The sequence below is a fragment of the Pseudomonas sp. P7548 genome (genome assembly GCF_013386585.1).
Taxonomy (GTDB): domain Bacteria; phylum Pseudomonadota; class Gammaproteobacteria; order Pseudomonadales; family Pseudomonadaceae; genus Aquipseudomonas.
In genome coordinates this window covers 1-184,449 of sequence record NZ_JACARO010000014.1, presented here as the reverse complement: position 1 = coordinate 184,449, position 184,449 = coordinate 1, and the positions used below count along the sequence as shown (strand labels likewise).

Annotated in this window: 172 protein-coding genes and 1 riboswitch; of the genes, 104 read left to right on the top strand and 68 right to left on the bottom strand. The window is 60.1% G+C overall.

What is annotated here, in order from left to right; genetic code table 11:
• The 5 genes from HX803_RS07905 to kdpF all read right to left on the bottom strand — a co-directional run.
• A partial coding sequence (locus HX803_RS07905; RefSeq protein ID WP_178919917.1) for a universal stress protein occupies positions 1 to 992 on the bottom strand: 992 nt, incomplete at its 3' end.
• A 125-nt stretch (positions 993 to 1,117) separates the two neighbouring features.
• On the bottom strand, positions 1,118 to 1,663 hold the full coding sequence (kdpC, locus tag HX803_RS07900; protein WP_178919916.1) for a potassium-transporting ATPase subunit KdpC: 546 nt from the start codon (positions 1,661 to 1,663) through the stop codon (positions 1,118 to 1,120).
• Between the two features lie 111 nt (positions 1,664 to 1,774).
• Positions 1,775 to 3,832 (bottom strand): potassium-transporting ATPase subunit KdpB, encoded by a 2,058-nt coding sequence (gene kdpB / locus HX803_RS07895; RefSeq protein WP_178919915.1) that lies wholly within the window; start codon positions 3,830 to 3,832, stop codon positions 1,775 to 1,777.
• Positions 3,833 to 3,843: 11 nt separating this feature from the next.
• Entirely contained in the window at positions 3,844 to 5,538 is a 1,695-nt protein-coding gene (gene kdpA, locus HX803_RS07890; RefSeq protein ID WP_178919914.1) for a potassium-transporting ATPase subunit KdpA, read from the bottom strand.
• A gap of 9 nt (positions 5,539 to 5,547) precedes the next feature.
• Complete coding sequence (gene kdpF, locus HX803_RS07885; RefSeq protein WP_003218754.1) at positions 5,548 to 5,637, bottom strand: K(+)-transporting ATPase subunit F; 90 nt, start codon at positions 5,635 to 5,637, stop codon at positions 5,548 to 5,550.
• Between the two features lie 413 nt (positions 5,638 to 6,050).
• Here kdpF and eat point away from each other — a divergent pair, with 413 nt between their 5' ends.
• Positions 6,051 to 7,415, top strand: coding sequence for an ethanolamine permease (gene eat, locus HX803_RS07880; RefSeq protein WP_178919913.1), 1,365 nt, complete (start codon positions 6,051 to 6,053; stop codon positions 7,413 to 7,415).
• A 110-nt stretch (positions 7,416 to 7,525) separates the two neighbouring features.
• Positions 7,526 to 7,693, top strand: a complete 168-nt coding sequence (locus tag HX803_RS07875) for a DUF2897 family protein (RefSeq protein WP_003172675.1) — start codon at positions 7,526 to 7,528, stop codon at positions 7,691 to 7,693.
• Positions 7,694 to 7,767: 74 nt separating this feature from the next.
• Here HX803_RS07875 and HX803_RS07870 read toward each other — a convergent pair whose 3' ends face one another.
• Positions 7,768 to 8,616, bottom strand: a complete 849-nt coding sequence (locus HX803_RS07870) for a DUF1989 domain-containing protein (RefSeq protein ID WP_178919912.1) — start codon at positions 8,614 to 8,616, stop codon at positions 7,768 to 7,770.
• A 14-nt stretch (positions 8,617 to 8,630) separates the two neighbouring features.
• A complete protein-coding gene (locus HX803_RS07865; protein WP_178919911.1) occupies positions 8,631 to 9,275 on the bottom strand; it encodes a GntR family transcriptional regulator in 645 nt (214 codons plus the stop codon).
• Positions 9,276 to 9,407: 132 nt separating this feature from the next.
• Here HX803_RS07865 and HX803_RS07860 point away from each other — a divergent pair, with 132 nt between their 5' ends.
• Positions 9,408 to 9,986 carry a TetR/AcrR family transcriptional regulator gene (locus tag HX803_RS07860; RefSeq protein WP_178919910.1) on the top strand — a complete coding sequence of 193 codons (579 nt, stop codon included), beginning with the start codon at positions 9,408 to 9,410 and terminating at the stop codon, positions 9,984 to 9,986.
• A 17-nt stretch (positions 9,987 to 10,003) separates the two neighbouring features.
• Here HX803_RS07860 and HX803_RS07855 read toward each other — a convergent pair whose 3' ends face one another.
• Positions 10,004 to 10,336, bottom strand: a complete 333-nt coding sequence (locus HX803_RS07855) for a ComEA family DNA-binding protein (RefSeq protein WP_178919909.1) — start codon at positions 10,334 to 10,336, stop codon at positions 10,004 to 10,006.
• 655 nt (positions 10,337 to 10,991) lie between these two features.
• On the opposite strand from HX803_RS07855, the gene HX803_RS07850 reads away from it, so the two are divergent.
• From HX803_RS07850 to HX803_RS07780, 15 genes are all read left to right on the top strand, one after another.
• Positions 10,992 to 11,981 (top strand): FAD-binding oxidoreductase, encoded by a 990-nt coding sequence (locus HX803_RS07850; protein ID WP_178919908.1) that lies wholly within the window; start codon positions 10,992 to 10,994, stop codon positions 11,979 to 11,981.
• A gap of 12 nt (positions 11,982 to 11,993) precedes the next feature.
• On the top strand, positions 11,994 to 12,767 hold the full coding sequence (gene rfbF / locus HX803_RS07845) for a glucose-1-phosphate cytidylyltransferase (RefSeq protein WP_178919907.1): 774 nt from the start codon (positions 11,994 to 11,996) through the stop codon (positions 12,765 to 12,767).
• A 2-nt stretch (positions 12,768 to 12,769) separates the two neighbouring features.
• The gene (gene rfbG, locus HX803_RS07840) at positions 12,770 to 13,855 is read left to right on the top strand and encodes a CDP-glucose 4,6-dehydratase (protein WP_178919924.1); all 1,086 of its coding nucleotides are present in this window, start codon (positions 12,770 to 12,772) and stop codon (positions 13,853 to 13,855) included.
• A gap of 24 nt (positions 13,856 to 13,879) precedes the next feature.
• The gene (gene rfbH, locus HX803_RS07835; RefSeq protein ID WP_178919906.1) at positions 13,880 to 15,193 is read left to right on the top strand and encodes a lipopolysaccharide biosynthesis protein RfbH; all 1,314 of its coding nucleotides are present in this window, start codon (positions 13,880 to 13,882) and stop codon (positions 15,191 to 15,193) included.
• A 3-nt stretch (positions 15,194 to 15,196) separates the two neighbouring features.
• Positions 15,197 to 16,909: a thiamine pyrophosphate-binding protein gene (locus tag HX803_RS07830; protein ID WP_178919905.1), complete on the top strand. Its 1,713-nt coding sequence runs from the start codon at positions 15,197 to 15,199 to the stop codon at positions 16,907 to 16,909.
• A 68-nt stretch (positions 16,910 to 16,977) separates the two neighbouring features.
• Positions 16,978 to 18,810, top strand: coding sequence for a thiamine pyrophosphate-binding protein (locus HX803_RS07825; RefSeq protein WP_178919904.1), 1,833 nt, complete (start codon positions 16,978 to 16,980; stop codon positions 18,808 to 18,810).
• Positions 18,811 to 18,818: 8 nt separating this feature from the next.
• On the top strand, positions 18,819 to 19,874 hold the full coding sequence (locus HX803_RS07820) for an NAD-dependent epimerase/dehydratase family protein (RefSeq protein ID WP_178919903.1): 1,056 nt from the start codon (positions 18,819 to 18,821) through the stop codon (positions 19,872 to 19,874).
• Positions 19,871 to 20,809 carry an FkbM family methyltransferase gene (locus HX803_RS07815; protein WP_178919902.1) on the top strand — a complete coding sequence of 313 codons (939 nt, stop codon included), beginning with the start codon at positions 19,871 to 19,873 and terminating at the stop codon, positions 20,807 to 20,809. The genes HX803_RS07820 and HX803_RS07815 overlap by 4 nt, the downstream gene beginning before the upstream one ends.
• 38 nt (positions 20,810 to 20,847) lie before the next feature.
• A complete protein-coding gene (locus HX803_RS07810) occupies positions 20,848 to 21,750 on the top strand; it encodes an acetaldehyde dehydrogenase (acetylating) (RefSeq protein ID WP_178919901.1) in 903 nt (300 codons plus the stop codon).
• Positions 21,743 to 22,750, top strand: coding sequence for a 4-hydroxy-2-oxovalerate aldolase (gene dmpG, locus HX803_RS07805; protein ID WP_178919900.1), 1,008 nt, complete (start codon positions 21,743 to 21,745; stop codon positions 22,748 to 22,750). Before HX803_RS07810 ends, dmpG begins: the two co-directional genes overlap by 8 nt.
• A gap of 117 nt (positions 22,751 to 22,867) precedes the next feature.
• Positions 22,868 to 24,187, top strand: coding sequence for a hypothetical protein (locus HX803_RS07800; RefSeq protein WP_372339901.1), 1,320 nt, complete (start codon positions 22,868 to 22,870; stop codon positions 24,185 to 24,187).
• Positions 24,184 to 25,170: a glycosyltransferase family 2 protein gene (locus HX803_RS07795; protein WP_178919899.1), complete on the top strand. Its 987-nt coding sequence runs from the start codon at positions 24,184 to 24,186 to the stop codon at positions 25,168 to 25,170. Before HX803_RS07800 ends, HX803_RS07795 begins: the two co-directional genes overlap by 4 nt.
• A gap of 48 nt (positions 25,171 to 25,218) precedes the next feature.
• A complete protein-coding gene (locus tag HX803_RS07790; RefSeq protein WP_178919898.1) occupies positions 25,219 to 25,863 on the top strand; it encodes a DapH/DapD/GlmU-related protein in 645 nt (214 codons plus the stop codon).
• A gap of 42 nt (positions 25,864 to 25,905) precedes the next feature.
• Positions 25,906 to 26,703 (top strand): glycosyltransferase, encoded by a 798-nt coding sequence (locus HX803_RS07785; protein WP_178919897.1) that lies wholly within the window; start codon positions 25,906 to 25,908, stop codon positions 26,701 to 26,703.
• Positions 26,696 to 27,913 (top strand): hypothetical protein, encoded by a 1,218-nt coding sequence (locus tag HX803_RS07780; protein ID WP_178919896.1) that lies wholly within the window; start codon positions 26,696 to 26,698, stop codon positions 27,911 to 27,913. Before HX803_RS07785 ends, HX803_RS07780 begins: the two co-directional genes overlap by 8 nt.
• A 65-nt stretch (positions 27,914 to 27,978) precedes the next feature.
• Here HX803_RS07780 and HX803_RS07775 read toward each other — a convergent pair whose 3' ends face one another.
• The 17 genes from HX803_RS07775 to mtnA all read right to left on the bottom strand — a co-directional run bounded on the left by HX803_RS07775 (position 27,979) and on the right by mtnA (position 49,883).
• Positions 27,979 to 29,973 (bottom strand): nucleoside-diphosphate sugar epimerase/dehydratase, encoded by a 1,995-nt coding sequence (locus HX803_RS07775; RefSeq protein WP_178919895.1) that lies wholly within the window; start codon positions 29,971 to 29,973, stop codon positions 27,979 to 27,981.
• A gap of 93 nt (positions 29,974 to 30,066) precedes the next feature.
• Positions 30,067 to 31,080, bottom strand: coding sequence for a glycosyltransferase family 4 protein (locus tag HX803_RS07770; RefSeq protein WP_178919894.1), 1,014 nt, complete (start codon positions 31,078 to 31,080; stop codon positions 30,067 to 30,069).
• A 129-nt stretch (positions 31,081 to 31,209) separates the two neighbouring features.
• Positions 31,210 to 32,475 (bottom strand): glycosyltransferase family 4 protein, encoded by a 1,266-nt coding sequence (locus HX803_RS07765; protein ID WP_178919893.1) that lies wholly within the window; start codon positions 32,473 to 32,475, stop codon positions 31,210 to 31,212.
• The gene (gene wecB, locus HX803_RS07760) at positions 32,476 to 33,606 is read right to left on the bottom strand and encodes a non-hydrolyzing UDP-N-acetylglucosamine 2-epimerase (RefSeq protein WP_178919892.1); all 1,131 of its coding nucleotides are present in this window, start codon (positions 33,604 to 33,606) and stop codon (positions 32,476 to 32,478) included.
• Between the two features lie 55 nt (positions 33,607 to 33,661).
• Positions 33,662 to 34,780: a capsular polysaccharide biosynthesis protein CapF gene (locus tag HX803_RS07755; RefSeq protein WP_178919891.1), complete on the bottom strand. Its 1,119-nt coding sequence runs from the start codon at positions 34,778 to 34,780 to the stop codon at positions 33,662 to 33,664.
• A 3-nt stretch (positions 34,781 to 34,783) separates the two neighbouring features.
• A complete protein-coding gene (locus tag HX803_RS07750; protein ID WP_178919890.1) occupies positions 34,784 to 35,818 on the bottom strand; it encodes a polysaccharide biosynthesis protein in 1,035 nt (344 codons plus the stop codon).
• Between the two features lie 533 nt (positions 35,819 to 36,351).
• Positions 36,352 to 36,582: a LapA family protein gene (locus tag HX803_RS07745; RefSeq protein ID WP_178919889.1), complete on the bottom strand. Its 231-nt coding sequence runs from the start codon at positions 36,580 to 36,582 to the stop codon at positions 36,352 to 36,354.
• A gap of 20 nt (positions 36,583 to 36,602) precedes the next feature.
• Positions 36,603 to 36,899: an integration host factor subunit beta gene (ihfB, locus tag HX803_RS07740; protein ID WP_003218804.1), complete on the bottom strand. Its 297-nt coding sequence runs from the start codon at positions 36,897 to 36,899 to the stop codon at positions 36,603 to 36,605.
• 132 nt (positions 36,900 to 37,031) lie between these two features.
• Entirely contained in the window at positions 37,032 to 37,316 is a 285-nt protein-coding gene (locus HX803_RS07735) for a hypothetical protein (RefSeq protein ID WP_178919888.1), read from the bottom strand.
• A gap of 160 nt (positions 37,317 to 37,476) precedes the next feature.
• Positions 37,477 to 39,162: a 30S ribosomal protein S1 gene (rpsA, locus tag HX803_RS07730; RefSeq protein ID WP_016975322.1), complete on the bottom strand. Its 1,686-nt coding sequence runs from the start codon at positions 39,160 to 39,162 to the stop codon at positions 37,477 to 37,479.
• 120 nt (positions 39,163 to 39,282) lie between these two features.
• Positions 39,283 to 39,972, bottom strand: coding sequence for a (d)CMP kinase (gene cmk, locus HX803_RS07725; RefSeq protein ID WP_003172653.1), 690 nt, complete (start codon positions 39,970 to 39,972; stop codon positions 39,283 to 39,285).
• Entirely contained in the window at positions 39,969 to 42,179 is a 2,211-nt protein-coding gene (locus HX803_RS07720) for a bifunctional prephenate dehydrogenase/3-phosphoshikimate 1-carboxyvinyltransferase (protein WP_256732828.1), read from the bottom strand. Before HX803_RS07720 ends, cmk begins: the two co-directional genes overlap by 4 nt.
• Before the next feature lie 28 nt (positions 42,180 to 42,207).
• Positions 42,208 to 43,320, bottom strand: coding sequence for a histidinol-phosphate transaminase (gene hisC / locus HX803_RS07715; protein WP_178919886.1), 1,113 nt, complete (start codon positions 43,318 to 43,320; stop codon positions 42,208 to 42,210).
• A 9-nt stretch (positions 43,321 to 43,329) separates the two neighbouring features.
• Positions 43,330 to 44,424 (bottom strand): prephenate dehydratase, encoded by a 1,095-nt coding sequence (gene pheA / locus HX803_RS07710; RefSeq protein ID WP_003172650.1) that lies wholly within the window; start codon positions 44,422 to 44,424, stop codon positions 43,330 to 43,332.
• Positions 44,424 to 45,509 (bottom strand): 3-phosphoserine/phosphohydroxythreonine transaminase, encoded by a 1,086-nt coding sequence (serC, locus tag HX803_RS07705; protein WP_178919885.1) that lies wholly within the window; start codon positions 45,507 to 45,509, stop codon positions 44,424 to 44,426. The genes pheA and serC overlap by 1 nt, the downstream gene beginning before the upstream one ends.
• Before the next feature lie 216 nt (positions 45,510 to 45,725).
• Complete coding sequence (gene gyrA, locus HX803_RS07700) at positions 45,726 to 48,389, bottom strand: DNA gyrase subunit A (protein WP_178919884.1); 2,664 nt, start codon at positions 48,387 to 48,389, stop codon at positions 45,726 to 45,728.
• A gap of 423 nt (positions 48,390 to 48,812) precedes the next feature.
• Entirely contained in the window at positions 48,813 to 49,883 is a 1,071-nt protein-coding gene (mtnA, locus tag HX803_RS07695; protein ID WP_178919883.1) for an S-methyl-5-thioribose-1-phosphate isomerase, read from the bottom strand.
• Between the two features lie 108 nt (positions 49,884 to 49,991).
• On the opposite strand from mtnA, the gene HX803_RS07690 reads away from it, so the two are divergent.
• From HX803_RS07690 to HX803_RS07675, 4 genes are all read left to right on the top strand, one after another.
• A complete protein-coding gene (locus tag HX803_RS07690) occupies positions 49,992 to 51,323 on the top strand; it encodes a TRZ/ATZ family hydrolase (RefSeq protein WP_178919882.1) in 1,332 nt (443 codons plus the stop codon).
• 64 nt (positions 51,324 to 51,387) lie between these two features.
• Positions 51,388 to 52,086, top strand: coding sequence for a bifunctional 2-polyprenyl-6-hydroxyphenol methylase/3-demethylubiquinol 3-O-methyltransferase UbiG (gene ubiG / locus HX803_RS07685; protein ID WP_003189760.1), 699 nt, complete (start codon positions 51,388 to 51,390; stop codon positions 52,084 to 52,086).
• Positions 52,087 to 52,090: 4 nt separating this feature from the next.
• Positions 52,091 to 52,762, top strand: coding sequence for an N-acetylmuramic acid 6-phosphate phosphatase MupP (gene mupP / locus HX803_RS07680; protein ID WP_178919881.1), 672 nt, complete (start codon positions 52,091 to 52,093; stop codon positions 52,760 to 52,762).
• A gap of 187 nt (positions 52,763 to 52,949) precedes the next feature.
• Positions 52,950 to 53,690: a YciK family oxidoreductase gene (locus HX803_RS07675; RefSeq protein WP_178919880.1), complete on the top strand. Its 741-nt coding sequence runs from the start codon at positions 52,950 to 52,952 to the stop codon at positions 53,688 to 53,690.
• Positions 53,691 to 53,824: 134 nt separating this feature from the next.
• Here HX803_RS07675 and HX803_RS07670 read toward each other — a convergent pair whose 3' ends face one another.
• The 6 genes from HX803_RS07670 to HX803_RS07645 are packed head-to-tail and all read right to left on the bottom strand — an operon-like array spanning position 53,825 to position 59,985.
• Complete coding sequence (locus HX803_RS07670) at positions 53,825 to 55,339, bottom strand: ABC transporter substrate-binding protein (protein WP_178919879.1); 1,515 nt, start codon at positions 55,337 to 55,339, stop codon at positions 53,825 to 53,827.
• A 32-nt stretch (positions 55,340 to 55,371) separates the two neighbouring features.
• On the bottom strand, positions 55,372 to 56,343 hold the full coding sequence (locus HX803_RS07665) for an ABC transporter ATP-binding protein (protein WP_178919878.1): 972 nt from the start codon (positions 56,341 to 56,343) through the stop codon (positions 55,372 to 55,374).
• Positions 56,340 to 57,296, bottom strand: coding sequence for an ABC transporter ATP-binding protein (locus HX803_RS07660; protein WP_178919877.1), 957 nt, complete (start codon positions 57,294 to 57,296; stop codon positions 56,340 to 56,342). The genes HX803_RS07665 and HX803_RS07660 overlap by 4 nt, the downstream gene beginning before the upstream one ends.
• Positions 57,293 to 58,150, bottom strand: coding sequence for an ABC transporter permease (locus HX803_RS07655; RefSeq protein ID WP_178919876.1), 858 nt, complete (start codon positions 58,148 to 58,150; stop codon positions 57,293 to 57,295). Before HX803_RS07655 ends, HX803_RS07660 begins: the two co-directional genes overlap by 4 nt.
• The gene (locus tag HX803_RS07650; protein WP_178919875.1) at positions 58,147 to 59,094 is read right to left on the bottom strand and encodes an ABC transporter permease; all 948 of its coding nucleotides are present in this window, start codon (positions 59,092 to 59,094) and stop codon (positions 58,147 to 58,149) included. The genes HX803_RS07655 and HX803_RS07650 overlap by 4 nt, the downstream gene beginning before the upstream one ends.
• A gap of 3 nt (positions 59,095 to 59,097) precedes the next feature.
• On the bottom strand, positions 59,098 to 59,985 hold the full coding sequence (locus HX803_RS07645; RefSeq protein ID WP_178919874.1) for a proline iminopeptidase-family hydrolase: 888 nt from the start codon (positions 59,983 to 59,985) through the stop codon (positions 59,098 to 59,100).
• A gap of 183 nt (positions 59,986 to 60,168) precedes the next feature.
• Here HX803_RS07645 and HX803_RS07640 point away from each other — a divergent pair, with 183 nt between their 5' ends.
• Positions 60,169 to 60,933: a LuxR family transcriptional regulator gene (locus HX803_RS07640; RefSeq protein ID WP_178919873.1), complete on the top strand. Its 765-nt coding sequence runs from the start codon at positions 60,169 to 60,171 to the stop codon at positions 60,931 to 60,933.
• A gap of 93 nt (positions 60,934 to 61,026) precedes the next feature.
• Positions 61,027 to 61,959: a proline iminopeptidase-family hydrolase gene (locus tag HX803_RS07635; RefSeq protein WP_178919872.1), complete on the top strand. Its 933-nt coding sequence runs from the start codon at positions 61,027 to 61,029 to the stop codon at positions 61,957 to 61,959.
• Between the two features lie 140 nt (positions 61,960 to 62,099).
• On the opposite strand, the gene HX803_RS07630 is transcribed toward HX803_RS07635, so the two are convergent.
• The gene (locus HX803_RS07630; RefSeq protein WP_178919871.1) at positions 62,100 to 63,602 is read right to left on the bottom strand and encodes a nucleobase:cation symporter-2 family protein; all 1,503 of its coding nucleotides are present in this window, start codon (positions 63,600 to 63,602) and stop codon (positions 62,100 to 62,102) included.
• A 173-nt stretch (positions 63,603 to 63,775) separates the two neighbouring features.
• Here HX803_RS07630 and HX803_RS07625 point away from each other — a divergent pair, with 173 nt between their 5' ends.
• Positions 63,776 to 64,726 (top strand): LysR family transcriptional regulator, encoded by a 951-nt coding sequence (locus tag HX803_RS07625; RefSeq protein WP_178919870.1) that lies wholly within the window; start codon positions 63,776 to 63,778, stop codon positions 64,724 to 64,726.
• Between the two features lie 143 nt (positions 64,727 to 64,869).
• Positions 64,870 to 65,703: a nucleoside-binding protein gene (locus tag HX803_RS07620; protein ID WP_176995390.1), complete on the top strand. Its 834-nt coding sequence runs from the start codon at positions 64,870 to 64,872 to the stop codon at positions 65,701 to 65,703.
• Positions 65,704 to 65,808: 105 nt separating this feature from the next.
• Here the strand turns inward: HX803_RS07620 and punC are convergent, their stop codons facing one another.
• Positions 65,809 to 66,993 (bottom strand): purine nucleoside transporter PunC, encoded by a 1,185-nt coding sequence (gene punC / locus HX803_RS07615; RefSeq protein WP_178919869.1) that lies wholly within the window; start codon positions 66,991 to 66,993, stop codon positions 65,809 to 65,811.
• A gap of 122 nt (positions 66,994 to 67,115) precedes the next feature.
• On the opposite strand from punC, the gene punR reads away from it, so the two are divergent.
• Positions 67,116 to 68,030, top strand: coding sequence for a DNA-binding transcriptional activator PunR (punR, locus tag HX803_RS07610; protein WP_178919868.1), 915 nt, complete (start codon positions 67,116 to 67,118; stop codon positions 68,028 to 68,030).
• 119 nt (positions 68,031 to 68,149) lie between these two features.
• On the opposite strand, the gene HX803_RS07605 is transcribed toward punR, so the two are convergent.
• A complete protein-coding gene (locus HX803_RS07605) occupies positions 68,150 to 69,319 on the bottom strand; it encodes an aspartate aminotransferase family protein (protein WP_178919867.1) in 1,170 nt (389 codons plus the stop codon).
• 103 nt (positions 69,320 to 69,422) lie between these two features.
• On the opposite strand from HX803_RS07605, the gene HX803_RS07600 reads away from it, so the two are divergent.
• Positions 69,423 to 70,328 (top strand): LysR family transcriptional regulator, encoded by a 906-nt coding sequence (locus HX803_RS07600; RefSeq protein ID WP_178919866.1) that lies wholly within the window; start codon positions 69,423 to 69,425, stop codon positions 70,326 to 70,328.
• On the opposite strand, the gene HX803_RS07595 is transcribed toward HX803_RS07600, so the two are convergent.
• Positions 70,325 to 70,948 carry an HAD family phosphatase gene (locus tag HX803_RS07595; protein WP_178919865.1) on the bottom strand — a complete coding sequence of 208 codons (624 nt, stop codon included), beginning with the start codon at positions 70,946 to 70,948 and terminating at the stop codon, positions 70,325 to 70,327. The two genes, HX803_RS07600 and HX803_RS07595, sit on opposite strands and share 4 nt — an antisense overlap.
• 229 nt (positions 70,949 to 71,177) lie before the next feature.
• Positions 71,178 to 72,371: an enoyl-ACP reductase FabV gene (gene fabV / locus HX803_RS07590; protein ID WP_178919864.1), complete on the bottom strand. Its 1,194-nt coding sequence runs from the start codon at positions 72,369 to 72,371 to the stop codon at positions 71,178 to 71,180.
• Positions 72,372 to 72,645: 274 nt separating this feature from the next.
• Here fabV and HX803_RS07585 point away from each other — a divergent pair, with 274 nt between their 5' ends.
• Together HX803_RS07585 and ppnN are read left to right on the top strand one after the other, a co-directional pair.
• Positions 72,646 to 73,470 (top strand): aspartyl/asparaginyl beta-hydroxylase domain-containing protein, encoded by an 825-nt coding sequence (locus tag HX803_RS07585; RefSeq protein ID WP_178919863.1) that lies wholly within the window; start codon positions 72,646 to 72,648, stop codon positions 73,468 to 73,470.
• 149 nt (positions 73,471 to 73,619) lie between these two features.
• Positions 73,620 to 74,993 (top strand): nucleotide 5'-monophosphate nucleosidase PpnN, encoded by a 1,374-nt coding sequence (ppnN, locus tag HX803_RS07580; RefSeq protein WP_178919862.1) that lies wholly within the window; start codon positions 73,620 to 73,622, stop codon positions 74,991 to 74,993.
• On the opposite strand, the gene HX803_RS07575 is transcribed toward ppnN, so the two are convergent.
• Positions 74,994 to 75,386, bottom strand: a complete 393-nt coding sequence (locus tag HX803_RS07575; protein WP_178919861.1) for a RidA family protein — start codon at positions 75,384 to 75,386, stop codon at positions 74,994 to 74,996. It lies immediately after the preceding gene.
• Positions 75,387 to 75,541: 155 nt separating this feature from the next.
• Here HX803_RS07575 and HX803_RS07570 point away from each other — a divergent pair, with 155 nt between their 5' ends.
• From HX803_RS07570 to HX803_RS07560, 3 genes are all read left to right on the top strand, one after another.
• Positions 75,542 to 75,799 carry an AbrB/MazE/SpoVT family DNA-binding domain-containing protein gene (locus tag HX803_RS07570; protein WP_178919860.1) on the top strand — a complete coding sequence of 86 codons (258 nt, stop codon included), beginning with the start codon at positions 75,542 to 75,544 and terminating at the stop codon, positions 75,797 to 75,799.
• Entirely contained in the window at positions 75,796 to 76,191 is a 396-nt protein-coding gene (locus HX803_RS07565) for a PIN domain-containing protein (RefSeq protein ID WP_178919859.1), read from the top strand. Before HX803_RS07570 ends, HX803_RS07565 begins: the two co-directional genes overlap by 4 nt.
• 78 nt (positions 76,192 to 76,269) lie before the next feature.
• Positions 76,270 to 76,638, top strand: coding sequence for a hypothetical protein (locus HX803_RS07560; RefSeq protein WP_372339902.1), 369 nt, complete (start codon positions 76,270 to 76,272; stop codon positions 76,636 to 76,638).
• A gap of 3 nt (positions 76,639 to 76,641) precedes the next feature.
• Here the strand turns inward: HX803_RS07560 and HX803_RS07555 are convergent, their stop codons facing one another.
• Both HX803_RS07555 and mqo read right to left on the bottom strand, forming a co-directional pair.
• Positions 76,642 to 76,971: a YXWGXW repeat-containing protein gene (locus HX803_RS07555; RefSeq protein WP_031319816.1), complete on the bottom strand. Its 330-nt coding sequence runs from the start codon at positions 76,969 to 76,971 to the stop codon at positions 76,642 to 76,644.
• A gap of 291 nt (positions 76,972 to 77,262) precedes the next feature.
• Positions 77,263 to 78,909: a malate dehydrogenase (quinone) gene (gene mqo, locus HX803_RS07550; protein ID WP_176995379.1), complete on the bottom strand. Its 1,647-nt coding sequence runs from the start codon at positions 78,907 to 78,909 to the stop codon at positions 77,263 to 77,265.
• Positions 78,910 to 79,391: 482 nt separating this feature from the next.
• Here mqo and HX803_RS07545 point away from each other — a divergent pair, with 482 nt between their 5' ends.
• The 7 genes from HX803_RS07545 to HX803_RS07515 all read left to right on the top strand — a co-directional run bounded on the left by HX803_RS07545 (position 79,392) and on the right by HX803_RS07515 (position 88,337).
• Entirely contained in the window at positions 79,392 to 80,579 is a 1,188-nt protein-coding gene (locus tag HX803_RS07545; RefSeq protein ID WP_178919858.1) for an MFS transporter, read from the top strand.
• A gap of 68 nt (positions 80,580 to 80,647) precedes the next feature.
• Entirely contained in the window at positions 80,648 to 81,286 is a 639-nt protein-coding gene (locus HX803_RS07540; protein ID WP_178919857.1) for a LysE family translocator, read from the top strand.
• Between the two features lie 195 nt (positions 81,287 to 81,481).
• Positions 81,482 to 82,924 (top strand): TldD/PmbA family protein, encoded by a 1,443-nt coding sequence (locus tag HX803_RS07535; protein ID WP_178919856.1) that lies wholly within the window; start codon positions 81,482 to 81,484, stop codon positions 82,922 to 82,924.
• Positions 82,924 to 84,240: a TldD/PmbA family protein gene (locus tag HX803_RS07530; protein ID WP_178919855.1), complete on the top strand. Its 1,317-nt coding sequence runs from the start codon at positions 82,924 to 82,926 to the stop codon at positions 84,238 to 84,240. The genes HX803_RS07535 and HX803_RS07530 overlap by 1 nt, the downstream gene beginning before the upstream one ends.
• A 301-nt stretch (positions 84,241 to 84,541) precedes the next feature.
• Positions 84,542 to 85,432, top strand: a complete 891-nt coding sequence (locus HX803_RS07525) for an alpha/beta fold hydrolase (protein WP_178919854.1) — start codon at positions 84,542 to 84,544, stop codon at positions 85,430 to 85,432.
• 36 nt (positions 85,433 to 85,468) lie between these two features.
• Positions 85,469 to 86,896 (top strand): multidrug transporter subunit MdtD, encoded by a 1,428-nt coding sequence (mdtD, locus tag HX803_RS07520; RefSeq protein WP_178919853.1) that lies wholly within the window; start codon positions 85,469 to 85,471, stop codon positions 86,894 to 86,896.
• Positions 86,897 to 87,026: 130 nt separating this feature from the next.
• Positions 87,027 to 88,337 (top strand): DEAD/DEAH box helicase, encoded by a 1,311-nt coding sequence (locus tag HX803_RS07515; RefSeq protein ID WP_178919921.1) that lies wholly within the window; start codon positions 87,027 to 87,029, stop codon positions 88,335 to 88,337.
• A gap of 49 nt (positions 88,338 to 88,386) precedes the next feature.
• On the opposite strand, the gene HX803_RS07510 is transcribed toward HX803_RS07515, so the two are convergent.
• On the bottom strand, positions 88,387 to 88,662 hold the full coding sequence (locus HX803_RS07510; RefSeq protein WP_178919852.1) for a hypothetical protein: 276 nt from the start codon (positions 88,660 to 88,662) through the stop codon (positions 88,387 to 88,389).
• Between the two features lie 154 nt (positions 88,663 to 88,816).
• Between HX803_RS07510 and HX803_RS07505 the strand changes: the two genes are divergently transcribed.
• Entirely contained in the window at positions 88,817 to 89,206 is a 390-nt protein-coding gene (locus HX803_RS07505; protein ID WP_017134854.1) for a hypothetical protein, read from the top strand.
• Positions 89,207 to 89,336: 130 nt separating this feature from the next.
• Here the strand turns inward: HX803_RS07505 and HX803_RS07500 are convergent, their stop codons facing one another.
• From HX803_RS07500 to HX803_RS07490, 3 genes are all read right to left on the bottom strand, one after another.
• Positions 89,337 to 90,203 carry a DUF6279 family lipoprotein gene (locus tag HX803_RS07500; protein WP_178919851.1) on the bottom strand — a complete coding sequence of 289 codons (867 nt, stop codon included), beginning with the start codon at positions 90,201 to 90,203 and terminating at the stop codon, positions 89,337 to 89,339.
• A gap of 66 nt (positions 90,204 to 90,269) precedes the next feature.
• On the bottom strand, positions 90,270 to 90,992 hold the full coding sequence (locus HX803_RS07495) for a TorF family putative porin (RefSeq protein WP_176996257.1): 723 nt from the start codon (positions 90,990 to 90,992) through the stop codon (positions 90,270 to 90,272).
• A gap of 207 nt (positions 90,993 to 91,199) precedes the next feature.
• Positions 91,200 to 91,379, bottom strand: coding sequence for a hypothetical protein (locus HX803_RS07490; protein WP_003193095.1), 180 nt, complete (start codon positions 91,377 to 91,379; stop codon positions 91,200 to 91,202).
• Between the two features lie 323 nt (positions 91,380 to 91,702).
• On the opposite strand from HX803_RS07490, the gene HX803_RS07485 reads away from it, so the two are divergent.
• The 3 genes from HX803_RS07485 (at position 91,703) to HX803_RS07475 (ending at position 94,732) form a co-directional block, all read left to right on the top strand.
• The gene (locus tag HX803_RS07485) at positions 91,703 to 92,539 is read left to right on the top strand and encodes a S1 RNA-binding domain-containing protein (protein ID WP_034099624.1); all 837 of its coding nucleotides are present in this window, start codon (positions 91,703 to 91,705) and stop codon (positions 92,537 to 92,539) included.
• A gap of 153 nt (positions 92,540 to 92,692) precedes the next feature.
• Complete coding sequence (locus HX803_RS07480; RefSeq protein ID WP_178919850.1) at positions 92,693 to 93,091, top strand: DUF2177 family protein; 399 nt, start codon at positions 92,693 to 92,695, stop codon at positions 93,089 to 93,091.
• Between the two features lie 198 nt (positions 93,092 to 93,289).
• A complete protein-coding gene (locus HX803_RS07475; RefSeq protein WP_178919849.1) occupies positions 93,290 to 94,732 on the top strand; it encodes an NCS1 family nucleobase:cation symporter-1 in 1,443 nt (480 codons plus the stop codon).
• Here the strand turns inward: HX803_RS07475 and HX803_RS07470 are convergent.
• Positions 94,644 to 95,843: an MFS transporter gene (locus HX803_RS07470; protein WP_178919848.1), complete on the bottom strand. Its 1,200-nt coding sequence runs from the start codon at positions 95,841 to 95,843 to the stop codon at positions 94,644 to 94,646. The two genes, HX803_RS07475 and HX803_RS07470, sit on opposite strands and share 89 nt — an antisense overlap.
• Positions 95,844 to 95,946: 103 nt before the next feature.
• Here HX803_RS07470 and HX803_RS07465 point away from each other — a divergent pair, with 103 nt between their 5' ends.
• From HX803_RS07465 to HX803_RS07460, 3 genes are all read left to right on the top strand, one after another.
• Positions 95,947 to 96,840, top strand: coding sequence for a LysR family transcriptional regulator (locus tag HX803_RS07465; RefSeq protein ID WP_178919847.1), 894 nt, complete (start codon positions 95,947 to 95,949; stop codon positions 96,838 to 96,840).
• Between the two features lie 143 nt (positions 96,841 to 96,983).
• Positions 96,984 to 97,106 (top strand): PA1414 family protein, encoded by a 123-nt coding sequence (locus HX803_RS32665; protein WP_003193089.1) that lies wholly within the window; start codon positions 96,984 to 96,986, stop codon positions 97,104 to 97,106.
• A 240-nt stretch (positions 97,107 to 97,346) separates the two neighbouring features.
• Entirely contained in the window at positions 97,347 to 97,949 is a 603-nt protein-coding gene (locus HX803_RS07460; protein ID WP_178919846.1) for a peptidoglycan recognition family protein, read from the top strand.
• Between the two features lie 432 nt (positions 97,950 to 98,381).
• On the opposite strand, the gene HX803_RS07455 is transcribed toward HX803_RS07460, so the two are convergent.
• Genes HX803_RS07455 through speB form a run of 4 tightly spaced genes read right to left on the bottom strand, consistent with a single transcriptional unit; the run spans position 98,382 to position 102,705 of the window.
• Positions 98,382 to 99,764 (bottom strand): sodium:solute symporter, encoded by a 1,383-nt coding sequence (locus tag HX803_RS07455; RefSeq protein WP_178919845.1) that lies wholly within the window; start codon positions 99,762 to 99,764, stop codon positions 98,382 to 98,384.
• 35 nt (positions 99,765 to 99,799) lie between these two features.
• On the bottom strand, positions 99,800 to 101,311 hold the full coding sequence (locus HX803_RS07450; RefSeq protein WP_178919844.1) for a cytosine permease: 1,512 nt from the start codon (positions 101,309 to 101,311) through the stop codon (positions 99,800 to 99,802).
• 21 nt (positions 101,312 to 101,332) lie between these two features.
• Complete coding sequence (locus HX803_RS07445; protein WP_178919843.1) at positions 101,333 to 101,755, bottom strand: nuclear transport factor 2 family protein; 423 nt, start codon at positions 101,753 to 101,755, stop codon at positions 101,333 to 101,335.
• Positions 101,755 to 102,705, bottom strand: a complete 951-nt coding sequence (gene speB / locus HX803_RS07440; RefSeq protein WP_178919842.1) for an agmatinase — start codon at positions 102,703 to 102,705, stop codon at positions 101,755 to 101,757. Before speB ends, HX803_RS07445 begins: the two co-directional genes overlap by 1 nt.
• A 266-nt stretch (positions 102,706 to 102,971) precedes the next feature.
• Here speB and HX803_RS07435 point away from each other — a divergent pair, with 266 nt between their 5' ends.
• The 7 genes from HX803_RS07435 (at position 102,972) to HX803_RS07405 (ending at position 110,787) form a co-directional block, all read left to right on the top strand.
• On the top strand, positions 102,972 to 103,865 hold the full coding sequence (locus HX803_RS07435) for a LysR family transcriptional regulator (RefSeq protein ID WP_017134867.1): 894 nt from the start codon (positions 102,972 to 102,974) through the stop codon (positions 103,863 to 103,865).
• 6 nt (positions 103,866 to 103,871) lie between these two features.
• On the top strand, positions 103,872 to 104,477 hold the full coding sequence (locus HX803_RS07430) for a tRNA-uridine aminocarboxypropyltransferase (protein ID WP_178919841.1): 606 nt from the start codon (positions 103,872 to 103,874) through the stop codon (positions 104,475 to 104,477).
• 131 nt (positions 104,478 to 104,608) lie between these two features.
• Positions 104,609 to 105,511, top strand: a complete 903-nt coding sequence (gene cysM, locus HX803_RS07425; protein ID WP_178919840.1) for a cysteine synthase CysM — start codon at positions 104,609 to 104,611, stop codon at positions 105,509 to 105,511.
• Complete coding sequence (gene rlmD / locus HX803_RS07420) at positions 105,511 to 106,863, top strand: 23S rRNA (uracil(1939)-C(5))-methyltransferase RlmD (protein ID WP_178919839.1); 1,353 nt, start codon at positions 105,511 to 105,513, stop codon at positions 106,861 to 106,863. Before cysM ends, rlmD begins: the two co-directional genes overlap by 1 nt.
• 137 nt (positions 106,864 to 107,000) lie before the next feature.
• Complete coding sequence (gene relA / locus HX803_RS07415; protein WP_176996244.1) at positions 107,001 to 109,244, top strand: GTP diphosphokinase; 2,244 nt, start codon at positions 107,001 to 107,003, stop codon at positions 109,242 to 109,244.
• Positions 109,245 to 109,382: 138 nt separating this feature from the next.
• Positions 109,383 to 110,216 (top strand): nucleoside triphosphate pyrophosphohydrolase, encoded by an 834-nt coding sequence (gene mazG, locus HX803_RS07410; protein ID WP_178919838.1) that lies wholly within the window; start codon positions 109,383 to 109,385, stop codon positions 110,214 to 110,216.
• A gap of 25 nt (positions 110,217 to 110,241) precedes the next feature.
• Positions 110,242 to 110,787, top strand: coding sequence for a DUF2058 domain-containing protein (locus HX803_RS07405; protein ID WP_176996243.1), 546 nt, complete (start codon positions 110,242 to 110,244; stop codon positions 110,785 to 110,787).
• A gap of 167 nt (positions 110,788 to 110,954) precedes the next feature.
• Here the strand turns inward: HX803_RS07405 and HX803_RS07400 are convergent, their stop codons facing one another.
• The 4 genes from HX803_RS07400 to purM all read right to left on the bottom strand — a co-directional run bounded on the left by HX803_RS07400 (position 110,955) and on the right by purM (position 113,886).
• Entirely contained in the window at positions 110,955 to 111,143 is a 189-nt protein-coding gene (locus HX803_RS07400; RefSeq protein ID WP_178919837.1) for a hypothetical protein, read from the bottom strand.
• 312 nt (positions 111,144 to 111,455) lie between these two features.
• The gene (locus HX803_RS07395; protein ID WP_178919836.1) at positions 111,456 to 112,169 is read right to left on the bottom strand and encodes a DUF3108 domain-containing protein; all 714 of its coding nucleotides are present in this window, start codon (positions 112,167 to 112,169) and stop codon (positions 111,456 to 111,458) included.
• A gap of 8 nt (positions 112,170 to 112,177) precedes the next feature.
• Positions 112,178 to 112,828: a phosphoribosylglycinamide formyltransferase gene (gene purN, locus HX803_RS07390; RefSeq protein ID WP_178919835.1), complete on the bottom strand. Its 651-nt coding sequence runs from the start codon at positions 112,826 to 112,828 to the stop codon at positions 112,178 to 112,180.
• Positions 112,828 to 113,886, bottom strand: coding sequence for a phosphoribosylformylglycinamidine cyclo-ligase (purM, locus tag HX803_RS07385; protein WP_034099596.1), 1,059 nt, complete (start codon positions 113,884 to 113,886; stop codon positions 112,828 to 112,830). The genes purN and purM overlap by 1 nt, the downstream gene beginning before the upstream one ends.
• Positions 113,887 to 114,241: 355 nt before the next feature.
• Here purM and HX803_RS07380 point away from each other — a divergent pair, with 355 nt between their 5' ends.
• From HX803_RS07380 to HX803_RS07360, 5 genes are all read left to right on the top strand, one after another.
• Positions 114,242 to 115,282 (top strand): DUF2066 domain-containing protein, encoded by a 1,041-nt coding sequence (locus HX803_RS07380; protein WP_178919834.1) that lies wholly within the window; start codon positions 114,242 to 114,244, stop codon positions 115,280 to 115,282.
• Between the two features lie 42 nt (positions 115,283 to 115,324).
• Entirely contained in the window at positions 115,325 to 116,398 is a 1,074-nt protein-coding gene (locus tag HX803_RS07375; protein WP_176996238.1) for an AI-2E family transporter, read from the top strand.
• 203 nt (positions 116,399 to 116,601) lie between these two features.
• A complete protein-coding gene (gene hda, locus HX803_RS07370) occupies positions 116,602 to 117,306 on the top strand; it encodes a DnaA regulatory inactivator Hda (protein WP_010208669.1) in 705 nt (234 codons plus the stop codon).
• 213 nt (positions 117,307 to 117,519) lie between these two features.
• Positions 117,520 to 118,149 (top strand): C40 family peptidase, encoded by a 630-nt coding sequence (locus HX803_RS07365; protein WP_178919833.1) that lies wholly within the window; start codon positions 117,520 to 117,522, stop codon positions 118,147 to 118,149.
• Positions 118,150 to 118,294: 145 nt separating this feature from the next.
• The gene (locus HX803_RS07360; protein WP_178919832.1) at positions 118,295 to 118,834 is read left to right on the top strand and encodes a C40 family peptidase; all 540 of its coding nucleotides are present in this window, start codon (positions 118,295 to 118,297) and stop codon (positions 118,832 to 118,834) included.
• 42 nt (positions 118,835 to 118,876) lie between these two features.
• Here the strand turns inward: HX803_RS07360 and HX803_RS07355 are convergent, their stop codons facing one another.
• Positions 118,877 to 120,190, bottom strand: a complete 1,314-nt coding sequence (locus HX803_RS07355; RefSeq protein ID WP_178919831.1) for a sorbosone dehydrogenase family protein — start codon at positions 120,188 to 120,190, stop codon at positions 118,877 to 118,879.
• Between the two features lie 99 nt (positions 120,191 to 120,289).
• Positions 120,290 to 120,548, top strand: a riboswitch (cobalamin riboswitch).
• Between the two features lie 78 nt (positions 120,549 to 120,626).
• On the opposite strand from HX803_RS07355, the gene cobO reads away from it, so the two are divergent.
• From cobO to HX803_RS07290, 13 genes are all read left to right on the top strand, one after another.
• Entirely contained in the window at positions 120,627 to 121,238 is a 612-nt protein-coding gene (gene cobO, locus HX803_RS07350; RefSeq protein WP_025855821.1) for a cob(I)yrinic acid a,c-diamide adenosyltransferase, read from the top strand.
• A complete protein-coding gene (locus HX803_RS07345; RefSeq protein ID WP_178919830.1) occupies positions 121,235 to 122,626 on the top strand; it encodes a cobyrinate a,c-diamide synthase in 1,392 nt (463 codons plus the stop codon). Before cobO ends, HX803_RS07345 begins: the two co-directional genes overlap by 4 nt.
• A complete protein-coding gene (gene bluB / locus HX803_RS07340; RefSeq protein WP_178919829.1) occupies positions 122,623 to 123,273 on the top strand; it encodes a 5,6-dimethylbenzimidazole synthase in 651 nt (216 codons plus the stop codon). Before HX803_RS07345 ends, bluB begins: the two co-directional genes overlap by 4 nt.
• Positions 123,270 to 124,178: an adenosylcobinamide-phosphate synthase CbiB gene (gene cbiB / locus HX803_RS07335; protein ID WP_176996231.1), complete on the top strand. Its 909-nt coding sequence runs from the start codon at positions 123,270 to 123,272 to the stop codon at positions 124,176 to 124,178. Before bluB ends, cbiB begins: the two co-directional genes overlap by 4 nt.
• A complete protein-coding gene (gene cobD / locus HX803_RS07330) occupies positions 124,171 to 125,160 on the top strand; it encodes a threonine-phosphate decarboxylase CobD (protein ID WP_178919828.1) in 990 nt (329 codons plus the stop codon). The genes cbiB and cobD overlap by 8 nt, the downstream gene beginning before the upstream one ends.
• On the top strand, positions 125,157 to 126,608 hold the full coding sequence (locus HX803_RS07325; RefSeq protein ID WP_178919827.1) for a cobyric acid synthase: 1,452 nt from the start codon (positions 125,157 to 125,159) through the stop codon (positions 126,606 to 126,608). The genes cobD and HX803_RS07325 overlap by 4 nt, the downstream gene beginning before the upstream one ends.
• 175 nt (positions 126,609 to 126,783) lie before the next feature.
• On the top strand, positions 126,784 to 127,305 hold the full coding sequence (cobU, locus tag HX803_RS07320; RefSeq protein ID WP_178919826.1) for a bifunctional adenosylcobinamide kinase/adenosylcobinamide-phosphate guanylyltransferase: 522 nt from the start codon (positions 126,784 to 126,786) through the stop codon (positions 127,303 to 127,305).
• The gene (gene cobT, locus HX803_RS07315) at positions 127,302 to 128,357 is read left to right on the top strand and encodes a nicotinate-nucleotide--dimethylbenzimidazole phosphoribosyltransferase (protein WP_178919825.1); all 1,056 of its coding nucleotides are present in this window, start codon (positions 127,302 to 127,304) and stop codon (positions 128,355 to 128,357) included. The genes cobU and cobT overlap by 4 nt, the downstream gene beginning before the upstream one ends.
• The gene (gene cobC, locus HX803_RS07310; RefSeq protein ID WP_178919824.1) at positions 128,354 to 128,929 is read left to right on the top strand and encodes an alpha-ribazole phosphatase family protein; all 576 of its coding nucleotides are present in this window, start codon (positions 128,354 to 128,356) and stop codon (positions 128,927 to 128,929) included. The genes cobT and cobC overlap by 4 nt, the downstream gene beginning before the upstream one ends.
• Positions 128,930 to 128,931: 2 nt before the next feature.
• Complete coding sequence (locus HX803_RS07305) at positions 128,932 to 129,660, top strand: adenosylcobinamide-GDP ribazoletransferase (protein ID WP_178919823.1); 729 nt, start codon at positions 128,932 to 128,934, stop codon at positions 129,658 to 129,660.
• A gap of 42 nt (positions 129,661 to 129,702) precedes the next feature.
• A complete protein-coding gene (locus HX803_RS07300; protein WP_178919822.1) occupies positions 129,703 to 130,107 on the top strand; it encodes a MarR family winged helix-turn-helix transcriptional regulator in 405 nt (134 codons plus the stop codon).
• 53 nt (positions 130,108 to 130,160) lie between these two features.
• Complete coding sequence (locus HX803_RS07295) at positions 130,161 to 131,369, top strand: MFS transporter (RefSeq protein ID WP_372339900.1); 1,209 nt, start codon at positions 130,161 to 130,163, stop codon at positions 131,367 to 131,369.
• Between the two features lie 150 nt (positions 131,370 to 131,519).
• On the top strand, positions 131,520 to 132,071 hold the full coding sequence (locus HX803_RS07290; protein ID WP_178919821.1) for a glutathione peroxidase: 552 nt from the start codon (positions 131,520 to 131,522) through the stop codon (positions 132,069 to 132,071).
• Between the two features lie 65 nt (positions 132,072 to 132,136).
• Here HX803_RS07290 and HX803_RS07285 read toward each other — a convergent pair whose 3' ends face one another.
• From HX803_RS07285 to HX803_RS07270, 4 genes are all read right to left on the bottom strand, one after another.
• Positions 132,137 to 133,423 carry an OmpP1/FadL family transporter gene (locus HX803_RS07285; protein ID WP_178919820.1) on the bottom strand — a complete coding sequence of 429 codons (1,287 nt, stop codon included), beginning with the start codon at positions 133,421 to 133,423 and terminating at the stop codon, positions 132,137 to 132,139.
• Between the two features lie 146 nt (positions 133,424 to 133,569).
• Positions 133,570 to 134,052 (bottom strand): hypothetical protein, encoded by a 483-nt coding sequence (locus tag HX803_RS07280; RefSeq protein WP_178919819.1) that lies wholly within the window; start codon positions 134,050 to 134,052, stop codon positions 133,570 to 133,572.
• A gap of 275 nt (positions 134,053 to 134,327) precedes the next feature.
• Positions 134,328 to 134,552 (bottom strand): hypothetical protein, encoded by a 225-nt coding sequence (locus HX803_RS07275; protein WP_005790139.1) that lies wholly within the window; start codon positions 134,550 to 134,552, stop codon positions 134,328 to 134,330.
• Positions 134,553 to 134,996: 444 nt separating this feature from the next.
• A complete protein-coding gene (locus HX803_RS07270) occupies positions 134,997 to 135,302 on the bottom strand; it encodes a hypothetical protein (protein ID WP_178919818.1) in 306 nt (101 codons plus the stop codon).
• A 454-nt stretch (positions 135,303 to 135,756) separates the two neighbouring features.
• Between HX803_RS07270 and HX803_RS07265 the strand changes: the two genes are divergently transcribed.
• The gene (locus HX803_RS07265; RefSeq protein WP_025855837.1) at positions 135,757 to 136,080 is read left to right on the top strand and encodes a hypothetical protein; all 324 of its coding nucleotides are present in this window, start codon (positions 135,757 to 135,759) and stop codon (positions 136,078 to 136,080) included.
• Between the two features lie 61 nt (positions 136,081 to 136,141).
• Positions 136,142 to 137,620, top strand: coding sequence for a DNA recombination protein RmuC (rmuC, locus tag HX803_RS07260; protein ID WP_372339899.1), 1,479 nt, complete (start codon positions 136,142 to 136,144; stop codon positions 137,618 to 137,620).
• 105 nt (positions 137,621 to 137,725) lie between these two features.
• On the opposite strand, the gene HX803_RS07255 is transcribed toward rmuC, so the two are convergent.
• The 3 genes from HX803_RS07255 to HX803_RS07245 all read right to left on the bottom strand — a co-directional run bounded on the left by HX803_RS07255 (position 137,726) and on the right by HX803_RS07245 (position 142,330).
• Positions 137,726 to 141,196: a PAS domain-containing hybrid sensor histidine kinase/response regulator gene (locus HX803_RS07255; RefSeq protein WP_178919817.1), complete on the bottom strand. Its 3,471-nt coding sequence runs from the start codon at positions 141,194 to 141,196 to the stop codon at positions 137,726 to 137,728.
• A gap of 136 nt (positions 141,197 to 141,332) precedes the next feature.
• Positions 141,333 to 141,722, bottom strand: coding sequence for a YbaN family protein (locus tag HX803_RS07250; RefSeq protein WP_178919816.1), 390 nt, complete (start codon positions 141,720 to 141,722; stop codon positions 141,333 to 141,335).
• Positions 141,723 to 141,742: 20 nt separating this feature from the next.
• Positions 141,743 to 142,330 carry a YecA family protein gene (locus HX803_RS07245; RefSeq protein WP_178919815.1) on the bottom strand — a complete coding sequence of 196 codons (588 nt, stop codon included), beginning with the start codon at positions 142,328 to 142,330 and terminating at the stop codon, positions 141,743 to 141,745.
• 275 nt (positions 142,331 to 142,605) lie between these two features.
• Between HX803_RS07245 and recQ the strand changes: the two genes are divergently transcribed.
• Together recQ and HX803_RS07235 are read left to right on the top strand one after the other, a co-directional pair.
• Positions 142,606 to 144,732, top strand: a complete 2,127-nt coding sequence (gene recQ, locus HX803_RS07240) for a DNA helicase RecQ (protein ID WP_178919814.1) — start codon at positions 142,606 to 142,608, stop codon at positions 144,730 to 144,732.
• Between the two features lie 121 nt (positions 144,733 to 144,853).
• Complete coding sequence (locus tag HX803_RS07235; protein WP_178919813.1) at positions 144,854 to 145,288, top strand: MarR family transcriptional regulator; 435 nt, start codon at positions 144,854 to 144,856, stop codon at positions 145,286 to 145,288.
• A 137-nt stretch (positions 145,289 to 145,425) separates the two neighbouring features.
• Here the strand turns inward: HX803_RS07235 and HX803_RS07230 are convergent, their stop codons facing one another.
• Positions 145,426 to 147,615, bottom strand: a complete 2,190-nt coding sequence (locus HX803_RS07230; RefSeq protein WP_178919812.1) for a patatin-like phospholipase family protein — start codon at positions 147,613 to 147,615, stop codon at positions 145,426 to 145,428.
• Between the two features lie 84 nt (positions 147,616 to 147,699).
• Here HX803_RS07230 and HX803_RS07225 point away from each other — a divergent pair, with 84 nt between their 5' ends.
• Positions 147,700 to 147,987: a SelT/SelW/SelH family protein gene (locus tag HX803_RS07225; protein WP_176996213.1), complete on the top strand. Its 288-nt coding sequence runs from the start codon at positions 147,700 to 147,702 to the stop codon at positions 147,985 to 147,987.
• Between the two features lie 35 nt (positions 147,988 to 148,022).
• Here HX803_RS07225 and HX803_RS07220 read toward each other — a convergent pair whose 3' ends face one another.
• The 3 genes from HX803_RS07220 to HX803_RS07210 all read right to left on the bottom strand — a co-directional run bounded on the left by HX803_RS07220 (position 148,023) and on the right by HX803_RS07210 (position 150,165).
• Entirely contained in the window at positions 148,023 to 148,304 is a 282-nt protein-coding gene (locus HX803_RS07220) for a hypothetical protein (protein WP_178919811.1), read from the bottom strand.
• Positions 148,305 to 148,431: 127 nt separating this feature from the next.
• A complete protein-coding gene (locus HX803_RS07215) occupies positions 148,432 to 149,316 on the bottom strand; it encodes a DMT family transporter (protein WP_178919810.1) in 885 nt (294 codons plus the stop codon).
• A 99-nt stretch (positions 149,317 to 149,415) separates the two neighbouring features.
• Positions 149,416 to 150,165, bottom strand: a complete 750-nt coding sequence (locus tag HX803_RS07210) for an AraC family transcriptional regulator (RefSeq protein WP_178919809.1) — start codon at positions 150,163 to 150,165, stop codon at positions 149,416 to 149,418.
• A 137-nt stretch (positions 150,166 to 150,302) separates the two neighbouring features.
• Between HX803_RS07210 and HX803_RS07205 the strand changes: the two genes are divergently transcribed.
• Entirely contained in the window at positions 150,303 to 151,112 is an 810-nt protein-coding gene (locus HX803_RS07205; RefSeq protein WP_178919808.1) for a UDP-2,3-diacylglucosamine diphosphatase, read from the top strand.
• A 126-nt stretch (positions 151,113 to 151,238) separates the two neighbouring features.
• Here the strand turns inward: HX803_RS07205 and HX803_RS07200 are convergent, their stop codons facing one another.
• The 3 genes from HX803_RS07200 to phhA all read right to left on the bottom strand — a co-directional run bounded on the left by HX803_RS07200 (position 151,239) and on the right by phhA (position 153,677).
• On the bottom strand, positions 151,239 to 152,432 hold the full coding sequence (locus tag HX803_RS07200; protein ID WP_178919807.1) for an amino acid aminotransferase: 1,194 nt from the start codon (positions 152,430 to 152,432) through the stop codon (positions 151,239 to 151,241).
• The gene (locus HX803_RS07195) at positions 152,432 to 152,788 is read right to left on the bottom strand and encodes a 4a-hydroxytetrahydrobiopterin dehydratase (RefSeq protein WP_105523117.1); all 357 of its coding nucleotides are present in this window, start codon (positions 152,786 to 152,788) and stop codon (positions 152,432 to 152,434) included. Before HX803_RS07195 ends, HX803_RS07200 begins: the two co-directional genes overlap by 1 nt.
• A 97-nt stretch (positions 152,789 to 152,885) precedes the next feature.
• Positions 152,886 to 153,677, bottom strand: coding sequence for a phenylalanine 4-monooxygenase (phhA, locus tag HX803_RS07190; RefSeq protein WP_178919806.1), 792 nt, complete (start codon positions 153,675 to 153,677; stop codon positions 152,886 to 152,888).
• A gap of 257 nt (positions 153,678 to 153,934) precedes the next feature.
• Here phhA and HX803_RS07185 point away from each other — a divergent pair, with 257 nt between their 5' ends.
• Entirely contained in the window at positions 153,935 to 155,488 is a 1,554-nt protein-coding gene (locus tag HX803_RS07185; RefSeq protein WP_178919805.1) for a sigma-54-dependent transcriptional regulator, read from the top strand.
• Between the two features lie 73 nt (positions 155,489 to 155,561).
• On the opposite strand, the gene HX803_RS07180 is transcribed toward HX803_RS07185, so the two are convergent.
• Positions 155,562 to 156,551, bottom strand: a complete 990-nt coding sequence (locus HX803_RS07180; RefSeq protein ID WP_178919804.1) for a hypothetical protein — start codon at positions 156,549 to 156,551, stop codon at positions 155,562 to 155,564.
• A 595-nt stretch (positions 156,552 to 157,146) separates the two neighbouring features.
• Here HX803_RS07180 and HX803_RS07175 point away from each other — a divergent pair.
• The 25 genes from HX803_RS07175 to HX803_RS07055 all read left to right on the top strand — a co-directional run bounded on the left by HX803_RS07175 (position 157,147) and on the right by HX803_RS07055 (position 183,980).
• Positions 157,147 to 157,887 carry a flagellar basal body rod protein FlgF gene (locus HX803_RS07175; RefSeq protein ID WP_178919803.1) on the top strand — a complete coding sequence of 247 codons (741 nt, stop codon included), beginning with the start codon at positions 157,147 to 157,149 and terminating at the stop codon, positions 157,885 to 157,887.
• Between the two features lie 68 nt (positions 157,888 to 157,955).
• On the top strand, positions 157,956 to 158,741 hold the full coding sequence (gene flgG, locus HX803_RS07170; protein WP_176996204.1) for a flagellar basal-body rod protein FlgG: 786 nt from the start codon (positions 157,956 to 157,958) through the stop codon (positions 158,739 to 158,741).
• A gap of 53 nt (positions 158,742 to 158,794) precedes the next feature.
• Positions 158,795 to 159,490 (top strand): flagellar basal body L-ring protein FlgH, encoded by a 696-nt coding sequence (flgH, locus tag HX803_RS07165; protein ID WP_176996203.1) that lies wholly within the window; start codon positions 158,795 to 158,797, stop codon positions 159,488 to 159,490.
• Between the two features lie 27 nt (positions 159,491 to 159,517).
• Complete coding sequence (locus HX803_RS07160) at positions 159,518 to 160,606, top strand: flagellar basal body P-ring protein FlgI (RefSeq protein WP_176996377.1); 1,089 nt, start codon at positions 159,518 to 159,520, stop codon at positions 160,604 to 160,606.
• Between the two features lie 4 nt (positions 160,607 to 160,610).
• Entirely contained in the window at positions 160,611 to 161,879 is a 1,269-nt protein-coding gene (gene flgJ / locus HX803_RS07155) for a flagellar assembly peptidoglycan hydrolase FlgJ (protein WP_178919802.1), read from the top strand.
• A gap of 10 nt (positions 161,880 to 161,889) precedes the next feature.
• A complete protein-coding gene (gene flgK / locus HX803_RS07150; protein ID WP_178919801.1) occupies positions 161,890 to 163,926 on the top strand; it encodes a flagellar hook-associated protein FlgK in 2,037 nt (678 codons plus the stop codon).
• 14 nt (positions 163,927 to 163,940) lie between these two features.
• Positions 163,941 to 165,524 (top strand): flagellar hook-associated protein 3, encoded by a 1,584-nt coding sequence (locus HX803_RS07145; protein WP_178919800.1) that lies wholly within the window; start codon positions 163,941 to 163,943, stop codon positions 165,522 to 165,524.
• A 277-nt stretch (positions 165,525 to 165,801) separates the two neighbouring features.
• Positions 165,802 to 166,731, top strand: a complete 930-nt coding sequence (locus HX803_RS07140) for a ketoacyl-ACP synthase III (protein WP_178919799.1) — start codon at positions 165,802 to 165,804, stop codon at positions 166,729 to 166,731.
• A gap of 267 nt (positions 166,732 to 166,998) precedes the next feature.
• Positions 166,999 to 168,444, top strand: coding sequence for a flagellin (locus HX803_RS07135; RefSeq protein WP_176996198.1), 1,446 nt, complete (start codon positions 166,999 to 167,001; stop codon positions 168,442 to 168,444).
• 75 nt (positions 168,445 to 168,519) lie between these two features.
• Entirely contained in the window at positions 168,520 to 168,879 is a 360-nt protein-coding gene (locus HX803_RS07130; RefSeq protein ID WP_178919798.1) for a flagellar protein FlaG, read from the top strand.
• 81 nt (positions 168,880 to 168,960) lie between these two features.
• Positions 168,961 to 170,364 carry a flagellar filament capping protein FliD gene (gene fliD, locus HX803_RS07125; RefSeq protein ID WP_178919797.1) on the top strand — a complete coding sequence of 468 codons (1,404 nt, stop codon included), beginning with the start codon at positions 168,961 to 168,963 and terminating at the stop codon, positions 170,362 to 170,364.
• 137 nt (positions 170,365 to 170,501) lie between these two features.
• Positions 170,502 to 170,891 (top strand): flagellar export chaperone FliS, encoded by a 390-nt coding sequence (fliS, locus tag HX803_RS07120; RefSeq protein WP_176996195.1) that lies wholly within the window; start codon positions 170,502 to 170,504, stop codon positions 170,889 to 170,891.
• 24 nt (positions 170,892 to 170,915) lie between these two features.
• Complete coding sequence (locus tag HX803_RS07115) at positions 170,916 to 171,212, top strand: flagellar protein FliT (protein ID WP_176996194.1); 297 nt, start codon at positions 170,916 to 170,918, stop codon at positions 171,210 to 171,212.
• Positions 171,213 to 171,381: 169 nt separating this feature from the next.
• The gene (locus tag HX803_RS07110) at positions 171,382 to 172,857 is read left to right on the top strand and encodes a sigma-54 dependent transcriptional regulator (RefSeq protein WP_135310053.1); all 1,476 of its coding nucleotides are present in this window, start codon (positions 171,382 to 171,384) and stop codon (positions 172,855 to 172,857) included.
• 110 nt (positions 172,858 to 172,967) lie between these two features.
• Entirely contained in the window at positions 172,968 to 174,179 is a 1,212-nt protein-coding gene (locus HX803_RS07105) for a PAS domain-containing sensor histidine kinase (RefSeq protein ID WP_218646972.1), read from the top strand.
• 6 nt (positions 174,180 to 174,185) lie between these two features.
• Positions 174,186 to 175,562 carry a sigma-54 dependent transcriptional regulator gene (locus tag HX803_RS07100; protein ID WP_178919796.1) on the top strand — a complete coding sequence of 459 codons (1,377 nt, stop codon included), beginning with the start codon at positions 174,186 to 174,188 and terminating at the stop codon, positions 175,560 to 175,562.
• A gap of 130 nt (positions 175,563 to 175,692) precedes the next feature.
• Positions 175,693 to 176,022 (top strand): flagellar hook-basal body complex protein FliE, encoded by a 330-nt coding sequence (fliE, locus tag HX803_RS07095; RefSeq protein ID WP_017134937.1) that lies wholly within the window; start codon positions 175,693 to 175,695, stop codon positions 176,020 to 176,022.
• Between the two features lie 16 nt (positions 176,023 to 176,038).
• Positions 176,039 to 177,814, top strand: coding sequence for a flagellar basal-body MS-ring/collar protein FliF (gene fliF / locus HX803_RS07090; protein ID WP_178919795.1), 1,776 nt, complete (start codon positions 176,039 to 176,041; stop codon positions 177,812 to 177,814).
• Positions 177,807 to 178,826: a flagellar motor switch protein FliG gene (gene fliG, locus HX803_RS07085; protein WP_016972027.1), complete on the top strand. Its 1,020-nt coding sequence runs from the start codon at positions 177,807 to 177,809 to the stop codon at positions 178,824 to 178,826. Before fliF ends, fliG begins: the two co-directional genes overlap by 8 nt.
• 10 nt (positions 178,827 to 178,836) lie before the next feature.
• Positions 178,837 to 179,601, top strand: coding sequence for a flagellar assembly protein FliH (fliH, locus tag HX803_RS07080; protein ID WP_178919794.1), 765 nt, complete (start codon positions 178,837 to 178,839; stop codon positions 179,599 to 179,601).
• A complete protein-coding gene (gene fliI / locus HX803_RS07075; protein ID WP_178919793.1) occupies positions 179,591 to 180,949 on the top strand; it encodes a flagellar protein export ATPase FliI in 1,359 nt (452 codons plus the stop codon). The genes fliH and fliI overlap by 11 nt, the downstream gene beginning before the upstream one ends.
• A gap of 3 nt (positions 180,950 to 180,952) precedes the next feature.
• On the top strand, positions 180,953 to 181,402 hold the full coding sequence (gene fliJ / locus HX803_RS07070; RefSeq protein WP_065909807.1) for a flagellar export protein FliJ: 450 nt from the start codon (positions 180,953 to 180,955) through the stop codon (positions 181,400 to 181,402).
• Between the two features lie 182 nt (positions 181,403 to 181,584).
• Positions 181,585 to 181,890 (top strand): STAS domain-containing protein, encoded by a 306-nt coding sequence (locus tag HX803_RS07065; RefSeq protein WP_178919792.1) that lies wholly within the window; start codon positions 181,585 to 181,587, stop codon positions 181,888 to 181,890.
• Positions 181,887 to 183,605: a fused response regulator/phosphatase gene (locus HX803_RS07060; protein WP_178919791.1), complete on the top strand. Its 1,719-nt coding sequence runs from the start codon at positions 181,887 to 181,889 to the stop codon at positions 183,603 to 183,605. Before HX803_RS07065 ends, HX803_RS07060 begins: the two co-directional genes overlap by 4 nt.
• Before the next feature lie 30 nt (positions 183,606 to 183,635).
• Positions 183,636 to 183,980, top strand: a complete 345-nt coding sequence (locus tag HX803_RS07055; RefSeq protein ID WP_178919790.1) for an Hpt domain-containing protein — start codon at positions 183,636 to 183,638, stop codon at positions 183,978 to 183,980.
• The last annotated feature ends 469 nt before the right edge of the window (positions 183,981 to 184,449 follow it).

Genomic DNA, 184,449 nt, shown 5'->3' with positions numbered 1-184,449 from the left:
GCGCGGCGTTCGGCGGCGTGTTGGATCAGCGTCTTGGCCACCTCCCCCGCCCGCAGCAACACCACTTCACCGCCCAGCCGCTCGGCCAACTGCTGGGCGTTCTGCAGGCGCAGGCGCGATTGCTCATCCCGCGCCCGGCCGTTATCGACATGCACCAGGCTCCACGGCAGATGCCGGCGCTGGGCCACGCGGCTGGCGTGACGCACCAGGCGTTCGGCTTGCGCATCGCCATCCACGCCCACCAGCAACCGCCCGCGCACGGCAGGTGCTGCCTGCCCGAGTTGGCGATAGCCCTGGGCCAAGTCGTCGTCGACATGGGCGGCGGCGGTTTGCATCGCCAGTTCACGCAGGGCCATCAGGTTGGTCTGGGTGAAGAAGGCCTCGATGGCCGCGCGGGCCTGCTCGGGCACGTAGACCTTGCCGTCGCGCAGACGCTCCAGCAGCTCGCGAGACGGCAGGTCGATCAGCAGCAGTTCGTCGGCCTCTTGCAGCACCCAGTCCGGCAGGGTTTCGCGCACCTGTACGCCGGTGATGCCGCGCACTTGATCGTTGAGGCTTTCCAGGTGCTGGACGTTGACCGTGGTGAACACGTTGATGCCGGCGGCCAGCAGTTCCTGGATGTCTTGCCAACGCTTTTCATGGCGGCTGCCAGGGGCGTTGCTGTGGGCCAGCTCGTCCACCAGCACCAGCTTGGGCTTGGCGGCGAGCAGGCCGTCGAGGTCCATTTCTTCGAGCATCACGCCGCGATATTCACTGCGCAGCAACGGTTGTTGCGGCAGGCCGCCGAGCAAGGCTTCGGTTTCGGCGCGGCCGTGGGTTTCGACCACGCCGGCGATCAGGCGCACGCCTTGGCGCAGCTGAGTGTGGGCGGCCTGGAGCATGGCGTAGGTCTTGCCCACACCCGGCGCGGCGCCCAGGAAGACTTTGAGCCGGCCACGGCCGTCCCGTGGCAGTTCGGCTAGCAGGGCATCGGCGCGGCCGGAGTCGCTCATGCGCGGGGGTTCCTTCAGGTGTTTATCGGGTGTGCTTCAGACCGCCATCGCGGGCAAGCCCGGCTCCCACAAGGGAAAGCATTCCCCTGTGGGAGCTGGCTTGCCTGCGATGGCGGCGCCACTGCCTACAACTTTTCCAGGGCCATGTTCAACGCCAGCACGTTCACCACCGGCGGCCCGATCAGCGGGCTTTCAATGTGCTCATCCAGCAACCGCTGCAGGGTCGACACCGGTACATTCCGTGCGGCGGCCACTCGCGCCAGTTGATAGGCAATCGCCTGTGGAGGCAAGTGTGGATCAAGACCGCTGCCGGAGGTAGTCAGCGAGACCAGGGGCACCGGCCCCTGGCCAGGTACCAACTGTTTGCTGGCATCGTCGAAGATGCGTGTGGCCAGCGCCGGGTTGCTTGGGCCCAAGTTGCTGGCGCTGCTGGAAACAGTGGCGAAAGCACCGGCCGAGGGGCGTGGATGGAACCAGGTGTCGCCGGTAAAGTCTTGGGCGATCAGGCTGGAACCCCGCACCTTGCCGCTGGCGTCGTGCACCAGGCTGCCATTGGCCTGATCAGGGAAGGCCACCTGGGCGACGCCAGTCACCACCAGCGGGTAGGCGACGCCGGTGATCAGGCTCATGAGCACCAGCAGGCTCAGGGCTGGGCGGATGATGTTAGACATTTCAACTTCCTCACATTAGATCTGTAGGAGCCGGCTTGTCGGCGATGGCGGTGGGTCAGTTGCACCGCGTCGGACCGATCGCCGGCAAGCCGGCTCCTACGAGAGTTAGGGTTACACCAGGTGCAGCGCCGTCAGCAGCATGTCGATGGCCTTGATGCCCACGAACGGCACCAGGATCCCGCCCAGCCCGTAGATCAGCAGGTTGCGACGCAGCAACGCTGCCGCACTCGCCGCCTGCACGCGCACGCCGCGCAGCGCCAGGGGAATCAGCACCACGATGATCAAGGCGTTGAACACGATGGCCGAGAGAATCGCGCTCTGCGGGCTCTGCAGGTGCATCACGTTGAGCACGCCCAGTTGCGGGTAGATCGAGGCAAACAGCGCCGGCAGGATCGCGAAGTACTTGGCTACGTCGTTGGCGATAGAGAAGGTGGTGAGCGCGCCACGGGTCACCAGCAATTCCTTGCCGATCTGTACCACGTCCAGCAGCTTGGTCGGGTCGCTGTCGAGGTCGACCATGTTGGCGGCCTCGCGGGCGGCCTGGGTGCCGTCGTTCATGGCCATGCCGACGTCAGCCTGGGCCAGCGCCGGGGCATCGTTGGCACCGTCGCCACACATCGCAACCAGGCGGCCGTCGTTCTGCTCATGGCGAATGCGCGCGAGCTTTTTCTCCGGGGTGGCTTCGGCCAGCACGTCATCCACACCGGCTTCAGCGGCAATCGCGGCGGCGGTCAGCGGGTTGTCACCGGTGACCATCACGGTGCGAATCCCCAGCTTGCGCAACTCGGCGAAGCGTTCACGGATGCCGGGCTTGACCACGTCTTTGAGGTGGATCGCGCCCAGCAATTTGCCATCGGCACACACCAGCAACGGGGTGCCGCCGCTCTGGGCGATCTTGTCGATTTCACGCGACAGCGCGGGCAGCAGGTCGCGACGCTGTTGGCCGATAAACGTCAGCAGCGAATCCACGGCGCCTTTACGGAACACACGGCCTTGGTAATCCACACCGGACAACCGGGTTTCCGCACTGAACGGCACGGAGGTCAGTTGGTCCAGGGTCGGTTCGGCCTGAGGGTGCAAGGCGCGCAGGTATTCAACAATGGATTTGCCTTCCGCCGTGTCGTCCGCCAACGACGCCAACAGCGCGCCCTCGGCCAGGTCCCGGCCACTGACACCGGGCGCTGCGATCACCGCCGCACAGCGACGGTTGCCAAAGGTGATGGTACCGGTCTTGTCCAGCAGCAACACGTGCACGTCGCCCGCCGCTTCCACTGCGCGACCGGATTTGGCGATCACGTTGAGGCGCACCAGACGGTCCATGCCGGCGATACCGATGGCCGACAGCAAACCACCGATAGTGGTAGGAATCAGCGTCACCAGCAGTGCGACCAGGAACACCAGCGGCAAGCTGCCACTGGCGAAGTGGGCGAACGGCTGCAGGGTCACCACCACCAGCAGGAAGATCAGCGTCAGGCCGATCAGCAGGATATCCAGCGCGACTTCGTTGGGGGTTTTCTGGCGCTTGGCGCCTTCGACCAGGGCGATCATGCGGTCAAGGGTGGACTCGCCCGGGTTGGCAGTGATGCGGATCAGCAGCCAGTCGGACACCAGGCGGGTGTTGCCGGTGACGGCCGAACGGTCGCCACCGGACTCGCGGATCACCGGCGCGGATTCACCGGTAATCGCCGCTTCGTTGACCGCCGCGATACCTTCGATGACCTCGCCGTCACCGGGGATCATTTCCCCGGCGGCGACGCGCACTACATCGCCTTTGCGCAGGCTGGTGGCCGGCACCACCTTGAAGCTGCCATCGGCCTCCTTGCGCCGGGCGCTCAGGCCTTCGCTGCCGGCCTTGAGGCTGTCGGCACGGGCCTTGCCGCGACCTTCGGCCAGGGCCTCGGCGAAGTTGGCAAACAGCACGGTGAACCACAGCCATACGGCGATCTGCACCGCAACATAGGTGGGCACTGCTGTGTCGGGCACAAAGCACAACACGGTGGTGAGGATGGCGGTCAGTTCGACCACCAGCATGACCGGCGAGCGTTGCAGTTGGCGCGGATCCAGCTTGACGAACGCCTGGACCAGCGCAGGGCGCCACAGGGCAGAGATGGCGGTTTTGGCAGGCTCCTGGGTTTGCACGGGAGCTGCGTTTTTTGCAGGCATATTCATTTTCATATCCCTCAGAAGCCCATGCTCAGGTGTTCAGCAATCGGGCCCAGCGCCAGGGTCGGCAAGAACGTCAGGCCGCCCACCAGCAAGATGGTCACAGTCAACAGCGTCACGAACAGCGGGCCATGAGTGGGGAAGCTGTTCTGGCCAATCGGAGCGGTCTTCTTCATCGCCAGGCTGCCGGCCAGTGCCAGTACCGGCAGGATGTAGCCGAAGCGGCCGATCAACATGCCCAGGCCCAGCATCAGGTTGTGGAACGGGGTGTTGGCACTGAAGCCGCCGAACGCCGAGCCGTTGTTGGCACTCGCTGAGGTGTAGGCGTAGAGCAACTGGCTGAAACCATGGGGACCGGGGTTGCTGATAGCCCCCGCCGGACCAGGCAAACTGGCGGCGATGGCACCCAGCACCAAGGTGCCCACCGGCATCACCAGCAAGGTCACCACCAGCAATTGCACTTCCTTGGCCTGAAGTTTCTTGCCCAGGTATTCCGGTGTGCGACCGATCATCAGGCCGGCGAGGAACACGGCGATCAGCACATTGAGCAACATGCCGTACATGCCGGCGCCGACACCGCCGAAGATCACTTCGCCGACCATCATGTTGACCAGCGCCACCATGCCGCTGAGGGGGTTGAGGCTGTCCTGCATGCCATTGACCGAGCCGTTGGACGCCGCCGTCGTGGTCACCGACCAGAGCACCGTGCCAGTGGTACCAAAGCGTGCTTCCTTACCTTCCAACGGTGCGGTTTGCTCGACGGCAGGGTTATTCAGCGTCGGGTTGGGCTGGTACTCGGCCCACAGCGAGGTCGCACCGCCGATCAGGAACAGCGCCAGCATGCAGCCGAGGATCGCGCGGCTCTGACGCAGGTCTTTGACGTAGTGGCCAAACGTAAACACCAGTGCCACCGGGATCAGAATGATCGCCGCCAGCTCGAACAGGTTGGCCCAGGCTGTCGGGTCTTCAAAGGGGTGGGCCGAGTTGACGCCGAAGAAACCACCGCCGTTAGTGCCCAATTGCTTGATCGCAATCTGACTGGCAGCCGGGCCCAGCGGAATCACTTGATCCACGCCCTGCATCGTCACGGCATCAACGTAATGAGCGAAGGTTTGCGGCACGCCCTGCCACACCAGGTACAACGCCAGCACCAGGCACAATGGCAGCAGGCCATAGAGGGTGGCGCGGGTCATGTCGACCCAGAAGTTGCCCAGTGTCTTGGTGGACTTGCGACCAATCCCACGGCACAACGCGACCAGGACGGCGAGCCCCGTGGCGGCGCTGACGAAGTTCTGCACGGTCAGGCCAACCATCTGGCTGAGGTAGCTCAGGGAAGCCTCACCGCTGTAGGACTGCCAGTTGGTGTTGGTCATGAAACTGATCGCAGTGTTGAAGGCCAGGGTCCATTCCTGGCCCGGCAATTTCTGCGGGTTCAGTGGGAGATAGTCCTGGAACAACAGGATCGCGAAGAGCAGCACAAAGCCTGCTAGGTTGAATGCCAGCAAGGCCAGCGTGTATTTCTGCCAGCTTTGTTCTTGATGCTCATCCACGCCCGACAGGCGATAACAGGCGCGCTCCACCGGGCCGAGCACCGGCGTGAGCCAGGTGCGCTGCCCTTCCATCACCTTGTAGTAGAACCGCCCGAGGAACGGTGCCGGCACCAGCACCACCGCAAAGAAGGCGATGATCAGCCAATAGTCATAACTGTGCATGGCCCGCTCCTAGTTCCGATCCGCGCGTAACAGCGCAACCAGCAGATAAATGAACAGCGCCACGGCCAATAGCAGTGACACCCCGTCCAGAACGCTCATGGAAGTCTCTCCGTTTTGCGGCGATTGCCGCGTGTGGGGCAATTGTCGGCAGGAGTGGCGTAAAGGAACGAGAGCGAGGGTATGGGTGGGGCGTAAAGACGGCGTAAAGAGTGGGTTTATCCGGGGTTTACAGGGGGATTTATGGTGAGTTTGAGGGCCTCATCGCGGGCAAGCCCGGCTCCCACACCTGGCTGCGTTTGACCAGGATATGCGCGCTCCACTGTGGGAGCGGGCTTGCCCGCGAAGGCGCCCGTTCAGTCACCAGCGCCCCTATCTGGTGCAACGCTGGAAAATTTCAAACGCCAAACCGTCGTACTGGCGACAGTTGCACTGCTTTACGACAATGATTCTCAGGCTGGCATGCCCACTGCAACACCTTGAATCATTCCAACCGGTTCAGGGAGAGCAACACGATGAACACACAACTCAAACCCACTTTAGGCACCCTGCATTTGTGGGGCATTGCGGTCGGGCTGGTGATTTCCGGTGAATACTTCGGCTGGAGCTATGGCTGGGGCGTGGCAGGTACGCTGGGGTTCCTGGTGACTTCACTGATGGTCGCGGCGATGTACACCTTCTTTATCTTCAGTTTCACTGAGTTGACCACCGCCATTCCTCATGCTGGCGGGCCGTTTGCCTACAGCCGTCGCGCCTTCGGCGAAAAAGGTGGCCTGATCGCGGGTCTCGCCACCTTGATCGAATTTGTCTTCGCCCCGCCCGCCATCGCCCTGGCCATCGGCGCCTACCTGAATGTGCAGTTTCCGGCACTGGACCCGAAACACGCGGCCGTGGGTGCCTACATCGTGTTCATGGGCCTGAACATCCTCGGGGTGAAGCTCGCAGCAACCTTTGAGCTGGTGGTGTGCGTACTGGCCGTCGCCGAACTGCTGGTGTTCATGGGCGTGGTTGCCCCGGCCTTCAGTTTCAGCCACTTTGCCCTGAATGGTTGGGCGGGCGCTGACACCTTCGGCGCGCCGGCGATTGCCGGGATGTTTGCGGCGATTCCGTTTGCGATCTGGTTTTTCCTGGCCATCGAAGGCGCGGCCATGGCGGCCGAGGAAGCCAAAGATCCGAAGCGCACCATTCCAAAAGCCTACATCAGCGGCATCCTCACCCTGGTGCTCCTGGCTATGGGGGTGATGTTCTTCGCCGGTGGCGTAGGCGACTGGCGCACCCTGTCGAACATCAATGACCCATTGCCCCAGGCGATGAAAACCGTGGTAGGCGAGAGTTCCGGCTGGTTGCACATGCTGGTGTGGATCGGCCTGTTTGGCCTGGTGGCTAGCTTCCACGGGATCATCCTCGGTTACTCGCGCCAGTTTTTTGCCCTGGCCCGCGCTGGTTACCTGCCACCTTTCCTGGCCAAACTGTCGCGTTTTCAGACACCGCACCGAGCAATCATCGCCGGCGGCGTGGTCGGCATCGCCGCCATCTACAGCGACGGCCTGATCAACCTGGGCGGCATGACGCTGACCGCGGCGATGATCACCATGGCGGTCTTCGGGGCCATCGTGATGTACATCATGAGCATGCTCAGCCTGTTCAAGCTGCGTAAGACCGAACCATTGCTGGAGCGTACCTTCCGGGCGCCGGGTTATCCGATCGTGCCGGGCATTGCGCTGGTGCTGGCGGTGGTGTGCCTGGTCGCGATGGCCTGGTTCAACGCGCTGATCGGGCTGATCTTCCTCGGTTTCATGCTGGCGGGGTTCGTCTACTTCCAAATGACTGCACAGGATCGCGCCGATGCGCCGGCGGATGCGATGTTGACCGGGCTCTGAGTTAACGAGGCGGAACAGGCCTACAATGAACTACTCAGAAAGCCTGTTGCTCAAAGCAGTTATTACCGTGGGAAAATTCTCCCACGGTAATCCGCCTCAAGGAGAGCCTTATGCCGTGGTATGCGTGGTTGATTATGGTGGTCGCGATCGGTTCGATCGTCGGTGGTTTGATGATGCTGCGTGACAGCGCCAACAAGGTGGAACTCACCGACGAACAACGCAAGCGCGTGGCCGAGCGCAACGCCCAGGCGGATGCCAAGGATGCGCAGGACCGCTGACCGATCCAATGAGGTCGTTCACTGCAGTGAGCGGGCTCACCCCGCGCCGGGCTGCGAAGCAGCCCCTACCCCAATCACTCCCAAGCCGCCTTGGCGATATGCAACCCATGCTGCCCCTTATAGGCCGCACGCTCCGGCTGGCTCCAGCCGCTCAGCAATGCCTCTTCCAACCTGTAGATTTCAACCCCCAAAGGCCGGCACACCGTCAGCGGGTCCTGCGCCTGCGGCCCCCACATCGGCAGCGATAAATCACCGCCCGGGCACGTGGACAACGCACACAGCAGATCAATCTCGGCAAAAAACTCCAGGTAGTCGCCCTTCTGCGCCGGGCACGCCTTCATGAAGTACATATCGTCATGATTAAGGCCGGTGCATTGGAAAATATTCAGCACGTCATGCACATCAAACTCCGTCAAACCGTGGGGCAATACTGCACGGGTCAGGTTGGAGTGGCAGTGGTGATGGAAGTCTTCGCCGGTGAGCATGCGGTTCACATACGGATCGCAGCGGGTGCCCAGCAGGTCGTGGAGCCGCCCGCCATGCTCGTCGATGCCATAGCCGGCCAGGCTGTCGTCGGTGATCGTCACCAGCGGGCGCAGAAACGGCAGGTTCGACCACAAGCGGTCATGGGTACTGACATGAGCGCCCTGCAACTGGCGGGTGCGCGCCGCCCATAGGCGCTCGCGGGGGTCATTGGCGTTCCACACGTTGAAGTCACCCACCTGAGGCCCCACCGGTGTGGTGACCCGAAACACATGCCCGGCCGGCACCTTCCAAGCTTTACCCGTGCGAATCGGCACCTCGAACTGCTCGATCAATTGGCGCTGGTCCTTCCGGTCACGTATGCGTTCGTAAAACGCCGTATCAACCTGCAACGCCGAACCTTTACTGACCTGATAAGCGGCCGGATAGTCTTTGTACATGGGGCAATCCTCCATCAAGGGTGATCAAACAGGGCCAGCGAAAGGCGCTCGGAATCGTGCAAGTACAGCTCCATCGCCTCTTGCGCAGCAGGTTTATTACCGATGGCGAGCAGCGTGTAGATCTCACGGTCGCGCTCGAGCCAGGGCGACTGGAAACGTTGTTCATCGGGCGCGGCACAAAACACCAGGCGCAGTTGCGCGATGACCTGGGCAAAAAACTCATCGAACAACGGGCTGTGCATCAAACCGACGACGTGTTGGTGGAACACCAGGCTGTGGGTCGCCACGGCGCGCCAGTCCTCCCGCTCTCGGGCCAACGTTGTGGCTTCGATGGCGCTCTGCATGCGTTCACACTGTGTTTCAGAAAGCCTGTCGCTCTGGGCGATCGCCTGCAATTCCAGGGTACGGCGCACCCTAAACAGGTCGCGCACTTCATCCCGTTCCAGCCGTCGCACCATGACGCCTTTGTTGCGCACATAACGGGTGAGCCCCTCTTGCCCCAAACGGTGCAACGCTTCGCGAATCGTATTGCGCGACGCGCTATAGACCTTGACCAGGTCCACCTCGACCAGCGCCATCCCCGGCAGTAGTCGCCCGCCGATGATATCGGCACGCAACTCCAGGGCGATCTGGTCGGCTAACGACAAACTGAGCGTCATGACCACCTCATGATTGTTGAACAATCCTATCCCTAGACGTAATCACTTTTCATGCCAACGCCTTGCACGCAGGCTGGATGCGTAAAAAGGTTCAACTCCATTAGACTGCCCGCACGTTTCCGAGGCGTTTCTATGCGTTACTCACAAGACCACAAGGCCCAGACCCATCAGCGCATCATCAAGGAAGCCTCCGTGCGCTTCCGCCGCGACGGCATTGGCGCGACCGGTTTGCAGCCATTGATGAAAGCGCTGAACCTGACACACGGCGGGTTCTACGCGCATTTCAAATCCAAGGATGAACTGGTCGAAAAAGCCCTGCAGGCTGCAGCGGCCGAACTCGATAGCCATTGCGACAGGCTGTTCAGCCAGGAACGCCCGCTGGAAGCGTTTATCGACAGCTACCTGTCGGAGTGGCACCTGACTTCGCCTGCTGAGGGTTGCCCTTTGCCGACCATGTCCTCTGAATTGGGCCTGAGAGGCCAGCATAGTTCGACCACAGATGCCGTGCTTGGCGCTCGGCTCAAGCAGATCGAGACGGCCCTGGGAGATGACCGTGGTGATGAGCGAGCCTTGGTGATGATGTCGACTCTGGTAGGCGCTTTGGTGTTGGCCAGGAGTGTCGAGAGCCCGGAAATGACAAAGCGGATAATGGATGTGGTGCGCGACAGCTTGAAAGCGCTGAACCTCGAGGACGAAAAGACCGGTCAGTGACCGGCCTTTTGAGTGGCTTACTTGATTGCCAGCCTGTCGCGATTCTTCTCCAACAACGCCTTGCCGATACCTTTCACTTCCAACAACTCATCCACTGCCGTGAAGGGGCCATTGCTTTCACGATAAGCCACGATCGCCTTGGCTTTGGCCGCGCCGATACCGAAGAGGTCACGGCGCAGGGTTTCAGCGTCGGCAGCGTTGAGGTCGACCTTGGCGGACTGTTCGGCTTTGGTTATCTGGGCCGTGATGGGGGCCGGGGCTTCGGGCTTGACGGAAGGCGCTGCGGTGGCTGTGACGGAGAGAGTGGTGAGGAAGGCAAAAAGCAACGAAGAGAGGTAGGTGTTTTGCATTGGTGACGCTCCATGACATCGATAAGAGAAAAGCAGCTTTTCCGAAGCTGCTTTTTTAACTTAGGTGATGATGGGCGAGAGTCAAAAACGGGTGGGTTACGGCGTGTAACTCCTGCTTGCGACACCCAGGGTGCCACTAGCCAGAGCGGTGGCCATCCTACATTTCCAGTTAGGGCCCCAAGCAGGTAGAATTGCCGCAACTTTTCACATGAATCAATCTGAACGCACTAGCGCGTTCTCGCCGTGTGCGAGCTTGACGAGCGTATGCCCGATGAGCACTTGCCCACCTGGCGGGAACATCTGCCATTGGGTGCAATGGAAGGTTCATAGATTCATTACACCTGCAGCAACGCCCCAGCAGAATATCGCGTCCGAAGACTCACTATTTTGCGTTACCACTGGTAATTATCGACAGGATTCAATCGGTATGCGGTTAGAACCGGTTGTTTTTGTTCGCTTTAACCTATACGAAAATGCCCCTGACGTGGGGTATGCAGTCTGCGCACTGAATGTCGCACGACGTTCAGAGTTATGACGAGAGGAGATGTAAACGTACATGGGTATCAAAAGTATGGCACCGGTGTGTACAACACCTAACATTCAAGAGGATGGGCGAAGCTGCCGTGACGCCACCTCTGTGCGTGGTGCCTGACACATGTCAATTATCACACTGTCGAACCACAAGACATTTACGGCAGAGCCCGACAAAACCCTTCTGGCCTGTGCAAAATCGCAAGGCATCGTGCTCGAATACAGCTGCCGTACCGGTCGCTGTGGCGTGTGTAAAGCCAATGTGCTTCAGGGCGAGACTGAGGTGATACAACCCGAGCTGGCGCTGACAGAAGACGAGCGCGCAAGCGGTGCAATCCTGACGTGTTGCCGTGCGGCAACCTCCGATCTTGAACTGGATATAGATGATCTTGGCGCACTGGCTGAAATTCAGATCAGAACGATGCCTTGCCGACTCGATACGCTGGAGCGACTGGCGGACGATGTGGTGCGAGTGGTCCTCAGAACCCCTCCCAAAAGCGCGCTTTTCTTCCTCGCCGGGCAGTACATTGATGTCATTGGCAAGGAAGGCGTGCGTCGCAGCTATTCCATTGCCAACGCCGTGCGCGAGGATGCCAAGCTGGAGCTGCATATTCGCCAGGTTCCCAATGGTGTCATGAGCCAATACTGGTTTGGCGATGCTCAACCCAATGATCTGTTACGGCTGGAAGGCCCACTTGGCACCTTCTGCCTGCGCGAGACCCGCACCACAAACCTGGTATTCATGGCCACAGGGACCGGAATCGCGCCCGTCAAGGCCATGCTCGAGGCGCTGGCGGCCACCCCCGAATCACTAAGCGGCAAGCGCATATACGTCTACTGGGGTGGCCGTACAGAAGCCGACTTGTACTGGACCCCTGATTTTCCAACACTGGGCTTGACCTACCGACCAACTTTGTCACGCGCGAACGCGCAGTGGCCGGGTGCCAAGGGTTACGTCCAGCAGGTTGTACTTGCAGAAAACCTTGATCTGGCCGATACCTCGGTCTATGCCTGTGGCTCTGAAGCCATGATCCATGCGGCACGCGAGGTGCTGACACAGGCTGGCCTGCCCCTCAAACATTTCCATTCTGATGCCTTTGTAAGCTCGAATTGACCCGGAGACAGCATGAAAGCAGTTATTTTGGCCGGTGGCCTGGGAACGCGGCTAAGCGAAGAAACCAGTGTACGCCCAAAACCGATGGTCGAGATCGGCGGCAAACCCATCCTCTGGCACATCCTGAAGATGTATTCCGCGCACGGCATCAATGACTTCATTATCTGCTGCGGCTACAAGGGATATGTGATCAAGGAATACTTTGCCAACTATTTTCTGCATATGTCCGACGTCACATTTAACATGCGTGACAACACCATGAAGGTGCATGACCAGCGTGCTGAAGACTGGAATATTACCTTGGTCGATACCGGTGACGACTCTATGACCGGTGGTCGCCTGCGTCGCGTCTCTGACTATGTCAAAAACGAAGAGGCCTTTTGTTTCACCTATGGCGACGGTGTCAGCGACCTTGATATCAGTGCCACCCTGGCCTTCCATAAGGCACACGGCAAGGCCGCAACGCTCACCGCAACATTCCCGCCTGGCCGTTTTGGCGCCCTGGACATTCAGAAGGGACAAGTACTGAACTTCAAGGAAAAACCCAAGGGTGATGGTGCGCTGATCAATGGCGGCTTCTTCGTACTGAGCCCGACGGTACTCGATTACCTGGAAGACGACAGCACTACCTGGGAACAGGAACCGTTGATGAGGCTCGCGGCCGAAGGCCAGCTCATGGCCTACGAGCATCCAGGTTTTTGGCAACCCATGGACACGTTGCGCGACAAACACTATCTAGAGGAACTTTGGCAGTCAGGCAAAGCGCCCTGGAAATCCTGGGATTGAATATGAAGTCGACAGTTTCTCCTGCCTTTTGGCAAGGCAAAAGAGTCTTCGTCACTGGCCACACCGGGTTCAAGGGCAGTTGGCTGTCTCTGTGGCTGACCAGCCTTGGCGCGCACGTGAAGGGCTTTGCCCTGGCGCCACCGACTCACCCTGCCCTGTTCCTCGAGGCCAAGGTGGCAGAACGTATGGAGTCGGAACAAGGTGATATTCGCGATTTGGCGGCTATCACCCACAGCATGACGCACTTCAACCCTGACATATTGATCCATATGGCAGCACAGCCGCTGGTCCGCTTGTCTTACCGCGAGCCAGTCGCGACCTACGCCACCAACGTGATGGGCACCCTGCACGTGCTCGAAGCCGCACGGCAGTGCCCCAATCTGCGCGCAATCGTCAACGTCACCACAGACAAATGTTATGAAAACCGCGAGTGGGAATGGGGCTACCGTGAAGACGAGCCCATGGGCGGTCATGACCCATACAGCAACAGCAAAGGTTGTGCGGAGCTGATCACCAGTGCCTATCGCAAGTCGTTTTTCAACAATCCCCAAGGTGCCGCACTGGCCTCTGGCAGGGCTGGCAACGTAATTGGCGGCGGTGATTGGGCAGAGGACCGGCTAATACCTGATATTCTCAGTGCCTTCGAGAAGGGGCAGCCCGTCACAATACGTAACCCGAAGTCCACCCGGCCATGGCAACACGTGCTGGAACCGCTGAGTGGATACCTCGTGCTGGCAGAACATCTCTGGAATCACGGCCATCGTTTTGCCCAAGGCTGGAACTTCGGCCCCAAGGATGAAGATGCACGCCCCGTGGAGTGGATCCTCGATCACATGGTGCAGGCCTGGGGCTCAGGTGCCCGATGGCAACTGGATCAGGACCCGCAACCGCACGAGGCCAACTACCTCAAGCTGGATATTTCAAAGGCGCGTGCGCACTTGCAGTGGACACCCAGCTGGAACCTTGAAACCACGCTCGGCCGGATTGTCACCTGGCACCGAGCCTGGTTGAGTGGTAGCGACATGCAGGCCCATTGCCTGGAAGAAATCAATGCCTACATGCTCGCCATGCATGCCAGCAGCAACTAAATCTATTTTTTAGCAGGATTTTTCATGACACCCGATATGCTCCGCCAGGAAATCAGCAAGCTCGTCGAGCAATACGCCAACGTCGCATTGGCGAGCAAGCCGTTCGTGGCCGGTGAGACCGTTATCCCGCCTTCCGGCAAGGTTATCGGCGCTCGCGAATTGCAACTGATGGTCGAAGCCTCCCTGGATGGCTGGCTGACAACCGGTCGCTTCAATGCTGAGTTCGAGAAAAAGCTCGCTGAGTTCATCGGTGTCAAATTCCTGTTGTCGGTCAATTCCGGCTCCTCCGCCAACCTGGTTGCCTTCAGCACCCTGACCTCACCCAAGCTGGGTGAGCGGGCGATCAAGAAAGGCGATGAAGTGATTGGTGTGGCCGCGGGCTTCCCGACCACGGTCAATCCCATCGTTCAATTCGGTGCGATCCCGGTATTTGTCGATGTCGACATGGCCACCCACAACATCAATGCAGACTTGATCGAAGCAGCCATCACGCCAAAAACCAAGGCGATCATGCTGGCCCACACGCTGGGCAACCCGTTCAACCTGGGCAAGGTCAAGGCATTGTGTGAAAAGTACAACCTGTGGCTGGTTGAGGATTGCTGCGACGCCCTGGGTGCAACTTACGACGGCAAGCTGGTAGGTACTTTCGGCGACATCGCCACCCTCAGCTTTTACCCCGCACACCACATCACCATGGGCGAAGGTGGGGCCGTATTCACCAACAACCCACAGCTCAAGGTAATTGCCGAGTCGTTCCGTGACTGGGGCCGTGATTGCTACTGCGCACCCGGCTGCGACAACACCTGCGGTGATCGCTTTGGCCAGCAATATGGCAGCCTGCCTCAAGGTTACGACCACAAGTACGTGTACGCACACCTGGGCTATAACCTGAAAATTACCGACATGCAGGCAGCCTGCGGCCTGGCCCAACTCGAACGCGCCCAGGACTTCATCGACACCCGCAAGCGCAACTTCGCGTTGCTCAAGGAGCGTTTGTCCAGCCTGTCCGAGTTCCTGGAAATCGCTGAAGCCACCCCCAACAGCGATCCTTCATGGTTCGGTTTCCCGGTGACGCTCAAGGAAAGCAGCGGCGTCAACCGCGTCGATTTGCTCAAGTACCTTGACCAGCACAAAATTGGCACACGACTGCTCTTTGCCGGCAACCTGACTCGCCAGCCTTACTTCCAGAACCTGGAATACCGCGTAGTGGGCGAACTGACCAATACCGACCGCACCATGAACCAGACCTTCTGGCTTGGTGTACAGCCATCGTTGGGCCAAGAGCACTTCGAGTTTGTGGGTGAGAAGTTGGAAGAATTCTTTGGAATCGGCTTCTAGGCGATGAAAGCATCGGATGCGGTGGCGCTGGTTCTTGCACAGAACAAGGTTCTGTATGGGTATGAACTGATCGGTGGGATGATCACGCACCTGGTTGACAGCATCAATCAGTTGGGTCGGACCAAACTGGTCTCGGTTCACCATGAGCAAGGGGCCGCGTTTGCCGCATCTGCCGTTGCCCGTGCAACGCACCACGAAATACTCGGTGTTGCCCTGGGTACAAGCGGCCCGGGCGCCACTAACCTGATGACCGGCATAGCCGACTGCTGGCTTGACAGCCACCCGTGCCTATTTCTGACAGGCCAGGTTAATACCTACGAACTCAAAGGTGGCAGAAATATTCGCCAACAGGGTTTTCAGGAGCTCGATAGCGTTGCGCTGGTCAGCAGCATCACAAAGTATGCCTATCAGGTCAAACATGTCGACGAGTTGCTTGTTTGCCTGCAGAAAGCGATCGACATCGCCAAGGAAGGACGCCCCGGCCCGGTGCTGCTGGATATTCCGATGAACATACAACGCGCCGATATTGATGACAGCGTCGTACAAGCGATGTTGGCGCCGCGCGATGAACAGGCCGTGGATCAAGTTCGCGCTTGCGACATCGAGGCAATAGCCAATGCGCTGGCATCCGCGCAAAGACCTTTGATCTTGCTGGGTGGAGGCGCCGTCAACACACGCCAATTCAAGCAATGGCTCGAACAGTTGGAAGGTCTGGACGTTCCATATGTAGCCAGTTTGAAAGGTGCAGAGAAAATCCCGGCGAACGCGAACTACCTGGGCATGCTCGGCGCCTACGGAACGCGCACAGCCAACCACGCGGTGCAAAACTGCGATTTCCTACTGGTATTGGGAAGTCGCCTGGATGTTCGACAAACGGGTGCACAACCCGAAGATTTCGCCCGCAAGGCCAAAATTTTCCAGATTGACCTGATGGCAGGGCAATTGAACAACCGGGTTCAAACACACGCCTCCTACATAATGGAACTGAATACCTTCTTTGCCAGTTTCGTTCTTTCCCAAGTGCCGAAAAACAAGGCGTGGGCCGCCTGGGCAGCCGAATTGCAGGCCCGCTTCCAGATCAGTTTTGTAGACGAGTACAGCGACTGGCGTGTTAGCCCGTTTGCGATTTTTTCGAGTCTTTGCAAGCTGGCTAAAGGACAGGCTGTCGATTATGTTGCCGATGTCGGCAACAACCAAATGTGGGCAGCGCATACACTCCGCTTGAGCCCCGGCCAATCCATGCATCACTCCGGTGGGCTGGGCACCATGGGGTTCGCGATTCCAGCCGCCATTGGCGCTTGCAACGCCGGCAACAAGCCTGTGATTGTCATTACCGGAGACGGTGGCGCGCAGCTCAACATTCAGGAGCTGGATGTCATTGCGCGAGACCAACTGCCGGTACTGGTAATAGTGCTCAACAACCACTCTCTGGGGATGGTACACGGGTTTCAAGAAATGTACTTTGAGGGCCGAACGTCTTCGACCTACTGGAACGGTTACACATCTCAATTCAAGGCCATTGGTGAAGCTTATGGCATCACTGGCAGGATTGTTACACGGGATGCCGACTTCCATGCTCCTGTCAGGGAGTTTTTGGAAGCACCCCGCCCCATGTTGATTGAGGTCATCATGCCTGACGCACGAGAGTGTCGCCCACGGCTCGAGTTCGGGAAGTTGATTGACCAGCAAATGCCCCCAAAAGGCATGGGTATTTAACCCATAAATTTTCGAAAGTCAGCTGCGGGTCTTCGATCAGGCTGAGCGTCCATCGACGGAGTTTTAAAATGCAAGCACAGGAAAAAATAAAAGTAAGCGAGCAGATTGCTGAAGCACTGGAGAACCTGGGCATCACCCACGCGTTCGGGATTATCGGCGCTGGCAACGTTCATCTTTTTGAAGCCATCAGCCGTCGTGGCTACACAGAAATTGTCTGTGTACACCATGAACAGGCCGCTTGCATGGCAGTACAAACCTACTACCGTACCAACGGCCGCCTTTGCGCCGCATTGCTGACGACGGGCGCCGGCTCCACCAATGGCGTCACCGGGGTGGTCTCCGCCTGGGCCGACTCCATTCCGTGCCTGGTCATCGCAGGCAATGAACACTCCAAGCATTGCTCGGTGGATAACCCACTGCGCATGTGGGGCGTCCAGGGTTACGACTCCTGCCAGATGGTGAGCCGAGTCTGTAAATACACCCAGCGCGTCACCCAGCCGGAACAAGCGGTCTACGAACTCGAAAAAGCCGTACACGTCGCGCTGGAAGGCCGACCAGGCCCAACTTGGATCGAAATACCGATGGACATCCAGTCCAGCCGTATTCCGGCCACCGAGATGACACATTTCCAGGCCCCCCCTGTCGATAAAACAATCAGCGCTGATCTGACCGCGCAGGTTGACAGTGTTGTAGCCGCCCTGCTCAACGCCGAGCGACCACTCCTTTGGCTGGGCAATGGCATCCGTTTGGCGGGTGCCGAAAAGCGAATTGCGCCGTTACTGGAGAAACTTGGTACACCCAGCCTAGTCTCTTGGGCGGGTATCGACATGATCGACTCCGATCACCCTTTGGTGTTCGGGCGCGCCGGTGTCTACGGCCAGCGCTCGGCAAACTTTATCCTGCAAAATAGTGATTACGTACTTGCCATCGGTACCCGCCTGGCCATACCCCAGGTTGGTTATGACCTGACCGAACTGGCACGTGAAGCGCGGATTGACGTGGTAGACATCAGCCGTGAAGAGGCGATCAAGAATGCTTCACGCACCCAGGAAGTCATCGTCTGCGACGCCGCTGTCTTTATCGAAGCCTTGATAGCGCGTCTGGAGCCGTTGACAATTCCCTCAAAGGCGCCATGGCTGGCGCAATGTGAAGCCTACGAAGCGCAGTTCCCTTGGGTCGCTGAAGAGCATGCCGACAAAGGCGGCTTTATCAACTCCTATCGCTTCATGGAGCGCCTGAATCGCGCATTCAAACCGAACCAAATCGTCGTTACCGATATGGGCACCGCCCTGTTGTGCGGGCACCAAGTACTGCGCCTGAAAGATGGCCAGCGCCTGATGACCTCTACCGGCCTGGGTGAAATGGGCTATGGGCTGCCCGCGGCGCTGGGGGTATCGTTTGCCACCGATCGGGGCGAAGTCATGTGCCTCAACTGTGACGGCGGCATGATGATGAACCTGCAGGAACTTCAAACCATCGTGCATCACCAGTTGCCAATCAAGCTGTTCATCTTCAACAACGATGGCTACTTGATGATCAAGCACACCCAGAACTCATTATTCAAAGGCTCTTACGTGGGGACCGACCGGACCTCCGGCGTTTCGTGCCCAGACTTCTCAAAATTGGCGACGGGCTTTGGCATCCCGTCTTGCCAGATTCGTCACTGGGATGACGTGGACGCAGCGTTGGAAAAAGTGCAGGCCGCAACTGGGCCGATTATCTGCGAAGTGTTTATGCACCCCGAGCAACTGTTCTCGCCCAAGCTCTCTGTGATAGTGAAAGAGGATGGTTCGCTGGTTTCTCCGCCACTGGAAGATCTCTCGCCATTGATCCCACGTGACCAGCTGGAAAGTGCCATGCTCCAGGGGATGCATGAAAAATCCAAGACGTTAGGCGCTTAAACCCGCCTATGGAAAACATCGTGCGCAATGCCATCGTCGCAAGCGACTTGCTGGCAATAACGACCCAATACGCACTGCCCTGGCATCGCCTCAAAGGACAGAAGGTGCTCATCACGGGCGCTTCGGGTTTTCTTGCCGCCTACATGGTGGAAACGTTGTTGTTTCTCAACGAAACCCAAGGGCTGGAGATTCAGATCTTCGCCCTGGTGCGCAGCCGGCAGCGCTTTGAACGCAGATTTGCACATGCCATGGGCAGAGCGGATTTAATTTGTATAGAGCAAGACGTCAGCGAGCCTTTGGCATTCGATGTGCGCCCCGATTACATTGTTCACGCCGCCAGCCAGGCCAGCCCCAAGTACTACTCGACCGACCCGATTGGCACCTTGAGCGCCAACACACTCGGGACAGCAGCGTTACTGAAGCGTGCAGCCGAGAGCGGATCGAAAGGGTTTCTCTTCTTCAGCAGCGGCGAAGTATACGGTCAGACGGATAGTGTACCGACCTCCGAGAGAGATTTCGGGTTCGTCGACCCCACGTCAGTCCGTGCCTGCTACGCGGAAAGCAAACGAATGGGTGAGAACATGTGCATCAGTTGGCAGCATCAGGCAGGTGTGCCGGCGACCATCGTCAGGCCGTTTCACACCTACGGCCCTCACATGTTATTGAATGACGGCAGGGTTTATGCTGATTTTGTGGCCAATATCCTGAATAATCAGCCCATTACCATGAAAGGCGACGGCACGGCTCGGCGCGCTTTCTGCTACGCCGCAGACGCGGTTGCAGGTTTCTGGACGGTGTTGTTCAACGGCGCCCACGGCGAGGCATACAATGTCGGCAACCCAGAGGGAGAAATCAGTATCCGAGAGTTGGCCGAAATGCTGGCGGGGTTGTATCCCGAGAAAAAGTTGAGTGTCTTGTTTGCTGCCCGAGAAAATGACAGCACGTACTTAGTAAGTCCCATTGTAAGAAATTGCCCAGATATCGCTAAAGTCAAAAAGCTAGGATGGCTCCCCCGGACCTCTGTCCGTGAGGGCTTCAAAAAAACAATTGAGAGCTACACATGAAGAATATGGAAGAGATGCGTCAGTGTTTTGAAAACCAAGCATTGAGCAAACCTGACTATATAGATGGAATGTACAACGACTTCCATAGCACACTCTTTTCTTACGCATCATGGTTGCAAGAAACAAACGTTGCTCGTATTGAAATCACCGACGCAAAGGTGATCATGACATCGCGTGACAACGGAATAAAAATTGTATGCCCCGAGTTTGACAAGCGCGTTGCGCCGGTTGAGATTCTCAATTTCGGCGATTATGAGCTGATCGATTCAAACATGATCATGAAACTGGTCAAGCCGAATGCATGCGTACTGGATATTGGCGCAAACATGGGGTGGTATGCCCTCAACATCGCCAAAAAAAATCCAGGTGTCAGTGTCTACGCTTTCGAACCCATTGATTCCACGTATCTGGCACTTCAGGAAAACGTGCGAATCAACGAATTGAATAACATCAAGACCTTCAATTTCGGTTTTTCTTCGGAAGAAAAAACTCTAGAGTTCTATTTCTACCCCGGCGGCTCCGGGAACGCTTCTTCAGCTAACTTGAGCGGTCGCTCCGACGTCAAGAAAATCACTTGCGACGTCAAAGTACTCGACGACACGTCAACACAATTGAATCTGCCTAAAGTCGACTTCATCAAATGTGACGTCGAAGGCGCCGAGCTTTTTGTCTTCCAGGGTGCACTGAAGTTACTGGCCCAGGACAAGCCTATTGTATTCACTGAAATGCTGCGAAAATGGGCAGCAAAATTTGACTACCACCCCAACCAGATCATTGAGCTGTTTCACGGGCTGGGCTACCAATGTTTCACCGCTGACCCTGAAGGAAAACTTCGCGCGTTCGGCCTGATGGATGAGCAGACGCAAGAAACGAACTTCTTCTTCTTGCACGAAACACAGCATGCGCTTGAGATCAAAGAGCTACTGGTAAACTAACGACTTGCTTTGAATATGCGCTTCCTTGGATGTATGTAATGGTCACTAAAAAAGTACTGAAAGTAGCTATTATCGGTTCGGGCAATATTGGTACCGATCTGCTCGTTAAGATAATGCGCTCTCAGCATCTCGTGTGTACGCTTTTCGCCGGGCGCAACTACTCGTCGGCCGGCATGAAAAGAGCAGCCGAGCTAGGCATTCCAACATCCGATAAGGGTATTGATGCGATTCTCGTGTCGCCTGACGTATGCGACCTGGTTTTTGATGCGACTTCCGCTCATGCCCATGTTGGGCACTGGGATGCATTGCGTAAACTCGGAAAGACCGTCATCGACATGACCCCGGCAAAGCTGGGCGTCTTCTGCATCCCAGCCATCAACGCCGAGGAATGCGTAAGTGGAGACGCTCAGAACATCAATATGATTACCTGCGGCGGGCAATCATCTATCCCGATCGCCAGCGCGATCGCCGCCGTTCATGCCAATGTGGACTACATCGAAGTTGTCTCCAGCATTGCCTCGCTCAGTGCGGGGCCGGCAACTCGAGCCAACCTCGATGAGTACATAGAAACCACTGAAGATGCATTGATGCGTTTCTCAGGCGCGCAGAGGACCAAGGCTATCCTGATCCTGAACCCGGCCAACCCGCCGATCGACATGCAGACTACTATCTACGCCAAGATCGCCAACCCTGACATCCCTGCAATTCGTCAGTCGGTGGAGGCAATGGTTGCGAAGCTTAAGGAGTATGTTCCGGGCTACGCGCTGATCGTACCGCCGACGATTGAAGGAGACCGGGTACTGACGACCATAAAAGTCGTGGGCAACGGCGATTACCTGCCACAGTATGCCGGCAACCTGGACATCATCAACTGTGCGGCCATTGCAGTCGCAGAAATGATCGCGACATCCGCACACGCCAAGGAAAAACTGCATGCCTAAGCAAATTCTCATTACAGACCCCACATTGCGCGATGGTAACCACGCAGTGGGTCACAAATTGGGAGCGGAGGCGTTCATCGCTTATTGCAAGGCAGCCGAGGCCGCGAATGTACCGATTATCGAGGTCGGCCATGGCAATGGTCTCGGTGGCTCCTCCATGCTTGTCGGGGAAAGTCGCCTCAGCGACCCGGAAATTTTCAGAATCTCCCGCGAGCACCTCATTAACACCCGACTGGCCATTCACGTCATTCCGGGTTTTTGCACTATCAAAAAAGACCTGAGCAAGGCTGTCGAACTCGGTGTCGACGTGTTCCGGATCGCCGCCCACTGCACCGAGGCCGATGTTACGCAGCGTCATATCGGCTATGTTCGAGAGTCGGGTAAGGAGGCCTGGGGCATCCTAATGATGACGCACATGGCTAGCCCCGAAGTACTGCTTGAAGAAGCCAGGAAGATGGAATCCTATGGGGCGCAGGCCATTGTCATCATGGACTCTGCGGGCGCCCAGATGGTCGATGATGTAAAAGCCCGCATCAGCGCTCTGGTAGGTGGTCTGTCCATCCCTGTCGGCTTCCACGGCCACAATAATCTTGGAATGGCTGTTATCAACTCCGTAACAGCGGTCAATGAAGGCGCGACCATTCTCGATGGCACTATCCGTGGATTTGGCGCTGGCGCTGGCAATACCCAACTTGAAGTACTCGTTGGGATACTGCACAAACTGGGATATGACACAGGGATTGATCTGTTCAAAATTCTCGATGCCGCTACGATGGCCGAAAAGGAGCTGGGCTTTATCGCCCCCTCCATCTCCCCGATTTCCATCGTGAGTGGCCTCGCGGGCGTTTTCTCTGGCTTTGCCAAACCCGTGGCCAGAGCGGCCGCAGAGTTCGGTGTAGACCCAAGGGACGTGTTTTTTCGATTGGGCGAACGCAAAGCAGTTGCTGGCCAGGAAAGCCTGATTATCGAAGTTGCCAAAGAGTTGGCCGCGAAGCAGTGATCTACGGCAATACAGTATTCGGGGCACGGTCATGTCCAAATGGGATGTTGGTCGGGAGCCCCGAACACCACTTCACGTCCACCTTCAAAAGTTGAAAAATAGAATGTGCCACCAGCCGTGAAAAATAAGCTGCTCAAAACACTACTGAGCTACGATGTCCGTCACTCTGCCATCAATCAGCTCTGGAGATTGTTTTCCGGACCTCTGCTGTTGCTATTAGTCCCCCTTTACCTCTCTGCAGAAGCTCAAGGTTACTGGTACACATTTATTAGCCTTGCCGCCCTGGCAGTATTCGCCGACATGGGATTCTCTTCAATACTGCTGCTGTATTCATCCCACGAGTTCGCGCACCTCAAGTTCAATCCTGATAAGACACTCACAGGTAATACCCAGCACTTGGCCCGTTTGGCCACCCTTGGAAAATTTGCCTTGAAGTGGTCAAGTGCAATGGCCATCGTGATTTTCCCTCTGGTCTTGGTGGCGGGGTACTTTTTTCTGAACAGCAAAGGCTCATCTATCAACTGGCAGCTGCCCTGGCTCATCTATGGTGCGGCATCAGTATTGGTGTTCCTGAACAGCATGTTGCTATCGTTTATCGAGGGGTGCGACAGTGTTGGTGATGTGCAAAAAATCCGCTTCTACATCAGCGTAAGCACCGTCACCGTGACCGCACTTCTGCTCTTCTGCGGGGAAGAACTCTACGCACTGGCGATAGCCTTGCTAGCCGGTGCAATAACAGGCTTGGCACTGATCGGACACCGCTATAAAAAAATGCTGCAACAGCTTTGTATCGCTAGTAGGAACAACCACCACGCGTGGGCCCCCGAAATCATGCCACTGATGTGGCGATTTGCCGTCAGTTGGATAAGCGGCTACTTCATCCTGTCCATCTTTACCCCTTTGGCATTCCATTTTTATGGAACGGTAGAGGCGGGACAGGTGGGCCTGTCCATGGCGGTATGCATGGCGCTTTTCAGCATCGCGAACATCTGGGTCTCGATCAACACGCCAAAAATGAACATGTATGTTGCGCAGAAAGATTATCCAGCACTGGAAACGACCTTCAAGCGCGCCCTTCTGCTCGCCACACTGACGTATATCCTAGGCCTGGCAACTCTGTTTATAGGCATCGAACTGCTCAAGGGCTACTTGCCGATTGCCAGCCGCCTGCTTTCACACACAGCACTGACGCTGGTGGGACTTGGCTGGCTGATCCAACTGTGGATTAATTCGATGGCTGTTTACATGCGTGCCCACAAACGGGAACCACTGCTCATTGCCTCTGTGGTACAAGGCGTGTACGTAGGAGCAACAACGCTGGCTATCTCCATCTACCTTCCTTTCGACTACCTGTTTCTCGGGTTCTTCAGCGCGCTTTGTTTGGTGATGCCTTGGGTGTACTGGATATTTAAAAATTTCAAGAGATCGCACACATGAGCCCCGTTGGAAACCCTTCACTTTCAATCGTTATACCGTCCTACAATCGGGCCGACTTTCTTGATCAATCCCTCTCCGTGCACGTCCCACTGGCCCGTAGCCATAACGTGCAGATTTTCATATCAGACAATGCCTCGACCGATAACACACAGGACGTGATCGCCAAGTGGCAAAAAGAATATGGTCTTATTCATAGCCTACGAAGCGAAAGCACGGTAGGTCCCGAGGCCAATTTCGAGAAAGCATTGAAGGCTGCAAACACCCAGTATGTCTGGCTTCTGGGGGACACGTCGCAAATTCCTGAAAACGGTATCGCAACCATACTCAAGCTTATTGAAACCCCAGACAGCTATAGCGCAATAGTCGTCAATCTAATAGATAAAAATACAACGACCAGCAAAAACTATAGCTGCCCAGATACGTTGTTGACCGAGCTTGCCGGAATAATGAGTTGCATGAGTTGCCTTATTTTCAATCAAGAGTTGATCGCCAATGCCGATTTCAACCGGTACATCGGCTCTTATTTTATGCAGACGGGGATCATATTTGAGCATGTTGCACGCAACAATGGGGTGATCCGATGGGAGCACGATGTTTCCATTACGTCGCTCGAAAGTCCAACCTTGCAAAAAAAGAGCTGGGCGCATACGCCGAAGATCTTTGAAGTCGGGATTGAAAAATGGGTGAATTTTGTTTTCTCGCTGCCTTCAAGCTATACGCTGAAGAGTAAACTCTTCGCATGCCGTAGTTTTGCAGCCGTGTCCGGTGCTTTTTCAGTAAGGGGTATGATATCCCTACGCGTTCGCGGATTGTTGAGCTACTCGATCTATAGGCAATTCAAGCAATCCCTTCGCCTGTCCATCCATTACCCACTGTTCATTGTTGCCGTAATTTCAATTGCCCCACGGCCTCTGCTTAAAATCATGGCTAACACTTATCTTCGGCTGACACGCAACCGGTCGCCTGAATCCGGACATGATTAAAATCCACTGTTGGCAAAATCTGTTAAAACCTAAGTACGAGTAAACGCGGTGTCATACTTTCTAAAGAAATTAAAGCAGCACCATCTGTTCATCATTCCTCTTGTGGTGGGACGGTTTCTGTTGGTGTGGCGCGCGTTGATTCACCTCCGAACGCTTCCTACACCAGGCAGACGTGCCTACCTTGGCCGTGGCCCCAAGGTCTTTGGACTGGAACACATCACCCTGGGTAACAACTTCAGGGTCGGTGAAGGGCTCTGGCTACACGCCATTCCTCAATACCTAGCGTTCACCTATCAGCCGCATGTCGAAATTGGTGAGAACTTTTCCGCCAGTGATCATCTGCATATAGCGTGCTGCAACAAAATAACGATAGGCCGTAATGTCTTGATGGGCAGCAAGATTCACATCACTGACCATTCTCACGGGGTCTACTCGGGAGAAAACCAATCCAGCCCCTACGAAGCACCTTTCGAACGAAAGCTGGGCAGCAGCGGCCCAGTAACCATTGGCGACAACGTATGGATCGGGGACAATGTCGTGGTGCTCCCCAACACCTCTATCGGCAGTGGATCGATCATCGGCGCCAATAGCGTTGTCGCCAAAGACATCCCCAGTAACGTCATTGCCGTGGGCTGCCCCGCCAAGATAGTAAAAGTATGGAGCGATGAGGAGAGCAAATGGTTAAGTGTATAAGCGTGACCCTGCATGGGTGGCCCCACACATCTAAGGTATGGCATGACGCGTAAGATTGCAGTAGGCATTGTTGTTTATCACGCCGGCAACGAATTGCTACGCCGGCTTGAGCTGGCTTCGACGAATGGATTTGAAGTCTATGTGTTCGACAACTCACCCGACGCTCCCAACGTGCGAGAGTTTTCCGCACTGCATCCGCGCATTCACTATTTTACCTGCGGTAAAAACCTGGGACTGGGTGTAGGTATATCAACGGTATGTGCCAATGCCTATCAACACGGTCAGTCGGCACTGCTGTTTTTTGATCAAGACACTGGGTTCAGCGACGAAACACTGTCCTATGTCGAAACGAACTACATAGACAACATTGATTCCTACAGGGATTTCAGTGCAATCGCTTTCAAAGCCGAAGGCAGAGCGTCGGTACAGGACGTGCCTCTGCTCATAAACAGTGGCAGCCTCTACTTTCTGGAAAAACTAAAAGCCCTTGACTGGATGGACTGCAGCTACTTCGTTGACAGCGTGGATTATAAGCTCTGCCTGGACTCGTTGAATAAAGGCTATCGCATTGGCCTATGCGGCGCCACGCCAGGATTTGATCATGTCACCGAGCAAGCTGACAGCCGCTACCACATAGCCGGCCGCACTTACTCTATGCGGGCTTACTCATGGTCGAGGATAAAAGACACTGTATCCTCAAACTTTAAACTTATTTTTTCTGCGCTAAAAAACTGTCAATTCAGCTTTGCGCTCAGAATTACAAGATTACTGACTCTCTATTGTGCATCTCAGATCCTCGTCAGGGTAATCAATACATTAGGAATCCTTAAACGTGACTGATGAAAAAGGCATGACCGACGTCCGTTCAGCCATTTTTACCGTGTGTAACCTGGCTTACTTGTCCAAAGCCTTGGTGCTGGCCGAGTCGCTGGTTAAATTCGATCAACCCAAGCTGAAGATCTATATTTTTGATCGCAAGGTAGAGATGGATCTGCCCACTCACCTGGCAGAATTCCATTGGGTAGAAGACATCGGACTGGCAGATGTCCGGCACTATGCCTTCAAATACGACATCGTGGAGTTCAGTACGAGCCTGAAGCCCTGGATCACTCTGAAGCTGCTTGAGCAGCACGACAAGGTTATCTTCCTGGACCCCGACACGTGCGTATTCAGCCGCCTTGACAACCTATGGGACGAGCTCGGCACTCACGACATTATTCTAACTCCCCACTACGTCACCCCTCATGTCGAAGGTGATATTGGGATGCTGCGCTTTGGCTCCTTCAATCTGGGCTTTTATGCAGTTTCCAACACGGCTGAAGGTATACGGTTTCTCCAGTGGTGGAATGAACGCTGCCTGGAACATTGCTATTTCGAAACCCAGTTCGGCCTCTCGACCGATCAGAAGTGGGTCAGTATCGCCCCCTGTTTCTTCCCGACACTGCACGTATCATTCAATCTTGGCTACAACGTGGCTTTTTGGAATAGCCATGAACGAACGCTCTCGCCTGACGGCAAGGGGGGCTACACGGTCAACGGAGAATTCCCACTGGTGTTCTTCCACTTCAGCTCGTTTGATGAGAAAAACCCAGAGCTTTTGAGCAAGCGCGCATTCGCGGGAAGAGAGAAAAAGCGCGAGGACTTGCGGGAAGTCAGCGTCTATTACAAGGAGCGTCTCACCAGCTTCTCAGCCTTCCCTTCCAACGCAGTCTATGCGTTTGATTACATGAGTGATGGACAATACATCTCCCCTACGCTGAGAAGAGCTTACGCCAGTGTGCTGGATGAGATGCCCACCGGACACGAGCCTTTTGACGCCAGTGGCCCTGTTTACGCATTTGCCAAGAAGAACTACTTGTTCGAGGCGGGTGGGCAGTACAAGCCTGCCGGGTTCAGCGATGCGCAAACCCATTCTGGAAAGCTCCAGATCATCAACTCGTTGATGAAAGGGATTCTCTACGTTGTAGGCCCCAACCGCTTCATGAACATTTCAAGGTTATTCGTCTATCTGTCGAGTTTCAGACTGAACAGGAAGCTCTGGAAGCTCTAAAGCTTATTGGACTGCAGCGATTTCTGATGGGACCTCAACAGGCCCATCAGAGCAGCCGTGGAGTATCAGACTTCGCGATGTCGCTGAATATGCGTCCAGTCGACAATCTCACCCTCCGGGGTATAGCCGCTGACTGTTTGCTTCAACTGTTGCCTGACGAGCTTGAAATCGCCCGCATCGAGAGCCGCCAACAGCTCTTGCAACCTCACCTTGAGCACTTCCCAGCCCAACAACTCTTCACTGGCGCGCATGATCATCGGATGACGGGTCGCCGTTACGTTGTCGCCAATCAACAACTCTTCATAGAGTTTTTCGCCAGGGCGCAGGCCGCTGAAGTTGATGAGGATATCGCCGTGTGGGTTCTTCTCCGAACGAATACTCAATCCCGACAGATGAATCATCTTTTCGGCGAGCTCTACGATCTTCACAGGCTCGCCCATATCGAGTACGAAAACGTCCCCGCCCTGCCCCATTGACCCCGCCTGGATAACTAGCTGCGCGGCCTCAGGTATGGTCATGAAATAGCGTGTTATTTTCGGATGGGTGACCGTCAGCGGCCCTCCCGCCTGGATCTGTTTGTGGAACAACGGGATAACCGAACCTGACGAGCCCAGTACATTACCAAAGCGAACCATGGTGAAACGGGTCTTGTTAACCCGTGAGATGTTAGACGCGTCACCAAACAATACCGGCGCCAACTCTTTGCTCAAAGCTTGCAACACGAGCTCCGCCAACCGCTTGGTGCTACCCATGACGTTCGTGGGTCGTACGGCCTTGTCGGTTGAAATGAGCACAAAGTTTTCAACTCCGGCCTGCAGAGCTGCCTGCGCGGTGTTGAGAGTACCAATCACATTGTTGAGAATACCTTCAGCAATGTTGTGCTCAACCATGGGCACATGCTTATAGGCTGCCGCGTGGTAAACCGTATCGACAGACCATGTGTTCATGACGTCCAGCAGTTTTTCCGGGTGCCGTACCGATCCAAGGATGGGCAGCAACGTGACGTTCAATGCCTCTGACTGAACGCGCTCTTCAAGTTCGGACAGAATGCAATAGAGGTTGTACTCGCTATGATCGAACAACAGCAGACTGGTGGGCTCCAGCGAAAGAATCTGACGGCAGAGCTCCGATCCAATTGAACCGCCCGCACCAGAAACCAGCACCACGCGGTGCTTGATGCACCTCTCCAGCAATTCAGGCTGCGCAGGTACGGGATCTCGGCCTAACAGGTCGGCGATGTCCACTTCCTGGATATCATCGACCTTGACTCGGCCGCTGGCCAAGTCCATGAAACCGGGCACACTACGGACATGCAGCGGGTAACCCTCTAGATATCCCAGTATTTCTCTACGACGAGCGCGCGTAGATGAAGGTATCGCCAACAACAATTCTTCGGCGCCGGTCTCATCGATCATTTGCTGTATACGCTTGGGCTTGTACACCTGCAGTCCCGAGATAATACGGTCCGAGATACCGCTATCATCATCGATAAAAGCCACCGGCCGCATTACCCGCCCCATACGCAAGGCAGCGACCAATTGATTACCCGCCGCCCCGGCCCCGTAGATCGCGACCTTTGTGAGTCCGTTATCCCGACTGGTAAAAGGCACATGCTGCGCCGCAGTGAACCAGTCTCCCTGAAAGTATTGGCGCATGGCCAGCCGCAAGCCACCAATGATGACCATGCTCAACCACCAATAGTTGAATACGATAGAACGTGGCACCACGGTCTGGTGATTGCTGTACAAGTACACCACCAGAGCCAACAACAGTGCAGAGAGGCTGACCGCCTTGATGATCGCGATCAGCGCGTCATTGCCGAAATAACGCATGACCGCCCGGTACATGCCAAAATGGATAAAAAGCGGAATGGCAATAACCGGCGCACTGAGAAACAGCCACAGGTGGACAACAAAGGGGTTGTTGAGATCGTCGAAGCCCAAACGAACGACAAATGCCAGCCACAACGCCCCCCAGACCAGAACGATGTCAGTCGCCACCTGCAAGATGCGTTTTTGCCTGCGCGGCAAGCCCAACAATCGGGCACGTAAACTTTCCATAAACCCTTTTATACCTCAGTCCCTAGTACTGCCGGAAAATGGCAGTTGCGTAAGTGTGCAGAGAACCCTTCAAGCTCCTGCGCCTATCGATTATCACGCGTATTCCAACTCCCCCGCGTGAAATTTGATAGCCAGCACTACCAGTGGAACGTACGCCACTATCAGCCCAAGCACGCCATCAAGCCCCAAGCCGATGCAAACGGCGATAGGCAGTAGCCAAAACAGATTAATGGCCATTACTGCCAGGGTGACCGGCAAATGGCGCCCTACCCGACGCGATGCGTACTGATAGGCGTGACTGCGATGGGCTTCGTAGACTTTGTCGCCCCGCAACAGGCGTCGCACTAAAGTGAAGGTCGCATCTACAATGAACACACCCAGCAAAACCAGCCAAACCCACAACATCTGAGGGGCGACCCAGGCCGCTTGTAACGACAACACAGCGATGACAATGCCGAGGAAACCACTCCCTGCATCGCCCATGAAGATGCGGGCAGGAGGGAAATTCCAGTATAGAAAACCGAGCACGGCGACGGCCAGCAACATCGGCGCAAGCATGAGATCTTGATGCCCTGTCAGCCAGTACACCAAGCATGCTCCTGAACAGGCACAGACGGCCTCGACACTGGCAATTCCGTCAATGCCGTCCATGAAGTTATACAAGTTCAGCATCCACACCAGGTATAAGGCTGCCAGCACATGGCCGAACCACCCCAAGTCCAGCTCAACCCCTATCACGCTGACCGTAGGAAGCCCCCCCATCCAGGACAACGCCCATATTGCGGCACCGAAGTGGGCCAGTAAACGCCAACGGGCTGCGATATGACCATGATCATCGAGAAAGCCAACTATCGCAATGAGTGCTCCGGCCCCCAACAATGGCCAGGCGGCACTCCAACTGACCCAGCCACAAAGTGCCACCAGCACTAAAGCCACTAGATACGTCAACACGATTGCAACGCCACCTCCTCGTGGCGTTGGGACAGAGTGCGAACTGCGACCATTGGGAATATCCATCAAACTACGCGACAACGCGTAACGACGTAGCACCCAAGTCAATAGAAGCGATGCGACAAGCACCACGGAAAACACTAACCAGATGGTCATGTAAGAAGCAGTTCCTGGAACAGATAGAGGCAAAAGGGTTCAGGGCTCATCAATGCCCGGCACTCACAAGCGTTTCACACCAAACAGGTCGTACCTGACCAATGGCGCCAGCAAGCAGTGATTTTTCGGTCATTTTTTGTTCCGCCTCAGGGTGGCTTTTCTGAACAGCTCCTCCAAACGATCGAACAATGTGTCTTTGGAAAAATGCTCAAGGTAATAACGTCTGCCCGACGAGCCCATATTCTCGAGCTCGGTCTTAGGCATAGCACCCATGGTACGCACGATATCCGCCAACCCTGCCGCATCGCCCGAGGCACACGTCATGCCGGCACCTGAGCCAACAACGACTTTGGCCGCTTCACCATCAATCATGGCAATGATGGGCTTGCCTGACGCCAGGTAAGCCTGAACCTTGGCAGGGATGGTTTTCTCAAAGACCTCATTGGTCCGCAACGAAACCAGTAAAGCATCCGCAGCAGCGAACAGCGCCGGCATTTTTTCCAGGGGGTGTCTTCCTAGCAACAGGACGTTATCCAGTCGAGTTTCCGCCACATGTTCGGCTAGCCATTGGCTGGCCCGACCATCCCCCACAATCACCCAGCGTACAGGCAGGTCCGCCTTGACAGCCTTGACTGCGGCCATGATTGCAGGAAAATCCTGAGCATCGCCTATGTTTCCAGCAAAAACGATCGTAAAAAGAGAATCGTCGCGCTGTAGCAGATCAGAAGGCGCCTGAACCTCCGCGGAAAAGTCATCCTCGGCCCAACTGGGAAAGTAAACCAGCCGGTCTTCATCAATCGCACGCGTGCAGTATTGCTTGATGTTCTCGTCGAACGAACGCGACTGCAACAACAAGTAATCAGTACGGTTATAAATCCAAGACACAACTTTACCGACCACCCCCAGCAGCCTTGGGCTATTGACGACCCCAACCGCCCTGAGGCTTTCCGGCCACAGGTCCAACACCCAAACCAGCACCGGAGCTTTTTTCAACCGCCCCAGCAAAAGCGCCGGGATAGCGCCCATGATGGGCGACACGCCGTACACAAAGATCGAATCAAATGGCTGACCGCGCAGCTTGTAACTGCCAATGAGTGAGGCGCTGCTGAAAAACGAAAGGTAATTCAAGGCTAGCGTAACGCTCCACTTACCGCGCGCCAACATTGGAACCCGAATTATGCGAGCTCCGTGATAGCTGGAAAACTGGGCGGGATCGCGTCGAAAATCGGCATAGACCTGCCCTTCCGGATAGTTGGGCAACCCGGTAAGCACCGTTACCTCATGACCTTTGGCGACAAAACCTTCGACCATATTGTTGATGCGCATGTTTTCGGGCCAGAAATACTGGGTCACCACCAGAATCTTAAGCGGTGTTTCCTGGGCAAGTTTGTCCAATCAATATTGCTTCCATACAGTGCGCATAACGTAGTCGCGGTAGCTGTGAACAATCCGCACGACCTTTTCGGCAACATTCGGCATGCTGTAATCCGTGACCAGCCTGAGCGTGCGCTCCTCCCCGGCTGCCTGGCTCTCGAGAAGCTGCAAACCTTGCATGGTACGCTCGACTTCCAGGCCGACCATCATGACCGAAGCCTCTTCCATCCCTTCCGGCCGCTCATGTGCCTCGCGCAGGTTCAAGGCCGGGAAGTTGAGGATCGACGACTCTTCATTAATGGTCCCACTGTCCGACAACACTGCCTTGGCCGTCAGTTGCAGCTTGTTGTAATCCTTGAAACCCAGCGGCTTGAGTAATTGCACATTCTTGTGAAACGCCACGCCCATGGCATCTACACGCTTCTGTGTACGAGGGTGCGTGGTCACAATCACCGGCAGCTCATAATGTGCAGCAACTGTATTTAACACATCGACCAACTTGAGAAAGTTCTTATCGGAATCAATGTTTTCTTCGCGGTGAGCACTGACCACAAAGAATTTGCCAGCCTCCAGGCCGAGGCGCGCCAGAACGTCCGAAGCTTCGATCCCGTCGCGGTAGTAATTGAGCACTTCAAACATTGGGCTGCCGGTCTTAATCACCCTATCTGGAGGAAGCCCCTCGCGAAGCAGGTAGTCACGCGCAATGCTGCTATAGGTCAAATTTATGTCTGCAGTGTGATCGACAATCCGGCGATTGATCTCTTCAGGCACGCGCATATCAAAACAGCGATTACCAGCTTCCATATGAAACGTAGGAATTTTGCGACGCTTGGCCGGGATCACCGCCATACAGCTGTTGGTATCGCCAAGAACCAACAAAGCTTCTGGCTTCACGTCTTCCAGTACTTGGTCGACCGCGATGATTACGTTGCCTATCGTTTGGGCACCTGTCGCACCCGCGGCGTTGAGAAAATGGTCCGGCTTACGGATACCAAGATCCTGGAAAAAAATTTCGTTTAATTCGTAATCGTAGTTTTGCCCGGTATGTACCAGGACATGTTCACAATGCTCGTCCAGTTTGGCTATCACCCGAGACAAGCGGATGATTTCGGGGCGTGTCCCCACAACCGTGACAACTTTCAGCTTTTTCATCTCAACACTCTTCAAGAATCATTGGACCCATGCATTGCCTGATGCACGCCTACGCTCAGGCTTGAGTACCTACCGGCATCGCAAAGGTGTCGGGTCGCTCACGGTCAAAAATCTCGTTAGCCCAGAGCATGACAATCATCTCTTCTTCGCCGACATTGGTAATGTCGTGGGTCCAGCCGGGAACCGTTTCCACGATCTGAGGCTGTTCGCCTTGAGTGAGCAACTCATAAAACTCACCGGATACAATGTGACGGAAACGGAAGCAGGCTTTGCCTTTGATTACGAGGAACTTTTCAGTTTTGCTATGGTGATAGTGACCACCCCGTGTCACGCCAGGGTGTGCGGTGAAGTAGGAAAATTGCCCACTGTCCCGGGTCTTCAGCATTTCAACGAAAACGCCGCGCGGATCACCGTACTTCGGAACGTCATAAGTGAATTGCTCGACGGGGAGATAGCTGACGTAGGTCGAGTAAAGCGCCCGAACCAGGCCGTTGCCAACGGCTTCGCTGATCAACGTGTCGCGACTGTCACGAAATGCGTGCAACTGATCGGCCAGTTCGCCCACGGAAATGCTGTATACCGGCTCAACCTGAGCAACTGAGTCGCGAGACAGGTTCGAGTCCATGACTCGAACGAAGCAGTCAATCACATCGTCGATGTACACCAGGTTGACCATCGCTTGTCGGTCATTGATCTGGATTGGGAGACCTCGGGTGATGTTGTGGCAAAAAGTCGCCACCGCCGAGTTGTAATCTGGCCGGGCCCACTTGCCAAACACATTCGGCAGGCGCAAAACATGAACCCTGGAGCCGTGACTGACTTGCAGATCGTGTAATGCCTGTTCAGCAGCCAGCTTGCTGAGCCCGTAGGGATTGTCCCGATCAGCCTGGGTCGATGAGGTGTAAAGCACTGGCGTTGGTTTACCACTTGCCTTGATGGCCTCACATAGGGCCAAGGTCAAGTCAGTGTTACCCGCCTTGAATTCATCGGACGACTGCGGCCTATTAACGCCAGCGAGGTGGAAAACAAAGTCGACACCGGCAACCAAAGCGGGCAATTGGGCAGTGCTGTTATCGCGAGTAAAGACGGTAACCTTGACATCACTGCGCTCACTTAAATGCGCGATCAGGTTCTTGCCTACAAAACCGTTGGCGCCCGTGATCAGTACCTTCATCGATTACTCCTCCGGCGTAGCAAGTTCGCCACGCTGGATCGCTTGCATGAATTCAAGCTTGAGCAGAAGCCGTTGCATGCCGGCCACATCCAACCTTTCAGTGTTATGGGAATTGTAATCTTCCGTGCGGGAGATCTTTTCTTCGCCTTGCTCTACAAATTTTGAGTAGTTCAAGTCACGTAAATCAGGAGGAATGCGGTAGTAATCGCCCTTGTCTTCAGCGCAGGCCATTTCTTCACGACTCAACAAAGCTTCAAATAGCTTTTCGCCATGGCGCGTACCAATCACCTGAATCGGGTGTTCAGGCTTACCAACCATTGCAGTCAAGGCTTTGGCCAGTGTTTCGACGGTCGCAGCAGGCGCCTTCTGAACAAAAAGATCACCATTGCGACCGTGCTCGAAGGCGTACAACACCAAGTCTACAGCGTCAGCCAACGTCATCATGAAGCGGGTCATACTCGGGTCGGTCAACGTCAAAGCGTTACCCGCACGAATCTGCTCAATGAACAGAGGAATTACAGAACCTCGTGACGCCATGACGTTGCCGTAACGGGTCCCACAGATAACCGTCTTTGCATCATCTACATTGCGGGATTTAGCGACCATTACTTTTTCCATCATAGCCTTGGAGATACCCATGGCATTGATAGGATAAACAGCTTTGTCGGTGCTAAGACAAACCACACGTTTGACCATGTTCTGGATAGCAGCTTCCAGGACATTTTCGGTGCCAATTACGTTGGTCTTGACCGCTTCCATGGGATGGAACTCGCAGGAAGGCACCTGTTTCAGCGCGGCCGCGTGAAAGATGTAGTCCACACCACGAGTGGCGTTGAGAACACTTTGATAGTCGCGTACGTCGCCAATATAGAATTTCAGCTTGGGGTTGGCGTAGCGCTTTCGCATGTCATCCTGCTTCTTCTCGTCGCGGCTGAAGATGCGGATTTCTGCAATGTTACTGTCGAGGAAGCGCTTGAGAACGGCGTTGCCGAATGAACCGGTACCACCGGTGATAAGAAGCGTTTTTCCGCTGAACATAGTAAGTCCTAAAGCAACGCGCACAGCACGACAAGCTTCTAGTCGGCCACTCACCTCAATGCCTGCTGACTAACAAAGCCAATATGCCGCCCCGGAATGCTCAACGGTAAAGAGGTTCAAGGAAAACGTCGAAGCTCGCTAGCAAACAGCCCGAAAAATAAGCGTTGTGTGGTGCAATTAAAAATGAAGGGCATGGAAAGTGGTGACTATTTTAAGGCCTGCATCCTTAAAGTCAAAAGCCAACACAGATACACGATGCGTAAAAACAGGCCTTAGCGATAATTAAGAGGGTGGGATCAAGGCGAGACCATGCAGAGAAATATCGGCGACCGACCTTGCCCCGACATATCGAATTTTTAGCACGAATAAATGCACGCAGGACTCACAAGGCCAATAAAGGTGGAATCCTAAGCTGGGTACACACCTCGAGCAGTAATTCAGCCTGCCTTTACAACGAAGACAGAAAAGACATCAAACGTAAAACGACCATGCTGCGCGGCGCTCAATCAAAATATTCGCCCTGCGCAGAAGGATCAGGCTTTCTCGCGTCGCCTCTTAAAGCCCACCACCACACCCAACACAGGACCAATGATCATCCCCACGAACAACGCCAAAATCGTAAAAACCGATACAGGCAATTCGGCGGTGGACCAACTGAAAAATGACAAGGTCGTACGCTGCTGGTTCTCCAGCACAAAGAACACCACAACGAGTACGCAGAACAAAACAGATACAACCGACGCAAAGCGCATGGCTCTAGACATAACGTTCTCCAGAAGGTCAGTCAGACCCCCTCTTCTTCATCTTCATTTACGCGATCCCGCAGTTCCTTGCCCGGTTTGAAATGAGGCACAAATTTTCCGTCAAGGCTAACCGACTGGCCGGTTTTTGGATTACGACCTACTCGCGGTGCGCGGTAGTGCAACGAAAAACTTCCAAACCCGCGGATCTCGATCCGATCACCAGTCGCCAGGCACTGGGACATTTGCTCAAGCATAGTCTTGATAGCCAGCTCCACATCTTTGGATGAGAGCAGCCCTTGATGGGTGACAATTCGTTCGATCAACTCCGACTTCGTCATATTTTTCCCTTCTTTTTCAAGCAGCTAGGAAAAGCGCTTCGAAGGTTTTAGCATGACTTGATGAATTTGAACAGCCCATACGCCAACTTATCTGCATGATCAATTCATACCAATAAAACGCGCCTTCCATGCTCAATTACACATCACCAGCATCGTCCGAGTCACCGCACCCGCAGGATTCCAGCCAAACAGGTAGTCACCCTCTTCATCCTTGGCATCACTGGACCTGGTAATGACCTTGTAGCCCTGCTGCTTGCACTCACGGGCCGCACGCTTTTCGCACTTGTCCCAGCCGGAACCCAGCCCCGAACAGTCGATCTCGATACCGCTGACGCCGTGCCTGGCGTGAGTCTTGGCACTGGTGGCCGAACACCCTGCCAGCATTACCACGGCGAATACAACTATAAGCCTATTCATTCAAATCCTTATTGAATCAGCGACACAAGAGCGGTTTCTTCAAAGACTATAGTTAGATCTGACCCCGCTCGATAGCCCAAGGTTCTCGGGCGATGATTCAACAAATTTCAGGCATAAAAAAGGGCGACCGAAGTCGCCCTTTTTTACAGCTTTACAGAACTTAGTTCTGCTTAGCCATTGCTTCGCGCAGCAGGGAGGCCATGGTGGTCTCGCCTTGTGCAGCTTCCGGAGCCGATTTCAGGCTCTGGATAGCTTCTTTCTCTTCAACTTCGTCTTTCGACTTGATGGAGAGTTGGATTACGCGGCTCTTACGATCAACGCTGATGATCTTGGCTTCTACTTCCTGGCCTTCTTTCAGAACGTTGCGCGCGTCTTCAACGCGGTCACGGCTGATTTCGGAGGCTTTCAGAGTCGCTTCGATATCGTCGGCCAGAACGATGATGGCGCCTTTGGCGTCAACTTCTTTCACAGTGCCTTTAACGATTGCGCCTTTGTCGTTCTCTTGAACGTACTCGGAGAACGGATCGCTTTCCAGTTGCTTGATACCCAGGGAGATGCGCTCGCGCTCTGGGTCAACCGACAGGATAACGGTGTCCAGCTCGTCGCCCTTCTTGAAACGACGAACAGCTTCTTCGCCCACTTCGTTCCAGGAGATGTCGGACAGGTGAACCAGGCCGTCGATGCCGCCGTCCAGACCAATGAAGATACCGAAATCGGTGATCGACTTGATGGTGCCGGAGATTTTATCGCCCTTGTTGAACTGGCCAGAGAAATCTTCCCATGGGTTAGATTTGCACTGCTTGATGCCCAGGGAGATACGACGACGCTCTTCGTCGATGTCCAGAACCATAACTTCCACTTCGTCGCCGACTTGTACGACTTTCGAAGGGTGGATGTTCTTGTTGGTCCAGTCCATTTCGGAAACGTGTACCAGGCCTTCAACGCCTTCTTCCAGCTCAGCGAAGCAGCCGTAGTCGGTCAGGTTGGTAACACGCGCGGTTACGCGAGTGCTTTCTGGGTAACGGGCTTTGATAGCAACCCATGGATCTTCACCCAGTTGCTTCAGGCCCAGGGAAACACGGTTGCGCTCGCGATCGTATTTCAGAACCTTGACATCGATCTCGTCGCCAACATTGACGATTTCGGAAGGATGCTTGATGCGCTTCCAAGCCATGTCGGTAATGTGCAGCAAGCCATCCACGCCACCCAGGTCGACGAATGCGCCGTAGTCGGTGAGGTTTTTGACGATACCTTTGACTTGCTGACCTTCCTGCAGGGATTCCAGCAGAGCTTCACGCTCGGCGGAGTTCTCTGCTTCCAGGACGCTGCGACGGGAAACGACAACGTTGTTGCGTTTCTGGTCGAGTTTGATGACCTTGAATTCGAGTTCTTTGCCTTCCAGGTGCGTGGTGTCGCGCACAGGACGAACGTCGACCAAAGAACCTGGCAGGAACGCACGGATGCCGTTAACGTCGACAGTGAAGCCGCCTTTAACCTTACCGTTGATAACGCCCTTGACCACTTCTTCAGCTGCGAAGGCTGCTTCGAGAACAATCCAGCATTCAGCGCGCTTGGCTTTTTCACGGGACAGCTTGGTTTCACCGAAACCGTCTTCAACCGAGTCCAGAGCAACGTGAACTTCGTCACCGACATTGATTGTCAGATCACCAGCATCGTTGTAGAACTGTTCCAGCGGGATCAGAGCTTCAGACTTCAGACCAGCGTGAACGGTTACCCAGCGAGCTTGGTAATCGATATCAACGATAACACCGGTGATGATGGAGCCTGCCTGAAGGTTCAGGGTTTTTAGGCTTTCTTCAAAGAGTTCCGCAAAGCTTTCGCTCATTTTAATTCCTGTTGATAAGGGCGAAGAATACGCCCATCTCCACACCCCAGACGGTGTGGGTCAGTTTCAGTTAAAAGAAGCCACCGCAGGACTATGACTGGTCCCCTGCGGCCTTCTTGATCACCCGGCGATATCGCGAATGGCGATTTCGCTCAAGATGCGTTCCAGCACCTGCTCGATGGACAGCTCCGTGGAATCCAGCTGTATGGCATCAGCCGCCGGCTTGAGCGGGGCTACTGCGCGCTGGGTATCACGCTCATCGCGTGCACGGATCTCATCTAGCAGACTCGACAGACTAACACCATCGACTTTGCCCTTCAACTGCAAGTAGCGGCGGCGGGCCCGCTCCTCGGCGCTGGCAGTCAGGAAAATCTTCAGCGGGGCCTCCGGAAACACCACGGTCCCCATATCACGCCCGTCGGCCACCAGCCCTGGCGGCTCCTGGAACGCCCGCTGACGCTGCAGCAGCGCATCGCGTACGGCCGGCAGTGCGGCAACCTGGGAGGCCCAGGAGCCGACTTGCTCATTGCGCAGGTCGTCGGTCACGTCATCCCCTTCCAGGATGATGCGCTGCGGATGACCTTCCGTCGCGCCGACGAACTGCACATCAAGGTGCGCCGCCAGCAGCTTCAGGGATTCTTCGTTGGTCAGGTCGACGCCATGGTTGCGCGCAGCAAACGCCAGCAGGCGATACAGCGCGCCGGAATCCAGCAGGCACCAGCCCAGGCGCTTGGCCAGGATGCCGGCGATCGTGCCTTTGCCCGAGCCGCTTGGCCCGTCGATGGTAATCACCGGTGCTTTGATATTCACAATTGAGCCTCTTGGGCAACACGGATGCCGACTTGGGCACACAGTGTAAGAAAGTTCGGAAAAGACGTAGCAACATTGGCGCAGTCACGGATACGAATCGGCGCCTCTGCCCGCAGGGAAGCCACACTGAATGCCATGGCAATCCGATGATCGCCATGGGCATGGACTTCACCACCGCCCATCAGGCCACCGTCAATGATAATCCCATCAGGGGTCGGTTCACACTTGACCCCTAGCGCCAACAGACCGTCGGCCATCACCTGGATACGATCGGACTCCTTGACGCGCAACTCCTCGGCACCGCGCAGCACGGTGCGCCCTTCTGCACAGGCCGCCGCCACAAACAGCACCGGGAATTCATCGATCGCCAGCGGCACCAGCGCTTCGGGAATCTCGATCCCCTTCAACGCAGCGGCGCGCACGCGCAGGTCAGCTACAGGCTCGCCACCCACTTCACGCGGGTTCTCCAGAGTGATATCCGCGCCCATCAGGCGCAGGATGTCGATCACCCCGGTACGCGTCGGGTTGATGCCGACATGCTCCAGCAACAGCTCGGAGCCCTCGGCAATCGAAGCCGCCACCAGGAAAAACGCCGAAGAGGAAATATCCCCCGGCACTTCGATATGGGTAGCGGTCAGCGCGTGGCCGGACTCTACGGACGCAGTAGCGCCATCCACTGCCACCGGATAACCAAAGCCACGCAACATACGCTCGGTGTGATCACGGGTCGGCGCTGGCTCTGTCACCGAGGTCTTGCCCTCAGCGTACAGCCCTGCCAGCAACACGCAGGATTTGACCTGCGCACTGGCCATCGGCAACGCGTAATTCAGCCCCTTCAGCGCCTGCCCACCTCGAATGGTCAGCGGCGGGCGCCCTTCCGGCCCGGTTTCGATCACTGCACCCATTTCCCGCAGTGGCTTGGCCACGCGACTCATCGGACGCTTGGACAACGACGCGTCGCCGGTCAGCACGCTGTCGAAGCTCTGCGCCGCCAACAAACCGGACAGCAAACGCATGGACGTACCGGAGTTACCGAGATAGATCGGCCCCGGTGCCGCCTTCAACCCATGCAGGCCCACCCCATGAATAGTCACGCGCCCATGGTGCGGCCCCTCAATCACCACGCCCATGTCGCGAAACGCCTGCAGGGTCGCCAGGGCATCTTCGCCCTCCAGGAAACCTTCGACCTCGGTCACACCCTCAGCCAACGACCCCAGCATGATCGACCGATGGGAGATCGACTTGTCGCCCGGCACCCGGATGCGCCCGCTCAAGCGGCCACCCGGCTCAGCGAGAAAGGTCAACTCATCGGCGTTCACTGCAGTTTCCATGTAGGCCCGGCGTGCCAGGATCTTGCTGAAATGCTCACGCGCCACCCGCGCACGGGTGAACACGCCCAACAACTGATGACCATCCCCGGCATCCACCGCGTCGCGCAAGGCGTCGAGGTCACTGCGGAAGGTGTCCAGGGTGCGCAACACCGCCTCACGATTGGCAAGGAAGATGTCGTGCCACATCACCGGATCGCTGCCGGCAATCCGCGTGAAATCGCGAAAGCCACCGGCGGCGTAACGGAAAATCTCCAGGTTTTCGTTGCGCTTGGCCAACGAGTCCACCAAGCCAAATGCCAGCAGGTGCGGCAGATGACTGGTCGCCGCCAGCACTTCGTCGTGACGCTCGACCTGCATGTGCTCGACATCCGCGCCCAACTCACGCCACAGGCGATCCACCACCGCCAGCGCAGCCGGATCGGTCTGTTCCAGCGGTGTCAGGATCACTTTGTGACGGCGGAACAGCTGCGCATTGGACGCCTCCACCCCACTTTGCTCGGAACCGGCAATCGGATGCCCCGGCACGAAACGCGTCGGCATACCGCCAAAGGCCAGCTGCGCGGCGCGCACCACATTGCCCTTGGCACTCCCGACATCCGTGAGGATCGCCTGGCCGAGGTCCATGCCTGCCAACAACGCCAGCAACTTCTCCATGGCCAGGATCGGCACAGCGAGCTGGATCACATCAGCGCCCTGGCACGCGAGCGCCAGGTCTGCCTCACAGCGATCCACCACGCCCAACTCAACCGCCAATTTGCGCGATTGCGGGTCCAGGTCCACACCGACCACTTCGCGGCACAGCCCGCTTTCACGCAGGCCCTTGGCGAAGGAGCCGCCGATCAACCCCAGGCCGACCACCACCAGGCGACCGATCATAGGCACAGCAGGTTGCAATGCAGTGACATCAACCACGAGCCAGAACCTTGGCCAGCGCCTCCAGGAAGCGGGCATTTTCCGCCGGCAGACCGATGGTGATACGCAGGTGGTTCGGCATGCCATAGTTGGCGGTCGGGCGCACGATCACGCCTTCACGCAGCAAGCCCTGGAATACCGGAGCCGCCACTTGGCCGAGGTCGACGCAGATGAAGTTGCCTTTGGACGGAATCCAGCCCAGGCCCAACTCACGGAAGCCGTCCTGCAACTGCAGCATGCCGGTTTCGTTGAGGCGACGCCCCTCTTCCAGGTACTCGGCATCCTTCACCGCCGCACAGGCCGCCGCCAGGGCGAGGCTGTTGACGTTGAACGGTTGGCGCACACGATTCAGCACATCGGCAACCACGGCCGTGGACAGGCCGTAGCCCACCCGCAGCGATGCCAGGCCGTAAGCCTTGGAGAACGTGCGCGACACCAGCAGGTTCGGGTAGGACGCCAGGAAGTCCAGGCCGTCCGGCAGGTCGCTGCCTTCGGCGTACTCGATGTAAGCCTCGTCCAGCACCACCAGCACGTGCTCAGGCACGTCCTGCAGGAAGTCGTCCAATGCCTGGACGTCGAACCAGGTGCCGGTCGGGTTGTTCGGGTTGGCGATGAACACCACGCGGGTTTTCGCGTCTATCGCCGCCAGCATGGCCGGCAGGTCATGCCCCCAATCCTTGGCTGGAACTACCTTTGCGTCGGCACCCACGGCTTGGGTCACGATCGGATAAACCGCGAACGCGTGCTCGCTGAACACCGCATTCAAGCCCGGGGCCAGGTAAGCACGGCCGACCAGCTCAAGAATGTCGTTTGAACCGTTACCCAGGGTGACCTGGTTCAGCTCGACCCGGCACTTTTCAGCCAGCAGGGTCTTGAGCGCAAAGCCATTGCCATCCGGATAACGGGTCAGCTCGGCCAGCTCTTCACGGATCGCTGCCAGCACTTTGGGGCTTGGACCCAGCGGGTTTTCATTACTGGCCAGCTTGACGATATTCGCCGGATCCAGGTTCAACTCACGCGCCAACTCGTCCACAGGCTTGCCCGGGACGTAAGGCGACAGTTGTTGCACGCCCGGCTGAGCCAGGGCGAGGAAGTTGCCACTCATGTTAAAGCCTCACAAAACCGCTTTCGGGTAAGAGCCCAGCACCTTGAGTGCCACGGCTTCCTGACTGATTTTCTCCAGCACACCCTTGACCAGTGGGTCGCGGTGATGGCCGATGAAGTCGATAAAGAACACGTAAGTCCATTTACCGCTGCGCGAAGGACGAGTCTCGATGCGCGTCAGGTCAATCCCGTTATCGTGGAACGGCACCAGCAGCTCATGCAGCGCGCCGGGCTTGTTGCTCATGGAGACGATGATGGAGGTCTTGTCGTCGCCGGTCGGCGGCACTTCCTGGCTGCCGATCATCAGGAAGCGCGTGGAGTTGTCCGGGCGGTCCTCGATCTTTTCAGCCAGGCGCGTCAGGCCGTACAGGCCCGCCGCCATATCACCGGCGATCGCCGCCGAATTCCACTCACCCTTGACCCGCTTGGCCGCTTCGGCGTTGCTGGACACCGCCACGCGCTCGACATTCGGGTAATGCGCATCCAGCCACTTGCGGCACTGGGCCAGGGACTGGGCGTGGGAGTAGATGCGGCTGATGCTGTCGGTCTTGGTGTTCTCGCCCACCAGCAGGTGGTGGTGGATACGCAGCTCAACCTCACCGCAGATCACCATGTCGTGCTCAAGGAAGCTGTCGAGGGTGTGGTTCACCGCGCCTTCGGTGGAGTTCTCCACCGGCACCACGCCAAAGTTCACCGCACCGGCCGCCACTTCGCGGAACACTTCATCAATCGCCGCCATTGGCTTGCTGATCACCGCGTGACCGAAGTGCTTCATGGCCGCCGCTTGAGTGAAGGTGCCTTCCGGGCCCAGGTAAGCCACTTTCAGCGGCTGCTCCAGGGCCAGGCACGAGGACATGATTTCGCGGAACAACCGCGCCATCTCTTCGTTACCCAGCGGGCCTTTGTTGCGCTCCATCACACGCTTGAGCACCTGCGCTTCACGCTCGGGACGGTAGAACACCGGCACCTCGCCTTCGGCCAGGGACGCCATCTTCACCCGCGCCACTTCCTGGGCACACCGCGCGCGCTCACTGATCAGTTCCAGGACTTTCTCGTCCAGGCTGTCAATGCGTACGCGCAGGGCCTTGAGTTCTTGCTCAGACATTAGCCGTGTTCCTTTTCGAACTCTGCCATATAGGCAACCAGCGCATTGATGGCGTGGATGTCGACGGCGTTGTAGATAGAGGCGCGCATGCCACCGACCGAACGGTGACCCTTCAGGTTCAGCAGGCCGCGCGCGTCGGCACCGGCCAGGAATGGCTTGTCCAGGCGGTCGTCAGCCAGGCGGAACGGCACGTTCATCCACGAGCGATCAGTCAGGTTGATCGGGTTGCTGTACAGGCCGCTGGCGTCGATGAAGTCGTACAGGACGCGCTTCTTCTCTTCGTTCAACTTGCCCATGGCAGCGACACCGCCCTGCTCTTTCAGCCACTCGAACACCAGGCCGGACAGGTACCAGGCGAAGGCCGGCGGAGTGTTGTACATCGAGCCGTTATCGGCGGCGACCTTGTAGTTGAGCATGGTCGGGCACAGCGAGCGCGCGCGACCCAGCAGGTCTTCACGGATGATGTTGACCAGGATACCGCTCGGGCCGATGTTCTTCTGGGCTCCGGCGTAGATCATGCCGTACTTCGACACGTCGATCGGGCGCGAAAGGATGTCCGAAGACATGTCGCACACCAGCGGCACGTCGCCGACTTCCGGCACCCAGTCGAACTCCAGGCCGCCGATGGTTTCGTTCGCCACATAGTGAACATAGGAAGCGTTTTTCGACAGCTTCCACTCGTTCTGGCCCGGGATCGCGAAGTAGTCGTAAGGCTTGGCGGTGCCTGCCACGTTGACGTTGCCGTAGCGGGAGGCCTCTTCAATGGCCTTCTGGCCCCAGATACCGGTGTCGATGTAGTCAGCAGTGCCGTCTTCCGGCAGCAGGTTCAGCGGGATCTGGGCGAACTGCTGGCTGGCGCCGCCTTGCAGGAACAGCACTTTGTAGTTCGATGGAATGTCCAGCAAGTCGCGCAGATCCTGCTCGGCCTTGGTGGCGATTGATACAAACTCATCGCTGCGATGGCTCATTTCCATCACGGAGAGGCCTTTTCCATGCCAGTCGAGGAGTTCACCCTGCGCACGCTGCAGGACTGCTTCAGGAAGCGCCGCGGGACCGGCACAGAAGTTATAGGCTCTCTTGCTCACATCCAATCTCACTCTGATCTGGTGGGGCTGCAATCATGTTCGGCAACACGCTCTTATTGGAGCGGACCGTTGTGGGAGCTGGCTTGCCTGCGATGCAGGCACCTCGGTATTTCAGTGATACCGCGGTGATGCCATCGCAGGCAAGCCAGCTCCCACATGTTTCAAAGGGGACAAACAACAAGGGGGCGAATCTTCATCCGCCCCCTGTGTGTCCGCTTATTCCTGCGGTTCTTCTTCGTCTGCGGCAGCATCGAGGGTTGGCTCGTCGACGTTGTCATCGCCTGCTGCGATCACCTCGCCATCGAATACCGCACCTTCTTCCCCTTCCAGCTCCTCGCCTTCGACTTCCGATGGCTCCTGGACACGCTCCAGGCCTACCAACGTCTCGTCGCTGGCCAGCTTGATCAGCGTCACGCCCTGGGTGTTACGGCCCAGGCTCGACACTTCAGCCACACGGGTACGCACCAAGGTGCCCTGGTCGGAAATCAGCATGATCTCCTCGCCATCGAGCACCTGCACTGCGCCGACCAGACGGCCGTTGCGGTCGTTGCTGACCATGGCGATCACGCCCTGGCCGCCACGCTTGTACTCCGGGAACTCACTGATGGCGGTACGCTTGCCATAACCACGCGCCGAAGCGGTGAGGATCTGGCTGCCTTCTTCCGGGATCAACATCGAAATCAGCTTCTGCCCTTCTGGCAGGCGCATGCCGCGCACACCGCGGGCGGTACGGCCCATGGCGCGAACGTCGGATTCCTTGAAGCGTGTCACCTTGCCACCGTCGGAGAACAGCATGACTTCACGCTCGCCATCGGTGATGGCAGCCGAAATCAACACGTCGCCTTCGTCCAGCTCCAGGGCGATCAGGCCCACGCTGCGTTGACGGCTGAAGGATTCCAGCGGGGTCTTCTTCACGGTGCCTTTGGCGGTGGCCATGAAGATGAAGTGACCTTCGGTGTATTCCTCGACCGGCAGCATGGTGGTGATGTACTCATCACTGTCCAGCGGCAGCAGGTTGACCAGCGGGCGACCACGGGCGGCACGGGAGGCTTCCGGGATTTCGTAGGTTTTGAGCCAGTACACCTTGCCCTTGCTGGAGAACAGCAGCAGCGTGGTGTGGCTGTTGGCAACCAGCAGGTGAGCGATGTAGTCCTCATCCTTGACGCCAGTAGCCGACTTGCCTTTACCACCACGACGCTGGGCCTGGTACGCCGCCAGCGGCTGGGTCTTGGCGTAACCACCGTGGGAGATGGTCACCACACGCTCTTCTTCCGGGATCATGTCGCCCAGGGTCAGGTCGAGGCGCGCATCGAGGATTTCGGTACGGCGCACGTCGCCGTATTCGGCGCGGATCACTTCCAGTTCTTCGCGGATCACTTCCATCAGGCGCACGGCGCTGCTGAGGATGCGGATCAACTCGCCGATCTGGTTGAGGATCTCCTGGTACTCGGCCAGCAGCTTCTCGTGCTCCAGGCCGGTCAGGCGGTGCAGGCGCAGTTCCAGGATGGCCTGGGCCTGTTCTGGCGACAGGAAGTATTTGCCTTCACGCAGGCCGTATTGCGGGTCCAGGGTCTCCGGACGGCACGAGTCGGCGCCGGCACGTTCAACCATGGCCACCACGGCGCTGGACTCCCAAGGGGTGCTGATCAGCGCTTCCTTGGCTTCCGACGGGGTTGGCGAGGCCTTGATCAGCGCGATCACCGGATCAATGTTCGACAGCGCAACCGCCTGGCCTTCCAGGATATGGCCGCGCTCGCGAGCCTTGCGCAGCTCGAACACGGTACGGCGGGTGACCACTTCGCGACGGTGACGCACGAAGGCTTCCAGCAGATCCTTGAGGTTCAGGATGCGCGGGCGGCCGTCGATCAGGGCAACCACGTTGATACCAAACACGCTTTGCAGCTGGGTCTGGGCGTAGAGGTTGTTGAGGATCACCTCAGGCACTTCGCCACGACGCAGCTCGATCACCACGCGCATACCGTCTTTGTCAGACTCGTCGCGCAGTTCGGTGATGCCTTCGAGCTTCTTCTCTTTAACCAGCTCGGCGATCTTCTCGATCAGGCGCGCCTTGTTCAGCTGGTAAGGGAGTTCGGTGATGACGATCTGCTGGCGGCCACCGACCTTGTCGATGTCTTCGATGATCGAGCGGGCGCGCATGTAAATGCGACCGCGACCGGTGCGGTAGGCTTCGATGATGCCGGCACGACCGTTGATGATCGCGGCGGTCGGGAAGTCCGGACCGGGGATGTATTGCATCAGCTCATCGACGGTCAGCTCGGGGTTGTCGATGAGGGCCAGGCAACCGTCGATGACTTCACCGAGGTTGTGTGGCGGGATGTTGGTGGCCATGCCCACGGCAATACCGCTGGAGCCGTTGACCAGCAGGTTGGGAATCTTGGTTGGCATGACGGCCGGGATCATTTCGGTGCCGTCGTAGTTCGGCACCCAGTCCACGGTTTCTTTGTGCAGGTCGGCCAGCAGCTCGTGCGCCAGCTTGGTCATGCGCACTTCGGTGTATCGCATGGCCGCGGCGTTGTCGCCGTCGACCGAACCGAAGTTGCCCTGGCCGTCTACCAGCAGGTAGCGCAGGGAAAACGGCTGGGCCATCCGAACGATGGTGTCGTACACCGCAGTGTCGCCGTGAGGGTGATACTTACCGATCACGTCACCGACAACACGGGCAGATTTCTTGTACGGCTTGTTCCAGTCGTTACCCAGCTCGCTCATCGCGAACAGCACACGCCGGTGCACGGGCTTCAAGCCATCGCGCGCATCAGGCAGTGCCCGACCGACAATTACGCTCATCGCGTAGTCGAGGTAGGACTGTTTCAGCTCGTCTTCGATATTGACCGGGAGGATTTCTTTGGCCAGTTCGCCCATGAGAAGCCTGATTCCTTTTTCGGGTGAAACCTCGTCACATCCATATGGGACGAACGAAGCTCGCCGCTGCCGGCAAGTGCCTGACAACGACTTACGACAAATCAACGAGTTATGACACGGATCTGCACGTTATAGGCAGCCCCTCGGGGCAACCCTGGAAACCGCCGGATGTTATCACAATCGCCGCCACGCACCTATCCCCCTGATGCGCATGGAGCATAGTTAGTTGACGGATGACAGGCTTGAGGGGGACGAGAGGGGCTCAGAGCTGGATGGGTGGTGTTTTTTAGGGTTGGATCCAGGGGTTTTGTTGAGTGAAAGGGCCATTCGCGAGCAAGCCCGCTCCCACATTTTGAAAGTGTTCACAAATCAAATGTGGGAGCGGGCTTGCTCGCGAATGCAATCCAACAGGCACCAATGCCCTCAATGCAACCGCTTACGGCACATCAACTTCGCCAGTTTGGCCGTATCCGGCCGCTCAACAATGCCCTTTTCCGTCACGATCACATCAATCAAGTCAGCCGGCGTCACATCAAACACCGGATTGAATGCCTCACCCCCCAGTCGCTGCCCGATAATGTCCAGCAACTCCCCCGAATCCCGCTCTTCCAGCGCAACGTCATCGCCAGTGGCGATCATCAGGTCCAGCGTGGAGCTCGGCGCCACCACCATGAAGCGCACGCCGTGGTGCATGGCGCACACCGCCAGCTGGTAGGTGCCGATCTTGCTGATCACATCACCATTGGCCGCGATGCAATCAGCGCCGACGATCACCCAGGTCACGCCCTTGGTCTTGAGGATATGCGCGCCGGCCGAGTCAGCGTTCACCGTCACCGGGATGCCCTCGCCCGCCAGCTCCCACGCCGTCAGCCGCGAACCTTGCAGCCACGGACGGGTCTCGTTGGCGTACACCTGTTCGACCATGCCTTCCAGGTAAGCCGCGCGAATCACCCCGAGCGCCGTCCCCACACCACCGGTCGCCAGGGCACCGGCGTTGCCGTGGGTGAGGATCGCCTGGGCATTGCCCTGGTGCTTGCGGATCAACTCGACGCCCAATTGAGCCATGGTCAGGTTGGCTTCCCGATCACTTTCATGAATCGCGATGGCCTCGGCTTCCAACACCGCCAGCGGGTCGGCGTGCTTTTTGACCCGGTCCAGGCGGTCGCGCATGCGCTTCAACGCCCAGAACAGGTTCGATGCGGTCGGCCGGGCATCAGCCAACAGTGCGTAGTCTTCTTCCCAGGCAGCCTGCCAGTCGCCGCCCTCGGCGATCCGCTCGCGGGCAGCGAGCACCAGGCCATAGGCGGCGCTGATGCCGATAGCCGGTGCACCACGCACCACCATCGTGCGAATGGCCGCCGCCACCTCGTCGGCCGAGATGCAGATCACCCAGCGCTCAACGGCCGGCAAGGCACGCTGATCGAGCAGGTGCAGTGCGCCATCACGCCAATCGATGGCCTTCACCCTCTCCGCAGCCAACAGTCGATCGCGCATCCCTTACCCCGCACTCATGAACAAAGCCGCCGATTATAGCGATCCGCCAGCGGAGACGCTCGGGTATACTTCGCCCTTCTTTTATAGCTGCCTGGGAAGAAGCCTGCGATGACCGCCACTGCTGCCCCGCTTGACTTGGTATTGCTGCCGACCTGGCTGGTGCCCGTCGAACCTGCCGGCGTGGTGCTCAAGGAGCATGCCCTCGGCATCCGGGACGGGCGCATTGCCTTTATCGGGCCACGGGCCGCAGCGTTGAAGCTTAAAGCCACGGAGGTGCGCGAACTGCCGGGCATGCTGCTCAGCCCGGGCCTGGTCAACGCCCACGGCCACGCGGCGATGAGCCTGTTTCGCGGCCTGGCCGATGACCTGCCACTGATGACCTGGCTCGAAAAGCACATCTGGCCCGCCGAGGCCAAATGGGTCGACGAAGCCTTCGTGCGCGACGGCACCGACCTGGCCATCGCCGAACAGCTCAAGGGCGGCATCACCTGCTTCTCCGACATGTACTTCTTCCCCAAGGTTGCCAGCGACTGCGTGCACAACAGCGGCATCCGTGCACAGATTGCATTCCCGATCCTCGATTTCCCGATCCCGGGCGCCAGCACCGCCGATGAGGCCATTCGCCAGGGTGTCGAGCTGTTCGGCGACCTCAAGCATCACCCGCGCATCAAAATCGTGTTCGGCCCCCATGCCCCGTACACCGTGTGCGATGAGAACCTGGAAAAAATCCGGGTCATGGCCGAAGAGCTGGACGCGTCGATCCATATGCACGTTCACGAAACCGCCTTCGAAGTGCAGCAAGCTGTCGAACAGACCGGCGAGCGCCCACTGGCACGCCTGGGTCGGCTCGGCCTGCTCGGCCCACGCTTCCAGGCCGTTCACATGACCCAAATCAGCGAGGACGACCTGGCTTTGCTGGTAGAAAGCAACACCAGCATCATCCATTGCCCGGAATCGAACCTGAAACTGGCCAGCGGCTTTTGCCCGGTGGAGCGTCTGTGGCAGGCTGGCGTCAATGTGGCCATCGGCACGGACGGCGCAGCCAGCAACAATGACCTGGACTTGCTGGGCGAAACCCGTACAGCCGCGATGCTGGCCAAGGCCGTCGCCGGTTCGGCCACCGCCCTGGATGCCCATCGCGCCCTGCGCATGGCTACCCTCAACGGCGCCCGGGCCATGGGCCTGGAAAGCGAGATCGGTTCGCTGGAAGTGGGCAAGGCCGCCGACATCGTCGCCTTCGACCTGTCGGGGCTGGCGCAACAACCGATCTACGATCCGGTCTCACAGCTTATATATGCCACCGGACGCGATTGCGTGAAACACCTTTGGGTCGCCGGCAAGCAGTTGCTCGACGACCGGCAATTGACCCGCATGGATGAACAACAGTTGACCGCCACGGCCATCGCCTGGGGCCAACGCATCAGCGGGCACACCGAATAACGAAGGTTTTGAACCCACGGGTTCAGGACTGACCAAACGATTTATCAGGTTTAGAGGATTCACCATGAGCAACGTCGACCACGCCGAAATCGCCAAATTCGAAGCCCTGGCCCACCGCTGGTGGGACCGCGAGAGCGAGTTCAAGCCGCTGCACGACATCAACCCGCTGCGGGTCAACTGGATTGACGAACGCGTCAACCTGGCCGGCAAGAAGGTACTGGACGTCGGTTGCGGCGGCGGCATCCTCAGCGAAGCCATGGCCCAGCGCGGCGCCACCGTCATGGGCATCGACATGGGCGAAGCGCCGCTGGCCGTGGCCCAGCTGCACCAGCTGGAATCCGGCGTGAGCGTCGAATACCGCCAGATCACCGCCGAAGCCCTGGCCGAAGAAATGCCCGAGCAGTTCGACGTGGTCACCTGCCTGGAGATGCTCGAACACGTACCGGACCCGTCCTCGGTGATCCGCGCCTGCTTCCGCATGGTCAAGCCAGGTGGCCAGGTGTTCTTCTCCACCATCAACCGCAACCCCAAGGCCTACCTGTTCGCGATCATCGGCGCCGAATACATCATGAAGCTGCTGCCGCGCGGCACCCATGACTTCAAGAAATTCATCCGCCCTTCCGAGCTGGGAGCCTGGAGCCGCCAGGCCGGCCTGACCGTCAAGGACATCATCGGCCTGACCTACAACCCGCTGACCAAGCACTACAAGCTGGCCAACGATGTGGACGTCAACTACATGATCCAGACCCTGCGCGAGGAGTGAGCCTGTGAAGTTGCGAGCCGTACTCTTCGACATGGATGGCACCCTGCTGGACACCGCGCCGGACTTTATCGCCATCTGCCAGGCCATGCGCACCGACCGTGGCCTTGAGCCGATCAACCCGCAGCATATCCGCGATGAAATTTCCGGTGGTGCACGGGCGATGGTTGCCGTGACCTTCTCGATGGACCCCGAATCCCCAGGCTTTGAAGACCTGCGCCAGGAGTTCCTGGAGCGCTACCTCAAGGGCTGCGCGATCCACAGCAAGCTGTTCGACGGCATGGCCGAGCTGCTGGAAGACATCGAGAAGTCCAAGCTGGTGTGGGGCGTGGTCACCAACAAGCCGCTGCGTTTTGCCGAACCGATCATGCAGCAACTGGGCCTGGCCGAGCGCTCGGCGCTGCTGATCTGCCCGGACCATGTGAAAAACAGCAAGCCGGACCCGGAGCCGCTGATTTTGGCGTGCAAGATGCTCGACCTGGACCCGGCCAGCGTGCTGTTCGTGGGCGACGACCTGCGCGATATCGAATCCGGCCGCGACGCTGGCACGCGCACCGCTGCGGTCACCTTTGGCTACATCCACCCGGACGACAACCCGCGCAACTGGGGTGCTGACGTGGTGGTGGACCACCCGCTGGAACTGCGCAAGGTGCTGGATAACGCACTGTGCAGTTGCTGATTGTTAACCGAATCTACTGACCAATGAAGTTCCAAATGTGGGAGCGGGCTTGCTCGCGAATGCGGTCTACCAGGAGCAAATTTTCTGCCTGATACTCCGCATTCGCGAGCAAGCCCGCTCCCACAGGGGATCACGTTGCTTTCAAGTTTGGTGTCTGCAACCTGCTGAACTTTTGCCGAGGATGCTTATGTTTGATTACTCCGCACGCCCAGAACTGCTCAAAGGCCGGGTGATCCTGGTGACCGGTGCCGGTCGCGGGATCGGCGCGGCCGCCGCGAAAACCTACGCCGCCCACGGCGCCACCGTGCTGCTGCTGGGCAAGACCGAAGCCAACCTGGCCCAGGTGTACGACGAAATCGAAGCCGCAGGCCAGCCTCAGCCGGTGGTGATCCCGTTCAACCTGGAAACCGCCCTGCCCCATCAATACGATGAGCTGGCCGCGATGATCGAAAAGGAGTTCGGCCACCTCGACGGCCTGCTGCATAACGCCTCGATCATCGGCCCGCGCACGCCGATCGAGCAGTTGTCCGGTGAGAATTTCATGCGGGTGATGCAGGTGAACGTCAACGCGATGTTCATGCTGACCAGCACCTTGCTGCCGCTGCTCAAGCTGTCCCAGGATGCTTCGGTGGTGTTCACTTCCAGCAGCGTCGGGCGTAAGGGTCGGGCGTATTGGGGGGCTTACGGGGTGTCGAAGTTTGCCACCGAAGGCCTGATGCAAACCCTGGCAGATGAGCTGGACAAGGTCGCACCGGTACGGGCCAACAGCATCAACCCGGGCGCCACGCGCACCAGCATGCGGGCCCTGGCCTACCCTGGGGAAAACCCAACGGACAACCCGACACCGGAAGAGATCATGCCGGTGTACCTGTACCTGATGGGGCCGGACAGTACCGGCATCAATGGGCAGGCGTTCGACGCGCAATAACAGGTATGCAAGAGAACTAGATGTGGGAGCGGGCTTGCTCGCGAAAGCGGAGTATCAGTCAAAAAATTACTGACTGATGTACCGCTTTCGCGAGCAAGCCCGCTCCCACAGTTGTATGCAGTGCTCTCTGGATCTTAGTTTTTCACCACTTCTTCGAGGGTGAAGCGGCCCAGTGGGTTTTGCAGGAAGTTGCTCACGTTCTTGCGAGAGATGTTGATGTACGGGCTGTAGTACAAGTCGATCCAGTTCACGTCCTGTTTAGCCAACTTCTGCAGTTCGACATACATCTGCTCGCGCTTGGCCGGGTCCGCCTCGATCCGCGCCTGCGCCACCAGTGCCTTGACCTTGTCGTTCTTGTAGCGGGTCATGTAGTTCTGGTTGGTGTCGTGGCCCAGCACGAAGGTGGTCTTCTGGTCCGGGTCGAGGATGTCGTTGGTCCAGTACATCACCGAAATATCGTACTCACCGTCCACCAGCATCTGCCAGCTCTGGGTCGGGTCGACCTTTTGCAGGTTGGCTGTCACGCCGACCTTGGCCAGTTGGTCCTTGATGATCACCGCAATCTGCTCGTCGGCTTCGTTACCGGCGTTGACCACGTAGTTGAGCTTCAAGTCCTTGGCACCGGCCTGCTCCAGCAGCTTCTTGGCGGCGGTCGGGTCGTACGGACGCTGCAGGTTGTTGGCGTAGTGGTACAGCGAGCCCTTTGGAATGTAGGAATACGCCACGGTGCCCTGACCGTAGGTGGCGGTCTTGACCAGCGACTGCTTGTCGATGGCCATGTCCAGCGCTTCACGCACTTCCTGCTTGGCCAGTAGACCGTGGGCATGGTTGATCAGCAGGTGATCCTCGCGGGTGGACGGGTCGGCGTGGATGACCACGTTCTTGTCTTTCTTCAGCTCTTCAACGCGGGAGAACGGTACGAAGATCGCCGTGTCCAGCTCGTTGTTCTGCACCATGCGCATGCGCGTGTTGTCGTCGGTGACGGACACCCACTCCACGCCATCCAGGCTCACGTTCTTGGCTTGCCAGAAGTTCGGGTTCTTCTTCAGGATCACACGATCCCCCTTGCGCCATTCATCCACGGTAAACGCGCCGGAGGTCACCGGGTTTTCCGAGTAGGCGTCTTCGCCCATTTTTGTCATGGCTTTTTCCGACAGGATCGACACCGTCGGCGACGCCAGTTGCGAGAGGAAGGCCACAGCCGGAGTCTTCAGCGTAACCACCAGGGTTTTCGGGTCTGACGCCTTGGCCGTATTGATCAGGTTGAACGGATCGGCCCACAGCGACGCCTTGTTGTCGCGGATGCGCAGCAGGCTGAACGCTGCGTCATCGGCGGTGATCGCCGAGCCATCCGAGAACTTCGCATCGCGCAGCTTGAAGGTGTAGGTCAGGCCGTCCTTGGAGATCTCCCAGCTTTCGGCCAGGCCCGGTTCCATCTTCGTGCCCAGGTTGTCGACGCGCACCAAGGTGTCATAGACGTTGGCAAATACCCAGGTGTCGCGGTTTTGCGCGCTTTTGATCGGGTCGAACGTGGTGCTGTCTTCACGGCAACCAATGGTCAGTACGCCAGCGGCTTGCGCCAGCCCGGCAGTGAGGGACCATGCAGTCAATGTAGCGGCGGCGAGCAATTTCAAATGGCGCGATTGCATATCACAACTCCTTGTTAATGAATGGCAGAGGGTTAGAGCAACGGTTCTTCAAGCACGCAACTGTACCGATGCTCGTGCAGGAAATGGGTAGGCGGCAACACGACGGAACACATGGCCCGGGCATGCCGGCAACGGGGGTGGAAGGCGCAGCCTGTGGGCAAATTCAGCGGGCTGGGTGGCTCACCTGGCAAGGGTTCGGCAGGCAACGGCCGATGCGGATCGATCTCGGGAATCGCCTCGATCAACGCGGCGGTATACGGATGACGCGGCGCCGTGAACACCGCCTCCACCGGCCCTTCCTCGACGATCTTGCCCAGATACATCACCGCCACGCGGTCGCACAAACGCCGCACGATGGCCAGGTCGTGGGCGATGAACAGGATCGCCAGGTTCATGCGCTGTTGCAGTTCCAGCAACAGGTTGATGATCTGGCCCTGGATCGACACATCCAGCGCCGCCACGCATTCGTCGGCAATGATCAGGCGCGGCTCCACCGCCAGCGCCCGGGCGATACCCACGCGCTGGCACTGGCCACCACTGAGGGAGCCGGGTTTGCGGCTGGCCAGTTCGGGGCGTAGGCCAACCAGATCAAGCAACTCATTCACGCGTGCGGGGATCTGCTCTGACGCGACCTTGCGTTGCACCCGAAGCACCTCGGCAATGGTTTCACCGATGGTGTGGCGCGGGTTCAGCGCGGCGTACGGGTCCTGGAAGATCATTGCGGTTTCATGGCGCAGGCGGGTGATGTCGATGGCGCTGCCATGGGCCATGTCGATGCCATCAAACAAGACCTGGCCGGCGCTGATGGGGTTGAGGTGCAGGATCGCCCGGCCCAGAGTGCTTTTACCGCTACCGGATTCGCCCACCAGCCCCAGGGTTTCACCCGCCGCCAGGTTCAGCGACACGCCATTGACCGCCCTCACCCACTGCTTGTTCAGGCCGAACACGCCCGTGCCGGACGCGGCAAACTTCACCTCAAGGTCCTTGATCTGCAACAAGCTCATGGCTGGCCTCCGAGGGGATAGTGGCACGCCACTCGCGCACCTTCAGGCAACACGCGGGTACACAACGCGCCGACCTGCGGGCAACGCGGGTTGAACCGACAACCGGCGGGCAATGCGTCCAGCAAGGGGGGCTGTCCGGGGATCGTGCGCAGCAAGGCGTGACCGCTGCTATGGGCAGGCTGGCAGTCGATCAAACCCGCTGTGTACGGATGTTGCGGATGGGCCAGCACCTCGTATTTGCTGCCGTGCTCGCACAGGCGCCCGGCGTACATCACCGCGATGGCGTCACAGGTTTGTGCCACCACGCCCAGGTCATGGGTGATCATGATGATCGACAAGCCGCGCTCGTCACGCAGCGCCAGCAGCAGCCGCAAAATCTGCGCCTGCACGGTGACGTCCAGGGCGGTGGTCGGTTCATCGGCGATCAGCACTTTCGGGTTGCAGCCCAACGCCACTGCGATCATCGCGCGCTGGCGCATGCCGCCGGAAAACTCGTGGGGGTAGTTGTCGACGCGGGCCTGGGGGTCGGGAATACCGACCTGGCGCAGCACCTCGATGGCCTGCCGGCGTGCGTCTTTTTTCGAGGCACCTTGATGCAGCCGGATGCCCTCGGCGATCTGCTCGCCGATGCGCATCAACGGGTCCAGGTGGCTGCTGGGGTTCTGGAAAATCATGCCCAATTGCCCACCGCGTACGGCGCGCATACTGGCATCGTCCAGTTGCAGCAGGTCCTGGCCGGCCAGCCGCACCGCACCGCCTTGCACACGCAGGTTGGGCGACGGCAGCAGGCGCATCAGCCCACGGCAGGCCATGGTCTTGCCCGAGCCGCTCTCGCCCACCAGGCCGAGGATTTCACCTTCGGCCAGGTCGAACGACACGCGCTCCACCAAGGTGACATCACGACCGGCGTTACTGGCGATCACACTGAGGTCGCGCACTTGCAACAGGCTCATGAGCGATCTCCCAACACTTGCGCCACACCGTCGGCCAGCAGGCTGAAACCCATGGCCAGGGTCACGATGGCCACGCCGGGAAAGGTGCAGATCCACCACGCGGTGGTGATGAACGCTTGCCCTTCGGCCACCATGGTGCCCCACTCCGCTGTCGGTGGTTGCACACCCAGGCCCAGGTAGCTGACGGCCGCGCCATTGAGCAGCACCAGCACGGCGTCCGACATGGAAAACACGATCGAGCCAAACATCGCATTGGGCAGCAAATGCCCAAACAGAATGCGCCCATGGCCAAAGCCCAGGCTCTTGGCCGCCAGGGCGAAGTCGCTTTCCTTGAGCACCAGGATCTGCGAGCGAATCAGCCGCGCGTAAGACACCCAGCCCACCAGCGCCATGGCGATGTAGAAGCTCTTCAAGCCCGGCCCGAGGATCGCCATGATCGCCAGCATCAGCACCAGGAAGGGAAAGGCCAGGATCACGTCGATCACGCGCATGCAAAAGCTGTCGAAGCGCCCGCCGATATAACCGGACACCGCGCCGACGAAGGTGCCGATCATGAACGGGAAGATCACGCCGACGATGGCCAATTGCAGGTCGATGCGCGCGCCCCAGATCACCCTCGACAGAATGTCGCGACCGTAGTTATCCGTACCAAATGGATGGGCCAGGCTCGGCCCGAGCAAACTGATGTCCGTGTTCTGTGCTATCGGGTCATAAGGCGCAATCCACGGGGCGAACAGCGCAAGCCCCAGCCACGCCAGCAGAATCAGCAAACCCCACGCGGCCGTCAGGCGGCCATTGCGAAAACCGAAACGCAAGCGCAGGCGCCAGGGCGCAATCAACGGACGGCTGCTCATTGCATTTTCACCCGTGGGTCGAGGGCCACAGTGACCACGTCAGCGATGAAGTTGATCAGCACCGTGGCGCAGGCCAGCACCATGGCCACGCCCTGCACCACCATGTAGTCGCGGGTAAAGATGCCGCGCACCAGCAATTGGCCGATGCCGGGAATGGCGAACAGGCTTTCGATCACCACGGTGCCGCTGATCAGCCAGCCGATATTCACCGCCAGCAGGTTGACCGCGGGCACCAGGGAATTGGGCAGCACATGCCGACGAAACACCGCGGCTTCCGACAACCCACGGGCCCGGGCCGCCGTGACATGGTCGGCCTGCAGCTCCATCAGCATGCTTGCGCGCAAGTTGCGCACCAGCACCGCCGACAGCGCCAGGGCGATGGTCAAGCATGGCAGCACCATGTGGTGGGCCTTGTCGAGCCAGGTGCGACCGTAGCCAGACACCGGAAACAAGCCCCACTGCACACTCAGCAACAAAATCAGCATCAAGCCCAGCCAGAACGCCGGCATGCCCAGGCCGACCGTGGTGAACACGCGGATCAAGTTATCCGCCCAGCCACCTTTATTACGTGCCGCCCAGGTTGCCAGCGGCACTGCGATCAACAGCGCCAGCACCACACTGCCGAGCACCAGCACCAGGGTGGGTTCGATGCGTGTGACGATCAGCTTCAGGGCATCGACCTTGTACAGCAGGGATTGGCCGAGGTCGCCCTTGAGCAGGTTCTTGAGGAAGTAGAAATATTGCAGCCACAACGGCTGATCCAGGCCGTACTGGGCGCGGATCTTCAGCAAGGCGTCCGGCGTGCTGCGCGAGCCCAGCAACGCGCGTGCCGGGTCCCCGGGGATCGAGCGCACCAGCACAAAGGTGATCAGGCTGATGCCAAACAGCACCGGCAGCAATTGCAGCGGTCGGGACAACACAAAACGGTAACGCGCCAGGTTCATCCGTCAGCCCCGGTGACGAGCGAGAAAGTCCAGCAGCACCGGAAAGTACGCCTGGGGCTCTTCATAAAAAGGCATGTGGCTGCTGTTGGGGAACACGTGCAACTGCGCGTGTCTGGCCGCGAGCTTCATGCGGTGGGCGCAGGCCGGGGTGAGTTCGTCGTGCTGCCCGGTGGTGATCAGGATCGGCATCGTGAACTCGCCCATCTCCTTGATGCGGTTCCAGTCCTTGAGGTTGCCGATGTAGAGGAATTCGTTGGGGCCTTGCATGGTTTCGTACGGGCCCATGTTCCAGTCGCCCAGAGAGCGTTTGACCGGCTCCGGCCATTCGTCCAGGCGGCACACGTGGCGATAGTTGAGCAAGGTGATCGCGGCCTGGTACTGCGGATGATCCAGGGTGCCCATGGCTTCGTGGCGCTGCATCATGGCCACGGTTTCGCTGCCGAGGGCGCCGCGCAGGCGTTCAAGTTCCTGGGACAGGTGCGGAATGTCGCCGACCGTGTTTTCGAGGATCAGGCTTTTCAGCGCGTCGGGGTAATAAATGGCGTACTCGATGCCGAGCCAGCCGCCCCAGGAATGCCCGAGCAGGTGCACGCGGCCCAGGCCCAGGGCCTGGCGCACGGTTTCGACTTCTTCGACATAACGGCGGATATCCCACAACGAAACGTCGGTCGGTCTGGCTGAAGCGCCCGTGCCAAGCTGGTCGAATGCAACCACTCGCAGGGTATGGTCCTTGAGCCAGCCATGGGCGTCGCGCAAGTAGTCACACGGCAGGCCCGGGCCGCCGTTGAGACACAAGAGCACCTCATCGCCTTCGCCAAAGCTGTAGACCACGAGGTTATGGCCGTCGACTTGCACGTTGTACTGCTGGTCGGGGGCAATTTCACGCCACATGCATACATTCCTTGTGTTGTATCGGCCTGGCAGGTAGCGGCCGTTTATCAGGCCAACACTACCGAGGATGCCGTGCGTCCATAACCTAGTATTTCTTATAGGTTTGGCCTGGCAGTCCTTCGCCGGGGCGTGGCATTCTACTTGCCGCAAGTCGAGATTCAAATGAATTCGGGAGCAGAACGGATGCTGGCCAAGCTTACTGCCTTCAACAATCGTCTGATGCCGGGCAGGAGCCTGGATGAGCAGATGGACAATACGTTTATTCTCGCCCAGCAGTTGGGCTTCGATGCGCTGGTGTACGACTACACCCCGGTGCCCATCGACCAGGATGGCTCGCTCATCACCCCTTCGGTGCTGGAGCTGCGCAACACCCCGTCCGACTGGCACGCCTTGTGGTGCAGTGAAGGGTTCTATCAGATCGACCCGGTTCAGCACCTGGCCCTGAGCACGGTGTCGCCGTTTGTCTGGTCCTATGAGGCCAAGGCCGAGACCGCGCTGCAAAAGATCATCGACCCTTGCCATGCCCCGGTGTCTTCCTACCTGCATGAGCGGCAACTCACCTGCGGCGTGAGCGTGCCCATCCACCTGCCCCGTGGCGGCTTCGCCTCGCTGACCGGCCTGCGCACCGGCAAGGCGCGCACCGTATTACGCGACGCCCAGCAGACCCTGGCGGACTTCAGCCTGATTACCCATGCATTGCAGGAAGCAGCCTACCCACTGTTCAGCAAGGCGCTACGCAGCTACCCCCATATTCACCTGACCAAGCGCGAACGCGAATGCCTGAAATGGGCCGCCGACGGCCTGACCGCCGCCGAAATCGCCACGCAACTGAGCCGGTCACTGGCGGTGGTCACCCTGCACCTGGCCTCGGCGATGCACAAGCTGGGCGCCAAGAACCGCGTGCAAGCGGTGGTACGCGCCACCCATTACCGCCTGCTGGAGGACTGACCCTTCGGCAAAACCTAGCTGTTTTGCTAGTTACCTAAAGCTGCCCTGCCGACTATGGTGTCCCTGATCCTTTTTTTAAGAGCAGGGTACGAAATGGAATTCATCGAGAAAATCCGCGAAGGCTTTGCGGCCTTCGGCGCCTACCAGACCTGGTATCGCGTTACCGGCGACCTGACCACCGGCCGTACACCGTTGGTGATCATTCACGGCGGCCCCGGCTGCACCCATGACTATGTCGATGCGTTCAAGGACGTCGCGGCCAGCGGCCATGCGGTGATTCACTACGACCAAATCGGCAATGGCCGTTCCACCCACTTGCCCGACAAAGACCCGTCTTTCTGGACCATCGGCCTGTTCCTCGAAGAACTGAACAACCTGCTGGACCACCTGCAAATCAGCGACAACTACGCGATCCTCGGGCAATCCTGGGGCGGCATGCTCGGCAGCGAACACGCCATCCTGCAACCCAAGGGCCTGCGCGCATTCATCCCGGCCAACTCGCCGACCTGCATGCGTACTTGGGTCAGCGAAGCCAACCGCCTGCGCCAGTTGCTGCCCGAAGGCGTGCATGAAACCCTGCTCAAGCACGAAGCGGCCGGCACCTACAGCGACCCCGAGTACCAGGCTGCCTCACGGATTTTCTACGACCAGCACGTGTGCCGGGTCAACCCGTGGCCAGAAGAAGTGGCACGCACATTCGCCCAGGTCGATGCCGACCCGACGGTGTACCACGCCATGAGCGGCCCCACCGAGTTCCACGTGATCGGCAGCTTGAAGGACTGGAATGTGATTGGCCGGCTGTCGGCGATCAAGGTGCCGACCCTGGTGATCTCCGGCCGCCACGACGAAGCCACACCGCTGGTGGTCAAACCGTTCCTGGATGAGATCGAGGATGTGCGCTGGGCACTGTTCGAAGACTCGAGCCACATGCCTCACGTGGAAGAACGTCAGGCGTGCATGGGCACGGTGGTGAAGTTTCTGGATGAGGCGTGCTCGTTGCCGCACCGCGCACTCAAGGCCGGCTAAACACCCCTGTTGCTACACCGACTGGCTGAAACCCTGTAGGAGCTGGCTTGCCAGCGATAGCGATCCAACCGTCACCGCTGTGGTGACTGGCTGGCCGTCATCGCTGGCAAGCCAGCTCCTACAGGTATATCGGGGAGGTTTTAGACTTCGCTGGTCTCGGGCTTGGCGGACTTCTTGGGCACCTCGGCCACCAACGGAATCTCCTTGCCCTCGGCATCAAACAACTTGCCGCCACTGAAGTAGTCGCCATCGCGCAGTTCCGACACATCGCGGAAGCACAAGCTGCGCTCGGTCCCCGCCACGAACACTGACTGCTGGTCCGAGTTGCCGGCCGTGAAGTGGTTGAACGCCAGGTTCAGCAGGATCGCCATGATCGCCGACGAGCTGATACCCGAATGGAAAATCGTCGCGAACCAGCTCGGAAAGTGGTCATAGAAGCTCGGCGCAGCGATGGGGATCATGCCGAAACCGATGGAAGTGGCCACGATGATCAGGTTCATGTTGTTGCGATAATCCACCTTGGACAAGGTGCGGATACCGCTGGCCGCCACGGTGCCGAACAACACGATCCCGGCACCGCCCAACACCGACGTCGGCACCGCCGCAATCACCCGCCCCATGAAGGGCAGCAAGCCGAGCACTACCAGAAACACCCCGCCGGTGGCCACCACAAAACGGCTCTTCACGCCGGTCACCGCCACCAGGCCGACGTTCTGGGCAAATGCGCTTTGGGTGAAGGAACCGAAGATTGGCGCGAACATGCTCGACAGCATATCGGCGCGCAAGCCATTGCCCAGGCGTTTGGAGTCGACCTTGGTGTCGATGATTTCACCGACGGCCAGGATGTCTGCCGAGGTTTCCACCAGGGTCACCATCACCACGATGCACATGGAAATGATCGCGGCCACGTGGAAGGTTGGCATGCCGAAATGGAATGGCGTAGGGAAACCGAACATCGGCCCTTGGGCCACGCCGGAGAAGTCCGCCATGCCCAGGAATACCGCAATCACCGTACCGATCACCATTGCCAGCAGAATCGACAACCGCGAGATCGTCGCGCTGCCGATCTTGCTCAGCAGCAGCACCAACACCAGGGTCAACGCGGCCAGGCCGATGTTGGACATGCTGCCAAAATCCGCCGCGCGGCTGTTGCCGCCCATGGCCCAGCGGGCCGCGACGGGCATGAGGGTCAAGCCGATGGTGGTGATCACGATGCCGGTCACCAGCGGTGGGAAAAACTTGGTGATCCGCGAGAACACCGGCGTGATCAGCAAGCCGATGAACGACGCGGCCATCACCGCCCCGAGTATCGCCGGCACACCGCCCGCCCCATCACTGCCGACAATCGCCACCATCGTGGCCACACCGGCAAAGGACACGCCTTGCACCAGCGGCAACTGACAACCAAAAAACGGCAAGCCAAGGGTTTGCAGCAGCGTGGCCAGGCCACCGGCAAACAGTGACGCAGCGATCAGCAGGCCGATATCGGCGGGCGACAACCCCGCTGCCTGACCGACGATCAACGGAACGGCAACGATGCCGCCGTACATGGTAAGCACATGCTGCAGGCCGTAAGCCATATTGGCCGCGACGCCAAGATTCTCATCTTCTGGCCGCTGCGGTGACGCCTTCGGGATAGTCATGGTGGGGGGGTCTCTGTTTTTGTTGTGTATTCACTGTATGCAAAGGAAAGACGGGATGTCCATAGAGTTGTATACAATCAATTTCACAATAATCCAGATGACGGCGATACAAAAATCCATTCAGCCGCCCTGCCCTGTGGCTTGAAGCCGTGCGCAAAAGGACCTGAAAAAAAATGCTCAACCGCAAGCTGCGTATTCATGCTCCGGCCATCTACTACTTCGACATGGTGCGGCGCTGCCATTCGATCCGCGAAGCCGCGCGGCGCCTGAACGTGGCGTCGTCGGCCGTGAACCGGCAGATCCTCAAGCTGGAAGACGAGATGGGCGCACCACTGTTCGAGCGGTTGCCGGGCGGCCTGCGCGTGACGGCCGCCGGTGAGATCCTTACGCGCCACATCAGCCTGCTGCTGCAGGATGTAGAACGGGTGCGCGGTGAACTGGATGGCTTGCACGGCGTGCAGACCGGGCATGTGGAAATCGCCACGGTGGAAGGGGCCGCCGTCGAACTGCTGCCTGCCGCACTCCGGCGTATGCGTGAGCGCTACCCGAAGGTGACAATTGGCGTCACGGTGCAGGGTTCGCAGTCGATTCCCGGCGCGGTGGTCAATGGCCAGGCGGACCTCGGCCTGGCGTTTGCCCTGCCGCGCAGCAACGAAATCACCCAGCTGTGCGTCGGCCATTTCCGCTTGGGCGCATTGATGACGCCGGAGCATCCGCTGGCCGGTGAAACGCGGGTGAGCTATGGGCAATGCTGCGAATACGGGGTGATCCAGGCCAAAAGCGAACTGTCGGTGCATCACCTCATCGCCCCGTTGCACACATCCACAGCGGCAGCGAGCAAGCCCCTGCTGCACAGCAACTCCATGGAACTGGCGCGACAGTTGGCGCGCCAGCAATTGGGCATCGCCTTCCAGACTCGCATCGGTATCGAGGCCGACCTGCAGCGCGGCGAACTGCTGCACATTCCGCTGAGCGACCAGGGTGGCATCTTCAGCGACCTGGGCGTGTATGCCCGCAAGGACCGTGACTTGCCCGTGGCGGTGCAAGCCCTGACCCACCTGTTGGGCGAAGAGATCGCCTTGCGCGAACGCGAGGAAATGCCTGCGGCGCCGCGTATTTCCTGACTTTCAGGGCAAATACCGTGCTGCCGTTTCGGCATCGCCCCAGGCGAGATTCTGTTCTTTGGCGCACGCCCGCCCTGTGCTGATACTGCGCCCGGCGGTCCCTGCAAGGCCGCCATGAGCCAAACGCCAAAGGAATAAAAACAATGAAAAAGGCACTGCACGGCGCAACCGTCTTACTGTCCCTCCTCGGCGGCGGGGAGGCTGTCGCGGTGGAATGGATGAACAACAGCGTAGGTTTCCGCTACGGCCAGCACTTCACCAATCCGAACAACCCCGACGATTTCAGCAAGCGCATCTACAGTTTTACCCACGCCAGCGGTTACCAATACGGCAGCAACTACTTCAACCTCGATGTGTTCCTGTCCGACAGCAGCGACCCGCGCAAAGGCACGGACCATGGCGGCAGCGAGGTGTACGGCGTGTACCGGCACCAGTTGTACGCATCGCGGGTATTCGATGTGCCGCTGGGCACCGGCCTGATCAAGGATTACGCCCTGACGGCGGGGTTTGACGCCAACCGCAACAACAACTTCGCGTCAGCCAAAAAGCGCGCCCTGGTGATCGGTCCTACCTTGAAATTCAACACCGTCGGTGTGCTCGACCTGAGCCTGATGTACTACAAGGAAAAGAACCACACCGGCATCCCCGGCGCGCAAGAGTCGAACCACACGTTCGATGACACCTACATGCTCAACCTGACGTGGATGCGCCCGTTCGAGGTCGCCAGCCACGCGGTCAAGTTCCAGGGGTTCATCAATTACGTCGGGGAAAAAGGCAAGGACTACCACGGCCGCGACACCGCGCCGGAAGCGCTGATGCGTACCGCGCTGATGGTGGCGGTGCGGCCGGGCAAAAGCGTGAAACCGAACCTGTACCTGGGGGTGGGTTACGAGTATTGGCACAACAAGTTCGGCGTCGACGGTGGCCTGGGTACTCGCACCTCAACCCCGACGCTGAACATGGAAGTCACCTTCTGACACCCGCCAACCTGTAGGAGCCGGCTTGCCGGGGATAGCGGTGGGTCAGCGACGAATGGGCTAACTGATAGACCGCGATCGCCGGCAAGCCGGCTCCTACAGGGGTCAGGCCTGGGCCAGTTTGGCAGGGTTGTTTTTTGGCCGCGCCAGCCAGTAACCCAATACCGCCAACGGCGCAGTCGCCAGCATCACGATCACGGTGATCAACAACGGTTGGTCGATCATCGACGACACCAACAGGCTGCTGAGGAAACACAGCCCCAATTGCAGAGTGTTTTGCAGGGCCGCGGCCTTGCCGGAATTTTCTGCAAACGGCATCAGTGCATTCGCCACCACGATGGGATAGCTCGCGCCATTGACCAGGGCCATCAGGCAGAACGGAATCAGCAAGGTGGTGAGGGTCGGCACGGTCAAGGTGGCAACCAGGTACAACGCCAGCATGCTGATGCAATACGCCACCAGCAACCACGGCAGCAGGGTTTTGCCCTGATAACGCTGCAAGGCGCTGCGGCAACTGTAGCCGCCCACCAGGAATGCCAAGGTCGGCAACACGTAGCTCAAGCCAATGTCATTCGGGCTGTAGCCCATATCGCCCAGAATGAACGGTGAGGCGGTCAGCCAGGCGAAGAAGCTGGCGGAGCACGCGGCAAAGATCATCACGTTGCCGGTAAACACGCGGGATGTCAGCAGTTGCCCGTAACCCAGGCGCGAAGGTTCGCCCGTCTGCGCCTGACGTTTCGGTACAGTGCGCAGGAACAAAGTGGGCAACAGCAGCAGCAACGACACGCCCAGCAACACGCCGAATATCGCTTGCCAGCCGAAGTGGTTTAACACCATCGCCCCCAGCAACGGCGCCAGGGCCGGCGACAGTGACATCAGCGGCATGATGCTGGCGAACACGCGATGGGCCTTGTCGGCCGGGTAACGGTCGATCACCAGCGCCTGCCAACTCACGGCGGCGGAACACACGCCAATCGCTTGGACAAAGCGCAACGCCAGCAGTTGCGGCGCGGTCTCGACCCAGAACATGCCCAAGCAACCCAGCACAAACAGGCTCAGGCCGGTGAGCAAGATCGGCTTGCGCCCCAAGCGGTCAGACAGCGGCCCCCACAGCAACTGCCCCACCGCAAAGCCCGCAAGGAAAATACTCAAGCTGGCGCCCACGGCACCCGCGCCGATCTGCAACTGTTCGCCCATGGCGCCGAAGGCCGGCAAGTACATGTCCATGGCCAGATAACCGAGCATGCTCAGCCCCGCCAGATACCCCGTGAAACCCAAAGAATTTTTCATTGAAGCCTTGAAGATCCTGCCATCAAACTATTTGCTGACTGGCGCCCATTATGAAGCTGACAGTTTTTGTGTGAAGCGATAATAATTGGACACTCTGATCAAATATTTTGAAGGCAACCATCATGTGGTCTGAATACTCTCTGGATGTGGTCGATGCGGTAGCGCGCCATGGCAGCTTCAGTGCGGCCGCCCAGGAGTTGCACCGTGTGCCGTCGGCCATCAGCTACACGGTGCGTCAGATCGAAGAGTGGCTGGCCGTACCACTGTTCGTGCGCAGGCACCGGGACGTGGAGCTGACACCCGCCGGCCGCCTCTTTATAGAAGAAGCCCGTGGCGTGATGAAAAAGATGCTCGGCACGCGCCGGCTATGCCAGCAGGTGGCCAATGGCTGGAGCGGCCAATTGAAGGTGGCCGTGGACTCAATCGTCAAACCCCAGCGCTGCCGGCAACTGGTGCTGGATTTTTACCGGCAGTTTCCCGAAGTGGAGTTGCTGCTGGAATACGAGGTGTACAACGGTGTGTGGGATGCGCTGGCCGATGAGCGCACCGACATTGTGATCGGCGCCACCAGCGCAGTGCCGGTGGCCAGCCACTTCACGTTTCGTGACATGGGCCTGTTGAACTGGCTGTGCGTGGTCAGTGCCAAGCACCCGCTGGCGACAGTCGAGGGGTTGCTCAATGACGATCAGCTGCGTCCCTTCGCCTCCCTGTGCATGACCGACACGTCGCGCAACCTGCCCAAGCGCGACACCTGGACCCTGGATAACCAACGGCGGCTGGTGGTGCCCAACTGGGCCTCGGCCATCGATTGCCTGCGCGACGGCCTGTGCGTCGGCATGGCGCCGGCGCATCAGGTGTTGCCGTGGATCGAGCGCGGTGAGTTGGTGGCGTTGCAACTGAGCCGGCCGTTTCCGGCCAGCCCGTCGTGTGTGGCCTGGGCACAGAACAAATTGTCGCCGGCCATGGCGTGGTTGCTGGAGTACCTGGGGGATACCGAGACGATGAATCAGGAGTGGTTGAATGGGCCTGATCTCTGAAAATCACACCGCCTGACTGTAGGAGCTGGCTTGCCGGCGATAGCGGACTATCTGTGCCAACTGTGTTGGCTGGCACACTGCAATCGCAGGCAAGCCAGCTCCCACATTTTGATCGCATTTCAATTAAGCAGACGGGTAATGGCCCGCACGATCATCTCGGCTTCCTTGGCATCCAGGGTCAACGGCGGCAACAGCCGGATGATCTTGCCCCGCGTCACGTTGATCAGCAGCCCATGCTCCTGGGCCGCCCGCAGGGCCAGGTCACGCAATGGCTCGGCCAGTTCAATACCAATCATCAAACCCTGCCCACGGATCGCCAGCACAATCGGGTATTCGCTCAACGCTACCCGCAACCGCGCCAGCAGGCGTTCGCCCTGTTGCGCGGCGTTTTGCAGCAAGCCTTGTTCCTCGATGATATCCAGCACGGTGCAGCCCACACGGCAGGCCAGTGGATTGCCGCCAAACGTGCTGCCGTGGCTGCCGGGGGTGAACAGTTTGGCCACCGAAGCACGCGCCAGGCAGGCGCCGATGGGCACACCGTTGCCGAGGCCTTTGGCCAGGGTCATGACGTCCGGGACAATGCCCTCGTGCTGGAACGCGAACCAGGCGCCGGTACGGCCGATACCGGTCTGGATCTCGTCGAGCATCATCAACCAGCCGTGGCGCGTGCAGTGATCACGCAAGGCCTTGAGATAGCCCGGTGGCGCAGGCAGGACGCCGCTTTCGCCCTGGATCGGCTCCAGCAGCACTGCCGCAATGCGCGCACCGTACTGCTGGGTGATTGCCTCCAGCGCAGCCAGGTCGCCAAAGCCGATCTTGAGGAAATCCCCCGGCAGGCGCTGAAAACCCAGGCGCACCGAGGGACCATCGCTGGCGGCCATGGTGCCGAGGGTGCGCCCATGAAAGGCGTTCTCCATCACCACCACCAACGGTGCTTCGATGTCCTTTTTCCAGCCGTGCAGCCGAGCGAGTTTCAATGCCGTCTCATTCGCCTCGGCGCCGGAGTTGTTGAAAAACGCCTGGTCCAGGCCTGACAAGCCGGTCAGACGCTCGGCCAGCCGTTGCTGCCAGTCGATGCTGTAGAGGTTGGAGGTGTGCAAGAGCAAGCCGGCCTGCTCACTGATTGCTGCCACCAGCTTGGGGTGGGAATGCCCGACGTTGGTCACGGCCACACCGGCCACGGCATCCAGGTATTCGCGGCCCTGCTGGTCCCACAGACGCGTGCCCAGGCCACGGGTGAAGCTCAAAGGCGAAGGTTGATAGGTGGTCATCAGGCAGGCGGCGGTCATGGCGTCGAACTCCAAGGCAGTGTGTCAGTGCACCCAGTATCGTTAGCCACCCGAGCTGGATAAACTGCGCAAACCTGCAATGACTTTAAACCTGGGCTTGATAATGGATTTGTTCCAAGCGATGACGGTGTACGTAAAGGTGGTGGAGACCGGCAGCATGACCGCCGCGGCGCAGGAGTGCGGGATGTCGACCACCATGGTCAGCAACCACCTGCGCGCGCTGGAACAACGGCTGGGGGTCAGCCTGCTCAAGCGCACCACCCGCAAACAAAGCCTTACCGAATTTGGCGGGGAGTACTATCAGCGCTGCCTGGAAGTACTGGGGCTGGTGGCCGACTCTGAGCTGCTGGCCGAACAGATCCACAGCGAAACCCCCAAGGGCGACCTGCGTATCACCGCGCCCCCGGTATTCGGCACTGAGCGCCTTGTGCCGGCCTTGAGCGAGTTTTCCCGGCGCTACCCGCTGATCAACCTGTACGTCGTGCTGAGCAACGAGCGAATGGACCTGGTCGACAGCGGCTTCGACGTGGCGATCCGATTGGGCGAACTGGAGACCTCCAGCCTGATCGCCCGGCCCATGCAGGACTACACCCTCACCCTCTGCGCATCACCTGACTACCTGGCGCGACGCGGCACGCCGCAGACGCCCGATGACCTGCAACAGCACGACTGCCTGGCGTTCGCCTACCCGGCCAATGACAACTGGCGCGACACCGGCAAACTGTGGCGCATGAGCAATGACGGCGGCGAGGTGGAGGTTCCGGTGTCCGGCTCATTGACCATCAACAGCTCACAAGGCTTGCGCCAGGCGGCCGTGAACGGCATGGGCATCATCATGCTGGCCGATGCCCTGGTACACCCGGACCTGGAAAGCGGCAAACTGGTGGCCTTGTTGACCACCTACAAATTGCCCAGCCGCCCCATGCACCTGCTGTATCGCCAGGACCGTCATCGCCTACCCAAGCTGCGGGCGTTCGTGGACTTCGCGATGGAGCAGTGGGCGCGCTAGAAGCCTACGCCCAACTCACGCAAGCGTGCCGCTGTGCGCTCGGCCGACACGTGATGAACGCCCTGCCAACCGAGTGCGACGGCGGCCTCGATATTGCCGGCCACATCGTCGATAAACACCACCTCACTGGCCTGGATATCCGGCAGATGGGCGCGCACCTGGGCGAGGCTGGCGTGATAGATCGCCGGATCCGGCTTGATCAACTTCAATTCGCCGGACACGACGATGTCGCGAAAACGCTGCAGGAACGGGTAGTTGGCCCGGGCATACGGAAAGGTTTCGGCTGACCAATTGGTGAGCCCGAACAATGGCATGTCGGCCTCGTGGAGCGCCTCGAGGATTGCCACACCGTCCGGCAAAGGCCCGCGCAGCATTTCGTGCCAGCGGTCGTAGTAGGACTGGATCAGCGTTCGGTGTTGGGGGTATTGCTCGATCAGGCTGCGAGTGCCTTCTGCCAAGGTGCGGCCGGCATCCTGCTCGGTGTTCCAGGCCTGGGTGCAGATGGTGTCGAGAAACCATTGCCGTTCATGGTCGTCGGCAATCAGCTTGCGGTAGAGGTGCTGCGGGCTCCAGTCGAACAGGACACCGCCGAAATCAAAAACTACTGCACGAATCGTCATCAGATTCTCCGTTAGCGTGGCTTGATAGCCAGAGGAGTCTGCCAGATTGTGAGGGAGGATAGGAGCGCAATGGCGCGCAGGAAGGTTCTTGGGCGTTACACAAAACAAATGTGGGAGCGGCGGTGCGACGATTCGACTTGCTCGCGAAAGCGGTGCATCAGTCGCCATATTCAGTGACTGACACTCCGTATTTGCGAGCAAGCCCGCTCCCACATTTTTTCGACCGTGTTTAAGCTTGGATCAAGCCATTAATTTTCACGGTCGGGTTTACGTCGGCGTCGTAGTCCACGCCGTCGATTTCAAAGCCGAACAGGCGCAGGAATTCTGCCTTGTAGCCGGCAAAATCGCTGATCTCGTTGACGTTGTCGTCGGTCACCTGGTTCCACAGTGCAGCCACGGCGTCCTGGACTTTCGGCTCAAGCTCAGCCAGGTCGGCACGCAGGCGGCCGTCGGCGTCAAGTTTCGGCTCTTTGCCGTACAGGCTGTCCTTGAACAGGCCGTAGACCTGCTCGATGCAACCTTCGTGGGTGCCCTGCTCTTTCATCACTTTGAACAGCAGCGACAGGTACAGCGGCATGATCGGGATCGCCGAGCTGGCCTGGGTCACCACCGCCTTGAGCACCGACACACGGGCGTCGCCTTTGAGGGCGGCGAGGTTGTCGCGCAGGGTCAGGACTTTCTTGTCCAGGTCTTTCTTGGCCTCGCCGATGGAGCCGTTCCAGTAGATGTCCTGGGTCAGCTTCTCGCCGAGGTAGGTGAACGCGGTAGTCTTGGCGCCTTCGGCCAACACGTCGGCATCACGCAGGGCGTCGATCCACAGCTGCCAGTCTTCGCCGCCCATCACTTTGACGGTGCCGTCGATTTCTTCCTGGGTCGCAGGCTCCAGGGTGGTGTCGACCACAACGCCCTTGTCGGTGTTGATACCGCGCAGGGTCACGGCCTTGCCGATCGGCTTGAGGGTGGAGTTGTGCACCACGCCTTGCGGGTCGGTACGGCGTGGCGCGGCCAGGCTGTAGACCACCAGGTCGATCTTGCCCAGGTCTTTCTTGATGGTTTCGATGGTCAGGCGCTTGATCTCGTCGGAGAACGCGTCGCCATTGATGCTCTTGGCGTACAGGCCTTTTTCAACGGCAAACTTCTCGAATGCGGCGCTGTTGTACCAGCCGGCGGAGCTCAGCTTGCCCTCTTCGCCTTCTTTCTCAAAAAACACGCCCAGGGTATCGGCGCCGCAGCCAAACGCAGCACTGATGCGCGCGGCCAGGCCGTAGCCGGTGGAAGCGCCCAGGACCAGCACCTTCTTCGGGCCGCCTTCGATGGCGCCGTGTTGGGTCACGTAGTCGATCTGTTCCTTGACGTTCGCTTCACAGCCAACAGGGTGAGCGGTCACACAGATAAAGCCACGAACCCGCGGTTTGATGATCATAAAATTTCTGCCTCTTCCAAGGGGTCGACGGCCAGTGGTGGCCATTCAACTTCATTCGTACGGGTCTATGACGTCCGAAAAACCGAAGCGTCACGATAGTCGCAAATCTTCTGTTTACAAAATCCAATCCCAAAAACGCAGGATCGGCCGTCGCAAGGGTTAAAAACTGTGTCGGGCCTTCACAATTTCGCAATATTTAAAACGCCCACCGGGGTCATAACCCCCTATCATGACTACATTGTTTCGTTATGTTTCATGTCCGGAGCCACGTTTCATGAGTAAAAGTGCTGTTCGCAAGAAGCTGATCTCCGTCGCCTGGGCGCTCGGTGTTCTGCTGTTCATCTACTGCTTCCCACGGACCACCCTGGTGTTTGCGCTGCTGGTAGTGTTCTGCGGCGTTTACGATTTCCTGCGCAATGGTCTGTATGACACTGACACGATCAAGAAATATTTCATCGGCAGTGGCCGCAACACCTGGCTGCTGGCACCGTTCAACACCCTGTTCGACCTGGTGAGCCAACGCAATCGCCATGTCTACACGATGCGTGACCTGCCACCCGCCTGGCGCGAAGACCTGCAGCAAGTGATCGACGACGCCATGACCCGCAAGGATGAAATCATCGGCTACCTGGACGAGCGCATGGCCGAGAAAAAACGCGGCATGCTGTTTTTCCAATGGTACGGTCGCCCGATCGAAACCAGCCTGGATATCCCGCAACTGCGCAAGAAACTGCCGTTCGTGAAGACCATCGGCGTCTCGGTGTTCAACGAAAACCGTTCGACGTCGTTTCACTTCGGCCCGCTGCGCATGATGTTCCGCGTGCTCTACAACATGGCGCCGGCCCCTCACCACGAGGGTGTGTACATCCAGGTGGGCAAGCACAAGCATTACTGGCACGACGACCCGCTGTTTATCTTCGATGACACGCTGATGCACGCGTCCTTCAACAAGAACGACGCAAAACGTTACTGCTTGTTCATTGATATTGTGCGACCGACCTTGCTGCCGTCGGTGCTCAACGCCGTGATCGCGGGCTTTGCCGGGCTGGTCTTTACCCTGCGTCGGGTTTTCTACAAAAACTGGAAGCTGATTCAGTAAGTTCTGCGGCATGATGGTGCTGGACGGTATTTGCACCCGGCATTGCGACTGGGGTAAAAAATCGTCTCGTGCGTCCGTATTCGGCGCCCACCATTTTCGAGCCATCGCGTTTCAACAGGGCGCGGTGGCTGTGCTTTCAAGGAATCAGAATGCCCCAACGTCAAGTCATCAATGCCTCCGTCAGCCCCAAGGGCAGCCTCGAAACCCTGTCTCAACGTGAAGTGCAGCAACTGAGTGAAGCCGGCACCGGCAGTATCTACACCCTCTTCCGCCAGTGCGCCCTGGCCATCCTCAACACCGGCGCACATATCGATAACGCCAAGACTATTCTCGACGCCTATAAAGACTTTGAAGTGCGCATCCACCAGCAGGATCGCGGCGTGCGCCTGGAACTGCTGAACGCCCCGGCCGATGCGTTCGTCGATGGCGAAATGATCGCCAGCACCCGTGAGATGTTGTTCAGTGCACTGCGCGACATCGTCTACACCGAGAACGAACTCGACAGCCAGCGCATCGACCTGAGCAACTCCCAGGGAATCACCGACTACGTGTTCCACCTGCTGCGCAACGCCCGCACGCTACGCCCGGGTGTCGAGCCGAAGATCGTGGTGTGCTGGGGCGGGCACTCGATCAATACCGAAGAATACAAATACACCAAGAAAGTCGGGCATGAACTGGGCCTGCGCAGCCTCGACGTGTGCACCGGCTGTGGCCCTGGTGTAATGAAAGGTCCGATGAAAGGCGCGACCATTTCCCACGCCAAGCAACGCATTACCGGCGGGCGTTACCTCGGCCTGACCGAGCCTGGCATCATCGCGGCCGAAGCGCCGAACCCGATCGTCAACGAGCTGGTGATTTTGCCGGATATCGAAAAACGCCTGGAAGCCTTCGTGCGCGTCGGTCACGGCATCATCATCTTCCCAGGTGGCGCAGGCACGGCGGAAGAGTTCCTGTACCTGCTGGGCATCCTGATGCACCCGGACAACAAGGGCCTGCCGTTCCCGGTCATCCTCACCGGGCCAAAACACGCCGCGCCTTACCTGCAACAACTGCACGCATTCGTCGGCGCCACCCTGGGCGATGCGGCGCAGGCCCACTACCAGATCATCATCGACGACCCGGCCGAAGTGGCTCGCCAGATGACGGCCGGCCTCAAGGCCGTGAAGCAGTTCCGCCGCGAGCGCAACGACGCGTTCCACTTCAACTGGCTGCTGAAGATCGACGAGGGCTTCCAACGCCCGTTCGACCCGACCCACGCCAACATGGCCAGCCTGCAACTGAGCCATGCGCTGCCACCCCACGAACTGGCGGCCAACCTGCGCCGCGCCTTCTCGGGGATTGTGGCGGGCAACGTCAAGGACAAGGGCATTCGCCTGATCGAACAGCACGGCCCTTATGAAATCCACGGCGACCCGGCCATCATGAAACCGCTGGACGAACTGCTGCAGGCGTTCGTCGCCCAGCACCGCATGAAGTTGCCGGGCGGCGCGGCGTATGTGCCGTGCTATCGCGTGGTGCAGTAACTAGCGCTGCACCGCCACACATTTGATTTCCACTAGCAGGCCGGGGTGTGCGAGTTCTGACACCCCGATTGTGGTCCAGGCGCAATGCCCGCGTGGGAACAGGCGGTTTTTCACCTCACGAAAAACCGCCATGTGCTGGCTCATGTTCACGTGGTAGGTGGTCATGTCCACCACGTCATCGAAACTGCATCCTCCCTCCTCCAAAACTTGACGCAGATTCTCCCAGGCGGCGACGAATTGCGCCTCGGGGTCCTCAATCACGGCCAATTGGGAGGTACGGCCGACCTGCCCGGCGCAGTAGAGCGTTTTGCCGACTTTGACAGCGGGCACGTAGCCGGCGCGTTCGACGATGGGTTGCATGGCGGTGGGAATGATGAGCTGGCGATCGGTCATATGTTGTATCTCTTTACAGTCGTTTTCAGGCGTGCCGATGGGATGAGTCGGGCTAACGTTTTACCTGTTCCCACTCACCCACACCAGAAGAGCGACCTATGGACCAACGGATCTTGTCCTTCACTATTCCTTACCCTAAGGTAAGGAGCATTGCGATGGAGATTTTTAATATGGCAACCGCCACACTGACTTCAAAAGGGCAAATCACTATTCCGGTCCAGGTGAGGACCGCCCTGGGCCTGGAAACAGGCGACCGCGTCGAGTTCGTCGAAATGGAGGACGGCAAGTTCTCGATCATCTCGGCGAGTAAAACCGTGCAAGACCTCAAGGGCCTGATCCGCAAACCCGCCAAGGCCGTCTCGGTCGAGGACATGAATCGCGCTATCGCAACGCAAGGAGCCAAAGCGGGATGATCGGCCTGGATACCAACGTGCTGGTGCGCTATGTCACCCAGGATGACCCCGTTCAATCGCCCAAGGCCTCCGAGCTGATCGAATCGCTCTCCACACTGTCGCCAGGTTTTGTCAGCCTGGTGTCGGTGGTTGAGTTGGTGTGGGTTTTACAAAGCTGCTACCAGTCGACCAAAAGTGAAGTGGTGGCGGTGCTGGAAACGCTGCTGCGCACCCGCGAGCTGACCATCGAACATGCCGAGATCATCTGGCAGGCCCTGCGGCGCTTTTCAGCCAACAAGGCTGATTTTGCCGATTGTCTGATCGAGCGGTGCGCTCATTCGGCCGGCTGCAAGTACACGGCCACGTTCGACCTCAATGCCGCCAAGACTGCAGGAATGAAACCACTGAACTGAGCCACGGCATTGCTACGCTATTCAGCCTTTGGTAAAAATCGCGTTCAACCGTGATCAAGAGACATACTCACCGTGCGCATGCTCCTTCTCGCTACCTTGAGCATGGCTTCGACCTTTGCCAACGCCGAAGCCATCACTTGGCCCGACTTGCCGAAAACCTGCTTCGTCAGCGGGCGCTCTGCCACCAGCCAGGATGTCGACACCGGCTGTGCGGCATTCTTGATCAACGTGAAAGGCCAGGCAGCAGGCACGCCGATCAAGGTGGATATTCCGCAGTACGCCCTGCATGTGGATGAAGCCACCGGCAAAGAGACGCCGGTGATCATCATCCAGGCAGAAGAAAACGGTGACATCAAGGCCGTGGGCTACAAGGAGCTGGGCACCGATCAACTCGGTGCCGCGCTGTTGCGTGAGGTGCGATTGCTCGGTACCCAGAAGCCGATCTAGGCCTCAACGTACCCAACCACCGCCCTGCCAGTGGTAGCCATCGTTACGTTGCACCCAGTGCGGGTGCACATAGCGATAACCCTCGCGCACGGCCTCCCAATGGCCGTGCACCGCCACATAACGCCCGCCTTCCCAGCGCCAGTAGCCACGGGACCACACGTAGCCGTAACGGGCTGCGGGCTCAACTTCGATCACCTGCACCGGTGGCGGCTGCGGCGCGACGACTTCGACATATTCACGCTGAACCGGCCCACGCTCGTGCACGACCCGTTCCTGCACACACCCGGACGCTGCGACGACGACCGCTGCCATTGCTGCATAACGTAGCAACATACAAAAACCCTCGGGCGTACTCGCCCAACAAACCCACTGAAAATGCCCCCTTTGCTGCAGCCTCGCTCCTGCTCGGCTCTGGATTCTTTTTAACAGGTAGTGTCTGTCGGCGGGCTGAACGGCAGATGCCTCCCCCGGATGCTTGTAGTGAGCGGGCTTGCCCCGCGCCGCGGTGTGTCAGGCGCATCGTGGCTCGCTGACACTCCGCCGCGCGGGGCAAGCCCGCTCACTACAAATAAAAAGCCCGCTGACCGTTACCGGTTCAGCGGGCTTTGTTGCATCGGGCTTGGCTTACAGCGCCAGGTCAGACGCCGGCTTGCTTGGCTCTGCCGCAGGCTTGGCAGCCTCGGTGGCCTTGGGTGCAGCCAGTTGCGGGATCGCAGGCGGTGGAGTCAGTTGCAGGACGCCAGCCGTGTAGGCCCATTCCTTGGCAACTGCTTCAGGGCTGTCGTTCAGCTTGGTGCCGTAGCTCGGTACGATCTGGTGCAGCTTGGCCTGCCACTCAGGGGTCGCGACCTTGTCCTTGAAGACCTTTTGCAGCACGGTCAGCATGATCGGAGCCGCGGTGGACGCGCCTGGCGATGCACCCAACAGACCAGCGATGGTGTTGTCGGCGGAGCTGACCACTTCGGTACCGAGTTTCAGGACGCCGCCCTGCTCTTCGTCACGCTTGATGATCTGCACGCGCTGACCGGCTTGCCACAGACGCCAGTCTTCTTTCTTGGCGTTCGGGAAGTACTCTTTCAGGGCGTTGTAGCGGTCGTCATCCGACAGCATCAACTGGCCTGCCAGGTACTCGACCAGTGGGTATTCACGAATACCGACTTTGGTCATTGGCCAGATGTTGTGGGTGGTGGTGCTGGTCAGCAGGTCCAGGTACGAGCCTTCTTTCAGGAACTTGGTCGAGAAGGTCGCGAATGGGCCAAACAGGATCACGCGCTTGCCATCCAGCACGCGGGTGTCCAGGTGCGGAACCGACATCGGTGGCGCGCCAACCGAAGCTTTACCGTAGGCCTTGGCCAGGTGCTGCTCGGCGATGGCTGGGTTATCGGTGACCAGGAACGAGCCGCCTACCGGGAAGCCAGCGTATTCACGAGCTTCAGGGATGCCGGATTTTTGCAGCAGGTGCAGTGCACCGCCGCCCGCGCCGATGAACACGAACTTGGCGTCGGTTTCGGTCTTGGTGCCGTCTTTCAGGTTTTTGTAGCTCACACGCCACGAACCGTCGGCGTTCTTGGTGATGTCCTGCACTTCGCTCGACAGTTTCAGGTCAAACTTCGGCGTGGTTTGCAGGTGGGCGACGAACTGGCGGGTGATCTCGCCGAAGTTCACATCGGTGCCGATCGGGGTCCAGGTGGCCGCGATTTTCTGGTTCGGGTCACGCCCTTCCATCATCAGCGGGACCCACTTCTTGATCACAGCCGGGTCTTCGGAGTACTGCATGCCAGCGAACAGCGGGCTCGCTTGCAGGGCTTCGTAGCGCTTTTTCAGGAACTTGATGTTGTCATCGCCCCACACAAAGCTCATGTGCGGAGTGGAGTTGATGAACGAACGCGGGTTCTTCAGCACGCCCTGCTGGACCTGCCAGGACCAGAACTGACGGGAGATCTGGAACGCTTCGTTGATCTCGACCGCTTTGGGGATCTCAACGTTGCCGTTCTTGTCTTCCGGGGTGTAGTTCAGCTCAGCCAGGGCCGAGTGACCGGTACCGGCGTTGTTCCAACCGTTGGAGCTTTCTTCGGCCACGCCATCGAGGCGCTCGACCATTTCCATCGACCAGTCCGGCTGCAGCTCGTTGAGCCATACACCCAGGGTTGCACTCATGATGCCGCCGCCGATCAGCAGCACATCGACTTTCTTTGCCTCTTCCGCGTGAACGGACGTGATCCCCACCGACAAAGCCAGCCCCAGCAGGGCAGTGTTCAGTTTTTTAAACATCTGTAGCACCTATGATAAAACGCCATCCGCCCCACCGCCCCTGATCATGGGCAGCCCTCCATCACGGTGCGCCAGGCAACGCACCGCGGGGTTTGCACATTCACGAGGAGACCGCAGGGTGGGCACACAAGGCCGACGTGTCGACCTCACTTTTATGTCCCTTCTGCGCTGACTTCTTATCATTATTGGCTTCAGCTACCTGGGCGACAGCCAATCGCTGGGACGTATACGGATGTACGCACCAAGGAAAGACTAGACCAAGACGGCGCGCAGAATATCACGGCAGATGGCCTTTATGCGCCGTTTGGCCAATTGACAGCTCTAAATCGAGGGTTTTAACGCGCCAGTGTCAAGCCCGACAGGCGCGACCTGGGGTCACAGGCCTGGAACTCTCACGCAAAAGGCTGTTCTAGACACCTTCGCCGCCTGTTGCGTAGCATCGGCGGCTCTCCTTCGTGCGTTCCATCCAAATAGAGTTACCCATGACTATCCAGCAAACACCCGGGCACGTGCTGCCCGCGCGCAGCGCCGCCAAAATGGAAGCTGCCATGGCCGTGGGCGCCTTTGCGATCGGCACCGGCGAATTCGCCATCATGGGCTTGATGCCCGATATCGCGCAAAACCTGGGGCTCAGCGAACCGCAAGTCGGCCACGCCATCAGCGCCTACGCGCTGGGGGTGATGGTCGGCGCGCCGCTGCTGGCCATCCTCGGTGCCAAGCTGCTGCGCAAACATATGCTGTTGTTGCTGATGGGCCTGTATGCCCTGGGCAACCTGGCCACGGCGTTTACCCCGACCTTCGGCTCACTGGTGGCCTTCCGTTTCATCAGCGGCCTGCCCCACGGCGCCTATTTCGGGATTGCTGCGGTGGTGGCCTCGAGCATGGTGCCCAACGACAAACGCGCTGGCGCCGTCGCCCGCGTGATGATGGGCCTGACCCTGGCCATGCTGCTCGGCAACCCCATCGCCACCTTCCTCGGCCAACACCTGGGCTGGCGCTCGGCGTTCGCGCTGGTCAGCGTGATTGCCCTGTGCACCCTCTTACTGGTCTGGCAGTTCGTGCCACACCGTCACGACGAACAACGCAGCGACCCGCGCAAGGAGCTGCGCGCTTTCACCAAACCCCAGGTGTGGATGGCGCTGTCCATCGGCGCGATCGGGTTTGCCGGGATGTTCTGCGTGTTCAGCTACCTGGCGCCGACCATGCTTGAAGTGACCAAAGTCTCGCCGCAGTGGATTCCCTTCGGCCTCGCCGCGTTTGGCGTGGGCGGCATCATCGGCAACATCGCCGGCGGCAAGCTGTTTGATCGCCTGCAATTTCGCGCGGTGGGCTGGATCATGGTGTGGTCGATGGCCGTGCTGATTTTCTTCACCTTCGCCGCCAGCTCGCTGTGGAGCGTGCTGCTGGGTATCGGCCTGGTCGGCACCATGATCGCCATGGCGGCGCCGTTGCAAATCCGCTTGATGGACATTGCCCATGAAGCGCCAAGCTTGGCGGCAGCGTCCAACCATGCGGCGTTCAACCTGGCGAACGCGCTGGGGCCGTGGCTGGGCGGGATGGCGATTACGGCGGGGTATGGATGGACGAGCACGGGTTACATTGGTGCGGTGACTGCGCTGATCGGGCTCGGCCTCTACCTGATCGCAAGGCGCATGAAAGGCGGGCACTGAACGGAATAAACGCGGGCCCTGAATTGTTATGTTGATTCGAACAACCCCAACATAAAACGAAGGGCCCCATGGACATCACTCTCCCCTTGCTAAGCATCCTCGGCGCCATTGCCATCGGCGCTGCCAGCCCCGGCCCCAGCTTCGTCTTCGTCACCCGCACCGCCATCGCCCTTTCGCGGCGCGACGCACTCGCGGCGGCCATGGGCATGGGCGTCGGCGGCGTGGTGTACGGCGGGCTCGGCCTGTTCGGCCTGCAAACGCTGCTGGCCAAAGTGGAATGGCTGTACGTGATTTTGAAAATACTCGGCGGCGCCTACCTGATCTGGCTGGCCGTACAGCTGTGGCGCTCGGCAAAAAGCCCGATCGTCGTACCCACCACCGCCGATGGCCGCCCACAAAGCGCACGCAAATCCTTCACCCTCGCGGCGGTTACACAACTGAGCAATCCGAAAGCGGCGATTGTGTACGGCAGTATCTTTGCAGCGTTCTTGCCAGCGCACGCCCCGGCCTGGACCTTTGCCGTGCTGTTGCCGGCAATCTTTGCGATTGAGGCTGGTTGGTACACCGTCGTCGCGCTGGCGTTCTCGTCGGAACGCCCCCGCGCAGCGTACCTGCGCTCAAAACACTGGTTTGACCGCACCGCCGGCCTGGTCATGGGCGCGCTGGGCCTGCGCCTGATCCTGGGCTCAGCTCACGCCCAAGCCTAAACGGAACACCCATCCCTGTAGTGAGCGGGCTCGCCCCGCGCTGGGCTGCGCAGCGGCCCCAAAATCTTGGGAGCGCTACGCACTCCAGCGCGGGGCAAGCCCGCTCACTACAATGATCGCCTTTCCTTGATCAGCTCCCAGCCCAGGCCTACTCTGTTTGCCTGCCCGCGCCGAGCCGCCCACAAGGAAGGCCCCATGTTCGACTACCACGCCACACTCAAGCAGCACTTCAGTGCCCTGCGCACCCGCGCCGAATTCTTCTCGCTGCGTTACGTGCGCGAATCCGGCCAATACCTGTCGGTCCGCAAGAACGTCGCCGAGCCGCCCCACCTGAGCCACGACGAAGGCGCGATGCTCACCGTGCGCCTCAACGGCGTCGAAGCCTACGCCGCCACTAACGATATTTCCCTCGCGGGCCTGCAAGCCGCCCTCGAACGCGCCGAACAGCAAGCGCGGCAGATCAAGCCCCACGCCCTGCTCGACCTGCGCGATCAACACGTCTCCAGCGACGTCGCCGACTACCTGTCGCCCGAGCTTCAACAGCCCTTCCCTTCCTTGAGCGACTGCTACGCATTGCTCGGCAGCGAGTCGGCCGCCGTGCCGAAGGATGAGCGCCTGGTGAACTGGGAAGTCAGCCTCGGCCTGACCCACGTCGAACAGATCTACCTCAACAACGCCGGCGCCGAACTGCGCCAGGCCCAGCGTTTTGTGTTCCCTGGCGTCAACGTCACCGCCTACGACGGCAACGACAGCCAGACCCGCACCCTGGGCGGCAGCAACTTCGGCCAGCAAGGCGGCTTTGATGTGATCAGCCGTTTCGGCCTGGTGGGCGCCGCGCCGCGCATCGCCGACGAAGCCCTGCAATTGCTGCTCGCGCCCAACACGCCCAACGGCCCGCGCGACCTGTTGCTGATGCCCGACCAGATGATCCTGCAGATCCACGAGTCCATCGGCCACCCGCTGGAGCTCGACCGCATCCTCGGTGATGAACGCAACTACGCCGGCACCAGCTTTGTGAAGGCCAGCGATTTCGGCCACCTGCAATACGGCTCCAAACTACTCAACGTGACCTTCGACCCGGACATCCCGGAGCAACTCGCCAGCTACGGCCATGACGACGACGGCACCGCCGCCAGCAAGCAGTTCCTGATCCGCGAAGGGCTGCTGCTCAAGCCGCTGGGCGGCGCATTGTCGCAATTTCGTTCGGGCATGAGCGGCGTGGCCAACAGCCGTGCCAGCAGTTGGAACCGCGCGCCCATCGACCGCATGGCCAACCTGAATATCGAAGCCGGCGATCAGAGCCTTGCGCAACTGATTGGCGGTGTGGAAAACGGCATCCTGATGTCGACCAACCGTTCGTGGTCCATCGACGATGCCCGCAACAAGTTCCAGTTCGGCTGCGAGTGGGGCCAGTTGATCGAGAACGGCGAGCTCAAAGGCGTGGTGAAGAACCCCAACTACCGCGCCATTTCCGCGCACTTCTGGCGCAACCTCAGCGCGGTCGGCGACGCCACCACCTTCAAGGTACTGGGCACGCCCAACTGCGGCAAAGGCGAACCCAACCAGGTGATCCGCGTCGGCCATGCCTCGCCCGCCTGCGTATTCAGTGATGTCGATGTATTTGGGGGAGACGCCTGATGAACAACTTCAAGGCATTGGTGGAATGGCTCAAGCACGCCATCACCGACAACGAGCAATTCCACCTGGGTTATGCCGATGAAGCGTCCGAGTTCGTGCGCTTCAACCACGCCAAGGTGCGCCAGGCGGGCCAGGTGCAACAGGCCAGCCTCAACCTGAAACTGATCAATGACGGCCGCCACGCCGACCTGGGCATTACCCTGTCCGGCGAGCCGGAGCTGGACCGTCAGCGCCTCGCCGATGGCCTGCAACAGCTGCGCGAAACGCTGCCGCTGCTGCCAGAGGACCCGTACCTGCTGCTCAATCACAACGCCTGGCAAAGTAACAAAGAACAAACGCGACCGCTGCCTGACCTGGCCCGGGTGTTGGAGGAAATCAGCCAGGCTGCTGAAGGTGTTGACCTGGTCGGGTTCTACGCCGCTGGCCCCATCAGCCGTGGCTTCGCCAGCTCCGACGGTGCGTTCGGCTGGCATCGCGCCAATAGCTTCAACTTTGATTTCAGCCTGTTCCACGCCAATGGCGAAGCGGTAAAAGCCAGCTACGCCGGGCACACCTGGGACAGCGCCGAGTTCGCCGAACGCTTCCAGCAGGCCCGCGAGAAACTTGAGTTCCTTGGCCGACCGCTGCACACCCTCGCACCCGGGCAATACCGCGCCTACCTGGCCCCGGCGGCGATTGAAGAAATCATCAGCATCATCACCTGGGGTGGTTTTTCTGCCCAGGCCATCGCCAGCAAAGGCAGTTCGTTGCAGAAGCTGTACGCCGGCGAGCAATCCCTGAGCCCGCTGGTGACGGTGGATGAACAGATCAGTGGTTCCCTGAGCCAGGCGTTTTCCACCGAAGGCTACCCGCGTGGCGATGTCACGCTGATCAATGCAGGCAAGGCGCGAGGTCAGTTGATCAACTCGCGCAGTGCTGCCGAATATGGCTTGAGCACTAACGGCGCCAGCAGCGATGAATCCCCCAGCGCCTTGCAGATGGCGGCAGGCGACTTGGCCCAGGCCGATATCCTCAAGCAGTTGGGCACCGGGTTGTACATCAGCAACCTGTGGTACCTGAACTACTCCGACCTGCCCGCCGCCCGCCTGACCGGCATGACGCGTTTCGCCACGTTCTGGGTGGAAGACGGCGAGATAAAGGCGCCGGTCAGCACCATGCGTTTTGATGACAGCGTGTACAGCCTGCTCGGCTCGCAACTCGAAGCCCTGACCGCTGATCGGGAACTGCTGTTGTCGGCCAGCACCTACGGCCAGCGCAACACCGCGTCCAATCTATTGCCCGGCGCCCTGGTCAAACGCCTGACCCTAACCCTGTAACCCACCCCTTGTAGGAGCCGGCTTGCCGGCGATTGGGCCCGTAAGCCAAGCACCACGCTTAAGGACGCCATCGCCGGCAAGCCGGCTCCTACAGGGGAATTACCGTCACGGCGACGACGCTTCCCTTCTCCATACTTTGGCCATTCGGCCTGTTGTTCCCCTCCAGATTCCCCGTTATAACGGTTAGTGGCACCTAGCCACGTCCGTGCGGTAACAATAATTCCAACCCCGCCGCCCTTAAACCACTTGAGACCAAGTGATGCACGACCTTGCCCGGGAAAGGGCAAGCTGGAGCGTTGACATGAACCATGGAAGTTTTGTCATTGAAAGGCTGTTCAAGCACTACAACGTTCACATAGAGCAACTGGGTAACGACCCGCAAAAGAAAACCGTGCTGATGGTCAACGGCGCGCTGTCCACCACCCGCTCGTTTGCGCGCACCAGCAAATGCCTGGCGGAACACTTCAACGTGTTGCTGTTCGACCTGCCCTTTTCGGGCTACTCGCGCGAATACAACACCGACCTCGACCTGGTGACCAAGGACGACGAGGTGCAAATGCTCCGCGCCCTGGTGGAGCGCTTTGAGGTCAACCACCTGGTGTCGGCCTCCTGGGGCGGCATCTCCACGCTGCTGACCCTGGCCCACAACCCGCCCTCCATCGAAAGCTCGGTGGTGATGGCCCTGGCGCCCAACCTCAACCAGGCCATGCTCGACTACGTGGAGCGTGTGCGCGTGCTGATCGAGGCCGATGACAAGTCGGCCGTGGGTCATTTGCTCAACGAGACCGTCGGCAAATACCTGTCACCCCGGCTCAAGCGCAACAACCATCGCCACCTGTCGAGCATGGCCACCACGGAGTACCGTCAGGCGCGCTTTCATATCCACCAGGTGCTGGCCTTGGGTGATGGCAACTACCTGCCGGCCCTCAAGCAGATTGAAACGCCGGTGCATTTCCTCAACGGCACGCTGGACGAATACACCCCGGCCGCCGAGGCGCAGTTGTTCAAGCAATACGTAGGGCGCAGCAGTTTTGCCGTGGCCGAGCACACCGGCCATTTGCTCGACCTGGAGTCCCGCGAGTCCGCCTTGGCGGTGCACCGTGCGCTGTTGGACTTCTTGGTAGGCAAGGACGCCGCGTTGTCAGATATAGACGAACCGCCAGTGGGAAAAGGAGCGACGGATGGCGCATAATCGCCGACACATAGCCTGCTAACAAAAGGGTTTTCCATGCCGAATCGCGTCCCGCTCGATGCCAAGACCGCCCGCTGGCTACCCTGGGTGGTCGCGATTGCCTTCTTCATGCAGTCGCTGGACGGGACGATCCTCAACACGGCACTGCCGGCCATGGCCCGGGACCTCGCGGAAAACCCGCTGCGCATGCAAGGCGTGGTGATCGCCTACATGCTCACCGTCGCCTTGCTGATCCCGGCCTCAGGCTGGGTCGCCGACCGTTTCGGCACCAAGAAGATCTTCTTTGGCGCCATCATGCTGTTCACCCTTGGCTCGCTGCTGTGCGCACTGTCCAGCAGCCTGACCATGCTGGTGGGTGCGCGGGTCATCCAGGGCTTGGGCGGTGCCTTGATGCTGCCGGTCGGCAGGCTCGTGGTGCTGCGTGCCTACCCCCGTTCCGAGCTCGTGCGGATCATGGGCTTCATTACCATCCCCGGCCTGCTCGGCCCATTGCTCGGCCCGACCATGGGCGGCTGGATGGTGCAATACCTGACCTGGCACTGGATCTTCCTGATCAACCTGCCGGTGGGCATGGTCGGTTGCTACGCCGTGTGGAAACTGATCCCCGACCTGCGCGGCAGCGAACGCACGCGTTTTGATAGCGTGGGCTTCCTGCTGTTCGGCGCAGCGATGGTGCTGATCACCATTGCCATGGAAGGCCTGGGCGAACTGCACCTGCCGCACCTGCGGGTGATGTTGCTGCTGTTCGGCGGGCTGGCGTGCCTGGCGGCCTATTGGTTGCGGGCCGGGCATATCGATAACCCGCTGTTCTCACCGGTGCTGTTCAAGACCCGCACCTTTGCCGTGGGCATCCTCGGCAACCTGTTCGCGCGGCTGGGCAGCGGCGCCCTGCCGTTCCTGGTGCCGTTGCTGCTGCAAGTGGCGCTGGGCTACTCGCCGTCGGAAGCGGGCATGAGCATGTTGCCCCTGGCGGCGGCGGCGATGTTCGCCAAGTCCATCGCCCGCACCCTGATCGAGCGGCTCGGCTACCGCATCGTGCTGACCGGCAACACCTTGTTCCTCGGCATCATGCTGGCCAGCATGGGCCTGGTCAGCGAGCACACGCCTTACCCGCTGCTGCTGTGCATGCTGGCGATCCTGGGGGCGATCAACTCCCTGCAATTCACGGCGATGAACACCGTCACCCTGATCGACCTGGACGACGCCCAGGCCAGCAGCGGCAACAGCTTGCTGTCGGTGGTGGCGCAATTGTCCCTGAGCCTCGGCGTGGCCTGCGCCGGTGCGCTGCTCGGCGGTTTTACTGCCGAGGCTGGCAACGATGGCGTGGAAAGCGTGCTCGGCGCGTTCCAATTGACCTTCCTCACCGTGGGCATCATGGCGATGCTGGCGGCGGCGATCTTCCTGCAACTGTCGCCCACCGATGGCAAACGGGTGGTCAGCCGCGAGCACGACATCGAGCATTAACAGGCTTCTCGTCTAGAACTTGCGGGGAAATTCCGTTGAGACTGGTACACTGCGCGACATTTTGTTTTGCAGAGCCAGTCCCGTGACTACCATCGCCACCGCTTTTAATACTTTGCCCCTGTCCGCCGCCATGCTGGCTAACCTCGACTCGCTGGGTTATGTCGAGATGACGCAGATCCAGGCGCAAAGCTTGCCGGTGATCCTCAAGGGGCTGGACCTGATCGCCCAGGCCAAGACCGGCAGCGGCAAGACCGCCGCCTTCGGCATCGGCCTGCTGAACCCGATCAACCCGCGCTACTTCGGCTGCCAGGCCCTGGTGATGTGCCCGACCCGTGAGCTGGCCGACCAGGTTGCCAAGGAAATCCGCCGCCTGGCCCGTGCCGAAGACAACATCAAGGTACTGACCCTGTGCGGCGGCGTGTCCCTGGGCCCGCAGATCGCCTCCCTGGAGCACGGCGCCCACGTCATCGTCGGCACCCCGGGCCGCATCCAGCAGCACCTGCGCAAGGGCTCGCTGGTACTGGACGGCTTGAACACGCTGATCCTCGACGAAGCCGACCGCATGCTCGACATGGGCTTTGCCGATGACGTGCAGCGCCTGGTGGGCGAATGTGTCAACCGCCAGCAGACCATGCTGTTCTCCGCCACCACCGGTGGCTCGACCCTGCGCGACATGGTCGCCAAGGTGCTAAACAACCCTGAGCACTTGCAGGTCAACAACGTCAGCGACCTGAATGAGACCACGCGTCAGCAGATCGTGACCGCCGACCACAACGTGCACAAAGAGCAGATCCTCAACTGGCTGTTGGCCAACGAGACCTATCAGAAGGCCATCGTGTTCACCAACACCCGCGCTGCCGCCGACCGCATCTACGGCCGCCTGGTGGCCCAGGAATACAAGGCGTTCGTGCTGCACGGCGAAAAAGACCAAAAGGATCGCAAGCTGGCCATCGACCGCCTGAAGGCCGGTGGCGTGAAGATCCTGGTGGCCACCGACGTGGCTGCGCGTGGCCTGGACGTTGATGGCCTGGACCTGGTGATCAACTTCGACATGCCCCGCAGCGGCGACGAATACGTGCACCGTATCGGTCGTACCGGGCGTGCTGGCAACGATGGCCTGGCCATCTCGCTGATCTGCCACGGCGACTGGAACTTGATGTCGAGCATCGAGCGCTACCTCAAGCAGTCGTTCGAGCGCCGCACCATCAAGGAAGTCAAAGGCACCTACACCGGGCCGAAGAAGGTCAAGGCATCGGGCAAGGCCGTCGGGGTGAAGAAGAAAAAGACCGACGCCAAGGGTGACAAGAAGAAAACCGGCGCTAAGTCGCCGACCAAGCGCAAGATCGCCAACCGTCCGAAGACCGACAACCTGTCGCTCGTCAGCAAGGACGGCATGGCCCCGCTCAAGCGCCGCAAGCCAGAGGCACCCGCTGCCGAGTAAGGCAGGGGTGAAATAAAAAACCGGACGATTGTCCGGTTTTTTTATGGCCTCAGCTTTTGGCCTTGGCTGCGGCTTCCTTGAGTTCTTTCAGGCGTGCGTCGATCAGCTGGCACTTGTCGGGGAAGTCCGCGCTTTCGGTGTCCAGGTCCATCTTCTGCAGTTCGTCGTTCATCTCCTTGGCCTTGGTCGGGTTCTGTTCGGTCAGCTTGGCCACTGCCTGGGCCAGTTCCTCGCGCTTGGCCGTCGCCTCATCGGGCGTGCAGGCCCAGGCGGGCAGTGCGGCGGTTAACGTGGCGACGATGGCCAGGTTCATCAGGGTTTTCATGGGCAGACCTCCTTGGCGGTTATGTGCTGTTGAGGCCGCGAACGTCTGGAAAGTTCAGAGAAATGACGTCCGTCTATTCGGCTGAACGGCCAGCGACGTAGCCTGTCCACCCTTTGACAGGCCACTTTTCCACCGGCCTGCAGGAGGAATCAGGATGACGACTTACAACTGGGATCTGATTGAACGACTGTTGCATGAAGTGCAGAACGGCGAAGGCAGCTTTGCGCCGCGCAAATACGCCGAGCAGGAAGCGGCCGAGAAGGCCACGGCGGGAGAGTCCACCGGTAACCTGGACGCGCTCAAGAAGACCGCTGCGGATTATGAAGCGCTGCTATTCAAGCGCGGCTTCATCGAGTCGCGGCCCGAGGAAGAGGGCGGCAATGGCGAGAATTTCATCCTGACGGCACTCGGTGCGCAGTTGCTGGCGCTGATCGACAGCTCGATTCCCGGCAATGATCACCCGCGTCAGGTGCTGGACGAACAGGCCGATGCGCTGGACCCGGCGACCTTTGCCGAGGTGGCTTCAAAGGCCCAGATTGCCTGAGCATCCTCTGTGGGAGCTGGCTTGCCTGCGAAGGCGGTGGGATGGGCGATAGAGATATTGACTGACCTACCGCTTTCGCGAGCAAGCCCGCTCCCACATAAGCCTGTTCCCACACCCACCCGTGTTCACTTTAGCTCGAAGCGTTCTTGAGGCATTTAAGTGCCTTGAAGTCGCTGCGCACGCCGTCGATTTTCTGCGTCAGTTTCACGCGCTGTTGTGCGGTGCTTTCGGCCATCAGGTCCACGATCAGGCTGCGCGCCGCCGCCTCGGTCTGTGCATACGCAATTTTGTATTGCGGCGTCCAGAGGCTTTCCCGATCCACCAGCAATTGCTGCATTTTCTGCGGGAAGTCGGCGCTTTGCCGTTGTTTCACCGCGTCGATAAATTGCGCCTGCCAGCGGGCGCGGTTGCCGATCCATTGCTGGTTTTGCTCTCCCAGGCTGATGGACCAGGCCGTGACCCGGTTTTTCTGGCTGTCGCTCAACGGCCCCATCCAGGCGTCCAAGCGTTTATTCATGCGTTCGGCGCGGTCCTGGATTTGCTTGGCCAGCGGAGGCTTGAGGTATTCGTCCTGGCGCTTACGCAGGTCCTTGGCCAGCGCGTCGTTCATTTCCTTGACCTGCTGATCGTCCAATCCCTGCAACAACTCAATAGCCGACGGGGTAATTTCACGGGCGACGTCGGCAATGGCTTGTTTGGCTTCGGCCGTGCGGGTCTGCAAGGCGGCGTCGGTGACCTGGTTGTCGTCGACCATGTGTTGCAGGCGATCGAGCCAGTCCAGGTAGCCCGGCAGTTGGGTCGTGCAATGCCAGGCCAGGTGTTCCTTGAGTTTGTCGTTGAACCAGCTCTTCTGCCCGGCATGCATGTCCAGGTAGTCGCTGAGGGTCCAGGGGATGATCACATCGAGGTTGCGATAGGCCAGGCCCACGCGGCTGCAGGCGGTGAGCGCCAGGCTCAGGGTCAGCAAGATCACCAGTAGTTTGAGCCGACGCAGCATGGGCGGGTCCTTGCGCAGAGGAAGTTAATGCATGTGAACCCGCGTCGGGCGCGACAGTTCAGATCCTCAATAAAACGACCGTGCAGCCTTCAGGGTCAACAGCCCATCGCATTGCGAATTGTGTCCGGAGTAGGCCGAGCAGTCGCCGCCGCTGAGGCTGGAGTCGCTGTAGATCAGGTTCAGGTCCACGCCCATCCACTCTCGGGAGAACTGCACCGACCAGTCGCTGAAGCTGCGGATGGAGCCGCCGTCCACCGAGACCGGGGTGCCCAACTGATGGGTGGTGTACTTCATGCTGACGCCGATGCCGAATGGCTGAGTACCACCCAAGTCGGCAAACAGGGTGCTGTCTTGGCGGTCCGGGTCGTTGCTGAACGAGGCGCCGAAACGATTGCCCAGCAGGTTGAGGCCACCGTAGAACTCCTGGCTGTCGAGGGGACTGAGCTTGGGGTAGCTGTAGTGGATCAACCCGACTTCATAGCCCAGGGTCTGGTCGAAGGGGTGCTTGAAGCCCATGTACGAGTCGACCTCCAGGTTGCTGGTGGAGGACAACCCCATATTTGGCGAAAACTGGCCGATGTACAGGCCGCTGTCGTGGCTCAGGTCCAGCCCGCCATGGAACGAGTCGCTGCCTGGCGAGGTGGGCTTGACCAGGCCCTGGGCCATGCTGCGGCTGGGGGTAGTGCCCAGTTTCAGGTCGAAGTCACCCAGTTCGCGCTGGAAGATCTGTGCTTCGGCGAGGGGGCTGGCTGCCAGGGCAGTGACCAGGAAAATGCAGGGTTTGAACATGCTTCACTCCATGAAAAGCGAGGAGCAGTGACGGAAAAAATCGAGCAGATGCCCGTGCTAGACGTGTGCAAGCATACCGGCGAATGCGGGGTGTTGAAGCCCGTTCGTCGATTGGTGCATCAGGGGATTAAGCAGGAGGGTGTTTCGGGCTCTAGTCCTAGCGCCTTGAAGGCAAGGCGCTTAGGGACCAGGTGCAATGCGCAGGTATTACTTTTTGCCCAGGCTGATCTGCTTGGACGGGCCGAAAGTCTGGCCGCTCACGCCCTTGGCAATTTGCTGGATTTCGCCGCCGGACTTGAGGAAAGCCGCGATCTGGCTGTTGATCGATTCGCTGGTTTCAACGGCGGGAGCTGGCTTTGCTTTGCTGTTGGATGCTTTTACGCGCATGGCGGCCACTAACCTGTAGAAAATTAACTTGGCCAGGCATCGTACAGGAAATACTTGACAATTGCTTGGCAAATATCCCTCTGGAATAACGTGCGGCGTTGGAAATAACCCAAGTTCATCTTTGAAATAAACCCCTAACTTACTGTTTTAACTCGAAACCACGGGGGAATAAGGCGATTTTTCGATCACGCAATCGAGCCCGATGATCGGACGAGCGGGGCGGTGCCAGTGAAAGGCCACGCCAGCCCGCGATTTTTCAGGCGCACGCGCGTGTCGGGCGCAACTCGGGTAGAATGCCGCCCACGTAACGAGGGTATCTGGAAATGGCTTTAGTCGGTCGCTACAACAGCTTGCAAGTGGTTAAACACACTAACTTTGGTTTGTACCTGGACGGTGCGCAAGACGGTGAAATCCTCTTGCCCAATCGGTATATCCCCAAAGATATTCCCAGTGAAGATGAAGACTGGCTTAACGTTTTCATTTATTTGGACAGCGATGACAAACTTATCGCCACCACTGAAAAGCCAAAAGTTCAAGTGGGCGAATTTGCCAGTTTGAAAGTAGTGGAAGTCAACAGTATTGGTGTATTCCTCGATTGGGGCCTGCCCAAAGACTTGCTGCTGCCGTACTCGGAAGAGAAGCGCCAGTTGAGTGCCGGTGAATATTGCGTGGTGCACGTCTACCTCGACAAGCACACCAAGCGCATCACCGCCACCGCGCGCCTGGACCGCTACCTGGACAAGACCCCGGCCAATTACCAGGTGGGCCAGGAAGTCGACCTGCTGGTGGCCGAGGCCACGGACATGGGCTTCAAGGCGATCATCAACAACAAGCACTGGGGCCTGATCCACAAGAACGAAGTGTTCAAGTTCCTGCGCCCGGGCAAGGAAGAGAAAGGCTTTATCAAGGAGATCCGCGCCGATGGCAACATCAGCCTGAGCCTGCAGCCGGTCGGCCAGGAAGCGGCCTCAAGCCTCAACTCGAAGATCCTTGCCAAGTTGCGCGAAAACAACGGCACCCTGCCGGTGAGCGACAAGAGCGACCCGGCCGTGATCAGCAACTTGTTCGGCGTGAGCAAAGGCAACTTCAAGAAGGCCATTGGTGCGCTCTACAAGCAGGGCCAGATTGTGATCCATGCCGATCGCATTGAACTAAGCTGACCACGCGCGCCTCTTTGTAGAAACGGGCTTGCTGTGGCGAGGGAGCTTGCTCCCGCTGGAGTGCGAAGCGCTCCCAAATCGTGGGGCCGCTTCGCCGCCCAGCGGGAGCAAGCTCCCTCGCCACAAAAGGCCGGCTCCTACAGAGGGTGTGCAATGTCCAGGAAAGTTATTTACGCCTACCTAGGCACATTGCTCGCCTTCCTGGTACTTGACGGGCTCTGGCTGGGCGTCCTCATGGGGCCGACCTACAAAAGCTTTCTCGGGCCGTTGATGCTGGATCAGCCTCGCTTGCTGCCCGCCGTTCTGTTTTATCTCCTGTATGCCCTCGGTTGCGTGGCGTTCGTGGTGCTGCCCAGCGTCAGCTGGCAGCGCGCGGCGCGCCTGGGGGCCTTGCTGGGCCTGGTGGCCTATGGCACCTACGATCTGAGCAACTGGGCCACCCTGCGCGGTTGGTCCAGCGGGCTGGCCGTCATGGACATGGCCTGGGGCACATTCCTCACCGCGGTCTGCTGCACCGTGGGCTACCTGTGTGCACAACGAGTGCAGAGGTGATTGTGTACAGGATTTGTATGCACCGTTGCTGAGCACCTCTCCCGTGTTTAAAGCGCTATAACCGCCTTTGGAGCGCCGTACCACGGGGATTGTGTGCTATTGGCACGCAATCTGCTGAATGCCTCGTATACAAACTCTGCCGCCTCCCGTATGCACACTGCTACGGTGGGGCAGGCCGGTATTTCGAGGAGCCCAGCGATGACCGAACAATTGCCCAACGGCTACAGCCCGCGCCTGTACAACAAGGACCTGGGGCCACTGCCGCAGAAATGGACCTGGTACAACATCTTCGCTTTCTGGATGAGCGACGTGCACAGCGTCGGCGGCTATGTATTCGCCGCCAGCCTGTTTGCCCTTGGGCTGGCCAGCTGGCAGGTGCTGATCGCCTTGCTCGCCGGCATCTGCATCGTGCAATTGATCGCCAATCTGGTAGCCAAGCCGAGCCAGCAGGCCGCGGTGCCGTACCCGGTGATTTGCCGGCTGGCCTTCGGGGTGTTCGGTGCAAATATTCCAGCAGTGATCCGGGGACTCATCGCGGTGGCCTGGTATGGGATTCAGACGTACCTGGCGTCGAGTGCCTTGATCATTGTGGTGCTGCGGTTTTTCCCGCAGATGGCGGTGTATGCCGAGCCGCACTTCGCAGGCCTTTCCTATTTGGGTTGGTTTGGTTTCCTCAGCCTGTGGGTGTTGCAGGCGGCGGTGTTCTGGGCGGGCATGGAGTCCATCCGCCGCTTTATCGATTGGGCAGGGCCGGTGGTCTACGCGGTGATGTTCGCCTTGGCGGGCTGGATCGTGTGGAAGGCGGGTTGGGCGAACATCAGCTTCACCCTGGCGGAAAAATCCTTGTCGGGTTGGCAAGCATTCGGCCAGGTGATCGTGGCGACTGCGTTGGTGGTGTCGTACTTCTCGGGCCCGACGCTGAATTTCGGTGATTTCAGCCGGTACTGCCGCAGTATGCATGACGTACGACGCGGCAATTTCTGGGGGCTGCCAGTGAATTTCCTGGCGTTCTCGCTGGTCACTGTGGTGATCGTCTCGGGCACCTTGCCGGTGTTCGGTGAAATGCTCCACGACCCGATCGCCACCGTGTCGCGCATCGACAACAGCATGGCCGTATTGCTCGGCGCCTTTGCCTTCGTGACCGCCACCATCGGCATCAATATCGTGGCCAACTTCGTTTCACCCGCCTTTGACTTCGCCAACGTCGCGCCGAGCAAGATCAGCTGGCGCGCCGGCGGGATGATCGCTGCCGTGGCCTCCATCTTCATCACCCCATGGAACCTGTTCAACAACCCACTGATGATCCACTACACCCTGGATATTCTCGCCGCCTTCATCGGGCCGCTGTTCGGGATCCTGCTGGTGGACTTCTACCTGATCAAAAAGCAGAAGATCGACGTGGATGCCTTGTTCGATGACCGCCCAAGTGGGCGTTACTACTTCGACGGCGGCGTGAACTGGACAGCAGTCAAGGCGCTGGTGCCAGCGACGCTGGTGGGCGTCGCCATCACCTTCACCCCGGCGTTGCAGGGCATGGCCAACTTTGCCTGGTTTACCGGGTGTTTCCTGGGAGGGCTGTTTTTCCTGGTGCTCGCTCGGCGCGAGCAGGTGCGTCTGCCCGCGCCGCTGGTTGCCGGTTGACCAGCACCGCACCCGCCAACACCAGCCCGCAGCCGGCCACTATCAACGCTGGCTGCAGCCCACCGCTCAGGTGGCTGCTCGCCGAGGCCAGCAACGGCCCGCTCAATTGGCCGATGGCAAAGCTGGCGGTGAGCAGGCCGGTGCTGCGCTGGTAGCCGTGAGGCGCCACGTCACGCAAGCGCGCCATCACCAGTTGCATGCACGCCAGGAAAGGCGCGCCACACAGCAACACGCCCAGTGCCAGGCCCCAGCCATTGCCCAGCAGGCAAGCGAATACCCCGACCGCTTGCAGCCACAGTGTGGTCATCAGCCAGCGGCGGGTGGTGTGCGGGTCCTTGCGGCGCAGGCTCGCCACCACCACGCCCAGCGCTGCCGCCAGGCCGAAGCACGGCCAGAACAGATCGGCTTGCCAGGCGCCCTTGAACTGCGCGCTGGCCATCTGCGAGAGAAAGGTGGCCGGAATGATGTAACCCAGGCCGTACAGGAAGTAGATCCAGCACAGGTGCGCGATGCTCTCGTTGCTGCCGGCCTGGGAGGCGTGGGGCACCGTGAGGGTCGGCTGTGGCAGGAACGGCAGGACCATCAGCAGCATCACCAGCGCCACAATCCCGTACACCAGCCACAGTGTCGCCGAGTTCTGCCCCAGCAAGTTGGAGCCCAGGGCCAGCAGCCCGGTCAGCAGGATCCCCAGCCCAGGCCCTGCAAACACCAAGGCACCCAGGCGCGGGCGGCCGATGCTGACCGCCAGCGGCTGGCTCAGGCTGGTGATCATCACCAACGCCCAGGCACTGGCGACGCCGGTGCCAAAGCGCAGCAATAAATGTGGCCAGAACCCGTGGGCCCAGTACGAAGCCAGGGTCAGCAGCACACACAGCCACAGCCCACCGTACAGGCGGCCGCGTACGTGGTGATGGCTGCGGGCGAAGATCGAATCCACCGCCCCCACGAAGTAGCCCAGGTAGTTGGCGGCCGCAATCAAGCCGGCGCCGGTCAGGTCGATCTGCCCTTCACTGAGCAGATGGGGCATTTGCGGGGTGAGGGCGAAGCGGCCAATGCCCATGGCCATCATCAGGGCGATAAAGCTGGCGAGTAAGCGAATGCGGGGTGACATGGTCAAGTTCCTGCTGGTAAGCGAATGACCTTCAGGCTAAAGCCGATTGACTTTCTGTAAAAATGAATAATAGTGAGTAACTTGTTCAGTTTTGGAGAAAGGTATGGAGTTCAGTCAATTGCGCATTTTCCAGGCCGTGGCGGAAGAGGGCTCCATTACTCGCGCGGCCGATCGCCTGCATCGTGTGCCTTCGAACCTGTCGACACGGCTCAAGCAAATGGAAGAGCAGCTCGGCGTCGAACTGTTTGTACGTGAGCGCCAGCGCCTGCAGCTTTCTCCCGCCGGCAAAGTACTGCTGGACTACAGCACGCGCCTGCTGGCCCTGCACGACGAAGCCCATGGCGCGGTTCAAGGCGGGCAGCCGGCCGGTGAATTTGTGCTGGGCAGCATGTACAGCACGGCGGCCGTCCATCTGCCGAAGTTGCTGGCGCGTTATCACAAGGCTTACCCGATGGTGAACTTGCAGGTGCAATCGGCCCCCAGTGGCGAATTGCTCGAAGGCCTGATTACCGGTCGTCTCGACGCGGCCTTCGTGGATGGCCCGATCACCATTGCCTCCCTGGACGGCGTGCCGTTATGCGAAGAGCGGCTGGTGCTGATTTGCGAGGCTGATCACCCACCGGTGCGGGGCCCTCAGGATGTTGCCGGGCGTTCGGTGTTCACCTTCCGCCGCAGTTGCGCCTACCGCACGCGGCTGGAGACCTGGTTTTCCCATGAGCACGTGGCGATGGGGCGGGCGATCGAGATCGAGTCCTACCAGGGCATGCTCGCCTGTGTGATCGCCGGTTCCGGGGTGGCGTTGATGTCCGAGTCGATGCTCGACAGCCTGCCAGGCAAGGACAGCGTGTCCGTTCATCCCCTGACAGGGCCATTTGCCATTGCTACCACCTGGTTGATGTGGCGAAAGGGTATGCTCGGCGCTAACCTCAACGCATGGATCGACTTGCAGCAAGAAGGCAAGGCCGAATTCGTGCAAGACACCCGTGCGATTGCTTGAGCGATCCGTCAGGATTCACATCAATCTGGTAACAGTTCGTTGTGGTTTCGTTCAAGCATTACGTAGGACTTAGGGCTACTATCAGTGTAGGAAAAGTCGACAGGTATCTCGCCGGCTCGCATCACCCTCAAAGGGGGCAAACCATGAAAGAGAAAATTCAAAACTGGCTCCATGACCTTGGCGTTGCGCTGGGCTTGATCGAGCCGCCGTTGCAGCCGGTGCCAATCCGCACGGATGACGAGCAACGCCGACCACGGCGCAGGTAAGCGTAAGGCGCTCATACGATCAGCTATTGAACGTGCGGGCGCTGATGCTACAGGTATTGTTTCAGGGCAGCTCCGGTTCCCTGTGATCTGAGCGCACCTCCCTTTTCGTAACGCCTCCCCCGTTTATCGTCTGACGATGCACGTGCCATCGTCAGACCCTTCTGCTTATCCCGTCATCCACGCCTTTTCCCAGTTTCAGCCTCTATATTTTTGTCTTCCCAAGGATGAAAAGGCATCGGAATGTCGAGCATTGATAACGAAGGCATGTTGATTTCCAGCAAGGTCGAACTCCGCCGTTTCCCAGCGATCGAGCAGGGGGATTTGCGTAGCGTGCGCGCCCTGGTGGTCCACCAGACTGACGCCCCGACGGCGCAGCACACCTTCAATAGTTACCGAAATAAGGGCAACGGCGCGCACTTTCTTATCGAAAAGGATGGTGCGATCTACCAGACGGCCAGCATGAAAAAACGCTGTTATCACGTCGGGAGATTACTGCGCTCCAAGTGCGAGGCGGTGGATAAGTCAACGTGTGACGCCGCTCAGATGAAGGTTATTGAATCACTCACGTGGAAGTTGCAGTTCCGCGCGTTGGATCGGTATGAACGCACCAAGAACTACCCTGAGCGTTACCCCATGAATGCCGATTCTTTAGGCATCGAGCTGGTCGGAAAACACTTGGATGAAACGCATTATGAGAAGGTGACGGCGATGCAAAATCAATCGTTGCAATGGTTGGTCGCTGAGCTATACGGTCATTTCAGCCTGACTTCCAAGGACGTCTACACCCACCCGCAAATTTCGTATAAACATCTGGGTGAAGCCGGCAGCGCGGTGTGGCAATGAGGTTTTGGCCAGCGGTGGTTGCGGTGTTACTTGTGGGGTGCTCGCCTGTCAGCGACGTGTCGATTACACGTTTTGAATCTGTGGAGCCTGAGTCGTGCCGAGCATCGGACGTTGCACTTGATGAGCGGCAAATCGCCTCTTTCTTCAAGCGTGCCGAGCGCATTGATGGGCGCACGCTGCATGACGAATACAATTGGGCACCTTGTCACCTTGAGGGCACCCTGACGTATCAGGGAAAGGCCTGCACTTGGCACGTACGCGCAGGACACACGGGCGAAATCGTCTGCCCGGGGGTACAGCAGTATTTTGGCTGCAAGACCTGCTACGACTTGTTTGGAGGGGGCGAGCCCTAGAAGTAATCAGAACAAAAAAAACGGGCACGACATCCGACGTCGTGCCCGCTGAAGAAACTGCTCTAAATCCTGTTACACATCAAACCGCTCGCGCCGCCATCGCCTCCGGTTTGCGCGACAACAGGCTTACCAGCACGAAGCTCACCAACCCGACCGCCAGGCTGTAGTAGATCGGCGTGTTGGCATCCTGGCCATCCTTGAACATGAACACCAGTGCGGTCACAAAGCCCAGGGTCATGGAGGTGATTGCGCCGGAGGTGGTCGCCCGCTTCCAGAAGATCGCGCCGATCAGTGGGATCAGCATGCCGCCCACCAGCAGGTTGTAGGCCAGGGTCAGTGCGCTGATCACGTCGTTCACCACCAGCGCGATACCCAGTACGGCAATACCGGTGAGCATCGTGAACAGGCGGTTGATCGCCAGGCTCGACTGCTTGCCGCCGCGCAGGCGTGGCAGCAGGTCTTCGGTCAATACAGTGGAGGCTGCCAACAGGCCAGCGCTGGCGGTGGACATCATCGCGGCCAGGGCCGCCGCAATCACCAGGCCACGGATGCCGTCCGGCAGCGACAGTTTGACGATGGCGGCGAAGGCGTTGTTGACGTTGTCCAGGTTCGGGATCAACACATGCGCAGCCATGCCGATCAATGCGCAGGCCAGGCCGTAGAGAATGCAGTAGAAACCGGCGAAGGTGCCCGCGTACTTGGCGACCTTTTCATCACGGGCAGTGAACACACGCTGCCAGATGTCCTGGCCGATCAGGATGCCGAAGAAGTAGATCATGAAGTAGGTGATGATCGTGTCCCAGCCGATTTCGGTGAAGCTGAAATTCGACGCCGGCAGCTTGGCCACCAGCTCATCCCAGCCGCCGACGCGGTACAGGCAGATCGGCAGCAGGATAAACATCAGGCCGACGGTCTTGATCACGAACTGCACGATGTCGGTGAGGGTCAGCGACCACATGCCGCCGATGGTCGAATACACCACCACCACGCCACCGCCCAGCAGCACCGAGATCCAGAACGGCAGGCCGAACAGCACTTGCAGCACGGTGCCAATGGCCAGGATCGAGGTCACGCCGATCATCAAGGCGTAGGCCAGCATGATCACCGCGCTCGCTTGGCGGGCCATGGGGTTGTAACGTTTTTCCAGCACCTGGGTCACGGTGAAGATCTTCAGCTTCAACAGCGGCTTGGCCAGGAACAGGTTCAGCGCAATGATCCCCATGCCCAGCGCGGCGCACAGCCAGAAGCCGGAGATGCCGTGCACATAACCCAGGCGCACGGTGCCGACGGTGGACGCACCGCCCAATACCGTGGCGGCCATGGTGCCCATGTACAGTGAAGGGCCCAGGTTGCGACCGGCCACCAGGTAGTCTTCGTGGGTCTTGGCGCGGCGCATGCCGTAATAGCCGAGCACGAGCATGCCGGCGGCGTAGATGAGTACGACGAATAAATCCAAAGCCATGACGGCGGGTCTCCGATTATCTTTTTTATGAGCGATCAGGCGGCTTGTTGCAGCGCCGGTTTAACGCGCGCATCCGTGCGCTTGCTGCGAGGGTCCGCCGGGCCGTAGACAGCGGCCGGTTCCGGAAACACGCGAAGCAAGGTCAGGTACACCACCGACGCCAGTCCCAGCGTCACCGGCAGGCTGATGTCGATGCCATCGGCCAGGTTGCCCAGTGGCCCGACAAACTGCCCCGGCAGGTTGACGAAGCACAGCCCCACCAGTGCGCTCGGGATCCAGGCCCCCAGCCCGCGCCAGTTCCAGCCATGGCTGAACCAGTAGCGACCACCGGTTTCACCGCGGGTGAACACCTGCAGGTCATCCGGGCAGTAGTAACCACGGCGCACGATCAGGCCGATGATCATCATTACCATCCACGGTGTGGTGCAGGTGATGATCAGCACGGCGAAGGTCGACACGCTCTGCACCAGGTTGGCGGCGAAACGTCCGATGAAGATGAAGGCAATCGACATCACCCCAATCAGCAACGTGGCCTTGACCCGCGACAGCAGACGCGGGAACACGCTGGACATGTCCAACCCCGTGCCATACAGCGAGGTGGTGCCGGTGGACATGCCGCCGATCACTGCGATCAGGCACACCGGCAGGAAGAACCAGCTCGGTGCCACGGCCAGCAAACCGCCGACGTAGTTGTTGGCCGCGATGTAGTCCGGTGCATTAATTGCCACGATGGTCGCGGTGGCCAGGCCGAACAGGAACGGGATCAGGGTGGCGATCTGCGCCAGCACCACCGCCAGCATGATGCGCATTTTCGGCGTTTCACGAGGGATGTAGCGCGACCAGTCACCGAGGAACGCCCCGAAGGAAATCGGGTTGCTCATGGCCACCAGCGCGGCACCGATAAACGCCGCCCAGAAGCCAGTCTGGCCCAGTGCGACGGTGCCGGCGAAGTGGCTGTCGAACGCCGGTGCGAAGGCAAAGATGCCCAGCAGGAACAGCAGGCTCGCCGCCCACACCGCAATGCGGTTGACCCACAGCATGAAGCGGAAGCCGTAGATGCACACCGTGAGCACGAGCAGGGCGAACAAACCATAGGCCAGGCCCAGGGTCAGGTCAGTTTCCGGCAAGCCCACCAGGCGTTTCGCACCGCCTACCAGCGCGTCGCCTGAACTCCACACCGACAGTGAGAAGAAGGCAATCGCCGTCAGCAATGACAGGAACGAGCCGACAATCCGCCCGTGCACGCCGAAGTGCGCACCGGAAGACACGGCATTATTGGTCCCATTGATCGGCCCGAACAGGCCCATGGGCGCCAGGATCAGCGCACCCACCAACACGCCCAGCACAATCGCCCAGACACCGGCCTGGAACGACAAGCCGAACAACACCGGGAAGGAACCCAGCACGGCGGTGGCAAAGGTATTGGCACCGCCGAAGATCAGTCGGAACAGATCCTTGGGGCCGGCAGTGCGTTCGTGGTCCGGGATCTGTTCGACCCCGTTGGTTTCTATTTTGCGAATACTGTTTTCGTTGTTTTTATTATTCATGATCAGCTCCGATCACATTGGCTAAGGGGGCGGCAGCCCTTCCGGCATTGCGGACAAATGTTCGTGACAGGCCAGCCACAGGCCTTGTTCTTGTTGTTCGCTCGCCCCTTGTCGCTTGAAGACAATGGTCTCGCGTTCCTGGCTAAAAAATTGCTCCCCGTTCATGCGCAGCTCGGTGGCCACGTCATGAATAAAAATCGCCACGTCGCCTTGCAGGCTGACAACGGCGTTGCTCGACGTGCAGGACAGCACCTCGAACCCCTCGTCCTGGCGCCAGCTGTCCCACAACGCCTGGTAGGCGTCGCGGCTGAGCAGCGGCTGGGGGAGGGTGTAGAACACAAAGCTGGCATCGGCCGTGAACGCGCCGAAGTAGGCGGCGCGGTCATTGCGGGCGAAGGCCGACACCAGGTCGGCCGCGGCTTTCAGTACGTCTTGGGTGCTCATCAGCGGTGGGCCACGCCGGGCAGTACGCAGAGCATCTCGTACAGCAGGTTGGCGCCGAGCAGCGAGGTGTTGCCGGTGGTGTCGTACGGCGGCGAAACTTCTACCAGATCACAACCAATCAGGTCGAGGCCCTGGCAGCCCCGGATGATCTCGATGGCCTGGATGGTGGTCAGCCCGCCGATTTCCGGAGTGCCGGTGCCAGGCGCCCAGGCCGGGTCGATACCGTCGATATCAAAGCTCAGGTACACCGGACCGCCGCCGACTTTTTCACGCACCTCGGCCATCAGCGGGGCCAACGACTGGTGCCAGCACTCTTCGGCCTGCACCACACGGAAGCCCTGTTTACGGCTCCAGTTGAAGTCTTCGGCGGTGTAGCCCTGGGCACGCAGGCCGATCTGTACCACGCGGTCGCAGTCCAGCAAGCCTTCTTCCACCGCACGGCGGAAGGTGGTGCCGTGGGCGATTTTCTCGCCGAACATGTGGTCGTTGACGTCGGCGTGGGCATCGATGTGCACCAGCCCGACCTTGCCGTGTTTCTTGTGGATCGCCCGCAGGATCGGCAGGGTGATGGTGTGGTCGCCACCCAGGGTCAGGGGGATCACATCGTGCTCGAGGATCTCGTCGTAGGCTTCTTCGATGATGCGCACGGCGTCAAGCAGGTTGAAGGTGTTGATCGCCACGTCGCCGATGTCGGCCACCGACAGCGAGTCGAACGGTGCAGCGCCGGTGGCCATGTTGTACGGGCGGATCATCACGGATTCGGCGCGGATCTCGCGGGGCCCGAAGCGGGTGCCGGCGCGCAGGGAGGTGCCGATGTCCAGGGGCACGCCGATAAAGGCGGCGTCCAGGCCCTTGGCCGTTTGCAGGTGGGGCAGGCGCATCATGGTGGCGATGCCGGCGAAGCGCGGCATTTCGTTGCCGCCCAGTGGTTGGTGGAAAATCTTGTCCACGGGAGTGCCTCATCGTTGTTTTGTTTATTAGGGGCCGATAATGCGAAATACCTGGAAACGAAAGAATCGGCAGGGGCAAATACTTAGTTCAGATTTTTCTAAACTAATGCCAGCAGGTAGACTGTCTGAAAAGGTTCTGTGGTGATTGGACTCTGTAGTGAGCGGGCTTGCCCCGCGCGGCGATGTATCAGCCGCCACGAGCCAACCTGATATACCGCCGCGCGGGGCAAGCCCGCTCACTACACCCCAACCCTTGCGGAGATCCGATGGCCAACGCCTTGCCCGACTTGAAACTCCTGCGCATCTTCGTCAGCGTCGTGCGGCACCAGGGGTTCGCCAACGCCCAGCACGAACTCAACCTGTCCACGTCGGCTATCAGCACCTACATGAGCCAACTGGAATCGGCGTTGGGCCTGGTGCTGTGCCATCGCGGCCGGGGTGGATTCAGCCTGACCAGTAAAGGCGAGCTGTTCCATCAGGAAACCCTGCGGTTGCTGGGTGAGCTCGAAGGTTTCGAGCAATACGCCGCCGCTCTCAAAGGCGAGTTGCGCGGCACCCTCAAGCTCGGTGTGCTCGACTCCACCGTCAGCGACAAAGCCTTGCCGTTCGCTGAAGTGATCGGTGCTTACAGTCTTGAACACCCGGCCGTTCACCTGCACTTATCGGTGATGAGCCCGTACGAACTGCAGCTGGGCGTACAGGACAATCGCCTGGACCTGGCCATCGGTGCCTTTTCCAACCGCATGAGCGGCCTGATCTACATGCCGCTGTACCGTGAGCAGCACTGGCTGTATTGCAGCACGCGCCATCCTTTATTCAACGAGCGGCGTATCCCCGAGCAAGTGATCACCCAGCAACGCATGGTCGGGCGCGGTTACTGGAGCCAGGCGGAACTCGCCCGCCACGGCTTCAAGCACAGCGCCGCCACGGTGGAAAGTATGGAGGCGCAGCTGATCCTGGTGCTCTCCGGCGCCTATATCGGCTACCTGCCCGAACATTACGCCCAGGCCTGGGCCGACAAGGGCGACCTGCGCGTGTTGCTGCCGGCGACCTTCGGCTACCAGGCGCCGTTCTCCATGATCATGCGCCGTGGCCGCAGCCGTGAACCGCTGATCCAGACCTTCCGCGATTTGCTCAAAGCCCAGCTCAACCAGGCCTGAAAAACCATGTCCAGACCCCGATGCTCCCGTTGCCTCAGGCCCGTTGCCCGTTGCCTGTGCCCCTTGATCCCAAGCCTCGACAGCCGTACCCGGGTGCTGCTGTTGCAACATCCGAGCGAGGTCAACCATGCGCTCAATACCGCGCGGTTGGCGGCGCTGGGGCTGAACAACGCGCAGTTGGTGGTGGGGGAGGTGTTTGAGGATTTGGCATCGTTACTGAGCCCGCCGGGTTATCAGGCGCGGTTGCTGTTTCCGGCTGACGACGCCCAGCCGTTGCAGGCCTATGCACCGGGCGATCAAGCGCTGTTGCTGGTGGTGCCCGATGGCACCTGGCGCAAGGCGCGCAAACTGCTGCACCTCAATCCGCTGTTGGCGGCGTTGCCACGGGTAACGCTGGCTGAAGGCTCCGTGTCCCGTTATCGGTTGCGCAAGGCACCCGGCCCGGGCGCGTTGTCGACAGTGGAAGCGATCGTGCAGGCATTACAGGTGTTAGAGGCGCCGGCTTCATTCGAACCGTTGCTCAAACCTTTCGAAGCCCTGATCGAGGGACAGATTGCGGCGATGGGGGAGGAGGTGTTTCGCAAGAATCATGGCGACGGGCGGATGGGGTAGCAGGGGCACCCTCCCAGCCAACACATCACCTACTTATTCCTTTAAGCCATAAGCACCGCACTTTGCGTGATATGGCCCGCGGGCCTTTCCCGGTATGATGTGCGCCCCGCAGTCTGGATTGCGAATACGCCATGACCTTGCAGTACCCTACAATCGCCGATTGCGTCGGCAACACGCCCCTGGTCCGCTTGCAACGCATGGCGGGTGAAACCAGCAACACCCTGTTGCTCAAGCTCGAAGGGAACAACCCGGCCGGTTCCGTGAAGGACCGCCCGGCGCTGTCGATGATCACCCGCGCCGAATTGCGCGGGCAGATCAAGCCCGGCGACACCCTGATCGAAGCCACCTCGGGTAATACCGGGATCGCCCTGGCCATGGCCGCGGCGATCAAGGGTTACAAGATGATCCTGATCATGCCCGACAACGGCAGCGCCGAACGCAAGGCGGCGATGACCGCCTACGGCGCCCAGTTGATCCTGGTTACCCAGGAAGAAGGCATGGAAGGCGCGCGCGACCTGGCCGAGCGCCTGGCCGCCGAAGGCCGTGGCTTGGTGCTGGACCAGTTTGCCAACGGTGATAACCCCGAGGCGCACTACACCACCACCGGCCCGGAAATCTGGCGCCAGACCGGGGGCACCATCACCCATTTTGTCAGTTCCATGGGCACCACCGGTACCATCATGGGCAACTCGCGCTACCTCAAGGAGCAGAACCCGGCGATCCAGATCGTTGGCCTGCAACCGATGGAAGGCGCGGCCATCCCCGGTATCCGCCGCTGGCCCGAGGAGTATCTGCCCAAGATCTACAACGCGACCCGCGTGGACCGCATCATCGACATGGCCCAGCGTGAAGCCGAAGACACCACTCGCCGCCTGGCCCGTGAAGAAGGCATCTTCTGCGGCGTGTCCTCGGGCGGCGCCGTGGCCGGCATGTTGCGCTTGTCCAAAGAAGTGGAAAACGCGGTGATCGTCGCGATCATCTGTGACCGAGGCGACCGCTACCTGTCGACCGGCATCTTCGACGAACCCAACTGATGGCCAAGCACGAGAGAGGCCTGCGCTTCCAACCGACGGGCGGCAGCCGGGCCCCACAGATTCCTGTAGGCAAGAAGCAAAAACTGACCATCGAGCGCCTGGCCAATGATGGCCGGGGCATTGTGTTCTTTGAAGGTCGTACCTGGTTTGTGAATGGCGCGCTGGCCGGCGAAGAAGTCGAGGCGCGGGTGCTGGGCGCTCACGGCAAAATCGTCGAGGCGCGTACCGAGCGGGTGTTCAAGGCCAGTGAACTGCGCCGGCCGGCGCCGTGTGCCCACGTTGGCCGTTGTGGCGGCTGCAGCGTGCAGCATTTGCCCCATGCCGAACAACTTGCCCTGAAACAGCGCATGCTCGCCGAACAATTGTCCCGTGTGGCGGGTGTCGAGCCGCAAGAGTGGGCGGCGCCTTTAAGTGGGCCGGAATTCGGCTACCGTCGCCGCGCCCGTGTAGCGGTGCGTTGGGACGCCAAGGCCAAACATCTCGAAGTAGGTTTCCGCGCCGTGGCCAGCCAGGACATCGTTGCCATCGACGATTGCCCGGTGCTGGTACAGGCCTTGCAACCGATCATGCAGCGCCTGCCGAACATGTTGCGACGCCTGAGCAAACCACAGGCCTTGGGGCATGTGGAGTTGTTCAGTGGCACGTCCATCGCCGTGTTGTTGCGGCATATGGCGCCGTTGTCCGACGCGGACCTGGCGGTGTTGAAAGAATTCTGTGCCTTCCATGACGCCCAGCTGTGGCTGCAGGGCGAAGGCCAACCGGAGCCTGTCGAATCCGACGCGGTGTTGGGCTTTCGGTTGGAGCAGTGGAATCTGGCGTTGGCTTACCGCCCGGGCGACTTCGTGCAAGTCAACGCTGGCGTCAACGAGGCAATGGTCACCCAGGCCCTGGAATGGCTGGCGCCACAGCCCGATGAGCGCGTGCTGGACCTGTTCTGCGGCCTGGGTAACTTTGCCCTGCCACTGGCCCAACAGGTGCGCGAAGTCGTGGCGGTGGAGGGCGTACAGACCATGGTCGACCGGGCGGCGCTCAATGCCGTCAGCAACAATTTGCATAATGCGCAGTTTTTTCAGGCCGATTTGTCCCAGCCTTTGACCGACGCAGAATGGGCCAAACAGGGCTTTTCTGCGGTACTCTTGGACCCACCCCGCGATGGTGCCCTGGAGGTCGTGCGCAAGCTGGCGACCCTCAAGGCCAAGCGCCTGGTGTATGTGTCCTGCAACCCGGCCACGCTGGCGCGGGACACGGTTGAGTTGGTCAAGCAAGGCTACCGGCTAAAGCGTGCCGGGATCCTCGACATGTTTCCGCAGACAGCGCATGTCGAGGCCATGGCGTTATTTGAAGCGGGCTAGGATGCCCGTTTAATCCGACTGGCCTGCATTCTCCAAGGCCGTGACCTGCCAGGGAGCGTGTGTAAGCTTTAATAGTTAAAGCAGGTCAGCGATGATTTTTGGCGCATCGAAGGTGCGTCGTAGGGAAGGTAAGCAAGATGGTACAGGTGAGAGCACACCAGCCGATCAACACCGACGGCAGTATCAATCTCGAGGCATGGCTGGATCATGCCGTCAGTGTCGACCCGGCACTGGACCGTGAAGCCTTGAAGGCCGCTTGCGAGTTCGCTCGTGAGTCGGAGCAGCAAAACAATGCGGCCAAGAACCTGTGGGCCGAAGGCACTTCAAGCTTTCGCACCGGGTTGGAAATCGCCGAGATCCTCGCCGATCTCAAGTTGGACCAGGACTCGCTGATCGCCGCCGTGCTCTATCGCGGCGTGCGTGAAGGGCATATCGCGTTGCCGCTGGTCAGCCAGCGTTTCGGCGCCGTGGTCGCCAAGCTGATCGACGGCGTGCTGCGCATGGCGGCCATCAGCGCCAGCCTCAGCCCGCGCCAATCCATGGTGCTGGGCACCCAGGGTCAGGTCGAGAACCTGCGCAAGATGCTCGTGGCCATGGTCGATGACGTGCGTGTTGCACTGATCAAGCTGGCCGAGCGCACCTGCGCGATCCGCGCGGTGAAGACCGCCGACGACGAAAAACGCAATCGCGTTGCCCGCGAAGTCTTCGATATCTACGCGCCGCTGGCGCACCGCCTGGGCATCGGCCACATCAAGTGGGAGCTGGAGGACCTGTCCTTCCGCTACCTCGAGCCCGACCAATACAAACAGATCGCCACGCTGCTGCACGAGCGGCGCCTGGACCGTGAGCGCTTTATCACCGACGTGATGAACCAATTGCGCTCCGAGTTGCAGGCCACCGGCGTTGAAGCCGACATCAGCGGCCGTGCCAAACACATCTATTCCATCTGGCGCAAAATGCAGCGCAAGGGCCTGGCCTTCAGCCAGATCTACGACGTGCGTGCGGTGCGCGTGCTGGTGCCGGAAATGCGCGACTGCTACACCGCGCTGGGCATCGTCCACACCCTGTGGCGGCACATTCCCAAGGAATTCGACGACTACATCGCCAACCCCAAGGAGAACGGCTATCGCTCGCTGCACACGGCGGTGATCGGCCCCGAGGGCAAGGTGCTGGAAGTGCAGATCCGCACCCACGCCATGCACGAAGAGGCGGAGCTGGGGGTGTGCGCGCATTGGCGCTACAAGGGCACCGACGTCAAGGCCGGGTCCAACCAGTACGAAGAGAAAATCTCCTGGCTGCGCCAAGTACTGGAATGGCACGAAGAGCTGGGCGACATCGGCGGCCTGGCCGAACAGTTGCGCGTGGATATCGAGCCGGACCGGGTCTACATCTTCACCCCTGACGGCCATGCCATCGACTTGCCGAAGGGCGCCACGCCGCTGGACTTTGCCTACCGCGTGCACACCGAGATCGGCCACAACTGCCGGGGCGCCAAGATCAACGGGCGCATCGTGCCGCTCAACTACAGCCTGCAAACCGGTGAACAGGTCGAGATCATCACCAGCAAGCACGGCACGCCGAGCCGCGACTGGTTGAACCCGAACCTGGGCTACATCACCACGTCGCGGGCACGGGCGAAGATCGTCCACTGGTTCAAATTGCAGGCCCGCGACCAGAACGTCGCGGCCGGCAAGACCCTGCTCGAACGCGAATTGGCGCGTCTGGGCCTGCCGCAGGTGGACTTCGACAAGCTGGCCGAAAAGGCCAACATGAAGATCGCCGAAGACATGTTCGCGGCGCTGGGTGCCGGCGACCTGCGCCTGGCGCAACTGGTCAACCTGGCCCAGCAACTGGTCGAGCCGGAGCGCGGCAGCGAACAGCTGGAATTGATCCCACGCAAGGCCACGGGCTACAAGCCGGGCAAGCGCGGCGACATCCAGATCCAGGGCGTGGGCAACCTGATGACGCAAATGGCCGGTTGCTGCCAGCCGTTGCCGGGCGACGCCATCGTCGGCTACATCACCCAGGGCAGGGGCGTGAGCATTCACCGCCAGGACTGCGCCTCGGTGCTGCAGCTGGGCGGGCGCGAGCCGGAGCGAATCATCCAGGTCAGCTGGGGGCCGGTGCCGGTGCTCACCTATCCGGTGGACATCGTTATTCGTGCCTACGACCGTTCCGGTTTGCTGCGTGACGTCTCGCAAGTGCTGCTTAACGAGCGGATCAACGTGCTGGCGGTCAACACCCGCTCGAACAAAGAGGACAACACCGCGTTGATGTCCCTGACCATCGAGATTCCGGGGCTGGACGCGTTGGGGCGGTTGCTGGGGCGCATTTCCCAGTTGCCGAACATCATCGAGACGCGGCGTAACCGCACCCCTTGATTAGCTGGATGAGCGAGGTCTGAAATGTGGGAGCGGGCTTGCTCGCGAATGCGGTCTATCAGTCAAAAGTTTGTGGCTGACACATCGCATTCGCGAGCAAGCCCGCTCCCACATTTGATTTTCAGCGGATAGAGATCAATGTATTCACTAGATGACTTGCTGTACTTGATGAACCGCCTGCGCGACCCGCAATACGGTTGCCCGTGGGACATCAAGCAAACCTACGCCACTATCGTTCCACATACTCTGGAAGAAGCCTACGAGGTTGCCGATGCCATCGAGCGTGGTGACTTCGATCACCTGCAAGGCGAGTTGGGCGACCTGCTGTTCCAAGTGGTGTATTACAGCCAGCTGGCGCGGGAAGAGGGACGTTTCGAGTTCGCCGGGGTGATCGACAGCATCACCCGCAAGCTCATTCGCCGCCATCCCCACGTGTTCCCCACCGGTGATCTGTACGCGCCCTTGGATATCCCGCAGTTGAGCGAGGAGCAGGTCAAGGAACGCTGGGAGCAGATCAAGGCCGAGGAGCGTGCGGAAAAAACCGACGCGCCGGAGCAATTGTCCCTGCTTGATGATGTGCCCACCGCCTTGCCGTCATTGTCCCGTGCCGCCAAATTGCAGAAACGCGCCAGCCAGGTCGGTTTTGACTGGCCATCCGCACTGCCGGTGGTGGACAACGTGCGCGAAGAGCTGGATGAAGTGCTCGAAGCCATGGCTGATAACGATTCTGTGGCCATCGCTGATGAAGTGGGCGACCTGCTGTTTGCCGCCGTCAATTTGGCCCGCCACCTCAAGGTCGACCCGGAAACCGCGCTGCGTGGCGCCAATGCCAAGTTCGAACGACGTTTCCGATTTATCGAACAGGCATTGCGCGATACGCACAAACCCATAGAAGATTGCACCCTCGAAGAGTTGGACGCCCTGTGGGGTGAAGCCAAACGTCAGGAAAAGAATGTGTCCAGCTGCGGTTGAGCAGTTGCCTAAGTGAGTAAGCACCATGAGCCTTTCCCTTCGCGACCAGTTGCTCAAAGCAGGTCTGGTCAACCAAAAGCAGGCCAAGCAGGTCGGCAAAGAGAAACAGAAGCAGCAACGCCTGGTCCATAAAGGCCAGATCGAAGCCGATGACACCCAGGCGCGCCTGGCCCAGGAAGCGCAGGCCGAGAAGGTCAAGCGCGACCAGGAGCTGAACCGCCAGCAGCAGGAAAAAGCCGAGGCCAAGGCCCGCACCGCGCAGGTCAAGCAACTGATCGAGACCTCGCGCCTGCCCAAGTTGACCACCGAGGACTACTACAACTTCGTGGACGACAAGAAGGTCAAGCGCCTGTCGGTCAACACCTTGATGCGCAACAAGCTGAGCAACGGCTCCCTGGCGATCGTGCATCACGGTGGCGGCTACGAGGTCATCCCGCGTGAAGCAGCGCTGAAGATCCAGGAGCGTGCACCGGAGCGTATCGTGCAGCTCAATGTCCTCACTGAAAGCCAGGTGCCCGATGAGGACGATCCATACGCCGCCTACCAGATCCCGGACGATCTGATGTGGTAAGCCCGTAAACACAACAAACCCCGCCGTTGGCGGGGTTTGTTGTGAGCGGGCTTGTCCCGCGCCGGCTGCCTAGCGCCCCCCTTCAATACAAAACCCGCTCAAAAGGCGGGTTTTGTGTTTTCAGGCATCAAGGCTGCGTGGGCCAGGGACCCGAACCGTGCGAATACTCAGGAGCTTTGCGCCTGGCGTTTCAGTTCGAGAGATTCGAGCTCGTTTTTATAATTGTGGGCTTCGTTCTCGTTGTGAAACATGCCGACCAGCTGATCTTGCTGATGTACATCCCAGATATGAATCCCGTGGGCTACTGCTTCGTGGGACATATGTTCGTCGTCGCGTTCAGTTACTTTTACAGTCATCTGCTTGCTCCAATCTCTGGTTGATCTGCGGCAAGTCGTCGCAGGCCTCTTTTATATGTTTTGTTAGCTTGCTAAGTAAACCGATTTTCTGCGCAACAATTCATTGCATAAAACGCAACTATCCTGCAGGCCGCGTAAACCGTGGGATTGCGTCGCAGGTCGTTGAGTTTTATGACAGAAGTTTCATGTTCGGGTCAGGCTTTTGGGGCTGTGTTGGCCATGCCGGCGATAGCGGTAGAAGCTTCAACGCAAAACCAACAGGCAAAAAAAAGCCCCGCATTCCGCGAGGCTCTTCTTTGGCTCACCCGCCCATCAGCTGCCTTTGACAGCCTTGCCGTCAACGGTACCGTCGAGCAGCATGATGTTGTATTCCTTGCCGTCGGTTTCAACCTGGCGCAGGGCAACCAGGATGCCGCCCCAGTCCTTGGCAAACCACATCTGGGTGATGCGTTTGCTCTGCGACGGGTCGCGTACACGCTCGACCTTGATCGCATCGATGGAGCCGGCCTTGGTCTGGACCTTTTCCGGGCCGATCACACGGAAGTCGTAGGTGTCGACGTCAGTGCCTTCGACCACGCGGTAGCTCATGCTTTTCTTGCCGGCGGCCACGTCACGTTGCAGGGCCAACTGGTAGGTCGACTTGTCGAGCATGCCACTTTCGAGGGTGACGTTGACCGGGTCCTTGTTTTCGAAACCGGTGACCTTGTTGGTCGTGCGGTCGAAGTCCAGGTTGATCTTCTTCGCCTTGCCCAGGCCGCCGCGTTCGAAGGTGTAGCTCTTCGGTTGCAGGGCGTCCTTGTCGAACTGGATCACGCTGGTTTCGGTGAGGCTGGCAATCATCATGGAAGCCTTGAAGTTCAAGGTCCAGGAGCCATTGTCGTTCTTGGTCAGGCTGCGTTCAGCCGAACCACTCATGGGCAACTGTTTCCAGTCGGCGGTGTAGCTGGCGGAGAAAGGGTGAAGGTCTGCTGCTTGCACGGCAGGCAAGGCGAACAGCGCAAAAGCGAAGAGCAAGGCGCGACGCATAAAATCTCCTAGGTTCGAATCAAGTGGCCGCTGGCCGCGAGTAACTGACCGTCCAATAATGCACCCTGTTCACCAAGAATCAACCGCCCCTCGGCAAACCAGCGAACAGCCAGCGGGTAAATCCTGTGTTCCTGGGTGTGAACCCGTTGCGCAAGCGTCTGCGCCGAGTCTGCAGACTCTACCGGAACCACTGCCTGTACGACCAGAGGCCCGCCATCGAGTTCCTCGGTGACAAAGTGCACGCTGCAGCCATGCTCGCTGTCGCCGGCGTCGAGCGCGCGCTGGTGCGTGTGCATGCCTTTGTACTTGGGGAGCAGGGAAGGGTGGATGTTCAGCAGGCGCCCTTCATAGTGGCGCACGAAGTCAGCGCTGAGGATGCGCATGAAGCCGGCGAGTACCACGAGTTTGGGGTTGAAGGCGTCGATCAGTTCGACCAGGGCGGCATCGAAGGCTTCGCGGCCTTCGAAGGCCTTGTGATCCAGCGAGCGGGTTTCGATACCCGCGTCCCTGGCGCGTTGCAGGCCGTAGGCGTCGCTGCGGTTGGAGATCACCGCAGCGATGCGCACCGGGCTGTCGCCGGTGCGCGTGCTGTCGATCAGGGCCTGCAAGTTACTGCCGGTGCCGGAGAGCAGCACCACGACATCACAGGTCTGAGACATTAATGAGCCTTGAGGTTCTTCAGTTCAACCTGGGCTGCGCCTTCCGGGGCAGTGGCGATCTGACCGATGACCCAAGGCTGCTCGCCGGCTTCACGCAGCACGTTCAGCGCGGTTTCAACGTGCTCTTGTGCCACGCAGATCACCATGCCCACGCCGCAGTTCAGCACGCGGTGCATCTCGGTTTCGTTGACGTTGCCTTTCTCTTGCAGCCAGTCGAAGACCGCAGGACGCTGCCAGCTGGCCACGTCGACAATGGCCTGGGCGCCTTTAGGCAGGACGCGCGGGATGTTGTCCAGCAGGCCGCCACCGGTGATGTGGGCCATGGCCTTGACGGCGCCGGTGTCCTTGATCAGCTTGAGCAGTGGCTTGACGTAGATGCGGGTCGGAGCCATCAGCAGGTCGGTCAGCGGCTTGCCGTCGAGCTGGGTGTTCTCGATGTCGGCGCCGGACACTTCGATGATCTTGCGGATCAGCGAGTAACCGTTGGAGTGCGGGCCGGAGGACGGCAGGGCCAGCAGGGCGTCGCCCGCGGCGACTTTGGAACCGTCGATGATTTCAGCTTTTTCTACAACGCCAACGCAGAAGCCGGCCAGGTCGTAGTCTTCGCCTTCGTACATGCCTGGCATTTCAGCGGTTTCGCCGCCCACCAGGGAGCAACCCGACAGTTCGCAGCCAGCGCCGATACCGGTGACCACTTGTGCTGCGGTGTCCACGTTCAGCTTGCCGGTGGCGTAGTAGTCCAGGAAGAACAGCGGCTCGGCGCCGCACACCACCAGGTCGTTGACGCACATGGCAACCAGGTCGATGCCGATGCTGTCGTGTTTGTTCAGGTTCAGTGCCAGGCGCAGCTTGGTGCCCACGCCGTCGGTGCCGGAGACCAGTACGGGCTGCTTGTAGCCGGCCGGGATTTCGCAGAGGGCGCCAAAACCGCCCAGGCCGCCCATGACTTCGGGGCGCGCAGTGCGCTTGGCGACGCTCTTGATGCGTTCGACCAATGCTTCACCGGCGTCGATGTCTACACCGGCGTCCTTGTAGCTCAGGGAGGGTTGCTTGCTCATGATCCAGGCCTTTAGGGGGGATTTCTGGGTAACGACCGAGCGGGCAGGCGCTTTTTGTAAAAGGCCCAGCCGTTGACGGTCTGCGAAGGCGCGCGATTTTATCAGGCTTGAGGGGCAGCGGCCATCCTCGGGCCGACGGGCAGGGCCATATCCGTGAAAAAAGCCGGTTAAAAATTGCTGACCGAGTCTGCCAAGGCGCGTATTAAGGTATAGCCTTGAACCCGCTATCGTTATGACAGTACGAAAACTTACCAAGACCCTGTGAATGTTTTACCAGTCGCTGTGGTCACAGCCTTGGCAAACCGAGTTCACACGGTCTGTTCCAGCCGCTAATTTTGTCGTTCGGGAATCTTTCATGCGTCTGTGCAAATTCTTCTTTGTAGGCTGCTTGTCGTTGGTCAGCCTGGCGAGTCATGCCGAAACCCTCAATGGTCTTTACCAAGTACTTGAACCGGTCAGCAGCCAGTCGCCCCAGGAGCGCGACCAGGCCACCCAGCGCGCCGTGCAGACCCTGGTAATCCGCCTGACCGGCGACGCCAAGGCTGCCGATGGCCCGGGCCTGGCAGCCGTCCGTAAGGATCCGCAACAAATCATCAGTCAGTACGGCTACGACGCCGGCCCTCCGGAAAGCCTGCAAGTGGATTTCGACCCGGTGAGCACCGACCGCGCCTTGCGTGAGGCGGGCCTGTCGATCTGGGGCAGCAATCGGCCGTCGATCCTCGGTTGGTGGCTGAACGATTCCACCGAAGGCAGCAGCCTGGTCGGTGATGGCCAGGCAGTTGCCCAGGCATTGCGCCGAGCCGCACAGCACCGTGGCTTGCCACTGCGCCTGCCGTTGGGTGACCTGGACGAGCAGGTGGTCGCCACCGCGCCGAACCTGGAAAGCGCTGACGCCACACCCCTGCGCGCCGCGTCCGAGCGTTACGGCGCCGATGCGTTGCTGGCGGTGCATGCGCGCCAGGAAGGCAATCAATGGCAAGCCAAGTGGCGCTTGTGGCTGGGTGACAAGAGCGAGCAGGGCACCGCCCAAGGCGCTGATACCGGCGCCGTCGCCGATGCGGTGATGCTGGCGGTCAGCCAGAAGCTCGCGCCACGCTTCGCGGTCAAGCCGGGCGTGAGTACGGAACAATTGCTGGAAGTGCAGGGCATGACCCTTGAGCGTTATGCCGCATTGGGCCATCTGCTTGAGCCGTTTGGCGGGCAGCCCCTGTTGGTCGATGGCAATCGCATCGTGTATCGCGTCAATGGCAGTGCCGATCAGTTGCGTACTCAGTTGAGTCTGGCCAAGTTGCAGGAGGTGCCAGCGGGTGAGGCACCTGCACAGCAGCCGGCAGTGGACGGCACTCAACCGGCCCCTGCTCCCGAGCCTCAGGCGCAACTGCGTTTTCGTTGGTAAATGTTCTTCCTTATATAGAAGCAGCTAGAGATGGAGTGGTTTATGGCGGATACGCGTCGTTGGGTGTGGCTTGGCGGGATTGTCCTGCTGTGCGGTTTTGTGTTTTTGCTGCATTCGATCCTGACGCCATTCCTGGTTGCGTTGCTGCTGGCTTATCTGTTCGATCCGGTGGTGGATCGCCTGGAAAAAGTCGGCCTGTCGCGCACCTGGGGTGTGGTGGCGGTGTTCGCCTTGTTCACCTTGATCATCACGGCGTTGGTGCTGGTGCTGGTGCCGATGTTGGCCAAGCAGCTGTTTCGTCTCTATGAGCTGGCGCCGCAGATGCTCGACTGGCTGCAGCACACGGCCATGCCGTGGGCCCAGGCCAAGCTGGGGTTGTCGGATGGGTTCTGGAAGTTCGACAAGGTCAAGGCGGCCATCAGTGAGCACATGGGCCAGACCACCGATATCGTTGGCGTGGTGCTCAGCCAGGCCACGGCGTCCAGCCTGGCGTTGATTGGCTGGCTGACCAACCTGGTGCTGATCCCGGTGGTGGCGTTCTACCTGCTGCGTGACTGGGACATCATGATGGCCAAGATCCGCAGCCTGCTGCCGCGCAATCGTGAGGAGCGCATCGTCTCCCTCGCCGAAGAGTGTCATGAGGTGCTGGGGGCGTTTGTACGTGGCCAGTTACTGGTGATGCTGGCGCTGGGGATCATTTACGCAGCGGGCCTGATGGCGATCGGCCTGGAATTGGGCCTGTTGATCGGCCTGATCGCCGGCCTGGCCGCTATCGTGCCTTATATGGGGTTTGTGATCGGTATCGGCGCGGCGCTGGTGGCGGGGTTGTTCCAGTTTGGTGGCGACCTGTATCCGATGCTGGGTATCGTTGCGGTGTTCATGGTGGGTCAGGCGTTGGAGGGGATGGTGCTGACGCCGCTGCTGGTGGGGGATCGGATCGGCCTGCACCCGGTGGCCGTGATCTTCGCGATCCTGGCGGGCGGTGAGCTGTTCGGCTTTACCGGCATCCTGCTGGCGCTGCCGGTGGCGGCGGTGATCATGGTGCTGGTGCGCCATGTGCATGATCTGTACAAGGATTCGGATGTGTACACGGGGGTGGAAGACCCCGACCTGTAACCCCTTCGTCACAAACCCGGCCCAGGCCGGGTTTGTGGTTTATGGCACCGGGGTGTCAAACAATTTGCGCAAATCGCCCAAGTTAACGCAAACCTTTGATTTTGCTTGTGGTCTGCTGCATTGTGCGCCCGGCGTCACGGGTATAAACTTTGCAAACTTTACACAGAGGCCACTAACGGTTCGTTTGGAGCCGTTCAGTCAGCATGAAACCGATTCAGCTGCCCTTGGGTGTGCGTCTGCGTGACGACGCCACCTTCATCAACTACTACCCAGGCGCCAATGCCGCTGCACTCGGCTATGTCGAGCGGCTTTGCGAAGCCGACGCCGGGTGGACTGAAAGCCTGATCTATCTGTGGGGCAAACACGGCGTGGGGCGTACCCACCTGCTGCAGGCCGCGTGCCTGCGTTTCGAGCAGATGGGCGAGCCGGCGGTTTACCTGCCCCTGGCGGAGTTGATGGATCGTGGGATTGGTATCTTCGACCATCTCGAACAATACGAGCTGGTGTGCCTGGACGATCTGCAAGCGATCGCCGGCAAGGCCGAGTGGGAAGAGGCGTTGTTTCACCTGTTCAACCGCCTGCGTGACAGTGGGCGGCGCCTGTTGATCGCGGCATCCACCTCGCCACGCGAATTGCCGATCAAGCTGGCCGACCTCAAGTCGCGCATGACCCTGGCGTTGATCTTCCAGATGCGCCCGTTGTCCGACGAAGACAAACTGCGCGCCTTGCAGCTGCGCGCTTCCCGTCGCGGCCTGCACCTCACTGACGAAGTGGGGCACTTTATCCTCACGCGCGGCACTCGAAGCATGAGTGCGTTGTTCGACTTGCTCGAACAACTCGACCAGGCCTCCTTGCAGGCCCAGCGCAAGCTCACCATTCCCTTCCTCAAGGAAACCCTCGGCTGGTAGCCAACCCTTGTGTTTCGGGGCTTCTGGCAAATTACAGGCGCCAGAAAACCTGCGTTTGGGCCGGTTTGGCCACGCAAAAGGCACGTATAGGGTGTTAAGGGCTTAGATGTCATAGTCCAAACAAGAAGTCACATAGATCACGATTGAATTTGCAAATCGATCTGATAGCGGGCATAGTCTCGACTTCTTTACATATCAGCCACGGTCGTGCCCATGCTAAATCGCTTCGCACCCCTCGTGCCCCTCGCACTCGTTACCCTGTTGTTTGGTTGCGCCTCCCACCCTCAGCAAGTGGCAGAGCAGCAGAAAACCCAACAGCAGTCCCAGGCAAAATTCGTTGCATCGCAGTCTTCCACTGTCTATGAGGAAGAAGTTGCAACCGAGAAGGAACTGGCCGACTTCGCCGGCAACAAGCCTTATCAGCTTCCAGTTCTGGCCGACAGCATTCTTGAACGCGGCATGTCCCTGATCGGTACCCGTTACCGTTTCGGCGGTACCTCTGAAGCCGGTTTCGACTGCAGCGGCTTCATCGGCTACCTGTTCCGCGAAGAAGCGGGCATGAACCTGCCACGCTCCACCCGCGAAATGATCAACGTGGATGCACCGTTGGTCGCGCGCAACAACCTCAAGCCGGGTGATCTGCTTTTCTTCAGTACGGCGGGTCGTGGTCGCGTAAGCCATGCAGGTATCTACCTGGGCGACAACCAGTTTATCCACTCCAGCAGCCGTCGCAGTGGCGGTGTTCGAGTCGACAACCTGGGTGACAGCTACTGGAGCAAAACCTTCATCGAAGCCAAGCGCGCACTCGCCATGGCCCCGACGACGGTTACCGCTAGCAAGTAAACTTAAAGTGATACTTGAAGTTTGACGTGTAAGCGCTAGAATCCCTGGATATTGTTGTAATCCGTTCGCGCGAGCTTTGCTTGCGCGTTCTGGTTTTCAGCGTTCGGCAGCGAAAAGCCGCATCCAGACCAGGATTGTTCTGCCCATGTCGACCTCAGCCCGCCTCATTCTTCTCGTTTGCGCCGCGCTCCTCAGCGCCTGCGCAAGCCGTCCACCGCCCCCTGCGTTCGTGGCGGCCAAGCCCAAGCCCGTGTTCAACTATTCCAGTCAGAGCTTCTCGCCTGCTGCCGAAGACGTGCTCTTCCGTGCGCTGGGCCTGGTTGGCACGCCTTACCGCTGGGGCGGCAACACACCGGACTCCGGTTTCGACTGCAGTGGCTTGATCGGCTTTGTCTACCGTGACGCGGCGGGTATCTCGTTGCCGCGCACCACCCGCGAGCTGATCGTGATGCGTGCTCAGGACGTCAGCGAAGAGAACCTGCAGACCGGCGACTTGCTGTTCTTCGCCACCGGTGGCGGTTCACAGGTCAGCCATGCCGGGATCTACGTGGGGGAGGGGCGTTTCGTACACGCGCCGCAAACCGGCGGTACGGTCAAGCTGGATACCTTGTCCAAGGCGTATTGGCAGAATGCTTACCTGAGCGCCAAGCGCGTGTTGCCAACAAACCTGGCTCGCAACCCATAACACCCGTAGGAGCCGGCAAGCCGGCTCCTACGGGTTTTGTATTTATTTGACTGGCGACACCCGCCACACCTTGTTCCCCACATCATCGGCCACCAGCAAATCCCCCTGCTGATCAACCACCACACCCACCGGCCGCCCCATGGCCTTCTCATCTTTATCGAGAAACCCCGTCAGCACGTCCACCGGTTGCCCCTTAGGCTGGCCACCCTCGAACGGCACAAAGATCACCTTGTAGCCACTGTGTGGCTTGCGGTTCCACGATCCATGCTGGCCGATAAATGCCCCGTTGCTGAACTGCGCCGGCAGTTTGTTGCCCTCTGCGAAGGTCAGCCCCAACGATGCCGTATGCGGGCCCACGGCATAGTCCGGCGCGATGGCCTTGGCCACCAGCTCCAGGTTCTGCGGCGAAACGCGCACATCCACGTGCTGGCCGTAATAACTGAAAGGCCAGCCGTAGAAGCCGCCATCCTTGACCGACGTGATGTAGTCCGGCACCAAGTCGCTGCCGATCTCGTCACGCTCATTTACCGCCGTCCACAACTTGCCCGTCTGCGGCTCCCAAGCCATGCCATTCGGGTTGCGCAGGCCTGAGGCGAAGATGCGGTGCTGGCCCGTGGCGCGATCCACTTCCCAGATCGCCGCCCGACCTTCTTCCGCTTCCAGGCCGTTTTCGCCGACGTTGCTGTTGGAGCCGACGCTCACATACAGTTTGCTGCCGTCTTTGCTCGCTACTACGTTCTTGGTCCAGTGGTGGTTGATGCTGCCGCCTGGCAGGTCGACCACTTTGGTGCCGGCTTCCTTGATCGTGGTTTCGCCCGGTTGATAGGGGAAGCGCAGCAGTTGGTCCGAGTCCGCCACGTACAGATCGTTGCCGACCAGGGTCATGCCGAACGGTGAGTTCAGGTTCTCCAGGAACACTGTGCGCGTCTCGGCAACGCCGTCGTGGTCGGCATCGCGCAGCAGTGTGATGCGGTTCGGGCTCGGCACACCCGCGCCGGCGCGGCCCATGACCTTCTCCATGACCCAGCCGCGAATCCCCTTGGCATCATCCGGTTTGGGCGGCGCATTGGTTTCGGCCACCAGCACATCGCCGTTGGGCAGCACATACAGCCAGCGCGGGTGGTCCAGCCCTTCGGCGAACGCGGCCACCTGGGTGCCAGCGGCCGCCGTGGGTTTTGCGCCATCAGGCCAGCCGATCGCCGGGGCGATGTTGACGGTGGGGATCAGTGTCTTGTTCGGTTCGGGCAACTTGGGCGAAGGGCCGGTGCCGTCCGACACCTGCAACGTTGAGCTTTCACCGCAGGCGGCGAGGGTGCCTGCGAGCATGATCAGTAAGGCGAGTCTGGTTTTATGCATGGTGTTCTCCTGAATACCTGTAAGGGTAGAGGAGTACGGCGGTCCGATGGTTCAAGTGCGAGGCCGGCTTTAATTGACGCTCCACCCCCAACCCACTAACCTTCGCGGCTTGTTCCAGGTGCTCTGTGGCGTATGCGTCGACAGGGTGAAACAGGGAAGCCGGTGAGTGAGCGCACTTGTACACAGTGCTGCCGCGATTCCGGCGCTGCCCCCGCAACGGTAAATGAGTCAAGACGCTGCCTTTTGCCACTGTATCGCGCGCGATATGGGAAGGCGCAACGTCGGCCTGCTCGCTCTTTTCACAAGGGCAGGGCGCCACTCATGAGCCCGGAGACCGGCCCGGAGCATCCAACAGCATCACGGTGGGCGATGCTTGGCTGTCTGTATTTTCTTTTTCCTGCCCGCCGTTTTTGTCCAGCCCCAACGGAGAGCTGCCATGACCGATTCCCCCGACCGCGACGAACGCCACCTGGCGCGCATGCTGCGCAAAAAAGCCGTGATCGACGAGCGCATCGCCAACTCCCCCAATGAATGCGGTTTGCTGCTGGTATTGACCGGCAACGGCAAAGGCAAGAGCAGTTCCGCATTCGGCATGCTGGCCCGGGCCATGGGCCACGGCATGCAGTGCGGTGTGGTGCAGTTCATCAAGGGGCGTAACAGCACCGGTGAAGAGTTGTTCTTCCGCCGCTTCCCCGAGCAAGTGCGTTTCCACGTCATGGGCGAAGGCTTCACCTGGGAAACCCAGGACCGCCAGCGCGACATCGCCGCCGCCGAAGCCGCCTGGGCGGTGTCCCGCGAACTGCTGCAAGACCCGGCCATCGGCCTGGTGGTGCTGGATGAGCTGAATATCGCCCTCAAGCACGGTTACCTCGACCTGGACCAGGTGCTCAGCGACCTGCAAGCCCGACCTCCGATGCAACACGTGGTGGTCACTGGCCGTGGCGCCAAACCCGAATTGATCGAAATGGGCGACACCGTCACCGAAATGGGCATGCTCAAGCACGCGTTCCAGGCCGGTATCAAGGCACAGAAGGGCGTCGAACTTTGAATCAGCCCCGTCATTGCCCGGCCGTCTTGATCGCCGCACCGGCGTCCGGCCAGGGCAAAACCACCGTCACCGCCGCGCTGGCGCGTTTGCACCGCAACCTGGGGCGCAAGGTGCGTGTGTTCAAATGCGGTCCGGACTTCCTCGACCCCATGATCCACGAGCGTGCCAGCGGTGCGCCGGTGTACCAGCTGGACATGTGGATGGTGGGCGAGCAGGAAAGTCGCCGCCTGTTGTGGGAGGCGGCCGGTGAGGCCGACCTGATCCTTATCGAAGGCGTGATGGGCCTGTTCGACGGTACGCCCTCCAGCGCCGACCTGGCGCGGCACTTCGGTGTGCCGGTGCTGGGCGTGATCGACGGCACCGCCATGGCCCAGACCTTCGGTGCCCTGGCCCTGGGCCTGGCGCGTTATCAGCCGGACCTGCCGTTTGCCGGCGTGCTGGCCAACCGCGTCGGCACCTTGCGTCACGCGCAGTTGCTGGAAGGCAGCCTCACTGAAGGCTTGCGCTGGTATGGCGCATTGTCCCGCGAAACCGGGATCGAACTGCCCAGCCGACACCTGGGGCTGGTGCAAGCCAGCGAATTGAATGATCTCGATGTGCGCCTGGATGCCGCCGCTCAAGCACTGGGCAGCAGCTGCGAAGTCGCCTTACCGCCTCCGGTCACCTTTGCCGCGCCCGAAGTGATCGTGGCCGAGCCGTTGCTCGAAGGCGTGCGTATTGCTGTGGCCCGCGACGAAGCCTTCGCCTTTACCTACGGCGCCAGTCTCGACCTGCTACGCGCGATGGGTGCCGAGTTGCACTTCTTCTCGCCGATCCATGACCGCCAATTGCCTGATGCCGACAGCCTCTACCTGCCGGGTGGCTATCCGGAGTTGCACCACCAGGCACTGTCGCAAAACACGCCGATGCTCGAAGCCATCCGCGCTCACCATGCCGCCGGGAAACCCTTGCTCGCTGAATGCGGCGGCATGCTGTACCTGCTCGATTCGCTGACTGATGTCGATGGCGTCCGCGCCGAACTGGTGGGCCTGCTGCAAGGCGATGCCGTGATGCAAAAGAAACTGGCGGCCTTGGCGCTGCAAAATGTCGAGCTGCCCGAAGGCACGCTGCGCGGCCATACCTATCACCACTCCCTCACGACCACCGAGTGGCAGCCGATTGCCCGTGGCCTTAGCCCCAACGGTGGGCGTGGTGCCGAGGCGGTCTACCGGCAAGGCCGCATGACCGCGTCCTACGTACATTTCTATTTTCCATCCAATCCCGTGGCAGTGGCCGCCTTGTTTGCGCCAGACCGGGAGGCCGTCATCGCAGGCAAGCCAGCTCCCACAATGTACCGAGTTGAAACCCCATCCAATGTGGGAGCGGGCTTGCCCGCGAAGAGGCCATGACTGACAACGCCTTCCCCGAAGCCGACCGCCAGGCCATCTATCGCGCCATCGCCGAACGCCGCGACATGCGCCACTTCAGCGGCGGCACCGTTGCCCCTGAGTTGCTGCACCGTTTGCTCCAGGCTGCCCATCAGGCCCCCAGCGTCGGCCTGATGCAACCCTGGCGCTTTATCCGTATCAGCGACCGCCAACTGCGTGGGCAGATTCAACAACTGGTGGAAGAAGAGCGCGTACGCACCGCCGAGGCGTTGGGCGAACGCTCCGATGAGTTCATGAAGCTCAAGGTCGAAGGCATTCACGACTGCGCCGAAGTATTGGTCGCGGCGTTGATGGATGACCGCGAGCGCCATATCTTCGGCCGTCGCACCTTGCCGGAAATGGACATGGCTTCGCTGTCCTGTGCCATCCAGAACCTGTGGCTGGCGGCCCGCGCCGAAGGCTTGGGCATGGGCTGGGTCTCGCTGTTCGAGCCCCAGGCCCTGGCCGATCTGCTGGGCTTGCCGCCTGGCGCAAAACCCCTGGCGGTGCTGTGCCTGGGGCCGGTGGCCGAGTTCTATCCGGCACCGATGTTGCAGCTCGAAGGCTGGACCGAGCCTCGGCCGCTGAGTGACATGTTGTATGAGAATGCGTGGGGAGTGAGTCAATGAGTGTGGCCTTGCTGTGTGTCGCTGCGGTGGCGCTGGATGCGCTATTGGGCGAGCCCAGGCGCTGGCATCCGCTGGTGGCGTTCGGCAATTTCGCCGGGCGCATCGAGCAACGTTTCAACACCGGTGGGCGCGGTTGGCGCAGCCATGGCGTGACCGCGTGGTTTATCGCGGTGGTGCCGCTGACCCTGCTGGCCACGGCGCTGTCGTGGGCGCCGTATATCGGTTGGGTACTGGAAATTCTCGCGTTGTACTGCGCCCTCGGCATGCGCAGCCTCGGCGAGCATGTGATTCCGGTGGCGCAGGCCTTGCGCAGCGATGACCTGGACGAAGCGCGCAAACGCGTCAGCTACCTGGTGAGCCGCCAGACCAGCGAATTGGACAGCACCGAAGTCGCCCGCGCCGCCACCGAATCGGTGCTGGAGAACGGCAGCGACGCGGTGTTTGCCGCGCTGTTCTGGTTTGTAGTCGCCGGCGTGCCGGGCGTGGTGCTCTACCGCTTGAGCAACACCCTCGACGCCATGTGGGGCTATCGCAACGAACGCTTCGAGCGTTTCGGTTGGGCTGCGGCCAAGATCGACGACGTGCTCAACTACATTCCCGCACGCCTGGTGGCGTTGACTTACGCCGTGCTCGGCAAGACCCGCCTGGCGCTCAAATGCTGGCGCACCCAGGGCCCGACCTGGGACAGCCCCAACGCCGGCCCGGTCATGGCGGCGGGTGCCGGCGCCTTGGGTGTGGAGTTGGGCGGTGCCGCGATCTATCACGGTGAAGTGCACCATCGCCCGCAATTGGGCGAAGGCCCGGCGGCGGATGCCGATTCCATCGACCGGGGCTGGCAACTGGTGCAGCGCGGCGTATGGTTGTGGCTGCTGATCCTGTGCGCGGGGGCGCAATTCTATGCTTGAACACGGTGGCCGGCTGCGCAAGGCAGCGATTCAGTACGGGATTGCCGAGGCCGATTGGCTCGACCTGTCGAGTGGCCTCGCGCCCTGGCCGTGGCCGATCCCGGAGATCCCGTTGCGCGCCTGGGCCCGCTTGCCCGAAACCGATGACGGCCTGGAGCAGGCCGCCAGCGAATACTACGGCGCTGCGCACCTGTTGCCGGTGCCCGGTTCCCAGGCGGCCATCCAGTTGCTGCCACGCCTGCGTCGTGCCGGCAAAGTCGGCGTGTTGTCGCCGTGCTATGCCGAACACGCCGAAGCCTGGCGTCGCGCCGGCTATGTGGTGCGCGAGGTGCAGGAGCAGGAAGTCGACTTCTTTCTTGATGGCCTCGATGTACTGGTGGTGGTCAACCCCAACAATCCCACCGGCCTGAGCCTGACCCCACGACGCCTGCTCGACTGGCACTCACGCCTGGCCCAGCGCGGCGGTTGGCTGGTGGTGGACGAAGCCTTCATGGACGTCACCCCTCAATTGAGCCTGGCGGGCCAGGCCCACCAGGTTGGCCTGATCGTGTTGCGCTCGTTTGGCAAGTTCTTCGGCCTGGCCGGGGTGCGGTTGGGGTTTGTGCTGGCTGAACGCAAGCTGCTCAAGTTGCTGGCTGAACAGGTCGGCCCCTGGGCAGTCAGCGGGCCGACGCGCGTGATGGGTCAGGTGTGCCTGCGCGACACTGCCGGTCAGGCGCGCCAACGCACACGTTGCATCGAGGCGGGCCAGCGTCTGTTTGCCTTGCTGGAACGCCACGGCTTCCAGCCCCAGGGCGGCTGTGCGTTGTTTCAATGGCTGATCACGCCCCACGCTGAACGCATGCACGAATTCATGGCTCAGCGCGGGATCCTGCTGCGGCTGTTTGTCCATGACAGCAGCCTGCGCTTCGGCTTGCCCGACACCGAGGCCGACTGGTTGCGCCTCGATGAGGCCCTGGCCGCCTACAAGGAAGCTTCATGAGTACATTGATGGTGCAAGGCACCACGTCCGACGCCGGTAAAAGCACCCTGGTGACCGCCCTGTGCCGCTGGCTGGTCCGCCAAGGGGTGGCGGTCGCGCCGTTCAAACCGCAGAACATGGCGCTCAACAGTGCCGTGACCGCCGAGGGCGGTGAAATCGGCCGCGCCCAGGCCGTGCAGGCCCAGGCCGCCAACCTGGCACCCCACACCGACATGAACCCGGTGTTGCTCAAGCCCAACAGCGACACCGGCTCCCAGGTCATCATCCATGGCCGCGCGGTCACCAGCATGAACGCGGTCGCCTATCACGACTACAAAGCCATCGCGATGCAGGCGGTGCTGGCCTCGCACGCGCGGTTGAGCCAAGCCTACCCGGTGGTGATGGTGGAAGGCGCCGGCTCCCCGGCAGAGATCAACCTGCGTGCCAATGACATCGCCAACATGGGCTTCGCCGAAGCAGTGGACTGCCCGGTGCTGCTCATCGCCGACATCAATCGCGGCGGCGTGTTTGCCCATTTGGTCGGCACGTTGGAGTTGTTGTCGCCCACCGAGCAAGCGCGGGTCAAGGGCTTCATCATCAACCGTTTTCGTGGCGATATCGCCTTGTTGCAGCCGGGCCTGGATTGGCTCGAAGCCCGCACCGGCAAACCGGTGGTGGGCGTGTTGCCCTATGTGATGGACCTGCACCTGGAAGCCGAAGACGGTATCGACCGGCGCCAGATCGACAAGGCTGCGCAGGTGCTCAAGGTGGTGGTGCCGGTGTTGCCGCGTATCAGCAACCACACGGATTTCGACCCGCTGCGCCTGCATCCCCAAGTGGACTTGCAGTTCGTCGGCCCGGGCCAGCCGATTCCGGCTGCCGACCTGATTATTTTGCCGGGCTCCAAAAGCGTGCGCGCCGACTTGGCGTATCTGCGTGCCAATGGCTGGGACAACGCCGTGGCGCGGCATCTGCGCTACGGCGGCAAGGTGCTCGGCATCTGCGGCGGCTTGCAGATGCTCGGTGAGCAGGTGCACGACCCGCTGGGCCTGGAAGGGCCTGCCGGTTCCAGCGAAGGGCTGGGGCTGCTGGCGTTCAGCACGACCCTCGAAGCAGAAAAACAGCTGCGCAACGTTCGTGGCCGTTTGCTGCTCGAAGACGCCGAAGTCAGCGGCTATGAGATTCACGCCGGCGTCACGACGGGCGATGCCCTGTTGCACGCCGCCGTGCAACTGGACGATGGCCGCAGCGACGGCGCCAGGAGCGCGGACGGGCAAATCCTCGGCACTTACCTGCACGGGCTGTTTGAAACGCCCGCGGCGTGCAGCGCCTTGCTGCGCTGGGCCGGGCTGGTGGATGTGCAGGAGGTGGATTACCACGCGCTGCGCGAACGTGATATCGAGCGCCTGGCGGACCTGGTGGAAAACCATCTGGATACCGAGTTGCTGCGCACGCTATGTGGGATTTGACGGTGCGCACACGACCCAAATGTGGGAGCGGCGGTGCGACGATTCGACTTGCTCGCGAATGCGGTCTCTCAGTTACAGATGCTTTGACTGGACCAGCGCGTTCGCGAGCAAGCCCGCTCCCACATAGGAATGGGGCAGTTTCGAAAATCCAATCGGCGAAACAAGGGCTAACTCCATGCACCAACTGATTTTGGGTGGCGCCCGCTCCGGCAAAAGCCGTCTGGCCGAAAAACTCGCCAGCGACAGTGGCCTGCCGGTCACCTATATCGCCACCAGCCAACCCCTGGACGGCGAAATGAATGAACGTGTCGCCCTGCATCGCCAGCGCCGCCCCGACCACTGGGGGCTGATCGAAGAACCGCTTGAACTGGCGCGCGCACTGCGCGAACACGCGGCCGCTGGGCAGTGCCTGCTGGTGGATTGCCTGACCCTGTGGCTGACCAACCTGCTGATGCTCGAAGACGCCGGGCGCCTGGCGGTCGAACGCGATCACCTGCTGGACACCCTGGCTGCGCTGCCGGGGGAAATCATTTTTGTCAGCAACGAGACCGGTCTGGGTGTCGTGCCGCTGGGCGAATTGACTCGCCGCTATGTGGATGAAGCCGGTTGGCTGCATCAAGCCTTGGCCGAGCGGTGTCAGCGCGTTGTCCTGACGGTCGCCGGCCTGCCCCTGACTTTGAAAGGTACTGCGTTATGACTGACTCCTGGTGGCTCAACCCCTGCAAAACCCTCGACGCCTCGGCGCACGCCCAAGCGCTGGCGCGCCAGCAGCAATTGACCAAACCGCCCGGTTCCCTCGGCCAGCTGGAAGCCTTGGCGGTGCAATTGGCCGGCTTGCAGGGCAGGGTCAAGCCGTCGGTGGATTCACTGTGGATCGCGATCTTTGCCGGTGACCATGGGGTGGTGGCGGAGGGTGTGTCGGCTTTCCCGCAGGAAGTCACCGGGCAGATGCTGCACAACTTTGTCAGCGGCGGTGCGGCCATCAGCGTATTGGCGCGGCAACTGGATGCGCAGTTGGAAGTGGTCGACCTGGGCACGGTAACGCCTGCGCTGAACCTGCCGGGCGTGCGCCACCTGAACATCGGTGCGGGCACTGCCAATTTCGTCAACGGCCCGGCAATGTCCGAGGCTCAGGGACGGCTCGCCCTGCAAGCCGGCCGCGACAGCGCACACCGTGCGCTGGAAAGCGGTGCCCAGCTGTTTATCGGCGGTGAGATGGGGATCGGCAACACCACGGCGGCAAGCGCGCTGGCGTGTGCGTTGCTGGCGTGCCAGGTCAGCGACCTGACAGGCCCGGGCACCGGCTTGAACGCCCAAGGCGTGAGCCACAAGGTGGCGGTGATCGAGCGTGCATTGGCCCTGCATGCGGGGCAGCGCGGCGATGCGTTGCAGACCCTCTTCAACCTGGGTGGTTTTGAAATCGCCGCGTTGGTTGGCGCTTACCTGGCCTGTGCCCAGGAAGGCATCGTGGTGCTGGTGGACGGGTTTATCTGCAGCGTGGCGGCGCTGGTCGCGACTCGCCTGAACCCCGCATGTCGCGAGTGGCTGGTGTTTGGCCATCGGGGTGCCGAACCGGGCCATCGTCATGTGCTGCAAAGCCTTGAGGCGCAGCCGTTGCTGGAATTGGGCCTGCGTCTGGGCGAGGGCAGCGGCGCGGCGCTGGCGGTGCCGTTGTTGCGCCTGGCGTGTGCGTTGCACGGGCAGATGGCGACCTTCGCCGAAGCCGCCGTGGCAGACCGCCCGGCATGATCTTGCACCTGGACCTGCTGCGTCACGGCGAAACCGAACTGGGCGGCGGCCTGCGCGGCAGCCTGGACGATGCGTTGACGGCGACCGGTTGGACGCAGATGCGTGCCGCCGTGTTGCAGCAAGGGCCGTGGGACCGTTTGGTCAGTTCGCCGCTGCAACGCTGTGCGCGTTTCGCCGAGGAATTGGGCGAACGCCTGAACCTGCCGGTGAGCCTGGAGAAGGACCTGCAAGAGCTGCACTTCGGCGCCTGGGAAGGGCAGAGTGCTGCGGCGCTGATGGACACCGATGCTGAAGGGCTTGGGCTGTTCTGGGCGGATCCTTATGGCTTCACGCCGCCTGATGGGGAACCGGTGAGTGACTTTTCCCGCCGGGTCCTGGGCGCCGTCGCACGCTTGCATCAGGCCTATGCCGGGCAGCGGGTGTTGTTGATCAGCCACGGCGGGGTGATGCGTTTACTCCTGGCGCAAGCGCGGGGTTTGCCTCGTGAACAGTTGCTGAATGTCGAAGTCGGCCATGGCGGATTGTTCCGCCTGCAGGTCGCGGCAGGCGGCCAGCTCAAGGAAGTGGAGTAGACATGCTGCCGTTCTGGATCGCCTTGCAATTTCTCAGCAGCCTGCCGATTCGTCTGCCGGGCATGCCGCAGCCTCAGGAAATGGGGCGTTCGCTGCTGTTTTATCCGGTGGTCGGCTTGCTGTTCGGCGTGCTGCTGTGGGGGCTGAATGCGGCGCTGATGGGCGCGCCACTGTTGTTGCACGCCGCGTTGTTGCTGACCGCCTGGGTCCTGCTCAGCGGCGGCCTGCACCTGGACGGTCTGGCCGATAGCGCCGACGCCTGGCTCGGCGGCTTTGGTGACCGCGAGCGCACGCTCACCATCATGAAAGACCCGCGCAGTGGCCCGATTGCCGTGGTCACCCTGGGGTTGGTGTTGCTGCTCAAGTTCACTGCGTTGGTGGCGTTGATCGAGCAGCATAACGGCGCGGCGTTGATCCTGGCTCCGCTGATCGGGCGTGCATCGCTGTTGGCGTTGTTCCTCACCACGCGCTACGTGCGGGCCGGCGGATTGGGTCAGGCGCTGTCGGATCATTTACCCAGGCTGGTCGGTCAGCAGGTGCTGATTCTCAGCGGCCTGGCGTGCATCCTGATCGGTGGTTTCAGCGGCGGGATTGCCGTGCTGCTCGCTGCCCTCTGCTTCGTGGGGCTGCGCCAATTGATGGTCAATCGCCTCGGTGGCACTACCGGCGACACAGCCGGCGCGCTGCTGGAGCTACTGGAAGTGGCGGTGCTGGTCGGCTTGGCCCTGTAACACTTTCTTGCATTTCCTTAATCCCGGGTATATACACGCTCCATGCTTGCCTCCCAATGTTTATGCACAAACCTGCGTCGCGCCGCCCGTGGCGTCAGCAGGTATTACGACGGCGCTCTCGACGGCTTCGGGATCAACGTTGCCCAGTATTCTTTGCTGTGTAACTTGCAACGTCTCGACCAGCCGAGTATTTCCAGCCTGGCCGAAGCCATGGGCCTGGACCGCAGCACCCTGGGTCGAAACCTGCGGGTGCTGGAAGGTGAGGGCCTGGTGCAGCTGGTTGAAGGCGATGACTTGCGCAATCGCCTGGTGCTGTTGACGGACGCCGGCATCGAACGGCTGGCGGCGGCATTGCCGGCGTGGGAAGCGGCGCAGCAGAAATTGATCGATCAACTGGGCGCGGAAAAACGCGAAACCCTGTTGGCCTTGCTGGACGAACTCGCTTGAAGGCGGGTTTGTTCGAACACAAGCGGGTATATACCCGCGGCGGAGAATAAGAAATGACCTCGATGTGGCGCACCAGTGGCTGGGTTCTTTTGGGGAGTGCGCTGATCCTGGCGTTGTCCTTGGGCGTGCGGCACGGCTTCGGCCTGTTCCTGGCACCGATGAGCAGCGAATTTGGCTGGGGTCGCGAAACCTTTGCTTTCGCCATCGCCTTGCAGAACCTGATCTGGGGCCTGGCGCAGCCGTTCACCGGTGCCCTGGCCGACCGATTCGGTGCGACCAAGGCGGTGTTTGTCGGGGGCGTGCTGTACGCCGCAGGCCTGGTGTTGATGGGCATGTCCGACTCGGCGTGGTCGTTGTCTTTGAGTGCTGGTTTGTTGATCGGTATCGGCCTTTCCGGCACATCGTTCTCGGTCATTCTGGGCGTGGTGGGGCGTGCCGTGCCACCGGAGAAACGCAGCATGGCCATGGGCATTGCAAGCGCGGCCGGTTCTTTCGGCCAGTTCGCCATGGTGCCGGGCACCCTCGGTTTGATCGGCTGGCTGGGCTGGTCGGCGGCGCTGTTGGCGCTGGGCATGATGGTCGCGCTGATCCTGCCGCTGGTGGCCATGCTCAAGGACCGGCCGCTGCCCGTGGTGGTCGGTCAGCAGACGATGCGCGAAGCCTTGAAAGAGGCCTGCTCCCATTCCGGGTTCTGGCTGCTGGCCTTCGGCTTTTTCGTGTGTGGTTTCCAGGTGGTGTTTATCGGCGTGCACCTGCCGGCTTACCTGGTGGACCAGCACCTGCCGGCGACCGTCGGCACCACAGTGTTGGCGTTGATCGGCCTGTTCAACGTGTTTGGCACCTACACCGCGGGTTGGCTGGGCGGGCGCATGTCCAAGCCGCGCTTGCTGACCGCGTTGTACCTGCTGCGCGCGGTGGTGATCGTGTTGTTCCTGTGGGCGCCGGTGACCGAAGTCACGGCCTACCTGTTTGGTATGGCCATGGGCTTCTTGTGGCTGTCCACCGTGCCGCTGACCAACGGCACGGTTGCGACGTTGTTTGGTGTGCGAAACCTCTCGATGCTCGGTGGGATCGTGTTCCTGTTCCACCAGTTGGGTTCGTTTCTCGGCGGCTGGTTGGGCGGGGTGGTCTATGATCGAACCGGCAACTACGATTTGATCTGGCAGGTGGCGATCCTGCTGAGCCTGCTCGCTGCCGCGTTGAACTGGCCAGTGCGTGAGCGGCCAGTGGCGCGCTTGCAAACCCAACTGGAGGCGGCATGAGTGTAGCGTTGCGGTTTCTGCTGCCTGTGGCGGCCGTGCTGTTGCTGCTCCTCGCTTGGTGGGGTTGGCAGCACGGCGGGCTGGCGTTGATGCAACTGGGTATGTCGATCTGTTAAGTTCATTGCCTGAACTCTTGCAAGGACACTCCACATGCTGAAGCGTTGGCTCGCTGTACCCGTCCTGATGGCTGCGTTTGGCGGCGTGGCCATGGCCGCCGATTGCCCGCCGTTGCTGGAAGGCCAACTGCCCAAGTTGCGCGCCAAGGAATCCATCGACCTGTGCCAGCGCTTCGCCGGCAAGCCGCTGGTGATCGTCAATACCGCTAGCTTCTGTGGTTTTGCGCCGCAGTTCAAAGGCCTCGAAGCCCTGTACCAACGCTACAAGGGCCAGGGGCTGGAAGTGATTGGCGTGCCGTCCGATGACTTCAAGCAGGAAGCCAAGACCGGCGAAGAGACGGCCAAGGTGTGTTACGTGAACTACGGCGTGACCTTCACCATGACGGAGCCGCAGAAGGTCAAGGGGCCGAATGCGGTGCACCTGTTCAAGATTCTGGCGCAGCAGACCAGTGCGCCGAAGTGGAATTTCTATAAGTACGTGGTGGATCGCCAGGGTAAGGTGATTGCCAATTTCTCCAGCCTGACCAAGCCGGACAGTCCGGACCTGATACAGGCGGTGGAGCAGGCGTTGTCTTCAAAACCCTGATCACCGGCCACTAAAAAGCCCCGCCTCCTTTGCAGGAGAGCGGGGCTTTTTTACACCGGTCTGAATCAGAAGGTGTAGGTCATGCCCAGGCCGAAACCGTTGGCACTGTTTTCGTATTTGGCGCGGTAGCTGGCCGTCGACGGAGCAGCAGCAGTCTGATTGACCTTGACGTCTTCTTCTTTCAGGTAGGAGTAGGCGAGGTCGATGGTCATGTTATCCATGACTTTGTAGCCCAGGCCCACGCTGAAGATTGTACGGTCACCGGTAGGAATGCGCGGCGAACGATCAGTGTTGTTGGTCGGCGATTGGTCGAAAGTCAGACCCGTACGCAGCACCACCTGTTTGGTCAACTGGTACGAAGTACCCACGGCGTAGGCCCAGGTGTCGTGCCAGTCCTGTTTCTCGGTGATCGCCGTCAGCTGGCTTGGTGCCAGGCCACCGCCTGCAGCAGCGGTCACACCTTCGTTATTGACGGTGATTTCCTTCAGGCGGCTCCAGCGTGTCCAAGTGGCACCACCGTACAGTTTCCAGGCGTCGGTCAGGTCTTGAGTGACCGACAGATCGTAGGATTCAGGCGTTTCGATTTTCAGCGAAGCGTCGTAACGGTTATTGCGCAGGAACGGCTGTGTAGCGGCCGGACCGCTGACGGTGGTGTGACCGTCCAGCTTGTAGTTGACCTTCGAGTGGTAGGTCAAGCCCACGCGTGTGGTATCGGTTGCTTGAACCAGCACGCCGACGTTGAAGCCCAGGGCGGTATCGTCACCCTTGATTTTGACATTGGTGTCGCTGAAGGCCGGGTTGAGGGTCTTGTCCGACTCCAGCACGCCGGAAATCCGGTTGATGGTTGGGCCAAAGCCGATGGAAACCCGGTCGTTGAATGCATAGCTGACAGTCGGCTGGAAGGTGATGACCTTCACTTCGCTCTTGCTGCCGAAGCCACGGCCCTGGAAGCCGCTTTCATAGTCGGTCACCAGGCCGAACGGTGCGTAGACACCGAAGCCGATGGCCCACTGATCATTGAGTTTGTTGGTGTAGAAGCCAAATGGCACCGCGGTGAACGGAACCATGTCACCTTTGTTGGAACCGCGAGAGTTGCCGCCGGTGTCGCTGATGTCAGTCGAGGCATCGATGGCCGCTACACCGCCCGTGATCTGCTGGCCATTCAGGCGAGCCATACCGGCAGGGTTACCGTAAACAGTGCTTGCATCATCGGCAGAAGAAGAGCGACCTGCGAAACCTGTACCCATCCCGCTGACGCTCTGTTCGTTCAGTGCGAAACCGCTTGCGAACAGGTGGGAGGATGCCATGGCAACGGCGAGGCTAAGTGTGGTCTTGAGCATTACTTTTTTCATTATTAGAACTCCGTGGTGATCACCGCTGCGGAAAGTAACAATAAATTTAAGTTCGCGCTATAGGCTGTAATGCAGGAGATAGAGCGGTTTTGTAGGACAATCCGACCAAAATCAACGTTTTTAGCCGAATCTTGCAAAACGCCTGATCAACAAGTGACCTGATTCATGGGTGAAACACAGGTTTGCCAGGCTTGAGTGAAATCGCGCAGCCTTCCTTGTGGATGAAAAATTTCTTTCCAGATACGCGCCATCGCCAATACATCACCAGGCAGTGGAAGGGCGGGACTATGTTGTTCGACCAGCAGCCAGGCGATGGCGGTGGCGTAACGCAGGTTGACGGTGAGCTCAAGTTGGGGTGCGCTGAGAAATGCATGCTGGCTGGCCAGCCCCCGCACCAGGCTGGCGCGTTCGGGGTCCAGGGCCAGGTAGTCGTCCCAGAGTGCGCGGTGACGAGGTTCGGTGATGCTGTACAGGCCATGGCCACGCCGATCGTGCAGGGCGGAACCCAATTCCGATTGGCTGGCGGCAATGCCCAGCAGCAAGGATTCGGCCGCTTGATCATCCCGGCCCAGGTACTTCAGCGTGGGCCTGATCACATAACGACACAATTCACTGGCAGCGATACCCATACAAGCCTCAATCCGTGAAAGTGGTCGACGAAGCCTGAGAGGGGGCTTGGCAGCAGGGGATCGGATCTCAGGCTCGTCGCAAGCGGATCATGCCGCTTGAGTTGAAGTGTAGTGTCATATTTGTGATGTAAAGGACTGTTTTTAAAACATCTTCTTCATTTAGTTATAACGTTTATATCAATTTGGCCTTAGTACAAATGCTCAAACCTTGAATTCCGGGCAATAAAAAACCCTGCTTTTCAGGCAGGGTTTTGTGTTTCAGCAACTCGGGTCGGTCAGGCAGTCAGGGCCTGACGGGTACGCTCGATCACGGCCTGCAGCGGTTCTGCGCTGGAGTATTGATCGGGGTACAGGCGTTCGCTGTGACGAGCGATGCCGTGTTCGTTGACCAGGGTGAAGCTGAAGCAGCCTTTGCGAGCGGCCATGATCAGGCAGTTCATTGGGGCAAAAGCGTTGGTGAGGGTGCGAATGGCATCCTGAGTGTGGATTTGAGCGTTCATGTTATGGGTGTTCCTACAAATGACACGGATTAAGAACCGTGCAACGTTAAAACGTTCCAGTAACGTTGATCACCATTGATCAAACGAAGAACCCGACTGGAACAAAGCAGCCAGTTTGAAGCGCTGATAAGTTAGGCGCGCTTGGGCTGGCAGGTAGGTACTTAGGAGGGCAGGCAACACAACAGGGGCAAAGGTTCTGGGCCCGGGGTGAAGATCCTGATCAATTTGCAGGTTGGTTCGGTCAGAGTATTGAGACTTCGCGACACCCTTTGCTTGTTCAAAGGCTGTGTCGTCGCAAGGAATACCTGGAAACCATCGAGGTGGTCGATCCCGTGTTGTTCAGGGGACTTATTCGACCAGAATTGACTTTCAGCTTGGTACTAACGCGGCGGATAGTAACGGATTGAAACAAGGAAAGAAAGTGTGCTAGTCAAAATAATTTAATCAGGCGCCCAGTAACCCGCGATAGACCAGTACCGTGATCGCCGCTGCCAGCGAGCAGCCCAGCCCGTAGGCGGCCAGGGTCAGGCGCAAGGATTGGCCGGTCTCGACCACCTTCATCACGTCGCGCATGTCGTTGATTCGGCCGTCACCCAACTCGATGCACAGGCTCGCGGCGGTAAATGCGGCTGACAGCAGGATGGCAATCGCGAACAAGGCGCCATCGGGGGAGGGCAGCACGGCATTGATGCCCAGCGATATCGCGCAGACCGCCAGCAGCAACAGGGCGAATAACAGAATTCCTTTCATCGAGTCGCACAGGGTTGTGTGGGTGAAGCAGTGTGGCGAGCCGGCGCGGATTTGAAAAGCACCTCGGTTTGGCCCGCCGGTAACATTTTCCACCGTGTCGGATCAAAAAACGCCGACGATATAACCATCAGGTGGGTACTTGTGCACATTAGTTGCGGCGTGTGTAACCACGCTGTCAAGTACGATGAAGGGCCGCCAATTGCCTGCAAAGGAAATTTAAGTCAATGAAAAATCTCGCTTTTTTTTATTGGTGAAAAAATCGTCAGTTTGACTGCGGCCCCCATTCCATGGGCCTTTGCGAGAGTTAAAGGGGGGTTGTCCACTGAGTTATCCACAGCTTCTGTGGATTGTCCCGAGCGCTTGCTCTAGAACGGGCGTGCAGGGTTTTTTCAGCTTTACCTGTACGAAAAAAAGAGTAGAGTGGCGCGCCTTCCGTTCTGTCCCGCAGTGCTTTATGAAGTTTCGCTCAGTATCACCTTCTGTTACCGACACTCCTCAAACTGTTACCGCACCCAAGCGTTTCTCCTTGAAAGTTGCCTTGTGGTTGCTCGACAGCCCGCGCCTGGGCCATAACACCAACGTCAAACACTTCGCCGGGCGCTTGCTCAAGCAGCCGGCCCGTGAAGGTGTGGTAGCTGCCCAAAGCCGCCTGGGCCAGTTGATGTGCCGTGAATGCGGCAACGCCCGCGACCGCCGCATCGGTCACGACCTGCTGCGCCTGGCCGCCCGCGCCGGTGATCGCCGTGCCCAACGCGAGCTGGGCCAGGTCGAAGACTGAGCTGTCCTCTCGCCCCGCGCTTGGTTAACCTTGCACTTTTTCGGTAATGGCAGAAATGGCTATGGCTTTTGACTGGACCAGTATTGCCTTGGGTCTTGCTGGCGCAGCGGTGCCGTTGTTGGCCCTGTGCTGGCAGCTCCAGCAACGCCTGAGCGCGCGCATGAGCGGTTGGGAGTTGCTCGAAGAGCGCCTGGCCATGGCGCAAATGGCCCAGGAAGGGCTGGCGGCCCAGTTGGATGCCAGTCGTGACGAGATCAGTGACCTGAGCCAGGCCAACGCGGCCAAGCAGGCGGACCTGGCCGCTGTGCGCCGCGAGGTCGAGCTGTTGCAGATCGACCGCGACAACGCCCGCGACGCGGCGCATGCCTGGAACCTCGACCGCAGCGCCAAGGACACCGAACTGCGCCGCCTCGACGCGCTGGCCGCGGCCCTGAGCGCGGAGCTGCGTGAACAGCAGGAAAGCCATCAACAACGCCTCACCGACCTGCAAGGTTCACGGGACGAGCTGCGCGCGCAGTTCGCTGAACTGGCCGGCAAGATCTTCGATGAGCGCGAGCAGCGCTTCGCCGAAACCAGCCAGGAACGCCTCGGGCAGCTGTTGGACCCTCTGAAGGAGCGCATTCAATCCTTTGAAAAGCGCGTCGAAGAGAGCTACCAGAACGAAGCCCGCGAGCGCTTCTCCCTGGCCAAGGAACTCGAACGTCTGCAGCAACTGAACCTGCGCCTGTCGGACGAAGCCACCAACCTCACCCGTGCCCTCAAGGGCCAGAAAACCCAGGGCAACTGGGGCGAGCTGATCCTTGAGCGCGTGCTGGAACACGCCGGCCTGGAGAAGGGCCGCGAGTACCAGACCCAGGTCAGCCTCAAGGGCCCGGACGGCGAGCGTTTCCAACCGGACGTGCTGATCATGTTGCCGGGTGACAAGCAGGTGGTGGTCGACTCCAAGGTCAGCCTCACCGCCTATCAACAGTATGTGGGCGCGGATGATGAGGTGATTGGCCAGGCGGCGCTCAAGCAGCACGTCCTGTCCCTGCGCAATCACGTCAAAGGCCTGGCCGGCAAGGATTACAAACGCCTGGAAGGCCTGCACAGCCTGGATTTCGTGTTGCTGTTCGTCCCTATCGAGGCTGCGTTCTCCGCTGCCTTGCAAGCCGAACCCAACCTGTTCCAGGAAGCGTTTGACCGCCATATCGTGATCGTCAGCCCTACCACCTTGCTCGCCACGCTGCGGGTGATCGACAGCCTGTGGAAGCAGGAGCGCCAGAGCCAGAACGCCCGGGAAATCGCCGAGCGTGCCGGCTGGCTGTATGACAAGTTCGTCCTGTTTATCCAGGACCTGGATGAAGTGGGCAACCGCTTGCAGCAGTTGGACAAGGCCTACAGCGCTGCGCGAAACAAGCTGACCGATGGGCGAGGAAACCTGGTCAGCCGTACCGAGCAACTGCGGCTGCTGGGTGCCCGCGCGAGCAAAAGCCTTCCTGCCGATCTGCTGGAGCGTGCCATGACCGACGCCGACGGCGTCGCCCATCTCCCCGAATAAACAATGCGGTCGATGTGGGAGCTGGCTTGCCTGCGATAGCGGTGGATCTGTCACGACCGCTATCGCAGGCGAGCCAGCTCCCACATTTGACCGAGTCGGACCGGTCTATAGGGGTAAATGCCGACTCAACAACGCACGCAACGCCGCGGGTTTGACGGGTTTGGCGAGGTAATCCAAACCTGCGGCGTGCACTTCAGCGACCATTTCCGGGCGGCCGTCAGCACTGATCACCACGCCCGGAATCGGCTCCGCCAGTTGCGCGCGCAGCCACCCCATCAGTTCAGTGCCGGTTTCACCCTGGTCCAGGTGGTAATCCACCAGCGCCAGTTGTGGGCGCATCCCCTCGGCCAACAGCGCAGCGCATTGCGCCTGGTCGGTGGCGGTCCAGACCTCGCAGCCCCAGCGGGTGAGCAGGCTGCGCATGCCAATCAGGATACTTTCTTCGTTATCCACGCACAGCACCTGTGCGCCGCTCAATGGCAGGCCGTTTTCCTGCGCCGCCTTGACCTGCAGATTCGCCTGGTTGCGCGCCAACGGTACGCGCACGCTGAACACGCTGCCTTTGCCCGGCCACGAACGTACGCTCAAGCGATGGCCGAGCACCCGGCACAGGCCGTCGGCAATCGCCAAACCCAGCCCCAGGCCTTTCTCGGCACGGGTCTGGTGGCTGTCCAGGCGCTTGAATTCTTCGAAGATCACCTTCTGTTTATCCAGCGGGATGCCAGGGCCACGGTCCCACACTTCCAGGCACAGTTCGCCCTTGCGTCGACGTACGCCGAGCAGTACCGGGCCGTCGGCATAGCGGAAGGCATTGGTGAGAAAATTCTGCAGGATCCGGCGCAACAACTTGATGTCACTGTCCACCCGCAAACGGCTGCCACGCAGGCGGAAGCGCAAGCCTTGCTCCTGGGCCAAGGCCTTGAACTCCGCGCCCAGGGTGTCGAACAGCTCGTTGAGCACAAAGGGCTGACGCTGCGGATTGATCTTGCCGTTCTCCAGGCGTGAAATGTCCAGCAGGTCGCTGATCAGGTCCTCGGCCGAGCGCAGCGAGCTGTCCAGGTGCTGTACCAGTTGCCGGGCCTCGCTGGACATCCCGTCGTTCTGGTGGGAGAGGGCGGCGGAGAACAACCGGGCCGCGTTCAACGGCTGCATTAAGTCATGGCTGACGGCGGCCAGAAAACGGGTCTTGGATTGGCTGGCGGACTCGGCCACGCCCTTGGCGTCAGTGAGTGCCACATTGAGCTGCGAAAGCTCGTGCGTGCGCTCGGTCACCCGTTGCTCAAGGCCTTCGTTGGCCTCGGTGAGTGCCTGCTCGGCTTCACGGAACGCGGTGATGTCGGTGAAGCTCATGACAAACCCGCCGCCCGGCATCGGGTTGCCAATCAGCTCGATCACCCGGCCATTGGGAAACAGACGCTCGGACGTATGCGCACGGCCCTGGCGCATCCAATGCAGGCGCCGCGCCACATGCACTTCGGCTTCGCCCGGCCCGCACAGGCCACGCTCAGCGTTGTAGCGAATGATGTCGGCAATCGGCCGGCCCACGCTGATCAGGCCTTCGGGGTAGTTGAACAGCTCCAGGTAACGGCGGTTCCACGCCACCAGCTTGAGCGACTGGTCGACCACGCTGATGCCCTGGGTGATGTTCTCGATGGCGCCTTGTAGCAGCGCCCGATTGAACTGCAGTACTTCCGACGCTTCGTCGGCAATGCGTACTACGTCTTCGAGCTGCATTTCCCGCCCTTCAATGGCGGCTTTCACCACTGCGCGGGTCGAGGACGCACCGAGCACACCTGCCAATAAGCGTTCGGTGTGGGCGATCCAATCGTTATCGGCATTCTGGTTGGGGTTGAAACCTTTGCCTTGGCGATAGGCGAACCGGATAAAGCTCTGTTGGGCGCGCTCCTCGCCAACGAACCGTGCAGCCAAACTGAGCAGGTCGCTGATTTGCACCGACAGCATCGAGCGGGCACTGGCACGCTGGCTGATTTCCTGGCCGATGAAGCGCCCGGCCTGCCAGTGTTCGGATACCCGCGTGCGCGACAGCATCGACACCCATACGAACAGTGTGAAGTTGCCTGCCAGGGAGAACACCGTGCCGAGGGTCAGTGAGGTGACGGACAAGCCCAGCGGGTGTGAGTGCATCCACGTCAGCCCTGGGAAAAGGCTCAGAGACCATCCCAGGCTTTTCGCCGTCACCGGTAGGACCAATGTGTAGAACCACAGGAATGTTCCCGCAGCCAACCCGGCAAACACACCGCGCCGGTTGGCCTGTTTCCAGTACAGTGCGCCGAGCATGGCCGGTGCCAGCTGGGTCACGGCGGCGAAGGCGATCTGGCCGATGGTTGCCAGGCTCGCGCTGGAGCCGAGCAAGCGGTAACTCACATAGGCCAGCAGCAGGATGATCACGATGCTGACCCGGCGTACCGACAGCATCCAGTGGCGGAACACCTCGAACGGCCGCTCGGCGCTGGAACGGCGCAGCAGCCACGGCAGCAGCATGTCGTTGGACACCATGGTGGACAAGGCGATGCTTGCCACGATCACCATGCCGGTGGCCGCCGAGGCGCCGCCGATAAACGCCAGCACCGCCAGTGCCGGGTGCGCTTCGGCCATGGGCAGGCTGATCACGTAGGAGTCCGGCAACACCGAGCCCGGCAGCATCATCTTGCCGCCGAGGGCGATGGGGATCACAAAGAGTGCGGCGAGGATCAGGTACGCCGGGAACACCCATTTGGCCAGGCGCAGGTCCTGCGGGTCGATGTTCTCGACCACCGTCACATGGAACTGCCGGGGCAGGCAGATGATCGCCATCATCGCCACGCCGGTCTGTACCACCATCGAGGGCCAGTTGATGGTTTCTTTCCAGTACTCCTCCAGCCGAGGCGCGAGCATGGCCTGGCTGAACAGATCACCGAAACCGTCGTAGAGGCCGTAGGTCACAAACGCGCCGACGGCGAGAAACGCGAACAGCTTGACCAGGGATTCAAATGCGATGGCCAGTACCATGCCGCGGTGGTGTTCCGTGGCGTCGAGGTTGCGTGTACCGAACACAATGGTGAACAGCGCCAGCACCAGCGACACGATCAGCGCGGTGTCCTGGGCGCGGGTGCCGGTGGTGTCGGGGCCGGAGCCGATCAGCAGGTTCACGCCCAGCACGATGCCTTTGAGCTGCAAGGCGATATAAGGGAGCACGCCGACCAGGCAGATCAGCGCCACCACCACAGCCAAGGATTGGGACTTGCCGTAGCGCGCGGCGATAAAGTCGGCGATGGAGGTGATGTTTTCCTGCTTGCTGATCAGAATCATCTTCTGCAGCACCCAGGGCGCCAACACCAGCAACAGCACGGGGCCGAGGTAGATCGGTAAAAACGCCCACAGCTGTTCGGCGGCCTGGCCTACGGCGCCGAAGAAGGTCCAGCTGGTGCAGTAGACCGCCAGCGACAGGCTGTACACCCAGGCACGCATACGCGGTGGCAGCGGCGCACGGCGGCGGTCACCGTAGAAGGCGATGGCAAACATAATGGCCATATAGGCCAGGGCAACGGCGGCGATCAGCCCGCTGGACAGCGTCATGGTAACTCCGAGCATAAAAACACCCAGGCATTCCAGGCCCGGTTGCACAGTCTCGCATGATGCTTGGGGTTAGTCAGTGTCGACCAAGGTCGTGTGCAGGGCTTGTGTGGGGGCTGGTTCCTGCAAAAGCCGGTGTCTACCGTGGGCGGGGTGGCAGGGTTTTCTGGCGCAGGATGTAGATCGTCACCAGCACCGCACTGGTCAGCATGAAGCCCCGGGCCCAGGGCAGTGGCACCAGGTAGCAGGACAGGCCGATGCTCAACCACATCAAGCCGATGGCGTAGACCTTGCCTTTGAGCGGGATGCCGTTGCCGTCCAGGTAATCACGGATCCACGGCCCCAGGCGTGGGTGTTCCACCAGCCAGTGGTAGAAGCGCGGAGAGCTTCGGGCGAAGCAGGCGGCGGCAAGCAGCAGGAAGGGCGTGGTCGGCAATACCGGCAGGAAAATGCCGATCACTCCCAGCGCCACGCTCAGCCAGCCGATGGCCAGCAGGGCGTAACGCAGGAGCAGAGGACGGTTGCCCATGGGTGTCACGGGCAAGCGACTCAGTGGTGACGGGGCTTGAGGATCGCCGGTTTTTCGTCAGGGGCGTTGCACAGCAGGTACAGGGCGGTCAGGGCTTCCGGGATCTGAACGATCATGTCGTCCATCAGATTGGCGTCGGCCGCGATGTCGGAGAACTCCGGCTGGTCGTCGAACAGGCCCGAACCCACCATGATCGGCAGCAGCATTTCGCTGACTTCTTCCTCGGCGGTTTCGAACCAGGCGGCTTCGCGCAGGAACACACCTTCCATGAAGCCGATGCACCAGCCGCGCAGGTCGGAATCATCGGGCTCGTCACCCAGGTCCAGCTCGCATGGCAGCTCGAACTCCTCGTCGGAAGCCAGCTGGCGACCGATGTGGGCCTTGAGGGCCAGCAGGGTGGATTCGATTTCTTCACGCTGGGCAGCGTCGGTGTAGTGCGGTTCTTCGGCGAACAGCGCGTCGATCCATTCGCGGTCGGGCACGACTTCGGAGCAGATCGACAGGGCGGTCAGGTAGCCATGGGCGGCCACGTAGTCCAGCGCCTCGTCATGCAGCTCATCGGCGTCGAGGAAGGCTTGCAGGCGGGTTAGTTGCTCAGCGAAGGACATTGAAGGACTACCTTGGGAATAAACGATGCTGAATTCTAGGCCTTCTTGAGCGCCCAGGCCAGCCGCACTGCATATTTGCCAGGTTTTAGAGAGTGGTCGCTATTCGTCAGCGGCGCCCTTTGCCGGGTGTCGCTCGGGTATACTGCCACGTTTTGTGATGTCCCGGCAGGCCAAGGCCAATCCGAGAAAACTTCGCTTACGGATTATTTGCCGTGCAGACGCGTTTTCTCAGCCAGCCTGTACAGTGGGATTTCGGCACCATTTTGGAGTTTTACATGCTCGAGCAGGCTCAACGCGTCCTCAAGGACATCTTCGGCTACGACAGTTTTCGTGGCCGCCAGGGTGCGATCATTGAGCGCGTGGCCAGTGGCGGCGATGCCCTGGTACTGATGCCTACCGGTGGCGGCAAGTCCTTGTGTTTCCAGGTGCCGGCCCTGCTGCGCAACGGCCTGGCCGTGGTGGTGTCGCCGCTGATCGCGTTGATGGACGACCAGGTGGCCACCCTTGAAGAACTCGGCGTCGCTGCGGCCTCGCTGAACTCCACCCTCAGCCCCGAACAACAGCGCGACCTGGCCGCGCGGATCAAGCGCGGTGAAGTGAAGATGTTGTACCTGGCTCCCGAACGCCTGGTGCAGCCGCGCATGCTGGCGTTCCTGCAGAGCCTGGAAATCGCCCTGTTCGCCATCGACGAGGCTCACTGTGTCTCGCAATGGGGTCATGACTTCCGTCGCGAATACCTGCAACTGGGGCAGTTGGCGGAGCTGTTTCCCGATGTGCCACGCATCGCCCTGACCGCCACCGCCGACAAGCGTACCCGCGAAGAAATCGTCGAGCGCCTGCATTTGCAGAATGCCGAGCGCTTCCTGTCGAGCTTCGACCGGCCGAACATCTTCTACCGCATCGTGCCCAAGGAGCAGCCACGCAAGCAGTTGCTGGCGTTCCTGTCCGAACGGCGCAGCGATGCAGGTATCGTCTACTGCCTGTCACGCAAAAAGGTCGATGAAGTGGCAGCCTTCCTCTGCGAGCAGGGCTACCCGGCGTTGCCGTATCACGCGGGGTTGCCGAATGACCTGCGGGCCTACCATCAGAAGCGTTTCCTCAACGAGGAAGGCCTGATCATGGTTGCCACCATTGCGTTTGGCATGGGGATCGACAAGTCCAACGTGCGTTTTGTGGCCCACATGGACCTGCCCAAGTCCCTTGAGGCCTACTACCAGGAAACCGGTCGCGCCGGCCGTGACGGCCTGCCGGCCGATGCCTGGATGGTCTACGGCCTGCAGGACGTGGTGATGCTCAAGCAGATGCTGCAGAACTCCGAAGGCGACGAGCGCCACAAGCGCCTGGAGCAGCACAAGCTCGATGCCATGCTGTCGTTGTGTGAAGAGACCCGCTGCCGTCGCCAGACCTTGCTGGCGTATTTCGACGAAGACATGCCCGAGCCCTGTGGGCATTGCGACAACTGCATCGATGGCGTGCAGACCTGGGACGCCACCGAACCGGCGCGCCAGGCGTTGTCGACCATTCACCGCACCGGCCAACGCTATGGGGTGGGCCATCTGGTGGATGTGTTGCTGGGCAAGGACAACGAAAAAATTCGCAGTTTTGGCCACGAAAAACTTTCGGTCTATGGCATTGGCAAAGCCCGTGCGGAAGGCGAGTGGCGTTCGTTGTTCCGGCAGATGGTTGCACGCAATCTGGTCGACATTGACATCGAAGGTTATGGCGGGCTGCGCTTGAACGACAATTGCCGGCCGTTGCTCAAGGGTGAAGTGAGTCTTGAACTGCGCCGCGACCTCAAGCCGCAAACCACCGTCAAGAGCAGCACCAGCCAGGCTAGCCAGTTGGTACGAGGCGAAGAGCGCGAACAGTGGGAAGCCTTGCGTACCCTGCGGCGCAAACTGGCGCAGGAACACAGCGTGCCGCCCTACGTTATTTTCCCGGACTCCACCTTGCTCGAAATGCTGCGCGAACAGCCCACCACCATGGCCGAGATGGCCCGGGTCAGCGGCGTGGGTGCACGCAAGCTGGAGCGCTACGGCCAGGCGTTCCTGGAAGTGCTCGGCGGGCAGGCCGAAGCACCGAAGGAAGTCGCCGATATCCGCCACGAGCTGATCAGCCTGGCACGCGCCGGCATGACCCCGATCCAGATCGCCGGCCAGTTGCAATGCTCGGAAAAAAACGTCTACACCCTGTTGGCCGAATCCATCGGCAAGCAGCAGCTCTCCCTGGAGCAGGCCCTTGATTTGCCAGAGGATTTGCTCGGTGAAATCCAGGACGCTTTCCTTGACGGAGAAGGCGAATTGCCACCTGTCGCGGAGGTTGCGCCACTGTTTACGGGTCGTGTTCCTGAGGGCGTTTTGTACTGTGTACGGGCGGCTTTACAGTCTGAATTCGAAATTTAGTGCGCCAATTACGACAATGTAACGAATCAGTACATAGCAACTCTTGCCTACTGGCATGGCTCATGCTTAGCTGACTAATAATTAGCCACACTTTATTTTCAGTCTAAACCATGAGTTTTTTATGCCGTTAACCGATCAACACCGCTTTGGCATGCAGTTGGCGCAAATGTCCCGAGGTTGGCGTGCCGAACTGGACCGCCGTTTGGCGGGGCTGGGTTTGTCCCAGGCACGTTGGCTGGTGCTGTTGCACCTGGCCCGTTTCGAAGATGCCCCCACCCAGCGGGAACTGGCACAGAGTGTCGGTGTAGAAGGGCCGACCTTGGCGCGGCTGCTCGACAGCCTCGAAGGCCAGGGCCTGGTGCAACGCCAGGCGGTGTTGGAAGACCGCCGTGCCAAGCGCATCCTGCTGTGTGACACAGCCCGTCCGTTGATTGAGCAGATCGAAACCATCGCCACGGCCCTGCGCCATGAGCTGTTCGTAGGGGTGGACGAAGCCGATTTGAGCGTGTGCATGCGCGTGCATGCGCATATCCTGGCGAACCTGGAAAAGTCCTGACCCCTGATTCAGTGAAGATCAAAATGTGTGGGAGCGGGCTTGATCGCGAATGCGGTGTGTCAGCGACTGAAAAGGTAACTGATACACCGCATTCGCGAGCAAGCCCGCTCCCACATTTGGTTTGGTGTTCGGCTTTTCTAGAACGTCTGGCCCAGGTTCAGGTACACCGCCTGCTGGTTGTCATCGTTGAAGCCATAGCTGAAGTTCAGCGGCCCCAGCGGCGTATCGAACCCCAGGAAAATACTCGCGGCGTTGATATACCCGCTGTCGAACTCATTGTCGTTGTTCCACGCCCGGCCCCGTTCCAGCGATGCCCCGAGGTACAGCGGGAAGTCCAGCGGTAAATAAGAACGCGGCGTGAGGCGACGGTAGTACACCGCGCGCATCAGGCTGATGTTCTGGCCCGAGATCGCATCCTCGCGAAAGCCTGACAACTGCCGCGCCCCGCCGAGCAGGAAGCTGGAAATCACCACGTCGGATTTATCCAGCGTGCGCCCGTAGCGCCCGCCCAGCACCAGGGTGTCCGGGCCATTGCTCATGGCCTTGTCCAGCTTGAACTCCCACTGGCGGTAGCGTTGGTCCGAACCCAGCCCCGGTTCGAACTCCCGGTAGGCCAGGCCAATGTCTTCGCCGGCATGGGGGAAGTACACGTTGTCCAGGGAGTCGAACGAGTACTTCAGCTCATAGAAGCCCTCACTGAAGCTCACGCTTGGCGAGTCGCGGTCGCCAATACGCACGTCGGCCTTGCCCCAGGCCTCGCCGACGCCGAAGCGGATCTCGCCGCTGTTGCCGATCTGGCGCCCCACGTTCAGGCCGAAGCCGTAGCGTTCCAGGCGGTATTCGGAGATGGGGTCGTTGTCCAGAATCAGTTCAACGTTCTGCGCCTGGGCACTGATATAGGGCGCGACGAAGTAGCGTGAGCCGGTGTCCATCGGCTGGTAGAACTCGCTGTACAGTTCTTGGCGATCACCGATCTGCACCCGCGTCAGCCATTCCGCGCCAAGGCGGTTGATACCGTTGATGCGGTAGCTGGCACCGAGGTTGAAGGCGCTGTCGCCGCGCATGTCATCCGACAGGTTCAGGCCCAGGCGCAGGTAATCGGTGCCGGCGCGTTTGCCGCGTGCGCTGATCACCAGGGTGTTGTCCTGGCCCTTCTTCACCACGCGGTATTGCACCTGCTCGAAGTAGTCCAGGCCGTACAACGTGCCCATGTCGGTTTGCAGGCGCCCCAGGTTCAGCGGTTCACCCAAGGGTTGGCGGATGTAGTAGCGGATCACGTCTTCGCTGACTTTCGAATCGTTCTCCACCTTGATCGCGGTGATCACCGGGGTGCGTTCACCTGCAGTGCGCGCGGCCACCAGTTGAGGGTCTACAGGCTCGGTGGGGCGTAAATGGGCCAGGCGCACGTCGAGGGCGCGGGTGGCGCGGTAGCCGGCGTCGATCATGTCTTTGGCGCGGCCGAAATCCGTCACGCCGTAGGCGGCCAGGGGCGGTTGGATCAGCACGTCCTTGGGGTGCAGGGCCTTGAGTTGTTCCTCGGAATTGCGTCGGGTCATCAGGGTGATGGACTGGTTGAGCACATCGACCACCGTGGCCAGTTGCTTGCGCGAGCGCAGCGGGGTGCCAATGTCGACCACAATGGCAATATCCACGCCCATCTCCCGCGCCACATCCAACGGGATGTTGTCGGTCATGCCGCCGTCCACCAGCAGGCGGCCATCGATCTCCACCGGCGCGAAGACGGCCGGGATCGACATGCTGGCACGAATCACCTGAGGCAGGTGCCCCTTGCTGAACACCACTTTCTCACCGGTGGTGATGTCGGTGGCCACGGCCCGAAACGGGATGGGCAACTTGTCGAAATTACGCGTGTTGCTGTTGTGGGCGAACATGCTTTCCAGCAACAGCGCGAGGTTCTGGCCCTGGATCACGCCCAGTGGCAGGCCCAGGCTGCCGTCGTCGCGGAAGCTGAGTTTCTGTTTGACCAGGAAGTCCCGGTCATCCTGCTTGCGTCGAAACGGCACGTCCTCCCGGGGCGGCGCATCGGACAGGGCCTGTTGCCAGTCGATATTCAGCGCCAGCTTTTCCAGTTCATCGATCCTGTAGCCCGAGGCATACAGCCCGCCGATCACCGCGCCCATGCTGGTGCCGGCGATGGCGTCGATGTGGATGCCTTGTTCTTCCAGCGCCTTGAGCACGCCGATATGGGCCAAACCCCGGGCGGCACCGCCGGAGAGTACCAGGCCGACTTTGGGCCGTGGAGGCTCGACGGCGTCGGCAAGCAGGGGGACAAGGCACAGGAACAGGCAGGACAGCAGGCGGCGCATCATCAATCTCGAGGCTGGGCGGTAAAGGCCGGTATTATAGCCACCCGATCCTCCGAGCCCGTTACGCCAGGAACCTCTCAAATTATGTCCACGAACAAACCCGAGATCGTCATTACCTATTGCACCCAGTGCCAATGGTTGCTGCGTGCCGCGTGGCTGGCCCAGGAGTTGTTGAGTACGTTCTGCGACGACCTGGGGCGCGTGGCATTGGAACCGGCTACCGGCGGGGCGTTTCGCATCACCTGCGATGGCGTGCAGATCTGGGAGCGCAAGGCCGATGGCGGTTTTCCGGAAGCCAAGGTGCTCAAGCAACGTGTGCGCGACCAGATCGACCCAGCACGCGACCTGGGCCACAACGATCGTACGCAATGACGGTCACCGCCGCAGAGCAGCGGTGACCGTTAAGGCTATTTGGCCGCCAGCTTTTGTTTGATGAACCCGACCACCCAAGTCAGCACCAGGCCGCCAGCGCCGCCGCCCACGATATTGCTGCCGACTGCCGCCACATCCAGCGCTTCACCGCCGGACGTTCCAGTGAGCTGCGAGACAACCTGGCCCAGGACCAGGCCACCAATACCGCCGAGAAGCGTATTGAGCCCAGTCCCCAGGCTCTGCTTGGTCATGCCGGCGACGTTTCCGCCGACGGCACCGCTGATGATTTGAACCAGCAAGCTGATGAGCATTTCCATGATGAAACCCCTGCATAGCGTTATGGGAGTGACCACTCGCTTGCAGCAACATCAAAGGGCAGGGCTGTCGTCGAGAGGCCTTATCCGTTGAACGACGACAGACTGTTGCGGATGCGCAAAGTATAGATCAAGCCGCCGCCGCAGGCTGTTTGGCCTGGCTGGCGCTGCCCATCAGGCCGGACAGCACGATGGCGATGATGATCAAGACGCCGCCCAGCAACATACGCAAGGTCGGGGTTTCGGCAAACAACAGCCAGGCCACGGTGATGCCGTAGACCGGCTCCATGGCAAATACCACTGAGGCGGTGCGCGCCTTGATCACCGCCAGGCTGGCCACGAACAGGCTGTGGGCCAGTCCAGTGCAGAACACGCCGAGCAGGCCAATCCACAGCCAGTCAATGGCACGCACATCGGCCAAACCAGGCGCCGCCACCGGCAGCAGGCATGCCGCAACCACGACGTTCTGGCACAGCGCCGCCTGCACGGCCGGGATGCGCCCGGAGCTGGCGCGGTTGTTCAGGGACAACAACGAAAACAGCAGCCCTGAGGCGATGCCCCACAGCAAGCCGCCCGTGGCTTCGCTCGCCAAATTGAAATCGGGTGTCACCAGCACCAGGCCGACACTGACCAGCGCCACCAGCACCACTTCATTGGCGCGGATACGCTCGCGGAAGATCAACCCTTCAAGGATCACCGTAAAGGCCGGGAACGCTGTGAACCCCAGGGTCGCCACGGCCACGCCGGCCACTTTGACCGCAATGAAGAAGGTCACCCAGTGCGCAGCGAGCAGCACGCCGCTGATGAGCAGCCGGCGCCAGTCACGCAGTTCAAGGGTTTTCCAGGTGGTGTTGCTGGCAAAGCGCGCGAACACCGCGAGGGCCAGTACAGCGAAGGCGGCGCGGCCAAACACGATGATGGCGGGCGAGGCGGCTGCCAGCTTGCCGAACACGCCGGTGAGGCCAAACATCAATGCGCCGATATGCAGGGCGCCGAGGGCTGAGCGGGGAGTCATTGCGATCCTTGAACCATCAGGTTTATCGAGGCGCAGTGTAGAGGGTTGCAAACGAGCGTGTCTGTCGTCCGACTCGCGCCCGTTGTCGCGAGACTCTTCCTACAGTGAGCGGCGCAACGCCCCCGGTGATGCGCCGAACTCCCGCAGCATCGCCGCTGCGAACGCACTCTGTGAGCTGTACCCGACGCGGTCGGCGACTTCACCGATGGGCAACGGCGTCTCGCGCAGCAGCTTCAAGGCCATCTGCAGCCGACGGCTGCGGATATAGTCCATCGGCGTCTGCCCGCATTCGACGATAAAACGTGCGTGCAGGCGTGCGACCGACAGGTCGGCGATGCGCGCCAAGTCAGCCACTTGCAGCGGGTGCGCGACATGCCGCTCGATGTGGGCGTTGAACGCGGTGTAGGGCAAGCGTTTGCCAGGCACGGGTTGGGCCTGGGGGTGATTGAGGCTGGCGAGCAGCAGCACCGCACCTTGCTGGACGATCAGCGGGTCATCCACCGGGCTGTGGGCCAGCCATTGCACCAGTTGGCTTTGCCGGGTGTCGAGGGTTAGGCGCGCGGGTTCGTCGAGCAGGCGGCGGCTGGCATCGGCGTGTTCGCCCAGCGATTGCACTACCCAGTGTTCGGTGGGCACATCCAGCACCAGGCAACGGCTGCCATCGCGGCTGCCGCAGGCATGGTGGGCCGAGAACGGCAGCACCATCACGCTGCTTTCGTGCACCTGGCTGCCTCGGCCATCCACTTCAAGGTCCAGGTGGCCGGACAGGCCGAACACCAGCTGCGCATGGTCATGGCTGTGGGCGAGGGGGGCTTCGATGTAGTGGCGTAGTGTGAGCGTCGGTCCCATCACGGTCTCCTGGGCAGCATCTGCGCAGTCTACAACGCTTCGCGGGCACCGGGCGCTGTCATCAGACTGACGCACAGTTGTCATGGGCTATTAATCGCCGTGGCGCAAGCTCGCGAAAACACCGTCGAGGGATGCCCATGACCAGTGCCGAGTTCGCCAAGCCCAGCCGCAAGCAACGGGTTCGTACCCTGTGGATTTCCGACGTGCACCTGGGCACCCGGGATTGCCAGGCCGAACATCTGTCGCATTTCCTCAAGGGCTACCACGCCGATAAGGTCTACCTGGTGGGCGACATCATCGACGGCTGGAAAATGCGCGGCGGCATGTATTGGCCCCAGGCCCATACCAACGTGATCCGGCGCCTGCTGACCATGGCCAAGCGCGGTACCGAAGTGATCTACGTCACTGGCAACCATGACGAATTCCTGCGCCGTTACTCCAAGCTGATCCTGGGCAATATCCAGTTGGTGGACGAAGCGGTGCATGTAACTGCCGATGGCCGGCATCTGTTGGTGATCCACGGTGACCAGTTTGATGTCATCACGCGCTACCACCGTTGGCTCGCGTTCCTCGGTGACTCGGCCTACGAATTCACCCTCACGCTCAATCGCTGGCTCAATCACTGGCGCGCACGCTATGGCTACGGTTACTGGTCGCTGTCGGCTTACCTCAAGCACAAGGTCAAGACGGCGGTGAGTTTTATCAGCGACTTCGAAGAAGCCATCGCCCACGAAGTGACCAAGCGTGAACTGCATGGCGTGGTGTGCGGGCATATTCACCATGCGGAGATTCGCAAGGTGGGCGAGGTGGATTACCTCAATTGCGGGGATTGGGTGGAGTCGTGCACGGCGTTGATCGAACACTGGGATGGCAGCATCGAGTTGTATCGGTTGGCGGATGCCCAGGCGAAAGAAGCACAGCTCAAAGCCGAGATGGTGGCGGGTTGAAGGATTCACACGGACAAAAATGTGGGAGCTGGCTTGCCTGCGATAGCGATGTTTCAGTCGACATCTCTATTGGATGTGACACCGTTATCGCAGGCAAGCCAGCTCCCACATTTAGATTGAGTTTCGTCAGTTGCAGACGTCAGCAATGGCCTCGGCCAGCAACGCCAGCCGAGTGGCATCAGCCCCCGCCACGTTGGCCCGGCCCGAACTCACCATGTACACGCTGTGCTTCTCGCGCAGTTGCTTGACCTGTTCGGCGCTCAGGCCGGTATAGGAAAACATCCCGCGTTGCGCGCCAATGTGTGCGAACTGCTCGGCCAGCCCGTGTGGTGCCAGCGCCTCCACCAGCCCGGAACGCAACTGCGCGATCCGCGAACGCATGGCTTCGACTTCACCGCTCCACAACGCCTTGAGCTCGGCATCGCCGAGGATGGTCGCGACCACAGCTGCGCCATGGTCCGGCGGCGTCGACCACAGGTTGCGTGCGATATTCGCCAGTTGGCTGCGCACATCCGTCAGTTTCTCGCCATCCGCCGCGCACACGATCAACGCGCCGACACGGTCGCTGTAAAGCCCGAAATTCTTCGAGCACGAACTGGTGACCAGCAGTTCCGGCAACTCAGCCGCGAACAGACGCACCGCCCAGGCATCCTGCTCGAGGCCGTCGCCAAAGCCTTGGTAGGCAAAGTCGATCAGCGGCAGCAGCCGGCGCTCGCGCACGATCTGCAGCACCTGGCGCCAGTCGTCCTGGGACAGGTCGAAACCGGTTGGGTTGTGGCAGCAGGCGTGCAGCAGCACCACATCGCCCTCTGGCACCTTGGACAGCGTGGCCAGCATCGCCTGCACATCCAGGCGGTTGTCAGTGCCCACGTAGGGGTAATGGCTGACCTTGAGCCCGGCCTTGGCAAAGATGGTTTCGTGGATCGGCCAGGTCGGGTTGCTCAACCACACGCCACGGCCCGGCAGGTGCTGGGCGATGAAGTCGGCGCTCAGGCGCAGAGCCCCGGTGCCGCCCGGGGTCTGGCTGGCGCCGGCACGGCGTTCGCGAATCAGCGGCGAGTCGGCGCCCAGCACCAATTGGCTGATCAGTGTGCCGAAGGCGGCATTGCCGTGGCCGCCGATGTAGGTCTTGGTGGTTTGCGTGTCCACCAGGCGCTGCTCGGCGAGCTTCACCGAGTGGGGGATAGGTGTCAGGCCCTGGTCGTCCTTGTAGACGCCCACGCCCAGGTCGAACTTGTTCGGGTTGCTGTCCTGGGCATACAGGTCCATCAAACCCAGGATCGGGTCGCCGGGCACACGGCCAATGGCATCAAAATGCATTACTTGCGGCCCTCGGCGTCCTTGGCCACGTCGTCGGTGCGCGCGGCCATGATGAAGTCATTGCGGTGCAGGCCCTTGATGGAGTGGCTCCACCAGGTCACGGTGACTTTGCCCCATTCGGTGAGCAGGCCTGGGTGATGGCCTTCGGCTTCGGAGATCTCGCCCATGGCGTTGGTGAAGGCCAGGGCAAACTTGAAGTTCTTGAACAGGAAAACCTTTTCCAGCTGCATCACGCCATCGCGTACTTCGATGTTCCAGTCGGGGATCTGCTTGATCAGTACCGGCAACTCTTCATCGCTGACTTGAGGGGCGTCGGCGCGGCAGGCTTCGCAGTGGGCTTGGTTCAAGGTGGTCATGTAGGTGTCCTGAATTCGAATGTATGAAGATCAGTAGCGTCACCCTAAAGCAACGCGCGGCCAGGGAACAGGTTCACCTGGCTTCAAAACGTAAGGTTCACGCAGCTTTGGGCTTGGGTGGGAATTTTGGCGCGTGCAAACCGAGCTGCATGCCGCGCTCCACCATGCCCATGATGTCTTCCTGCGCCACGTCGAACAGGCGCTTGAGTTCAGGCAGGACAAAGTACAGCGGTTGCAGGATGTCGATGCGATACGGTGTGCGCATCGCTTCCAGCGGGTCGAAGGTTTGGTGCTCGGGCTCGGACGACAGGCTGTACACCGTCTCCTTGGGCGACGACAGAATACCGCCCCCATAGATGCGCCGGCCCTGCGGTGTGTCCACCAGGCCAAACTCGATGGTCATCCAGTACAGGCGCGCCAGGTACACCCGTTGCTCCTTGGTGGCCGCCAGGCCGAGCTTGCCGTAGGTGTGGGTGAATTCGGCGAACCAGGGGTTGGTCAGCAGCGGGCAGTGACCAAAGATCTCGTGGAAAATGTCCGGCTCTTGCAGGTAGTCCAATTCTTCGCGGGTGCGAATAAAGGTCGCGACCGGAAACTGCTTGCTGGCGAGCAATTCGAAGAAGGTCTGGAAGGGGATCAGTGCCGGCACGCGGGCCACTTGCCAACCGGTGGTCTCGGCCAGCACTTTGTTGATTTCACCCAGTTGCGGGATACGATCCAGGGGCAGGCCGAGCTTGTCGATGCCGTCCAGGTATTCCTGGCAGGCGCGCCCCTCGATCACTTTCAACTGGCGAGTGATCAGGGTGTTCCACACCGCATGTTCTTCCGGCGGGTAGTGGATAAAACCTTGCGCATCGGGCTCGCGGGCCACGTACTGCGTCTGCTTCATACGGCTCTCCTGCTAGGCATTCGTTCTTGTTATGTCCTGCTATGAGCCTATTGATACCCCTTGGTGGGAGAGATTCCATCTACCTGCCGCGTGTATTCGTAGGAAAAGTTACCGATATTCGTAAAGTTTTCGTTACGTTTGTGGCGCTCGTCGTTGGATTGGGCTGGGAAAAGCACACAAGCTGTCACATAATCTTGACGACTATCTGCGCCCAGCGGCAAAAAGACGCGGCGCCTTCCCACTTTTCAGGCCTTTTCATGCGTATCAAAGTGCACTGCCAGAACCGCATCGGCATCCTGCGGGACATCCTCAACCTGTTGGTGGAGTACGGCGTCAACGTCGCCAAGGGGGAGGTCGGTGGCGAACACGGCAATGCCATCTACCTGTTCTGCCCGAACCTGGTGAACATGCAATTCCAGGCGTTGCGCCCGCAATTCGAAGCGATCGCCGGGGTGTTCGGCGTCAAGCGGGTAGGGCTGATGCCCAGCGAGCGGCGCCACATGGAACTCAATGCGTTGCTCGGTGCCCTGGAGTTTCCGGTGCTGTCCATCGACATGGGTGGCTCCATCGTCGCCGCCAACCGTGCAGCGGCACAGTTGCTCGGCGTGCGGGTTGATGAGGTGCCGGGCATTCCATTGTCGCGCTATGCCGAGGATTTCGACCTGCCCGAGTTGGTACGCGCAAGCAAATCACGCATCAATGGTCTGCGAGTCAAGGTCAAGGGTGACGTCTTCCTGGCGGATATCGCGCCGCTGCAATCCTCCGAACACGATGACAGTGAAGCCATGGCGGGCGCCGTGCTGACCCTGCACCGTGCCGACCGCGTGGGGGAGCGTATCTACAATGTGCGCAAGCAGGAACTGCGCGGCTTCGACAGTATTTTCCAGAGCTCCAAGGTCATGGCGGCCGTGGTGCGCGAAGCGCGGCGCATGGCACCGCTGGACGCGCCTCTATTAATAGAAGGCGAGACGGGCACCGGCAAGGAACTGCTGGCGCGGGCGTGCCACCTGGCCAGCCCGCGCGGACAGTCACCGCTGATGGCCCTCAACTGCGCAGGCCTGCCGGAGTCGATGGCCGAGACCGAGCTGTTCGGCTACGGCCCGGGTGCGTTTGAAGGTGCGCGGGCCGAAGGCAAGCTCGGGCTGTTGGAGCTGACGGCGGGCGGTACGTTGTTTCTCGATGGCGTTGGGGAAATGAGCGCGCGTTTGCAGGTGAAGTTGCTGCGTTTTCTGCAGGACGGTTGCTTCAGGCGCGTCGGCAGTGATGAAGAGGTGTACCTGGATGTGCGGGTGATCTGTGCGACCCAGGTGGATTTGTCTGAGCTATGCGCGCGTGGTGAGTTTCGCCAGGATCTGTATCACCGCCTGAATGTGCTGTCGTTGCACATCCCGCCGCTGCGCGAGTGCCTTGATGGCCTGGCGCCGCTGGTTGAGCACTTCCTCGATCAGGCCAGCCGCCAGATCGGCTGCCCGTTGCCCAAGCTAGCCCCGGCGGCGATGGAACGTCTCAGTCACTACCATTGGCCGGGCAACGTGCGGCAGTTGGAAAACGTGCTGTTCCAGGCGGTGTCGTTGTGTGACGGCGGTACGGTCAAAGCTGAGCACATTCGCCTGCCGGATTATGGCGTGCGTCAACCGCTTGGCGATTTTTCCCTGGAGGGTGGTTTGGAAGAGATTGTCGGGCGGTTTGAGAAGGCGGTGCTGGAAGTGCTGTACGCAGAACACCCCAGCAGTCGGCAACTGGGTAAGCGGCTAGGGGTTTCGCATACTACGATTGCCAACAAGTTGCGGGACCACCATGTGACCAAGTAATTGCTCCATAGGGTTGCGCGCTGAACACTGCGCAGGGGGGGCGCAGTGTTCAAATTAGCGTGCGTGGGCGGTATCAGTGCGGGCGGTCTTCTACAAGACCAATAGGCACATAGTTGTGTCGATTGTCTTTGTCTTCCCATATGAGCAGGGGAATGCCATTCCCCATGTAATCAGGGAGTGAGACCAGTGAATAGTTTTTATCGTGCGGCAGCTGGTCAAGGCTCTTCTTTATTTCTGGAGAAAGTGCGCCGTGTGCGCCTTTTTTTAAGTCATCTGAAGTAACGCCAAGGTTGATGGAGTTTGCTTGGGTTTTAATTATTTCTGGTAAGCCCCATATGGGGTGGTGGTTGTTTTTCGTTAAAACTGGATCGTCGTTCAGCGGTTGGGTCAAGGTAGGTTTGTTTCCGTCAGTGGGTATCCAGGCAGACTCCCAACTTTTTTCGCTACTTAGAATGACCAGCCGGTAGTTTTGGTCTTTGTCCAGCTTTTCAAGCTCCTTCATTGTCTTTGGTGGGAGCGCTCCATACTTGCCAGCCCGGATGTCATCGGACGTAATGCCGTGGTCGATCTCTGCTTTTCGATTGGGTATACGGTCGAGTAATTGATCTATTGCCTCAATGGTCCGGCTGGTTTGAGACGTGTCGAGCCTAGGGCGCACGTCCCAGTCGCGACCAGAGTCGGACAGTCGACGGTCGGGGCGGTAGTCCCGGTCATGAAGGGTTTCGGGCAGTCGCCGGTCAGGGCGGTAGTCCCGGTCATGACGGGTTTCGGGCAGTCGCCGGTCGGGGCGGTAGTCCCGGTCATGACGGGTTTCGGGCAGGTGACGGTCGAAGCGGTGATCTCGGTCACGATAGGGGGCGGGGCGTTCACGGTCGTGGCGGTACCCGCGATCCGGTCCGAACTCCGGACGATCCCAGTTTGCATTGTGGTCGCGATCGCGGCGGTGGTAATGGGGTTCGGCAAGCGGGCGGTGAGTATCGTGCCGGCCGTAGTGCTGGTCGCGGTTGTTTGGGAAGTAAGGCTCCCTGAAATAGGTTGAGGGGGTGTCGTTGACTCTAAACATATTGTGGGCCTTGTGTAAGAGGATAAGTGTGTGTTGCGAAGTGAGCGGGTTGTTATTGGGTGCCGCCGGTTAGGTGGCGAGCAAAAGTTACGCCGGGCGAGTAAGTGCAACAAGGGAGCTTTTTTGTGGAATTGTAAGTGTGTGTCGGGTGCGCCTGGGAAGTGTTGAACTTTATAAGTGATTTGCGGATTGCAAGTTAAAACACATGCTTTAACTATTTGCGCGAGTGTGGGTTGAGGGTAGTTTTAGCCGGGCGTGTAGTTTTTGAAATGATAAATACAGCGTGCTTGAAATTTATATCAATAAGTCTCGCTTGCGTTGAGTCAATCAAGCCAATTTTTTGCGGGGCGGGCTTGATGTGTGCTGGGGCGGCGAACTCTTTTTTGCGGGGATGGTCCTTGGCGCCGGTTTTTGCCGTTAGCGGCATAACTCCGCCGTTTTTTCGACTCGCCTGGCGGGCACGATCCTTGAGCAAAATCCGGAAACCCCTGTGTTCATTGGGTTTTTACGCCGTTTTGAAAGTTGGTTCGCAAATTGCTTAAGCCTCCTCAGTACAGCGGTGGGCGGCAAGCGTCCGTCAGAAAGAGGAAAGAGCGTGGACAAGTACCTTTATGTGGCAATGACCGGCGCCAGCCAGAATGCTCTGGCGCAAAAGGCCCATGCCAACAACCTGGCGAACATTTCCACCAACGGTTTTCAACGTGACCTGGAACAGGCGCGTTCGATGCCGGTGTTCGGTGACAGCTTTCCGGCGCGGGCGTTTGCCATGACCGAACGGCCGGCCACCGACTTTGCTCCTGGCGCGATGATCGAGACCGGCCGCGACCTGGATGTGGCGGTCAACGGCGATGGCTGGATGGCGGTACAAACCCCCGACGGCGGCGAAGCCTACGTGCGCAGTGCCAGCATGAACGTGGATGCGTTGGGTGTGCTGCGGGCCGGCAACGGCATGCCGGTCATGGGCAACGGTGGCCCGATTGCCGTGCCGCCCCAGCAGAAAATCGAAGTGGGCGCCGACGGTACCGTCAGCATTCGCGCCATGGGTGAAGGCCCGCGGGTGATGGCTGAGGTTGACCGCATCAAGCTGGTCCAGCCCGACCCCAAGAATCTGAACAAGGGCCTGGACGGCACCATCCACACCAAGGATGGCCAGCCTGCCCAAGCCGACGCGAACGTGCGGTTGACCTCGGGTTTCCTGCAGGCGAGCAACGTGAACGCGGTTGAAGAAATGACGGCGGTACTGGCGCTTTCCAAGCAATTCGAGCTGCACATCAAGATGATGAACAGCGCTAAAGAAGACGACCAGGCCATGACCCGCGTTCTGTCGATGAGCTGATTGCGGCCTCGTTGAACCACTAATTTTGCAGCGCAGCGCCAACAAACAGGCGCACGAAGGAGAACAGCATGCTTCCGGCTCTATGGGTTGCCAAAACCGGTCTGTCCGCCCAGGACACCAACCTGACCACCATTTCCAACAACTTGGCGAACGTGTCCACCACGGGCTTCAAACGTGACCGTGCCGAGTTCCAGGACTTGCTTTATCAGATCAAGAAGCAGCCGGGCGCCCAGTCGACCCAGGACAGCGAGCTGCCGTCGGGCCTGCAATTGGGTACCGGTGTGCAGATCGTCGGCACCCAGAAGAACTTCAGCGCCGGTAACCTGCAACAGACCGGCCAGCCGCTGGACATGGCCATCAACGGCAAGGGCTTCTTCCAGATCCTTCAGCCAGACGGCACCACCACTTACACCCGTGACGGCACCTTCCACCTGGACGCCAACGGCCAGGTCGTGACCGCCAACGGTTTTGCCCTGGAGCCGGCCATCGTCGTGCCGAACAACGCCCAGACTTTCACCGTCGGCAACGACGGCACCGTGTCCATCACCGTTGCTGGCAACCCGGCCTCGCAAGTGATCGGCAACCTGCAGACCGCCGACTTCATCAACCCGGCCGGCCTGCAAGCTATCGGTAACAACCTGTTCCTCGAAACCGCTTCCAGCGGCGCGCCGCAAATCGGCACCCCGGGCCTGAACGGTTTCGGCACCACCCTGCAAAGCACCCTGGAAACCTCCAACGTGAGCACGGTTGAGGAGATGGTCAACATGATCACCACCCAGCGCGCCTACGAGATGAACTCCAAGGTGATTTCCACCGCCGACCAGATGCTTTCGTTCGTAACGCAGAATCTGTAATCAAGTCTATGGGGCGCCTTTTCTGGCGCCTGCAACACCGTGAGGTAAGGGTCATGAATCGCTATGTTTCTGTTCTGGCATTGAGTGGGATCGCCGTGCTCGCGGGCTGTGTCGCCCCGACGCCGAAACCCAATGACCCGTACTACGCACCGGTGTTGCCACGCACGCCGTTGCCGGCAGCGGCCAACAATGGCTCGATCTACCAGGCCGGTTTCGAACAGAACCTGTACAGCGACCGCAAGGCATTCCGGGTGGGTGACATCATCACCATCACCCTGAACGAGAAGACCCAGGCCAGCAAGAACGCCAACTCGCAGATCGACAAGACCAGCAAGACCGGCATTGGCCTGACCTCGCTGTTTGGCGCCGTGCCCAATACCAACAACCCGTTGGGCAGCGGTGACCTGAGCCTGAGCGCCGGCTACAGCGGCGACCGTGCCACCAACGGCAAGAGCGCGGCGGCGCAGGGCAACACCTTGACCGGTTCGATCACCGTGACCGTGGCCGATGTATTGCCCAACGGCATCATCGCGGTGCGCGGGGAAAAGTGGATGACCCTCAACACCGGCGACGAGCTGGTGCGCATCGCCGGCATGGTCCGCGCCGATGACATCGCCACCGACAACACCGTGCCGTCCACGCGGATTGCCGATGCGCGCATTACCTACTCGGGTACGGGTTCGTTTGCAGATGCGAGTCAGCCGGGCTGGTTCGACCGTTTCTTCCTTAGCCCGCTGTTCCCTTTCTAGGTGATCATCTTGAACCTCAAACAGCTGATGGCAGCGGCATTGCTGTTGTCCCTGAGCGCAGTCGCCCAGGCCGAGCGCCTGAAAGACATCGCCAGCATCTCGGGCGTGCGCTCCAACCAGTTGATCGGCTACGGCCTGGTGGTGGGGCTCAACGGTACGGGTGACCAAACCACCCAGACCCCGTTCACCTTGCAGACCTTCAACAACATGTTGTCGCAGTTCGGTATCAAGGTGCCGCCAGGTTCGGGCAACGTGCAGTTGAAAAACGTCGCCGCCGTGTCGATCAGTGCCGACCTGCCTGCGTTCTCCAAACCGGGGCAGGTGGTGGACATTACCGTGTCGTCCATCGGTAACTCCAAGAGCCTGCGTGGCGGCACCTTGCTGATGACGCCGCTCAAGGGTATCGACGGCAACGTCTACGCCATTGCCCAGGGCAACCTGGTGGTGGGGGGCTTTGACGCCGAGGGCCGTGACGGCTCGAAGATCACCGTCAACGTGCCGTCGGCCGGTCGTATTCCGGGCGGCGCCACCGTTGAGCGCACCGTGCCGAGCGGATTCAACCAGGGCAACAGCCTGACCCTGAACCTCAACCGTTCGGACTTCACCACCGCCAAGCGTGTGGTCGACAAGATCAACGACATGCTCGGCCCTGGCGTGGCGCAAGCCATCGACGGCGGTTCGATCCGCGTGACAGCGCCGTTGGACCCAAGCCAGCGTGTCGACTACCTGTCGATCCTGGAAAACCTTGAGGTCGACCCGGGCCAGGCAGTGGCCAAGGTCATTATCAACTCGCGTACCGGCACCATCGTGATCGGCCAGAACGTCAAGGTTTCGCCAGCGGCGGTGACCCACGGCAGCCTGACGGTGACCATCACCGAAGACCCGATCGTCAGCCAGCCTGGCCCATTGTCCAACGGCCAGACTGCCGTGGTACCGCGTTCGCGGGTCAATGCCCAGCAAGAAGCCAAGCCGATGTTCAAGTTCGGCCCCGGCACCACCCTGGATGAGATTGTCCGTGCGGTGAACCAGGTGGGCGCAGCGCCCGGCGACTTGATGGCGATCCTTGAAGCCTTGAAACAGGCCGGCGCCCTGCAAGCCGACCTGATCGTGATCTAAGGCCATGGCTATGGATATGCGCAAAAGCGGGCTGACCAGCACGGCGGACTCGGGGTCTTACTCCGACCTGAACCGGTTGAACCAGCTCAAGGTCGGCGCCGACAAGAACAGCGATGCGAACATGCGCAAGGTGGCGCAGGAGTTCGAATCGTTGTTCTTGAGCGAGATGCTCAAGTCAGCGCGCTCGGCCACCGAAGCGCTGGGCAAGGACAACCCGCTGAACACCCCGGCGGCCAAGCAGTACCAGGAAATGTACGACCAGCAACTGGCGGTCTCGATGTCACGCGAAGGCGGCGGCATCGGCCTGGCTGACGTGCTGATGCGCCAGATGCAGAAGAACAAGCCGGTGGACCCTCAAGCGGCCACCTTGCAGGGCCCCGCAGCGGCGGAGCCGGCGAAGAAAGTCGATGTGCCGACCGCGATTGCGGCGGGCACCCAAGCCGAGGGTCCACTGGGTCGCTCCAACGGCCAGCGCCCGCTGTGGGCTTACCGCGTGGCGGTGCCCGAGGGTGGCGTGTCCCATTCCAACGATGTGGCGCTGATGAACCAGCGGCGTATCTCCTTGCCGAGCAAGCTGACCGATCGGCTGTTGGCCGGCATCGTGCCGAACACTGACGCCACCACGGTCAACAACGCCGCGCCGCTGCGTAACAGTGCGGCAGCCGACAACGTGATCAACAGTGCCGCGCGCGGGTTTGCCGTCGCGCCAAAAGGCCAGATGCAGGTCTACGGCCGCGCCATTGCCCAGCCACCGCTGGCGCCGGCGAAGAAGGCGTTCAGTTCGCAGGACGAGTTCGTCGCCACCATGTTGCCGATGGCCAAGGCCGCGGCGGCGCGTATCGGCGTCGATCCGAAGTACCTGGTGGCCCAGGCGGCCCTGGAAACCGGTTGGGGTAAATCGGTGATGCGTGCCGAAGATGGCAGCAGCAGCCACAACCTGTTCGGTATCAAGGCCGGGCAGAGCTGGCAGGGCGGTCAGGCGCGTGCGATCACCAGCGAGTTTCGCGATGGGGCGATGGTCAAGGAGACGGCGCAGTTCCGTTCCTACAACTCCTATCAGGACAGCTTCCACGACTTGGTGACGTTGCTGCAAAGCAATGATCGCTATAAAGAAGTTGTGAAATCGGCCGACAACCCGGAACAGTTTGTACGCGAGTTGCAAAAAGCCGGTTATGCAACCGACCCGGACTACGCCAGCAAGATTTCGCAGATCGCAAAAACGATGAACAGCTACCAGAACTACGCTGCCGCGGGCGCATCCACTCATTTATAAGGTCTGAATCATGAGTTTGCTCAATATCGGGATGTCGGGGCTCAACGCCGCTCAAGGATCGCTGTCGGTCCTGAGTAACAACATTGCCAACGTCAACACCCCGGGATACTCGCGTCAGCAGACCACCCAGAACACCAGTGCGTCGAACCAGTACGGCGGTGTCTACATCGGCAGCGGTACGACCCTGGCGGACGTGCGCCGCATTTATAACGATTTCCTCGGCGCTGCCTACCAGAGCAGCACCGCGCTCAACAGCGACGCCACCGCTTATGCGGGCCAGGCCGCTGCGGTCGACAAGACCCTGTCGGACAAGTCCACCGGCATGTCCCCGGCCCTCAGTGCGTTTTTCTCGGCGCTGCAAACGTCCGCCGCCAACCCTTCGGACATTTCCGCCCGGCAATTGCTGTTGACCAGCGCGCAGACCTTGAGCAACCGTTTTAACTCGATTTCCACGCAGTTGACCCAGCAGAAAGAAACGATCAACAGCCAACTCAAGACCATGAGCGATCAGGTCAACTCGCTGACGTCGTCGATTGCCTCGCTGAACAACCAGATCGCTCAGGCGAGCGGCACCTCCAACAGTGCGCCGAACAACTTGCTGGATGCGCGCAACGAAGCGGTGCGCTCGCTCAATGAGTTGATCGGCGTGACAGCCACCGAGAAAAACGGCCAACTGAGCATCACCACCGGTACCGGTCAGTCGCTGGTCGAGGGTGGTATTTCCAACCCGATTTCGGCGGTTCCGAGCAAGACCGACAACAGCCAGTACACCATTCAGCTGAACATGGGCGACACCGCAATGGACATCGGTTCGGTGGTCACCGGTGGCAGCATTGGCGGCCTGTTGCGTTATCGCAGTGACGTGCTGATGCCGGCGATCAACGACTTGGGCCGCATCGCCATTGCCACTGCTGACACCGTCAACCGCCAACTGGGCCAGGGCCTGGACCTGAACAGTGACTTCGGCAGTTCGCTGTTCGGTGATATCAACAGTGCGGCAGCGATCTCCCAGCGCAGCCAGGCGGCCGCGGGTAACAGCGCAGGCTCCGGCAACCTGAATGTGACGATTGCCGACAGCAGCAAGCTGTCGACCTTTGACTACAAGGTCACCTTCACCAGCGCCAACCAGTACAACGTCGTGCGTTCCGACGGCAAGGCCATGGGCTCGTTCGACACCACCACCACGCCGCCACCGGTGATTGACGGTTTCACCCTGGCGCTCAACAGCGGCGGGCCTGTGGCGGCCGGTGACAGCTTCAAGGTCAGTCCGACGGCCACCGGGGCCAGCAATATCAGCGTTGAGCTCAAGGACCCGAACAAAATCGCGTACGCCGGGGCACTGGCCGGCAACGCCAGCAAGACCAACACCGGCACGGGCACGTTCACGCCGCCGACCTTGACGCTGCCGATCGATATCAACGGTGGCGCTGATACCGCGCAGTTGCGCACCGGGATCGAAAACTCGATGCCGGTGAAGATGGTCTACGGCGACGTGGCTGCCGATGGTACGCAGTCGTACAAGATCAGCGACGCCCAGGGCAACCCGATCGGTACCGGCAGCATCATCCCGGGGCAGGCCAACAAGATCACCATCAACGTGCCGATGCGTGATGCGTCCGGCGCGCTGATCCCGGGCAAGAGCTTCAGTTTCGATACCTCGGTGGGCGGTTCGCCGGCCAAGGACGACAGCACCACCTTCTCGTTCAACAGCGGCGCCACGTCCGATGGCCGTAACGCCCAGGAGTTGCTGGGGCTGCAGACCAAGGCGACCGTGGGCGCAGTGGATGGCAATGCGGGCATGAGCCTCGTCAGCGCCAACAGCCGACTGGTGTCGCAGGTGGGCTCCAAGGCGGCCCAGGCCAACACCGACAGCACGGCCACCGGCGCGTTGCTGGCGGCGAACAAGGCGGCCAGCAACTCCGTATCCCAGGTGAACCTGGATGAGGAGGCGGGCGACATGATCAAGTTCCAGCAGTACTACACCGCGTCGTCGCAGATCATCAAAGCCGCGCAAGAAACCTTCAGCACACTGATCAACGCCCTTTAAAGGAGTCTGGAACGATGCGTATCTCTACAGAGCAATATTTCAGCACCAGCTCCAGCGATTATCAGAAGAACTATTCTGGCGTGGTCGCGGCCCAGAACCAGGCGACGACCGGCGTGCGTGTACAGACCGCCGCGGACGATCCTGTGGCGGCCGCTCAGTTGCTGTTGCTGCAGCAGCAAAAAGACATGTTGGGCCAGTACACCGGCAACATCACCAGCCTGCAAAACTCTCTGACCAACGAAGAGAGCGTGCTGCAGAGCATCAATACCGCCATGCAGACTGCGCAGGGCCTGGCGTTGCAAGCCGGTAACATGCAGCTCAGTAATGATGACCGCAAGGCAATCGCCGCCCAGGTCGGCGCGATTGAGGATCAGGTGTTGGGCTTGCTCAACTCCAAGGATTCCAACGGCAACTACATGTTCTCGGGCACGAAGACCGATACGCCGCCGTATACCCGCAACAATGACGGCACCTACAGCTATCAGGGTGATGAGACGCCGCTGAGCCTGCAAGTGGGCAGCAACCTGTCGATCACCGCAGGCGACACCGGCAAGACGTTGCTGGAGAGTTCTACCAACGCCGGTCGCACCCAGGCGACGGTGATTCCGCCCACGGTCAATGACGGCAAGGTCTCGATCTCGGCGGGCCTGGTCACCTCCGGCACGGCCTACACCAAGAATTTTGCCGATGGCCAGCCTTACAAGCTGACCTTCGCCAGCAGCACCCAATACAGCGTCACCGACAAAGACGGCAACGACGTGACCTCCGAGATCACCGGCAACGGTACGTTCGATGCCACCAAAGAGGGCGCTTCCAGCGTCAACCTGCGTGGGGTCAAGTTCGATATCACCCTGAACCTGGGGTCGAATGTCTCGACGGGCGCGCCTTCCGATGCCTTGGTGGCGGGCAGGGAATTCACGCTGGAAAGCAAGCCGGACAGCTTCAGCGTCTCGCGCACGGCCAGCAATGCGTCGACGGCGCAGTTGACCGGTGGCAGCGTCACGGACCAGGCGGCGTACTCCAGCACCTTCCCGAACTCGGGCGCGGTCATCAAGTTCACCAGCGGCACCGATTACCAGGTGTTCGCCCAGCCCTACAGCGCCAACAGCAAAGCGATTGCCAGCGGCACCATCGCGGCGGGCGCGACGTCGATCACCACGGCCGGCGTCACCTTCGGCATCAGCGGCACGCCGGGGGCGGGCGACCAATTCTCGGTCAGCGCCACCAGCAACAAGAACATGAATGCCCTGGATACCCTGGGCAATTTGCGCAAAGCGCTGCTGACACCGGCCGATGGCGATCAGGTTGCCAAGAACAACCTCAAGGATGTGTTGAACACCTCCGTCGCCAACCTGGGTAACGCCACGGCGCAGATCGACCAGGTACGCGGCTCGATCGGGGCGCGGCAGAACGCCCTGGATGTCCAAAGCCAGGAGAACACCAGCCTGGGTCTGGCCAACACCTCCACCATGTCGTCACTGGCGAACGTGGACATGGGGCAGGCGGCTATCGATCTGACCTTGCAGCAAACCATGCTGCAAGCCTCGCAACTGGCCTTTGTGAAAATCTCCCAGCTGAGCCTGTTCAGCCGCATGTAAAGGGCGCAAAACCAAACGGCCCACCCTGGCGACAGGGTGGGCCGTTGTCGTTTCTGGCGCCAGGAATGTTGCAGGGTTTTGCATAAAGCGCACAAAATTGAGTGACCTGTGAGTCATAAAGCGCATCTTCACTGTATCGTGTGAAAAGGATAAGTCGTCACAGGGTCCTTGCGGGGCGGCTTTCAGCGAGATTTTTACGGGGTTATCCCCTTTATTGTCAGCATCCCCGGCGTAGCCCGAGGGGTGTTCTCCAGCTATTTAGTATTGGGAAGCCACAATGATTGGCATAAAAAGCATCGCCAGTTACGTGCCGGCAGACGGGGTCGACAACTACGCCCAGGGTGCCAAATTCGCCAAGGATGAAGAATTCATCATCGGCAAGATCGGTTCGGCGTTCCTGCCGCGCAAGGATGCTGCGCAGGAAACCTCCGATCTGTGCGTCGAGGCGGTCAACGCCTTGTTTGCCAACAACCCGGAGTTGAAGCGCGAGTCCATCGACGCCGTGATCGTCGTGACCCAGAACGGTGATGAAGAAGGCTTGCCGCATACCGCTGCCATCGTTCAGGACAAGCTGGGCCTGCCGACCCACGTGGCCGCGTTCGACATCTCCCTGGGCTGCTCCGGCTACGTCTACGGGATCTACGCGATGAAGGGCTTCATGGAAGCCACCGGCCTGAAAAACGGCCTGCTGATCACCGCAGACCCGTATTCCAAGATCGTCGATCCGGAAGACCGCAACACCACCATGCTCTTTGGCGATGCCGCCACCGCCACCTGGATGGGCGAAGACGCGCCGTGGTTGCTCGGCAAATCGAAGTTTGGCACCGACGGTTCCGGCGCGCCGCACTTGAAGGTCAGTGATGGCGTGTTTTTCATGAACGGCCGCCAGGTGTTCAACTTTGCCTTGCTCAAGGTGCCGGCACATTTGCACGAGCTGCTCAATGAGTCGGACCTCAAGGCTGATGAGATCGACGCGTTCTGCATCCACCAGGGCAGTGCGGCGATTGTCGACGCCGTGGCCCGACGTTTTGAAGAAGCGCCGGTGGAGAAGTTCATCAAGGACATGGTCGAGACCGGCAACACCGTGTCGTCGAGCATTCCACTGCTGCTGGAAAAGCACATGATGGACGCCGACTGGAAGCGCGTGGCAATCAGCGGATTTGGCGTGGGCCTGTCGTGGGGTTCGGCGATTCTCTATCGCCCGTGATGCCCAAAGCGTGCCGCATACAAAAACGCCCATGATTGAAAAATCATGGGCGTTTTTTATTTGGCGCCAGAAAACCCAGCAATTGCGGGGGTTTGGGCTATCGTAAATGCTTGAATTACAAGGGGTGGCACGGTGCTAGTAAAAATATTCAAAAAAGTCCTCAAGCAACGTGCATTCACGACGATAACTATTACGAAGGTTCTCTAGGCCACACCCGGCGGTTGCCAGGGCCGGAAGCCGCAGTACACCACCCACGAGGATTTCGTCATGGCATTAACAGTAAACACTAACCTTGCTTCGTTGACCGTTCAGAACAACCTGAACAAGGCCTCCGGCGCACTGCAAACTTCCATGCAGCGTCTGTCTTCCGGCCTGCGTATCAACAGCGCCAAAGACGATGCGGCCGGCCTGCAAATCTCCAACCGTCTGACCAGCCAGATCAACGGCCTGGGCGTTGCGATCAAGAACGCCAACGACGGTAGCTCGATTGCTCAGACCGCTGAAGGCGCCATGCAGCAGTCCACCAACATCCTGCAAAGCATGCGTACCCTGGCTCTGCAATCGGCCAACGGCTCGCCAAGCGCTGAAGACCGTAAGTCGAACCAAGCTCAATACGCCGCACTGACTGCGGAATTGACTCGTATCGCTACCACCACCACCTTCGGTGGCAAGAACCTGCTGGACGGTTCTTTCGGTACTACTTCCTTCCAGGTCGGCGCCAACGCCAACCAGACTATCGACATGAGCATCGGTAACGTTGCAGCCAACAACATTGGTTCGCAGCAACTGAAGAGCCAAGGCCTTACTCCAAGCGCAACGGGCGTTGCTGGCGGCGCGATCGCTGTTACCGGCGGTGGCCAATCGAAGAGCGTGACCATCGCTGCTGGCGCTTCGGCCAAGCAGATCGCTGCTCAGATGAACGGCGCTGTAGGCGGCCTGGCTGCTACTGCCAGCACCACTGCTCAGTTCACCGTTGACTCGGCTGCCATCGCTGCTGCAACCCCAGCAAGCGCCAACTTCACCCTGCAAGTCGGCAGCGGTACCGCAGTGCAGTTCACCGGCGTGACCAGCACTTCGGACCTGGCTGACCAGCTGAAGTCCAACGCTGCCAAACTGGGCATCAGCGTTAACTACGATTCGACCACTCAAGCGCTGTCGGTCAAGTCCGACACCGGTGAGAACCTGACCTTCAACGCTGGCGACGCCGGTGCTATCGCAGGCGTCAAGGTTGCTACTCTGGACGGTACAGGTACCGCGGGTACTGCTGTTGCTCTGGCTGCTACTGCCATCATCGCTACCGGTGCAGTTTCCCTGAACTCCTCCAGCAGCTACTCCCTGAGCGGCGCCGGTGTGACGGGCCTGTTCGCAGCAACTGGTACTGCTGCCAACTCCACCAAAACCACCGTTAACAACACCGACATCACCACTGCTGCCAACGCACAGAACTCGATCGACGTGATCACTCAAGCGATCTCCGACATCGACTCCCAGCGTGCTGGCCTGGGTGCTGTTCAAAACCGTTTCGACAACACCGTTGCCAACCTGCAGAGCATTGCAGACAACTCCAGCGCCGCTCGCGGTCAGATCCAGGACGTTGACTACGCTGCTGAAACTGCTCAGTTGACCAAGCAACAAACCCTGCAACAGGCTTCCACTGCGATCCTGTCCCAGGCCAACCAACTGCCGTCCGCTGTACTGAAGCTGCTTCAGTAATAGCCATCGGTAGATGAATGACGGAAGGGCGCGTTTACGTGCCCTTTTGTCTTTTGCGTGATGAGGAGATTGGACATGGACATGAGTGTGAAGTTGAACCTGTCTTATCCTGCAGTGGCGCCGCAGAGCGCACCTGCTCCCGTGAGCAATGACCCGCAGAAGGCCAAGGTCGATCCTGTGCCTGTGGCGGCTCAAACCCAGCAAGACTCGAAACCGTCCGACCTTGAACAGGCGGTCACGGATATTCGCAAATTCGTCCAGGCTGCCCAGCGCAACCTGGATTTTTCGATTGATGACTCCACCCATCAGGTGGTGGTCAAGGTGATTGCGACCGAAAGCGGCGAGGTGATCCGCCAGATCCCTTCGGAAACCGCCTTGAAACTTGCGCAAAGCCTTCATGATGCCAGCAGCTTGTTATTTGACGCCAAAGTCTGAGCTGGCATGAATTTTGTTGCTGTAGCTGCTTTAGGCGTCGTTCGTCAATAAAGCGCCAGCCCCGGATCAGGAGAAAACATCATGGGTGACATATCCATCAGCGGCCCGGTAACGGGCATTGATACCCAGTCGATCGTGACCGCCTTGGTGAACGCTGAGCAGGCGCCGAAGCAATCGCAGATCAACAAGCAGACGCAGACGCAGACCGCCCAGCTATCCTCGATCGGAAAGATTCAAGCGGCACTCGATGCGTTCCGCGGCGCCATGGACAACATGGCCAAGGACGCCAGTATTGGCGGCCTGACGGCGACGACTTCGGATAACAACGTTTCCACTGTCACCCTGGGCGCTGGCGCTTCGGCCGGTAGCTATCAGTTGATCGTGACTCAGCTGGCGACAGCTTCGAAGATCTCCACGCAGAACTATGCCGCTGGGGCCAAGAGTGTGGTCAACAGCGGTACTACCGCAACGACCCTGGAAATTTCCCAGTCGGGTAAAAGCTACGGGGTCAGTGTTGCGCCGGGTGCCACGCTGCAACAGGTGCGTGACTCGATCAACGCGCAGTACAGCAGCGCAGGCCTGAGTGCCAACATCCTGACTGACTCCAACGGTTCACGTCTGGTTGTGACGTCGACCAACACCGGTGCCGGTACAGACATTACCCTGGGCGGCAACAGCGGCCTTCAAGCCAATACCTCGGTCGTCGGCGGCCCGCCGGTCAATGCCAAGTACACCATTGACGGTGCGGCGCAGGAATCCAAGAGCAATACCCTGAGCGACGCGATCTCCGGCGTGAGTATCAAGCTGACGGCGTTGTCGCCGTTGCCGTCGGGCGTTAATGACCCAAGTGCTGCTCGTACGGCCTCAACCATCACCGTCACCCGCAGTAACGACACGCTCAAAAGCTCGGTAAAAGGTTTTGTCGACACCTATAACGCCTTGATGACGGCGATCGGGACCGAGACCAAAGTCACCACAAACGCGGACGGCAGCACGACGCCCTCTGCACTGACCGGCGACGCCACCATGCGCTCGTTGCAGCAGGCGCTGCGCAGTGAGCTGAACGCAATGGGTGGTTCGGGCACGTTGAAGTCCCTGGCTCAATTTGGTGTGAACACCGACTCGACCACCGGCAAGCTGAGCATCGACGACAAAATATTTGGTGCCGCCATTCTCACCAACCCCACCGACATCGGCGGGATCTTCAACGGTGACACGGGCCTGTTGGCGCGCATGAAGTCGGCTACCGACAGCTACGCGTTGAGCAACACCGGCGTGCTGGCTTCGCGCTCGACGACGCTGACCAACAACCTCAAGGATCTGCAAACCCAGCAGGACGACCTGACCGCGCGCATGGCTGCTCTGAAAACCAGCCTGACCGCCAAATACACCACGATGAACAACCTGGTGGCTCAGCTCACCAACCAGCGCTCCAGCGTCATGACCACGCTCAACGCGCTGAACAAGAGCAATTCGGACAGTTGATCCGCCATGAAGCCGCCCGGTGATCCTGCGCCGGGCGCGGCCTTCAGCAGATCGACGGGTTAAAGTTTTTTGTGAGCCCGTCGACATATTAGTCAGAGCCCATCCAATTTTGCTGTTGCCTGTCACGAGGTAGAAACATGAATCCCATGCGAGCCCTTCGCCAATACCAGAAGGTCAATTCCCACGCCCAGGTCTCCGAGGCGAGCCCGCACCGTCTGGTCCAGATGTTGATGGAAGGTGCACTGGATCGCATGGCGCAGGCCAAGGGTGCCATGGCTCGTGGTGATATCGCGCAAAAGGGTCTGCTGCTGGGCAAGGCGATCGACATCCTGATCGGCCTGCGTGACGGCCTCAACCCGGAAAAGACCGATGATCCGGCGGCGTTGCAGCAGTTGGATAACCTGTATGCCTACATGACCACGCGCCTGCTGGAAGCCAACAGCAAAAGCGATGTTGCCATGATTGACGAAGTTGCCGGCCTGATGATTACGCTCAAGGAAGGCTGGGACGGTATTGCACCACTGTAGGCCTGTCGGCCTGAGGATCATGTTATGAGCCACGCCCTGCAACGGATTGACGAGACCCGCGAAGCGTTGGTCGACGCCTTGGCCCAACGTAACTGGGATGCGATCGGCGAACTGGATATGGGCTGTCGTGCAGTGATCGACGAAGCACTGGCCAATGCGCCGGTGGACGAGGATGCCCTGCGGGAAAAGCTGGAAAGCCTGCTGGCGGTTTATCAGCAGTTGCTTGAAGTGACGACCGGCGAGCGCCAGGCGATTTTCGAAGAGATGTCGCAGATCAATCGAGCGGAAAGTGCGTCAAAGGTTTACCATCTGTTCGGCTGAACTGGCTCAGTTAATCCGAATGCGCGTCATAAATTTGACTGCGAGCGATTTTTTGACTTAACTAGTGCTGTTTTCAGATTTCAGACGGTTGTAACGCAGAAAATGCCTACGGCCATCTAGATTGCCCCTACTCGAGGGCATTTGAGTTAACTAGGGAAGTTGCTATTGCATGTGGCGTGAAACCAAAATTCTGCTGATTGATGACGATAGCGTCCGCCGCCGCGATTTAGCGGTGATTTTAAATTTTCTCGGTGAAGAAAATTTACCCTGCGGTAGCCATGATTGGCAGCAGGCGGTCAGCTCATTGTCGTCGAGCCGTGAAATCATTTGTGTGCTGATCGGGACGGTAAACGCTCCTGGCGCAGTTCTGGGCCTGTTAAAGACACTGTCGACCTGGGATGAGTTCCTTCCGGTGTTGCTGATGGGCGATATTTCTTCCATCGACCTGCCGGAAGACCAGCGCCGCCGCGTGCTTTCCACCCTGGAAATGCCGCCCAGCTACAGCAAATTGCTCGACTCCCTGCACCGTGCCCAGGTCTATCGCGAGATGTACGACCAGGCCCGCGAGCGTGGACGTCACCGCGAACCCAACCTGTTCCGCAGCCTTGTCGGCACCAGCCGTGCGATCCAGCACGTGCGCCAGATGATGCAGCAAGTGGCCGACACCGACGCCAGCGTGCTGATCCTCGGCGAGTCTGGCACCGGCAAGGAAGTGGTTGCGCGCAACCTGCACTACCACTCCAAGCGTCGCGACGGGCCTTTTGTGCCGGTCAACTGCGGCGCGATCCCGGCAGAGCTGCTCGAAAGCGAACTGTTCGGCCACGAGAAGGGCGCCTTCACCGGGGCGATCACCAGCCGTGCCGGGCGTTTCGAGCTGGCCAACGGCGGCACGCTGTTCCTTGATGAAATCGGCGACATGCCGCTGCCGATGCAGGTCAAGCTGTTGCGCGTGCTGCAAGAGCGTACCTTCGAGCGCGTGGGCAGCAACAAGACCCAGAGCGTCGACGTGCGCATCATCGCGGCCACCCACAAGAACCTCGAAAGCATGATCGAGGTGGGCAGTTTCCGCGAAGACCTGTACTACCGCCTCAACGTGTTCCCGATCGAAATGGCGCCGCTGCGTGAACGTGTCGAAGACATCCCGCTGCTGATGAACGAACTGATCTCGCGCATGGAACACGAAAAGCGCGGTTCGATCCGTTTCAACTCCGCCGCCATCATGTCCCTGTGCCGTCACGGCTGGCCGGGCAACGTCCGCGAGCTGGCCAACCTGGTGGAGCGCATGGCGATCATGCACCCCTACGGTGTGATCGGCGTGGTCGAGTTGCCGAAGAAATTCCGTTACGTCGACGACGAAGACGAGCAACTGGTCGACAGCCTGCGCAGCGACATGGAAGAGCGCGTGGCCATCAACGGCCATACGCCGGACTTCGGTTCCACCGCCATGCTGCCGCCCGAAGGCCTGGACCTGAAGGACTACCTCGGCAACCTGGAACAAGGCCTGATTCAACAGGCCCTGGACGACGCCAACGGCATTGTCGCCCGTGCCGCCGAGCGCCTGCGCATCCGTCGAACCACCTTGGTGGAGAAGATGCGCAAGTACGGCATGAGCCGCAAAGAAGGTGATGAACAGGCGGATGATTGACGCCTGTTTTCCAAACCGCTGATTCGTCAGCGGTTTTTTTTCGGCACAAGTATTGCTACAGCCCTCGCAACGTTCCGTTTAACTGACGGTCAGCCAAGCGAGAGAGCATGATGCCCCACGCCGCCCAACACTCTTCCAGCCCTGCTATCGCGGGGCTCGTTCCGTCCGTAGAGCAGCAAAGCCGGCAAGGCCTGGAACAGGCCTTTTCGCTGTTCAACCAGATGTCGAGCCAATTGACTGACTCCTACAGCCTGTTGGAAGCCCGGGTTTCCGAGCTCAAGGGTGAACTGGCGGTGGTCAGCGCCCAGCGCATGGAAGAGCTGGCCGAGAAAGAGCGCCTGGCCAACCGTCTGCAGAACCTGTTGTCGTTGTTGCCCGGTGGCGTGATTGTCATCGACGACCAAGGCCGTGTACGCGAAGCCAACCCGGCCGCCTGCGACATGCTTGGCCTGCCGCTGGAAGGCGAGCTGTGGCGCCACGTGATCGCACGCTGCTTTGCGCCGCGCGAAGACGACGGCCATGAAATCTCCCTCAAGGACGGGCGCCGTCTGTCTATAGCCACCCGTTCCCTGGACGCCGAGCCCGGCCAACTGGTGTTGCTCAACGACCTGACTGAAACCCGTCACCTCCAGGACCAGCTGGCGCGCCATGAGCGCTTGTCGTCGCTGGGCCGGATGGTCGCTTCTTTGGCGCATCAGATCCGCACGCCGCTGTCGGCCGCGTTGATCTACGCCAGTCATTTGACTGATGAGCAACTGCCGCCCGCCACCCACCAGCGCTTTGCCGGCCGCCTCAAGGAACGCCTGCATGAGTTGGAGCATCAGGTGCGCGACATGCTGGTGTTTGCCCGAGGCGAATTGCCGCTGACCGATCGTGTCACCCCGGCCGAACTGATGCAGTCGTTGCAGGCCGCCGCCGCCACCCACATCCAGGAGGTCAGCGTGCGTTGGCAGTGCGACAGCCACCTCGGCGAACTGCTGTGCAATCGCGACACGTTGGTCGGCGCGCTGCTCAACCTGATCGAAAACGCCACCCAGGCCAGCGGCCCGGGCGCGCGCCTCAAGGTGCACCTGTATACCCGCGAGCAAACGCTGCGCCTGTGCATCAGTGACAGCGGCAGCGGCATCGACCCGGTGGTCCTGCAGCGCTTGGGCGAACCGTTTTTCACCACCAAGACCAACGGCACCGGCCTCGGCCTGACCGTGGTCAAGGCGGTGGCGCGTGCCCATCAGGGAGAATTGCAGCTGCATTCCCGATTGGGGCGTGGCACCTGTGCATTGATGACCTTGCCGCTGTTTTCAGGCGCGGCAAGCGCGGAGTAAAGGAATATGGCTATCAAGGTTTTGTTGGTGGAAGATGATCGCGCCCTGCGTGAAGCATTGGCTGACACGCTGCTGTTGGCGGGCCATGACTACCGGGCGGTCGGTTCTGCCGAAGAAGCCTTGGAGGCTGTCGAGCAAGAGTCCTTCAGCTTGGTGGTCAGCGACGTGAACATGCCGGGCATGGACGGTCACCAGTTGCTCGGCCTGTTGCGGGCGCGCCAGCCACAGCTGCCGGTGTTGCTGATGACCGCCCACGGTGCGGTGGAGCGGGCAGTGGACGCCATGCGCCAAGGCGCCGCCGATTACCTGGTCAAGCCGTTCGAGCCCAAAGCCTTGATCGAGCTGGTAGCCCGCCACGCGCTCGGCGTGGTGCCGGCCGTCGAGGGCGAAGGCCCGATTGCTTTCGAACCGGCCAGTGCGCAACTGCTGGAGCTGGCGGCCCGCGTGGCCCGCAGTGATTCCACCGTGCTGATTTCCGGTGAGTCCGGCACCGGTAAGGAGGTGCTGGCGCGTTATATCCACCAGCAGTCCAGCCGCGCCAAACAACCGTTCATCGCGATCAACTGCGCGGCCATCCCCGACAACATGCTCGAAGCCACGCTATTCGGTCACGAGAAGGGCTCGTTCACCGGCGCCATCGCGGCCCAGGCCGGCAAGTTCGAACAGGCCGACGGCGGCACCATCCTGCTCGACGAAATTTCTGAAATGCCCCTGGGTCTGCAAGCCAAGCTGCTGCGCGTGTTGCAAGAGCGTGAAGTGGAGCGTGTGGGCGCGCGCAAGCCGATCCAGTTGGACATCCGCGTGGTCGCCACCACCAACCGCGATCTGGCGGGGGAAGTGGCGGCGGGGCGCTTCCGCGAAGATTTGTTCTACCGCCTCTCGGTATTTCCCCTGGCCTGGCGCCCGTTGCGCGAGCGTCCGGCCGATATCATTCCGTTGGCCGAGCGCCTGCTGAACAACCACGTCAAAAAAATGAAGCACGCCCAGGCGCGGCTGTCGGCCGAAGCCCAGGCATGCCTGATCGGCTACCCGTGGCCGGGCAACGTGCGCGAACTGGACAATGCGATCCAGCGCGCACTGATTCTGCAGCAGGGCGGGTTGATCCAGCCCCAGGACTTCTGCCTGGCCATGGGCAGTGGCGCTGCACCGTTGCCGAGCCTGGCGCCTGCGCCGGTCGTCGCCGAAGCCGAGTCTGCCGGTGCCTTGGGGGATGACCTGCGGCGCCGTGAATTCCAGATGATCATCGACACCCTGCGTTCCGAGCGCGGCCGCCGCAAAGAAGCGGCCGAACGCCTGGGCATCAGCCCGCGCACCTTGCGCTACAAGCTGGCGCAGATGCGCGATGCGGGGATGGACGTGGAAGCCTACCTTTTCGCCACCTGACAAAAAGTTAGGCCGACAGGGTTTGTCGCCTTTTCTTACGAGTCGCCACGGATCTGGCACCCTTGTTGCTACCACCCCAGTAACCGCTGCGTAGTGTCAAAAAATTGCGGGTCGTCGGAGAGAGAAGGTCATGAGCCAGGGTATTGAGTTCAATCGGTTGATGTTGGATATGCGCTCCATGCAAATGGATGCCATGGCTCAACCGAAATCCGTCGCGCCAGCGCCGGAATTGGGCCAAAGCAGTTTTGCCGACATGCTCGGTCAGGCAATCAACAAAGTCAGTGACACCCAGCAAGCTTCCAGTCAGTTGGCCACCGCCTTCGAGATCGGCAAGAGCGGCGTGGACCTCACCGATGTGATGGTCGCTTCGCAAAAGGCCAGCGTCTCCTTCCAGGCGTTGACGCAAGTGCGTAACAAGCTGGTTCAGGCTTATCAAGACATCATGCAGATGCCGGTTTAAGGACGAGATTTAAGTCATGGCAGAAGCAGTCGTGGACAACGCACCCGCCAAGGCAGACGGCAAGCCGCCGCTGTTTGGCCTGTCGTTCCTGGAAAACCTCTCCGAAATGACCATGTTGCGTCAGGTGGGCCTGATGGTCGGCCTGGCTGCGAGCGTGGCGATTGGTTTTGCCGTGGTGTTGTGGTCGCAACAACCCGATTACCGGCCGCTGTACGGCAGCCTGGCGGGCATGGATTCCAAGCAGATCATGGAAACCCTCGCCGCCGCCGACATCGCCTACACCGTAGAACCCAATTCTGGCGCGTTGCTGGTCAAGGCCGACGACGTGGCCCGTGCGCGCATGAAGCTGGCCGCTGCGGGCGTGACACCGTCCGATGCCAACATCGGCTTTGAAATCCTCGACAAGGACCAGGGCCTGGGGACCAGCCAGTTCATGGAAGCCACACGCTACCGTCGTGGCCTGGAAGGCGAACTGGCGCGCACCATCTCCAGCCTCAACAACGTCAAGGGCGCCCGCGTGCACCTGGCGATTCCGAAAAGCTCGGTGTTCGTGCGTGACGAACGCAAGCCAAGCGCCTCGGTGTTGGTCGAGCTGTTTGCCGGCCGCTCCCTGGAGCCTGGCCAGGTCCTGGCGATCATCAACCTGGTCGCCACCAGCGTACCGGAGTTGAGCAAGTCGCAAATTACCGTGGTGGACCAGAAGGGCAACCTGCTGTCCGACCAGGCCGAGAACTCTGCACTGACCCAGGCCGGCAAGCAGTTCGACTACAGCCGCCGCATGGAAAGCATGCTCACCCAGCGTGTGCACAACATCCTGCAACCGGTGCTGGGCAATGACCGCTACAAAGCCGAAGTGTCCGCCGACGTGGACTTCAGCGCGGTCGAGTCGACCTCTGAACAGTTCAACCCCGACCAGCCAGCCCTGCGCAGCGAGCAGTCGACCAACGAACAACGCACCGCCAGCAATGGCCCGCAAGGTGTGCCGGGCGCCCTGAGCAACCAGCCGCCGTCGCCGGCTTCGGCGCCGCAGACTACCGGTGGCGCCACCGCTTCGGCCGGTGCGGTACAGCCTGGCCAGCCACTGCTGGACGCCAACGGTCAGCAGATCATGGACCCGGCCACCGGCCAGCCAATGCTCGCGCCGTACCCGTCGGACAAGCGTAACCAGTCGACCAAGAACTTCGAACTCGACCGTTCCATCAGCCACACCAAGCAGCAACAGGGCCGTATCAATCGCCTGTCGGTGTCGGTGGTGGTCGATGACCAGGTCAAGGTCAACCCGGCTGACGGCGCTGTTACCCGTGCGCCGTGGAGTGCCGATGAATTGGCGCGCTTCACCCGCCTGGTGCAGGACGCCGTCGGTTTCGACGCCAGCCGTGGTGACAGCGTCAGCGTGATCAACATGCCGTTCTCCGCCGAGCGTGGCGAAGTGATCGCCGACCCGGCGTTCTACACCCAGCCGTGGTTCTGGGACATCGTCAAGCAAGTGCTGGGGGTGTTGTTCATCCTGGTGCTGGTGTTCGGTGTGCTGCGCCCGGTGCTCAACAACATCACCGGCAATGGCAAGAAACAGCTTGCCCTGGCAGGTGGCGACGTTGAGTTGGGTGGCATGGGCGGCCTGGATGGCGAACTGGCCAACGATCGCGTCAGCCTCGGCGGCCCGCAAAGCATCCTGTTGCCAAGCCCGAGCGAAGGCTATGACGCTCAGCTGAACGCAATCAAGAGTCTGGTGGCAGAAGACCCGGGCCGTGTGGCCCAGGTCGTGAAAGAGTGGATCAACGCAGATGAGTGATAATCGAGCCGCTGTTGCCAAGCTCACCAAGGTCGACAAAGCCGCTGTATTGCTGCTGTCCCTGGGTGAAACCGACGCCGCCCAAGTGCTGCGCCACATGGGCCCCAAAGAGGTTCAACGGGTGGGCGTGGCCATGGCGCAGATGCGCAATGTGCACCGCGAGCAAGTCGAGCAGGTGATGAGCGAGTTCGTCGAGATCGTCGGCGACCAGACCAGCCTGGGCGTCGGCTCCGACAGCTACATCCGCAAGATGCTCACCTCGGCCCTGGGTGAAGACAAGGCCAACGGCCTGATCGACCGCATTCTGCTGGGTGGCAACACCAGCGGCCTGGACAGCCTCAAGTGGATGGAACCGCGCGCCGTGGCCGACGTGATCCGCTACGAGCACCCGCAGATCCAGGCCATCGTGGTGGCATACCTCGACCCGGACCAGGCCGGCGAAGTGCTCGGCCATTTCGACCACAAGGTGCGCCTGGACATCATCCTGCGCGTCTCGTCGTTGAACACCGTGCAACCGGCGGCGCTGAAAGAACTGAACACCATTCTGGAGAAGCAGTTCTCCGGCAACTCGAACGCGTCGCGCACCACCTTGGGCGGTATCAAGCGTGCGGCCGACATCATGAACTTCCTCGACAGCTCGGTCGAAGGCCAGTTGATGGACTCGATCCGCGAGATCGACGACACCTTGTCCACCCAGATCGAAGACCTCATGTTCGTGTTCAACAACCTCTCCGACGTCGACGACCGTGGCATCCAGGCGCTGCTGCGCGAGGTGTCCTCGGACGTGCTGGTGCTGGCCCTCAAGGGTTCGGACGAAAACGTCAAAGAAAAGATCTTCAAGAACATGTCCAAGCGTGCCTCGGAACTGTTGCGCGACGACCTGGAAGCCAAAGGCCCGGTGCGCGTCAGCGACGTGGAAACCGCGCAGAAAGAAATCCTCACCATTGCCCGCCGTATGGCCGAAGCCGGAGAAATCGTTCTCGGCGGGAAGGGCGGCGAAGAAATGATCTAAGGCGCCCCTGATGTCGAACAAAGATGAGGCGCCCAGCGATCTGATTCGCGCGCGGGATGTCGGCGGGTTCGACATCTGGTCGTTGCCCAGCTTCGATCCCCATGTGCCCGAGCCTGAGCCTGAGCCGGAGCCAGAACTGCCGGTGGAGTCCGAGGAAGTGCCGCTGGACGAAGTCCAGCCACTGACCCTCGAAGAGGTGGAGGCCATCCGTCAGGAGGCTTACAACGAAGGCTTCGCTGCCGGTGAAAAGGACGGCTTTCGCAGCACCACCCTCAAGGTCCGCCAGGAAGCCGAGGCCGCGCTGAGCGTCAAGTTGGCCAGCCTGGAGCGCTTGATGGGCACGCTGTTCGACCCGATTGCCGAGCAGGATTCGCAGATCGAAAAAGCCATGGTCGGCTTGGTGGAGCATATTGCCCGCCAAGTCATCCAGCGCGAACTGGTGCTGGATTCCAGCCATATCGAAAGCGTGATGCGCGAAGCCCTCAAGCTGCTGCCCCTGGGGGTCGGCAATGTGCGCTTGTACATCAACCCCCAGGATTTCGAACAGGTCAAAGCCCTGCGCGAGCGCCATGAAGAAACCTGGCGCATCGTCGAAGACGCCTCGCTGCAGCCCGGTGGTTGCCGCGTCGAGACCGAGCACAGCCGCATCGATGCCACGGTGGAAACCCGCATCAGCCAGATCATGGCCAAGCTGTTCGATCAACTTCATGAACAGGCCCTGCACCCGGCCGAGCCTGACCTGAGCGTTGAGCTGGACGCCCCCGATGCGCCTTGATCGCACCAGTTTCGCCAAGCGCCTGGGCGGTTATGCCGAGGCCACCGAGCTGCCCGGCCAGCCGATCCTCGAAGGGCGCCTGTTGCGCATGGTCGGCCTGACCCTCGAAGCCGAGGGCCTGCGCGCCGCCATGGGCAGCCGCTGCATGGTGATCAACGACGACAGCTATCACCCTGTGCAAGTCGAAGCCGAGGTGATGGGTTTTTCCGGCAGCAAGATTTTCCTGATGCCCGTGGGCAGCCTGGCGGGCATTGCTCCCGGTGCGCGCGTGGTGCCCTTGGCTGACACCGGCCGCCTGCCCATGGGCATGAGCATGCTCGGCCGCGTGCTTGATGGCGCTGGCCGTGCGCTGGACGGCAAGGGCGGTATGAAGGCCGAAGACTGGGTGCCGATGGACGGCCCCACCATTAACCCGCTCAACCGCAACCCCATCAGCGTGCCGCTGGACGTGGGCATCCGCAGCATCAACGGATTGTTGACGGTCGGCCGTGGCCAGCGTTTGGGTCTGTTCGCCGGTACCGGCGTGGGTAAGTCGGTGTTGCTGGGCATGATGACCCGCTTTACCGAGGCCGACATCATTGTGGTGGGGCTGATCGGCGAGCGGGGTCGTGAGGTGAAGGAGTTCATCGAGCACAGCCTGGGTGAAGAAGGCCTCAAGCGCTCGGTGGTCGTGGCCTCACCAGCGGACGATGCGCCGCTGATGCGTCTGCGCGCGGCCATGTACTGCACGCGCATCGCCGAATATTTTCGCGACAAGGGCAAGAACGTCCTGTTGCTGATGGACTCGCTCACCCGTTTCGCCCAGGCCCAGCGGGAAATCGCCTTGGCCATCGGCGAGCCGCCCGCTACCAAGGGCTATCCACCGTCGGTCTTCGCCAAGCTGCCCAAGCTGGTGGAGCGTGCCGGTAACGCCGAGGCCGGGGGCGGCTCGATCACCGCGTTCTATACCGTATTGTCTGAAGGCGACGACCAGCAGGACCCGATTGCCGACTCGGCGCGGGGCGTGTTGGACGGCCATATCGTGCTGTCGCGGCGCCTGGCTGAAGAAGGGCACTACCCGGCCATCGATATCGAAGCCTCCATCAGCCGGGTGATGCCGGCCGTGGTTACGCCGGAACACATGACCCGTGCCCAGCACTTCAAGCAATTGTGGTCGCGTTACCAGCAGAGCCGCGACTTGATCAGCGTCGGCGCCTACGTGGCCGGGGGGGATCGCGAGACCGACTTGGCGATTGCCCTGCAACCGCAGTTGGTGACCTACTTGCGCCAAGGCCTCAACGACAAGATCAGCATGGGCGAGAGCGAAGCGCACCTGGGTACGATCTTCGCCCCGGCGCCCGGCGGCTAAGCCATGGCCAGCACCCGTTCGTCGCGTCTGGCCCCGGTGGTGGACATGGCCGAAAAGGCCGAGAAAACCGCTGTGCAACGCCTGGGGTATTTCCAGGGGCAGGTCCGCCTGGCCGAAAGCAAGTTGGGCGACCTGGAGCGTTTTCGCAGCGAATACCAGCAGCAATGGATCGAGCGCGGCAGTAAGGGGGTGTCCGGCCAGTGGTTGATGGGCTACCAGGGCTTTCTCAACCAGCTGGAAACCGCCGTCGGCCAGCAGCGCCAAAGCCTGGCCTGGCACCAGAACAACCTCGATAAAGCCCGTGAAAGCTGGCAAGCCGCGTTCGCCCGCGTCGAGGGCCTGCGCAAATTGGTGCAGCGCTACATCGACGAAGCCCGCGCCATCGAAGACAAGCGCGAGCAGAAGCTGCTCGACGAACTCTCCCAGCGCCTCCCGCGCCAATCCCAATTCTGAACTCCACCCCCGCATAACTGTAGGCGCCGGCTTGCCGGCGATAACGGTTTACCAGGCGCTGATGAGCCCGCCGATAGGCCGCCATCGCCGGTAAGCCGGCGCCTACAGTTGAGGTGGGGTGTTGCTCAGATGCGGTTCGCCTGCTAAACCTTGTGTCATTGCCAATGACAAGGAGCAGTCGCATGTCAGTCGAATCAGAAGTATCCCTGGACGGGAAGAAGTTGACGATCGCGATCAAGGGGCGGTTCGACTTCGGCAGCCACCAGACGTTTCGGGATGCCTACGAGCGCTTCTACAAAGTGCCGGAGCTGTACGTCGTCGACTTGAAAGAAACCACCTACATGGACAGCTCCGCGCTGGGCATGCTCCTGCTGCTGCGTGATCACGCGGGTGGGGATGAGTCGGAAGTGCGGGTGGTCAACAGCAATTCCGATGTGCGCAAGATCCTCGCCATTTCCAACTTCGACAAGCTGTTCGACATCAGTTGAGCACCCTGGCCCCCGTCCCGGAACCGCTCACGATCCTGATCGCCGAAGACAGCGCCACCGATCTGCTGTTGCTGTCGACGATTGTGCGGCGCCAGGGCCACCAGGTGCTCACGGCCACCAATGGCGCTGAAGCCGTCGAGGTCTTCACCCGTGAGCGCCCGCAACTGGTGTTGATGGATGCGCTGATGCCGGTGATGGACGGCTTCGAGGCGGCGCGCCGGATCAAGCAGTTGGCAGGCGAAGAGTTGGTGCCGCTGATTTTCCTGACCTCCCTGCGCGAAAGCGAAGCCCTGGCCCGTTGCCTGGATGCGGGGGGTGATGACTTCCTGCCCAAACCCTATAACCAGCTGATTCTCGCCGCGAAGATCAACGCCATGGACCGCCTGCGGCGGTTGCAAGCCACGGTCCTGCAGCAGCGCGACCTGATCGCCAAGCACCATGACTATCTCCTGCACGAGCAGCGGGTGGCCAAGGCGGTGTTCGACAAGGTGGCGCACTCGGGCTGCATCAATGCCGCGCCCAACATCCGCTACCTGCAATCGCCCTATGCGCTGTTCAACGGTGATCTGTTGCTGGCGGCCTACACGCCGTCCGGTGACATGCACGTATTGCTCGGCGACTTCACCGGCCACGGCTTGCCGGCAGCCGTCGGCGCCATGCCCTTGGCTGAAGTGTTCTACGGCATGACGGCCAAGGGTTACGGCCTGGCGCAGACCTTGCGGGAGATGAACGCCAAGCTCAAGCGCATCCTGCCGGTGGACATGTTCTGCTGCGCCACGCTGTTATGCCTGAGCACCCAGCGGCGGGTGGTGGAGGTATGGAACGGCGGCATGCCCGAAGGCTATGTGCATGAAGTCGCCACCGGCAAGCGTACGCCGCTTGAATCGCGGCATTTGCCGTTGGGGGTGTTGTCGGCACAAGCGTTTGATGACAGCACCGAGGTGTGGCCCATGGCGTTGGGCGACCGGGTGTTTTTGCTGTCTGACGGCGTGCTGGATACCGCTGACGCCAATGACCAACTGTTTGGCGTCGAGCGCCTGCAACAGGTATTTGCCGCCAACCGCGAGCCCGACCGGTTGTTCGAGGACATCGAGCAGGCGTTGGCCGCGTTTCGCGGTGAAGTGCGCGATGACGTCAGTCTGGTCGAGATCACCTTGCAGCCCGGCCAGTCGTTGCGCACAGCGCAACCGCTGTATGCCGACAGCGGCCAGTCGTGCCCGCTGGACTGGTCGGTCAGTTTCGAATTCCGTGGGCAGACCCTCAAAAGCTACAACCCGTTGCCGTATTTGTTGCAACTGTTACTGGAGATTCATGGCTTGCGTGAGCAGAGCGGGGCGCTCTACAGCGTCATGGCCGAGCTGTATTCCAATGCGCTGGAGCATGGCGTGCTGGGCCTGGATTCGCGGCTCAAGCGTGATGCCGAGGGGTTCGCCCACTACTATCGCCAGCGCAACGAACGGCTGGCGCAACTGAGCAGCGGTTATGTGCGCGTGCATGTGCAGGTGGTGCCGACCGACACCGGTGGCAAGATGTTGTTGCGCCTCGAAGACAGCGGCCCCGGGTTCGACGTGGAACAGATGCTGGCCCGGCCGTTGGACGTTGACCGTCTGTCTGGCCGGGGGTTGAGCCTGGTGCGTCAATTGAGCAGCAATGTACGCTGGTCTGACGGTGGGCGCAGTGTGTGCGTGGAGTTTTGCTGGGGGGCTCTGGCATAATCCGCCGATTCTTGATCAAGGAGCGAGCAAGTGGCTGAGATTCATCTGGACCCGGACGTGCTCTCGGGTTTGCAGGAAGTCATGGAAGGCGAGTACCCCAAGTTGCTCGATACCTTTCTTGATGATTCGCAAAAACGTGTCGAAGCGCTGCGCAAGGCGCGCGACGATGCCAAGGCGTTGGGGCGGATTGCCCATAGCTTCAAGGGCAGCAGCGGCAACCTTGGGGCGGTGCGGTTGGCGCAGTTGTGCCAGCGGCTGGAGGTTGAGTCGGCGGGGGCTGCGGCGAACCTTGGGGATTTGGTGGATCAGATTGATCATGAGTTTGCTTTGGTTCGGCCGCTTTATGAGTCGGAGCGGGGGCGGTTTGGGGTTTGACTCTGTGTGTATATCCATTTCTTCGGTAACGGCTGAAATTGGTTCCGCTCTTACAGCGGGTCACTTTCGAAAAGCGCGAAAGTAACCAAAGCGCTCTTGCCCCAACACTCGNNGTGTGCCCTCACTCCGGCTTTGGATCGTGGGCCGCCGCGATGGGCCATCCTTGGCCCAGCGCGGCTAACCCGGCGTCCTGCCGGGTTACCCACGCTCCAAAGCCTGCGTTCGGCCAGCGTGTTTGACGGGGCGCCCCAGATCAAAATCAAAAGCAAGAGCACGGCGGCCTAGTAGCCGACCTGAGTGGTGAGGATCAAAGGCGAAGAACTATCGCTGGTTTGATTGGGTTTGTCGGGTGTATCAAGGTGTATGACGCGACGCCATCACTGTGGGAGCTGGCTTGCCTGCGATGGCATCTATGCGGTGTACCTGATTCACCGAGGTGTCTGCATCGCCGGCAAGCCAGCTCCTACAC

Excerpts from the sequence above, each read along its gene's own strand:
- HX803_RS07105 (WP_218646972.1), top strand. The coding sequence starts at position 172,968 with ATGCCCCACGCCGCCCAACACTCTTCCAGCCCTGCTATCGCGGGGCTC.
- cobT (WP_178919825.1), top strand. The coding sequence starts at position 127,302 with ATGACTGACTCCTGGTGGCTCAACCCCTGCAAAACCCTCGACGCCTCG.
- HX803_RS07360 (WP_178919832.1), top strand. The coding sequence starts at position 118,295 with ATGTCGACCTCAGCCCGCCTCATTCTTCTCGTTTGCGCCGCGCTCCTC.
- mtnA (WP_178919883.1), bottom strand. The coding sequence starts at position 49,883 with ATGCGCGATCGACTGTTGGCTGCGGAGAGGGTGAAGGCCATCGATTGG.
- HX803_RS07300 (WP_178919822.1), top strand. The coding sequence starts at position 129,703 with ATGCTTGCCTCCCAATGTTTATGCACAAACCTGCGTCGCGCCGCCCGT.
- kdpA (WP_178919914.1), bottom strand. The coding sequence starts at position 5,538 with ATGCACAGTTATGACTATTGGCTGATCATCGCCTTCTTTGCGGTGGTG.
- ubiG (WP_003189760.1), top strand. The coding sequence starts at position 51,388 with ATGAGCAACGTCGACCACGCCGAAATCGCCAAATTCGAAGCCCTGGCC.
- HX803_RS07755 (WP_178919891.1), bottom strand. The coding sequence starts at position 34,780 with ATGAAGGTACTGATCACGGGCGCCAACGGTTTTGTAGGCAAGAACCTG.
- HX803_RS07205 (WP_178919808.1), top strand. The coding sequence starts at position 150,303 with ATGACCAGTGCCGAGTTCGCCAAGCCCAGCCGCAAGCAACGGGTTCGT.
- HX803_RS07655 (WP_178919876.1), bottom strand. The coding sequence starts at position 58,150 with ATGAGCAGCCGTCCGTTGATTGCGCCCTGGCGCCTGCGCTTGCGTTTC.
- cobD (WP_178919828.1), top strand. The coding sequence starts at position 124,171 with ATGCTTGAACACGGTGGCCGGCTGCGCAAGGCAGCGATTCAGTACGGG.
- pheA (WP_003172650.1), bottom strand. The coding sequence starts at position 44,424 with ATGTCTGAGCAAGAACTCAAGGCCCTGCGCGTACGCATTGACAGCCTG.
- dmpG (WP_178919900.1), top strand. The coding sequence starts at position 21,743 with ATGCCTAAGCAAATTCTCATTACAGACCCCACATTGCGCGATGGTAAC.
- kdpF (WP_003218754.1), bottom strand. The coding sequence starts at position 5,637 with ATGAGCGTTCTGGACGGGGTGTCACTGCTATTGGCCGTGGCGCTGTTC.
- HX803_RS07270 (WP_178919818.1), bottom strand. The coding sequence starts at position 135,302 with ATGAAAGGAATTCTGTTATTCGCCCTGTTGCTGCTGGCGGTCTGCGCG.
- HX803_RS07285 (WP_178919820.1), bottom strand. The coding sequence starts at position 133,423 with ATGAAAAAAGTAATGCTCAAGACCACACTTAGCCTCGCCGTTGCCATG.
- mazG (WP_178919838.1), top strand. The coding sequence starts at position 109,383 with ATGTATTCACTAGATGACTTGCTGTACTTGATGAACCGCCTGCGCGAC.
- HX803_RS07435 (WP_017134867.1), top strand. The coding sequence starts at position 102,972 with ATGGCCAACGCCTTGCCCGACTTGAAACTCCTGCGCATCTTCGTCAGC.
- mqo (WP_176995379.1), bottom strand. The coding sequence starts at position 78,909 with ATGTTTAAAAAACTGAACACTGCCCTGCTGGGGCTGGCTTTGTCGGTG.
- fliS (WP_176996195.1), top strand. The coding sequence starts at position 170,502 with ATGAATCCCATGCGAGCCCTTCGCCAATACCAGAAGGTCAATTCCCAC.
- HX803_RS07445 (WP_178919843.1), bottom strand. The coding sequence starts at position 101,755 with ATGAGCACCCAAGACGTACTGAAAGCCGCGGCCGACCTGGTGTCGGCC.
- rmuC (WP_372339899.1), top strand. The coding sequence starts at position 136,142 with ATGGCTTTTGACTGGACCAGTATTGCCTTGGGTCTTGCTGGCGCAGCG.
- HX803_RS07325 (WP_178919827.1), top strand. The coding sequence starts at position 125,157 with ATGAGTACATTGATGGTGCAAGGCACCACGTCCGACGCCGGTAAAAGC.
- HX803_RS07600 (WP_178919866.1), top strand. The coding sequence starts at position 69,423 with ATGGATTTGTTCCAAGCGATGACGGTGTACGTAAAGGTGGTGGAGACC.
- HX803_RS07380 (WP_178919834.1), top strand. The coding sequence starts at position 114,242 with ATGCGTCTGTGCAAATTCTTCTTTGTAGGCTGCTTGTCGTTGGTCAGC.
- HX803_RS07820 (WP_178919903.1), top strand. The coding sequence starts at position 18,819 with ATGGAAAACATCGTGCGCAATGCCATCGTCGCAAGCGACTTGCTGGCA.
- HX803_RS07450 (WP_178919844.1), bottom strand. The coding sequence starts at position 101,311 with ATGAATAATAAAAACAACGAAAACAGTATTCGCAAAATAGAAACCAAC.
- HX803_RS07640 (WP_178919873.1), top strand. The coding sequence starts at position 60,169 with ATGCTGGCCAAGCTTACTGCCTTCAACAATCGTCTGATGCCGGGCAGG.
- fabV (WP_178919864.1), bottom strand. The coding sequence starts at position 72,371 with ATGATCATCAAACCGCGGGTTCGTGGCTTTATCTGTGTGACCGCTCAC.
- HX803_RS07480 (WP_178919850.1), top strand. The coding sequence starts at position 92,693 with ATGTCCAGGAAAGTTATTTACGCCTACCTAGGCACATTGCTCGCCTTC.
- mdtD (WP_178919853.1), top strand. The coding sequence starts at position 85,469 with ATGCCGAATCGCGTCCCGCTCGATGCCAAGACCGCCCGCTGGCTACCC.
- HX803_RS07575 (WP_178919861.1), bottom strand. The coding sequence starts at position 75,386 with ATGACCGATCGCCAGCTCATCATTCCCACCGCCATGCAACCCATCGTC.
- HX803_RS07650 (WP_178919875.1), bottom strand. The coding sequence starts at position 59,094 with ATGAACCTGGCGCGTTACCGTTTTGTGTTGTCCCGACCGCTGCAATTG.
- HX803_RS07625 (WP_178919870.1), top strand. The coding sequence starts at position 63,776 with ATGCTCAACCGCAAGCTGCGTATTCATGCTCCGGCCATCTACTACTTC.
- ihfB (WP_003218804.1), bottom strand. The coding sequence starts at position 36,899 with ATGACGAAGTCGGAGTTGATCGAACGAATTGTCACCCATCAAGGGCTG.
- cobC (WP_178919824.1), top strand. The coding sequence starts at position 128,354 with ATGATCTTGCACCTGGACCTGCTGCGTCACGGCGAAACCGAACTGGGC.
- fliI (WP_178919793.1), top strand. The coding sequence starts at position 179,591 with ATGCGCCTTGATCGCACCAGTTTCGCCAAGCGCCTGGGCGGTTATGCC.
- fliD (WP_178919797.1), top strand. The coding sequence starts at position 168,961 with ATGGGTGACATATCCATCAGCGGCCCGGTAACGGGCATTGATACCCAG.
- HX803_RS07560 (WP_372339902.1), top strand. The coding sequence starts at position 76,270 with ATGCTCCTTCTCGCTACCTTGAGCATGGCTTCGACCTTTGCCAACGCC.
- HX803_RS07565 (WP_178919859.1), top strand. The coding sequence starts at position 75,796 with ATGATCGGCCTGGATACCAACGTGCTGGTGCGCTATGTCACCCAGGAT.
- HX803_RS07470 (WP_178919848.1), bottom strand. The coding sequence starts at position 95,843 with ATGTCACCCCGCATTCGCTTACTCGCCAGCTTTATCGCCCTGATGATG.
- HX803_RS07540 (WP_178919857.1), top strand. The coding sequence starts at position 80,648 with ATGGACATCACTCTCCCCTTGCTAAGCATCCTCGGCGCCATTGCCATC.
- eat (WP_178919913.1), top strand. The coding sequence starts at position 6,051 with ATGAACACACAACTCAAACCCACTTTAGGCACCCTGCATTTGTGGGGC.
- HX803_RS07775 (WP_178919895.1), bottom strand. The coding sequence starts at position 29,973 with ATGGAAAGTTTACGTGCCCGATTGTTGGGCTTGCCGCGCAGGCAAAAA.
- HX803_RS07455 (WP_178919845.1), bottom strand. The coding sequence starts at position 99,764 with ATGGCTTTGGATTTATTCGTCGTACTCATCTACGCCGCCGGCATGCTC.
- cbiB (WP_176996231.1), top strand. The coding sequence starts at position 123,270 with ATGAGTGTGGCCTTGCTGTGTGTCGCTGCGGTGGCGCTGGATGCGCTA.
- HX803_RS07605 (WP_178919867.1), bottom strand. The coding sequence starts at position 69,319 with ATGACCGCCGCCTGCCTGATGACCACCTATCAACCTTCGCCTTTGAGC.
- HX803_RS07510 (WP_178919852.1), bottom strand. The coding sequence starts at position 88,662 with ATGAAAACCCTGATGAACCTGGCCATCGTCGCCACGTTAACCGCCGCA.
- flgK (WP_178919801.1), top strand. The coding sequence starts at position 161,890 with ATGAGTTTGCTCAATATCGGGATGTCGGGGCTCAACGCCGCTCAAGGA.
- HX803_RS07595 (WP_178919865.1), bottom strand. The coding sequence starts at position 70,948 with ATGACGATTCGTGCAGTAGTTTTTGATTTCGGCGGTGTCCTGTTCGAC.
- HX803_RS07630 (WP_178919871.1), bottom strand. The coding sequence starts at position 63,602 with ATGACTATCCCGAAGGCGTCACCGCAGCGGCCAGAAGATGAGAATCTT.
- HX803_RS07670 (WP_178919879.1), bottom strand. The coding sequence starts at position 55,339 with ATGCAATCGCGCCATTTGAAATTGCTCGCCGCCGCTACATTGACTGCA.
- HX803_RS07505 (WP_017134854.1), top strand. The coding sequence starts at position 88,817 with ATGACGACTTACAACTGGGATCTGATTGAACGACTGTTGCATGAAGTG.
- HX803_RS07855 (WP_178919909.1), bottom strand. The coding sequence starts at position 10,336 with ATGCAAAACACCTACCTCTCTTCGTTGCTTTTTGCCTTCCTCACCACT.
- relA (WP_176996244.1), top strand. The coding sequence starts at position 107,001 with ATGGTACAGGTGAGAGCACACCAGCCGATCAACACCGACGGCAGTATC.
- rlmD (WP_178919839.1), top strand. The coding sequence starts at position 105,511 with ATGGCCAAGCACGAGAGAGGCCTGCGCTTCCAACCGACGGGCGGCAGC.
- HX803_RS07770 (WP_178919894.1), bottom strand. The coding sequence starts at position 31,080 with ATGACCATCTGGTTAGTGTTTTCCGTGGTGCTTGTCGCATCGCTTCTA.
- HX803_RS07690 (WP_178919882.1), top strand. The coding sequence starts at position 49,992 with ATGACCGCCACTGCTGCCCCGCTTGACTTGGTATTGCTGCCGACCTGG.
- HX803_RS07515 (WP_178919921.1), top strand. The coding sequence starts at position 87,027 with ATGCTGGCTAACCTCGACTCGCTGGGTTATGTCGAGATGACGCAGATC.
- kdpC (WP_178919916.1), bottom strand. The coding sequence starts at position 1,663 with ATGTCTAACATCATCCGCCCAGCCCTGAGCCTGCTGGTGCTCATGAGC.
- HX803_RS07485 (WP_034099624.1), top strand. The coding sequence starts at position 91,703 with ATGGCTTTAGTCGGTCGCTACAACAGCTTGCAAGTGGTTAAACACACT.
- HX803_RS07585 (WP_178919863.1), top strand. The coding sequence starts at position 72,646 with ATGAGTAAAAGTGCTGTTCGCAAGAAGCTGATCTCCGTCGCCTGGGCG.
- HX803_RS07460 (WP_178919846.1), top strand. The coding sequence starts at position 97,347 with ATGTCGAGCATTGATAACGAAGGCATGTTGATTTCCAGCAAGGTCGAA.
- HX803_RS07235 (WP_178919813.1), top strand. The coding sequence starts at position 144,854 with ATGCCGTTAACCGATCAACACCGCTTTGGCATGCAGTTGGCGCAAATG.
- HX803_RS07555 (WP_031319816.1), bottom strand. The coding sequence starts at position 76,971 with ATGTTGCTACGTTATGCAGCAATGGCAGCGGTCGTCGTCGCAGCGTCC.
- hisC (WP_178919886.1), bottom strand. The coding sequence starts at position 43,320 with ATGAGTGGCAACTTCCTCGCCCTGGCTCAGCCGGGCGTGCAACAACTG.
- HX803_RS07850 (WP_178919908.1), top strand. The coding sequence starts at position 10,992 with ATGTCAATTATCACACTGTCGAACCACAAGACATTTACGGCAGAGCCC.
- cysM (WP_178919840.1), top strand. The coding sequence starts at position 104,609 with ATGACCTTGCAGTACCCTACAATCGCCGATTGCGTCGGCAACACGCCC.
- HX803_RS07865 (WP_178919911.1), bottom strand. The coding sequence starts at position 9,275 with ATGACGCTCAGTTTGTCGTTAGCCGACCAGATCGCCCTGGAGTTGCGT.
- HX803_RS07795 (WP_178919899.1), top strand. The coding sequence starts at position 24,184 with ATGAGCCCCGTTGGAAACCCTTCACTTTCAATCGTTATACCGTCCTAC.
- HX803_RS07355 (WP_178919831.1), bottom strand. The coding sequence starts at position 120,190 with ATGCATAAAACCAGACTCGCCTTACTGATCATGCTCGCAGGCACCCTC.
- HX803_RS07405 (WP_176996243.1), top strand. The coding sequence starts at position 110,242 with ATGAGCCTTTCCCTTCGCGACCAGTTGCTCAAAGCAGGTCTGGTCAAC.
- HX803_RS07160 (WP_176996377.1), top strand. The coding sequence starts at position 159,518 with ATGGCAGCGGCATTGCTGTTGTCCCTGAGCGCAGTCGCCCAGGCCGAG.
- HX803_RS07785 (WP_178919897.1), top strand. The coding sequence starts at position 25,906 with ATGACGCGTAAGATTGCAGTAGGCATTGTTGTTTATCACGCCGGCAAC.
- HX803_RS07475 (WP_178919849.1), top strand. The coding sequence starts at position 93,290 with ATGACCGAACAATTGCCCAACGGCTACAGCCCGCGCCTGTACAACAAG.
- HX803_RS07290 (WP_178919821.1), top strand. The coding sequence starts at position 131,520 with ATGCTGAAGCGTTGGCTCGCTGTACCCGTCCTGATGGCTGCGTTTGGC.
- HX803_RS07495 (WP_176996257.1), bottom strand. The coding sequence starts at position 90,992 with ATGTTCAAACCCTGCATTTTCCTGGTCACTGCCCTGGCAGCCAGCCCC.
- HX803_RS07750 (WP_178919890.1), bottom strand. The coding sequence starts at position 35,818 with ATGTTCAGCGGAAAAACGCTTCTTATCACCGGTGGTACCGGTTCATTC.
- HX803_RS07400 (WP_178919837.1), bottom strand. The coding sequence starts at position 111,143 with ATGACTGTAAAAGTAACTGAACGCGACGACGAACATATGTCCCACGAA.
- HX803_RS07200 (WP_178919807.1), bottom strand. The coding sequence starts at position 152,432 with ATGCATTTTGATGCCATTGGCCGTGTGCCCGGCGACCCGATCCTGGGT.
- HX803_RS07145 (WP_178919800.1), top strand. The coding sequence starts at position 163,941 with ATGCGTATCTCTACAGAGCAATATTTCAGCACCAGCTCCAGCGATTAT.
- HX803_RS07110 (WP_135310053.1), top strand. The coding sequence starts at position 171,382 with ATGTGGCGTGAAACCAAAATTCTGCTGATTGATGACGATAGCGTCCGC.
- fliH (WP_178919794.1), top strand. The coding sequence starts at position 178,837 with ATGTCGAACAAAGATGAGGCGCCCAGCGATCTGATTCGCGCGCGGGAT.
- punR (WP_178919868.1), top strand. The coding sequence starts at position 67,116 with ATGTGGTCTGAATACTCTCTGGATGTGGTCGATGCGGTAGCGCGCCAT.
- HX803_RS07225 (WP_176996213.1), top strand. The coding sequence starts at position 147,700 with ATGTCCACGAACAAACCCGAGATCGTCATTACCTATTGCACCCAGTGC.
- HX803_RS07210 (WP_178919809.1), bottom strand. The coding sequence starts at position 150,165 with ATGGGACCGACGCTCACACTACGCCACTACATCGAAGCCCCCCTCGCC.
- HX803_RS07720 (WP_256732828.1), bottom strand. The coding sequence starts at position 42,179 with ATGATCGGTCGCCTGGTGGTGGTCGGCCTGGGGTTGATCGGCGGCTCC.
- rfbH (WP_178919906.1), top strand. The coding sequence starts at position 13,880 with ATGACACCCGATATGCTCCGCCAGGAAATCAGCAAGCTCGTCGAGCAA.
- HX803_RS07815 (WP_178919902.1), top strand. The coding sequence starts at position 19,871 with ATGAAGAATATGGAAGAGATGCGTCAGTGTTTTGAAAACCAAGCATTG.
- purM (WP_034099596.1), bottom strand. The coding sequence starts at position 113,886 with ATGAGCAAGCAACCCTCCCTGAGCTACAAGGACGCCGGTGTAGACATC.
- HX803_RS07490 (WP_003193095.1), bottom strand. The coding sequence starts at position 91,379 with ATGCGCGTAAAAGCATCCAACAGCAAAGCAAAGCCAGCTCCCGCCGTT.
- HX803_RS07365 (WP_178919833.1), top strand. The coding sequence starts at position 117,520 with ATGCTAAATCGCTTCGCACCCCTCGTGCCCCTCGCACTCGTTACCCTG.
- HX803_RS07255 (WP_178919817.1), bottom strand. The coding sequence starts at position 141,196 with ATGACGCTGTCCAGCGGGCTGATCGCCGCCGTTGCCCTGGCCTATATG.
- rfbF (WP_178919907.1), top strand. The coding sequence starts at position 11,994 with ATGAAAGCAGTTATTTTGGCCGGTGGCCTGGGAACGCGGCTAAGCGAA.
- HX803_RS07665 (WP_178919878.1), bottom strand. The coding sequence starts at position 56,343 with ATGAGCTTGTTGCAGATCAAGGACCTTGAGGTGAAGTTTGCCGCGTCC.
- HX803_RS07375 (WP_176996238.1), top strand. The coding sequence starts at position 115,325 with ATGGCGGATACGCGTCGTTGGGTGTGGCTTGGCGGGATTGTCCTGCTG.
- HX803_RS07530 (WP_178919855.1), top strand. The coding sequence starts at position 82,924 with ATGAACAACTTCAAGGCATTGGTGGAATGGCTCAAGCACGCCATCACC.
- HX803_RS07465 (WP_178919847.1), top strand. The coding sequence starts at position 95,947 with ATGGAGTTCAGTCAATTGCGCATTTTCCAGGCCGTGGCGGAAGAGGGC.
- fliF (WP_178919795.1), top strand. The coding sequence starts at position 176,039 with ATGGCAGAAGCAGTCGTGGACAACGCACCCGCCAAGGCAGACGGCAAG.
- fliJ (WP_065909807.1), top strand. The coding sequence starts at position 180,953 with ATGGCCAGCACCCGTTCGTCGCGTCTGGCCCCGGTGGTGGACATGGCC.
- HX803_RS07305 (WP_178919823.1), top strand. The coding sequence starts at position 128,932 with ATGCTGCCGTTCTGGATCGCCTTGCAATTTCTCAGCAGCCTGCCGATT.
- HX803_RS07830 (WP_178919905.1), top strand. The coding sequence starts at position 15,197 with ATGAAAGCATCGGATGCGGTGGCGCTGGTTCTTGCACAGAACAAGGTT.
- gyrA (WP_178919884.1), bottom strand. The coding sequence starts at position 48,389 with ATGGGCGAACTGGCCAAAGAAATCCTCCCGGTCAATATCGAAGACGAG.
- HX803_RS07870 (WP_178919912.1), bottom strand. The coding sequence starts at position 8,616 with ATGTACAAAGACTATCCGGCCGCTTATCAGGTCAGTAAAGGTTCGGCG.
- HX803_RS07100 (WP_178919796.1), top strand. The coding sequence starts at position 174,186 with ATGGCTATCAAGGTTTTGTTGGTGGAAGATGATCGCGCCCTGCGTGAA.
- HX803_RS07130 (WP_178919798.1), top strand. The coding sequence starts at position 168,520 with ATGGACATGAGTGTGAAGTTGAACCTGTCTTATCCTGCAGTGGCGCCG.
- HX803_RS07635 (WP_178919872.1), top strand. The coding sequence starts at position 61,027 with ATGGAATTCATCGAGAAAATCCGCGAAGGCTTTGCGGCCTTCGGCGCC.
- HX803_RS07140 (WP_178919799.1), top strand. The coding sequence starts at position 165,802 with ATGATTGGCATAAAAAGCATCGCCAGTTACGTGCCGGCAGACGGGGTC.
- HX803_RS32665 (WP_003193089.1), top strand. The coding sequence starts at position 96,984 with ATGAAAGAGAAAATTCAAAACTGGCTCCATGACCTTGGCGTTGCGCTG.
- bluB (WP_178919829.1), top strand. The coding sequence starts at position 122,623 with ATGACTGACAACGCCTTCCCCGAAGCCGACCGCCAGGCCATCTATCGC.
- HX803_RS07675 (WP_178919880.1), top strand. The coding sequence starts at position 52,950 with ATGTTTGATTACTCCGCACGCCCAGAACTGCTCAAAGGCCGGGTGATC.
- HX803_RS07645 (WP_178919874.1), bottom strand. The coding sequence starts at position 59,985 with ATGTGGCGTGAAATTGCCCCCGACCAGCAGTACAACGTGCAAGTCGAC.
- purN (WP_178919835.1), bottom strand. The coding sequence starts at position 112,828 with ATGTCTCAGACCTGTGATGTCGTGGTGCTGCTCTCCGGCACCGGCAGT.
- kdpB (WP_178919915.1), bottom strand. The coding sequence starts at position 3,832 with ATGAATATGCCTGCAAAAAACGCAGCTCCCGTGCAAACCCAGGAGCCT.
- recQ (WP_178919814.1), top strand. The coding sequence starts at position 142,606 with ATGCTCGAGCAGGCTCAACGCGTCCTCAAGGACATCTTCGGCTACGAC.
- HX803_RS07065 (WP_178919792.1), top strand. The coding sequence starts at position 181,585 with ATGTCAGTCGAATCAGAAGTATCCCTGGACGGGAAGAAGTTGACGATC.
- HX803_RS07745 (WP_178919889.1), bottom strand. The coding sequence starts at position 36,582 with ATGTCTAGAGCCATGCGCTTTGCGTCGGTTGTATCTGTTTTGTTCTGC.
- punC (WP_178919869.1), bottom strand. The coding sequence starts at position 66,993 with ATGAAAAATTCTTTGGGTTTCACGGGGTATCTGGCGGGGCTGAGCATG.
- flgJ (WP_178919802.1), top strand. The coding sequence starts at position 160,611 with ATGGCTATGGATATGCGCAAAAGCGGGCTGACCAGCACGGCGGACTCG.
- HX803_RS07115 (WP_176996194.1), top strand. The coding sequence starts at position 170,916 with ATGAGCCACGCCCTGCAACGGATTGACGAGACCCGCGAAGCGTTGGTC.
- flgH (WP_176996203.1), top strand. The coding sequence starts at position 158,795 with ATGAATCGCTATGTTTCTGTTCTGGCATTGAGTGGGATCGCCGTGCTC.
- HX803_RS07220 (WP_178919811.1), bottom strand. The coding sequence starts at position 148,304 with ATGGAAATGCTCATCAGCTTGCTGGTTCAAATCATCAGCGGTGCCGTC.
- HX803_RS07535 (WP_178919856.1), top strand. The coding sequence starts at position 81,482 with ATGTTCGACTACCACGCCACACTCAAGCAGCACTTCAGTGCCCTGCGC.
- HX803_RS07275 (WP_005790139.1), bottom strand. The coding sequence starts at position 134,552 with ATGAACGCTCAAATCCACACTCAGGATGCCATTCGCACCCTCACCAAC.
- HX803_RS07500 (WP_178919851.1), bottom strand. The coding sequence starts at position 90,203 with ATGCTGCGTCGGCTCAAACTACTGGTGATCTTGCTGACCCTGAGCCTG.
- HX803_RS07570 (WP_178919860.1), top strand. The coding sequence starts at position 75,542 with ATGGAGATTTTTAATATGGCAACCGCCACACTGACTTCAAAAGGGCAA.
- HX803_RS07395 (WP_178919836.1), bottom strand. The coding sequence starts at position 112,169 with ATGCGTCGCGCCTTGCTCTTCGCTTTTGCGCTGTTCGCCTTGCCTGCC.
- HX803_RS07525 (WP_178919854.1), top strand. The coding sequence starts at position 84,542 with ATGAACCATGGAAGTTTTGTCATTGAAAGGCTGTTCAAGCACTACAAC.
- HX803_RS07195 (WP_105523117.1), bottom strand. The coding sequence starts at position 152,788 with ATGACCACCTTGAACCAAGCCCACTGCGAAGCCTGCCGCGCCGACGCC.
- rpsA (WP_016975322.1), bottom strand. The coding sequence starts at position 39,162 with ATGAGCGAAAGCTTTGCGGAACTCTTTGAAGAAAGCCTAAAAACCCTG.
- wecB (WP_178919892.1), bottom strand. The coding sequence starts at position 33,606 with ATGAAAAAGCTGAAAGTTGTCACGGTTGTGGGGACACGCCCCGAAATC.
- HX803_RS07135 (WP_176996198.1), top strand. The coding sequence starts at position 166,999 with ATGGCATTAACAGTAAACACTAACCTTGCTTCGTTGACCGTTCAGAAC.
- hda (WP_010208669.1), top strand. The coding sequence starts at position 116,602 with ATGAAACCGATTCAGCTGCCCTTGGGTGTGCGTCTGCGTGACGACGCC.
- HX803_RS07280 (WP_178919819.1), bottom strand. The coding sequence starts at position 134,052 with ATGGGTATCGCTGCCAGTGAATTGTGTCGTTATGTGATCAGGCCCACG.
- HX803_RS07810 (WP_178919901.1), top strand. The coding sequence starts at position 20,848 with ATGGTCACTAAAAAAGTACTGAAAGTAGCTATTATCGGTTCGGGCAAT.
- HX803_RS07295 (WP_372339900.1), top strand. The coding sequence starts at position 130,161 with ATGACCTCGATGTGGCGCACCAGTGGCTGGGTTCTTTTGGGGAGTGCG.
- HX803_RS07215 (WP_178919810.1), bottom strand. The coding sequence starts at position 149,316 with ATGACTCCCCGCTCAGCCCTCGGCGCCCTGCATATCGGCGCATTGATG.
- phhA (WP_178919806.1), bottom strand. The coding sequence starts at position 153,677 with ATGAAGCAGACGCAGTACGTGGCCCGCGAGCCCGATGCGCAAGGTTTT.
- cobO (WP_025855821.1), top strand. The coding sequence starts at position 120,627 with ATGACCGATTCCCCCGACCGCGACGAACGCCACCTGGCGCGCATGCTG.
- HX803_RS07250 (WP_178919816.1), bottom strand. The coding sequence starts at position 141,722 with ATGGGCAACCGTCCTCTGCTCCTGCGTTACGCCCTGCTGGCCATCGGC.
- HX803_RS07265 (WP_025855837.1), top strand. The coding sequence starts at position 135,757 with ATGAAGTTTCGCTCAGTATCACCTTCTGTTACCGACACTCCTCAAACT.
- HX803_RS07185 (WP_178919805.1), top strand. The coding sequence starts at position 153,935 with ATGCGTATCAAAGTGCACTGCCAGAACCGCATCGGCATCCTGCGGGAC.
- ppnN (WP_178919862.1), top strand. The coding sequence starts at position 73,620 with ATGCCCCAACGTCAAGTCATCAATGCCTCCGTCAGCCCCAAGGGCAGC.
- HX803_RS07875 (WP_003172675.1), top strand. The coding sequence starts at position 7,526 with ATGCCGTGGTATGCGTGGTTGATTATGGTGGTCGCGATCGGTTCGATC.
- HX803_RS07180 (WP_178919804.1), bottom strand. The coding sequence starts at position 156,551 with ATGTTTAGAGTCAACGACACCCCCTCAACCTATTTCAGGGAGCCTTAC.
- HX803_RS07860 (WP_178919910.1), top strand. The coding sequence starts at position 9,408 with ATGCGTTACTCACAAGACCACAAGGCCCAGACCCATCAGCGCATCATC.
- HX803_RS07660 (WP_178919877.1), bottom strand. The coding sequence starts at position 57,296 with ATGAGCCTGTTGCAAGTGCGCGACCTCAGTGTGATCGCCAGTAACGCC.
- flgG (WP_176996204.1), top strand. The coding sequence starts at position 157,956 with ATGCTTCCGGCTCTATGGGTTGCCAAAACCGGTCTGTCCGCCCAGGAC.
- HX803_RS07230 (WP_178919812.1), bottom strand. The coding sequence starts at position 147,615 with ATGCGCCGCCTGCTGTCCTGCCTGTTCCTGTGCCTTGTCCCCCTGCTT.
- HX803_RS07545 (WP_178919858.1), top strand. The coding sequence starts at position 79,392 with ATGACTATCCAGCAAACACCCGGGCACGTGCTGCCCGCGCGCAGCGCC.
- HX803_RS07735 (WP_178919888.1), bottom strand. The coding sequence starts at position 37,316 with ATGAATAGGCTTATAGTTGTATTCGCCGTGGTAATGCTGGCAGGGTGT.
- HX803_RS07825 (WP_178919904.1), top strand. The coding sequence starts at position 16,978 with ATGCAAGCACAGGAAAAAATAAAAGTAAGCGAGCAGATTGCTGAAGCA.
- fliG (WP_016972027.1), top strand. The coding sequence starts at position 177,807 with ATGAGTGATAATCGAGCCGCTGTTGCCAAGCTCACCAAGGTCGACAAA.
- fliE (WP_017134937.1), top strand. The coding sequence starts at position 175,693 with ATGAGCCAGGGTATTGAGTTCAATCGGTTGATGTTGGATATGCGCTCC.
- rfbG (WP_178919924.1), top strand. The coding sequence starts at position 12,770 with ATGAAGTCGACAGTTTCTCCTGCCTTTTGGCAAGGCAAAAGAGTCTTC.
- cobU (WP_178919826.1), top strand. The coding sequence starts at position 126,784 with ATGCACCAACTGATTTTGGGTGGCGCCCGCTCCGGCAAAAGCCGTCTG.
- HX803_RS07620 (WP_176995390.1), top strand. The coding sequence starts at position 64,870 with ATGAAAAAGGCACTGCACGGCGCAACCGTCTTACTGTCCCTCCTCGGC.
- HX803_RS07430 (WP_178919841.1), top strand. The coding sequence starts at position 103,872 with ATGTCCAGACCCCGATGCTCCCGTTGCCTCAGGCCCGTTGCCCGTTGC.
- HX803_RS07245 (WP_178919815.1), bottom strand. The coding sequence starts at position 142,330 with ATGTCCTTCGCTGAGCAACTAACCCGCCTGCAAGCCTTCCTCGACGCC.